The 225,780-nt window shown below is 57.0% G+C and carries 213 protein-coding genes, 2 tRNA genes, 1 other RNA gene and 8 pseudogenes (2 of these 224 running past the window's edge); 108 read left to right on the top strand and 116 right to left on the bottom strand.

Annotated features, from left to right (window positions below; translation table 11 throughout):
• Both scpA and AC1DFB_RS02910 read right to left on the bottom strand, forming a co-directional pair.
• Positions 1 to 1,504 carry the 5' portion of a methylmalonyl-CoA mutase gene (scpA, locus tag AC1DFB_RS02915; protein ID WP_170401522.1) on the bottom strand. Its footprint begins 623 nt before the window's first position, so only the first 1,504 of its 2,127 coding nucleotides appear in the window; it begins with the start codon at positions 1,502 to 1,504; the stop codon falls past the left edge of the window.
• Positions 1,501 to 2,316, bottom strand: coding sequence for a hypothetical protein (locus AC1DFB_RS02910; RefSeq protein WP_480922094.1), 816 nt, complete (start codon positions 2,314 to 2,316; stop codon positions 1,501 to 1,503). The genes scpA and AC1DFB_RS02910 overlap by 4 nt, the downstream gene beginning before the upstream one ends.
• Positions 2,317 to 2,486: 170 nt before the next feature.
• On the opposite strand from AC1DFB_RS02910, the gene AC1DFB_RS02905 reads away from it, so the two are divergent.
• Entirely contained in the window at positions 2,487 to 2,933 is a 447-nt protein-coding gene (locus tag AC1DFB_RS02905; RefSeq protein ID WP_170512329.1) for a DUF4174 domain-containing protein, read from the top strand.
• A 76-nt stretch (positions 2,934 to 3,009) separates the two neighbouring features.
• Here AC1DFB_RS02905 and AC1DFB_RS02900 read toward each other — a convergent pair whose 3' ends face one another.
• Positions 3,010 to 5,055, bottom strand: coding sequence for an ATP-binding protein (locus tag AC1DFB_RS02900; RefSeq protein WP_480922093.1), 2,046 nt, complete (start codon positions 5,053 to 5,055; stop codon positions 3,010 to 3,012).
• A 117-nt stretch (positions 5,056 to 5,172) separates the two neighbouring features.
• Positions 5,173 to 5,376, bottom strand: coding sequence for a hypothetical protein (locus AC1DFB_RS02895; protein WP_170392147.1), 204 nt, complete (start codon positions 5,374 to 5,376; stop codon positions 5,173 to 5,175).
• 650 nt (positions 5,377 to 6,026) lie between these two features.
• On the opposite strand from AC1DFB_RS02895, the gene AC1DFB_RS02890 reads away from it, so the two are divergent.
• Positions 6,027 to 7,178 carry a DcaP family trimeric outer membrane transporter gene (locus AC1DFB_RS02890; RefSeq protein ID WP_480922092.1) on the top strand — a complete coding sequence of 384 codons (1,152 nt, stop codon included), beginning with the start codon at positions 6,027 to 6,029 and terminating at the stop codon, positions 7,176 to 7,178.
• Positions 7,179 to 7,264: 86 nt separating this feature from the next.
• Here AC1DFB_RS02890 and AC1DFB_RS02885 read toward each other — a convergent pair whose 3' ends face one another.
• The 3 genes from AC1DFB_RS02885 to AC1DFB_RS02875 all read right to left on the bottom strand — a co-directional run bounded on the left by AC1DFB_RS02885 (position 7,265) and on the right by AC1DFB_RS02875 (position 9,795).
• The gene (locus AC1DFB_RS02885; RefSeq protein WP_170392151.1) at positions 7,265 to 7,618 is read right to left on the bottom strand and encodes a hypothetical protein; all 354 of its coding nucleotides are present in this window, start codon (positions 7,616 to 7,618) and stop codon (positions 7,265 to 7,267) included.
• 136 nt (positions 7,619 to 7,754) lie between these two features.
• Positions 7,755 to 8,234 carry a DUF6497 family protein gene (locus AC1DFB_RS02880; RefSeq protein WP_480562390.1) on the bottom strand — a complete coding sequence of 160 codons (480 nt, stop codon included), beginning with the start codon at positions 8,232 to 8,234 and terminating at the stop codon, positions 7,755 to 7,757.
• A 28-nt stretch (positions 8,235 to 8,262) separates the two neighbouring features.
• Complete coding sequence (locus tag AC1DFB_RS02875) at positions 8,263 to 9,795, bottom strand: acyl-CoA carboxylase subunit beta (protein ID WP_170563888.1); 1,533 nt, start codon at positions 9,793 to 9,795, stop codon at positions 8,263 to 8,265.
• 181 nt (positions 9,796 to 9,976) lie between these two features.
• On the opposite strand from AC1DFB_RS02875, the gene AC1DFB_RS02870 reads away from it, so the two are divergent.
• The 4 genes and pseudogenes from AC1DFB_RS02870 to AC1DFB_RS02855 all read left to right on the top strand — a co-directional run bounded on the left by AC1DFB_RS02870 (position 9,977) and on the right by AC1DFB_RS02855 (position 14,321).
• Positions 9,977 to 11,182 (top strand): multidrug effflux MFS transporter, encoded by a 1,206-nt coding sequence (locus tag AC1DFB_RS02870; RefSeq protein WP_170420747.1) that lies wholly within the window; start codon positions 9,977 to 9,979, stop codon positions 11,180 to 11,182.
• 64 nt (positions 11,183 to 11,246) lie between these two features.
• A pseudogene (locus AC1DFB_RS02865) lies at positions 11,247 to 11,378 on the top strand (helix-turn-helix domain-containing protein); the annotation flags it as partial.
• 567 nt (positions 11,379 to 11,945) lie between these two features.
• Complete coding sequence (locus AC1DFB_RS02860; RefSeq protein ID WP_480922091.1) at positions 11,946 to 12,719, top strand: Hint domain-containing protein; 774 nt, start codon at positions 11,946 to 11,948, stop codon at positions 12,717 to 12,719.
• A 201-nt stretch (positions 12,720 to 12,920) separates the two neighbouring features.
• Complete coding sequence (locus tag AC1DFB_RS02855; protein WP_480922090.1) at positions 12,921 to 14,321, top strand: helix-turn-helix domain-containing protein; 1,401 nt, start codon at positions 12,921 to 12,923, stop codon at positions 14,319 to 14,321.
• 56 nt (positions 14,322 to 14,377) lie between these two features.
• On the opposite strand, the gene AC1DFB_RS02850 is transcribed toward AC1DFB_RS02855, so the two are convergent.
• The 6 genes from AC1DFB_RS02850 to AC1DFB_RS02825 form a co-directional block, all read right to left on the bottom strand.
• Positions 14,378 to 14,617, bottom strand: a complete 240-nt coding sequence (locus AC1DFB_RS02850) for an HP1242/YdcH family protein (RefSeq protein WP_480922089.1) — start codon at positions 14,615 to 14,617, stop codon at positions 14,378 to 14,380.
• A 133-nt stretch (positions 14,618 to 14,750) separates the two neighbouring features.
• Complete coding sequence (betA, locus tag AC1DFB_RS02845; RefSeq protein WP_170563896.1) at positions 14,751 to 16,409, bottom strand: choline dehydrogenase; 1,659 nt, start codon at positions 16,407 to 16,409, stop codon at positions 14,751 to 14,753.
• 88 nt (positions 16,410 to 16,497) lie between these two features.
• Entirely contained in the window at positions 16,498 to 18,006 is a 1,509-nt protein-coding gene (betC, locus tag AC1DFB_RS02840; protein ID WP_170594688.1) for a choline-sulfatase, read from the bottom strand.
• Positions 18,003 to 18,575: a choline-binding transcriptional repressor BetI gene (gene betI, locus AC1DFB_RS02835; RefSeq protein ID WP_170392164.1), complete on the bottom strand. Its 573-nt coding sequence runs from the start codon at positions 18,573 to 18,575 to the stop codon at positions 18,003 to 18,005. The genes betC and betI overlap by 4 nt, the downstream gene beginning before the upstream one ends.
• A 57-nt stretch (positions 18,576 to 18,632) precedes the next feature.
• Positions 18,633 to 19,565 (bottom strand): DMT family transporter, encoded by a 933-nt coding sequence (locus AC1DFB_RS02830; protein WP_170392166.1) that lies wholly within the window; start codon positions 19,563 to 19,565, stop codon positions 18,633 to 18,635.
• A gap of 40 nt (positions 19,566 to 19,605) precedes the next feature.
• Positions 19,606 to 20,205, bottom strand: coding sequence for a LysE/ArgO family amino acid transporter (locus tag AC1DFB_RS02825; protein WP_480922088.1), 600 nt, complete (start codon positions 20,203 to 20,205; stop codon positions 19,606 to 19,608).
• An 84-nt stretch (positions 20,206 to 20,289) separates the two neighbouring features.
• Between AC1DFB_RS02825 and AC1DFB_RS02820 the strand changes: the two genes are divergently transcribed.
• The gene (locus AC1DFB_RS02820; RefSeq protein ID WP_170392170.1) at positions 20,290 to 21,183 is read left to right on the top strand and encodes a LysR family transcriptional regulator ArgP; all 894 of its coding nucleotides are present in this window, start codon (positions 20,290 to 20,292) and stop codon (positions 21,181 to 21,183) included.
• On the opposite strand, the gene AC1DFB_RS02815 is transcribed toward AC1DFB_RS02820, so the two are convergent.
• Together AC1DFB_RS02815 and AC1DFB_RS02810 are read right to left on the bottom strand one after the other, a co-directional pair.
• Entirely contained in the window at positions 21,180 to 22,454 is a 1,275-nt protein-coding gene (locus AC1DFB_RS02815) for an MFS transporter (RefSeq protein ID WP_480922087.1), read from the bottom strand. The two genes, AC1DFB_RS02820 and AC1DFB_RS02815, sit on opposite strands and share 4 nt — an antisense overlap.
• A gap of 172 nt (positions 22,455 to 22,626) precedes the next feature.
• Entirely contained in the window at positions 22,627 to 23,367 is a 741-nt protein-coding gene (locus AC1DFB_RS02810; protein ID WP_170352472.1) for a YebC/PmpR family DNA-binding transcriptional regulator, read from the bottom strand.
• A 110-nt stretch (positions 23,368 to 23,477) separates the two neighbouring features.
• Here AC1DFB_RS02810 and AC1DFB_RS02805 point away from each other — a divergent pair.
• The 4 genes and pseudogenes from AC1DFB_RS02805 to AC1DFB_RS02790 all read left to right on the top strand — a co-directional run bounded on the left by AC1DFB_RS02805 (position 23,478) and on the right by AC1DFB_RS02790 (position 28,605).
• Positions 23,478 to 25,251, top strand: a pseudogene (locus AC1DFB_RS02805) (SLC13 family permease).
• 16 nt (positions 25,252 to 25,267) lie between these two features.
• Positions 25,268 to 26,002, top strand: coding sequence for a glutamine amidotransferase (locus AC1DFB_RS02800; protein ID WP_170801923.1), 735 nt, complete (start codon positions 25,268 to 25,270; stop codon positions 26,000 to 26,002).
• A 72-nt stretch (positions 26,003 to 26,074) separates the two neighbouring features.
• Positions 26,075 to 26,932 carry a bile acid:sodium symporter family protein gene (locus AC1DFB_RS02795; RefSeq protein WP_170801924.1) on the top strand — a complete coding sequence of 286 codons (858 nt, stop codon included), beginning with the start codon at positions 26,075 to 26,077 and terminating at the stop codon, positions 26,930 to 26,932.
• Between the two features lie 11 nt (positions 26,933 to 26,943).
• Positions 26,944 to 28,605, top strand: a complete 1,662-nt coding sequence (locus AC1DFB_RS02790) for an FAD-binding dehydrogenase (protein WP_480922086.1) — start codon at positions 26,944 to 26,946, stop codon at positions 28,603 to 28,605.
• Here the strand turns inward: AC1DFB_RS02790 and AC1DFB_RS02785 are convergent, their stop codons facing one another.
• From AC1DFB_RS02785 to mgtE, 5 genes are all read right to left on the bottom strand, one after another.
• Positions 28,606 to 29,352: a YbaY family lipoprotein gene (locus tag AC1DFB_RS02785; RefSeq protein ID WP_170401560.1), complete on the bottom strand. Its 747-nt coding sequence runs from the start codon at positions 29,350 to 29,352 to the stop codon at positions 28,606 to 28,608.
• A 96-nt stretch (positions 29,353 to 29,448) separates the two neighbouring features.
• Positions 29,449 to 31,227: an SLC13 family permease gene (locus AC1DFB_RS02780; protein WP_480922085.1), complete on the bottom strand. Its 1,779-nt coding sequence runs from the start codon at positions 31,225 to 31,227 to the stop codon at positions 29,449 to 29,451.
• Positions 31,228 to 31,318: 91 nt separating this feature from the next.
• Entirely contained in the window at positions 31,319 to 32,131 is an 813-nt protein-coding gene (locus AC1DFB_RS02775; protein ID WP_480761209.1) for a TIGR00282 family metallophosphoesterase, read from the bottom strand.
• 112 nt (positions 32,132 to 32,243) lie between these two features.
• Complete coding sequence (locus AC1DFB_RS02770) at positions 32,244 to 32,810, bottom strand: 5-formyltetrahydrofolate cyclo-ligase (protein WP_480922084.1); 567 nt, start codon at positions 32,808 to 32,810, stop codon at positions 32,244 to 32,246.
• Positions 32,807 to 34,201, bottom strand: a complete 1,395-nt coding sequence (gene mgtE, locus AC1DFB_RS02765) for a magnesium transporter (RefSeq protein ID WP_480922083.1) — start codon at positions 34,199 to 34,201, stop codon at positions 32,807 to 32,809. The genes AC1DFB_RS02770 and mgtE overlap by 4 nt, the downstream gene beginning before the upstream one ends.
• Positions 34,202 to 34,339: 138 nt before the next feature.
• On the opposite strand from mgtE, the gene guaD reads away from it, so the two are divergent.
• The gene (gene guaD / locus AC1DFB_RS02760) at positions 34,340 to 35,632 is read left to right on the top strand and encodes a guanine deaminase (RefSeq protein WP_480922082.1); all 1,293 of its coding nucleotides are present in this window, start codon (positions 34,340 to 34,342) and stop codon (positions 35,630 to 35,632) included.
• Positions 35,633 to 35,694: 62 nt separating this feature from the next.
• On the opposite strand, the gene AC1DFB_RS02755 is transcribed toward guaD, so the two are convergent.
• The 3 genes from AC1DFB_RS02755 to AC1DFB_RS02745 all read right to left on the bottom strand — a co-directional run bounded on the left by AC1DFB_RS02755 (position 35,695) and on the right by AC1DFB_RS02745 (position 38,351).
• Entirely contained in the window at positions 35,695 to 37,029 is a 1,335-nt protein-coding gene (locus AC1DFB_RS02755) for an 8-oxoguanine deaminase (RefSeq protein WP_480922081.1), read from the bottom strand.
• 114 nt (positions 37,030 to 37,143) lie between these two features.
• Positions 37,144 to 37,935, bottom strand: a complete 792-nt coding sequence (hisN, locus tag AC1DFB_RS02750) for a histidinol-phosphatase (protein WP_170401576.1) — start codon at positions 37,933 to 37,935, stop codon at positions 37,144 to 37,146.
• A gap of 44 nt (positions 37,936 to 37,979) precedes the next feature.
• Complete coding sequence (locus AC1DFB_RS02745; RefSeq protein ID WP_170343628.1) at positions 37,980 to 38,351, bottom strand: helix-turn-helix domain-containing protein; 372 nt, start codon at positions 38,349 to 38,351, stop codon at positions 37,980 to 37,982.
• 337 nt (positions 38,352 to 38,688) lie between these two features.
• Here AC1DFB_RS02745 and AC1DFB_RS02740 point away from each other — a divergent pair, with 337 nt between their 5' ends.
• Positions 38,689 to 39,657, top strand: a complete 969-nt coding sequence (locus AC1DFB_RS02740) for an NADPH:quinone oxidoreductase family protein (protein WP_480922080.1) — start codon at positions 38,689 to 38,691, stop codon at positions 39,655 to 39,657.
• Here the strand turns inward: AC1DFB_RS02740 and AC1DFB_RS02735 are convergent.
• Positions 39,641 to 40,519: a LysR family transcriptional regulator gene (locus AC1DFB_RS02735; protein ID WP_170401582.1), complete on the bottom strand. Its 879-nt coding sequence runs from the start codon at positions 40,517 to 40,519 to the stop codon at positions 39,641 to 39,643. The genes AC1DFB_RS02740 and AC1DFB_RS02735 overlap by 17 nt on opposite strands.
• Before the next feature lie 127 nt (positions 40,520 to 40,646).
• Here AC1DFB_RS02735 and AC1DFB_RS02730 point away from each other — a divergent pair, with 127 nt between their 5' ends.
• The 8 genes from AC1DFB_RS02730 (at position 40,647) to AC1DFB_RS02695 (ending at position 49,556) form a co-directional block, all read left to right on the top strand.
• Entirely contained in the window at positions 40,647 to 40,865 is a 219-nt protein-coding gene (locus AC1DFB_RS02730; RefSeq protein ID WP_170401585.1) for a YjiS-like domain-containing protein, read from the top strand.
• A 195-nt stretch (positions 40,866 to 41,060) separates the two neighbouring features.
• A complete protein-coding gene (locus tag AC1DFB_RS02725; RefSeq protein WP_480922079.1) occupies positions 41,061 to 41,798 on the top strand; it encodes a Bax inhibitor-1/YccA family protein in 738 nt (245 codons plus the stop codon).
• 553 nt (positions 41,799 to 42,351) lie between these two features.
• Complete coding sequence (locus AC1DFB_RS02720) at positions 42,352 to 43,398, top strand: substrate-binding domain-containing protein (protein WP_480922078.1); 1,047 nt, start codon at positions 42,352 to 42,354, stop codon at positions 43,396 to 43,398.
• Entirely contained in the window at positions 43,395 to 44,750 is a 1,356-nt protein-coding gene (locus AC1DFB_RS02715; protein ID WP_170392204.1) for an extracellular solute-binding protein, read from the top strand. The genes AC1DFB_RS02720 and AC1DFB_RS02715 overlap by 4 nt, the downstream gene beginning before the upstream one ends.
• Before the next feature lie 57 nt (positions 44,751 to 44,807).
• On the top strand, positions 44,808 to 46,040 hold the full coding sequence (locus tag AC1DFB_RS02710; protein WP_480562398.1) for a carbohydrate ABC transporter permease: 1,233 nt from the start codon (positions 44,808 to 44,810) through the stop codon (positions 46,038 to 46,040).
• The gene (locus AC1DFB_RS02705) at positions 46,040 to 47,248 is read left to right on the top strand and encodes a carbohydrate ABC transporter permease (protein ID WP_480922077.1); all 1,209 of its coding nucleotides are present in this window, start codon (positions 46,040 to 46,042) and stop codon (positions 47,246 to 47,248) included. The genes AC1DFB_RS02710 and AC1DFB_RS02705 overlap by 1 nt, the downstream gene beginning before the upstream one ends.
• A gap of 5 nt (positions 47,249 to 47,253) precedes the next feature.
• Positions 47,254 to 48,501 carry an MGH1-like glycoside hydrolase domain-containing protein gene (locus AC1DFB_RS02700; protein ID WP_480503505.1) on the top strand — a complete coding sequence of 416 codons (1,248 nt, stop codon included), beginning with the start codon at positions 47,254 to 47,256 and terminating at the stop codon, positions 48,499 to 48,501.
• Positions 48,501 to 49,556 (top strand): sn-glycerol-3-phosphate ABC transporter ATP-binding protein UgpC, encoded by a 1,056-nt coding sequence (locus AC1DFB_RS02695; RefSeq protein ID WP_170401600.1) that lies wholly within the window; start codon positions 48,501 to 48,503, stop codon positions 49,554 to 49,556. The genes AC1DFB_RS02700 and AC1DFB_RS02695 overlap by 1 nt, the downstream gene beginning before the upstream one ends.
• Before the next feature lie 294 nt (positions 49,557 to 49,850).
• On the opposite strand, the gene AC1DFB_RS02690 is transcribed toward AC1DFB_RS02695, so the two are convergent.
• Together AC1DFB_RS02690 and rpmG are read right to left on the bottom strand one after the other, a co-directional pair.
• On the bottom strand, positions 49,851 to 50,357 hold the full coding sequence (locus tag AC1DFB_RS02690; protein ID WP_170392214.1) for a membrane lipoprotein lipid attachment site-containing protein: 507 nt from the start codon (positions 50,355 to 50,357) through the stop codon (positions 49,851 to 49,853).
• Between the two features lie 207 nt (positions 50,358 to 50,564).
• Complete coding sequence (gene rpmG / locus AC1DFB_RS02685; protein ID WP_010441901.1) at positions 50,565 to 50,732, bottom strand: 50S ribosomal protein L33; 168 nt, start codon at positions 50,730 to 50,732, stop codon at positions 50,565 to 50,567.
• A gap of 380 nt (positions 50,733 to 51,112) precedes the next feature.
• On the opposite strand from rpmG, the gene AC1DFB_RS02680 reads away from it, so the two are divergent.
• Positions 51,113 to 51,445, top strand: coding sequence for a GYD domain-containing protein (locus tag AC1DFB_RS02680; protein ID WP_480922076.1), 333 nt, complete (start codon positions 51,113 to 51,115; stop codon positions 51,443 to 51,445).
• Positions 51,446 to 51,451: 6 nt separating this feature from the next.
• Here the strand turns inward: AC1DFB_RS02680 and rnpB are convergent.
• From rnpB to gatC, 5 genes are all read right to left on the bottom strand, one after another.
• Positions 51,452 to 51,845: RNase P RNA component class A (rnpB, locus tag AC1DFB_RS02675), an RNA gene on the bottom strand.
• A gap of 124 nt (positions 51,846 to 51,969) precedes the next feature.
• Complete coding sequence (locus AC1DFB_RS02670) at positions 51,970 to 52,686, bottom strand: N-acetylmuramoyl-L-alanine amidase (protein ID WP_480922640.1); 717 nt, start codon at positions 52,684 to 52,686, stop codon at positions 51,970 to 51,972.
• Positions 52,625 to 53,329, bottom strand: a complete 705-nt coding sequence (locus AC1DFB_RS02665; RefSeq protein ID WP_480922075.1) for a hypothetical protein — start codon at positions 53,327 to 53,329, stop codon at positions 52,625 to 52,627. The genes AC1DFB_RS02670 and AC1DFB_RS02665 overlap by 62 nt, the downstream gene beginning before the upstream one ends.
• A 41-nt stretch (positions 53,330 to 53,370) precedes the next feature.
• Positions 53,371 to 54,858, bottom strand: coding sequence for an Asp-tRNA(Asn)/Glu-tRNA(Gln) amidotransferase subunit GatA (gene gatA / locus AC1DFB_RS02660; RefSeq protein ID WP_480752401.1), 1,488 nt, complete (start codon positions 54,856 to 54,858; stop codon positions 53,371 to 53,373).
• 3 nt (positions 54,859 to 54,861) lie between these two features.
• Positions 54,862 to 55,149, bottom strand: coding sequence for an Asp-tRNA(Asn)/Glu-tRNA(Gln) amidotransferase subunit GatC (gene gatC / locus AC1DFB_RS02655; RefSeq protein ID WP_170392224.1), 288 nt, complete (start codon positions 55,147 to 55,149; stop codon positions 54,862 to 54,864).
• A gap of 224 nt (positions 55,150 to 55,373) precedes the next feature.
• Between gatC and AC1DFB_RS02650 the strand changes: the two genes are divergently transcribed.
• Positions 55,374 to 55,532: a hypothetical protein gene (locus AC1DFB_RS02650; RefSeq protein ID WP_170401611.1), complete on the top strand. Its 159-nt coding sequence runs from the start codon at positions 55,374 to 55,376 to the stop codon at positions 55,530 to 55,532.
• A 154-nt stretch (positions 55,533 to 55,686) separates the two neighbouring features.
• Positions 55,687 to 56,250, top strand: a complete 564-nt coding sequence (locus AC1DFB_RS02645; protein ID WP_480922074.1) for a DUF4202 domain-containing protein — start codon at positions 55,687 to 55,689, stop codon at positions 56,248 to 56,250.
• Between the two features lie 30 nt (positions 56,251 to 56,280).
• Here AC1DFB_RS02645 and AC1DFB_RS02640 read toward each other — a convergent pair whose 3' ends face one another.
• Positions 56,281 to 56,964, bottom strand: a complete 684-nt coding sequence (locus AC1DFB_RS02640; protein WP_170512393.1) for a ceramidase domain-containing protein — start codon at positions 56,962 to 56,964, stop codon at positions 56,281 to 56,283.
• A 57-nt stretch (positions 56,965 to 57,021) separates the two neighbouring features.
• Here AC1DFB_RS02640 and AC1DFB_RS02635 point away from each other — a divergent pair, with 57 nt between their 5' ends.
• Positions 57,022 to 57,714, top strand: coding sequence for a metal-dependent hydrolase (locus AC1DFB_RS02635; RefSeq protein ID WP_170392232.1), 693 nt, complete (start codon positions 57,022 to 57,024; stop codon positions 57,712 to 57,714).
• Entirely contained in the window at positions 57,714 to 58,880 is a 1,167-nt protein-coding gene (locus AC1DFB_RS02630; protein ID WP_480922073.1) for a M24 family metallopeptidase, read from the top strand. Before AC1DFB_RS02635 ends, AC1DFB_RS02630 begins: the two co-directional genes overlap by 1 nt.
• Here AC1DFB_RS02630 and AC1DFB_RS02625 read toward each other — a convergent pair.
• Entirely contained in the window at positions 58,877 to 59,329 is a 453-nt protein-coding gene (locus AC1DFB_RS02625; protein WP_170420696.1) for a nucleoside deaminase, read from the bottom strand. The genes AC1DFB_RS02630 and AC1DFB_RS02625 overlap by 4 nt on opposite strands.
• On the opposite strand from AC1DFB_RS02625, the gene AC1DFB_RS02620 reads away from it, so the two are divergent.
• The 14 genes and pseudogenes from AC1DFB_RS02620 (at position 59,328) to AC1DFB_RS02555 (ending at position 74,420) form a co-directional block, all read left to right on the top strand.
• Positions 59,328 to 60,206, top strand: a complete 879-nt coding sequence (locus AC1DFB_RS02620; protein WP_480922072.1) for a pseudouridine synthase — start codon at positions 59,328 to 59,330, stop codon at positions 60,204 to 60,206. The genes AC1DFB_RS02625 and AC1DFB_RS02620 overlap by 2 nt on opposite strands.
• Positions 60,207 to 60,381: 175 nt before the next feature.
• On the top strand, positions 60,382 to 61,296 hold the full coding sequence (locus AC1DFB_RS02615) for a 5-bromo-4-chloroindolyl phosphate hydrolysis family protein (protein WP_170661886.1): 915 nt from the start codon (positions 60,382 to 60,384) through the stop codon (positions 61,294 to 61,296).
• Positions 61,297 to 61,325: 29 nt separating this feature from the next.
• Positions 61,326 to 62,516, top strand: a complete 1,191-nt coding sequence (locus AC1DFB_RS02610; protein WP_170392243.1) for a toxic anion resistance protein — start codon at positions 61,326 to 61,328, stop codon at positions 62,514 to 62,516.
• Positions 62,516 to 63,487, top strand: coding sequence for a DUF2927 domain-containing protein (locus AC1DFB_RS02605; RefSeq protein ID WP_480922071.1), 972 nt, complete (start codon positions 62,516 to 62,518; stop codon positions 63,485 to 63,487). Before AC1DFB_RS02610 ends, AC1DFB_RS02605 begins: the two co-directional genes overlap by 1 nt.
• A 22-nt stretch (positions 63,488 to 63,509) precedes the next feature.
• The gene (locus AC1DFB_RS02600) at positions 63,510 to 64,658 is read left to right on the top strand and encodes an SPFH domain-containing protein (protein WP_170401638.1); all 1,149 of its coding nucleotides are present in this window, start codon (positions 63,510 to 63,512) and stop codon (positions 64,656 to 64,658) included.
• A gap of 35 nt (positions 64,659 to 64,693) precedes the next feature.
• Entirely contained in the window at positions 64,694 to 65,785 is a 1,092-nt protein-coding gene (locus tag AC1DFB_RS02595) for a TFIIB-type zinc finger domain-containing protein (protein WP_170392249.1), read from the top strand.
• 63 nt (positions 65,786 to 65,848) lie between these two features.
• Complete coding sequence (locus AC1DFB_RS02590) at positions 65,849 to 66,517, top strand: nitroreductase (RefSeq protein WP_170512405.1); 669 nt, start codon at positions 65,849 to 65,851, stop codon at positions 66,515 to 66,517.
• Positions 66,518 to 66,539: 22 nt separating this feature from the next.
• Complete coding sequence (gene dtd, locus AC1DFB_RS02585; RefSeq protein ID WP_170512407.1) at positions 66,540 to 66,977, top strand: D-aminoacyl-tRNA deacylase; 438 nt, start codon at positions 66,540 to 66,542, stop codon at positions 66,975 to 66,977.
• Positions 66,977 to 68,080 (top strand): glycerate kinase type-2 family protein, encoded by a 1,104-nt coding sequence (locus AC1DFB_RS02580; RefSeq protein WP_480591943.1) that lies wholly within the window; start codon positions 66,977 to 66,979, stop codon positions 68,078 to 68,080. Before dtd ends, AC1DFB_RS02580 begins: the two co-directional genes overlap by 1 nt.
• 334 nt (positions 68,081 to 68,414) lie before the next feature.
• On the top strand, positions 68,415 to 70,001 hold the full coding sequence (locus AC1DFB_RS02575) for an ABC transporter substrate-binding protein (protein ID WP_170401652.1): 1,587 nt from the start codon (positions 68,415 to 68,417) through the stop codon (positions 69,999 to 70,001).
• Positions 70,002 to 70,016: 15 nt separating this feature from the next.
• Positions 70,017 to 70,972 (top strand): annotated as a pseudogene (locus tag AC1DFB_RS02570) (ABC transporter permease).
• Positions 70,972 to 71,787, top strand: a complete 816-nt coding sequence (locus AC1DFB_RS02565) for an ABC transporter permease (RefSeq protein ID WP_170402849.1) — start codon at positions 70,972 to 70,974, stop codon at positions 71,785 to 71,787. The pseudogene AC1DFB_RS02570 and the gene AC1DFB_RS02565 overlap by 1 nt, the downstream one beginning before the upstream one ends.
• Positions 71,784 to 73,421, top strand: coding sequence for an ABC transporter ATP-binding protein (locus AC1DFB_RS02560; protein ID WP_170392262.1), 1,638 nt, complete (start codon positions 71,784 to 71,786; stop codon positions 73,419 to 73,421). The genes AC1DFB_RS02565 and AC1DFB_RS02560 overlap by 4 nt, the downstream gene beginning before the upstream one ends.
• Positions 73,422 to 73,583: 162 nt before the next feature.
• Positions 73,584 to 74,420 carry an alkaline phosphatase family protein gene (locus AC1DFB_RS02555; protein ID WP_170401655.1) on the top strand — a complete coding sequence of 279 codons (837 nt, stop codon included), beginning with the start codon at positions 73,584 to 73,586 and terminating at the stop codon, positions 74,418 to 74,420.
• Positions 74,421 to 74,426: 6 nt separating this feature from the next.
• Here the strand turns inward: AC1DFB_RS02555 and AC1DFB_RS02550 are convergent, their stop codons facing one another.
• The 4 genes from AC1DFB_RS02550 to AC1DFB_RS02535 all read right to left on the bottom strand — a co-directional run bounded on the left by AC1DFB_RS02550 (position 74,427) and on the right by AC1DFB_RS02535 (position 79,450).
• Positions 74,427 to 75,350: an alpha/beta hydrolase gene (locus tag AC1DFB_RS02550; protein WP_170420683.1), complete on the bottom strand. Its 924-nt coding sequence runs from the start codon at positions 75,348 to 75,350 to the stop codon at positions 74,427 to 74,429.
• Between the two features lie 12 nt (positions 75,351 to 75,362).
• Complete coding sequence (locus tag AC1DFB_RS02545) at positions 75,363 to 77,252, bottom strand: acyl-CoA synthetase (protein WP_480922070.1); 1,890 nt, start codon at positions 77,250 to 77,252, stop codon at positions 75,363 to 75,365.
• 160 nt (positions 77,253 to 77,412) lie between these two features.
• Positions 77,413 to 79,233, bottom strand: a complete 1,821-nt coding sequence (locus AC1DFB_RS02540; protein WP_480922069.1) for an ABC transporter transmembrane domain-containing protein — start codon at positions 79,231 to 79,233, stop codon at positions 77,413 to 77,415.
• Between the two features lie 143 nt (positions 79,234 to 79,376).
• Positions 79,377 to 79,450, bottom strand: a tRNA-Gly gene (locus AC1DFB_RS02535).
• 292 nt (positions 79,451 to 79,742) lie between these two features.
• On the opposite strand from AC1DFB_RS02535, the gene AC1DFB_RS02530 reads away from it, so the two are divergent.
• The 3 genes from AC1DFB_RS02530 to AC1DFB_RS02520 all read left to right on the top strand — a co-directional run bounded on the left by AC1DFB_RS02530 (position 79,743) and on the right by AC1DFB_RS02520 (position 83,457).
• Positions 79,743 to 80,318, top strand: a complete 576-nt coding sequence (locus AC1DFB_RS02530) for a hypothetical protein (protein ID WP_480922068.1) — start codon at positions 79,743 to 79,745, stop codon at positions 80,316 to 80,318.
• On the top strand, positions 80,218 to 81,390 hold the full coding sequence (locus AC1DFB_RS02525) for a hypothetical protein (protein WP_480922067.1): 1,173 nt from the start codon (positions 80,218 to 80,220) through the stop codon (positions 81,388 to 81,390). The genes AC1DFB_RS02530 and AC1DFB_RS02525 overlap by 101 nt, the downstream gene beginning before the upstream one ends.
• 177 nt (positions 81,391 to 81,567) lie before the next feature.
• Positions 81,568 to 83,457, top strand: a complete 1,890-nt coding sequence (locus tag AC1DFB_RS02520) for a PhoX family protein (protein ID WP_480922066.1) — start codon at positions 81,568 to 81,570, stop codon at positions 83,455 to 83,457.
• 61 nt (positions 83,458 to 83,518) lie between these two features.
• Here the strand turns inward: AC1DFB_RS02520 and AC1DFB_RS02515 are convergent, their stop codons facing one another.
• Positions 83,519 to 84,079 carry a tetratricopeptide repeat protein gene (locus tag AC1DFB_RS02515; protein ID WP_480922065.1) on the bottom strand — a complete coding sequence of 187 codons (561 nt, stop codon included), beginning with the start codon at positions 84,077 to 84,079 and terminating at the stop codon, positions 83,519 to 83,521.
• Between the two features lie 40 nt (positions 84,080 to 84,119).
• On the bottom strand, positions 84,120 to 84,596 hold the full coding sequence (locus AC1DFB_RS02510) for a winged helix-turn-helix transcriptional regulator (RefSeq protein ID WP_170401672.1): 477 nt from the start codon (positions 84,594 to 84,596) through the stop codon (positions 84,120 to 84,122).
• Between the two features lie 103 nt (positions 84,597 to 84,699).
• Between AC1DFB_RS02510 and putA the strand changes: the two genes are divergently transcribed.
• Positions 84,700 to 88,098 (top strand): bifunctional proline dehydrogenase/L-glutamate gamma-semialdehyde dehydrogenase PutA, encoded by a 3,399-nt coding sequence (putA, locus tag AC1DFB_RS02505; protein ID WP_480922064.1) that lies wholly within the window; start codon positions 84,700 to 84,702, stop codon positions 88,096 to 88,098.
• A gap of 42 nt (positions 88,099 to 88,140) precedes the next feature.
• Positions 88,141 to 88,884, top strand: a complete 744-nt coding sequence (locus tag AC1DFB_RS02500) for a rhomboid family intramembrane serine protease (protein ID WP_170512427.1) — start codon at positions 88,141 to 88,143, stop codon at positions 88,882 to 88,884.
• A gap of 7 nt (positions 88,885 to 88,891) precedes the next feature.
• Here AC1DFB_RS02500 and AC1DFB_RS02495 read toward each other — a convergent pair whose 3' ends face one another.
• A complete protein-coding gene (locus AC1DFB_RS02495) occupies positions 88,892 to 89,713 on the bottom strand; it encodes an IclR family transcriptional regulator (protein WP_480922063.1) in 822 nt (273 codons plus the stop codon).
• A gap of 203 nt (positions 89,714 to 89,916) precedes the next feature.
• Here AC1DFB_RS02495 and bhcA point away from each other — a divergent pair, with 203 nt between their 5' ends.
• The 4 genes from bhcA to bhcD all read left to right on the top strand — a co-directional run bounded on the left by bhcA (position 89,917) and on the right by bhcD (position 94,303).
• A complete protein-coding gene (gene bhcA / locus AC1DFB_RS02490) occupies positions 89,917 to 91,107 on the top strand; it encodes an L-aspartate--glyoxylate aminotransferase BhcA (RefSeq protein WP_480922062.1) in 1,191 nt (396 codons plus the stop codon).
• A gap of 11 nt (positions 91,108 to 91,118) precedes the next feature.
• Positions 91,119 to 92,090, top strand: a complete 972-nt coding sequence (gene bhcB, locus AC1DFB_RS02485) for a beta-hydroxyaspartate dehydratase BhcB (protein ID WP_170512431.1) — start codon at positions 91,119 to 91,121, stop codon at positions 92,088 to 92,090.
• Between the two features lie 11 nt (positions 92,091 to 92,101).
• Positions 92,102 to 93,265: a 3-hydroxy-D-aspartate aldolase BhcC gene (gene bhcC, locus AC1DFB_RS02480; RefSeq protein WP_170735554.1), complete on the top strand. Its 1,164-nt coding sequence runs from the start codon at positions 92,102 to 92,104 to the stop codon at positions 93,263 to 93,265.
• A 72-nt stretch (positions 93,266 to 93,337) separates the two neighbouring features.
• Positions 93,338 to 94,303 carry an iminosuccinate reductase BhcD gene (gene bhcD / locus AC1DFB_RS02475; protein ID WP_170401691.1) on the top strand — a complete coding sequence of 322 codons (966 nt, stop codon included), beginning with the start codon at positions 93,338 to 93,340 and terminating at the stop codon, positions 94,301 to 94,303.
• Between the two features lie 59 nt (positions 94,304 to 94,362).
• Here bhcD and AC1DFB_RS02470 read toward each other — a convergent pair whose 3' ends face one another.
• Together AC1DFB_RS02470 and AC1DFB_RS02465 are read right to left on the bottom strand one after the other, a co-directional pair.
• Positions 94,363 to 95,148, bottom strand: a complete 786-nt coding sequence (locus tag AC1DFB_RS02470; protein ID WP_170401694.1) for an inositol monophosphatase family protein — start codon at positions 95,146 to 95,148, stop codon at positions 94,363 to 94,365.
• A gap of 95 nt (positions 95,149 to 95,243) precedes the next feature.
• Positions 95,244 to 96,149 (bottom strand): LysR family transcriptional regulator, encoded by a 906-nt coding sequence (locus AC1DFB_RS02465; RefSeq protein WP_480922061.1) that lies wholly within the window; start codon positions 96,147 to 96,149, stop codon positions 95,244 to 95,246.
• Positions 96,150 to 96,243: 94 nt separating this feature from the next.
• On the opposite strand from AC1DFB_RS02465, the gene metF reads away from it, so the two are divergent.
• Together metF and AC1DFB_RS02455 are read left to right on the top strand one after the other, a co-directional pair.
• A complete protein-coding gene (gene metF / locus AC1DFB_RS02460) occupies positions 96,244 to 97,110 on the top strand; it encodes a methylenetetrahydrofolate reductase [NAD(P)H] (RefSeq protein WP_480922060.1) in 867 nt (288 codons plus the stop codon).
• Positions 97,111 to 97,313: 203 nt separating this feature from the next.
• Entirely contained in the window at positions 97,314 to 97,976 is a 663-nt protein-coding gene (locus AC1DFB_RS02455) for a J domain-containing protein (protein WP_170401705.1), read from the top strand.
• Between the two features lie 61 nt (positions 97,977 to 98,037).
• Here AC1DFB_RS02455 and AC1DFB_RS02450 read toward each other — a convergent pair whose 3' ends face one another.
• Positions 98,038 to 98,556 carry a YHS domain-containing (seleno)protein gene (locus tag AC1DFB_RS02450; protein WP_170401708.1) on the bottom strand — a complete coding sequence of 173 codons (519 nt, stop codon included), beginning with the start codon at positions 98,554 to 98,556 and terminating at the stop codon, positions 98,038 to 98,040.
• Between the two features lie 242 nt (positions 98,557 to 98,798).
• On the opposite strand from AC1DFB_RS02450, the gene yghU reads away from it, so the two are divergent.
• Entirely contained in the window at positions 98,799 to 99,674 is an 876-nt protein-coding gene (yghU, locus tag AC1DFB_RS02445; RefSeq protein WP_480922059.1) for a glutathione-dependent disulfide-bond oxidoreductase, read from the top strand.
• 9 nt (positions 99,675 to 99,683) lie between these two features.
• On the opposite strand, the gene AC1DFB_RS02440 is transcribed toward yghU, so the two are convergent.
• Positions 99,684 to 100,472, bottom strand: coding sequence for an SseB family protein (locus AC1DFB_RS02440; RefSeq protein WP_170392307.1), 789 nt, complete (start codon positions 100,470 to 100,472; stop codon positions 99,684 to 99,686).
• Positions 100,465 to 101,052: a uracil-DNA glycosylase family protein gene (locus tag AC1DFB_RS02435; protein ID WP_480922058.1), complete on the bottom strand. Its 588-nt coding sequence runs from the start codon at positions 101,050 to 101,052 to the stop codon at positions 100,465 to 100,467. The genes AC1DFB_RS02440 and AC1DFB_RS02435 overlap by 8 nt, the downstream gene beginning before the upstream one ends.
• A 208-nt stretch (positions 101,053 to 101,260) precedes the next feature.
• Here AC1DFB_RS02435 and AC1DFB_RS02430 point away from each other — a divergent pair, with 208 nt between their 5' ends.
• The 4 genes from AC1DFB_RS02430 to AC1DFB_RS02415 are packed head-to-tail and all read left to right on the top strand — an operon-like array spanning position 101,261 to position 105,835.
• Positions 101,261 to 101,920: an ABC transporter ATP-binding protein gene (locus AC1DFB_RS02430; RefSeq protein ID WP_170392311.1), complete on the top strand. Its 660-nt coding sequence runs from the start codon at positions 101,261 to 101,263 to the stop codon at positions 101,918 to 101,920.
• Positions 101,898 to 103,484 carry a capsule biosynthesis protein gene (locus tag AC1DFB_RS02425; protein WP_170392313.1) on the top strand — a complete coding sequence of 529 codons (1,587 nt, stop codon included), beginning with the start codon at positions 101,898 to 101,900 and terminating at the stop codon, positions 103,482 to 103,484. Before AC1DFB_RS02430 ends, AC1DFB_RS02425 begins: the two co-directional genes overlap by 23 nt.
• A gap of 5 nt (positions 103,485 to 103,489) precedes the next feature.
• The gene (kdsA, locus tag AC1DFB_RS02420; protein ID WP_480922057.1) at positions 103,490 to 104,323 is read left to right on the top strand and encodes a 3-deoxy-8-phosphooctulonate synthase; all 834 of its coding nucleotides are present in this window, start codon (positions 103,490 to 103,492) and stop codon (positions 104,321 to 104,323) included.
• Between the two features lie 15 nt (positions 104,324 to 104,338).
• Complete coding sequence (locus AC1DFB_RS02415) at positions 104,339 to 105,835, top strand: phosphomannomutase/phosphoglucomutase (protein WP_480761243.1); 1,497 nt, start codon at positions 104,339 to 104,341, stop codon at positions 105,833 to 105,835.
• A 51-nt stretch (positions 105,836 to 105,886) separates the two neighbouring features.
• Here AC1DFB_RS02415 and AC1DFB_RS02410 read toward each other — a convergent pair whose 3' ends face one another.
• Entirely contained in the window at positions 105,887 to 107,815 is a 1,929-nt protein-coding gene (locus AC1DFB_RS02410; RefSeq protein ID WP_480922056.1) for an AsmA family protein, read from the bottom strand.
• Positions 107,816 to 107,908: 93 nt separating this feature from the next.
• Here AC1DFB_RS02410 and rimO point away from each other — a divergent pair, with 93 nt between their 5' ends.
• Positions 107,909 to 109,306 carry a 30S ribosomal protein S12 methylthiotransferase RimO gene (rimO, locus tag AC1DFB_RS02405; RefSeq protein ID WP_480922055.1) on the top strand — a complete coding sequence of 466 codons (1,398 nt, stop codon included), beginning with the start codon at positions 107,909 to 107,911 and terminating at the stop codon, positions 109,304 to 109,306.
• 16 nt (positions 109,307 to 109,322) lie between these two features.
• Here the strand turns inward: rimO and AC1DFB_RS02400 are convergent, their stop codons facing one another.
• Positions 109,323 to 109,679, bottom strand: coding sequence for a diacylglycerol kinase (locus AC1DFB_RS02400; RefSeq protein ID WP_170392323.1), 357 nt, complete (start codon positions 109,677 to 109,679; stop codon positions 109,323 to 109,325).
• Positions 109,680 to 109,814: 135 nt separating this feature from the next.
• Positions 109,815 to 110,003, bottom strand: coding sequence for a hypothetical protein (locus AC1DFB_RS02395; RefSeq protein WP_255611743.1), 189 nt, complete (start codon positions 110,001 to 110,003; stop codon positions 109,815 to 109,817).
• 215 nt (positions 110,004 to 110,218) lie between these two features.
• Here AC1DFB_RS02395 and AC1DFB_RS02390 point away from each other — a divergent pair, with 215 nt between their 5' ends.
• Complete coding sequence (locus tag AC1DFB_RS02390; protein WP_480922054.1) at positions 110,219 to 110,461, top strand: CDGSH iron-sulfur domain-containing protein; 243 nt, start codon at positions 110,219 to 110,221, stop codon at positions 110,459 to 110,461.
• A 3-nt stretch (positions 110,462 to 110,464) separates the two neighbouring features.
• Here AC1DFB_RS02390 and AC1DFB_RS02385 read toward each other — a convergent pair whose 3' ends face one another.
• The 5 genes from AC1DFB_RS02385 to AC1DFB_RS02365 form a co-directional block, all read right to left on the bottom strand.
• Complete coding sequence (locus AC1DFB_RS02385; RefSeq protein WP_480922053.1) at positions 110,465 to 110,722, bottom strand: DUF6455 family protein; 258 nt, start codon at positions 110,720 to 110,722, stop codon at positions 110,465 to 110,467.
• Between the two features lie 4 nt (positions 110,723 to 110,726).
• The gene (locus tag AC1DFB_RS02380) at positions 110,727 to 110,969 is read right to left on the bottom strand and encodes a DUF6455 family protein (RefSeq protein WP_170465101.1); all 243 of its coding nucleotides are present in this window, start codon (positions 110,967 to 110,969) and stop codon (positions 110,727 to 110,729) included.
• Positions 110,970 to 111,006: 37 nt separating this feature from the next.
• On the bottom strand, positions 111,007 to 111,258 hold the full coding sequence (locus AC1DFB_RS02375; RefSeq protein ID WP_170420623.1) for a DUF6455 family protein: 252 nt from the start codon (positions 111,256 to 111,258) through the stop codon (positions 111,007 to 111,009).
• Between the two features lie 68 nt (positions 111,259 to 111,326).
• Complete coding sequence (locus AC1DFB_RS02370) at positions 111,327 to 111,695, bottom strand: YigZ family protein (protein ID WP_170392333.1); 369 nt, start codon at positions 111,693 to 111,695, stop codon at positions 111,327 to 111,329.
• The gene (locus AC1DFB_RS02365; protein ID WP_170420619.1) at positions 111,695 to 112,396 is read right to left on the bottom strand and encodes a M48 family metallopeptidase; all 702 of its coding nucleotides are present in this window, start codon (positions 112,394 to 112,396) and stop codon (positions 111,695 to 111,697) included. The genes AC1DFB_RS02370 and AC1DFB_RS02365 overlap by 1 nt, the downstream gene beginning before the upstream one ends.
• Before the next feature lie 121 nt (positions 112,397 to 112,517).
• Here AC1DFB_RS02365 and AC1DFB_RS02360 point away from each other — a divergent pair, with 121 nt between their 5' ends.
• The 3 genes from AC1DFB_RS02360 to AC1DFB_RS02350 all read left to right on the top strand — a co-directional run bounded on the left by AC1DFB_RS02360 (position 112,518) and on the right by AC1DFB_RS02350 (position 114,176).
• Positions 112,518 to 112,766: a hypothetical protein gene (locus AC1DFB_RS02360; RefSeq protein WP_170392337.1), complete on the top strand. Its 249-nt coding sequence runs from the start codon at positions 112,518 to 112,520 to the stop codon at positions 112,764 to 112,766.
• A gap of 136 nt (positions 112,767 to 112,902) precedes the next feature.
• Complete coding sequence (locus tag AC1DFB_RS02355; protein ID WP_480922052.1) at positions 112,903 to 113,481, top strand: nitroreductase family protein; 579 nt, start codon at positions 112,903 to 112,905, stop codon at positions 113,479 to 113,481.
• The gene (locus AC1DFB_RS02350) at positions 113,478 to 114,176 is read left to right on the top strand and encodes an EI24 domain-containing protein (protein WP_170401754.1); all 699 of its coding nucleotides are present in this window, start codon (positions 113,478 to 113,480) and stop codon (positions 114,174 to 114,176) included. Before AC1DFB_RS02355 ends, AC1DFB_RS02350 begins: the two co-directional genes overlap by 4 nt.
• Position 114,177: 1 nt before the next feature.
• On the opposite strand, the gene AC1DFB_RS02345 is transcribed toward AC1DFB_RS02350, so the two are convergent.
• Together AC1DFB_RS02345 and mce are read right to left on the bottom strand one after the other, a co-directional pair.
• Complete coding sequence (locus AC1DFB_RS02345) at positions 114,178 to 114,453, bottom strand: DUF1467 family protein (RefSeq protein WP_170392343.1); 276 nt, start codon at positions 114,451 to 114,453, stop codon at positions 114,178 to 114,180.
• 5 nt (positions 114,454 to 114,458) lie between these two features.
• A complete protein-coding gene (mce, locus tag AC1DFB_RS02340) occupies positions 114,459 to 114,863 on the bottom strand; it encodes a methylmalonyl-CoA epimerase (protein WP_010441821.1) in 405 nt (134 codons plus the stop codon).
• A gap of 134 nt (positions 114,864 to 114,997) precedes the next feature.
• Between mce and AC1DFB_RS02335 the strand changes: the two genes are divergently transcribed.
• A complete protein-coding gene (locus AC1DFB_RS02335; RefSeq protein ID WP_480922051.1) occupies positions 114,998 to 115,723 on the top strand; it encodes a response regulator in 726 nt (241 codons plus the stop codon).
• Positions 115,724 to 115,955: 232 nt separating this feature from the next.
• On the opposite strand, the gene aspS is transcribed toward AC1DFB_RS02335, so the two are convergent.
• The 4 genes and pseudogenes from aspS to AC1DFB_RS02315 all read right to left on the bottom strand — a co-directional run bounded on the left by aspS (position 115,956) and on the right by AC1DFB_RS02315 (position 120,207).
• Entirely contained in the window at positions 115,956 to 117,731 is a 1,776-nt protein-coding gene (aspS, locus tag AC1DFB_RS02330) for an aspartate--tRNA ligase (RefSeq protein WP_480454147.1), read from the bottom strand.
• 79 nt (positions 117,732 to 117,810) lie between these two features.
• On the bottom strand, positions 117,811 to 118,482 hold the full coding sequence (locus tag AC1DFB_RS02325; protein ID WP_480752377.1) for a CPBP family intramembrane glutamic endopeptidase: 672 nt from the start codon (positions 118,480 to 118,482) through the stop codon (positions 117,811 to 117,813).
• A complete protein-coding gene (locus tag AC1DFB_RS02320; protein ID WP_480922050.1) occupies positions 118,479 to 119,126 on the bottom strand; it encodes an aminotransferase class IV family protein in 648 nt (215 codons plus the stop codon). The genes AC1DFB_RS02325 and AC1DFB_RS02320 overlap by 4 nt, the downstream gene beginning before the upstream one ends.
• Positions 119,081 to 120,207: pseudogene (locus AC1DFB_RS02315) on the bottom strand (aminodeoxychorismate synthase component I). Before AC1DFB_RS02315 ends, AC1DFB_RS02320 begins: the two are co-directional and overlap by 46 nt.
• A gap of 177 nt (positions 120,208 to 120,384) precedes the next feature.
• On the opposite strand from AC1DFB_RS02315, the gene carB reads away from it, so the two are divergent.
• Together carB and AC1DFB_RS02305 are read left to right on the top strand one after the other, a co-directional pair.
• Positions 120,385 to 123,729: a carbamoyl-phosphate synthase large subunit gene (gene carB / locus AC1DFB_RS02310; protein ID WP_480922049.1), complete on the top strand. Its 3,345-nt coding sequence runs from the start codon at positions 120,385 to 120,387 to the stop codon at positions 123,727 to 123,729.
• A gap of 101 nt (positions 123,730 to 123,830) precedes the next feature.
• Positions 123,831 to 124,241, top strand: coding sequence for a VOC family protein (locus AC1DFB_RS02305; protein WP_480922048.1), 411 nt, complete (start codon positions 123,831 to 123,833; stop codon positions 124,239 to 124,241).
• Here the strand turns inward: AC1DFB_RS02305 and AC1DFB_RS02300 are convergent, their stop codons facing one another.
• Genes AC1DFB_RS02300 through AC1DFB_RS02290 form a run of 3 tightly spaced genes read right to left on the bottom strand, consistent with a single transcriptional unit; the run spans position 124,242 to position 128,795 of the window.
• The gene (locus AC1DFB_RS02300) at positions 124,242 to 127,283 is read right to left on the bottom strand and encodes an efflux RND transporter permease subunit (protein ID WP_170625207.1); all 3,042 of its coding nucleotides are present in this window, start codon (positions 127,281 to 127,283) and stop codon (positions 124,242 to 124,244) included.
• 10 nt (positions 127,284 to 127,293) lie between these two features.
• On the bottom strand, positions 127,294 to 128,331 hold the full coding sequence (locus tag AC1DFB_RS02295) for an efflux RND transporter periplasmic adaptor subunit (protein WP_170392359.1): 1,038 nt from the start codon (positions 128,329 to 128,331) through the stop codon (positions 127,294 to 127,296).
• Entirely contained in the window at positions 128,328 to 128,795 is a 468-nt protein-coding gene (locus AC1DFB_RS02290) for a MarR family winged helix-turn-helix transcriptional regulator (RefSeq protein WP_170420601.1), read from the bottom strand. Before AC1DFB_RS02290 ends, AC1DFB_RS02295 begins: the two co-directional genes overlap by 4 nt.
• Positions 128,796 to 128,949: 154 nt before the next feature.
• Between AC1DFB_RS02290 and AC1DFB_RS02285 the strand changes: the two genes are divergently transcribed.
• On the top strand, positions 128,950 to 130,074 hold the full coding sequence (locus AC1DFB_RS02285; protein WP_480922047.1) for a beta-ketoacyl-ACP synthase III: 1,125 nt from the start codon (positions 128,950 to 128,952) through the stop codon (positions 130,072 to 130,074).
• A 157-nt stretch (positions 130,075 to 130,231) separates the two neighbouring features.
• Positions 130,232 to 131,011 carry a hypothetical protein gene (locus tag AC1DFB_RS02280; protein ID WP_480761260.1) on the top strand — a complete coding sequence of 260 codons (780 nt, stop codon included), beginning with the start codon at positions 130,232 to 130,234 and terminating at the stop codon, positions 131,009 to 131,011.
• Between the two features lie 93 nt (positions 131,012 to 131,104).
• On the opposite strand, the gene AC1DFB_RS02275 is transcribed toward AC1DFB_RS02280, so the two are convergent.
• Entirely contained in the window at positions 131,105 to 131,566 is a 462-nt protein-coding gene (locus AC1DFB_RS02275) for a hypothetical protein (protein WP_170392365.1), read from the bottom strand.
• A 355-nt stretch (positions 131,567 to 131,921) separates the two neighbouring features.
• Between AC1DFB_RS02275 and AC1DFB_RS02270 the strand changes: the two genes are divergently transcribed.
• Entirely contained in the window at positions 131,922 to 132,500 is a 579-nt protein-coding gene (locus tag AC1DFB_RS02270; protein WP_170401790.1) for a thymidine kinase, read from the top strand.
• Here the strand turns inward: AC1DFB_RS02270 and AC1DFB_RS02265 are convergent.
• The 5 genes and pseudogenes from AC1DFB_RS02265 to AC1DFB_RS02245 form a co-directional block, all read right to left on the bottom strand.
• Positions 132,497 to 133,448 (bottom strand): annotated as a pseudogene (locus tag AC1DFB_RS02265) (2-hydroxyacid dehydrogenase). The gene AC1DFB_RS02270 and the pseudogene AC1DFB_RS02265 overlap by 4 nt on opposite strands.
• Positions 133,448 to 133,786 carry a tRNA-binding protein gene (locus AC1DFB_RS02260; protein WP_480922046.1) on the bottom strand — a complete coding sequence of 113 codons (339 nt, stop codon included), beginning with the start codon at positions 133,784 to 133,786 and terminating at the stop codon, positions 133,448 to 133,450. The pseudogene AC1DFB_RS02265 and the gene AC1DFB_RS02260 overlap by 1 nt, the downstream one beginning before the upstream one ends.
• Entirely contained in the window at positions 133,779 to 134,594 is an 816-nt protein-coding gene (proC, locus tag AC1DFB_RS02255; RefSeq protein WP_480922045.1) for a pyrroline-5-carboxylate reductase, read from the bottom strand. Before proC ends, AC1DFB_RS02260 begins: the two co-directional genes overlap by 8 nt.
• A 33-nt stretch (positions 134,595 to 134,627) precedes the next feature.
• A complete protein-coding gene (locus AC1DFB_RS02250) occupies positions 134,628 to 135,128 on the bottom strand; it encodes a type III secretion system chaperone family protein (RefSeq protein WP_010441802.1) in 501 nt (166 codons plus the stop codon).
• 314 nt (positions 135,129 to 135,442) lie between these two features.
• Entirely contained in the window at positions 135,443 to 135,691 is a 249-nt protein-coding gene (locus AC1DFB_RS02245; RefSeq protein WP_170512483.1) for an accessory factor UbiK family protein, read from the bottom strand.
• A gap of 97 nt (positions 135,692 to 135,788) precedes the next feature.
• Here AC1DFB_RS02245 and lgt point away from each other — a divergent pair, with 97 nt between their 5' ends.
• From lgt to AC1DFB_RS02225, 4 genes are all read left to right on the top strand, one after another.
• Positions 135,789 to 136,676 carry a prolipoprotein diacylglyceryl transferase gene (lgt, locus tag AC1DFB_RS02240; protein WP_480922044.1) on the top strand — a complete coding sequence of 296 codons (888 nt, stop codon included), beginning with the start codon at positions 135,789 to 135,791 and terminating at the stop codon, positions 136,674 to 136,676.
• Entirely contained in the window at positions 136,673 to 137,740 is a 1,068-nt protein-coding gene (locus AC1DFB_RS02235; protein ID WP_170732998.1) for an SAM-dependent methyltransferase, read from the top strand. The genes lgt and AC1DFB_RS02235 overlap by 4 nt, the downstream gene beginning before the upstream one ends.
• Positions 137,737 to 138,495 (top strand): peptidoglycan editing factor PgeF, encoded by a 759-nt coding sequence (gene pgeF / locus AC1DFB_RS02230; protein WP_480562431.1) that lies wholly within the window; start codon positions 137,737 to 137,739, stop codon positions 138,493 to 138,495. Before AC1DFB_RS02235 ends, pgeF begins: the two co-directional genes overlap by 4 nt.
• Positions 138,496 to 139,218: 723 nt before the next feature.
• Positions 139,219 to 140,001, top strand: coding sequence for a Hint domain-containing protein (locus tag AC1DFB_RS02225; protein ID WP_170392383.1), 783 nt, complete (start codon positions 139,219 to 139,221; stop codon positions 139,999 to 140,001).
• A gap of 118 nt (positions 140,002 to 140,119) precedes the next feature.
• Here AC1DFB_RS02225 and AC1DFB_RS02220 read toward each other — a convergent pair whose 3' ends face one another.
• Complete coding sequence (locus tag AC1DFB_RS02220) at positions 140,120 to 140,620, bottom strand: Lrp/AsnC family transcriptional regulator (RefSeq protein WP_170392385.1); 501 nt, start codon at positions 140,618 to 140,620, stop codon at positions 140,120 to 140,122.
• Positions 140,621 to 140,847: 227 nt separating this feature from the next.
• Between AC1DFB_RS02220 and trxB the strand changes: the two genes are divergently transcribed.
• The 4 genes from trxB to AC1DFB_RS02200 all read left to right on the top strand — a co-directional run bounded on the left by trxB (position 140,848) and on the right by AC1DFB_RS02200 (position 145,915).
• Positions 140,848 to 141,789 carry a thioredoxin-disulfide reductase gene (gene trxB / locus AC1DFB_RS02215; protein ID WP_480922043.1) on the top strand — a complete coding sequence of 314 codons (942 nt, stop codon included), beginning with the start codon at positions 140,848 to 140,850 and terminating at the stop codon, positions 141,787 to 141,789.
• 1 nt (position 141,790) lies between these two features.
• Positions 141,791 to 142,249, top strand: a complete 459-nt coding sequence (locus tag AC1DFB_RS02210; RefSeq protein ID WP_480922042.1) for an RES family NAD+ phosphorylase — start codon at positions 141,791 to 141,793, stop codon at positions 142,247 to 142,249.
• Positions 142,250 to 142,351: 102 nt separating this feature from the next.
• The gene (locus tag AC1DFB_RS02205; protein ID WP_480922041.1) at positions 142,352 to 144,007 is read left to right on the top strand and encodes an adenylate/guanylate cyclase domain-containing protein; all 1,656 of its coding nucleotides are present in this window, start codon (positions 142,352 to 142,354) and stop codon (positions 144,005 to 144,007) included.
• A gap of 189 nt (positions 144,008 to 144,196) precedes the next feature.
• A complete protein-coding gene (locus tag AC1DFB_RS02200; RefSeq protein WP_480922040.1) occupies positions 144,197 to 145,915 on the top strand; it encodes a bifunctional sulfate adenylyltransferase/adenylylsulfate kinase in 1,719 nt (572 codons plus the stop codon).
• Between the two features lie 72 nt (positions 145,916 to 145,987).
• On the opposite strand, the gene AC1DFB_RS02195 is transcribed toward AC1DFB_RS02200, so the two are convergent.
• The 3 genes from AC1DFB_RS02195 to AC1DFB_RS02185 form a co-directional block, all read right to left on the bottom strand.
• Positions 145,988 to 146,866 (bottom strand): PhzF family phenazine biosynthesis protein, encoded by an 879-nt coding sequence (locus AC1DFB_RS02195; RefSeq protein WP_480922039.1) that lies wholly within the window; start codon positions 146,864 to 146,866, stop codon positions 145,988 to 145,990.
• 84 nt (positions 146,867 to 146,950) lie between these two features.
• Positions 146,951 to 147,175 carry a DUF1150 family protein gene (locus AC1DFB_RS02190; RefSeq protein ID WP_170392397.1) on the bottom strand — a complete coding sequence of 75 codons (225 nt, stop codon included), beginning with the start codon at positions 147,173 to 147,175 and terminating at the stop codon, positions 146,951 to 146,953.
• Positions 147,176 to 147,180: 5 nt separating this feature from the next.
• Entirely contained in the window at positions 147,181 to 147,594 is a 414-nt protein-coding gene (locus tag AC1DFB_RS02185) for an Hsp20 family protein (protein ID WP_010441788.1), read from the bottom strand.
• A 165-nt stretch (positions 147,595 to 147,759) separates the two neighbouring features.
• On the opposite strand from AC1DFB_RS02185, the gene AC1DFB_RS02180 reads away from it, so the two are divergent.
• The 4 genes and pseudogenes from AC1DFB_RS02180 (at position 147,760) to AC1DFB_RS02165 (ending at position 150,369) form a co-directional block, all read left to right on the top strand.
• Complete coding sequence (locus AC1DFB_RS02180) at positions 147,760 to 147,984, top strand: YdcH family protein (protein ID WP_010441787.1); 225 nt, start codon at positions 147,760 to 147,762, stop codon at positions 147,982 to 147,984.
• Between the two features lie 76 nt (positions 147,985 to 148,060).
• A complete protein-coding gene (purE, locus tag AC1DFB_RS02175; protein WP_170392399.1) occupies positions 148,061 to 148,546 on the top strand; it encodes a 5-(carboxyamino)imidazole ribonucleotide mutase in 486 nt (161 codons plus the stop codon).
• Positions 148,543 to 149,298: an NAD(P)-binding domain-containing protein gene (locus AC1DFB_RS02170; RefSeq protein WP_480922038.1), complete on the top strand. Its 756-nt coding sequence runs from the start codon at positions 148,543 to 148,545 to the stop codon at positions 149,296 to 149,298. The genes purE and AC1DFB_RS02170 overlap by 4 nt, the downstream gene beginning before the upstream one ends.
• A gap of 2 nt (positions 149,299 to 149,300) precedes the next feature.
• Positions 149,301 to 150,369: pseudogene (locus AC1DFB_RS02165) on the top strand (5-(carboxyamino)imidazole ribonucleotide synthase).
• Between the two features lie 61 nt (positions 150,370 to 150,430).
• Here AC1DFB_RS02165 and AC1DFB_RS02160 read toward each other — a convergent pair.
• The 6 genes from AC1DFB_RS02160 to AC1DFB_RS02135 form a co-directional block, all read right to left on the bottom strand.
• Positions 150,431 to 151,582 carry an alpha-D-ribose 1-methylphosphonate 5-triphosphate diphosphatase gene (locus AC1DFB_RS02160; RefSeq protein ID WP_480922037.1) on the bottom strand — a complete coding sequence of 384 codons (1,152 nt, stop codon included), beginning with the start codon at positions 151,580 to 151,582 and terminating at the stop codon, positions 150,431 to 150,433.
• Positions 151,579 to 152,352, bottom strand: coding sequence for an alpha/beta fold hydrolase (locus AC1DFB_RS02155; RefSeq protein WP_480922036.1), 774 nt, complete (start codon positions 152,350 to 152,352; stop codon positions 151,579 to 151,581). The genes AC1DFB_RS02160 and AC1DFB_RS02155 overlap by 4 nt, the downstream gene beginning before the upstream one ends.
• 38 nt (positions 152,353 to 152,390) lie before the next feature.
• Positions 152,391 to 153,233, bottom strand: a complete 843-nt coding sequence (locus AC1DFB_RS02150; RefSeq protein ID WP_480922035.1) for a DMT family transporter — start codon at positions 153,231 to 153,233, stop codon at positions 152,391 to 152,393.
• A 182-nt stretch (positions 153,234 to 153,415) separates the two neighbouring features.
• A complete protein-coding gene (groL, locus tag AC1DFB_RS02145; RefSeq protein ID WP_480922034.1) occupies positions 153,416 to 155,059 on the bottom strand; it encodes a chaperonin GroEL in 1,644 nt (547 codons plus the stop codon).
• 55 nt (positions 155,060 to 155,114) lie between these two features.
• Positions 155,115 to 155,402, bottom strand: coding sequence for a co-chaperone GroES (gene groES / locus AC1DFB_RS02140; protein WP_010441779.1), 288 nt, complete (start codon positions 155,400 to 155,402; stop codon positions 155,115 to 155,117).
• Between the two features lie 174 nt (positions 155,403 to 155,576).
• Entirely contained in the window at positions 155,577 to 156,251 is a 675-nt protein-coding gene (locus AC1DFB_RS02135; protein WP_170647805.1) for a DUF2161 family putative PD-(D/E)XK-type phosphodiesterase, read from the bottom strand.
• Positions 156,252 to 156,372: 121 nt separating this feature from the next.
• Between AC1DFB_RS02135 and AC1DFB_RS02130 the strand changes: the two genes are divergently transcribed.
• The 7 genes from AC1DFB_RS02130 (at position 156,373) to AC1DFB_RS02100 (ending at position 162,484) form a co-directional block, all read left to right on the top strand.
• Entirely contained in the window at positions 156,373 to 157,353 is a 981-nt protein-coding gene (locus AC1DFB_RS02130) for a TraB/GumN family protein (protein WP_480922033.1), read from the top strand.
• A 99-nt stretch (positions 157,354 to 157,452) separates the two neighbouring features.
• On the top strand, positions 157,453 to 158,373 hold the full coding sequence (locus tag AC1DFB_RS02125) for a manganese-dependent inorganic pyrophosphatase (protein WP_480922032.1): 921 nt from the start codon (positions 157,453 to 157,455) through the stop codon (positions 158,371 to 158,373).
• 194 nt (positions 158,374 to 158,567) lie between these two features.
• Positions 158,568 to 159,443 (top strand): TIGR01459 family HAD-type hydrolase, encoded by an 876-nt coding sequence (locus AC1DFB_RS02120; RefSeq protein WP_170392423.1) that lies wholly within the window; start codon positions 158,568 to 158,570, stop codon positions 159,441 to 159,443.
• A gap of 100 nt (positions 159,444 to 159,543) precedes the next feature.
• On the top strand, positions 159,544 to 159,987 hold the full coding sequence (locus AC1DFB_RS02115; protein ID WP_074736482.1) for a MaoC family dehydratase: 444 nt from the start codon (positions 159,544 to 159,546) through the stop codon (positions 159,985 to 159,987).
• A 60-nt stretch (positions 159,988 to 160,047) separates the two neighbouring features.
• On the top strand, positions 160,048 to 160,980 hold the full coding sequence (locus tag AC1DFB_RS02110; RefSeq protein WP_170392424.1) for a bifunctional riboflavin kinase/FAD synthetase: 933 nt from the start codon (positions 160,048 to 160,050) through the stop codon (positions 160,978 to 160,980).
• The gene (locus tag AC1DFB_RS02105) at positions 160,977 to 161,450 is read left to right on the top strand and encodes a YcgN family cysteine cluster protein (RefSeq protein ID WP_170512517.1); all 474 of its coding nucleotides are present in this window, start codon (positions 160,977 to 160,979) and stop codon (positions 161,448 to 161,450) included. The genes AC1DFB_RS02110 and AC1DFB_RS02105 overlap by 4 nt, the downstream gene beginning before the upstream one ends.
• A complete protein-coding gene (locus tag AC1DFB_RS02100; RefSeq protein WP_480922031.1) occupies positions 161,450 to 162,484 on the top strand; it encodes a threonine aldolase family protein in 1,035 nt (344 codons plus the stop codon). Before AC1DFB_RS02105 ends, AC1DFB_RS02100 begins: the two co-directional genes overlap by 1 nt.
• A gap of 19 nt (positions 162,485 to 162,503) precedes the next feature.
• Here AC1DFB_RS02100 and AC1DFB_RS02095 read toward each other — a convergent pair whose 3' ends face one another.
• Positions 162,504 to 163,103 carry a 2-hydroxychromene-2-carboxylate isomerase gene (locus AC1DFB_RS02095; RefSeq protein ID WP_170512521.1) on the bottom strand — a complete coding sequence of 200 codons (600 nt, stop codon included), beginning with the start codon at positions 163,101 to 163,103 and terminating at the stop codon, positions 162,504 to 162,506.
• Between the two features lie 108 nt (positions 163,104 to 163,211).
• Here AC1DFB_RS02095 and AC1DFB_RS02090 point away from each other — a divergent pair, with 108 nt between their 5' ends.
• Positions 163,212 to 164,231 carry a ribose-phosphate pyrophosphokinase gene (locus tag AC1DFB_RS02090; protein ID WP_170392433.1) on the top strand — a complete coding sequence of 340 codons (1,020 nt, stop codon included), beginning with the start codon at positions 163,212 to 163,214 and terminating at the stop codon, positions 164,229 to 164,231.
• A 51-nt stretch (positions 164,232 to 164,282) separates the two neighbouring features.
• On the opposite strand, the gene AC1DFB_RS02085 is transcribed toward AC1DFB_RS02090, so the two are convergent.
• The 8 genes from AC1DFB_RS02085 to AC1DFB_RS02050 all read right to left on the bottom strand — a co-directional run bounded on the left by AC1DFB_RS02085 (position 164,283) and on the right by AC1DFB_RS02050 (position 171,445).
• Positions 164,283 to 164,975: a nitroreductase family protein gene (locus AC1DFB_RS02085; protein ID WP_170401865.1), complete on the bottom strand. Its 693-nt coding sequence runs from the start codon at positions 164,973 to 164,975 to the stop codon at positions 164,283 to 164,285.
• 103 nt (positions 164,976 to 165,078) lie between these two features.
• Positions 165,079 to 165,429 (bottom strand): H-type lectin domain-containing protein, encoded by a 351-nt coding sequence (locus AC1DFB_RS02080; RefSeq protein WP_170420549.1) that lies wholly within the window; start codon positions 165,427 to 165,429, stop codon positions 165,079 to 165,081.
• A 117-nt stretch (positions 165,430 to 165,546) separates the two neighbouring features.
• Positions 165,547 to 165,957: a F0F1 ATP synthase subunit epsilon gene (locus tag AC1DFB_RS02075; RefSeq protein WP_170392439.1), complete on the bottom strand. Its 411-nt coding sequence runs from the start codon at positions 165,955 to 165,957 to the stop codon at positions 165,547 to 165,549.
• A gap of 12 nt (positions 165,958 to 165,969) precedes the next feature.
• Positions 165,970 to 167,394, bottom strand: coding sequence for a F0F1 ATP synthase subunit beta (gene atpD / locus AC1DFB_RS02070; RefSeq protein WP_039537698.1), 1,425 nt, complete (start codon positions 167,392 to 167,394; stop codon positions 165,970 to 165,972).
• A gap of 20 nt (positions 167,395 to 167,414) precedes the next feature.
• Positions 167,415 to 168,293 (bottom strand): F0F1 ATP synthase subunit gamma, encoded by an 879-nt coding sequence (locus AC1DFB_RS02065; RefSeq protein ID WP_170401874.1) that lies wholly within the window; start codon positions 168,291 to 168,293, stop codon positions 167,415 to 167,417.
• Positions 168,294 to 168,308: 15 nt separating this feature from the next.
• The gene (gene atpA, locus AC1DFB_RS02060) at positions 168,309 to 169,847 is read right to left on the bottom strand and encodes a F0F1 ATP synthase subunit alpha (RefSeq protein ID WP_170392443.1); all 1,539 of its coding nucleotides are present in this window, start codon (positions 169,845 to 169,847) and stop codon (positions 168,309 to 168,311) included.
• Positions 169,848 to 170,408: a F0F1 ATP synthase subunit delta gene (locus AC1DFB_RS02055; protein ID WP_170392445.1), complete on the bottom strand. Its 561-nt coding sequence runs from the start codon at positions 170,406 to 170,408 to the stop codon at positions 169,848 to 169,850.
• A gap of 302 nt (positions 170,409 to 170,710) precedes the next feature.
• A complete protein-coding gene (locus tag AC1DFB_RS02050; RefSeq protein WP_170401881.1) occupies positions 170,711 to 171,445 on the bottom strand; it encodes a methyltransferase domain-containing protein in 735 nt (244 codons plus the stop codon).
• A gap of 61 nt (positions 171,446 to 171,506) precedes the next feature.
• Here AC1DFB_RS02050 and gloB point away from each other — a divergent pair.
• Both gloB and clpA read left to right on the top strand, forming a co-directional pair.
• Positions 171,507 to 172,275: pseudogene (gloB, locus tag AC1DFB_RS02045) on the top strand (hydroxyacylglutathione hydrolase).
• Positions 172,276 to 172,449: 174 nt separating this feature from the next.
• The gene (clpA, locus tag AC1DFB_RS02040) at positions 172,450 to 174,774 is read left to right on the top strand and encodes an ATP-dependent Clp protease ATP-binding subunit ClpA (RefSeq protein WP_170588742.1); all 2,325 of its coding nucleotides are present in this window, start codon (positions 172,450 to 172,452) and stop codon (positions 174,772 to 174,774) included.
• 87 nt (positions 174,775 to 174,861) lie between these two features.
• Here clpA and AC1DFB_RS02035 read toward each other — a convergent pair whose 3' ends face one another.
• The 3 genes from AC1DFB_RS02035 to AC1DFB_RS02025 all read right to left on the bottom strand — a co-directional run bounded on the left by AC1DFB_RS02035 (position 174,862) and on the right by AC1DFB_RS02025 (position 178,322).
• On the bottom strand, positions 174,862 to 176,541 hold the full coding sequence (locus AC1DFB_RS02035; RefSeq protein WP_170636080.1) for a peptidoglycan -binding protein: 1,680 nt from the start codon (positions 176,539 to 176,541) through the stop codon (positions 174,862 to 174,864).
• Positions 176,542 to 176,544: 3 nt separating this feature from the next.
• Positions 176,545 to 177,723, bottom strand: coding sequence for a biopolymer transporter ExbB (locus AC1DFB_RS02030; protein ID WP_480922030.1), 1,179 nt, complete (start codon positions 177,721 to 177,723; stop codon positions 176,545 to 176,547).
• A 68-nt stretch (positions 177,724 to 177,791) separates the two neighbouring features.
• Positions 177,792 to 178,322, bottom strand: coding sequence for a gamma-glutamylcyclotransferase (locus AC1DFB_RS02025; protein WP_170392457.1), 531 nt, complete (start codon positions 178,320 to 178,322; stop codon positions 177,792 to 177,794).
• 67 nt (positions 178,323 to 178,389) lie between these two features.
• On the opposite strand from AC1DFB_RS02025, the gene AC1DFB_RS02020 reads away from it, so the two are divergent.
• Positions 178,390 to 179,391, top strand: a complete 1,002-nt coding sequence (locus AC1DFB_RS02020) for a DUF2125 domain-containing protein (protein ID WP_170401896.1) — start codon at positions 178,390 to 178,392, stop codon at positions 179,389 to 179,391.
• Here the strand turns inward: AC1DFB_RS02020 and AC1DFB_RS02015 are convergent.
• The 4 genes from AC1DFB_RS02015 to AC1DFB_RS02000 all read right to left on the bottom strand — a co-directional run bounded on the left by AC1DFB_RS02015 (position 179,388) and on the right by AC1DFB_RS02000 (position 183,688).
• Positions 179,388 to 180,209, bottom strand: coding sequence for an extensin-like domain-containing protein (locus AC1DFB_RS02015; RefSeq protein WP_480922029.1), 822 nt, complete (start codon positions 180,207 to 180,209; stop codon positions 179,388 to 179,390). The two genes, AC1DFB_RS02020 and AC1DFB_RS02015, sit on opposite strands and share 4 nt — an antisense overlap.
• Positions 180,206 to 181,126 carry a prephenate/arogenate dehydrogenase family protein gene (locus tag AC1DFB_RS02010; protein WP_170636084.1) on the bottom strand — a complete coding sequence of 307 codons (921 nt, stop codon included), beginning with the start codon at positions 181,124 to 181,126 and terminating at the stop codon, positions 180,206 to 180,208. Before AC1DFB_RS02010 ends, AC1DFB_RS02015 begins: the two co-directional genes overlap by 4 nt.
• Positions 181,123 to 182,208, bottom strand: coding sequence for a histidinol-phosphate transaminase (hisC, locus tag AC1DFB_RS02005; protein WP_480922028.1), 1,086 nt, complete (start codon positions 182,206 to 182,208; stop codon positions 181,123 to 181,125). The genes AC1DFB_RS02010 and hisC overlap by 4 nt, the downstream gene beginning before the upstream one ends.
• A 64-nt stretch (positions 182,209 to 182,272) precedes the next feature.
• Entirely contained in the window at positions 182,273 to 183,688 is a 1,416-nt protein-coding gene (locus tag AC1DFB_RS02000; RefSeq protein ID WP_480922027.1) for an aminotransferase class V-fold PLP-dependent enzyme, read from the bottom strand.
• 103 nt (positions 183,689 to 183,791) lie between these two features.
• Here AC1DFB_RS02000 and AC1DFB_RS01995 point away from each other — a divergent pair, with 103 nt between their 5' ends.
• Complete coding sequence (locus AC1DFB_RS01995) at positions 183,792 to 184,253, top strand: Lrp/AsnC family transcriptional regulator (protein ID WP_170401903.1); 462 nt, start codon at positions 183,792 to 183,794, stop codon at positions 184,251 to 184,253.
• A 122-nt stretch (positions 184,254 to 184,375) separates the two neighbouring features.
• Here the strand turns inward: AC1DFB_RS01995 and rpsD are convergent, their stop codons facing one another.
• From rpsD to AC1DFB_RS01980, 3 genes and pseudogenes are all read right to left on the bottom strand, one after another.
• A complete protein-coding gene (gene rpsD, locus AC1DFB_RS01990; protein WP_170392466.1) occupies positions 184,376 to 184,996 on the bottom strand; it encodes a 30S ribosomal protein S4 in 621 nt (206 codons plus the stop codon).
• 212 nt (positions 184,997 to 185,208) lie between these two features.
• Positions 185,209 to 185,523: a hypothetical protein gene (locus AC1DFB_RS01985; protein ID WP_480454129.1), complete on the bottom strand. Its 315-nt coding sequence runs from the start codon at positions 185,521 to 185,523 to the stop codon at positions 185,209 to 185,211.
• Between the two features lie 426 nt (positions 185,524 to 185,949).
• A pseudogene (locus tag AC1DFB_RS01980) lies at positions 185,950 to 188,231 on the bottom strand (adenosylcobalamin-dependent ribonucleoside-diphosphate reductase).
• Between the two features lie 129 nt (positions 188,232 to 188,360).
• On the opposite strand from AC1DFB_RS01980, the gene AC1DFB_RS01975 reads away from it, so the two are divergent.
• Entirely contained in the window at positions 188,361 to 188,792 is a 432-nt protein-coding gene (locus tag AC1DFB_RS01975) for a DUF1489 family protein (protein WP_170392480.1), read from the top strand.
• On the opposite strand, the gene hisG is transcribed toward AC1DFB_RS01975, so the two are convergent.
• Genes hisG through hisS form a run of 3 tightly spaced genes read right to left on the bottom strand, consistent with a single transcriptional unit; the run spans position 188,789 to position 192,066 of the window.
• Positions 188,789 to 189,478, bottom strand: a complete 690-nt coding sequence (hisG, locus tag AC1DFB_RS01970; RefSeq protein ID WP_170401909.1) for an ATP phosphoribosyltransferase — start codon at positions 189,476 to 189,478, stop codon at positions 188,789 to 188,791. The genes AC1DFB_RS01975 and hisG overlap by 4 nt on opposite strands.
• Positions 189,475 to 190,563, bottom strand: a complete 1,089-nt coding sequence (locus tag AC1DFB_RS01965; protein WP_170392482.1) for an ATP phosphoribosyltransferase regulatory subunit — start codon at positions 190,561 to 190,563, stop codon at positions 189,475 to 189,477. Before AC1DFB_RS01965 ends, hisG begins: the two co-directional genes overlap by 4 nt.
• Positions 190,564 to 190,566: 3 nt before the next feature.
• Complete coding sequence (gene hisS, locus AC1DFB_RS01960; protein ID WP_480922026.1) at positions 190,567 to 192,066, bottom strand: histidine--tRNA ligase; 1,500 nt, start codon at positions 192,064 to 192,066, stop codon at positions 190,567 to 190,569.
• A gap of 125 nt (positions 192,067 to 192,191) precedes the next feature.
• On the opposite strand from hisS, the gene AC1DFB_RS01955 reads away from it, so the two are divergent.
• Positions 192,192 to 192,386, top strand: a complete 195-nt coding sequence (locus AC1DFB_RS01955; RefSeq protein WP_170392484.1) for a SlyX family protein — start codon at positions 192,192 to 192,194, stop codon at positions 192,384 to 192,386.
• A gap of 4 nt (positions 192,387 to 192,390) precedes the next feature.
• Here the strand turns inward: AC1DFB_RS01955 and AC1DFB_RS01950 are convergent, their stop codons facing one another.
• The 3 genes from AC1DFB_RS01950 to dnaE all read right to left on the bottom strand — a co-directional run bounded on the left by AC1DFB_RS01950 (position 192,391) and on the right by dnaE (position 196,564).
• A complete protein-coding gene (locus AC1DFB_RS01950) occupies positions 192,391 to 192,762 on the bottom strand; it encodes a hypothetical protein (protein WP_480922025.1) in 372 nt (123 codons plus the stop codon).
• A 2-nt stretch (positions 192,763 to 192,764) separates the two neighbouring features.
• Positions 192,765 to 192,977 carry a YMGG-like glycine zipper-containing protein gene (locus AC1DFB_RS01945; RefSeq protein ID WP_170392486.1) on the bottom strand — a complete coding sequence of 71 codons (213 nt, stop codon included), beginning with the start codon at positions 192,975 to 192,977 and terminating at the stop codon, positions 192,765 to 192,767.
• An 86-nt stretch (positions 192,978 to 193,063) separates the two neighbouring features.
• Positions 193,064 to 196,564, bottom strand: coding sequence for a DNA polymerase III subunit alpha (gene dnaE / locus AC1DFB_RS01940; protein ID WP_480922024.1), 3,501 nt, complete (start codon positions 196,562 to 196,564; stop codon positions 193,064 to 193,066).
• A gap of 342 nt (positions 196,565 to 196,906) precedes the next feature.
• On the opposite strand from dnaE, the gene xdhA reads away from it, so the two are divergent.
• The 8 genes from xdhA (at position 196,907) to AC1DFB_RS01900 (ending at position 207,564) form a co-directional block, all read left to right on the top strand.
• The gene (xdhA, locus tag AC1DFB_RS01935) at positions 196,907 to 198,268 is read left to right on the top strand and encodes a xanthine dehydrogenase small subunit (protein WP_170401925.1); all 1,362 of its coding nucleotides are present in this window, start codon (positions 196,907 to 196,909) and stop codon (positions 198,266 to 198,268) included.
• Positions 198,265 to 200,667, top strand: coding sequence for a xanthine dehydrogenase molybdopterin binding subunit (xdhB, locus tag AC1DFB_RS01930; protein WP_480922023.1), 2,403 nt, complete (start codon positions 198,265 to 198,267; stop codon positions 200,665 to 200,667). The genes xdhA and xdhB overlap by 4 nt, the downstream gene beginning before the upstream one ends.
• Positions 200,667 to 201,602, top strand: a complete 936-nt coding sequence (gene xdhC, locus AC1DFB_RS01925) for a xanthine dehydrogenase accessory protein XdhC (protein WP_480922022.1) — start codon at positions 200,667 to 200,669, stop codon at positions 201,600 to 201,602. Before xdhB ends, xdhC begins: the two co-directional genes overlap by 1 nt.
• Entirely contained in the window at positions 201,599 to 203,116 is a 1,518-nt protein-coding gene (locus AC1DFB_RS01920; protein ID WP_170420509.1) for an ABC transporter ATP-binding protein, read from the top strand. The genes xdhC and AC1DFB_RS01920 overlap by 4 nt, the downstream gene beginning before the upstream one ends.
• Before the next feature lie 38 nt (positions 203,117 to 203,154).
• Positions 203,155 to 204,237, top strand: coding sequence for an ABC transporter permease (locus AC1DFB_RS01915; protein WP_480922021.1), 1,083 nt, complete (start codon positions 203,155 to 203,157; stop codon positions 204,235 to 204,237).
• A 1-nt stretch (position 204,238) separates the two neighbouring features.
• The gene (locus AC1DFB_RS01910; RefSeq protein WP_170392493.1) at positions 204,239 to 205,159 is read left to right on the top strand and encodes an ABC transporter permease; all 921 of its coding nucleotides are present in this window, start codon (positions 204,239 to 204,241) and stop codon (positions 205,157 to 205,159) included.
• A 34-nt stretch (positions 205,160 to 205,193) separates the two neighbouring features.
• On the top strand, positions 205,194 to 206,267 hold the full coding sequence (locus tag AC1DFB_RS01905; RefSeq protein ID WP_480922020.1) for a BMP family ABC transporter substrate-binding protein: 1,074 nt from the start codon (positions 205,194 to 205,196) through the stop codon (positions 206,265 to 206,267).
• Positions 206,268 to 206,700: 433 nt separating this feature from the next.
• Complete coding sequence (locus tag AC1DFB_RS01900) at positions 206,701 to 207,564, top strand: S41 family peptidase (RefSeq protein WP_480922019.1); 864 nt, start codon at positions 206,701 to 206,703, stop codon at positions 207,562 to 207,564.
• A gap of 195 nt (positions 207,565 to 207,759) precedes the next feature.
• On the opposite strand, the gene AC1DFB_RS01895 is transcribed toward AC1DFB_RS01900, so the two are convergent.
• Together AC1DFB_RS01895 and AC1DFB_RS01890 are read right to left on the bottom strand one after the other, a co-directional pair.
• The gene (locus AC1DFB_RS01895) at positions 207,760 to 208,992 is read right to left on the bottom strand and encodes an HlyD family secretion protein (protein WP_170392496.1); all 1,233 of its coding nucleotides are present in this window, start codon (positions 208,990 to 208,992) and stop codon (positions 207,760 to 207,762) included.
• Positions 208,993 to 208,995: 3 nt separating this feature from the next.
• Positions 208,996 to 209,406, bottom strand: coding sequence for a hypothetical protein (locus tag AC1DFB_RS01890; RefSeq protein ID WP_480922639.1), 411 nt, complete (start codon positions 209,404 to 209,406; stop codon positions 208,996 to 208,998).
• A 203-nt stretch (positions 209,407 to 209,609) separates the two neighbouring features.
• Between AC1DFB_RS01890 and AC1DFB_RS01885 the strand changes: the two genes are divergently transcribed.
• The 3 genes from AC1DFB_RS01885 to AC1DFB_RS01875 all read left to right on the top strand — a co-directional run bounded on the left by AC1DFB_RS01885 (position 209,610) and on the right by AC1DFB_RS01875 (position 211,735).
• Positions 209,610 to 210,671: an NAD(P)/FAD-dependent oxidoreductase gene (locus tag AC1DFB_RS01885; RefSeq protein WP_480867245.1), complete on the top strand. Its 1,062-nt coding sequence runs from the start codon at positions 209,610 to 209,612 to the stop codon at positions 210,669 to 210,671.
• Between the two features lie 2 nt (positions 210,672 to 210,673).
• Positions 210,674 to 211,327 carry a DUF938 domain-containing protein gene (locus tag AC1DFB_RS01880; RefSeq protein ID WP_480922018.1) on the top strand — a complete coding sequence of 218 codons (654 nt, stop codon included), beginning with the start codon at positions 210,674 to 210,676 and terminating at the stop codon, positions 211,325 to 211,327.
• A 72-nt stretch (positions 211,328 to 211,399) separates the two neighbouring features.
• A complete protein-coding gene (locus AC1DFB_RS01875; protein ID WP_170401940.1) occupies positions 211,400 to 211,735 on the top strand; it encodes a carboxymuconolactone decarboxylase family protein in 336 nt (111 codons plus the stop codon).
• Positions 211,736 to 211,804: 69 nt separating this feature from the next.
• On the opposite strand, the gene AC1DFB_RS01870 is transcribed toward AC1DFB_RS01875, so the two are convergent.
• From AC1DFB_RS01870 to AC1DFB_RS01855, 4 genes are all read right to left on the bottom strand, one after another.
• Positions 211,805 to 214,312 carry a GcvT family protein gene (locus tag AC1DFB_RS01870; RefSeq protein ID WP_480922017.1) on the bottom strand — a complete coding sequence of 836 codons (2,508 nt, stop codon included), beginning with the start codon at positions 214,310 to 214,312 and terminating at the stop codon, positions 211,805 to 211,807.
• Between the two features lie 137 nt (positions 214,313 to 214,449).
• Positions 214,450 to 215,697, bottom strand: coding sequence for a hypothetical protein (locus AC1DFB_RS01865; RefSeq protein ID WP_480761316.1), 1,248 nt, complete (start codon positions 215,695 to 215,697; stop codon positions 214,450 to 214,452).
• 110 nt (positions 215,698 to 215,807) lie between these two features.
• Positions 215,808 to 217,205, bottom strand: coding sequence for an FAD-binding oxidoreductase (locus AC1DFB_RS01860; RefSeq protein ID WP_480922016.1), 1,398 nt, complete (start codon positions 217,203 to 217,205; stop codon positions 215,808 to 215,810).
• 27 nt (positions 217,206 to 217,232) lie between these two features.
• Positions 217,233 to 218,219, bottom strand: a complete 987-nt coding sequence (locus tag AC1DFB_RS01855; protein WP_170392503.1) for a 2-hydroxyacid dehydrogenase — start codon at positions 218,217 to 218,219, stop codon at positions 217,233 to 217,235.
• A 168-nt stretch (positions 218,220 to 218,387) separates the two neighbouring features.
• Here AC1DFB_RS01855 and AC1DFB_RS01850 point away from each other — a divergent pair, with 168 nt between their 5' ends.
• Positions 218,388 to 218,876, top strand: a complete 489-nt coding sequence (locus AC1DFB_RS01850; RefSeq protein ID WP_480887196.1) for an SH3 domain-containing protein — start codon at positions 218,388 to 218,390, stop codon at positions 218,874 to 218,876.
• A gap of 27 nt (positions 218,877 to 218,903) precedes the next feature.
• On the opposite strand, the gene AC1DFB_RS01845 is transcribed toward AC1DFB_RS01850, so the two are convergent.
• Positions 218,904 to 219,413 (bottom strand): ferritin, encoded by a 510-nt coding sequence (locus AC1DFB_RS01845; protein WP_170401952.1) that lies wholly within the window; start codon positions 219,411 to 219,413, stop codon positions 218,904 to 218,906.
• A gap of 370 nt (positions 219,414 to 219,783) precedes the next feature.
• On the opposite strand from AC1DFB_RS01845, the gene AC1DFB_RS01840 reads away from it, so the two are divergent.
• A tRNA-Gln gene (locus AC1DFB_RS01840) sits at positions 219,784 to 219,858 on the top strand.
• 210 nt (positions 219,859 to 220,068) lie between these two features.
• On the opposite strand, the gene AC1DFB_RS01835 is transcribed toward AC1DFB_RS01840, so the two are convergent.
• Together AC1DFB_RS01835 and AC1DFB_RS01830 are read right to left on the bottom strand one after the other, a co-directional pair.
• A complete protein-coding gene (locus tag AC1DFB_RS01835; RefSeq protein WP_480922015.1) occupies positions 220,069 to 220,896 on the bottom strand; it encodes a DUF1194 domain-containing protein in 828 nt (275 codons plus the stop codon).
• A 223-nt stretch (positions 220,897 to 221,119) separates the two neighbouring features.
• A complete protein-coding gene (locus tag AC1DFB_RS01830) occupies positions 221,120 to 221,614 on the bottom strand; it encodes a DUF2938 family protein (RefSeq protein WP_480922014.1) in 495 nt (164 codons plus the stop codon).
• Positions 221,615 to 221,678: 64 nt separating this feature from the next.
• On the opposite strand from AC1DFB_RS01830, the gene AC1DFB_RS01825 reads away from it, so the two are divergent.
• Positions 221,679 to 222,083 carry a helix-turn-helix domain-containing protein gene (locus AC1DFB_RS01825; protein WP_480922013.1) on the top strand — a complete coding sequence of 135 codons (405 nt, stop codon included), beginning with the start codon at positions 221,679 to 221,681 and terminating at the stop codon, positions 222,081 to 222,083.
• Here AC1DFB_RS01825 and AC1DFB_RS01820 read toward each other — a convergent pair.
• The 3 genes from AC1DFB_RS01820 to AC1DFB_RS01810 form a co-directional block, all read right to left on the bottom strand.
• Positions 222,069 to 222,947: an ergot alkaloid biosynthesis protein gene (locus tag AC1DFB_RS01820; protein ID WP_480922638.1), complete on the bottom strand. Its 879-nt coding sequence runs from the start codon at positions 222,945 to 222,947 to the stop codon at positions 222,069 to 222,071. The two genes, AC1DFB_RS01825 and AC1DFB_RS01820, sit on opposite strands and share 15 nt — an antisense overlap.
• Complete coding sequence (locus AC1DFB_RS01815) at positions 222,940 to 223,395, bottom strand: nuclear transport factor 2 family protein (RefSeq protein WP_480922012.1); 456 nt, start codon at positions 223,393 to 223,395, stop codon at positions 222,940 to 222,942. The genes AC1DFB_RS01820 and AC1DFB_RS01815 overlap by 8 nt, the downstream gene beginning before the upstream one ends.
• A 61-nt stretch (positions 223,396 to 223,456) precedes the next feature.
• A complete protein-coding gene (locus tag AC1DFB_RS01810; protein ID WP_480922011.1) occupies positions 223,457 to 223,918 on the bottom strand; it encodes a DMT family transporter in 462 nt (153 codons plus the stop codon).
• A gap of 106 nt (positions 223,919 to 224,024) precedes the next feature.
• Here AC1DFB_RS01810 and AC1DFB_RS01805 point away from each other — a divergent pair, with 106 nt between their 5' ends.
• A complete protein-coding gene (locus tag AC1DFB_RS01805; protein ID WP_480922010.1) occupies positions 224,025 to 224,636 on the top strand; it encodes a TetR/AcrR family transcriptional regulator in 612 nt (203 codons plus the stop codon).
• Between the two features lie 75 nt (positions 224,637 to 224,711).
• On the opposite strand, the gene AC1DFB_RS01800 is transcribed toward AC1DFB_RS01805, so the two are convergent.
• Positions 224,712 to 225,780: the 3' portion of an aminotransferase-like domain-containing protein gene (locus AC1DFB_RS01800; RefSeq protein WP_480922009.1), read on the bottom strand. It continues 302 nt past the right edge of the window; the window shows 1,069 of its 1,371 coding nt (coding positions 303-1,371); its start codon lies off the right edge, out of view — the gene reads right to left on this strand; it ends in the stop codon at positions 224,712 to 224,714.

The raw sequence follows: 225,780 nt of genomic DNA, 5'->3' as shown, positions 1-225,780 counted from the left end.
GGGCGTCCAGTGTCTGTTGGCAAGCCGCCTCGTCGCGCGTTGCACGGATACGCTCCAGCCGCGCGACCTGAGCTTCGCGCACGGCCACGTTATCGACGTCCAGAATATCGATCGGGTCTTCTTGCTCTTTGCGATACTTGTTGACACCAACGATGACCTCTTCGCCCCGGTCGATCATAGCCTGACGGCGCGCAGCGCTTTCCTCGATCCGCAGCTTGGGCATGCCACTGGCAACGGCCTTGGTCATACCGCCCATTTCCTCGACCTCTTCCATAAGAGCCCAGGCTTTTTCGACCAACTCGTTGGTCAGGCTTTCGACGTAGTAAGAGCCCGCCAGCGGATCGACCACATCGGTCACGCCGGTTTCCTCTTGCAACACCAGCTGCGTGTTTCGCGCGATACGTGCTGAGAAATCGGTTGGCAGCGCGATCGCCTCGTCCAGTGCGTTGGTATGCAGTGACTGTGTGCCGCCCAGAACCGCGCTCATGGCCTCATAGGCAGTGCGGACCACGTTGTTATAGGGGTCCTGTTCCTGCAGCGACACGCCCGAGGTCTGGCAATGAGTTCGCAGCATTTTCGACCGTTCGGATTTCGCCCCGAACTCGGTCATTACCCGATGCCAAAGGGTGCGCGCAGCGCGTAGTTTGGCGATCTCCATGAAGAAATTCATGCCGATGGCAAAGAAGAACGACAGACGACCCGCGAACTTGTCCACGTCCATGCCTGATTCCGTCGCTGCGCGCACATATTCGCGCCCGTCGGCCAGCGTATAAGCCAGTTCCTGCACCAGGTTCGCCCCGGCCTCTTGCATGTGATAGCCCGAGATCGAGATCGAGTTGAACTTGGGCATCTCATTCGAAGTGTAATCGATGATGTCCGAGATGATCTTCATCGAAGGCTCGGGCGGGTAGATATAGGTGTTACGCACCATAAACTCTTTCAGAATGTCGTTCTGAATGGTGCCCGAGAGCACGGCCTTGTCATGCCCCTGCTCTTCACCTGCAACGATGAAGCTGGCCAGAACCGGGATCACCGCCCCGTTCATCGTCATTGAGACCGAAACCTTGTCCAGCGGGATACCGTCGAACAGGATTTTCATATCCTCAACGCTGTCGATGGCCACACCGGCTTTGCCGACATCGCCCACCACGCGGGGATGGTCACTGTCATAACCCCGGTGAGTCGCCAGATCGAAGGCGACCGAGACACCTTGCTGGCCGGCCGCCAGATTGCGGCGGTAAAATGCATTCGATTCTTCAGCCGTCGAGAAGCCTGCATATTGACGGATCGTCCAAGGACGCCCTGCATACATCGTCGCTTTAACGCCGCGCGTAAACGGCCCGAAGCCCGGAAGCGAGCCCATATGCGGCAGATCAGCCGTGTCTTCCTGAGTATAAAGCGGTTTGACGTCGATGCCTTCCAGCGTCTCTTTGGTCAGATCGCCCAAAGGTCGGCCGCGCAGCTCTTTTTCAGCCAGCACCTGCCAGTCGTTGGTGTCGGTCATGTCGATTTCCTCTGTTCAATTCTGGTTTCGGCGGGGGCGACCCCGCGTGCATTGCTATCTGTCCGGCAGATCAGTTCAGCCCTCCCATCGGCGCCCGAGGCAAGCCATTCCAGATCATCGGCATAATCAGCCCAAAGCTGCATCGCCTGTTCAGCGGTCAGACCATGGGGCGTGGCTTTGGGCGCAGCATTCAACGCAAGGCCATCGCTGAATTCGGGCGCGGTGCGACCCGTCAGCGCCTGAAGCTGCGCCTGTTGATGACCCGCAAATTCCTCAAACGGCAAAACGAGCAATGGGACGCCCGGGAAGGCGAGGCTAATGTCAGTGATGACGTCGCGCCAGCTCCGCTTGCTTTGCGCGATGCGGGTCCACTTTGTGGGCTCGATTGGGGCGCTGCCACGTTTGAACTTATAGGCGGCCACGGAAGACCAATACATATCCAACGCGCGGATATTCAAAGCAATTTTAGTGACTCTTCCATCAAATGCCCTTGCCAAAAGCTGCCCACGTTCCTGCATACCTGGATAGAGCGAGGCAAAGGCAATATTGCGCTCCATTGAGCCCACGAAATTCTCTTGGCTGACCAATAGCTGCGTCGCGCCGTCTTTCTGACATACGTCCAACTCGCGGCGTAATCCATCACAGACCTCAGGCGTCAATTTGTTCAAGCTGTTGAGGCCATTGGAGCGTGTTCGCTCCGGCCCCCAATACGCCAAACCTTGATCTGCAAGGACCTGCACGTTCCGGCTCAGATAGTTCTGGAAACTGGTGCTTGCACATCGATGTGCGCCGCAATGCAGGATCACTTCCATCGGCCTACTCTCCCAACGCGAGGGCCGCGGGAACGGCGCGTTTTGTAGGCAAACTGACAAATACGCATGGGTGGGTGCGGCGTCCACGAAGAAAATTTTTGGTGATCACACGCATTTCGTCAGTCGCATTCGCCCCAGCAGAGGCTATATTCATCACAACAGGAGGCCTCATGACACGCACGCTTGCCTTTGTTTTCTCGGCACTATTCCCGTTGGCCGCCTTGGCCGCCGACGCGACTGCCCCTGCGAATGACAGCTTTGTTCGTCCAGTAGCTGACAGCGATCTAAGCGATTTTCTCTGGACGCATCGCCCGATCGTCGTTTTTGCCGATACCCCGGCAGACCCAAGATTCCAGCAACAGATTGACATGTTACTCGAAGGCGAGGACGCAATGCGGGATCGCGACGTGATTGTCTTGACCGATACTGATCCGGCGGCGCGATCATCGATCCGATCAAAACTGCGACCACGTGGATTCCAGATGGTGTTTGTCGACAAGGATGGTGTCGTCAAACTGCGCAAACCCAGCCCATGGAGCGTGCGTGAGATTGGCCGATCCATTGACAAGACGCCTTTGCGCGAACGCGAAATCCGCGAACGACGTGAGGGCGGCTGAGCACCTGCGACATGCTTCAAGATCCCGGCGGAAGCCGCTGGGAACCTTGAAAGATATGTCGCAGGTGCGCGCATCATCACTCGAACTCGATGATCACATCGTCAACGGCCAGACTGTCGCCGGGGCCCGCGTTGATCTTGGAGACAACGCCCTTTTTCTCGGCGCGCAGGATGTTCTCCATCTTCATCGCCTCAACGGTACAAAGTGCCTGACCTTCCTGCACCTCCTGACCTACTTCCACATCAATCTTCACGATCAAGCCCGGCATTGGGCAGAGCAGCATTTTCGATGTATCAGGCGGCAGCTTCTCGGGCATCAGGCGGGCCAGTTCGGCCTGACGCGGGGTGCGCACATGTACCTTGAGGTCAGCCCCTCGGTTTCGGATACGGAACCCGCCCGAAATCTTTCCAACCTTCAAGACCAACGGGCTGCCATCCACGTCCAACACCGCAAGTTGGTCACCCGGCGTCCAGTCAGAGGACACACGCAGAGCTGACCCGTCTTTGAATTTGACAGTCGCGCCCTGTTTGTCAGCCTTAACCTTGACGCTGAAATCCTGCCCTTGCAGAGCGACATTCCAACGTTTGCCGACTTTCCGTTCATGGTTGTCCATCCGGCCCGATACGCGGGTGCGACGGATTTCGGCAACCCGGTGCATGGCAGCGCACGAGGCTGCGATGCGACGCAGATCTTCTTCGGGAAGGTCGACGCCTTCGAACCCGTCCGGATACTCCTCGGCGATGAAAGCGGTCGTCATGTCACCACTTACAAATTTCGGGTGATCCATGACCGCTGACAGGAATGGCAAGTTGTGACCGATGCCTTCGACTTCGAAACTGTCCAGCGCCGCGCGCATCGCCTCAATCGCCTGTTCGCGGGTTGGTGCCCAGGTACACAGCTTGGCGATCATCGGGTCGTAATACATGCTGATCTCGCCGCCCTCATAGACGCCGGTATCGTTACGCACAGCGCTACCCCCTTTAGGCGCATCACCTTGCCATTTGTCATTCACAAGCAGCGGGCCTGCTGCGACCTCCTGCGGCGGGCGATAACGGGTAAGGCGGCCAATCGAGGGCAAGAAGCCACGATACGGGTCCTCTGCATAAAGACGGTTTTCAATCGCCCAGCCTGTCAGGGTGACGTCATCCTGCGTGATCGACAGTTTTTCACCAGCCGCCACACGGATCATCTGCTCCACCAGATCAACACCGGTGATCAGTTCGGTCACCGGGTGTTCCACTTGCAGGCGCGTGTTCATTTCGAGGAAATAAAAGTTCTTTTCCCCATCCACGATGAATTCCACCGTACCGGCACTGGCATAGTCTACCGCTTTGGCAAGCGCGACCGCCTGTTCGCCCATCGCCTTGCGGGTTTCAGGGTCAAGGAACGGCGATGGCGCCTCTTCCACAACCTTCTGGTTCCGGCGCTGGATCGAGCATTCGCGTTCCCCGAGATAGATGCCATTGCCGTGACTGTCACAGAGCACCTGAATCTCGATGTGGCGCGGCTGAGTCACAAATTTCTCGATGAAAATCCGGTCGTCGCCGAAGGAGTTCGCGGCCTCGTTCTTGGATGACTGGAAACCTTCCCGCGCCTCTTCGTCATTCCACGCAATCCGCATGCCCTTGCCACCGCCGCCAGCGCTGGCCTTGATCATCACCGGATAGCCAATGTCGTTCGAAATCTTCACTGCCTCATCGGCGTCTTCAATCAGGCCCATGTAACCGGGCACCGTCGAAACCCCGGCCTCCTGCGCGATCTTCTTCGAGGTGATCTTGTCCCCCATGCTTTCGATCGCACCGACCGGGGGGCCGACAAAGGCGACGCCTTCGGCATCCAGCGCCTCGGCGAATTTGGAGTTCTCGGACAGAAAGCCATAACCGGGATGGACCGCCTGCGCGCCGCTTTTACGGATGGCATCCATCACCTTGTCGATGACGATGTATGACTGGTTGGCGGGCGGTGGGCCGATATGCACGGCCTCATCCGCCATTGAAACATGCAGGGCGTTCTTGTCAGCATCTGAATAGATGGCAACCGTGCCAATGCCCATCTTGCGGGCGGTCTTGATGACCCGGCAGGCAATCTCGCCCCGGTTTGCGATCAGGATCTTGTTGAACATGGAACGTCCTTTGGCTTGATGTTCTGGAAACGCAAAACGCCGCCGCGGGGCGTTGACCCCACGACGGCGTGATGCGCAATGACGGACGGGACTTTTCCAGCCCCGTTAAATTCAGCTTTAGTTACAGTTGTTCTGGGTCTTGCAGTAAAGCACGTTGCCCGCAGCCCCAACTGCCGCCCCAAGCAGCGGATCTGCACTGAGGACCGCCGCCCCCAGAGCCCCCGCACCGCCGCCAAGGATCGCCTGTTCGCCGGTCGAGCCACCGCAGGCCGCCAAACCCGCGCAGGTTGCCAACGCAAGGGAAATTCGTTTGATTCGCATGGTTTCTGCCCTTCTAGATTTTTTGCAGTCTTTGAGAGCAGATGCCGATTTCGCGCCTTGTTATGCAATAACACGGACCACAAACTTGCGAATTGCGCAGGTTTTTGCCGCTTTTTGTCCAAACCTGACAAAAAGAAAACCGCGGACAGAACTCTGTGGGGAACACAAGCCTGCCCGCGGAAGGAAGGGGTACGGAATAGTAGGTGCTTGTGCGACGCAGGCAAAGTAGAGCCGCACGGCCCATTCACTGTGCACAGCACAATTCTGGCCGCCAACCAGTTATTGTTTCCATCTGAGATTCCGGCTGAAACCTGCCCATCCAGCGCGGCACCACGCAGATTTGCGCCGACGTCGTGATCGCCCGGACAGCGACGACTACGTCTGAAATCCGTCACGTTCCAGTTACAATTCGAAGACTTGTAGGGAGGCAGTGCGCGAGGCACCTCACGCAACATCACTACAAACTCACGCAAAAATCCTTCCGGTGACAGTAACTTAGATTCCGGTTTCACCGCAGCGTGAAACGTCACATGTCTACCGACACTTTTGCTTGAAAAATTGAGAGCATCTTCTCTCAACTTGGTGATTTCCCAAGAATTCAGTTGCGTGGAACGGTGCCCCTGCACACTCGCACACAAGGAATTATCCATATGATAAAAAAGGGTAAAACTGCTAGCCTGCTTGCTGCCAGCGCGCTTTCCGTGACCGGTATGCAAGCCTTGGCGCAAGATGCACAAACTCAGGCTGAATTGGCTGCACTGCGCGCCCGGGTCGAAGCGCTGGAATCCTCCAATCCCGGGTCTGGCACTGGGGATCTGCAGATCGGCAACACCACTCTGGACGTCTACGGTTATGTCAAAGCCGACTTCTTCTATGATTTCGAATACGATCAGGGCGACACCGCATTCGTAAACGTGATAGGTGAACCCTCGGCTGAAACGGATGGCACGTTTGGCGCCACAGTCCGTCAGTCTCGTATCGGCCTGCGCACCAGCACTCCTTCGGGAATCGGTGACATTCAGGGCCAGATCGAAGTCGATGCCTTCGGCTCGGACGGAACCGCCGAATTCCGAATTCGTCATGCCAATATCCGAATTGGGGAACAATGGCTGATCGGACAATACTGGACCAATTTCCAACCTCTGGACACCTACCCGACCTCGGTGGAATTTAACGGGCCGGTCGGGATCGCTTTCGCGCGCGTACCGCAGGTGCGCTACACCAACAATATCGGATCGAATAGCACCTTCGCCGTTTCCGTTGAAGAAAACGTCGGCGGCTCGGATTCGGATGATCCCGTGCTGACTGGTTCGGTCGAATACAACGATGGCAAATACATCGCTCGTGCCTCGGCGCTCTACGGCAAGGCGCAATCCGGCGACGTCGAGGTCGATCAGACCGGTTTCTCTTTGTCGGGCTCGATCCGACCGTGGGAAGGTGGGTTGTTCCAGGTCAACTATGTCAACGGCGAGGCACTTGGCCCCTACCTGATCGGCTTGGGCGACGCAGTCGTCGGGGGTCAGGCCAACGATGTTGATGGCTACACCATCGAATTCCGTCAGGACCTGAGTTCCAAATGGAACGTCGGCATCGCCTATGGCAAGGAAGACTACGACCTGCCTACATCGACCGGTACTTTGTCGTTCACCGAGCTTGAGACGATCCACGTCAATGCCTTTTACAAGGCGACAGACAACCTGACGCTCAGCGCCGAATACATCTATGGAGAGCGGAACGACACAATTTCCGGCGACACATTCGACGGCAATCGTGTCCAGTTGGCCGCGCAACTCAACTTCTGATGAAAACAGCCTACCCTGCCCATTAGCGGGCAGGGTTCCAGTGTCACTGATCATCTGAGTGTTATGTGCGGCAGCCCCGGTCACAATCAGCGCACTCCGTCGAACACGTCAGGGAAAGATTGGCGCGCGGCGTCCAGATTGATCACCAGCAGAGCATCATAGCTTGCAGGATCAAACGGGTCTTCGGCGGCGACAACCTCGCGCCCGAACAGCCAACTTAGACGGCCCGCGTCCAGATTGCCCCGCTCAAAGGGCTGATCACCAAAGTGCGCCCATAACGCCTCGATAAACGCGACATCTGCGCGCTTGTCGGCGGGTTTGCGATCGCGAAAGCGTTCTCGCTGGGTCAGCGGCGTAACGCCCTTGGGATTGGCCCGCCGAATGGTGAACTGGAAGTCTGTTCCGGGCAAACGTCCGGGGAAACCGCGATGTTTCAGCATTGCGAAACCTCAACGGAGAAGTTCCAGATATGGCAGGCCATCGGACATGCCTGCGGGATTGAAGTGATCATGCGAACCTCCAGAGCTGCATCACTGTATCGGGACACTCTGAGACCGTGACATTGTTGGTTCATGGTCAGAGCCCCTCCCAGATACACCGGGATTGATCCAGCCGGTAGGCTTCGAAGAACTGCGTTGCGTCAGGTTCGGAGGTGCCGAACGCCACCGGTCTGTCCGAAAACGAAATCACGATCCGGGCAGGCTGCAATTCGTGCTGGGCCACGTAAGGCACCGCCAGTGTTTCACACAAATGCTCCATGTCGACTACGGCGACATCATATGTGATACGACCTGCAGTCGATCCGATCTTGGGTGCAATGAACCGAAACCGCACCCAAAGCTCACCCGGATTGGTGTCCAGAAGCACATCGCTAAGCTCGACCGGTTGACCCGATGGCACGGGCAGCAGGTTTGAGGCCAGCGCCGAACCTACTCCGACCAGCAACGTAATAACCCCGGCGCATCCCCGGATCCGCCAGCGGCGGCCTCCTTCCTCCGGGGGAGCGTGCAGAGTGGTTGCAACCTGCACGGTCTTATGTCCGGTCAATCGGGGCATTTACGGCTCGGGCCTCCTCGGCGGGCATTTACAGCGGGATATTGTCGTGCTTTTTCCAAGGGTTCTTCAGTTGCTTGCCGCGCAGGCTCGCAAATGCACGTGATACACGGCGGCGGGTCGATTGTGGCATGATCACCTCGTCGATAAAGCCGCGCTCGGCCGCGACGAAGGGATTTGCGAACCGGTCCTCGTAGTCCTGAGTGTGTTTCGCAATCTTGTCGGCGTCGCCCAGATCGGCGCGGTGGATGATTTCGGTCGCGCCCTTTGCGCCCATCACCGCGATCTCAGCCGTGGGCCACGCATAGTTGAAGTCGCCGCGCAGGTGTTTGGAGGCCATAACATCATACGCGCCACCGTAGGCCTTACGCGTGATTACGGTGACCTTTGGCACGGTCGCTTCGCCATAAGCAAATAGCAGTTTCGCGCCGTGCTTGATCACGCCGCCATACTCCTGCGAAGTGCCCGGCAGAAAGCCCGGAACATCAACAAGCGTCAGGATCGGGATTTCAAAGCAATCACAGAACCGCACGAACCGGGCCGCTTTTCGGGAACTATCGATGTCCAAACATCCTGCCAATACCATGGGTTGGTTGGCCACGACGCCCACGGTCTGCCCTTCAAGCCGGATAAAACCGGTGATGATGTTCTTAGCGTAGTCTTCCTGAATCTCGTAAAAATCACCCTCATCCGCCACTTTGGTGATCAGTTCCTTCATGTCGTACGGCGTGTTCGGATTGTCCGGGATCAGCGTATCCAGCGATGTCTCGACCCGGTCAGGGCTGTCAAAAAACGGACGAACTGGCGGTTTCTCGCGATTGTTGAGCGGAAGGAAGTCGACAAGACGGCGCACCTCGGCCAGCGCTTCCACATCGTTTTCAAACGCGCCATCAGCGACCGACGACTTTTTGGTGTGGGTTGAAGCCCCGCCCAATTCCTCTGCCGTCACGACCTCATTGGTCACGGTCTTCACAACGTCTGGGCCGGTTACGAACATGTACGAGGTGTCTTTGACCATGAATATGAAGTCGGTCATCGCAGGACTGTAAACCGCACCACCTGCACACGGCCCCATAATCACGCTGATCTGCGGAACGACGCCCGAGGCCATGATATTACGCTGGAACACCTCAGCATATCCGGCCAATGAAGCGACGCCCTCCTGAATCCGCGCCCCGCCCGAGTCGTTGATCCCGATCACCGGCGCTCCGTTTTGAACTGCCATGTCCATGATCTTGCAAATCTTCTGCGCATGGGTTTCTGACAGCGAGCCGCCGAATACGGTGAAGTCCTGGCTGAAGACGTAGACCATTCGACCATTGATCGTACCCCAGCCTGTGACCACCCCATCACCAGCAGGCTTTTGTTTCTCCATTCCGAAATCAGTGCAGCGATGGCTGACAAACATGTCAAACTCTTCAAAGCTGCCTTCGTCTACCAGCAACTCGATCCGTTCGCGTGCCGTCAGCTTTCCGCGGGCGTGTTGCGAGTCGATGCGTTTTTGCCCACCACCCAATCGCGCGTTGTTGCGACGGCCTTCGAGCTCGGAAAGGATGTCTTTCATGTCGGTAGTCTCCCAAGAGAATTTGCGCGACCATAACGAGTTGGGATCGGCGGCCAAAGAAGTTTTCGGCAAATTTGCAAATATTTGGCAACACTATTTGAGATAACTGCAAATTTGTTAATTAACACAACAAGCCAAACTGCCGATGGCATTTCGCGCGATCAGGGTCTAAAGGTAAACCATGCAGTTCAGTTCACCCTCTGTCAGCCGCACGCCCCCCACGCTTGCAACACTCGTTTTGTTGTCAGGATTGTCGGCGCTGAGCATGAATCTGTATCTGCCCAGCCTTCCCTTTATGGCGACGTATTTTCAGACTGATTACAAGGTGATGCAGCTTTCGATCGCGCTTTATCTTCTGGTCAACGCGGCACTGCAAATCTTAATAGGACCCATCGCCGATAAGGCCGGACGTCGGCCTGTACTGCTGTGGGGACTCGCCCTTTTTTTGCTGGCAACGCTGGGGTGTATATACGCCCCAAATGTCGAGACCTTTCTGGCCTTCAGAATGTTTCAGGCCGTCATTGTCGTTGGTATTGTCTTAAGTCGTGCGGCTGTGCGGGACATGTACGAACAGGACCAGGCTGCTTCGATGCTCGGATATGTCACCATGGGGATGGCAGTCGTTCCGATGATCGGCCCTGCTGTCGGCGGGCTTCTCGAAGAAACTTTTGGCTGGAAAGCCAATTTCTGGCTGCCTTTCGCTCTTGCGGCGCTGGCGCTGGTGCTGACCTACCAAGACTTTGGCGAAACCGCCGCCGCAAGCGGCAAAACACTGATGCAGCAATTTCGCGAATACCCTGAACTGCTGAAATCGCCCCGCTTCTGGGGCTACTCCCTGTCCTCGGCGTTCTCTTCAGGTGCGTTCTTTGCCTATCTCGGGGGCGCACCCTTTATCGGGACCGAAGTGTTCGGCATGACAGCCGCCGAGGTCGGCATCTACTTTGGCGCGCCTGCGATTGGCTATTTCTTCGGCAACTTCATCAGCGGTCGATTCTCGGTTCGCTTCGGCGTCAACCGCATGGTGCGCTGGGGATGCTGGCTGAATGCAATTGGCGTGGCCCTATCAGCTTTGTTGTTCCTAGTGGATTTGGGAACGGCGCTCAGCTTCTTCGGCCTGATGACCTTCGTCGGGTTGGGCAACGGCATGGCGATCCCAAATGCAACCGCCGGATCGCTTTCGGTCCGCCCGCATCTTGCGGCTACTGCCTCTGGTTTGAGCGGTGCGATCATGTTGGGCGGCGGCGCGGCACTCAGCGCATTGGCAGGCGCATTGCTGACGCATGAGACGGGCGCGATGCCTCTGCTTTGGCTGATGCTGGCAACCGCCGCACTGGCAATCTGCGCGATCAGCGTTGTTATCTGGCGCGAACGGCAATTGGGTCTGTAGACGGCTTGCGCGACAGGGTTTGCAAAGTTAGCCTGCAGATTCAGTAAAGCTGCAAAGAACCGCCATGGCCACTCAGAAACTATACGCTGGCGCCAAGCTGCGCGAAATGCGCACACGCCTGACCCTCACGCAGAAGGACTTCGCCGCAAAACTGGGCGTTTCACTGCCCTATTTGAACCAGATGGAGAACAAAAACATCCTTCTAATCCACTTACCTTAAAGAGTTACGATATCGATAGTATTAGTGGGCATCAAAGCGTCACCCATGGAAGTAAAACCATAGAAACTTGCTACCCTCTGAATCGCAAGGATTTCAAATAGATGTGTCACACCGATATTGCAATTCTTGCAGGATTGGGGGCCATTACACGTAGCCTCAATAGGAACGCACTCAAAAGAGGGCGGTATGCCAGAACATTCACATAACAATATATCAAAAACCTTGATGTCACTGCAAAACTAACTAAAGTTTTGCCAATATGGCAGAGATTTACTCCGTAAACACCAATACTGGTGAGGTCTTCATCCGCGCGCTCCCAGCAGAAGACGTAAGTGGCTTTTTTATTGGAGAGTACCAACAGTCTGGCAACGGCTCTGGCCTCGTCGGGTTAGAACCAGTTGCGACGGATATGCCCTATGTTGCCCAACCTGACGACGGCTTTATTTATTATAGGCAAGTTCTCGGACCTTTGAATTCGCCTTCCGGCCAAAGGGACGCGATTGTGCTCGCTGACAGCAGCGGAAACCCCGTCGACGCAGTGGGATGGGGAAAAGACAGCGACTTCGATCTAATCGGTGGCCCCGGGGATGGGATACCTATCAACCCGGGCGATGGAACTTATGCCCCGGGAGATGGTCCGACGTACGTCGACGGTCCGCCTTGGAACACCGGTCCGGATCCCACAGATCCTCCAAACGGTTTAGTGCCTTTGCCCCCCCATGCTTTGGAAAAGGAACGTTGATAGAAACAATTGACGGTCCAATACCAGTTGAAGATCTAAAGCCCGGACAGATGATATGCACAAACGATGGCACAAAACCCGTCCTTTGGGTTGGTCACGCAAAAGTTGTTTTTGGGAGACCAGAACTAGATCACCTCAGACCCATAATTTTCTCACCAAGCAGCCTTGGACGAAACACACCTCTCCGCAGCTTGAAGTTGTCACCTCAACATAGAATTTGCCTTCAGAAACCAGAATACGAGTTACTTTTTGGAACTAATAGTGTGCTGCTGCCAGCAAAATTCCTCGTTGGACGACAAGGTGTAACAGTTGACCGAGAAATAGATAGTGTCGACTACTATCATATCTTGTTGGATGGGCATTTCATTCTCTATTCAAACGGCTTGATGGCCGAAAGTTTACTGTTGTCTGAATGGGTATACTCAGAATCCTCGGCCGCAGCACTTTTAGAGTTCCGAGAAATTTTTAAGGAAAATGCAGGCGGCAAGCAAAACGTGACCTCGCGAACTTGCTACCCTGTCCTAAGAAAAAGTGAGATCCCACTCCTGAGTATTGACGTTAGACGTCTGCATTGAGCTTGCGGGAAAAACTAGATTACGAAACTGCTGTAAGCACTTGGGGTGGAAGTATCCGCATAAACTGTATCAGATTTCTGATGCACAAAGCTTCTCTTGGCTATTTTTTGATTGACCGAGAAATACACTCAGATCGCAGGAGTGACACAATGTGTCCCGATGTGACATATGTGACCCCGAAGTGTCCCGAGGAGAGACGATATGACGATGAAAAGACTATACGCCGGGGCGAAACTTCGTGAGATAAGACAACGACTTAACCTCACCCAGAAGGAGTTTGCGAACAAGCTCGGCGTGTCCCTCCCGTACGCCAATCAAATGGAGAATAACAACCGGCCGATCTCGACGACCGTTGTTCTGGCACTGGCGCAAGAGTTTGGTATGGATGTGACCGAACTCAGCACAGGGGATAGCGAACGATTGGTTTCGGACATGCGCGAAGCACTGGCCGATCCGGTGTTTGCCGAAACAGTACCCCCTCTGGCTGATCTCAGGCTCACCGCTTCAAATGCGCCCGCGCTTGCACGCGCGTTCATCGAGTTACACCGCGCCTATCGCCAGACCCATGAACGCCTCGCCTCGCTCGACGAGGCATTGGGCCGCGAGGATGCCCGTATTCAGGCCAGCCCATGGGAAGAGGTGCGCGATTTCTTTCACTACTGCGACAATTATATTGACGCCGTTGACCGCGCCGCCGAACGCTTCGCCAGCCGTGCCGATGAAACCAGCGATATTCGGCAAGTCGCCCTGAACAGCCTGACAGAACGCGGCATTCACGTCACTTTCGCCGACACAGAAACCTTACGCAGCTACAATGCTGGTGACAAAACCCTGCGCCTTTCCTCGCGCGCCGCACCACAAACGCAGGTCTTCCAACTGCTGCTGCAGGTGGCGTTGATCAGTCAGGATAAGCTGCTTGAAGCAACGCTAGATTTCGCCCGTTTCCAAAGCGATGAGGCCCGCGCCATCGCCAAGATTGGCCTCGCCAACTATTTTGCCGGGGCTTCGCTGATGCCTTACGGCGCTTTCCTATCCGCAGCGCAGGACTATCGGCACGATTTGGAGCTGCTCAGCAACCGGTTCGGGGCGTCGATTGAACAGGTGGCGCACCGCCTGTCCACGCTACAGCGCCCCGGTGCAAAAGGAATTCCCTTCTTCTTCGTCCGCGTGGATCAGGCGGGCACAATCACTAAACGACATTCAGCTACGCGCTTGCAATTTGCCCGTTTCGGCGGTGCCTGCCCACTCTGGAATGTCCACCGGGCATTCGAGACCCCGGGTCATTTCCTGCAACAGCTAGCCGAGACACCGGATGGCGTCCGCTATATCTCATTGGCTCGTGATGTTTCAAAATCCGGAGGCTCGTTCGGTGCTCCTGTCCGCCGCTACGCCATCGCCTTGGGATGTGAGGTTCGTCATGCCGAAGCATTGGTCTACGCCGATAATCTCGACATAAACAACGCGAGCGCTTACGAGCCCATCGGCATATCCTGTCGCATATGCGAGCGCCAAACCTGCCACCAAAGATCAGTCCCACCGTTAGAGCGCCGCCTGACCATCGACGCCGATAGCCGCGGCACCCTGCCTTATGAGGTCACCTGATCTTCGCCTGGCCATATATATCCTGCGAGTCCGGGGGCAGAGCCCCCGCCTAATACTCAGTTTTTTGACAAGATCGCCCAGATCTCGTCCTTGAGCGCCGCGCGTTTCTTGCGCAAATCAACCTCGGCCAATTCCTCCATCGGTTCGACGTTGGTTTCAGCCCGATGCACGGTGCGGTTGATCTCATGATACTCATCCGCAAGTCGGGCAAAATGCGCATCCGTTTGCTTGAGCTGGCTCATCACTTCGAGCTTGTCGGGGAACTCTTCAGCCAGTTCATGCGGGGTATGAGACATCCAGTTGGCTCCTTGTTTCAGCGTTACAACCCAAGGCTAAACATGACTGTCGCACTCCGCTTTGACGCCGATCAAATTCCGAGCGCAATCAACCAGCTTTCAGGATAAATGCACGCGGTAGGTTTTGGATGTGTCAGCGCTGTGCCGTTGCCCATCTCGGACTTATCCAGGGTTGGTCGTTCGCTTTGGGCAGAGGGTCTTTCTGCAGCAAATGGTCCGACATCTTTTCACCCACCATGATCGACGGCGCGTTCAGATTGCCATTGGTGATTTGCGGGAAAATCGAGCTATCGGCGACGCGCAATCCATCCACCCCAATCACACGCCCCTGCGGGTCGACAACGGCATCCTTGTCATCCGCACGGCCCATGCGGCAAGTCCCGCAAGGGTGATAGGCGCTTTCGGCATGCTCGGCGATAAAGGCATCTAGCTCATCGTCCGACTGAACCTCCGCCCCCGGTTGGATCTCTTTACCGGCAAAGGGTTTGAACGCCTGCTGTCCAAAGATCTCTCGGGTCAAGCGAATGCAGGTTCTGAAGTCTTCCCAATCCGCGTCATGGCTCATGTAGTTGAACCGGATCACCGGCGCGTCTTCGGCTTTGGCAGATCGCAGAGTCACAGCGCCGCGCGAGGGCGACCGCATTGGCCCCACATGCGCCTGAAATCCGTGCCCTTCGGCTGCCGCCTGCCCGTCATAGCGAACCGCCATCGGCAGAAAATGATATTGTATGTCAGGATATTCCACACCCGGTTTCGAACGCACAAAGGCGGCGCTTTCAAACTGGTTCGATGCGCCAAGGCCTGTTTTGGTAAACAGCCATTGCGCTCCGATCATTCCTTTGCTGATCAGGTTCCAATGCTTGTAAAGCGTGATCGGCTGGATCGAGGCCTGCTGAATATAAAGCTCTAGGTGATCCTGCAGATTGGCGCCGACGCCAGGGCGGTCGGCGACCACTTTGATACCGTGCTCAGCCAGGTGTGCTGCAGGCCCAACCCCTGAAAGCATCAGCAGTTTAGGCGAATTGATCGACGAAGCTGCCAACACAACCTCACGCCGTGCCGTGATCACTTCCCGTTTGCCACCCCGGATCAATTCGACCCCGGATGCGCGCCCGGATTCAATAATCACGCGCGCCGCAAGACCCCGGATGATTTCGCAGTTTTGCCGCTTGAGCGCTGGCCTAAGGTACGCATTCGCCGCCGACCAGCGCCGTCCTTTCCAGACGGTCTGCTCCATCGGCCCAAAACCTTCTTGTTTCTCACCGTTATAGTCGCCAGTGACCTCATATCCAGCCTGCTGACCTGCATCGACGAACGCCTTAAACAGCGGGTTTTCACGAGGCCCTCGCGACACGTGCAGAGGTCCATCCGTGCCTCTCCAGGTGTGATCACCGCCATGACCACCATCATGCCAGGTTTCCATGCGTTTGTAGTACGGCAGCACATCTGCGTAAGACCATCCATCTGCGCCCATCTCGGCCCAGGTGTCAAAATCTCGCGCGTGACCGCGCACATAGACCATGCCATTGATCGAAGAAGACCCTCCGATCACCTTGCCCCGAGGGCAAGCAAGTTGACGATTGTTCAGATGTGGTTCGGGTTCGGATTTGTAGCCCCAGTCATATCGCGACATATTCATCGGATAGCTTAGGGCGGCAGGCATCTGGATGAAGGGTCCGGCGTCAGTGCCGCCATGCTCGATCACCAAAACCGAAGCTCCGGCCTCACTCAGACGGTAAGCCATCGCGCAACCAGCAGAACCGGCGCCAACAATGACAAAATCTGCTTCCATATTCGTGTCTCCGTTCACCTTCGGGGCAAGATTTTTCGACGAAAAATCTCCGCACTTCCGACGGGTGCAATTTCAAAAATGTAAAGGATTACTCGCCACGCGGATAACGCTGGCTATCCTCGACATCGTTCAGGTCCATATGATTGCGCATGTACCGTTCAGACGCTTTCTGAAGAGGCTGGTAATCCCAAGGATAATAGCCACCCTGCCGTAATGCCTCGTAAACCACCCAGCGCCGGGCTTGGCTGGCCCTCACATCGGCATCAAAGCGATCCAAATCCCATCGCGCCTCGGATTTAGCACGCAGTGTTTGCAAGGTGCCTGCATGTTCGGGCAGGCCAGCGAGATTTTCCATCTCATGCGGATCAGCCTCGAGATCGAACAGTTGATCGGGGTCCAATGTACAGCGATTGTATTTCCACTTGCCATAGCGCAGAGAGACTAAAGGAGCGTATGAGGCCTCGGCGGCATATTCCATTGCAACCGGCGCGGTTCGGTCTGTGCCCTTTGCCAAAGGCACAAGATCCTCACCATCCGTCCAAGGTGAGATTTCAGCCATATCGACGCCCGCCAACGTACCAAGCGTCGGTGTCACGTCGATCGTCGAAACTGGTGTATCGATGCGACCAACTGGAAGATCGGGGGCCGAAATCATGAGCGGCACGCGGGAAGAGCCTTCGAAGAAAGTCATCTTGAACCACAACCCGCGCTCACCCAGCATGTCGCCGTGGTCGGACACGAACAGTATGATCGCCTCTTGCCGCGTCGTTTCCAGAACCTCCAGTATCTCACCGATCTTGTCATCCAGATATGAGATATTGGCGAAATAGGCGCGACGGGATTTGCGAATATCCTCGGTCGTTATGTCGAAGCTGCGCCAGTCATTGGCATCGAAAATACGTTTGGAATGCGGGTCCTGATTGTCATATCCCAGATCCGCGATCTGTGGCTCAAGATGCTCACAGTCTTCATACAGATCCCAGTACTTGCGTCGCGCCACGTAAGGATCGTGTGGGTGCGTGAAGCTGACGGTCACACACCAGGGGCGATCATCCTTGCCGCGTGCAAGGTCATATAGCTTGGCCTTGGCGTTATAAGCGACCTCGTCATCATATTCCATCTGGTTGGAAATCTCGGCAATGCCTGCCCCAGTGACCGAGCCCATATTGTGATACCACCAGTCGATGCGCTCACCGGGTTTACGATAATCCGGCGTCCAACCGAAATCTGCCGGGTAGATATCAGTAGTCAGACGATCTTCGAACCCGTGCAACTGGTCTGGGCCAACAAAGTGCATCTTGCCGGATAAGCAGGTGTAATATCCTGCACGACGAAGGTGGTGGGCATAGGTCGGGATATCGCTGCTGAACTCGGCGGCGTTGTCATAGACGCCAGTGCGCGATGGCAGTTGACCCGACATAAAGCTCGCACGTCCTGGAGCACAGAGCGGCGAAGCAGTGTATGCATTTGCGAAACGCGTTGATCTTGCCGCCAGCTTCTTCAGGTTCGGCGCATGCAACCATTCTGCAGGACCGTCGGGGAAGAGGGTCCCGTTGAGCTGATCCACCATCAGGATCAGAATATTCGGCTTTGTCATTTTTCGGCCTCTAGGAAAACTCTCAGTACCCGCAGCGCATGGGTGACTGCCCGCTGCGGCTCTTGTGGGGAATTCAGTGCAGAGTGGATGTACAACCCATCGATCAGCGCGATCATACCTTCGGCAGCCTCGCTCGGGTCACTCATATGTGGACGTAACGCATGGATCAGGTTCGAGCGGATGCGCGCCTGATAGATTTGCCAGAGCCTCAGCGCATCATCGTTGGTTTGCGCCAAAACATAAAAAGTCATCCAAGCTGCGATAACATCCGGTGTGAAACATGATGGCGCGAAACAGGCACGAATGATGGCCTGTGCGCGCTCTTCCGGATCTGCCGTGCTGAGTTGTGCACGCGCTTCAGATCCAAAATCCGTCAGGATACGCCGCATCGCGGCTAGGAATATCTGTTCTTTGCCCCCAAAGTAATGATGCGCCAATGCACTGGACATACCTGCGCGTTTGGCGATCTGGCTAACGGTGACATCAAGGGATTTTTGCGCGCCAAGCTCGGCGATCGTCGCCTTGACGATCGCGTCTCGCCGGATCGGCTCCATTCCGAGTTTTGGCATCTTCGCCTCTTCGCCATACCTGAGTGCAAGGAAGGCTAAGCGGTTTTTATTGACTCGTCAATCAATAACGGTTCTTGGTTTCGCCGGTGGGGTCTCAGAACCTTGCGGCGGTGTGCCGCCACGGCTCAGCACGGCTTCACGCCAGGTGATGAAGCTGACGGCAGCCAGGATCAGAGTGCCTCCTGCAATTACCCAAATGTCGATGCGTTCATGGAAGGCCAAAGCGCCGAGCAAAGTGGCCCAGATCAGCTGCAGGAACGTCACTGGCTGGGTCACGGCCACCGGGGCAGCCTGCAATGCAAGCGTCATGAAATAGTGCCCCGCAGTCGCAAAGCTGGCGACGATGAAAAGTATACCAAGATCGCGCAGGCTGGGCGGCTCCCAAACCGCGACGGCGAAAGGGATAAGCGCGATTGTGACCCATATCGAAAGATGGGCAACAACGGCTGAGGGACGGATATCACGGACCATGACTTTGGCCAGCAGATAGGAACCACCAAGCGCTAGTGCAGCCCCTAGCATCGCTATGTGGCCGGGCAAAATTTCGCGAAAGCCCGGGCGCAGGATGATCACTACTCCAATCACAGCAACACCAATCGCGGCGATACGACGAAAAGCTAGCTTTTCACCCAAGAACAGTGCCGCACCCACCGTGACGTAGATAGGTGTCATGTAATTCATCGCGGTCACCTCGGCGAGGGGGATGCGCGTCATCGCAAAAAACCAAAGCATGACGGCGATGGCGTGGACCATTCCGCGTAGTCCAAACAGCGTTAGATTGCGCGGGGTCAATGGAGTTCCGAGGATCGCCCGGATTGCGGGCAAAAGAAACACCAGACCCAGGACATAGCGCAAGAATGCCGCTTGAATGGGGTTCATGCTGGTTCCCAGCACCTTCACCAGCGCATTCATGCCCACAAAGGACAGCCCGGCCGCAAGCATCCAAAACATGCCAACAAGCGGGCGGTGCTGATCATTAGGTGAGGTCATACAAACGGTTGAACACCGAATTCTGATCCGGGACAACCCTTCACATGATAACAAGTTTCAACGCGATCATAAGCATCACGATTCCGATGATAAAATCAAGAATCTGCCATGCGCGCGGGCGTGCAAAAATCGGTGAAAGCACTCTGGCACCGTAGCCGAGCGAAAAGAAGAAAACGAAACTCGAAGTCATCGCCCCTATCGCAAACCCCATGCGATCTGAATATTGGGCCGATATCGACCCGATCAATACGACCGTATCCAGATATACATGGGGGTTGAGCCAAGTGAAGGCCAGCACGGTCAGCATGGCCGCACGCAGGCTGGTGCGCTGCCCTGTTGCGGTATCCATCACCGCCCCACCTTGCCAGGCAGACCAAAAACTTCGTAGGGCGTACCAAATCAGAAACACTGCCCCACCATAGCGCATCACCGCTTCAAACCACGGCGCGGCCTGAGCCAGGGTGCCGAACCCTGCAACACCCGCCCCGATCAGTATCGCGTCAGACACTGCGCAGGTCAGGCACAGTGCAAAGACGTGCTCGCGCCGCAGGCCTTGGCGCAGAACAAAGGCGTTCTGAGCGCCTATCGCCAATATAAGGCTAAAACTCAGGGCAAACCCGGCAATCATTGATGGGAACATGCAGCCTCCTGTCGATGCTCGTTGACTACATGGCCGGTGTGAATCTATCAAATTAATGATGATTACCCAGATTAAGTAACTCTAATGCTCCTCGATCCTCATCAGCTATCAGCATTGGCGGCGATTTTGCGACACGGCAGCTTTGAGGCCGCAGCCGCAGAGCTATCCGTCACCCCGTCGGCTATTTCGCAGAGGATCAAGGCGTTGGAGGATCGTGTTGGTGCGGCCCTCATTCATCGCGGCACCCCATGCATCGGCACTCCGGCGGGTCTGCGGATCGCCCGTCATGCCGAAGATATCGGCCTGTTGGAGGCAAAGCTGGCGCGAGAGCTGACTTTGGATCAGCGTGAAGGTCCGGTGCGGGTTCGCGTCGCGCTACCGGCTGACAGTCTGGCCACATGGTTTATCGACGCGATGGCGCGCGCCGAAGACATACTGTTCGACCTTGTAATTGACGATCAGGACCATTCGGCTGACTGGCTGCGGCGTGGCGACGTAAGTGCGGCGATAACGGTGGGTGGTCAAAACATTACCGGATGCGATGCCATTGCGTTGGGCACTTTGCGCTATTTGCCGACCGCGAGCCCCGGCTTCATGCAACGGTGGTTTTCTGATGGGGTTTCCGCCAAATCCCTGGCACAGGCCCCCTGCTTGACCTTTAACCGCAAGGATAATCTGCAGAAATCCTGGATATATGCCCAGACAGGCAGCCGTCTTTCGCCACCGTCACACTTTCTGCCGTCCACAAATGCCTTTGTTGACGCGGCAATCGCCGGATTAGGATGGGGTATGAACCCCGAAAGCCTTGTAAGAAGAGCGATCGCAAATGGGCAGATCTGCGAAGTAATCCCCGATGCGCCGCTCGATATCGAACTGACCTGGCAGATCGGGCGCGTCCTTGCCCCTGCCCTTGCACCCTTGACCCAAGCGGTACGCCGCGCGGCAACGCAGCAACTGATCGCGCCGGCGGCACATTAGGCCTGCGACTCTGCAGCCTTTTGCGGTTTTGCGATGCGGTAACAGCTAAAAGCCGCCCAGATGCTGGCCAGCACGATAAACACGATGGCAGCGGCAACCTCGTGCATATGTGCAACCGCAGCCAAAATTGCAGACAGTGCAACGGCAGCGAGTCTGCAGATGGATTTGATGGCTGCTGCGCCCTGAATACGTTGTTCCTTGGGCGCAACATCTAAAAAATACAGCTGGCGCGCACTGGAAATTCCAGTTGTCGCCACCGAGACGACAAACAGGGCAATGGCGTGCAAGTGAACTTCGTGATCGATACCGGCATAGTGGAACGCCAACAAAACGATCCCTGTCACTGCGACCAACAAGTTGCCCGCGACCATCACGGTACGGTGTGATTTCATGTTCACCAGTTGCCACAAGGGCGCCGAGACCAGATAGCCGGACGCGGATGAGATGATCATGGCTGTCAAACCCTTGGCCGAGTTGTGATGTGCCTCGGCAGCGATGAGCGCAAAAAACGGAACCGACAGCGACACGACAACCAAAGGAAGCCGCAGAGCCATATAGCGCCGGAACCATGGCTGTTCGAACATACTTACGATGCCGGCGATGATGTTCTGCAGCGATTGACGCCCTGCACCTTTGGGTTTTCCATTACCGGACTCATCGGGGGCGATCTCGGCCATGCCGAGAATGCATAATGCTGAAAACAAGAAAAACACGACCGAGGCCGCAATCACCGCGGAATGCCGCGAGAATGGCGGGTACTCTTTCGTGATCTCGTGTATCAGCAACACCAAGCCGATGGCACAAAGACCTCCCGCGCCCAATTGGAGATAACGGATAACCATCCGGGATTTCGATTTCAGATGATCGCCCAACAAGTCAGACAGCATCAGGGATTGGCTTTCTTCAATAAGCCCAATCATGAAAAAGGCGATCACAAAGGCAATGGCCGTCAATGAGACACTGCCGGTGGCCGCGATCAAAAGGGCCATCAGAAGGCAACCACCAATTCCGATCTCGGTCAGGGCAATCCCGCGTTTCTTCCGCGCCTGCGCAGCAATGGAGCGGGCGAAAAACACGTCCGAGATCATGCTGCCAACCATGCGGATCGACACCAATGCACCGGCAAGGAACATCGGTAACTCCAGCGAGACCGCAAGGAATGGCAATACAATAGACGGGCTGCCCAAAGTCCACGCCACCTGGGAAAGGATACTTTGGCTAGCCAGAACCGGGACATTTCGTCGGGCCGGATCAGTCGATTTACTCGCCATTTGCGATGCTCTGCATGATGTGCCTACGGTTGCCTTTCAGGTCCTTCAGCCTCAATGATCCGAGTTTAATCGCAAGAGGCTTCAGGACCAAGGCTTGTGTAAGACGCGCAACTGCAACAGAAAAACCCGGCCGCTAGGCCGGGTTTGGTTCATCTGGCGTTTGTCCGATACATCAGAGCTGCGCCATAACCTCGTCGGTCGCTTCGAAGTTCGTGGTCACGCGCTGAACGTCGTCGTCGTCTTCCAATGCATCTACCAACTTCATCAGCTTTTGCATGTCTTCCAGACCCAACTCGGTCGTCGTTGTCGGCTTCCAGACCAGCTTGGTGGATTCGGATTCGCCTAGCGCCTCTTCCAGCGCGTTCGACACATCGTTCAGATCCGTATCTGCGCACCAGATGATGTGACCGTCTTCCGAGCTTTCGACATCCTCGGCTCCGGCCTCGATCGCGGCTTCGAAAATTGTATCCGCATCGCCCGCGTCCGCCTGATATACAACCTCGCCCTTGCGGTCGAACATGAACCCGACCGAGCCGGTTTCGCCCAAGTTTCCACCATTCTTAGAAAAGGTCGAACGCACGGTCGAGGCCGTCCGGTTGCGGTTGTCGGTCATCGTTTCAACAATCACGGCCACACCGTTGGGACCATAGCCCTCATACCGGATTTCTTCGTATTCATCGCCCTCGCCTGCTACGGACTTCTTGATCGCACGGTCGATCACGTCCTTGGGCACCGAATTCGACTTGGCCTCTTTCACCGCCAGACGCAGGCGCGGGTTCTTGTCGGGATCGGGGTCGCCCATCTTGGCGGCGACCGTGATCTCTTTCGACAGCTTGGAAAACAGTTTGGACCGCGCGGCGTCCTGACGTCCCTTGCGGTGTTGGATATTGGCCCATTTGGAGTGGCCTGCCATGGTGCGTCCTCGTCATCGTGATTGCGTGTTTGGCGCTCATATAGACGTTTGCGGGGCAAAGGATCAAGAGAGCGGCTTGCCCTGTCTTCGCCCGTGACTATGGTGGCGGTATGACGACAGATCAGATCATTCTTTTTTCCCTTTTCATCGCCGTTTTCGGAATGCTGCTCTGGGGGCGGTTCCGCTATGACCTTGTAGCATTCACCGCCTTGATGATCGCGGTCACGCTGGGTGTGGTGCCCGTTGACAATGCCTTTGCCGGGTTCGGGCACCCGGCCACGATCATCGTGGCGTTGGTGCTGGTGGTTTCTGCCGGTCTGGTGCGCTCGGGTGCAGTGTTCATGATCACGCGCACGCTGGTCGACGCATCGCGCGGATTGGGCGCGCATATCGCGCTAATGGGCGGCATCGGGGCGATCCTGTCGGCCTTCATGAATAACGTCGCGGCGCTGGCGCTACTGATGCCAGTCGATATCCAGACCGCGCGCAAAGCGGGGCGCCCGGTCGGCCTTAGCCTGATGCCGCTCAGCTTTGCGACGATCCTGGGAGGGATGGCCACGCTGATCGGTACGCCACCAAATATCATCATCGCTCTCGATCCGGGCCGAAACGCTGGGCGAACCGTTTCATATGTTCGATTTCGCACCAGTGGGCGGGTTGGCTGCAATTGCGGGGCTGGCGTTCGTCGCGCTGATCGGCTGGCGCCTCATCCCCAATCGCGGCGCGCAGGAAGAAACCTCGGAAGTTTTGGCCGAATACATCGCCGAACTGACGATCCCGCCTGAATCGCCCCATATCGGGAAACGGGTCAGTGAGCTCTATGAGGCCGCCGAGAAATCTGACGTCGCTATCATCGGCCTGATCCGGGACGGAAAGCGACGCTATGGTCGATCAACCCACGCAACCCTGCATGAAGGCGATGCGCTTGTTCTGGAAGCACGCCCCGAAGCGCTGGATGAGTTCCGCGCCGCGCTCAATCTGGATTTCTCGGACGCCCGTCGGCAGGAGGTTTTGACTGCCGAAGGCGAAGGGCTGGAAGTGGTTGAAGTCGTTGTCCCCGAAAGCGCGCGCATCACTGGGCGAACTGCGCAGGCGTTAGGACTGGCCTGGCGACAGAGTACAGTCCTGATGGGCATTTCACGCCAAGGGCGCCGGATCACCAGTCAGGTTCGCAAAACCGAGGTCGAGCCCGGCGACATCTTATTGCTGCTGTGCCCGCGCGACCGAGCACCCGATGTCACCGAGTGGCTCGGCTGCCTGCCCTTGGCCGAGCGCGGCTTGAATGTAACCGCGAATGAGAAAGCCTGGCTTGCCATCGGCCTGTTTGCGGCAGCCGTGTTGGCGGCCAGTATCGGGCTGATCTATCTGCCGATCGCATTGGGGTTCGTGGTCGTAGCCTATGTGCTGACTAAGATCATGCCGATTGCGGATATCTACAACCACATCGAATGGCCAGTGGTTGTATTGCTGGGGTCAATGATCCCATTGGGCAGCGCGCTTGAAACCTCGGGCGGAACCGAGTTGATCGCCAACGCCTTGATTCAGCTGACCAACGGCCTGCCCGCCTGGGCAATCCTGACCGTACTGATGGTCGTGACGATGACCCTGTCCGATGTGTTGAACAACACAGCCACCGCCATTGTCGCGGCCCCTGTTGGCATTCAGATGGCGCGCACGCTTGAGGTGTCGCCAGATCCGTTTCTGATGACGGTGGCCGTTGCGGCGTCTGCCGCGTTTCTGACGCCCATTGGGCACAAGAACAATACGCTGGTGCTTGGTCCCGGAGGATACCGTTTTGGTGATTACTGGCGCATGGGGCTGCCGCTGGAAATCCTGATCATCGCGGTCTCGATCCCCGCGATCCTTGTGTTCTGGCCGCTTTGATGGCTAAAGGCTGCCTATGAAACGCTTTCTGATCCTGCAACTGCGCCCGGAAACCGATGCATCGGATGCCGAATATGCCTCGATACTGGACAAAACCGGGCTGAGCCCTGCGCAAACTCATCGCATCCGGCTGGATTGCGAAGACCTGCCCGAAGGGTTGGATGTCGTCGATTACGCTGGTGTCATCGTGGGTGGGGGTCCCGGCTGCGTCAGCGACGATCCGACCACCAAATCCGCGCTGGATGCAAAGATCGAAGGCGCAATCATGGGACTGATGCCCCAGATCACTGCGAAAGATCACCCGTTCATGGGCTGCTGCTATGGCTTGGGTATTCTCGCCGTACATTTGGGCGGAGATGTCAGCAAACGGCAATTTGGCGAACCGGTCGGACCGTCCGACTGCCGTCTGACAGAGGATGGCGCCCAAGACGCCTTGACCGCAGGCCTAAAGCCGAAATTCGAAGCGTTTGTGGGACATAAGGAAGCCGTGCAGTTACTGCCGGATGGCTGCGTTCATCTGGTAGCGTCTGACCCCTGCCCGTTTCAGATGATCCGCTGGGGGCAGAATGTCTATGCCACCCAATTCCACCCCGAAGCGGACGCCAAAGATTTTGAACAGCGGATCAACATCTACAAGGACCACGGCTATTTTCCGCCAGAGGATGCGCAAAGCTTGATCGATATGTGCCATGCCGCAGACGTTACGGAGCCGGGTGAAATCCTGCGCCGGTTTGCTCTACGCTACGGGTGACCCAACGGCGTTGTTGCCTGATCTACGACCCCTCGCATAGGCTGGCCCGAATGACTTTGGGAGGAGTTGTTCTTGGACCTGCTTATCAACGTTGGCCTGCCCATTTCGCTGGCCATTATCATGTTGTCACTGGGGATCGGGCTAGAAGCCGCCGATTTCCGCCGGGTTTTGGCGCGGGGGCACCCCTTCGCCATCGGCGCCATCAGTCAAGTTGTGCTGATACCAATGGCTGCCTTCGCGACGGTCACTCTGTTCGGACTGCCCGCTGAAATCGCCGTGGGTGTCATGCTTTTAAGCTTTTGCCCCGGTGGGGTCACCAGCAACATCCTCGCAAAATTTGCCAAAGGTGATGTGGCGCTGTCGGTCAGCCTGACAGCGGTGATCAGCCTGCTGTCCATCGTGACCGTCCCCATTCTGGCCGCATGGTCCATAGATCATTTCATGGGCGAGGCCGCACCCAAAGTTTCGATCAGCGCATTAGCCACCGCGCTGTTCCTGATCACGACCCTACCAGTCGCCATTGGTGTCGCCATACGTCACTTTGCAAGGGGGTTCGCCATTCGGGTCGACGGCCCGCTTTCGACGCTCGCATCGATACTGTTCGTGCTGATCGTCGCGGCGGCACTGGCCGGAAACTGGCAGTTCTTCATCCAAAACCTCAGCTCGATTGGGGCAGCTCTGATCGCGTTGAACGTTGCGCTGTTGCTGATCGGTCTGGGGCTGGCGCGCATCGCCAATCTGACATGGAGTGAGGCGAAAACGATCTCGGTCGAGACTGGCATTCAGAATTCGGCGATGGGAATTACGCTGGCAGCTTTGATCACCGGCACCACGTCCGGCTTCAGCCCACTTGCCGTTCCCGCCGCCGTTTATGGTATCACGATGTATGTGGTCGTAACCCCCTTCATCCTTTGGTTCCGCAGCCGCTGAAAGGACATCCGATGACCAATAACACCGCAGATGCGATCGTGATCGGAGGCGGCCTTGCGGGCCTCTCGGCGGCGGCCGAATTGGGCGACCGGGGCAAGCGGGTGATCGTGCTGGATCAGGAGCCCGAGCATTTTCTGGGTGGACAGGCGTTTTGGAGCCTCGGCGGCCTGTTCATGGTCGACACCCCCGAGCAACGTCGCATGGGCATCCGCGACAGCCACGATCTGGCGCTGCGCGACTGGATGGGCAGCGCGCAGTTTGACCGCGATGAAGACAACTGGCCCCGCAAATGGGCTGAAGCCTATGTCGAGTTCGCCGCAGGTGAAATGCGTCCGTGGCTGCATGAAATGGGGCTGCGCTGGTTTCCCGTCGTGGGCTGGGCCGAACGCGGCGGTTCTTATGCGGACGGACATGGCAACTCGGTCCCGCGCTTTCACATCACTTGGGGAACCGGCCCAGGTGTACTTGAGCATTTTATCCGCCGCGTCCTCGCGCATGTCGACGCCGGCTTGATCCAACTGAAGTTCCGTCACCAAGTCAGCCACATCATTATGCAAAATGGTTCTGCCAAAGGCGTGTCAGGGGAAGTCCTGGCCGATGACGGCATTCAAAGAGGTGGCAAGACCAACCGGGACGAAGTAGGCGAATTCGAAGTCTATGCCCCTTCGGTTATTGTCACCTCTGGTGGGATCGGTGGGAATTTTGAAATGGTGAGACAGAACTGGCCCCGCGACCGGCTGGGTGAACCGCCCAAAGATATGGTGGCAGGCGTTCCGTTTCATGTCGATGGCCGCATGATCCCGATCAGCGAGAAAGCTGGCGGACATGTTATCAACGGCGACAGAATGTGGCATTACACCGAAGGGGTGCGCAATTGGGATCCGATCTGGCCCGCGCACGGTATACGTATTCTACCCGGCCCAAGTTCGATGTGGTTCGATGCGCGCGGCAATCGCCTGCAACCCCCTTGCCTGCCGGGGTTCGATACGCTGGGAACGCTGAAAGAGATCCTGAAAACCGGATATGAATACAGCTGGTTCGTTCTGACCCAGAAGATCATCAAAAAGGAATTTGCACTATCGGGGTCCGAGCAGAACCCGGATTTCACTTCGGGCAGCTGGAAAGAGGTGATCCGTCAGCGCATCCTGTCTGGCACCAAGGCGACCGGCCCGGTCGAGGCGTTCAAGGAAAAGGGCGAGGATTTCGTCGTCGCCAACACGCTGACTGAATTGGTCAGCGGCATGAACCAATTAGGCGGAGGTCTGATAGACGAGACGCATTTGCGCACCCAGATCGAGGCACGGGATTCTCAGGTCGACAATCCGTTTTCCAAAGACGCCCAGATGATGGCCATCCTTGCGGCACGCAATTATCGGGGCGACAAGCTGATCCGGACGGCCAAACCGCACAAGTTCCTCGATCCATCAAACGGCCCGCTAATCGCGGTCAAGCTGCACGTACTGACCCGCAAGACACTGGGCGGGCTGCAGACCAATCTGGACAGTCAGATGATCGGCGCCAATGGACAAATCGTCCCCGGCTTGTTTGCAGCCGGAGAGGTCGCGGGCTTTGGCGGCGGCGGCTATCACGGGTACAACGCGCTAGAGGGCACGTTTCTGGGCGGTTGCATCTTCTCGGGTCGCAACGCAGGAAGGTCCCGCGCAGTGGCCTGATTACTGGGTGCGCACGAATTTCAGTATCGGCTCACCTGCAGCATCGAGCAAAACCATGCTGTCGCCGGCAACGGCATAGTTCGTCACGTTTTGCAGGGCAGCAAAGAACTGATCCTCGACCTCGTCCAGTTCTGGCGGGCACGCCATCAAAGTCGCGGCCATATTGTCTGGAAACTCAAGGCTGTTGCCGGTGATCTCAGCTTGCCCGGAAAACCGGTTGCAACCGCCCGTGCCACCGAACGCACCACCTTGGGCGAAGGAAAGCTGGGGCGGCCGTTTTGTATCGAGCACGGTTCCACCGATACCGATGGCTGTCCACTCAGTCCCTTCCAGGGTCGCGGGGCTCTGAGCACCGGCCTGCACCAGCACAAGATCTGCCGAATTGCCTTCGCCGTTGGTCAGCACGGGATGGACCGTATCCGTCGTAAACAACAGCTCACCCCCGCGATAGATCGATCCGCGTACTGCATAGGTCATACCCTCGCGGATCAGCGCGTCATCAAAAGTCAGCTCAAATTCCGAGGGCACTCCGTTCAACGCATAGCGTTGCGCCGCCAGCGTGACCGCTGCCGCATCGGCCCGAGAGATATCCTGCAATTCGACAAATAGCGTCGCATCCGGTGGCAGGGCGATCCGTTCACGGTAGGTTGCCGTGCCAGTGACTGTTCCTGCCGAGCTTTGGCTGCCCAGCAAGGCCAATACGATTGCTCCGGCCACAATGGCCTGCCCGAGTTTTGGAAAAGGCATGATCCCATCCTTTCACATTCATCTTAGGCAAAAAGATTGTGACGATATCGACATTTACAAGGCCCGAAACACCAGGTCGGCGAATCCGTGCCAGTGTCAGAGCGGCCAGATGAACGGAATAAAAAGTGACGCCAGCAGACCCACAGTCAGGTTCAGCGGCACACCAACTTTCAGAAAATCGGTGAATCTGTACCCACCCGGGCCATACACCATCATGTTGGTCTGATAGCCTATGGGCGTCGCGAAGGATGCCGATGCCGCCACCATCACCGCGACCACCAGCGGGCGCGGATCAATTCCTACAGCCTGAGCCAGAGAGATCGCAATCGGTGTGACCACCACTGCCACGGCGTTGTTCGAAACCAATTCAGTTAGCACCGAGGTCAACAGATATACGGCCCATATGATCAAGAAAGGCGGCAGCATGCCCAGTGCCGGTGCGACCGCTTCGACAATCAGTGTAACCGCGCCCGATTTATCGAGCGCAGCCCCAATTGCGAGCATGGAGAAGATCAGGGCCAGCAATCGGCCTTCGACAAATGAGAACGCCTCATCCGCGTCGATACATCGGGTCAGCAAAACCACAGCAACGGCGATGATCGACAACAGCAAAATCGGTGCCACGCCCAACCCCGCCAGGGCGACGATCCCGACCAGCGCACCGATGGCTATGGGCGCATGGCTGCGGCGAAACGCTCGTGCCGAAGGTTGCGTAACATCGACCATATCCATATCGGCGGCCAGCTTCTGGATATCCGCAGGCGAGCCCTCTAACAGCAGCGTATCCCCGACACGCACGGTCAAAGCATCCAACTGACGCCCGATATTCTGGTTCCTGCGATGAACCGCCAGGACGTAGACACCATATCGGCGACGTAACCGCATCGCACCAAGCGTTCGACCGACCATACGGCAGCCCGGCGTGATCAGAACCTCAACTGTCTTGGTCTCAACGGCTGAGACCTGATCCACGCGCTTGAGTTCCTTGTTGCTTTGAAGACTCAGCAATTCGGTCATCTCGGTGCGCAAAACTACCCTGTCGCCCACTTTCAGCGTCACCCCCTTGAGGTTCCGCCGCAGCGAGTCATCGCCTCGGATGACGTCGATCAGGCGCACACCGGGGCGCTTGAACAGCTGAACGCCGGTCACTTCGCGGTCGATCAGATTGCTGTCGGGTGGGATAACCGCCTCAGTAAAGAACTTCATCTTGGACCGGTCGCTGAGCATCTCGGCCATGCTGTCACGCTCGGGTAGCAGTCGTGGCGCAATGAAGCGCAGGTACACCATACCGTAGATCACCAGCGCTATGCCCAGCGGGGTAACCTCGAAGATTGAAAACGCCGTCATACCCTGTGCGCGGGCCACACCATCGACCAACAGGTTAGTCGAGGTGCCAATCAGCGTCAGCGTACCCCCAAGGATCGCCGCATAGCTGAGCGGGATCAACAATTTGGACGCCGAAACGTTCAGCGTGCGGGCGATCTGGATAAAGACCGGGATCATTACAACGACAACCGGTGTGTTCGACACCACCGCCGAAGCGACGACGACAAACGCCATCAATAACCCGATGGCAAACCGAGGGTTCACCTGCGCCTGCTTCTGCGCGAGCGAGGTGAAGGCATCAAGCGCTCCGGTGCGCACCAAGGCACCCATGATGATGAACATCGCGCCGATGGTCCACGGCGCGGGATTCGAAAGGACTGCAAGCGCACTTTGATAGGGCAGGATACCGGTTGCCAGCATCAGGGCCGCCCCGCCGATGGCGACAACTTCGGTCGGATAGACCTCGCGCAGAAACATGATGAACATGCCCGCTACGATCATCAGCGCCAGAATTGCGCTGCCCATCTCTGTCAGTTGAAGGAATTGCATTCTTGGTATTCTGTCCGAACCCTGATCTGGCACACGCGCCTAATAGGTAGTTTCACGTATTGCGTGCGGCGGGGCAAGTCTGACGTGCTTTTCAGGGTCTAGACTGCTGCAACCGCCCGCCAACACGAATCATCTGCACGGATTTTGCGCTTCCATCGCGGTCATCGGTTTCGACAAAAACTCCGCTCAAGGTCGCCTCACCGGTCGCAGGCGTAAACCGCGCCTTGGGCATCCCGGTTATGAACCGGCGCATCGGTTCCTGCTTGTCCATTCCGATGACCGAGTCATAGTCGCCGCACATCCCGGCATCGGTCAGATATCCTGTACCGCCCGGCAATACCTGCGCATCTGCCGTTGGAACGTGCGTATGCGTCCCAACCACAAGACTCGCGCGTTTGTCGCAATAATGGCCCATCGCCATCTTCTCGGACGTTGCCTCGCAATGCATGTCGACGATGATCGCCTGCGCCTGGCCGCCGCGTGGGTGCGATTTCAGGATCGGTTCAATGGCCGAAAAGGGATCGTCAAAGGGGCGTTTCATGAAGACCTGCCCTAACACCTGCACCACCAGAACCTTGCGACCGCCCGGCGCGGTGAACAGTCGATGCCCCCGCCCCGGTGCCCCTTTGGCATAATTCAACGGACGCACGATGCGAGGTTCTTTCTCAATAAACTGCAGCATGTCTTTCTGGTCGAAAGCATGATCGCCCAAGGTGATACAATCGGCCCCCGCGTCCAAAAGCAGCTTGGCGTGGTCCCCGCTCAGCCCCATTCCGTTCGAGGCGTTCTCGCCGTTGACAACGACAAAATCCAGCCGCCATTCGTCACGCAGGCGTGGCAGATGCTGCTGGATGGCGGCGCGACCCGAGCGCCCCATGACGTCACCAAGAAACAAAATCCTCATGATTGCGGTCCTAGGGGCTGGAAGTGGCAATAACAAGGCAGAAGCAAACAATCACTCAGCCTGAAGCCTGCCAATGTAAAGGAAATCGCGATCGCGCATAGCGAGGGATAACTTAGAAAGTTAGCACCCGGCTTTCAGTAATCACCATATCGAGTGGTTGATCGGTCGGCTCCAGCGGCAGATGTTCGGCTTCCTGCGCATCAAAGGCAAATCCTATGGCAAGCGTCGGGCGCTTGGCGCGCAACACTTCAAGCGTGCGATCATAGAAGCCGCCGCCATAGCCCAAGCGGCCACCCTTCGCATCAAACGCAACCAGTGGCACGATCAGGATTTCCGGGTCGAAATAGTCATCGATCTCGGGCACTTTCGCGCCGAAGGGTCCATCTTTCAGTATGCCCTCAGGCGTCCATCGAGAGAAGCGCAACGCCTGCCCTGCGGCCTGAATGACAGGCACGCCCACTGGACCATATGCAGAAGCCTCGGCCATTGCAGGCAGCGGGTCGATTTCGGTGCGGATCGGCATGTAGCCAGACATGGGAACACCGCGATGACCCGCCAGAACCTCGGACAAGCGCCCGGCCGCGCCCGGGATGCGCATATCAAACGCTACCTTGCGTCGCGCGAATGCCGCCTTGCGCGCTGCGGCCTTGATTTCGGTCAGATCGGTTGTCTCGTTCACAATAGCACCACGCTGGCAAGCCCCAGAAAGATGAAGAACCCCATGACATCCGTTGTCGTGGTCACAAAGGTTCCTGACGCCAGCGCCGGGTCAACACCCAGACGGTCCAGCACGACCGGTACTACCGTACCAGCAAAGCCCGCGATGATCATGTTCACGACCAGCGCAGATCCGATCACGACACCCAGCAGCGGGGAGTCGAACCACATCATCCCGACGGTTCCCAACACGATAGCGAAACACAGCCCGTTGAGCATTCCCACCAGCAGTTCTCGCCGGATCACGCGCCCTACGTTCGAGCCGGTCAGGTCGCGTGTTGCCAACGCCCGCACTGCAACGGTAAGTGATTGGGTCCCGGCATTGCCCCCCATCGAGGCGACGATCGGCATCAGGATCGCGAGCGCCACCAGTTGATCAATCGCGGCCTCAAACTGAGAAATCACCAGCGATCCGCAAATCGCCGTAACGAGATTGACACCAAGCCAAGGCAAGCGGCGCCTACTGGTTGCCGCTACACTATCGGACAGAGAGCTTTCGTCCGAGACGCCCGCAAGACGCAGCATATCCTCTTCGTATTCTTCGTCCAGGACCACCATCGCATCGTCGATGGTGATGACACCGACCAAACGACCGTCGCCATCCACGACGGGAGCCGAAATCAGGTGATACTGATTGAACGCATAGGCCACGTCCTCTTCATCCTGTTCGACGGGGATGGTGTAGAATTCATCTTCGGCAATGTCCTGCAGCGGCACCTCGCGCCGGGTTGCCATCAACTTGCCCAGCGTGACCTGAGCAACCGGTTTCAATCGCGGGTCAACAAGTATGACGTGATAAAACTGTTCCGGCAAATCGTCGTTGGCACGCATGAAATCGATGGCCTGCCCCACGGTCCAGTGATCGGGCGCCATGACCACCTCGCGCTGCATAAGGCGGCCAGCAGAGCTTTCTGGATAAGATAGGGCTTGCTCTGCCGCGACGCGTTCGGAGTCTTCAAGCGCGCCCAGGATGGTTTCTTGCTGCGGCTCTTCAAGGTCTTCCAGAAGGTCAACAACGTCATCACTTTCCATATCCCGAACGGCTTCGGCCAGAACGTCCGGTTTCAGGACATTGATCACTTCTTCCCGAACTGACTCGTCGAGCTCCGACAGGATATCGCCGTCGAACTCTTTGTCATACAGCCGGATCAGGCGCGCACGGTCGTAAGGATTGATCTGTTCCAGAAGGTCAGCGATATCGGCCGCGTGTAGCGGCTCCATCAGCTCAATCAGCTTGGCACGTTCTTCGACATCAACCGCATAAAGGATGGCCGCAACGGTTCGCGGGTCCAGCGCATAGGCGTCCTCATCGCGGGGCTGATCGGGTCTGGCTTCGTCGTTGCCTGTCGTCATGCGCTGCCCCTCTTTCTTGTCGATTGCCCCTAGATAGAAGAAGCAGCTACCGGAAAACAATGACAATGGTCCAATTTACCCGCATCTTTCGCGCCCCTATGCTGGTTGGCGGTCCAAAACAGGCGGAGAACAGAACAAATGGCGCAAAAGACGCTTCTGAAGGGACGTGTGCTTAGCTTCAACGGATCACCGTTCGAAGGTGAGCCCACCGATGCGACCAAAATTCACCACGCCGTCCTGATCGAAGATGGCCGCATCGCGGCACTGGGCCAGGCGTCCGACCTGTCTGACGCGCATCCCGAAGCCAACATTAAGGATTATGGCGATCACCTGATCATGGCGGGATTTGTGGATTCTCATGTCCACTATCCGCAGACGGCGATGATCGCGAGCTGGGGAAAGCGGCTGATCGATTGGCTGAACAGCTACACGTTCCCTGAAGAGATGGAGTTTGACGACCCCGCCTATGCCGCTGAAATTGCAAACAGATATCTAGACCTAACCGCAGCCCATGGCACCACAACCATGTGCAGCTTTTGCACCATTCATCCAGAGAGTGTTGATGCCTTCTTTACCGCCGCGCAGGCGCGTGGGCAGCGGGTTGTCGCGGGTAAAACCTGCATGGATCGCAATGCGCCTGAGGGGCTGCGAGATACTGCACAAACCGGATACGACCAGTCCAAAGCTCTGCTTGAAAAGTGGCATGGGGTTGATCGCATATCTTACGCCATCACTCCACGATTTTCGCCGACATCGACGCCAGAACAGCTGGAGGCGATGGGCGCGCTTTGGGCCGAGCATCCCGACTGCCTGATGCAAACCCATCTGAGCGAACAGACCGATGAGATCGAATGGGTCCGATCCCTGTTCCCCGACACGCGCGACTATCTGGATACGTACGAGCAGTTCGGATTGCTGGGCGGAAATGGCCTTTATGGGCACGCGATCCATCTGGAAGACCGAGAGCGGGATCGTCTGCGCGAGGTAGATGCAGCTCTGATCCACTGCCCCACATCAAACACGTTTATCGGCTCTGGCCTGTTTGACATGAATGGTCTGATTCACTCAGGGCACCGCGTGGGCTTGGCCACCGACACCGGAGGCGGCTCAAGTTTTTCAATGCTGCGCACAATGGCTGCGGCCTATGAGATTGGTCAATTGCGAGGCCATCCCTTGCACCCCTCGCAATTGCTTTGGCTTGGAACGGTGGGATCGGCTCGTACCCTGCGGATGGATGACCGTATTGGCAACATCGCCGTGGGCATGGAGGCCGATCTGGCGGTGCTGAACCTCGCATCGACTCCTGCTATCGCCCAGCGCGAAGCTCATGCTGATGATCTTTGGGAAGCGGTGTTCCCGACCATTATGATGGGTGATGACCGTGCCGTAACCGATACCTGGATCGCCGGACGAGCTGTTTCTGGTCGATAGGAATGGGCCTATGGCCCATGCTTCCGGCGGAGGTATTTTTAGCCAGATGAAGAGCGGATCCGCTATTCTGCCAGCGCGCGTGCCAGAAGATTCTGGGTTTCTATGACCCTTGGCAGGTCGATCGTGGCGATCTGACTGTTACGAACAATCTGGCGTCCCTCGACAAAGAGGTGTTTGACACGCGTCGGTCCGGCCAGAAGGAGCGCAGCGGGGTCCCAACTGCCTGCACTTTCAATTCCTTGCACGTCCCAAATGGCAATATCAGCTCGTTTACCGGGTATAAGCCGGCCGCAATCGGGCCGATTCAACACATCCGCCCCGCCTCGGGTGGCGATCTCAAGCGCCTCACGGGCCGACATGGCGTCAGCGCCGTTTGCGACTCGTTGCAGCAGCATAGACTGGCGCGCCTCGGCCATCAGATTGCCGCTGTCGTTGCTGGCTGATCCATCCACACCCAACCCGACTGGCACGCCTTGATCACGCATTTTTCGGACTGGCGCGATACCTGAACCAAGACGACAATTGGAACATGGACAGTGCGCAACGCCGGTTCGGCTACGTGCAAACAGGTCAATCTCGGCGCCATCCAGCTTGACACAATGAGCGTGCCAGACATCCGAACCGGTCCAGCCCAATTCTTCGGCGTATTGGCCGGGTCTACAGCCGAACTGATCTTGAGAATAGGCTATATCCTCATCGTTCTCCGCCAGATGGGTGTGCAGCATCACACCTTTGTCGCGCGCTAACAGCGCGGCATCGCGCATCAGGTCCCGACTAACCGAGAACGGCGAACATGGCGCCAAACCAACGCGACACATCGAACCCTCAGATGGGTCGTGATAGGCATCTACTACGCGGATCATATCCTCCAGAATAGCCTGCTCGGATTCGACCAAAGCATCAGGAGGCAGTCCACCATCACTTTCGCCAATGCTCATAGCCCCACGCGTGGGATGAAAACGCAGCCCCAGCTCTGACGCTGCATGGATCGTGTGTTCAAGCCGCGCGCCATTGGGATATAGGTAAAGGTGGTCAGAGCTAAGCGAGCAGCCGGACAGTGCCATCTCGGCCAATCCGATCTGGGCAGATATAAACATCTCGTCAGGACCAAAGCGGGACCAGATGGGATAGAGCGTTCGCAACCAACCAAACAGCAAAGCGTCCTGCCCGCCGGGAACTGCGCGGGTGAGCGTTTGGTAGAGATGGTGATGGGTGTTCACCAGACCGGGGGTCACAACACACCCAGTGGCATCATGTATTTCGCCATCGCTCGTAAGGCGCTGGCCAATCTGGGCAATCTTACCATCCCGAACCAGCAGATCAGCGCCTGCAAGCTCTTGCCGATCATCATCCATCGTCAGGATCATATCGGCGTTACGGATCAGAAATTCTGTCATTTTCGCACTCCCGCATACTGCCCGTCTCATGCATGGAGTGATGGGCTGGTGGAAAACGGGCGTAAGAACCAGCCGTGATCAGTTTAAAGTCGCAAAGAAGGGTCGGCAACCCGTTTAGTATTGCTTCAGAATTTCTAGCGCTGCCGCATGAATCTCAGTATTGGCTGCAGCGAGCGCACGCCCACCATTATGAGCCGGATTGCCCTGCCAATCCGTCACAATACCACCCGCGGCCTCGATCACCGCGATTGGGGCCTGGATATCGTAGGAATTCAATCCGGCCTCGACCACTAGATCGGTTTGACCTGCAGCGAGCAACGCGTAGGCATAACAATCCATCCCATAGCGTGTCAGCTTCGTTTTCTGAGAAACCGCCTTGAAGGCGGCGGCCTCGACCGCGCTGCCAACCTCCGGGAAGGTGGTGAAGATGATCGCCTGGTCCAGAGATCGAGTGTCACGCGTCCCAAGTTCGGTGCGTCCCAAAGGGCCTTTGACAAAGGCGTGCTCTTTATCTCCGATAAAACGTTCGCCGATATAGGGCTGATCGATCACACCAAGCTTCGGTCCAGTCTCATCGCTCAGGGCGATTAAGACACCCCATGTGGGCGTACCACTTATGAAACCGCGCGTGCCATCAATTGGGTCCAGCACCCAAACTCGTCCGCTTGTTCCCTCGGAATGACCGAACTCTTCCCCCAGGATACCGTCCTCAGGCCGGTGATCAGCCAGCACCCTACGCATTGCTTTTTCTGCTTCGCGATCAGCGGCTGTCACCGGATCAAAACCGGCATCGAGTTTGTTGTCTGTCTTCAGGTTAGATTGGCGGAAAAACGGAAGAATGGCCGCCCGCGCAGCGTCGGCCATTTCTTCGGCAATCTCTAGATCGCTTCGTAGGGTGTTTTGCATTGCTTACCCGTGCGCCCCACACCCCGCGAAGTCAAGCGCTTGTATCAGGCGACGTCGCTCAGCACGCGTGCCAGTTCAAACAGGCGGCGACGCTGGTTTTCCGGGATCGCATAATACGAGCGAACAAGATCAAGCGCTTCTTTATCACCCATCAAATCCGCAGGAACCGATTTCTTGTCTGCATCCGACTTCTGAGCCTCTTCAAGACCCTCGAAGAAAAAGCTGACTGGAACATCCAAAGCTTCGGCAATGTCCCACAAACGCGATGCGCTTATCCGGTTGGCCCCTGTTTCGTATTTTTGGATTTGTTGAAACTTGATACCAACTTGCTGCGCCAACTGCTGCTGAGTCATGCCAATCAGCCAGCGGCGATGCCGGACGCGTTTGCCCACATGGACATCGACGTGATGGGTCATTGGTAGTCTCCTTTACACAAACACCTGTCCGGGAAACCGCGACAGCAGCCATCGCCGCTTAGTTAGCGGGTCGCTGCTTAAGAACTCCCTAATTCGGATCGTGCCCCCCGAACAGCACCATAGTACAATATTGCCGCAATCCGCTATTTTTTCAAGCTGGTTGAATCAGAGAATTCGAACAGTGGTTTGTGGTTGTACGGCCAACATAGAGATTGATAGTTTCTAAATGGGAAACAGTTGATCCACCCTATTCAGTTTAACGCTGTGAAGATTGCGAATGGAATTGACAAACGGTCAAGCCAAACGGCCTATGGCGACAAAAGAGCGGAGACCAATGATGCAGGCATTTCGTATCGAGACCAAAGGGGCACCCGCTCAGCTATGCGAAACACGCGAAGCACCGCTGCAAGAGAACCAAGTTCGTATCGCAATCCGCGCCTGCGGCCTGAACTTTGCAGACCTTCTGATGCAGAAAGGAACGTATCAAGACACCCCCGAAGCACCGTTTACGCTGGGCATGGAGATTGCAGGGATTGTCACCGAAATTGGAAACAATGCTACGCATTTGAAGTTGGGCGATCGTGTTGCAGTCTATTCAGGTCAAGGCGGCCTGGCCGAATCAGGCGTTTTTGATGCGGACCGGGCAATTCCCCTTCCAGATTCCATGAGTTTCGAAGACGCGGCCGCAATCCAAATTGCCTATGGCACCAGCCATATTGCTCTTGCGCACCGGGCGAGACTGCAACCGGGCGAGACCCTACTGGTCACCGGTGCTGCCGGTGGCGTGGGATTGACCGCAGTTGAAATCGGAAAACTGATGGGTGCGACAGTCATCGCCCAAGCCCGCGGGCAGGACAAATTGGCCGTGGCACAAAAAGCTGGTGCAGACCATTTGCTTGACGCAAGCGAAGACCTGCGCGACCGCGTTCTCGCTCTGGGTGGTGCTGACGTGGTCTACGATGCGATTGGTGGAGATGTCTTCAAGGCCGCCTTCCGCGCGACCAACCCGGAAGGCCGCTTGTTACCGATCGGATTTGCGGCAGGTGAGGTGCCCCAGATCCCGGCCAACCATCTATTGGTCAAGAACCTGACCGTGATCGGCGTATATATCGGCGGCTATCTGAATTTCAGACCCGAGATCGTGCGCGACAGCTTCAGCACCTTGTTCCGCTGGCATTCTGAGGGCCGGATAAAGCCTCATATCAGCCACGTCCTGCCCTTGCAGGATACAGCAAAAGGTTTGGAACTGCTGCGCGATCGCAAATCCACTGGCAAGGTGGTGATCCGCATCAACTCGCCACTTTAAGCGGCTGCGCCGTTGGATGATTGAAATTTTGGCGCAGTAGGTTCGCAAGCTCTGATACGTATTCCTCACGTACCCGCTCGGCACCATAGAGGTTGATGAACTGCACAGGCAGATCCGGCAGAACCCCGGCATGGTCAATCAGTTCCTGATGGCTGGGCTGGGTGCCTTCCAGCAAAACTCCCACAGCCAGATCAGCGCTGACGGTGGCTTCAACGGTGCGGTCGGAATCGCTGTCGATGCTCATATCCCATTCGATTCCCGCATCATCCAGCGCCGCTGTCGCGACTGGGCGAAAAATGCAATTCCGGCAAAACCCCAGCCGCAAAGGCTTTTGGCGCCAGGCAGATCCGTTCAGCGCGCCAACCCAACGCAAAGGCATATGGTGCAGGGTTTCGGCACCTTCGCCCGCACCCGATTCCGTAGTCACAATCAGATCGAAGCTTCCGCGTGCGAACTCTTCTTTCAAGTGCCGCGTGTTGGAAGTGACCAAGTTTACGCTGACCCGAGGAAAGCTGGCATTGAAACGCTTCAACACGCGCGGGATGAACGGATGAACGACGTCATGCGGTACGCCTAGCACGACCTCGCCCTCAAACGCCTGATCCGTCAGCCGCCCGATTACCTCATCATTCAACGCAATTATCCGCCGCGCATAAGCCAGCAACTGCTCTCCGGACGCCGTTAGCGCGATGGTTCGACCGGATCGATCCAGTAATTCCAGGCCCAAAAGCTCTTCCAGCCGTTTTAGCTGCATAGAGACCGCAGATTGCGTGAGGTGAAGAAATCCAGCGGCACGCGTCACGCCACCATGATCAGCAACAGCTACGAAAGACCGCAATGTAGTGATGTCCAGATTTCGCATGTTCAAGATTCCTTATGAGACTCGTCATAAACATTCATTTCCAAAATATGTCAGACTGCTCCATATAGATCAAGGAAATTGATTGAAACGCCACGTTTCATCAGACAATCAGGAAAGGGCAATACTCATGACCCATATAGCCATCTCAACCCCTCGTCGCATCAAGCGTAAGGCAATTGGCGACCGGATACTTGACCTGCTTAGCCTCGCTCGTCAGCGTCGCGAACTCGCCCAGCTTGATGATGATGCACTGAATGACATCGGCGTTTCACGCAAAGACGCGCGTAACGAAGCAGAGCGCCCGTTCTGGGACGCGCCCGACAGCTGGCACAAACATCTGTATTAATTCGAAAATACCGGCGGCTTGAGGGATTTGGCGACCAAGCCGCCGGTTTTTTGGCGACAGTTGCAAAAATTGCCGACAGTTTTGCTGAGTTTCAGGCTTAAAACCCTTGAAACGAGGGCCACACTCTCCGATATTTACCGGGAAACCGGCTCGCATCCGTGGGCTGCGAACAGAATATTGAAGGGAGACCCCTATATGGCACAATTCGACACGATCCGGACGGCGTCCGGCGCGCGCGCTGCCGAGATAGACGAGGGCCTGCGCGCCCATATGAACAAAGTATACGGCACGATGTCCGTAGGCATGCTGATCACATTTGCCGTGGCATGGGCCGTGGGCTCGAGCCCGCAACTGCTGTCGATCTTCCGTGATCCGGTCACGCTGAGCCCCAATATCCTGGGCTGGATCGTGATGTTTGCACCTTTGGCGATGGTGTTTGGCTTTGGCGCCGCCATCAACCGCCTCTCGGCGTCCGGCGCACAGCTGCTCTTTTATGCATTTGCAGCCGTGATGGGCCTGTCGCTGAGCTGGATTTTCGTAGCATTCACCGGCATCTCGATCGCGCAGGTATTCCTGGTGACTTCGATCGCGTTTGCAGGTCTTTCGCTGTACGGTTATGTGACCAAGAAAGACCTGTCCGGCATGGGCACCTTCCTGATGATGGGTGTGATTGGCCTGATCGTCGCGATGGTTATCAACATCTTCCTGCAGTCGCCTGCGATCATGTTCGCAGTGTCGATCCTGGGTGTGCTGATCTTTGCCGGCCTGACCGCCTATGACACGCAGAAGATCAAAACCACCTATCTGCAGATGGCTCATGCTGGCGATCAGGAATGGCTTGGCAAAGCGGCGATCATGGGTGCATTGAACCTGTATCTGGACTTCATCAACATGTTCATGTTCCTGCTGCAACTACTGGGTAACAGAGAATAAAACTGCTTCCAACAGAATACAGAAAGCCCCGCTTGGCACTCCGCTAAGCGGGGCTTTTTTTATGTTGCTCTTCAAAAGCCCATACCAAGCCTTGGTGAAATCGCATGATGTTCCGACCAGTTTATTTTGCCTCCACAAATTTTACACGCCCTCATAGCCGGATAGTCGCCCGTATTTACGCATAGTCCTCATGCTCAATTCACCGATTCCCATCAAAGCTCCGCGAACAATGATCAGCCTGCAGTTACTGTAGCAGTCGGCAGTCAACCATGTTGGCGCAACCCTAATTTTGCACCACTCTGAAAGCCGCGTTTGCAAGTTTGCATATGCGTTCATCAGCGCCTTTCGCCATTGGAACGTTCGTGTACTTGGTCGATCCAATCAAAGAATTTCATAATTTTGATTGCCGAAACCGGTTTCGGAGAAAACAAATAGAAGAATGATGACGAATCCAAGTCTCCAGCAACCGCAGTCTCGCCCCCGGAGTCATTCTGGCCCCGGCAGGGTAAAACTGGATCAATTGGCCGATCATCTTGGGCTTTCTAAGAGCACGGTGTCCCGCGCCCTGAATGGATATACCGACATCTCGGAATCCACGAGAAAGCGCGTTGAAACCACGGCGCGAAAGATGGGCTATCGCCCACTCAGCCATGCGCAGGCGATACGAACCGGGCGGGTGCGCGCCATCGCCATGGTCATCAACAGCGAAGAACCAGACCGGCATAATCCATTTCTTCAGGATTTTCTGGCCGGAGCATGCGAAGCGGCGAGCGCATCCGACTGGACGATGACGATTTCTACGGCGAAGTCCGAAAGAGATATGCTTGATGTATTGGGGCGGCTTGTCGAAGAGCGCAAAGCCGATGGATTCATTCTGCCCCGGACCGAGGTCGACGATGCGAGGGTGAAATACCTGCAAGAGTTGAAGGTTCCCTTCATCATGTATGGCCGCACGGGGTATGGGCAGGCGGACTGGCAGGATGAGACATCCTGGTTCGACATTTCGGGTGAATCTGCAACCCGTGATGCGGTCGGTCGGCTCGTCGATTTTGGCCATACGCGTATCGGCTATGTCGGTAGCGATCCGAAATTCAACTACAGCCATCTGCGCCGTGACGGATATCTCGAAGGTCTCAAGATCGCGGGCTTGCCTGCCGATCCTGAGTTGATCCGGGAAGGTGCTCGTACGCGCGACGAGGGCGCGGTTGAGGCACGCGCGCTTTTGACGCTGAATCACCCACCTACTGCAATAGTGTTTGCAACAGATCTTGCTGCGCTGGGGTGTTACTCGGTCTGTGCAGAACTGGGCCTCGAGGTCGGGCACGATGTATCGATTTTGGGATATGACGGCATCCCTGAATGCCAATATGTCAGCCCTGGTCTTACCACGTTCAGCGTCGATTCTAAGCGGGCAGGAGAACGCCTTGCGACGATGCTGATCAGTCAGACTCGCGGTGAAGCGCCCGCAGATCTGCGTGAGATTGGTGAGGCCGTTCTGATCGAACGCAGTTCCGACGGGCCACCAAGCGTTACAGCCGAGGAACTGGCCCGAAAAATTCAACTTTCAAAAGATCATAACCGGGGAGGAAACCGACTATGAAACTTGCACCTTTAGCATCGCGAATGATGCTTGGAACATCGCTTGCGCTAGTATTGGCGGCGACGTCAGCTCAGGCGGATACGATCCGCTTCTGGACCACCGAAGAACAGCCCGAGCGGCTGGCCAAGCAACAGGAAATGGCTGACCAGTTCAAGGCTGAAACCGGCACCACGGTCGAGGTTATCCCGGTCACCGAAAGTGATCTGGGTACACGCGCCACAGCAGCATTTGCCGCCGGTGACCTGCCAGATGTGGTCTATCATCCGCTGCAATATGCCCTGCCATGGGCTGAAGCGGGCATTCTGGACACCGAAGCCGCCACCGAAGTGATCGAAGAACTGGGCGCCGACACCTTCGCCCCCGGCGCGCTTGGTATGGCGGCGTTCAATGACGAAACCGCATCGGTGCCGGTCGATGGATGGACCCAAATGGTTGTCTACCGCAAAGACCTGTTTGATGAAGCGGGCCTTGAGGCCCCGAACTCATTCGCCAACGTCGTCGCTGCGCTGGAGCAGTTGCACAACCCGCCCGAGATGTACGGTTTCGTTGCTGCAACCAAAGTTGATGAAAACTTCATGAGTCAGGTTTTGGAGCATGTGTTCCTCGCCAATGGCGTGACCCCTGTTGGCGCGGACGGCTTCCAACCGCTGGATGAAGCCAAGACCATTGAGGTATTGGATTTCTACAAGGCGATCTCGAAAGCCTCGCCCCCGGGTGAGCTATTCTGGAAACAATCGCGCGAGCTGTATTTTGATGGCAAAGCAGCGATGATCATCTGGTCGCCCTTCATCCTTGACGAACTGGCCGGTCTGCGCGACAGCGCCCCGCCGACGATCAACGATGATCCGACCTCGCGCGATCTGGCCTCGAAGACCGGTATCGTCACTAACTTCTCGGGCCCATCGAACCCGGATGGCGCGGCTTGGGGTGACGTTCGTTACTTTGGCATCACCAACGACGCTGACACCGACGCGGCAATGGAGTTCGTGAAATTCGCCATGGACGACGGCTATACTCAAACACTGGCCATCGCACCCGAGGGCAAGTTCCCGGTCCGTCGCGGTAATGCTGACAACCCGACCGCGTTCTCGGAAGCATGGGCAGAGCTGCCTGTTGGCGTGGACCGCAAAGCCCCGTTGGGCGAGCTGTATGATCAGGCGATGATCGATGAGATCGTCGGCGGTCTGGACGTGGCGCAGCGCTGGGGCGTTGCTGAAGGCCAGCTGGCTTTGGCGTCCAAAATGATCAACAGCCAGGCAATTAACCGGGTCGTGCGCCAATATATCGACGATGAAATCGATGCCGCCGCTGCAGTGGCCGCAATGAACGACGAGCTCGCGAAGGTTCAGTAACCTTGTGACACATGCAGCGGCGATTGCGCCGCTGCACCCAACCCTTCGAGGTATCCCATGTCTTCGGCCACCCCACCGACCGGAACCGGGGCGCTAGCCAAACGCGAGGCGCGTCTGGCCTGGACGCTGCTGGCTCCGACAGTGATCAGTGTATCGCTTGTGGTGATCCTGCCCTTGCTGGCGATCTTTTGGATCAGCTTCAAGCCCTTCACCCTGTCTGACCTTCGTCCGCCTGCACCTGTGGTGCGTGAAAGCTTGCGCGGATCTGGCGAGGATCTGCGGATTGAATACCGCGTCCGCAACTCAAGTCAGGACATCGCCGTTGTCGGCGTCACCCTGACAGATGTTCTACCGGACGGCGTGACGGCGCGCGAAGTTGCAAGTCCCTGTGTTCTGGACGGGCAAGACCTGTTCTGCGATTTCGGCACACTGGAAGGCGGTCAACGCGAACGCATCCGTATTCCGGTCACCTTGGACGGAGATCCGGACGCTTTCGAAGAGCTGCTCGAAGGATCAGAGCCCGGCGTGACCGGGAGCGGACCCAGCGTCCTGACCAACCTTGAATTCAGTCTGGAAAACTACGCCCGTGTCTTTGATGGAGACGAGTTCTGGGGCGTGCTGTGGGTTACGTTGTTCTACACCGTGGTCGGCACCATTGGAGCTTTGGTGATGGGCCTGTTTGCAGCCTTGTTGCTGAACAAAAGCTTCAAAGGACAAGGATTCATACGCGGCCTCTATCTGTTCCCCTATGTGGCGCCGGTCATCGCTGTGGCCTTCACATGGGTCACCTTGTTCGACCCGTTCTCGGGTTCTGCCAACGCATTGTTGGTGCAGATGGGACTAAGCAGTGAACCGATCAACTTCTTCGGGGAACGCCCTTTGGCGCTTATCATGGTGACAGTGTTCGAGATCTGGCGCTATTTCCCGCTGTCGTTCCTGTTCATTCTGGCGCGGATGCAATCAATCGACTCCAGCATGTATGAAGCAGCAGATATGGATGGAGCCTCACCATTCCAGAAATTCTGGCTACTGAGCATCCCGCAACTGCTGGGCATCCTGTCGGTACTGTTCCTGCTGCGTTTCATTTGGACGTTCAACAAGTTCGACGACATCTTCCTGCTGACCGGCGGCAATGCCGGCACCCGTACTCTGACCGTAAATGTCTATGAACAGGCCTTTGCGGTTTCGAACATCGGCGCTGGCGCAGCGGTGGCCGTTGTGATCCTGATGTGCCTGATCGCCTTCAGCTTCGTCTTCTTCCGCTTCATCAGTCGTGAGGAGGGTTTGTGATGCGCAAAGGGTATATAACCGCCCCGATTCTAGGCGCGCTCTGGCTGGTGGTGATCGCCACTACTGTCGCCATCACCATGTCATTCTCGACCGGGGCTGCGTTCCGGCCACAGGTCTTGCTCTGCTTGATGTGGGGGGCTGTTGCCGGTCTGGTGTATGTCCGCTTCCCGGCGCAACGCGCACCGGCCCGACTGGGTGTTTCCGCCTTGTTAGGCCTGTCTTGCCTGACCGGAGTCGGGCCTGTCCTGATCGGCTCTGACACATCCATGCAGGCAATACTGGTCACCGTGGTAGCGATGGCAGTCGTGATGCACCTATCCGTTGCTGCAATCCTGAAAGAGACACCGTTCGGCGAGCTCACCAGACACGAGTACGAAGAGGCCGTGATCCGGTTCTGCACGGGCTTTGGCTATATCTTCTTCACGGCGATCGTGATCATTCCGTTCTATGTGATGGTGATGACCAGCCTGAAGTCGCAACAGGCCCTGTTGCAGAACCCGCTGGATTTCTCGGTAGATCTGTCACAAGGCACCGCGCTGTTTCGCAGCTATACCGAGCTGTTTCGCGATTTCAACTTCGGCACCTATCTTTGGACCTCGCTCTACGTCTCGGTCCTGACGGTCTTTATCACCCTGCTGTTCAGCGTTCCCGGAGCCTATGCGGTGGCGCGGTTCCGTTTCTCAGGGCAAAAGGCATTCTCGCGCTCGATTCTGCTGATCTACATGGTGCCGATGATCGTTCTGGCGCTGCCGATCTATATCGCGTTCTCGCTGACTGGCTTGCGCAACTCGATACTTGGCATCGTGATGATCTACCCGGTCACGACGATCCCTGTCGCGCTGTACATGCTGCAAGGTTATTTCCGTGGTTTGCCGACTGAAGTGGAAGAAGCCGGTCTCATGGATGGGCTGTCGCGGCTGGCAGTGATTTGGAAGATTACGCTGCCGCTTAGCCTGCCTGCGCTGGCGTCGGTCTCGCTCTACGTCTTCATGATCGCTTGGAACGAGTTCCTGCTGGCCTTCATGCTGCTGGACGACCCTTCGAAATTTACCCTGACCCGAGGCGTCACGATGCTGAACTCCTCGGAAATTCCCCGACAACACCTGATGGCGGGTGCGGTGATCGCCACTGTTCCGATTATGGCGCTGTTTTTGGGACTTGAACGTTTCATGACCAAAGGCCTGACAGCCGGGTCTGTCAAAGGATGACTGAGATGAACCAACATACCAACCCTGATCGCGAGGCGCGCAACATCCTGGTTGCCAATGATCGCGGCGGCTACACCATCCCGACCGAAGGCCTTTACCCCTATCAATGGAATTGGGACAGCGCGATTGCGGCGCTTGGTTTTGCCGAGTTCGACATTGATCGAGCCTGGGTGGAACTAGAAACACTGTTCTCGGGCCAATGGGATGATGGAATGGTGCCGCATATCCTTTTTCACAAACAGGATGACGGATATTACCCCGGCCCGGATGTCTGGGGTGGCCACGGGCCGATCCCGTCCTCTGGCATCATTCAGCCCCCGGTGGCTGCAACTGTGGCGCGGAAGATCTGGGAAAAAGATGGCGATGCAGGCGCGGACCGCGTTCGCGCGCTCTTCCCATCTCTGCTGGCGTGGCATCGCTGGATCATGAGATGGCGACTCGACGAACACGGCGCGGTCTGCACCACGCATCCGTGGGAAGCTGGTCGCGACAATGCACCGGACTGGGACAAGGCAATGGAGGGCGTAGATCCCACAGGTGTCGGAGACTACCAGCGCCGTGACACAAGCCACGTCAACAGTGCAGACCGACCGACCAAATACGACTATGACCGCTATATCAAATTGGTTCAGATCGGCTGTCAGGCCGACTGGGATCAACAGAAGTTGCTGAGCCTGAATCCCTTCCGAGTCGCAGATCCGACGATGACATTTATCACTCTGCGCGCCGCACGCGATCTGCAGGAGATCAGCGAAAGGCTTGGAATTGCTGCGGATGGACTAAGTAGCGACATTCAAAGGCTCGAAGCGGGCGCGCGATCTTTGTGGAACGAAACGCTGAGCTCGTTCGACTCGCGTGATGCGCTGACTGGTGATTGGGCCGGAAGCATCTCTAACGCGTCGTATCTTTGCTGGTTTGGGGGACTTGATTCACAGCACATGCTGGAGCGCCTGCAGGCGACGCTTGCAAAAGTACCCTTTCCAGTTCCCAGCTATGATCCCGCGATGCCCAACTTCGACCAACGCAGGTACTGGAGGGGTCCCACTTGGGGGTTCATGAATATGCTGATCGGGTTTGGATTGGCGGATATGGGGCACCTCGAAGAAGCCGAGGCACTGCGCCAGAAAACGTCGCAGCTGATCGCAACAAACGGCTTCGCTGAATACTACGATCCTCTGACCGGCAGCCCTGCCGGAGGGAATTCATTCACCTGGACAGCCGCGGTTTGGCTGCATTGGGCAGGGAGGAACTAATGGGCAGCATCGAACTAAAATCCGTCGAAAAGTGGTTTGGCTCGGCCCAGGTCATCAAAGGCGTTGACCTAATGATTGATGAAGGTGAATTCATCGTCTTCGTCGGTCCATCGGGCTGTGGAAAATCCACCCTGCTTCGCATGATCGGTGGGCTTGAAGATATCTCGCGCGGATCGCTACTAATCAACGGCAATGATGTCACGGATCACCCACCCTCCAAGCGGGGTCTGACGATGGTGTTCCAGTCCTATGCGCTTTATCCCCACCTGACGGTCGCCGAAAATATGGGGTTCTCACTTAAGGTCGCGGGTGTTCCGAAGGCCGAGATAGCAGAGCAGGTCAATAAAGCCGCCGAGGTTCTCAAGCTGGGACCTTTTCTGGAACGTCGCCCCAAGGACCTGTCCGGTGGACAGCGGCAGCGCGTTGCAATTGGTCGTTCTATCGTGCGCGACCCGACGGCGTTTCTGTTCGATGAACCGCTCTCGAATCTTGATGCAGCGCTTCGTGTCGAAATGCGTTACGAAATCGCGAAACTTCATCAGAACCTGAAGCGCACAATGATCTACGTGACGCACGATCAGGTTGAAGCGATGACATTGGCCGACCGCATCGTCGTGCTTGAGTACGGCAAGATCGCGCAAGTCGGCACACCCCGCGAACTTTACGAACGCCCTGCCAACCTGTTTGTCGCACAGTTCATTGGCAGCCCCAAAATGAACATATTGCCGTGCACGACTCAGAATGATGGCTACACTCTGGAACATGGCAGAGGCGGCGGCTTTGCACGCTCGGGTGTAGCAAGCAAACTCGGCATTCGCCCCGAACACATCGATGTTGTATCATCGGGCGATGGGCAATGTGATGGCATCATCGAGGTGATTGAGTATCTGGGGGCAGATACCTTTCTGATTGTGGATTGCGGCGCCGAAGAGAAGGTTACCGTGCGCCTGAATGGGGACACCGCTCTAAAGCCTGGGGCAAAGATCGGCCTGCATTTCCCCACCGACAAACTTCATTTCTTTGACGAGAATGGGCAGGCATTGGTAGAGCAATGAACGTGGCTTCCTATCAGTTGCGGTTAAACAGTTCTGCTGATCGGGGCTGAGTTTCACCACTGATTATTCTTTGGCGGTGAGGCGAAATAGAGAACACGCATAGCGCTTGCTTGGATGCCTACGGATGGCGGGGGCCTCTGAACTCGCGTGATCATCGTCCGGTGTGTCATATGGATTGAATGACCGCTGCTGGGTTTGGGCCCTTGTTCAGCGCCTCGTAAGACTTGCAGAAACTCTGAAACTAGAAAGCCCCCGCCAATGGCGGGGGCTTTTACTTAGATTGTGTAAGCTAAATTAACGGCAGTTCAGTGGCACTGCAAAACCCGAACTGCGCTCAGACGAACCCTTGCGGTATACATCACCTGCGGGCAAGCATCCGGTAAAGCGTTCCGTTTGAGCGCCAAAGGCCGAGCCCACCGATGTATCAACTTTGGTGGAGTTGTTTTCCGTACGCAGGACGCCGAACAACTGACCGTTTACACTGACATTGCTCAGGTACAGATTGGTATCACTGCCAGTGAGTTGAACTGAATTCGCATCTGAGCGACCGCCATTATCGATAGCGACACCCGCGATCTTTTCAAGCTCGGCTTTGTCCGATGTAACCTGGACCGTTGGTAGCTTGGCCAGTTCCGCCGGGATGTTGGTTTCTGGCGGCAAAAAGGCTACGGCGCCTTTTACATCCGACACTGTGCGCGGTTCACCATCAATCCCGGTGAAACCAACACCTTCGCGGTTAAAGGGGTCTTCGCAGGCTGACAATGTCAGAACAGCAAGAGCGGGCAACAAGATTTTTTTCATGGCGGTCAACATTTTGGAAAGGGTTGCTGAAGCGTAGCGGCAGGGGATTAGAAAAAGCAAGCCGCTGAGATTCAGAACACCCAAACCTCTGATGCGCCCCTGCAACGCCCCCGCTTGGTTTAGGCCGACCAAGAGATACCCCAAAACAATACAAAAAAGGACCCTGCATGGCAGAGTCCTTCTTCAAAAAGTATGTCAGAGGGCAGATTACTTGATCTTGCCTTCTTTGTACTCGACATGCTTCCGAGCGACCGGATCGTATTTACGAATGGTCATTTTCTCGGTCATGGTGCGCGCGTTCTTCTTGGTCACGTAGAAGTGGCCCGTGCCCGCGGTCGAGTTCAGACGGATCTTGATTGTCGTCGGCTTCGCCATGGTTATCTCCTGCGTCCGAAAAGGCAGGGGCCTTTCGGTTGAATCCTTATGAGCGTGCGCTTTTAACCGCTCATGCGCCCAAGTCAACCGGATTCGCCGCACTGGGGGAACAATTCCTGACACGGCTTCAAGAGCAGCCGATTTGGAACGCTCACGATTCTGTGATAGTGTCGCCGGAACCTTCGAAGCCCGTTTTGCGGACTTAGGTAATACCGGGCTGGATGTAAATTCCGGCAGACAACACCGCTCACAACTATAGCAACGCCCGGCTGTCTATTTGGCCGGGTCATTTCCGGTTTGCGCGCAATCCTGCACGCGACACGGCCAAGGAGTCGGCCGCTATTAGCGCTCCGAATAAACTGCAACCAAGGGAGAGAAATATGCCAGTTTTCATTACCTATGCGTCTTATTCGCAAGATGGGGTCAAAGGAATGTTGGCAAAACCGGAAGATCGCACCGGTCCCGTCAAGGCCTTGCTTGAGAAAGCAGGCGGCAGACTGATCTCATTTTATATAACCACTGGAGGCAATGATGTCGTCGTTATCAGCGAACTGCCTGAAGGCAGAGATGCTGTGGCAATTGGCATGGCCGTCGCGGGCACGGGTGCGGTTTCGAGGATCGAGACCGTTCGCGCATGGTCGGCGCAGGAATTTGTTGCCGTCGCCGAAAAAGCTGCAGCACTTGGCGGCACCTACACACCTCCGGGCGGCTAACAGGATATGCGCGGAGGGCCTGTAAGCCGGATCCTGTTCCAGGGTTGCCCCCTTCGATGACCATTCCTCTAGGCCGTGCATCGCTGCGCGGCTCGAGCTGCCAACCCGGTCCCTCTCGGCCAAGGCATGCCTAGCGGCGGTATCGGTTTGCACCGACCGGCCCGCGCGGGGACCCTATTCGGCATTGCTCCCGGTGGGGCTTGCCGTGCCGCCACTGTTGCCAGCGGCGCGGTGGGCTCTTACCCCACCGTTTCACCCTTGCCACACATGTGTGGCGGTTTGATTTCTGTGGCGCTTTCCGTCGGGTTTCCCCGCCCGGGCGTTACCCGGCACCGTTGCCTTGTGGAGTCCGGACTTTCCTCTCGGGCCTTACGACCCCAGCGGCCATCCGGCCCTCCGCGCGTGGGTTGGGTAGGCTCTGTGCGTGATGGCGTCAAGAGGGGTTGGGGTGGTGAAGGGGCCAGCCCCTTCTTGGCCTACGGCCAATTCATCCCCGAGATATTTTTGGCCAGATGAAGGGCGGATCAGGTCGATTTTGGGAGCGGACAGAGCGCTTTGAGATCATCGGGGTGCAAGGGGCCTGAGGCCCACGGGCGATAGCGCAGGCGTGTGGAATTTAGGAGCGTCTTCTCGTCGCTTGTCGCTGTGTAGCCCCTGTTCTGCGCCAGCTCGCGGAAGTTGACGTTCGGTTCGAGGGCAGTACCACGCCGAGCGGCAAGGCGCTGGTGTTCCAGCCTTTGCCAGTCGAACCGGGGGCCGGGGTCGGACTTGCGGCCCGGTGCCATGTCGGAATGCCCGATCACACCCTCTGGCGCGATGGTCCAACGCTGCATAAGTTCGGGCAAAAGCTGTTCCAATACACGCATTTGGGGTTCGGCAAACGGGTGATCTCCGCCATTGTCCAGCTCGATCCCGATCGAGCGGGAGTTTATGTCGGCTTGCCCTTGCCACTCCCCTGCCCCGGCGTGCCATGCGCGATCTTCCTCTCGGACAAGCTGCCAGAGCGCACCGTCGCGACCGATCAGGTAGTGGGCGGAAACCTCGGGACCCGGATCGCAAAGACGTTCAAGCGCGGCAGCAGCGCTCCCCATTGCAGTGTAGTGCAGCACGATCAGCTTGGGTGACAGCCCATTCCGGCGGGGGCCGAAATTGGGCGATGGGTGCCAGATGGGGGAGAGCTTAGTTGTCGACGGCACTGCGGAACGGGCTGGGGTCCCAGCCGCAGGCGTAACCGTCGCCATCCGGATCCAGCCCTTTGCGGTCACGCTGGGGGCCTCCATTCGACAGAAACTCAATCTGCGCCTGATCAGGAGATGCGAACTGAGCGCAGTTGCGCTGTGCCTTGGCCTGCAGGTTAAATCCGGCTCGGCTGTACAACTGGGTACCGATGGGGTTCGAAGTGCTCAGGGCGTATTGCACGATATTGGGTTGCCCGTCAGAGCCGCGCTCGGGCACGGCAGTAGGGGCGACGACCTCGTAAGACTGCCGATTCTGTTCGATACGAGCGGCGTCGGCATCGATACTGCGACGGTTTGAGACAGCCTTAAAATCCTGCTCATCAGAGATACTTGGGTTGTTTGTTGCAGTCAGAGGCGCGACGCGCGTCTCTTGACCCGACGTATTCGCCAAGGCAATGGCCGTCTGGTTGGCGATGTCAGAGGCGTCGCCTGTTGGTGCGGCACCAACAGCCCCCTGCGCCGAGAGCGGCTGTTCGGAAACCGCCTCGGGTGGTGCAAGCGGATTACCGGCAAGACCCTGCCCGGCCAGTTCGGCCTCGCGCTGCGCCTGATATTCCGGCGTATTGAAACCGGTACCCGAAACAGGGGTAACGGTATCACATGCCGCGATCAGCCCAAGGGCCGGGATCAGAAGCAATTTGCGCATTTGGCTGCTCCGGTTCTTTATTGCCGTGTCAGGATTGAGGATTACCACCATTTTCCGGGCTTGGCCACAAACCCAGCCGCGCTCTCTAGCGCGTAGGCGGTGTTGAGCAGATCGCCTTCCTCCCACGGACGGCCGATCAGCTGCAGACCCAACGGAAGGCCCTGTTTGTCCAGACCAGCAGGAACCGAAATACCGGGCAGGCCAGCGAGGTTCACTGTCACGGTGAACACATCGTTCAGGTACATCTGAACAGGATCAGCCTCGGTCATCTCGCCCAGACCGAACGAGGCCGACGGCGTTGCCGGGGTCAGGATCGCATCAACGCCTGCGGCAAAGACATCTTCGAAGTCCTTCTTGATCAGGGTACGGACCTTGCGGGCGCGGTTGTAGTAGGCGTCATAGAAGCCTGCAGACAGCACGTAGGTGCCGATCATCACCCGGCGCTGGACCTCATGGCCGAAGCCTTCGGCGCGGGTCTTTTCGTACATCTCGGTGATGCCATCGCCCTGAGCCAGCTGTGCTCGGCGGCCATACCGGACACCGTCATAGCGGGCGAGGTTCGACGACGCCTCGGCAGGAGCAATCACGTAATAGGCAGGCAGCGCGTATTTAGTATGCGGCAGCGAGATATCGACGATTTCGGCGCCTGCGTCTTTCAGCATAGCGGTGCCATCGGCCCAAAGCTTTTCAATCTCGGCAGGCATGCCGTCCATGCGGTATTCCTTGGGGATACCGATTTTCTTGCCTTTGATATCGCCGGTCAGCATCGCCTCGAAATTTGGCACGGCCAGCTCGGCGCTGGTGGAATCCTTGGGGTCATGACCGCACATGGTTTCCAGCATGATCGCTGCGTCACGGACGTTCTTGGTCATCGGACCGGCCTGATCCAGAGAAGAGGCGAAGGCCACAATGCCCCAGCGCGAGCAACGACCATAGGTTGGCTTGATGCCGGTGATACCGACAAAAGCAGCAGGCTGGCGGATCGAACCGCCGGTATCGGTACCGGTCGCGGCCAGACACAGGTCAGCCGAGACAGCCGAGGCTGAGCCACCGGACGAGCCGCCGGGTGTCAGCTGTGCATCGTCATTGCCGCGCCGCCACGGGCTGACCGCATTGCCGTAAACGGATGTTTCATTAGACGAACCCATCGCGAACTCGTCCATGTTCAGCTTGCCCAGCATCACAGCACCAGCATCCGCCAATTGTTGCGACACGGTGGATTCGTATTCGGGCTTGAACCCCTCGAGAATTTTCGAGGCCGCTTGCGAGGGCACGCCCTTAGTGCAAAACAGGTCCTTGATACCGATCGGCAGGCCGCACATCGAAGGCGCGTCGCCGCCTTTGATCCGCTCATCCGCCGCCTTGGCGCGCTCCAACGCGATCTCGGGCGTCTTGTGGACAAACGCGTTCAGCGCGTCGGCTTCGTCAATGGCCTTGAGGCAGGCCTCGGTCAGTTCGACCGAGGTCACTTCTTTGGCACGCAGCGCGTCGCGGGCCTCGGCCAGGCCCAGTTTGTTCAGTTCGCTCATGACTTACTCCACAACTTTTGGAACAGCGAAAAACCCTTCGCGCGCATCGGGGGCGTTGGATAGGACCTTGTCCTGCTGGTTTCCATCGGTGACCACGTCCTGACGACGCTTCAGTCGCATCGGCTCAACCGAGACCATCGGCTCGACGCCTTCGACATCCACTTCGTTCAGTTGCTCGATAAACCCGAGGATATTGTTGAACTCGGACGCCAGCGCAGGCAGCGCATCATCCTCGACCTTGATCCGGGCCAGTTTGGCCACCTTGGCGGCGGTGCTTTGGTCAATCGACATCGGAAACCCTCATCTACGTTAGGGGGCGTTTACCTGCCTGCCGCAACACTCGCAAGAGCGACAGGCGGCAGACGCGGATTCAAACCCAATATCGCCAGCTGCCATGCATATTTGAATGGCTGATATGCAAATAAGTAAACCGATTAGTTCAGTTTTGCCATTGAAAAAATGAACCGAACAGTTCACCTCAATATCGTGACGCAACGAGAAATCGGAGACACCTCATGAAAACCCTTCTTCCCGCCTTCATATTGTCCGCTCTGGTTCTGACCTCGCCCGCCCTGGCTTTGGGTATCGATATGAACAATCTGACCCGAAACCTTAGCTTCCCCGCGCCTGTTTCGGAGCCCGTGACGAGGGACCACACCCAGGCAGGCAAATAACCCTGACCTGCGCGCCGGATCGGTACGCCCCCTCCCGATCCGGCGCTTTTTACAATTGACTGCTGCACCCATTCCAACAACTCGTTAGCATGGTCTTGGATCAAACGCCGAACCACCCGTCAGGTGCAGTTCAGGCGAGCTAACGGAGCAGAGAATGAGCACACGCAAGCAAACCGTTCTGGACGCAATTGACGCAGCAAATGCGCAAGACCCTAATATAGAGGACGGCCAGCCGGTCGAACTGCTTTATGGCCAACGCATGAGCGCAGAGCTGGATCGGCTATTTCCCGATGCGTCGGATGCTTTACAGATCGCCGCACGTGGTCAGCATGTCGAACGCTGGAAGCTAAAGCGCACTGAATACCCCGAAGGACGTGCAGGGTATCTGGCCTGGAGGAAGGCGCAAGGCGTATATCACGCTGACGTTGTGCAAGGATTCATGGAACAGGCTGAATATGGTGCGGACGATATAGAAGCCGTCGGGCAAATGCTGCGCAAACAGGGGATCAAGCGCAATGCCGAGGTACAGGCGCTTGAGGACGTGATCTGTTTCGTTTTTCTGAAATGGTACTTTGAACCTTTTGCCGCCAAGCACTCCGCCGAAAAAATCCAGCGCATTGTTGAAAAAACGGCTTTCAAGATGTCAGCCGAAGGCCGCGCGCGCGTATTGGCTGAAATTGATCTGCCCGAGGCTTTGGCTGCTGCGTTCAGGGACTAACCAATCAGGAAGATGCTTAGGTGGTTCTGATCAATGCCCTGATCCTGCAGCCACCGCAGCTCCGGCAGGTGGATTTCGGATCGCCCGCAGATAAACCTCAATCATCCAGCCCAGCATAACTGCATTCAGAATGTGCCACATAAAATGCGTCCCCGTTGGCAGATACCCGCAAATTGGAGTGTCCAGGGATCGAAAGGTGATCGAGGTGATCAGGACAGTTGCTCCTATTGTCAGCCCACGCGCAGTGTCCGGGGCTTTCCGGCGCAACAGGACCGCATAAATCAGAATCAATAGAGGGACTGGGGCGTATGCCGCCGAGCCACCAAGCCTAGGCACCAACTGGAATAGCGGGATCGTCAGCGCCACGTATGGAAAGAACAGCGCGGTCAAACCCAGCGCGTATCTGTTGCTCAGCCGCCAGACATCGCGATTCACTGCGTAGATGTAAACGAGGATGTACAGCAGAATTGGCGTCACATCCAAGATCGCCGCCCAAACCTGCGCATGGGTATGGAACAGATAGCTGCCAATTCCGATCATCGCCAATATGACAACCAAAGCCATCGCCAACGGTGCGCCCTGCCCGCGCGCCCTTTGCCACATCACAAATGCAGCAATAAGAAAGGCCGCATTGGTAATCGCGTTTATTGGCTCGGCCCAATACGCGGGCGAGAGCCGCTCACAATATCCATCAACATACTGCGTCCAATCCATAGATTTTTACATAGCCGATGCTAGGCTGACTCCAAGCGGAAAATGGGAGGATTCTCTATGGATATCATTTGGCTGGGACATGGCAGCTTTCGCATCGAAACAGCAGGACAAGTTCTATTGATCGATCCCTGGCTGACGGGCAACCCGTCTTTGCCCGAAGATCAGCATGACGCAGCCGTTGCGGGCGCGACGCATATCCTGCTGACTCATACTCATTTCGATCATGTCGTCGATGTGCTGCCGCTGGCCAAACATCTAAACGTGCCCGTGGTCGGGCAATACGACCTGATGGGCTACTGGGCCGAGGCTGAAGGTATTGAAACGGTCGGATTCAACAAAGGTGGCACTGTTGACCTAAACGGTGTCAAATTAACGATGGTGCCTGCCTCGCACAGCTCGACCTTCTCGACGCCTGATGGTCTGCGTACGGGTGGAACCGAGGTCGGCTATATGATCGCGTCCGAGGACCGTATGCTCTATTTCTCTGGCGACACCGACATTATGGCCGACATGGAGTGGATGGGTGATTATTACAAACCCGATATCGGCATCCTTTCGGCAGGCGGCCACTTTACCATGGACATGAAGGGCACTGCCTATGCTGCCAAGCGGTATTTCAATTTCAAGACAGTGATCCCGTGCCATTACAAGACCTTTCCGATTCTCGCGCAATCGGCTCAGGAATTGGCTGACGGGTTACCCGGTGTCGATGTAATCGAGCCCGAGGTCATGCAGGCGATTTCTCTCTGATGCCCGCGTCGGATTTCAGCGCGCAGGAATACGCTGACCGCATTCACAAGACCCGTTCTGCGATGGATCAACAGGGTATCGAGACCTTGTTGATCACGGACCCATCGAACATGGCGTGGCTCACCGGTTATGACGGTTGGAGCTTTTACGTACCGCAGATGGTCATCCTGCCCGCCAGCGGATCGCCCCTTTGGTGGGGCAGAACGCAGGACAAGGCGGGGGCTGCGCAGACCACCTGGCTGGACCCCGAGGACCTGCTGGACTGGCCCGAAGAGCATGTTCAACACCCGGAGCACCACCCGGTCGACGCCCTTGTCCTTGCGTTGCGGAATCGCGGCTGGACCGCTGGTATCGGCGTAGAGATGGATAACTATTACTACTCAGCCGCCAGCCACCGTATCCTCGAACATGCCTTCGGCACATTGATTGACGCCACAGGGCTTGTGAATTGGAAGCGCGCCGTAAAAAGCGATGCCGAGATCGCAATGATGCGCAAGGCGGGTCAGCTGACCGCACATATGCACGGTGTTCTGCGTGACGCATATCGCGAAGGATTGCCCAAAAACCAACTTGTCGCCGAAGTGCAGGCGGCAGGCATCGCCGGACTGCCCGGCCTATCCGGAGATTACCCTGCTATCGTGCCGATTGCACCCTCCGGTCGTGAGGCTTCTGCCTCGCACATTACTTGGAACGACCGACCTCTGGCGCGGGATGAGGCGACCTATTTCGAAGTCTCCGGCTGCTATCGACGCTATCACTGCCCCGCCAGTCGCAGCCTGTTTCTGGGTGATCCCCCGGATGATATCCGCCGGGCCGAAGCCGCCGTTCTAACCGCTATCGACGACACAATGACCGCCGCACGCCCTGGCATCACCTGCGAAGAGGTCGCGGCTTGTGTCTATGACAGTTTCGCCCGCGCGGGGTATGTCAAAGCCAACCGCACCGGCTATCCCATCGGGCTCAGCTATCCGCCCGACTGGGGCGAGCGCACCATGAGCCTGCGACCCGGAGACACGACGGAATTGCAAGAGAATATGACCTTTCACCTAATGCCCGGCCTCTGGACTCCAGACTGGGGACTGGCGATTACCGAAAGCTTTGTGGTGACGTCAGATGGGGGCAAGCCCCTGGCTGATATCCCACGTGAAATGGTCGTAAAAACTTAACCGCGCTGCGCCGCGAAGAAGCGTTTCAGCAGCGCGGCAGCCTCTTCGGCGGCAATGCCGTCATAGACCTCGGGTCGATGGTGGGCCTGTGGGTGAGAAAACACGCGCGCGCCATGCGCGACACCGCCAGATTTCGGATCGGAAGCGCCGTAGTAGATGCGCCGGATGCGGGCTGCGGCCAGCGCTGCGGCGCACATGGCACAAGGCTCAAGGGTTACGTAAAGGTCATGATCGGGTAAACGCTCGGACCCGGCCGCGGCACATGCGGCGCGCAGAGCCAGAATCTCAGCATGGGCAGTGGGGTCATTCAACTCGCGGGTGCGGTTCCCATCTGCGGCCACCACCTGCCCGTCGGGCGCGACGATCACCGCGCCGACCGGCACTTCACCTCGGTCTGCTGCCGCCTGTGCCTGTTCCAGCGCCTGTTTCATGTGGGATCTGAACTTCATGCCTCTGACTGCCTCAGAAACCCGTCTTTCGCAAGCCGCCGGGATGGGTTATGGCCGGAGGATGACCAATACCCCTCCTCCCGGCGACCGGATCGCCAAAGTGCTGGCCCGCGCCGGTGTCGCCTCGCGCCGCGAAGCTGAACGCATGATCGAAGCAGGCCGTGTGACCGTTAATGGCAATGCGATCAGCAGCCCTGCGTTGAACGTAACCGCCAAGGACAGGATCACCGTCGATGGCAAACCGGTGTCCGAGCCCGAACCCTCGCGGCTTTGGCTCTATCACAAACCACCCGGCCTAGTGACAACAGCGCGCGACGAAAAGGGGCGCAAGACGATTTTTGACGACCTGCCTGAGGAGATGCCGAGGGTCATGAGCGTCGGGCGGCTCGATCTGAACTCGGAAGGCTTGCTGCTGTTGACCAATGATGGCGGGATCAAGCGCAAGCTGGAGCTCCCCTCGACCGGATGGCTGCGTAAATACCGGGTGCGGGTAAATGGGCGCCCCAAGGACGAGGATTTCGCGCCTCTCCGCAAAGGGTTGGTGATTGAAGGCGAGCGGTTCCAACCTATGACGGTGACGCTGGATCGCCAACAGGGCGCAAACGCCTGGCTAACAATCGGTATACGAGAAGGCAAGAACCGGGAAATCCGTCGCGCCATCGAGGATATCGGTTACGTGGTAAACCGCCTTTTGCGGGTTTCTTACGGCCCATTCCAACTGGGCAACCTGAAACCCGGCGAGGTTGAAGAAATCCGCCGCCGTGTCATGCGCGACCAACTGGGGCTGGATGCTGAGGATAGCGGAATACCCCCGGCCAAACGCCCTGCTCGACCGCAGCGCAAAAGACCAGCAATCGGCAAGAAACCTCGCAAGTGACGCGGGTTATTCAACCTTCCCCCTAGCGCCAAGCCCTCGTATCGCCTAAATTTTCCCTGATGGTCACAGTTGGGGGGCGCCATGTCCGGGACCGGAGTACAAAAATTGGCCTATGCGGCCCTGTTGGTGCTGTTGTTCGGCGTCTGCACCGGTCTGTTGGGGGGCCTGTAGCGAAATGGCCAAACGGTACGGCGGCAAATTCAGCCCAGAAGGCGATGTTTCCTCGCAGGATCAGCCATCGCGTGGCCAATTCGATGGTGCCCGTGTCGAACCGGCAGGTGCACGCGCGAACATCCTGTTTGTCCCGGCGATACCACTGGTGTTTCTGTCTCTGAACGATGGCGCGATCGGAATGACCATAGGCCTGGTTGCGGCAGGGCTACTGACCGCTGCCGCGTTTCTGCTGCGCGAAGGTTTAAGGGCCGAATCCGCTTACAACGCCCGCCGCACCGCACGCAGACCTGCGTTTCCCCGCAAGATATTTTCCAGCGTTCTGACCGGTTTGGGGGCGGCGCTAGCCTCTTACCGGACCGAATTTCTGGACGCCGAAACAGCATCACAGGTAAGCCTGCTAGCCCCCATCCTGTTTGGCGCCGCTGCAACGGTTCTACATTCGGTTTCCTTCGGCCTCGACCCAATGAAGGACAAAGGAATGGAGGGTGTCGACACCTTCCAGCAGGACCGTGTCGCACGCGTGGTCGAGGACGCCGAAACCAATCTGACCCAAATGACAGATGCAATAAAACGCGCAGGTGACCGCCGGATCGAAGCGCGGGTCGAACGCTTTCAGGATACAGCCCGCGATCTGTTTCGCACGGTCGAGGAAGACCCGCGCGATCTGGCTGGTGCCCGGAAATATCTAACTGTTTATTTGCAGGGCGCGCGCGATGCGACGGTGAAGTTTTCGGACGTTTATGCCCGTACCCGCGATGCGCAGGCGCTGGCGGATTACTCGGCCCTGCTGGACGATCTTGAACAGAATTTCGCGGCGCGGACGCGAAAGATGCTATTGGATGACCGCAGTGATCTGACGGTTGAAATTGATGTGCTGCGCGACCGGCTGCAGCGCGAAGGCGTCCGGTTGGACTGACCGGCTTTTATGTAAGCGAGGATTACCCCATGTCCGATGAGATCAAGAACAAGGCAGTCGAGGCTGAAACGCTGGTGCAGGAAGTCACCGCCGTCGCTCTCCCCGAGCCGCAGGCCGAGATTGTCCCGTTGGAAGAGGCCGACGAACCGGTTGGTGCCGAGATCCGCAAGCGGATGGGTGAGATCGACATGGGCGACACAAACTCGATCGTGTCCTTTGGGTCTTCAGCACAGGCAGAACTGCAAGAGATCAGTCAGGCCATGCTGGCCGACGTGCGCAACAAGGATGTGGGCCCGGCGGGTGACAGCCTTCGCAATATCGTAACAACGATCCGCGGATTTTCAGTCAGCGAACTCGATGTACGTCGCGAGCGTAGCTGGTGGGAAAAACTACTGGGCCGCGCCGCGCCCTTTGCCAAGTTCACAGCGCAGTATGAAGACGTTCAAAGCCAGATCGACCGGATCACTGATGATCTTCTGGGGCATGAGCATACACTGCTGAAAGATATCAAGTCTTTGGATCTGCTGTACGAAAAAACGCTGGAGTTCTACGACGAACTTGCACTGTACATCGCAGCGGGAGAGGAGAAGCTGACCGAGCTGGACAGCCACGACATTCCTGAAAAAGAGGCCGAGGTTCAGGCCGCGCCCGAAGACCAACAGGTGATGAAAGCGCAGGAATTGCGCGACTTGCGTGCCGCGCGCGATGATCTGGAACGCCGGGTCCACGACCTGAAGCTTACCCGTCAGGTGACGATGCAATCGCTGCCCTCCATCCGTCTGGTGCAGGAAAATGACAAGTCGCTGGTGACCAAGATCAACTCGACCCTCGTCAACACAGTACCGCTCTGGGAAACCCAGCTGGCACAAGCTGTCACCATACAGCGCAGTGCCGAGGCCGCCGCTGCCGTACGTGATGCCAATGATCTGACCAATGAATTGCTGACTTCGAACGCCGCCAACTTGCGCGAATCCAACAAAATGATCCGCGAAGAGATGGAGCGTGGCGTCTTCGATATCGAAGCCGTCAAACAAGCCAATGCAGACCTGATCGGCACCATCAACGAAAGCCTCGCCATTGCAGACGAAGGCAAGGCCAAACGCGCCGCAGCCGAGGAAGAACTGAAGAAGATGGAGGCCGAATTGCGCGACACGCTCGCCTCGGCCAAGGCGCGACAGGACGGGATCGGCGACAATGCCGGAACGGCTGTTCCCGGATAATGGAAACAGCGGGCGTGCGGCCATTTCATCGCGCTAAGATTGCAGTATTGGGCTTGTCGCTGCTGGCATTTGCTGGCTGCGATGAGGCATTGACGACGACGATCGCTCCTGAACCTCAACCTGCCCAGCCGCAAGGCCTGAGCAATGCATATCAAGCGCCCTCACCAGCGAGCCTTGATCTCGCGCGATACTATGAAAGCGTACAAAACAACTTGCTGACGCGCGGGTTGCTGAGAACCGATGGCGGTGGCCCTGATACGCCCTATGATGCCGATGATCTGGCCCGGAACTTTGAGACCATAGCGTTTTATAATGAATATCCGGGGCAAGGCGTTGCCAGCGGCAGCAGCCGCACCAGCCGACAGCTTAGTCGCTGGTCGTCGCCGGTTCGCATAAAGCCCGAGTTTGGTCCATCGGTTGCACCTGAAGTCCGCCAGCAAGAGACCGCCCGAATTGACGCCTACGCCAACCGCTTGTCGCGGCTCACTGGACACCCGGTCTCAACCACCACCCGGAATGCAAATTTCCACGTCTTCGTGGCGGGTGAAGATGATACCGCTTATGTGCAAGCCCGGCTGCGACAACTGATCCCGGGCATAGGGCAGGCACAACTTGACCTCTTCGACAAACTGCCGCGCTCTTTCTATTGCTTTGTATTCGCTTCGGCGTCGAACAGCGCGCCACAGACATATACCCGGGCTGTTGCCCTGATCCGGGCGGAACATCCCGATCTGGTGCGCCTGAGTTGCGTCCACGAAGAGATCGCTCAGGGATTGGGGCTGCCGAATGACAGCCCGTCTGCCCGGCCATCAATCTTCAACGATGACGACGAGTTCGCCCTGCTGACAAGTCATGACGAAAAGCTGCTGACCATCCTTTATGACCCGCGCCTTAAGGCTGGCATGACCGCTGAAGAAGCGCGCCCGGTGGTCCGTATCATTGCACGCGAATTGATGGGGCAGTCGCTCTGACCCCGAAGACAGGAGAAATCCAATGGGAATTTTTGATTTTCTGACCGGCGAATTTATCGACGTCATCCACTGGGTCGACGATACGCGCGACACGATGGTCTGGCGGTTCGAGCGTGAAGGACACGAGATCAAATACGGCGCCAAGCTGACCGTGCGCGAAGGTCAAGCGGCGGTCTTTGTGCATGAAGGGCAGTTGGCGGATGTCTTCACCCCAGGTCTCTACATGCTTGAGACAAACAACATGCCGATCATGACGACGCTGCAGCATTGGGATCACGGCTTTCAGTCTCCGTTCAAGTCTGAAATTTACTTCGTTAACACGACCCGGTTCAATGACCTGAAATGGGGCACCAAGAACCCGATCATGCTGCGCGATCCCGAGTTTGGGCCAACACGCATCCGGGCCTTCGGCACCTATACAGTGCGGGTCAAGGACCCGGCGAAATTCCTAGTAGAGATCGTAGGCACCGATGGTGAATTCACCATGGACGAGATCAGCTTTCAGATCAGAAACATCATCGTGCAGGAATTCAGCCGCGTCATCGCAGGCTCGGGCATTCCAGTTCTCGATATGGCGGCGAACACCGCCGATCTGGGCAAGTTGATCGCGGCTGAGGTGTCCCCGGTGTTGGACGGGTATGGCTTGAGCATGCCCGAATTCTATATCGAAAACATCTCACTGCCGCCTGCGGTCGAAGCTGCGCTGGACAAACGCACGTCCATGGGCTTGGCGGGCGATCTGGGTAAATTCACGCAGTATTCCGCAGCCGAAGCGATGACTGCGGCAGCCAACAACCCTGGCCAGGGTGGCGGCATGGGCGCGGGTCTTGGCATGGGAATGGGCATGGCGATGGCGCAGCAGATGTCGAACATGGCAGCGGGTCAGCCGAGCGGCCCTTGGGGCGGTTCCGCCCCCGCTGCCCCGCAAGCCGCAGCGCCTGCGGCACCGCCACCCCCGCCACCCGTCGAGCACGTGTGGCATATCGCGGTGGATGGCCAGACCAGCGGGCCGTTCTCCAAGGCCAAGATGGGTCGTATGGCAACCGATGGTGAAATCACGCGTGATACCCACGTTTGGACCGCCGGACAGGACGGCTGGAAGAAGGCAGGCGACGTGCAGGAGTTGGCGCAGCTGTTCACGATTTTACCGCCGCCGCCTCCGGGCGCGTGATCTGACATTTGGTAACCTGATTTCGAGGTTCTGTCATGGCGAAAGACGAACACCGTTTCCCCTGCGACCAATGCGGGGCGGATTATCGGTTCAATCCCGGTGACGGAACGCTGACTTGCGATCATTGTGGCAACACCAGAACGATCGGTGCTGGCCCATGGGGTGGTGCAAGTCTGCGAGAGCTGGATTTCGACGCCGCCATCGCGGATCGCTTGCCTGACAGCGAGATTGAAGAAACCCGTGTTCTGACCTGTCCGAACTGCGCGGCTCAGGTTGAGTTTGATCCGAACACCCATGCTGCGGAGTGCCCGTTCTGTGCCACTCCGGTTGTGACCGATACAGGCGTTAGCCGCCATATCAAACCTCGAGGAGTGTTGCCCTTTGCACTGGATGAACGCTCGGCCCACAAGGCAATGGGGGATTGGCTGGGCCGACTGTGGTTTGCACCCAACGGGTTGAAGGAATACGCCCGAAAGGGACGCAAGATGCAGGGCATTTATGTCCCGTATTGGACCTTCGACGCTGATACCAAGTCGAGCTATCGTGGGGAACGCGGTGTGGTGTATTACGAAACCCGAACCGTCATGCGCGATGGAAAGCGCGTGCAGCAACAGGTCCCCAAAGTACGCTGGACTCCAAAATCCGGACGGGTCGCACGGTTCTTTGACGATGTTCTGGTGTTGGCGTCTCAATCGCTGCCCAAATCCTATACCGATGCGCTGGAGCCATGGGACCTGCCTGCGCTTGAGCCATACCAGCCAGAATATCTGGCCGGTTTCCGCGCCGAGGCTTACACGGTCGAACTGCGAGAAGGTTATCAAGAGGCCCGCGCACATATGGCACGGGTGATCGAGCGTGACGTGCGGTTCGATATCGGAGGTGATCGTCAGCGCATTCACGCTGTCGACACCGAAGTGCGAGATGTCACATTCAAACACATCCTTTTGCCGGTTTGGATGGCGGCCTACAAATACCGCGGCCAGACCTATCGTTTTGTGGTCAATGGCCGGACCGGCCGCGTTCAGGGTGAGCGTCCCTGGTCCGCAATCAAGATTACGATCGCCGTGGTTCTGGGCCTTCTCGTTGCGGCCGGCGTCGGGTATCTGGTGGCAACTGGACAGCAATAAAGCTGATAAGCAGAGCACGCTCATGGAACCTACTCCTCGGCATGCCTGAAAGGAGATGTTGAATTGCACCTTGACGCTCTGAACGCGCTCTTGGCCGATCGTTTTTCTTGCCGTGCCTTTCGCACGGACCTGGTGCCGCGCGAACAGATTGAACAGATCGTCGCCAGTGCTGCGCGTGTTCCAAGCTGGTGCAACGCGCAACCCTGGCAGGTCGTCATCACCAGCGGGGCCGAGACAGACCATTTTCGGGACGCGTTGCAACACGAAGCCTCGCACGTTGCGCCTGCTCCGGACCTACCCTTTCCAACCGGCTATTCCGGTGTTTATCAAGAGCGCCGTCGCGCCTGTGGCTGGGCCCTCTATAAAGCGGTTGGTATCGAAAAAGGTGATCGCAGGGCCTCGGCGCAACAGATGATGGAAAACTATGCTCTGTTCGGCGCCCCACATTGCGCCATACTGTCCAGCCCTGCTGAACTGGGCCCTTACGGCGCGATGGATTGTGGTGGCTTCGTGACCGCATTTTCACTGGCGGCGCAGGCCCTGGGTGTGGCTTGTATCCCGCAGGCAGCGGTAGCGGCCCATGGCACATTTCTTCACCGTTATTTCGGGATATCAGAAGATCGCTTGATTCTGTGCGCGATTTCGTTCGGATATGCGGATATGGATCACCCGGCGAACGCGTTCAGAACGGAACGTGCCGCGCTGGATGAAGTGATCGATTGGCACGAATAGCAATAAAATACAGGACCTGCAGATGCGCGCCTTACTTCAAAGAATTTCCAGTGCCTCGGTCAAAGTCGATGGAACAGTCATCGGGCGATCGGGCCCCGGATTGATGATTCTGGTTTGTGCGATGCAGGGGGATGGAGAGACACAAGCTGATCAATTGGCTGAAAAGATCGCAAAGCTCCGTATCTTCAAGGACGACGCGGGAAAGATGAACCGGTCGATATTGGACATTGAGGGCTCGGCCCTGGTGGTCAGCCAGTTCACCTTGGCAGCTGACACATCGCGTGGAAACAGGCCTGGGTTTTCCGGGGCCGCCCCGGCGGCTGAGGGCGAACACCTCTACGAGGCGTTTGTACACAACCTTTCATCGCGGGGCATTCCGGTTGAGACAGGTGCGTTCGGAGCTGACATGGCGGTAGAGTTGGTCAATGACGGACCAGTCACAATTTGGATGGAAAGCTGATGCAGAGTTCGCAAAAGGCACAGGACATTTGGCGCGCAGGTGTGGCGGCGGTTGATGGATATCGCGCAACGCTGGAGGCCACTCAGGCGATCGAAGCCCCAGATCAGATATTGGCCGTTGGAAAAGCCGCAGGGGCCATGGCCCGTGCCGCCGTCGAACGGTTTGGCCCAGTGCCCACTCTGGTGGTTACCAAGGATGGCCATGGCCACGACCTGCCTAAGCATATTGTGGTGATTGAAGCTGCACACCCGGTTCCTGATGCCCGCAGTCTGAAGGGTGGGCAGGCTTTGCGCGAAACGGTTGAGGCGATGAAACCCAACAGCAAGCTGCTTCTGCTAGTTTCGGGAGGGGCTTCTTCGCTTGCCGAGGACCTCGTGGCCGGTACGACATTGGATGATCTTGAGGCCCTCAACCAAAGACTGCTGAGTGAAGGTCTCGACATCGGTGCAATGAACACGGAACGGCGCAAGCTGTCCCGGATCAAGGGTGGCGGTTTGTTGTCGGCATTCTCGGGGAAAAGTGTGACCGTTCTGGCGATCTCGGACGTCCCGGGTGATGATCTGGGCGTTATTGGCTCCGGTATCGGGTCATTGCCCGAAGAACCGGAGTTTTCTGCCCACACCGCGATAATCGCATCAAACGCACACGCGCGCGACGCCGCAGCATTTGCGGCCGAGAACTCAGGCATCAAGGTCCTCGGCAACGAAGAAGCGATGCACGATGACTATCTCTCGGTTGCAGCTAAATTAGGAGATCGGCTGCGGAATATGCCCAAGGGCGCCATGGTATTTGGCGGCGAACCAACCGTGGTCCTACCTGATGCGCCAGGGCGCGGTGGGCGCAATCAGGCCCTTGCTCTAGCACTCGCGCGCGAAATCGCAGGGCAATCTGATTTGACCGTCATCGTCGGAGGAACAGATGGCACCGACGGGCCAACAGATGCAGCAGGCGCCATCGTTACCGGCGACACTTGGTCTGATAAGGCGCAAGCGTATCTGGACAATGCAGATAGCGGCAGTTTCCTCGACAAGGCGGGGGCGCTGTTGGTCACGGGACCCACAGGCACAAACGTAATGGATCTGATTGTTGCAATAAAAAACTGATCCGGGACCCTGACTCCGCCCATCCGAAAAAACCACCAGATAGAATCACTTAAAGGCCGGAATGGCGTTTGATCTGTGGAACGAAAGTTCATGCTAAACTGACCAGGCAACTATCGGATAATTTGTTCAGGTCAGAGTAAGTAGTTAGTAATAAGGGGTTTTGGATTTCCAAAGGCTCATAACAAGATCATCTGGCGCGATCAAAGGCGGAACCTCCCCATTATTTCAAGAGATTTGCACTTGCCCGCTGCCCTGAATTGCACCTAAGTTGACTCATGCGTCAATAAAAAGCCCGCCAACGGGCTGAACATCCTATCAACTGGGAGAAATCTGGATGAACGAACAACTCACTCACATGTCAAAGCAGGTCACAGCTGGAAAGCTGACCCGCCGTGAATTCATGGGCAAAGCAGCGGCACTGGGTGTCTCGGCCGCAATGGCAAGCACTATGTTTGCCGATGCGGCACGTGCCGCTGGTCCGAAAAAGGGCGGCGATCTGAAATTCGGTTTGCAGGGTGGTGAATCAACCAACTCACTTGATCCGGCAACCTACGCAAGCTCAGTCCCGTTCCAGAACGGCAAGCAGTTCGGAGACCAACTGGTCGAAGTGGCGCCCGACGGAACCATCGAACCGCGCCTGGCTGAAAGCGTCGAAGGAAGTGCAGACGCGAAAGTATGGACGTTCAAGCTGCGTCAAGGGGTCGAGTTCCACAACGGCAAGACCATGACCAGCGAAGACGTGCTGAAAACTATGCAGCGCCACTCGAACGAAGATTCCAAATCAGGTGCCTTGGGCATCATGAAAGGCATCGAGTCGATGAAGGCCGATGGAGATAATTTCCAGGTCACACTGACCGAGCCGAACGCCGACCTGCCGTATCTGATGGCCGACTATCACCTCATCATTCAGCCCGATGGCGGCATGGATAATCCGGCGGCAGGTATCGGCACCGGCCCGTACAAACTAGAAGTGGACGAACCCGGCGTCCGCCACTTGTTCACCAAGAACGAAAACCACTGGAACAGCGATTTCGGCAATTTTGACAGCGTAGAAGTTGTTGTGATCAACGATGCGACGGCACGGACCGCTGCACTGCAGTCCGGACAGGTCCACGCCGTCAACCGCGTTGAACCCAAAGTTGCCGACCTGTTGGGCCGTGCGCCTAACCTGACGGTGCATTCAACCGCTGGTCGCGGTCACTATGTCTTCATCATGCATTGCGACACGGCTCCGTTTGATAACAATGAACTGCGCACCGCACTGAAGTACGCCATCAACCGCGCGGAATTGGTTGACAAAGTTCTGCGCGGCTATGGCTCGATCGGGAATGATATGCCGATCAATTCAGCCTATCCATTGTTTGATGAAACCATCGAACAGCGCGAGTTCAGCGTTGAAAAGGCTGCAGAGCACTATAAGAAATCTGGACATGATGGCTCTCCGATTATTTTGCGCGTTGCCGATGGTGCGTTCCCAGGTGCTGTAGATGCTGCTGCTCTGTTCCAGCAGACTGCAGCACAGGCTGGAATTCCGCTTGAAATCAAGCGTGAGCCCAATGATGGCTACTGGTCCGAGGTTTGGAACGTTCAACCCTTCTGTGCGTCTTATTGGGGCGGCCGCCCGGTTCAGGACCAGATGTACTCGACTGCATATCTGTCGACCGCAGACTGGAATGACACGAGGTTTAAGGTTCAGGCGTTTGACGACTTATTGTTCGCGGCAAAGGCGGAACTCGACCCTGAGAAACGCAAAGCCATCTACAGCCAGATGGGTCAAATGGTCCGCAACGAAGGCGGCCTGATCTGTCCGATGTTCAACGACTTTGTCGAGGGCATCAGCAACCAACTGGACGGATGGGAATCTGACCCGACGCAAGAGATGATGAACGGCAACATATCCCGCAAAATGTGGTTCGTCTAAAACGGGCTACGGATAATGCATCCCATCATCAAATTGGTTTCCCAGCGCCTGGCGCTGGGACTCCTTTGCTGCTCGGCGCTTCGGCCCTGATTTTCGGCCTAACCGAAGCCCTACCCGGAGACGCCGCGCAAGCCGTCCTGGGGCAGTCCGCAACTCCAGAGGCCTTGGCAAACCTACGCGAAGAAATGGGCCTGAACCGCCCTGCCCTTACACGCTATTTCGAGTGGTTGGGCGGCATACTTCAGGGTGACCTGGGTCAATCCCTGACCAACAAACTTGATATCTCCGAGAGTATTGGAAAACGCCTTGGGAACACTCTGTTCCTGGCTTGCGTGGCAGCAATAGTTTCCGTACCGCTTGCAATCTTTCTGGGGCTGCTTGCCGTGCGGTTCCGCAATCGCTGGCCCGACAAACTGATTTCAGCCATCACCCTGACGACGGTTTCGATCCCCGAATTTCTGATCGGTTATGTGGTGATCTACTATATCTCAGTGAAATTGGGATGGTTCTCGTCGCTTGCGATGATCAATGATTCTATGTCGTTTGGACAAAAGTTGAATGCAATCGCGCTACCTGCCTTTGTTCTGACGCTGGTCGTGCTGGCACAGATGATGCGCATGACGCGCGCGGCCATTCTGAACCTCATGCAATCGGCCTATATCGAAACCGCTGAATTGAAAGGCCTCAGCACATTTCAGGTTATTGCCCGCCATGCCTTTCCCAACGCGATTTCACCGATCGTGAACGTCGTCATGCTGAACCTGGCCTATCTGGTCGTGGGTGTTGTCGTGGTCGAGGTTGTGTTCGTCTATCCAGGTATGGGGCAATACCTTGTGGATGCCGTGACCAAACGTGATGTGCCGGTTGTTCTGGCCTGCGGCGTGGTGTTTGCGGCCGTTTATATCGGTCTGAACATGGTTGCAGATATCGTGTCGATCCTTGCCAACCCAAGACTGAGGCATCCGAAATGATAAAGAACATTCCTCTTTCGGCTCTGATTGGCCTTATCTTCACCTTCGCCTATTTCTTTGTGGCGATCGCCGCCCCGTTGATTGCACCCTATGGAATGGCAGAAGTCGTCGGCGACGTCTGGGAGCCGAGCAGCCCCGAACATCTGCTAGGCACTGACAATATCGGTCGCGATCTGCTGACCCGCATGATCTATGGCGGGCGCACGACAATCTTCATCGCGGCAGCGGCGACGCTGCTCAGCTTTCTGACCGGTACGTCGCTGGGCTTGCTGGCTGCTGTACTGGGCGGATGGGCTGATCAGGCGCTCAGCCGTACGGTGGATCTGATCATGTCAATCCCGACTCTGATCCTGGCACTGGTCATTCTGGCCATCGTTCCGGTGACCGTCCCGATCCTGATCCTTGTTATGGGCTTACTGGATGCCACTCGCCCGTATCGTCTATCGCGATCCGTAGCGGTGGACATCAACGTGATGGACTATGTTGAAGCCGCCAAGCTGCGCGGCGAAGGGCGCGCCTGGATCATCTTCCGGGAAATCCTGCCCAATGCGCTGTCGCCACTTGTGGCCGAATTCGGGCTACGGTTCATCTTCATGGTTCTGTTCATCTCGACCCTGTCGTTCCTGGGACTGGGCGTCCAGCCACCGCTGGCTGACTGGGGCGGTATCGTGAAAGAAAACAAGGATGGCATCGTCTATGGCATCGGCGCAGCGCTTTATCCCGCTGTGGCCATTGCGACGCTGGCAATCTCGGTCAACCTGGTGGCTGACTGGGTCCTGAATCGTACCACATCGCTGAAAGGAGGCCGGGGATGAGTGATGTCCTTCTCAAGGTCCGCGACCTCAAAATCGGCGCGACCGTCTATCCGCCGGGTGAAAAGCCCCATGACATCGAGATCGTGCACGGGGTCAGCTTTGACCTCGCGCCAGGCAAGGTGCTGGGTCTGATCGGCGAATCCGGGGCTGGCAAATCTACCATCGGTCTGGCCTCAATGGCCTATGGCCGTGGCGGTGTGAAAATCACCGGGGGCGAGGTTTGGGTAAACGGGCGTGATATCCTCAAGACATCTCATGGGGATATCCGCAAACTGCGCGGTGGTGAGGTAACATATGTTTCCCAATCCGCCGCCGCATCGTTCAACCCCGCAAAGAAGATCATGGATCAAGTGGTCGAGGCCGCAGTTGAGCAGAAGAAGTTTTCGCGCAAAGAGGCTGAAGCCCGCGCGCGTGAGCTTTTTGCCAAGCTGGGTCTGCCCGACCCTGACAATATCGGTGATCGTTACCCGCACCAGGTTTCGGGCGGACAGCTGCAGCGCTGCATGACGGCGCTGGCGCTTTGCCCTGAGCCTGATCTGGTGGTTTTTGACGAACCTACCACGGCACTGGACGTGACTACCCAAATCGATGTGCTGATGGCCATCAAAGACGCCATTCGCGACTCGGGCGTTGCCGCCTTGTATATCACCCATGATCTGGCAGTTGTGGCCCAGGTCAGTGATGACATCATGGTGCTGCGGATGGGCGATACGGTCGAATACGGAAATACCGATCAGATCATCAACCGCCCGCAAGAAGAGTACACACAGGCGCTGGTTTCGGTCCGCTCAATCGAGCACGAAGAGAAAAAACCAACTCCTGAACCCGTGCTGAGCGTCGATGGTATCACCGCGCGCTACAAAGGCTTGAACTTCGACGTGCTGCATAATGTCAACGTCGAGCTTCATCCGGGGCAGACACTGGCGGTTGTGGGTGAATCCGGGTCGGGCAAGTCTACGCTGGCACGGGTCATCACCGGGCTTCTTCCGCCCCGCGATGGTGAGATTACCTTTGCGGGCCGCAAGCTCAGCTCTGATCTGAAAGGCCGCACGCGTGAAGACCTGCGTGAGCTGCAAATGATCTACCAGATGGCCGACGTGGCAATGAACCCGCGTCAGACCGTCGGTACGATTATCGGCCGCCCACTCGAGTTCTACTTCAACATGCGCGGCGCCGAGAAACGCAAGCGGATCGTTGAGCTGCTGGATGAGATCGAACTGGGCGAGAAGTTCATCGATCGTTATCCGGCGGAACTGTCAGGTGGTCAAAAACAGCGTGTCTGTATCGCGCGATCGCTGGCAGCCAAGCCAAAGATGATCATCTGTGATGAGGTCACCTCGGCGCTCGACCCGTTGGTCGCGGACGGTATCCTCAAGCTGCTGCTGGATCTGCAAAAGATCGAGGATGTGGCATACCTGTTCATCACCCACGATCTGGCGACAGTCCGTGCGATCAGCGATAGTATCGCGGTGATGTACCAGGGTCGGGTGGTTCGCTACGGTCCCAAGAGTCAGGTGCTAAGCCCTCCGTTCGACGACTATACAGACTTGCTGCTTAGCTCGGTGCCTGAGATGCATCTTGGCTGGCTGGAAGAGGTTGTCGCCCACCGCAAAATGGAGAGCGCGGGGAACTGATCCGCGCCCTTCTCATAGAAACACCGAAGACCATTCAAATTCCCGGCGCTGTGAACACAAGCAGACGTCGGGATTTTGCTATTTGGGGCGCAAATGCGCAGCCATAGCCGGACGAATCTCATAGGTTCGCCGGAACGAATACTCAGAAACAAGGGCCGGAACATGGACCGCAAACTGCTTTTGATCATCCTCGACGGCGTCCCCTGGCGCAACTTTCGTCGACTGTTTGGCAATCTTGAAGGGTGGGTCGACAGCGGTGCTGCCCGGGTTTGGAAACTCCGCTCTGTGCTGCCCTCGACCTCTGCCAGCTGCTACGCCTCCATCCACACCGGGGTCACACCGCAAGAGCATGGCTGTACAGGCAACGGCAACGTCTTCCGACTAAGCCACAAGGACGTGTTCAGTCAGGTGCGTGAGGCAGGCGGTGTAACCGGCGCGGTCACCCACAGCTATTGGTCTCAATTCTTCAATCGCCACCCGTTCGACTACGTCCGCGATGTTGAATATGACGAGCCCGACAACCTGACAATCAACCATGGTCGCTTTCATTCAATGACGGGATATGGCAACGCCAACCAGATGACGCCAAGCGATGTCGATCTGTTTGCCTCGCTCACCAACCTGTGTCTGCGCTTCGGACTGGATTATGGCATCCTGCACACTTGCACACTGGACAGCATGGGGCATCGTTTCTTCCACGATTGCGCCGAGATGGACCATGCCTGTTTCGTCATGGACGAAATGCTGGCCCCATTCATTCCGCGTTGGCAGCAGTTGGGTTATGACGTCATCGTGACGGCTGATCATGGTCAGGACGAACGCGGCCATCACGGTGGTCGCAGCCCGTTGCAGCAGGAAACGGCGCTTTACTATTTTGGTGAGGCCAAAGGCCCTGAACCGGATACCGTGATCGACCAGCTTCAGCTAGCCCCAACCATACTTAAGCGTATGGGTGCGCCGGTGGCGGACACGATGAAAGCCAAGCCGTTCCTGACCTGACGCGGTTCAGTCGTAGGACCAAATCCCCTGCCCCAATGCCTCAATGGCCACGGAAATGCGTTCAAAGCTGTCCGCTGCGCGCCCGACAGATGTTCTGGCGCGTAGGTACCCATGGACCAAACCTGCCTCGTTGATGCATTGGGCTTGCCCACCTGCGGCTGTGATCCGGTCGCAATAAGCTTTCCCGTCATCGCGCAGCGGATCGCAATCGGCGGTCACCACCACCGTCGGCGGTAGCCCCGAGAAATCGACGTCATGCAACGGTGCAAAGGTAGGATCGTTCTGGGGCGTGGTCCCTTGATACCGAACAGTCTCATAAAACCGGATATCGTCCAATGTCAGCAGCGGGGCATTGGCATGTTCGATATACGACCCCTGCGACATATCTCCGCCTAAGCCGGGATATATGAGGACCTGCCCCAGCACATTTTCCAACCGCCCCCGACCATGGTGCGAAACGGCTGCTGCCAGATTGCCACCCGCGCTGTCACCGGCCAGCACGATCGGTTCGCCGTATTCCTGAACCACCCAGTTCGTGGCGGTCCAGCTATCCTGAAACTGCGCCGGGTGCACATGCTCAGGGCACAACCGATAGTCGACCGAAACGATCCGATAGCCCGTCTGGGCGCAGAGTTCAGCACAAACATCATCGTGGCTATCCAAGCCCCCGACGACGAACCCACCACCATGTATGTAGACGACAGTCCGGGTGGGGTCACCGGCACTATAGATGCGAACAGGTACGCCATCGGCGGACCTGTCGCGCACCTCGATGCCAGGTGGGCGCGGCTGGCGGAAGTCCTGACACATCGCGTCATAGACCCGGCGTTGGTCAGCAATGGACATCTCTACTGTATCATCCGGATAGCTCTCGGCTGTACGCCGGATGAAACCCCAGGTCTCCTCGTCGATCAGACGTTCATAGTCCATTGTTCCTCCGAATTATTCAGACCACTCCCATGGCCGAGTAAACGAACCCAGCACTTTTGAGACATCGTCTTCGGAAGACCCATTCGCGTCAAGCTGCGCGATAAGACCTCGCTTCTTGTCATCGATTACCGAAACAACCCGCGCTTCAATGCCTGCGGCGTCCAAAGCACCGTTGTAGATGCGAGTGATGGCCTGCTTGCGCAGTTCGGGTTTGAAAACCTTGCCAACGGCGGTTTTCGGCAATTCATCCAGAATGGTCATATGCTTGGGCTGTGCCGCGCGTTCGTGGACGTGGACCTTGCAATAGTCCATCAGCTCCTGTTCAGTGACCGAGGCCCCCTCGACCAGTTCAACAAAGGCGCAAGGCACCTCACCCGAATGCGCATCGGGCTGACCGATGGCCCCTGCAAAGGCGACGGCATCATGGCCCAGCAAGGCCTCTTCGATTTCTGCGGGATCGATATTGTGTCCGCCGCGAATGATCAGGTCCTTCGCGCGACCGGTGATCCACAGATAGCCGTCCTCATCAAACCGTCCCAGATCGCCCGTGCGCAGGTATTTATCGAAATGATAGAGGTTCGTATTCTTGTCGGTCTCGGTATAAGTATTTCCCGCGTATACGCCGGGGTTCGAGATGCAAATTTCACCGATCTGATCTACGCCGCACTCGGTTGGTCCATCCGGCCCGTCCTGCAGGATTTTGACATCCGTATAAGGGAACGGGATACCGATCGAGCCGATCTTCTTTTCCCCATCCACTGGGTTGCATGACACCAGACAAGTGGCCTCGGTCAGGCCGTAGCCCTCGACGATAGTAACGCCGGTCGCTTCTTCAAACCGACGGAACAGTTCGACCGGCAACGGAGCTGATCCCGAAAATGCTGTTTTAACGCTGGATATATCCGCATCCACAGGTCGCTGCATTTTGGCTGAAATCGCTGTCGGCACTGTGATGATGAACGAAACCTTCCAGCGTTCGATCAGTTTCCAGAAATTGTCGAATACACCATCACCGCGATACCCTGCAGGCGTCGGGAATACCACATGTGCACCAGACGACACCGCCGCCATCACGATGACATGCACCGCAAAGACATGGAACATCGGCAGAGGGCACATGATGACGTCGTTTTCGTCAAAGAGCAGCGTGTTGCCCAACCAGCCATTGTAGATAAGGCCCGAGTATTTGTGCTGCGCTACTTTCGGCATGCCCGTAGTGCCGCCCGTGTGGAAGTAGCACGCCACCCGATCTTCCTGGCTATCCTCAAAGTTCAGCGTTTTAGGCTGCTTGTTCAGCTCATCAAGGAAGTTCTTGTAATCCGCATGGGCCAGCTTTTCTTTATCACCCATCTTTGGGCGCAAGAACGGTACAAGCCAGGATTTGGGCGGCGTCAGATAGCGATTCAGGTCGATCTCAAGGATCGTGTTGACGCCCGGAGCGTGGCGTACTGCCTCTTCAACCTTTTGGGCTACATCGGTTTTGGGGAAGGATTTCAGCGTGACCACGACCTTGGCCTTGGTCTCACGCAGGATCGCCGCGATCTGCTCCGGCTCCAGCAATGGGTTGATCGGGTTCACGATCCCAGCTACCGCACCGCCCATCATGGTGACCAGCGTCTCGTTACAGTTGGGCAGCACATAAGCCACCACATCGTTTTCTCCGATGCCAAGGGAACGGAACAGATTGGCCGCTTGGTTGACTTTTCCCAGCAGTTCGGACCATGTCAGCGTCTCAGCCTTGTCACTCGGTCCAGACAACAACTGAAAGCTGATCGCTTTGTGGTTCGGGAACTTGCCCGCCGTCCGCGACAACAGCTGGTGGAAAGTGACGGGTACGTCCCGGTCCTCCCACGTCATCTCCTGCTCGATGCGCGCCTTGTCTTCCAATCCCACAAAGGCCATGTGGCTCCTCCCCTGATCTGTCTCCCGTGTCGCGCACAGGCTTGTTTGTCACCTCCAAGATGGAAGCAAAACACACCATGCGCAAGCAAGGGCTTAGCGATCAGGTCCGGGAATATGTAGAATGACGCTACGGCGAAACGAGATGTGCCGGAGCGTCACTTTATTCTGCAGCCACCCCGTCGGTGAACTGCAAGCGTGCGAGGCGGGCATACAAACCGTCCTGCGCCACCAGATCGTTATGGGTACCCTGCGCCACAATGCGCCCGGCTTCCAGCACGACAATCCGGTCTGCCTTCTTAACGGTCGCCAGACGGTGCGCCACGATCAGAGTGGTGCGCCCTGCCCTCATGTTATCGACCGCACCCTGCACCGCACGTTCGCTTTCTGCGTCCAAAGCCGAGGTCGCCTCGTCCAGCAGCAGCACCGGTGCGTCGCGCAGGATGGCACGTGCGATGGCGATACGTTGCTTCTGACCACCCGACAGCATTACGCCCCGTTCGCCTACAAAGCTGTTATACCCTTCGGGCAAAGCCGAGATGAACTCATGCGCGGCAGCGGCTCGGGCGGCGGACTCGACTTCGGCATCCGAGGCGTCCAGACGGCCAAAGCGGATATTCTCGCGCGCCGAAGCGGCAAAGATCACGGGGTCTTGCGGGACCAGCGCGATGTGCTGGCGGAAGTCGTCACGGTTCAACTCGCGCAGGTCGAGCCCATCAAGGCTGACCTGTCCCGCATCGGGATCATAGAACCGCTGAATCATCTGGATGACTGTTGTCTTGCCCGCACCAGACGGGCCAACAAAGGCCACTGTCTCCCCAGGTTTAATCTGCAGTGACAAATGATCCAGCGCGACAACGTCCGGGCGCGCGGGATAGTGGAATGTCACATCGTCGAAACGTATCTCTCCGCGTACGGGCACAGGCAATGCCTTGGCCTGCGACGGATCGTTGACTGTATCTTCAGCGTTCAGAAGCTCGACCAAACGCTCGGTCGCACCTGCAGCGCGCTGCAACTCGCTCCAGATTTCGGACAACGCCGCGACTGAACCCGCCATGATGATCGAATAGATCACAAACTGGATCAGCACGCCCTCGGTCATGATCCCGTTACGCACATCATTCGCACCCATCCACAGCACGCCAACGATGCCCGAGAAGACGAGAAAGATCACAATGACGGTCAGAATCGCACGGGTCTGGATCCGACGCAGAGAAACTTCGTACGAAGTTTCTGTCATCTCTCCAAACTGCGTCTTGCTGGCGTCCTCATGAGTAAAAGCCTGCACGGTTTGCACCGCACCCAACGCCTCGCCGGCATTTCCAGAGGACGCCGCAATCCAGTCCTGATTTTCCCGGCTGATCACCCGTAACCTGCGGCCCAGTACCAATATTGGCACAACCACCAGCGGAATCAGCAGCAACACCATCCCAGTCAGCTTGGCAGACGTCAGCAGCATCAGCACCAGTCCGCCGACGAACATCAAAAGATTGCGGAGCGCGATGGACACAGACGACCCCAGCACCGATTGGATCAGCGTTGTGTCGGTGGTGATACGGCTCAGAACTTCGCCGGTCATGATGCGCTCGTAAAACTCGGGGCTCATCCCGATCACGCGGTCAAAAACCGCCTTTCGGATATCGGCCACCACACGTTCACCCAACCGGGTCACCAAAGCATAGCGAATACCCGTACCCACGGCGAGAATCCCGGCTATACCGAGGGCGGCCAGAAAGTACCATTCAAGCAAATCACCATCTTCGATGCGGAAATTGTCGACCACACGCCGCACAGCCAAGGGCAATGTCAGCGTCATGCTGGCCGTCAGGATCAACGCCAGTGTCGCGCCGATCATCAGCAGTCGATAGGGCTTCATAAACGGCCACAATGACCGCAGCACGCCTATTTTCTTTGACCGCGCACGCTCTTCCTGTGCACGCGGAGCCGAATTGTTCGCTGGACTGGCGGCGCTGGTTCTTGCCATGTCTGGCCCTTGTATTTTGGTCGATCGCCCTGATCAGGCATCATTCCCAGCTTCTTGGCGTCAGAGGCGTTTGGGGTCAAGCTGAAGACAAAGTTTTGCAACCCGATAAGGGCTAAATGACGCAACTTGTGTGAGGGATCAACTGGAGCGGGCGGCGGGAATCGAACCCGCGTCATTAGCTTGGAAGGCTAAGGTCTTACCACTACACAACGCCCGCTCAGCGAGCCCACCACCTATTTCATACGAAATTTGACGTCAAGAGGATGTTTCAATCAAATGCGCCTCGCACTGTGATTTGAAAGGTCCATTTTGCCAGGATCGACACGTGCGAACAGCCGGGTGCTTTTCGGCGAGTGTTCTTAACTGATCAGGCGGGCTGGATCATTGCAAACGCTCAAAAGAGCATTTTCCGCGCTCCGCGACGCCATTCACGAAAATGTGCTATAGTTCGAAAATCCGTCGTCCGGCGCTGTTTGCCCGTCCTCGGCGGAATTTTAGCGGGGGATTGAATGATGACCGAATTTGACCTCGGCACGTATCGCCGTGCTGTTACCACTTCATCAAGCGAAGCTCAGAAACTGTTCGATCAGGGGCTCATCTGGTTGTTCGGGTATAACCACGAGGCCGCTGCCGCCTGTTTCGAACAGGCCATTACTCATGACCCGAAATGCGGTATGGCCCATTGGGGCATCGCCTATGCGATTGGTCCAAATTACAACAAACCATGGGAGTTCTTCGAGCCCGATGAAAAAGTTGCAACCCTTGATCGGTCGCGTCAGGCAATCGAAGCGGCGATGGCATTGCGCGCATCCTCTACCCCGGTCGAGGCGGCGCTGATCGAAGCGATCTCACAACATATCCCGTCGGACCCCGAGATCGAAGATTACGCCCCGTGGAACGACGCGTTCGCCGATCTCGATGCGCGCGGTTTATTCCGATCATCCGGACGACCTGGATGTCTCATCTGTGTTTGCCGAATCCTTGATGAACCGAACGCCCTGGCAGCTATGGGATCTCAAGAAGGGCGTGCCCGCCGAAGGGGCATCCACCACCGAGGCACAAGCCGTTCTGGAAAGGGCCTTTGAAACGCTTCCCGGTGCCTGGGATCATCCCGGCCTGCTGCATATGTATATCCACTTGATGGAGATGTCGCCCACTCCGGAAAAGGCGCTGCGACACGGGGATCGGCTGGTCGATCTGGTGCCCGACAGCGGGCATCTAGTTCACATGGCGACGCATATCGACGTGTTGTGCGGCGACTATCAGAATGTGGTCTGGCGCAATCACCGAGCCGCAGCGGTCGACAAGAAATATGAAGCCATGGCCGGGGGTGAGAACTTCTATACCGTCTATCGCGTCCACAACGTACATTTTGAAGCCTATGGGGCCATGTTCCTTGGGCAACCCGAATTGGCCCTGGCTGCGTCCGAGGAATTGATGCGATTATTGCCGGACAATGTGATCCGTTACTTCCCGGATTTGTTCGAATCCTTCTATGGCAAGAAGGTCCATGTCATGGTTCGCTTCGGCATGTGGCAGGAAATTCTGGATGAACCCATGCCCGGCGACGCGGAGTTATACAGCTATACCACCGCCGCAATTCATCAGGCGCGCTCTGTGGCTCTGGCCAATTTGGGTCGTATGGACGATGCAGCGCATGCACGCAAAGTGGCCGTTCAGGCCAGAAAAGCCGTCCCGGAAAGTCGACTGGTATTCAACAACACCGCCGAGGATGTTTTGATGATCGGCGAGGCGATGATGGATGGAGAGATCGCGTTCAAATCCGGTGACCGTGAAGGCGGACTTGATCATCTGCGCCGCTCGGTCGAGTTGGATGACAATCTGGTTTATGACGAGCCGTGGGGATGGATGCAGCCAACAAGGCACGCTCTGGGTGCCTTGTTGATGGAAGACGGTCAATTCGATGAGGCCGAGGCCGTCTATCGGGCCGATCTGGGTCTGGACGACACGCTCGCCCGTGCCTGCCAGCATCCCGGCAATATCTGGAGCCTTCACGGCCTGCATGAATGCCTGATTCGTCGCGGTGAAACGACGGAGGCCCGTCATATCAAGCTGCAACTGGACAAAGCTGCTGCACGGGCCACGGTGCCTATCCATGCCTCATGTTATTGCCGCAGCAAGGCAAAGGCGGCTTAGGCTTCTGGTCGTTTGGCGATAGATTCGCCTAAACATTGATCAGCGCCGCAGGTAGATCGGCGTCAATCTGTACGCGGCGCAGATCAAAAGAAGCTTTGCTCAGACTGTCAATTTCCTGTCATGTGATCGCTCTAAACCCACGGGGCGATTCTTAGTTCAGACAGCCAGGAGCTATCCATGACAGACGTCGATCTCACCACCCTTTCCGCCGACGATTGGGATGAGTTGCACTTCCCCCGCCCGGATGAACACGACTTCGATCGCGTGGTTGAAAGCGCTATCTCGCGGCGGGGTTTCCTGTCAGGAGTTGTGGCATTTGGGTCGGGCGCTGCGGCGATGGGCGCTGGTTTGTTGGGCTCAACTTCAGCACAGGCGGTCGATGCACAACGCTTTGCCTTCACGCCGATTCCTGCCCAGACTGATGGGACAGTCCACGTGCCGGAAGGTTATGAGTGGAACATGCTAATGCGCTGGGGCGATCCGCTGTTTTCCGAGGCCGATGGATACGATTTGACCGATGGCGGTAAGGTTGAAAACTCGGACAAGGTTTTTGGCGAGAATACGGATGGGATGGAGACATTCTCGTTCCGGGGTCACGAGCTGATTGCGATCAACCACGAGTACCCGAACCGCAAGATCAACCTGCCTGCCGCGCAGGAAGGTGTTCCAACCCGTGCCGATGACGTTCTGAAGTTGCAGAACATCCAGGGCGTGACCGTAATGGAGATCAAGGAAGGCCCTGCGGGCTGGGCGGTCGATAAGGACAGCCCCTTCAACCGCCGGATCCACCACAACACTCCAATGAAGATCGTCGGCCCCGCCGCTGGTCATGACCTACTGAAGACCGAGGCCGATCCGACAGGAACCGCGTCGCTGGGCACCATGAACAACTGTGGTTCCGGCAAGACACCGTGGGGCACCTACCTGACCTGCGAAGAAAATTTCAACGGCTACTTTGGTTCCTCTGACGAGAATGCCAGCTACGATCAGAAGGTCGCGGACGGCATGAAACGCTATGGCATCAAAGCCGAAAGCTGGAATGGCTACGAACTGTTTGACCCCCGCTTCGACACCTCGAAAAACCCCAATGAGCCGCACCGCGCAGGCTGGATCGTTGAAATCGACCCGACCAAACCCGACAGCACTCCGGTCAAGCACACCGGCCTTGGTCGCTTCAAGCATGAAAATGCTGAGGTCGCGCTGGCTGCGGACGGTCGTGTCGTGGTCTATATGGGCGACGATGAACGTGGCGAGTATCTTTACAGGTTCGTCTCGAACGCGGCCTATGCGCCCGGTGTCGACACTCAGGGCTTGTTGAATGACGGCACGCTATATGTCGCCAAGTTCAATGACGACATGAGCGGCGAATGGCTGCCGCTGACGCCGGAAACAACCGGCATGGACGCGGCCGAAATTCTGATCTTTACCCGTATGGCCGCATCGGCTGCGGGCGGCACCACAATGGACCGCCCGGAATGGGTGGCCTCAAGCCCTGTTGCGGTCGAGGCATATTGCTGCCTGACCAACAACAAGAACCGTGGAGTTAAGCCAAATGCTGGGGGCGATGACACTGCAGTCAACGGCCCTAACCCGCGCGAGGCCAACAAATACGGCCAGATCGTGCGCTGGCGTCCAGCGGATGAAGATCACGCGGCCACTGGCTTTGATTGGGATCTCTATGTCATGGCCGGAAACCCAACTGTTCATTCGGATAACCGTGGCGGATCGGCAAATGTGAACGAAGGCAACCTGTTCAACTCACCCGACGGCATGGCCATCGATTCGACCGGTCTGGTCTGGATTCAGACAGACGGGAATGATGACAACGAGGAAGAATTCGCAGGAAACGGCAATAACCAGATGCTGGTTGGCGATCCCGTGACCGGGGAGATTGTGCGCTTCATGACCGGCCCGAATGGCTGTGAAGTCACCGGTCTGGCCTGGTCGACCGACCTGCGCACCATGTTTGTTGGCATCCAGCATCCGGGCAGCAATTGGCCCGATGGCGGTACGCCGCGTTCGTCGGTGATTGCGATCAAACGCACCGACAACGGGCTGGTCGGCTAATCAAGCCCTTGCATCAAAAACGCCCCTGAACTTCGGTTCCGGGGCGCTTTTTCGTCTCAATTCAAATATCATCACCCGGTGGATCAAGCAGCCCGCCCGGCGCAAGCAAGGCACGTTCTGAAAGCCACGGGTTCAGTTCGAGTGCATGGTTCAGCGCCGTTCGCGCTTCGTCCAGCCGCTTGAGACCCAACAGCGATAATGCACGCCCGCTAAGCGCCGCTACATGGTTCGGGGACAGCTCAATGGCCCGATCCAGATCGATCAGGGCCGCACCGTAATCCTGCTGCAAATAGTTGACGAATGCCCGCTGATTGTACCCCTCGGCATAATCCGGGCAATAAGCGACCAGAGCGTCAAACTCGGCCAGCGCACCGGTCAAATCCCAAGACTCGCGCAGAAACATCCCGCGATCCAACAGGGTTTGAGATCGGGCGTCCGGCGCATCGGTCCAGAGTTGCCACATCCGTCCCGAAATGCCCCGCGCCTCGCGCTCAGACGACGCGGTTTGGGCTTGCGCAATCAGGGCGTCGACGCCAGAAATATGATCCGGCGCAACCGGGCAATCTGCAGAAGCCTGAGCGGCAGAACCAGCGAGTATGGCAACGATAAGTACGTTTTTCATCCTCTCTAACCTGATCCATCAGGCGTTTAGGTCAACTGCTTTATAGCGGAGCCAGCAACCCGGTTTCTTTCACCGCCTCCATCGCAACGAAGGTGGAGGTGTTGGCAACATGCGGCAGGGATGAGATTTTCTCGGCTAGCACCGTGCGGTATTCTGTCATCGATCGGGTCCGGATTTTAAGCAGATAGTCAAAGTTGGACGCGATCATATGAGCCTGTTCAATCTCAGCAACTCTGCGCACCGCTGCATTGAACTCGGCCAGTGCTTTTTCACGAGTATCTGTGAGACGCACCTCGACAAAGGCCACATGGTCAAGGCCCAGACGGATCGGGTCCAACATGGCGCGATAGCCTGTGATGATCCCGTCAGCCTCAAGCCGCTTGAGCCGCGCCTGTGTCGGCGATTTTGACAAGCCGATCCTGCGCGCAAGGTCCGTCACTGAGATGCGGCCATCTTCAGCTAATGCCGTAAGGATCGCACGGTCAAAGCGATCAAGGCTGGACAAGTCGTTTTGCATGATCAGGCTCCTATATTTCAGTCAATTCGACCAGAATTCGAGAAAATTCGGTCCTTTCTCCTGACTGTAGGCGGTTATATTAGGCAAAAGCCCCGGAGTACACATGTCACACAGCCTACGCACCAAAATCGACACCCAAACTTATGCCGACCAGTCCACTGTACTGGACACGCTGATCTCTCAGGCCAAGCTGTCAGAGGCCGACCGAACGGCCATTTGCGAGGCTGCAGCCCAGCTGGTGCGCGACATCCGCTCAAGCACGTCGCCTGGCATGATGGAAGTGTTTCTGGCTGAATACGGCCTGTCCACAGATGAAGGCGTTGCACTTATGTGTTTGGCCGAGGCGCTGTTGCGTGTGCCAGATGCGGATACCATTGACGCGCTGATCGAAGACAAGATCGCTCCGTCAGACTGGGGAAAGCATCTGGGACAATCATCCTCGTCACTGGTGAACGCGTCGACATGGGCGTTGATGCTGACAGGCCGGGTCCTCGACGAAGACAAATCCTCGCCCGTCGGCGCGCTGCGCGGGGCCATCAAGCGGCTGGGTGAACCGGTGATCCGCACCGCCGTTGGTCGTGCAATGAAAGAAATGGGACGTCAGTTCGTTTTAGGCGAAACCATTCAATCCGCCATGAAGCGCGCCAAAGGTATGGAAGACAAGGGCTATACCTACTCGTACGACATGCTGGGCGAGGCGGCACGGACAGAGGCCGATGCTGCCCGCTATCACCTGTCTTACTCGCGCGCGATCGCCGCTATTGCCGAGGCTTGCACCCATAAGGACATTCGCGAAAATCCGGGCATCTCGGTCAAGCTGTCGGCCCTGCACCCCCGTTATGAGCTGGCGCAGGAACAACGGGTGATGGACGAACTGGTGCCCCGGCTGCGCGCGCTGGCTTTGCTGGCCAAGGCGGCGGGCATGGGACTGAACGTTGACGCCGAAGAGGCAGATCGCCTGTCGCTCTCGCTGCAGGTGATCGAAGAAGTTATGGCAGAGCCTGCACTGGCCGGTTGGGACGGGTTCGGCATCGTCGTGCAAGCCTACGGCCCACGCGCCGGGTTGGTGCTGGATACGCTCTACGAGATGGCCCAGCGGCACGACCGCAAGCTGATGGTGCGGCTGGTAAAGGGCGCTTATTGGGATACCGAGATCAAGCGCGCGCAAGTCGAGGGCGTCGATGGTTTTCCGGTCTTCACCGATAAGGCGGCGACGGATGTGTCCTATATCGCCAACGCCCGCAAGCTGCTGGGAATGACCGACCGTATCTATCCGCAATTTGCCACGCATAACGCCCATACCGTCAGCGCCATCCTACATATGGCGGACGGCCAGCCATTCGAATTCCAGCGCCTGCACGGGATGGGTGAGACCCTGCATCAGATTGTGCGCGACAAGCGGACCTCGCGCTGCCGTATCTATGCTCCAGTCGGCGCGCATCGGGATCTGTTGGCCTATCTGGTGCGTCGCCTTCTGGAAAACGGGGCAAATTCCTCGTTCGTCAATCAGATCGTTGATGAGGAAGTCGCCCCAGAAACCGTTGCCGCAGATCCGTTCGTGGCCGTTCAAACGCCTGGCAAACCGCTGCCAACCGGGCCTGAGTTGTTCGCACCGGAACGCCCAAACTCGAAAGGCTTTGATCTGCGCCATACGCCGACGCTGGACAAGATTGACATCGCACGCGACGCCTTCCGCGCCCATCATTGGTACGCCCGACCTTTGCTGTCGGATGATGCACTGCCTTTGGCAGACACTCCCGTGATCAATCCCGCGCAACCATCGGATCGTCCCGGTTCGGTTGCTGCGGCCAGCCCCGAAGACGTGGAACTGGCTTTGGCCAGCGCTTGCCCATGGCAGGCCTCAGCAGAGAAGCGCGCTGAAATTCTAGATAAAGCAGCCGATCTCTACGAAGCGCATTTTGGAGAGCTGTTTGCCCTGCTCGCCCGCGAAGCCGGAAAATCCGTGCCCGATGCGGTAGCCGAGCTGCGCGAAGCAGTTGATTTCCTGCGCTACTACGCCGCCAATATTCCTGCCGCCAAACCCGCCGGAATATTCACCTGCATCAGCCCGTGGAACTTCCCTCTGGCGATCTTCACCGGGCAGATATCGGCTGCGTTGGCCACCGGCAACGCTGTGCTGGCAGCCCCTGCCCCGCAAACGCCATTGATCGCCCATCGTGCCATTCAACTGATGCATGAAGCAGGCGTTCCACGCGATGCGCTGCAACTTCTTCCGGGCGGGCCGAAAGTGGGTGCGGCGCTAACGTCGGACGAACGCGTCTCTGGTGTGGCCTTTACCGGTTCCACCGCGACCGCGCTGAAAATCCGATCAGCAATGGCGCAGCACATGCGGCCAGGTACGTCATTGATCGCCGAGACCGGCGGTCTGAACGCCATGATCGTAGACAGCACCGCGTTGCCGGAACAAGCGATCCAATCGATTATCGAAAGCGCGTTCCAATCGGCAGGCCAGCGGTGCTCGGCCCTGCGTTGTCTTTATCTGCAAGAGGACATTGCCGAGGACGTTCTGACCATGTTGCAAGGGGCGATGGACGCTTTGCATGTGGGCGATCCTTGGCTGATTTCAACTGATTGCGGCCCGGTCATTGACGCGCAAGCCCGGCAAATCATCGCGGACCACGTGGCCCAGGCCCGCTCAGAAGGACGGGTACTGAAGGAGATGACAACGCCTCCTGAGGGTACATTTATCGCACCGACCCTGATCGAGATACCTGGCATCTCGGCGCTGGAGCGCGAGGTGTTCGGTCCGGTTCTGCACGTCGTCCGGTTCAAGGCGCAAGATATCGACAAGGTCATTGCGGATATCAATGCCACGGGGTACGGCCTGACTTTCGGCCTGCACACGCGGATCGACGACCGGGTGCAGCATGTGACCGAGGCGATCCATGCCGGTAATATCTACGTCAACCGCAACCAGATCGGCGCAATCGTCGGCTCGCAACCCTTCGGTGGCGAAGGTCTGTCCGGCACCGGCCCCAAGGCGGGCGGTCCGAACTATATGGCACGGTTCTGCGCGCCTGATCGGCAGAATGCTTCGCGACGCTGGGACAGTTCGGCTGAACCAGGTGCGCCCGAAGGGCAACCTGCAACGCCCAGCACCCAATCGCTGCCTGGCCCCACCGGTGAATCGAACCGCCTGACCGAATATTCCCGCTCTCCGCTTTTGTGCATGGGTCCGGGGGACGAGGCCGCCAAGGCTCAGGCGGATGCGGTCAAAGCGTTGGGCGGCACAGCGATCCGTATGACGGGCATGCTGGATCTGCACCGGCTTGAAAACCTGACCGGTTTCTCGGGTGTTCTGTGGTGGGGCGACGACGACACTGCCCGCCAGATCGAGCAGCATTTGGCCCGGCGCGATGGCCCGATCATCCCGCTGATCCCCGGGCAGCCCGACCGTGCTCGGGTGCTGGGGGAACGCCATGTCTGTGTCGACACCACCGCCGCCGGAGGCAACGCCGCCCTTCTGGGAGGTGCGGCATAACCGGACCTTGACGCTGGGCGGCGAAAAGCCCAGCGTCGCGCCATGTTTCCGATCCGAGACCATAACCCTTCGGGGCGTACTCCGTTTGTTGTTTATGCCCTTATGGCTGCGAACATCCTGATCTTCCTCAGCTATGTGGGTGTCATGGAGGATGCGCGGCTGATCAATCAGCTTTATATTGACTACGCGGTCATTCCTGCTCGGATAACTGACGGCTATGGATTCGAGACACTCGTGACGTCAATGTTCCTGCATGGGGGCTGGATGCATCTGGCGGGAAACATGCTGTTCCTGTGGATATTCGGCGACAACCTCGAAGACGAAATGGGGCATGTGCTGTTTCTCGTGTTCTATCTGCTGGCAGGAATCGGAGCAGGGTTGATTCACGTCTTTTCGGCACCGGATTCGGTGGTGCCAACAATTGGCGCGTCCGGAGCGATAGCCGGTGTCATGGGCGGCTATCTTCTGCTTTTCCCAAAAGCGCGCGTAGATATCCTGTTGATTCTGATCGTCTATATCCGGATCTTCACTATCCCGGCCTTTATCATGCTGGGTGTCTGGCTGGGCCTGCAATTCCTTGGCAGCCTCTCCAGCAATCCCGATGAAGGAGGCGTTGCCTACTGGGCGCATACCGGAGGGTTCTTTGTTGGCCTGATCCTGTGCATCCCCCTGTGGCTCAGGCGCGGAGGGACTGGGTTCTGGAACCGCACCCACGGCCATCCACCGCATCCGGAACACAAGTACAAACTCTCGCAATCGCGCATCCCCAGAGTGCCGCGCAAATAATCAAGCGTCAGCTCTTGGGTAGCCTGCCGCCGCTCAGGTGGGTGATCTCTTGCGCCGCGCGCATGACCAGATCGCCCAACTCGGGCGCGCGTTCGCGGCTGAACCTTACGGTCGGTCCGGATACCGAGATACCGGCGCAAGGCTCAGCCCTGTCATTGAAGATAGCCGCACCAATGCAAGACATACCTTCATACCGTTCTTCGTGATCGTAAGACCAACCTCGGATACGAGTTTCAGCCAGATCTGCATACAGTCCCGCAGCGGGCAACTGCGTATTTTCAGTGAAAGCAACCGGATCAATCCGGCCCAGAACTTTGCCTAAACTCTCTTCGCTCAACGCAGCGAGAATAGCCTTTCCTGTACCAGACGCATACATGGGCGTCCGCGCACCGGGTGGAAAGAAGGCCCGGATGGGGTTCTGAGTTTCGACCTGCCCGACAAAGACCACCTCTGCACCATCGGGTACGGCGAGATTTGCGGTCTCACCACTGTCTTGCATCAGACGCCGCAGGATCGGCCTGCCGATTTCCAGAACGCTGTTGCGCCGCAGGAAAGACGCACCGGTCCGATATGCTTCGATCCCGACCAGCCATTCCTGCCGTTCCTCATCAAAGGATACGAATCCGTGTTTTTGCAGTGTCACAAGAATGCGATGCGTGGTGGCCGTCGGTACATCGACCTCGCGGGCAAGATCGCTTAGCGCGACGCGCTCTAGCCGGGCAACGGTGGTCAGTACGCCCAGCGCCCGATCCAATGATTGCATGGTCCCGGCCGAACTTTCTTTAAACAGCGATTTGGGTCTGCCGCGCGGTCGCTTTTGCGTTTCCATTTCTCACCTGGCTTTCGGACTTTCCCCCGAAAACCCGCACCAATTTTTCTGGTCCGGAATTCTCCGAGATCATTTTGATAAACTGAATTCCTATCCGTTTCAGCACCTTATCAATTTAACGGATAAAATGAAAATATTTTTCAAGAAAATTGCAACACACAACCGTTCAAGCGACACTTGGGTCCAAAGCAGAGGATTGAGTTATGTCGCATCAAAACCCGGTCTTTATCCCAGGCCCAACCAATATTCCTGATCGTTTGCGCCTTGCCATGCAGGTTCAGACGCAAGACCACCGCGCCCCGGACTTCGTTGAAACCTTCGCCCCGGTACTGGAGGATACAAAACAGGTCTTTGGAACCACCGAAGGCCAGATCGTCACTTTTCCAGCCAGCGGAACGGGCGGTTGGGAGGCAGCTATTACAAATACGCTCAGCCCCGGTGACAAGGTTCTTGTCGCCCGCTACGGCGTCTTCAGCCATCGCTGGATCGATCTGTGCGAAAGACACGGGTTGGACGTTCAGATTGTTGAATGCCCATGGGGAGCAGGCGCGCCAGCCGACAGGTTCGAGGCCATCCTGTCCGCGGATAAAACGCATGAAATCAAGGCCGTATTGGTGACGCATAACGAAACCGCGACAGGTGTGCGTTCCGATATCAGCGCTGTGCGCAATGCGATGGATGCGGCACATCACCCGGCCATGATGTTTGTGGATTGCGTGAGCTCTCTGGCCTCAATGCCGTTCGAGTTTGACCGGTGGGGCGTGGATATTGCGGTCTCGGGGTCGCAAAAGGGGCTCATGCTGGCCACCGGCATGGCAATCCTATGCGTTAGCCCCAAGGCACTGGCGTCGATAGAGACCGCGCAACTGCCACGCACCTTCTTTGATTTCCGTGATATGATGTCGGCAAATGCGTCTGGCGGCTTTCCCTATACTCCGCCGCTGCAGCTGATCTACGGCATGCGCGAAAGCCTTAAGATGTTGTTCGAGGAAGGGTTGGACAATGTGTATGCCCGCCACACTCGCCTTGCCGAAGGTGTGCGCCACGCGACTGCGGCCTGGGGCCTGAAGTTGGTCGCACAATCTCCTGACCTCTACTCGGATACCGTCAGCGCCATTTTTGTGCCCGAAGGTTTCGACAGCAACGAACTGACTGACCATGCCTTCAACACCTATGGGGTATCCTTCGGCATTGGTCTGGGTGAGTTGAATGGCAAAGCGTTCCGTATTGGCCACTTGGGCAGCCTGACCGATGTTATGGTCCTGTCGGGGCTGGCCACGGTCGAGATGGCCATGGCCGATCTGAACTACCCGGTGAAGCTTGGCAGCGGGGTCGCTGCGGCGCAGGAATTCTATCGCGCCAGCTCAACCAGCCACGCAAAAGCGGCAGCTTAGGGAGGGCAGTCATGTTGGATCAAATCCCCGTCGCCGAACTGACCTATGCTGACGTGCAGGCTGCGCACGAAAGGATCAGGCCGCACATCCGGCGCACACCGGTAATGACCTCGGACTATCTGAATGAATTGACCGGCGCACAGCTGTTCTTCAAATGCGAGAACTTTCAGGAAGCAGGTGCATTCAAAGTGCGCGGTGCCAGTAATGCGGTCTTCGGCCTAAGCGATGAAATGGCGACCAAGGGTGTTTGCACCCACTCAAGCGGGAACCACGCCCTGTCGCTGTCATATGCGGCTGGTCGCCGGGGCATTCCATGCAATGTGGTGATGCCGCGAACCGCGCCGCAGGCCAAGAAAGACGCGGTACGACGCTTTGGTGGTACGATCACTGAATGTGAGCCATCCACCTCTTCCCGCGAGGCAACGTTTGCCGAGGTGCAGGCCCGAACAGGCGGAGAGTTCGTGCACCCGTACAACGACCCTCGTGTTATCACTGGTCAGGCCACATGTTCGGCTGAATTGCTTGAGCAGACCGATGGCCTGGATGCAGTTATCGCGCCAATCGGTGGCGGCGGCATGGTATCAGGCACCTGTCTGACGGTCTCGAACCTGGCACCAGGAACCGCGATCTATGCGGCTGAGCCTGAGCAGGCGGACGATGCGTACCGTTCCTTCAAAGCGGGTCATATCATTGCGGACGATGCCCCCAAAACGGTGGCGGACGGGCTGTTGGTCCCGCTCAAGGAAAACACATGGCACTTTGTGTCGAACAATGTGACCGACATCTTCACCGCGTCCGAGCAAGAGATCATCGACGCAATGAAACTCACCTGGAAATACTTGCGCGTGGTGATGGAGCCGTCTTCGGCCGTTCCTCTGGCCACCATTCTTAAGAACCCCGACACCTTCCGGGGCAAGCGCGTCGGCGTCATCATCACCGGCGGCAACGTGGATCTGGACAAGCTGCCCTGGCTGAAAGGGTAAGGAGAAACAGGATGAACAAACCGATGAACAGTGATCAATTCGAAGTTGGCTATGACATCCCTGCCGCGATTGGCATGGATGAATCCGAAATCCAGACGCCTTGCCTGATCCTTGATCTGGACGCGCTGGAGCGCAACATCAAGAAGATGGGCGACTATGCCAAGGCGCATGGGATGCGGCACCGGGTGCATGGCAAGATGCACAAATCCGTGGACGTCGCGAAATTGCAAGAACAACTGGGCGGCGCGGTCGGCGTCTGCTGCCAAAAAGTGTCCGAGGCCGAGGTTTTTGCGCGCGGCGGCATCAAAGACATTCTGGTCTCGAACCAGGTGCGGGACCCGGCCAAGATCGACCGACTGGCGCGCCTGCCTAAGCTTGGTGCACGCACAATCGTTTGCGTCGACGATGTGGACAACGTCGCTGACCTGTCTGCTGCTGCCGCTAAGCATGGCACTGAATTGGAGGTTTTTGTCGAGATCGACTGCGGCGCGGGCCGCTGTGGTGTCACCACGACCCCCGCCGTGATCGAAATCGCCAAGGCGGTTGAGGCCGCCCCTAACCTAAAATTTACCGGCATTCAGGCCTATCAAGGCGCGATGCAGCATCTGGATACGTATGAGGCACGCAAAGAAAAACTGGATACCGCAATCGCCATGGTCAAGGATGCCGTCGACGGATTGAAGGCTGAAGGGATCGACTGCGAGCTGGTTTCGGGAGGCGGTACGGGGTCTTATTACTTCGAAAGCAACTCGGGCGTTTATAACGAGCTGCAGTGCGGCTCTTATGCCTTCATGGATGCTGATTACGGTCGAATTCTGGACAAGGACGGTCAACGGATCGATCAGTGTGAATGGGAAAACGCCTTGTTCATTCTGACCAGCGTGATGAGCCACGCCAAAGCGGACAAGGCAATCTGCGATGCGGGCCTGAAGGCGCAATCCGTCGATAGCGGCCTGCCCTTCATCTTTGGGCGGGACGATGTGGAATACCTGAAGTGCTCGGACGAACACGGGGTGATTGGCGATCCGGATGGGGTGCTGAAGGTCAACGACAAGCTGCGGCTGGTGCCCGGCCACTGTGACCCGACCTGCAACGTTCATGACTGGTACGTCGGTGTGCGCGGCGGCAAGGTTGAAGCCCTTTGGCCGGTCTCTGCCCGTGGCAAGGCCTATTGAATTACAGATGAATGCAGGGGCGGACGTTTAGCACCGCCCTTTCTAATGCCATCAAAAAGAAAGACAAACGCGATGATCATCGTTCCTGAAAAGGAAATCGGCGCTCTGTTAGGCCGACAGGAAAGCTATACTGCGGTTGAGCAGGTGTTTGCCGCGATGGCGGCTGGGGATGCCTACAACTTCCCGGTCGTGCGCGAGGCCATAGGTCATGCGGATGCGCTCTATGGGTTCAAGGGCGGGTTTGATCGCGCGGGCATGAACCTTGGCCTGAAAGCAGGCGGGTATTGGCCAAACAATCTGCAAACGCACGGGCTGATCAATCACCAATCCACCGTGTTTTTGTTTGATCCAGATACGGGTCGCGTTCGGGCCATCGTTGGGGGCAACCTGCTGACCGCGCTGCGCACGGCTGCAGCCTCTTCGGTTTCGATCAACCATTTGGCACGCAAAGATGCCAAGGTGATCGGAATGGTTGGCGCCGGGCATCAGGCGACATTCCAATTGCGCGCGGCATTGGAACAGCGAAACTTTGAGAAAGTCATAGGCTGGAACTTGCATCCAGAAATGCTGCCAAATCTCGAAAAGGTCGCGGCTGAAGCGGGGCTGCCTTTTGAGGCTGTGGATCTGCCCGTCATGGTGCAGGCGGATGTGATTATCACCATCACCTCCTCCTTCGCGCCAACACTGATGTCCGAGCACGTCTCCGACGGCACACACATCGCATGTATGGGCACCGATACCGTCGGTAAGCAAGAGGTCGCCACAGACCTGATCGCGCGCGCAAGCGTCTTTACCGACGAAGTCGCGCAGGCCGTGACCTTGGGTGAAAGCCAGCATGCCGTGGCTGCCGAAATGAAAGCCGAAGGCGATATCCGGCAGATCGGAGAGGTCATTAACGGGACCCATCCCGGGCGTGTGTCCGAGGCTGAGGTGACCGTGTTCGACGGTACTGGCGTGGGGCTGCAAGATCTTGCGGTTGCCAGCGCGGCAGTTGATCTGGCGGTCCAGCAAGGGATCGCGATCGAGGTCGACTTCTAAACCAAAACGCGCGCCCGGACCGGACGCGCGTACCATGATCAAAAGACCGGGGTTGAGTATCAGCCCCGAATTACCTTTGCGAAATTGTCAAAGATCGGTTCATTGGCGCAGATCACTTCGCCATCCTCAAGCACGCTGCCTTCGGGGTTCAGCGCCTGAACAAAGCCGCCCGCCTCTTTCACGATGATGATGCCTGCGGCCAGATCCCAGGCGTTTAGGCGACGCTCCCAAAAGCCTTCGTAACGACCGGCGGCCACATAGGCCATGTCCAGCGCGGCAGCACCCCAGCGACGAACACCTGCACAGGTAGGCATCAGACGGGCGAGGTCCTGCAAGGTCGCAGGCAGGTCCGAACGGCCACCGAATGGCAGACCTGTCGCGAAGATCGACTCGATCATGCGATGGCGGCCCGACACACGGATGCGCATGTCGTTCATCCACGCACCTTCGCCTTTTTCGGCAAAGAACATCTCATCCTTGGCAGGGTCATAGATCACACCCGAAACGATCTTGCCCTTATGTTCCAACGCGATTGAAACGGCCCAGTGCGGCAGCCCGTGCAGGAAGTTGGTGGTCCCATCCAGTGGGTCGACGATCCAGCGACGAGTCGGGTCTTCACCGCCAATCGCGCCGCCCTCTTCGGCCAGCCAACCATAGGTCGGACGGGCACCCAGCAATTCCTCTTTCAGGATGGCTTCGGCCGCGATATCGGCCTTCGACACAAAGTCGCCCGCACCTTTCATCGACACCTGCAGGTTCTCGACTTCACGAAAATCCTTGACCAGAGAACGCCCCGCCTTGCGCGCGGCCTTGATCATGATGTTGAGATTTGCACTGCCAACCATTTTCCATAGGCTCCTGTCCGGTCAAGCCGCGCGTATACTGGGGCAACGCGCCCTTGCCAAGAGGAATGATGCGCATGGCTGATCTGCGTCCGGTGTTATTGAGTCTGAAGCTTACGCGCCTCGGTCCGCGCCAGTTTCACCAACTCTTGCACAAAGGGTTTTTCAAGGTCTTCGCTGCGGACCGCAGCATATAACCTGCGGGTAATCCCATCTTTGGTAAGCGGGCGCGTGACGTAGTCCGAGCTATACTTTACCTCGCGCACCACCCAGTCCGGAAGAACGGATATGCCCCTATTCGAAGCCACCAACAACAAGATCACAGCGGTCAGTTCAACCTGTCGGATGGTGGCAGGCTCGACCCGGGCCGGGATCAGCAACTGACTGAAAACATCTAAACGGGTTCGTTCGACCGGGTAGGTAATCAGTGTCTGACCTCGGAAATCTTCAGCTTCGATATAGAGCTTTTCAGCCAATGGATGCGAAGACGCCGCGACAAATACGGCCTGGTAGTCAAAGAGTTCGACAAATTCGACACCCGGCAGATCTTCGGGGTCAGAGGACACCACCAGATCAACCTCTTCCTTCTGCAAGGCGGGCAACGCGTCGAATGCAAGGCCCGGGCGGATATCCACATCAACGTCTGACCAGGATTTACGGAAAGCTTCAAGCACCGGAAACAGCCACTCGAAACAAGCGTGACATTCGATCGCAATGTGCATCCGACCGGTGCGACCGTCGCGCAGCGATGAAAACTCATCCTGCATCGCCTCGACCTGAGGCAGAATTTGTTCAGCGAGACGCAGCAGCCGCAAACCAGCTGCCGACAACTTCATCGGCTTGGATCGACGTAAAAACAGCTCGACCCCGGCCTGATCTTCCAACCCCTTGATCTGGTGACTTAGTGCGGATTGCGTGATGTTTAGCTGATCAGCTGCACGCGCAAGCCCACCGCATTCGTGGATGGCTTTGATCGTCCGTAAGTGGCGAAATTCGATATGCATTACTCACGCAACTCATGTTGTTGTTGAACAATATGAGTTTGTCTCACAATGCATCTGATGGCACAAGGGCATAAATGACAGCTACGAGGCCACCATGACCAAGCCTGAGATTTCATTCGAGTTCTTCCCGCCGCAGACTCTGGAGGCCTCGTTTCGCCTTTGGGATACGGTTCAGACCTTGGCGCCGCTGAACCCACGGTTTGTATCGGTGACCTATGGTGCTGGTGGTACAACACGTGAGTTGACGCGTGATGCAGTTGCAACCTTGCACAAATCCTCGGGGCTGCCTGTTGCTGCGCATCTGACCTGTGTCGATGCCTCGCGTCGGGAGACGCTTGAGATCGCAGACACATTCGCGCGCGCAGGCGTTCAGGATATCGTTGCCCTGCGTGGCGACCCCCCTAAAGGTCAAGACCGGTTCGCCCCCCACCCTGATGGTTTCACCAACTCGGTAGAACTGATTTCTGCACTGGCCGAGACCGAGATGTTCAGCATCCGTGTCGGCGCCTATCCGGACAAACATCCAGAAGCACGCAATGCCCGCGCTGATGTGGATTGGTTAAAGGCCAAGCTGGATGCGGGCGCGGACGAGGCGTTGACCCAATTCTTCTTCGAGGCTGAAACCTTCTTCCGGTTTCGCGATGCCTGCGAAAAAGCGGGGATCGACAAGCCTATCGTACCGGGCATTCTTCCCATCGAGAACTGGAAGGGTGCGCGTAACTTTGCAAAACGCTGTGGCGCCCACATTCCCGACTGGATCGAGAACGCATTTGACAAAGCAATCCGGGACGATCGCGAAGATCTTCTGGCGACGGCGTTATGCACCGAACTCTGCTCGGACCTGATAGAAGGCGGCGTGGACAAACTGCATTTCTATACGCTCAACCGACCTGAGCTTACTCGGGATGTCTGCTTTGCCCTGGGCATTACACCCCAGACCGAATTGCAGAACGTCGCCTGATCCCACAGTTTTTGCGTTTGCCCTGTATCGCCGGGCATGGCAGTCGTCTGCCATGCTCATTTGCGACAACCGCTGCGCAGGCGACAATCTCGATATGCACCCGTCAACTGTTGCCCTACCTCAGTCTAATTCCTGAAAAAATTTGACAAAAATGTGATCAATGGCAATCTGACCCAGTTGTAGTTTTTATGAGTGTTTTGAGTATGAAGCCAGTGAGCAAGGTACAGGCTCGGGCCGAAGCGTTGCAGGTTCTTGGTCTGCCCCCAAATGCAAACGCAAACGAGATTCGTGAAGCCTGGCGCAAAATCGCGTTCCACGATCATCCTGATCATACCGACGGTGATTATTCCGGTTTTTCGGATGCTAAATCAGCCTATGACTTTTTGCGTAAAGAAGGGATGACACGCAAAAACGGTTTAGATTCTTCTACACCGCGTCGTCCTCGTTTGAAGAAACGCGTAATCGAACTGGCCGCAGATGAAATCAAAGCTTGTCACGATCTGTTAAAACCTGAACGCGCGCTGAAGGATTTATCGGAACTGGGTGAACCGGACGCCGCCAAAAGCGCCCGCGAATCTTCGGACCATGTTCCTGATGCAATCGGATGCTTCGGGCGCGATCTTACCTACTTCGTCGCATCGTCAGTCTGCGAAGGGTCTAACCGCGTTGCATTGCCAACCTCGGTCCTTTCCGGCTACCGCAAGTCAGAAACAGAGATTCTGACCTTTCGGTCCAAAGGCTCGGGCTCCGGTGAGATTGTCATTCCTGACCCGATACGCGAGAGAAAATTTCCCGGTGCCAAGAGTGTAACAATACGGTTCGAAGCGGATCAACACATGCGGGATATGTTCGAGTTGGCGGGGTGAGAGAACCCGCCAACGAAAAAAGCCCGGCCTTAGTGGCCGGGCTTTCTTTCATTAATCGGAATCAGTTGGAAATTGGGCCTTCTGATGTGAATTTTGGGATCACGCTGGTCGAAGCGGCATCCCCTTCGATTCCGGGCCAGTTGCCTTCCGCCAGGTCGATGTTGGCCGGAACATCCTCTTCCCAGAAACCAACAACAACATCAGTGATGTTCAGATAGAGCTTGTCATCGACAATACGCCACAGATTTGGGTTGCCCGGAACCTTGCCGCCTTTCGACACGCCGTATGCACAATGGCCATCATATTGCGGTGCGTAAAAGGCCGGGTTTTCCAGAAACTTGTCACGGTTCTCTTCGGTCGCAAACGCCCAGGTAACACCATTATAGTCTGCGGTGATGTCGGCCCGACCGCGAACGGCCTCGGGTTGCGACTGGCCTACAGGAACCTGATCCAGGCTGCGGTAAGCAACAACGTCGTATCCCGATACGGCAAATCCGGTGCCATCAACATATTGTTCTCCGGCGAACGCGGGCACGGCAAAAGCCAGCGTCGCGGCAAGGGTCAGCGCAAAGCGTTTCATGTGATTGGTCCTCATGTCCTTACGGTTTCTGGTCACCCGAACTGCGGGTCTGGTCAAACAATAGGTAATTTTGGCCCGGCGCGAAGACCCCCTCGCGCCGCTGTGAAAACCAGAGGGGTTTTGTGAGGTGAACGAGGCGCAATGTTACAAATATCTCGCCACATCCGGGGTTGGACTTTGAGTTTTGCAATATTAGCTGTGAAGGCGGCGCGTTTTGGCCAAATGATGCAGAAAGGCAAAAGATGAGCGAACAATCCACTTACACACCCCCAAAGGTCTGGACTTGGGACAGCGAAAGCGGAGGACGCTTTGCCAATATAAACCGGCCCATAGCTGGTGCGACCCACGAAAAGTATCTCCCGGTCGGGAAGCACCCGCTTCAACTGTATTCGCTCGCCACCCCGAACGGCGTCAAGGTTACGGTCATGCTGGAGGAGCTTTTGGCATTGGGCCATTCCGGGGCCGAATACAATGCGTGGCTGATCAACATCGGTGAAGGTGATCAGTTCAGCTCGGGCTTTGTCGGGGCCAATCCTAACTCGAAGATACCGGCGCTGTGGGATCATTCAGGTGAAACACCTGTGCGCGTTTTCGAGAGCGCCTCCATCTTGCTGCATCTCGCTGAGAAATTCGGTGAGTTTCTGCCCGCCAGCGGTGCCGAGCGGACCGAAGTGATGAACTGGTTGTTCTGGCAGATGGGCAGCGCGCCTTATCTGGGCGGTGGCTTTGGCCACTTCTACGCTTATGCGCCTGAGAAATGGCAATATCCGATCGACCGTTTCGCGATGGAGGCCAAACGCCAGTTGCATGTGCTGGAACTGGAACTTGCCGATAAGCCTTATATCGCAGGTCAGGACTATACGATCGCCGACATGGCGATCTGGCCGTGGTACGGGCAGCTTGTTCTGGGCCGTCTATACGATGCGGCAGAATTCCTGGATGTCGAAAGCTATGAAAACGTGATGCGGTGGGCCAATGCCATCGATGCTCGCCCCGCCGTTCAGCGCGGCCGGATGGTCAATCGTGCGTTTGGAGAGCCGCATACGCAGTTGCACGAACGTCATGACGCCAGCGATTTTGAGACCCGCACGCAGGATAAACTGGAAGCGGCGGATTAACGTCCTGCGCTACTTCAATATTGGGGGCCGCTCGGGATCACTGCCCGGCGCGGCCCTTTCCATTTGGGGCGCTTGAGGCTGGGGCAAATCGAACCGCAGCCCAACCTTTGCCAGGGCAGAAGTAGCCGGATCCTGCACTTCAAAAAAGCCAACATCCAGCGCTCCGGCCTCGATCCCCGAAAAGGTCAATGCCTCGGATACGGCGCGTGCAAGCGCTGGCTGCGCGCCTTCGACCGCCGAAACAAAACCCAACAAATGACCCTGCCCCCCATCCTCGGTCCTTGTTCCAACCAGAAACGCCGCCGCAGCCAGACCTGCAGCCGTCGCCAGCTTTGCATCAAGCGCGGTTAACAGAACATCAGGCAAACCGGAGGGCGGATGGAATTCGGCAAGTCGCTGCTGCACCTCCTTAGGACCATGCTGCAGCGTGTCAGACAACCAACCGAGCGCTTCAGCGGGGATCAACATCGACGACGGTGCAACATCAAGGTTCAGACCCAGCCCGACCCCCTGCCCCGACAACATCCCTGAAAGAACACGACCCGACAGAGCGACATAGGGGACCGGTCGACCCGCAAATGCAGCCAGTCGTTCCTCAAGATCAAACACCAGAACAAAACGACCATCCGCCACATCGAACAGCTCGGGCGAAATGCTTTCATCCTTCGCTTCTTCGGTGAGCATCAGAAAGAGCTCGCTATCGGCCAGTCTTTCAAAAAAGCGTAGTCGAGCGTTGTCGTCTTCCGGGGCCGCCTGCATGGCGGCATGTGCAGCATCCAAAGCTGTGGCTTCAGTCATTCAGAACCTCGTGCACCCGTTTCTGTAGCACCGGCAACAGCTCGGCCTCGAACCAGGGGTTTTTCTTCAGCCAAGCCGTATTGCGCCAGGACGGGTGAGGCAAGGCAAAGACGCGCGGCGCATGGTCTCGCCAAAGACTAACAGTCTCGGTGACCGGTGTGTTCACGCCAAGATGATATTTATGGGCATGACCCCCGACGAGGATCGTCAACGGTACTTCTCCCAACGCAGCCATCACCTTGTCATGCCAGGTGCGCCCGCATATCGGCGGCGGAGGCAGGTCGGCCTTGCGCTCATTGTATCCGGGGAAGCAAAACGCCATCGGCACGATGGATACGCGCGAACGGTCATAAAATGCGTTCTCATCCAGTCCCAGCCAATCCCGCAGCCGATCACCCGAAGGGTCGGTGAAAGGCTTCCCTGAAGCATGGACGCGCGCGCCCGGTGCCTGACCTGCGATCAAAATGCGCGCACCGGGGCGAAACCAAACCACCGGGCGCGGCTGGTGCGCAGTCGCGGTCTGCGCGAACCTGTCCGCACACAAACAGCAGGCTTGGATGTCCTCAATCAGCGAATTCATCGGATCAACAGGCTTTTGCAATGTTCATCGATGAAGATAGGCATCATCTATCCACGAGCCAATGAAACCGTCCTTGCAACACATCAATGTCATGAACGCGGATGCGCATTGATCATTTGTTTCATATTTCGACATAATGTGGCCAACATGGATCGGTAGCACACCGATCCTCAAACCGTCAAAACCCCGAGCGATCTGCAGGCCGCACATGCTGGAATTCGAAAATGTCAGCAAGTCTTTCTGGACCGGAACCCGCCGCAAGGTGATTCTGGATCGGGTCTCGTTCCGGGTCGAGCTTGGAACATCTCTTGGCGTGCTGGCCCCGAACGGAACCGGCAAGACCACGTTGATCAACATGATGGCAGGGCTGGAAAAGCCCGACGAAGGCGTGATTCGGCGCGACTGCCGCGTATCCTTCCCCATGGGCTTTGCAGGTGGTGTGGCCAAGCGCCTGTCCGCGCTGGAGAACGCACGCTATATCGCGAAGATCTACGGCATGGATCCCGACTATGTCGAAGCCTACTGCAAATGGCTGTGCAACTTGGGTGAGTATTTCGACCAGCCGCTCGGAACCTATTCGTCCGGAATGCGGGCCCGGTTTACATTTGCACTGATGCTGGCCCTGGATTTCGATATGTATCTGATCGATGAGGGGATGCCCTCGACAACCGATGTCGAGTTCAACAAGAAGGCGGGCGACATTCTGAAAGAGAAGCTGCGGACAACGACTTTGGTGATCGTATCGCACAACCCTTCGCTTCTTGAAAAATTCGCGCGGCAGGCTGCGGTTTTGGTAGACGGCCAGCTTTACATGTTTGAAACCTTGGAAGAGGCAAAGCAGCTCTATGACTACCAAACCCAAGGCTAGGAAATACAATCCCGACCGCACGGCACGCGGTTCTGGCACTGCTGAGGCACGCTCGGACGCCATTTCGCGCATCCGAAAGGCGACCCAAGGCACAGACTCGGCTGACGACACTCAGCAACCGGGCAACGAGTTGGATGCGATCAAACGCGAAGGTCTGACAGGGCGTCAATTGCGCGTCGCGCGGCGTTTGGCGCACAAGAACGGGCTGGCGGCGACGTCTGACTACGATGCGGTCCGGCTGTTACGAAAGAAAGGAATTGATCCGTTTCAGCGCACAAACCTGCTTGATCTGGCAGCTCCTGACCAAGGTAAGCCAACTGGTGATGACGCCGCGCAAGACAATATAAAGATTCACCTGCCGCAAACGACCAGGGACTCGCAGAAGAACCTGCCAGGACCCGAACTCAGCCCGGCCGAACGTCGTGAATATGAAATCGGGCAGATCCAGAAAGACATCGCCCGCCGCCGCCGCCGCAAGCTTGCCGGGCTATTCGCACGATTGACGGTGTTCGTATTCATTCCAACGTTTATCGTGGGCTACTATTTCTATCGCGTGGCGACGCCGATGTATGCCAGCGACTCGGTGTTTTCGATCTTGCAAGCGGATGGCGGCGGTGCCTCGTTCGGTGGATTTCTGGCGGGCACGCAGTTTGCGACGGCGCAGGATTCCGTGTCCACTCAGGAATTTCTGGAATCCAAGGATGCATTGGAACGGCTTGAGCGTGATGTCGGATTTACTGAGTTTTTTCGGCAGGATTGGATAGACCCGATCCAACGATTGCCGGCTGATGCGACGCTTGAAGAAACCTACAAGCTTTATAAGCGTATGATCACAATCGGATATGATCCTAGTGACGGCGTCATCCGAATGGAGGTCGCAGCGCCGAGCCCCGAGATAGCGGTCGATTTGTCCAGGCGGCTTATCTCTTACGCGGAAGAGACCATCAATGGTCTGACTGAATTGAAACGCGAAGACCAGATGCGCGATGCCTTGGCGAGTTTTGAGGCTGCGCAAGAGGCACGCAGACAGGCTCAGGAAGACCTGATCGAACTGCAGCTACAAGGTGCGATACTGGACCCGCAAAGTGTGATCGCCAGCCTGCGAGGAAGGATCGATCAGTTCGAATTCGAGCTGCAGGACAAAGAACTACAATTGGCCGCGCTTCTCGATAATACGCGCCCCAACCAGGCCAAGGTGGATGGTACACGGGCGGATATCGCGCGGCTGCAAGCGGTCCTTGATGAGTTGAATGCTGAGATGCTGGATGTGTCGGCGGGCGAAAATTCGCTGGCGCGTTTGAGCGTGCGAATCCAGATGGCTCAGGCCGATCTGGCGGCGCGTGACATGATGCTGCAAACGGCAATGCAGCAAATGGAAGCTACGCGGACCGAGGCCAATCGAAAAGTGCGGTATCTGACCGTCTCGGTGAACCCGGTCGCCAGCCAGGAGCCTAGCTATCCGCGCAAGTTCGAAAATACGATTTTGGCATTCCTGTTATTTGCTGGTATCTACCTGATGATCTCGCTTACCGCGTCGGTCCTTCGTGAACAGGTATCCTCGTAAGACTCATGAAACATGTAAAAATAGCCGACCTGACGGTTGGCAACGACCTTCCGCTGACCATCATTGCCGGCCCTTGCCAGCTTGAAACCGCCGATCACGCCCAGATGATCGCAGGCACTATGAAAGAAGCATGTGACGCCGCCGGGGCGCGGTATGTATTCAAGGCTTCGTATGACAAAGCCAACCGGACCTCGCTGTCCGGCAAGCGCGGCATGGGCATTGATTCCGGGCTGCAGGTGCTGGAAGATATCCGCAAGACCATGGGCATACCGGTACTGACCGATGTCCATACCGAAGCGCAATGCGCGATTGCGGCTGAGGCCGTCGATATTCTGCAAATCCCTGCGTTTCTGTGTCGTCAGACGGACATGCTGCTGGCGGCGGGCAATACCGGAAAAGCGGTCAACGTGAAGAAGGGACAGTTTCTCGCCCCGTGGGAAATGCCGAATATCGTCACTAAGATCGAAAGCACAGGCAATCAGAACATCCTGCTGACCGAGCGTGGAACTTCGTTTGGCTACAATACGCTGGTCGCGGACATGCGATCGCTGCCGCAGATGGCGCAAACCGGATACCCGGTCGTCATGGACGCGACCCACTCGGTGCAACAGCCCGGCGGCCAAGGTGGTTCCTCGGGTGGACAGCGTGAGTTTGCGCCGGTGATGGCGCGCGCCGCTGTATCTCTGGGCGTCGGAGCCGTTTTCATAGAAACCCATCAGGATCCCGACACCGCCCCCTCAGATGGGCCGAACATGATCCCTCTGGATCAAATGGGCCATCTGGTTGACACATTGATGCGATTTGATGCGCTGGCCAAAGAAAACCCAATTCAGATTTAACGATTGAGATTTGTGATGACCAAGCCTTTGCCTGAGGTGACCCCAAACACCTGGAGCTTTCTGCGCGATCCGATGATCAAGCCCACGGGCTTTCGCGAATATGACGCGCGTTGGAAATACCCCGATGAGATCAATCTGCCAGGCATGACGGCCCTGGGTTTGGGTCTGGGCACACAGATGCTCAAACGCGGGATCGAACCCGTGATTGCAGTGGGAAATGACTATCGTGATTATTCCCTGTCGATCAAAAACGCTCTGATCGTTGGACTTATGCAGGCGGGTATTCAGGTGAAAGATATCGGCCCAGCGCTCAGCCCGATGGCGTATTTCGCGCAATTCCATCTGGACGTACCGGCGGTTGCGATGGTCACGGCAAGCCATAACCCGAACGGTTGGACCGGCGTCAAAATGGGCTTTGACCGCCCACTGACCCACGGCCCTGACGAAATGTCGGAACTGCGCGACATCGTCTTGAATGGGGAAGGCGTCGCGCGCCCGGGCGGGTCATATGAATTCGTCGACGGTGTGAAAGAAGCCTATATCTACGATCTGGTCGGTGACTTCAGAATGTCACGTCCGCTGAAAGTGGTCTGCGCCACCGGAAACGGCACCGCCGCCGCCTTCGCGCCCGAGATTTTCGAAAGGATCGGGGTTGAGGTTGTGCCCAGCCACACACGGCTGGATTACACATTCCCCAATTACAACCCGAACCCGGAAGCCATGGAAATGCTGCATGACATGGCCGACACAGTCAAATCCACCGGCGCGGACCTGGCGCTAGGGTTTGATGGGGATGGCGATCGTTGCGGTGTTGTGGATGACGAAGGCGAAGAGATATTTGCCGATAAGGTCGGCATCATCATGGCCCGTGATCTGGCCAAGCTGCATCCAGGTTCGACCTTTGTAGCCGATGTGAAATCCACTGGGCTGTTCGCCAGCGATCCCGAGTTGCAAGCGCTTGGGGTCAAAGCCGACTACTGGAAAACCGGCCATAGCCATATGAAGCGCCGGGTCAAGGAAATCGGTGCGCTGGCTGGGTTTGAGAAATCGGGACACTATTTCTTGGCGGAACCGGTCGGGCGCGGATACGACTGCGGAATGCGCGTGGCGGTGGAAATCTGCAAACTGATGGACCGCAACCCGGACAAAAGCATGTCAGACCTTCGGAAAGCACTGCCAAGGACATGGTCGACGCCCACCATGTCTCCGTACGCAGCGGATACGGAGAAATACGATATCCTGCAGCGCCTGGTCGGCAAATTGGTTGCCAAAGCCGACGCCGGCGAACACTTCGCAGGGCGGGCTATCAAAGAGGTCGTGACCGTCAATGGAGCCCGGGTCATTCTGGACAATGGCAGTTGGGGCCTCGTTCGCGCGTCATCCAATACACCCAATCTGGTCGTCGTCTGCGAAAGCAGCGAAAGCGAGGATGAAATGCGCGCGATCTTCGCAGATATCGACGCCGTCATTCGAACTGAACCCGGCGTGGGCGAATACGATCAGACAATCTAAATGACACTATGAAGGGCGCCCATTTCGGCGCCCTTTGTTATCGCGTTTAGATCAATCCCCGCCAAACAGCTTGAGCAGGCCTTTCTTGGCCTCATCCTCTAGCTTGTTCTTCAGCGCGTCTTCGATGTGACCGGAATCCGTCACCGTGGTATCCAGTTCTTTACCAACCTTTTCCAAAACCTTCTTCTTTGCGTCGTCTTCCAGTTCTTTAACTTTGCCTTCGGCTGCCGCCTCAATGACTTTGGTAAGGTCCGGCTTGATCGACGGGTCGCTCCACGGACCTTTAATTCGGACGGGTACCGATATCCCCTGCCCTGAGTTGGCGCGCAGGGCGACTGGTGTAAACAGATAATCGATATCGCGAGCTCCTAAGCCAATGCGGCCCGTACCGTCCGCCCGGAAATTATCCAGCTGCATCAACAGGTCCTTGTTGGTCAAGTCGCCATTCTTCATCGTAAAGCTGGCCGTAAGGCTGTTGAATACGGTCGTACCACCCGATCCCTTTCCCCGCCCCATAAGGCGGTCAAGATCCAGCCCCGAGATAACGCCCCGCCCGACCTCGATATCTCCTTTGCCGCTGAGCGATCGCATGATCTGATCTTCGCTCTGTCCGACGCCCAGAAATTCAAGATTGCCTGAACCGGTGCCCGAAAGCCGTTTGATATCCCCAAGCGTTTCGAGCGCTTCGTTGATATCGATATTGGCAGCTTTCAGATTTCCACCAACCGACAGACCGTTGCGATTATTGGCGACCACCTGGCCGTTCAATTGCCCCGAGAACAGCGAGGCCGGGTGCATCTGCAATACAGCCCGCGACCGATCAAGGCTGAGTGTCAGATCACTTTTCCCAAAGGTCATACCCGGAACCGCAATCGAGGTGGCTTGCAAGCGGATCTTGCCATTTGCCAGCGCCAGAAACGACGCATCAATTGGGGCTTTTGACCACCCTTCCGTATCTGAGGCGCCGTCATAAGCGTTGCCTCCGCTTACTTTCGATAAGTCGAGATCACCTGCGTTCAGACGCGCAGTCATCCGGGGCGGATTTGAAATCTGGATGTCAGCTTCGCCCTCGAGCCGGTTTTGATCCAGAACCGCGATCATGTTGCGCAATGAAATCCGCCCGTCCCGGGTATAGGTCATCTGCCCGGATACGCTCGCGACCTGTCCTAGTCCCTCGGGCACGGTGACTCCTCCCTGACCAAACGCGGCCAGCATCCTTTGGGTGTCCTTGGCCGTGACCGTCGTCTTGCCATCCATTTCGCCGGCCAGATTCACCCGGCCCGAGAACTGAATATCTCCGCCAGGCGCGGTTAGGCTCAGCTGCAACGGCGTGACAGCGCCGCTGGAAAATGCGGGCAAGTCGGGGATGGTAAGGTCCACTGCGACGCTGCCTCCGGGGACGGACATACTGGCTTGCATTTCCATTGGGGCCGTTACGTCAGGCCAGCGGGCCGAAAGATCGACATCGGCAAAATCCATACTAACCGCGCCATTCTCAAGATAGATTAGGCGCGCATTGGTCAGTTCCAACCGCTCGAGCGTGATGGGTCGGCTTTCAACGGCTTGCGCCGTAGCGCCCGTTTGCGAGGAGTTACCTGGCTGATGCAGCTCCCAGTTGCCGCGCCCATCGGCGCGTTCAAGGCGTAGAACCGGGCTATCGGCCAACACCCGTTTGATCCGGATATTCCCAGACAACAACGCCGAGGCATCGACCCCAACCGCGAGGCTTTGGGCGCTAAGCATCGGTTCCGGCCCGGCCCAAGGCGCATTGCCAAATGTCACAGGGCCGGTTTCCATCCCCAATACCGGCCAAAATGACAGTTTGACGTCACCGGTCAACGCGAGATCGCGGCCTGTTTGCGCCTTGACTTGTTCAGCAAGTATTGTCGCCAGTTTTTCGCCTGGCATCAGCAGCAAGGCACCAATGACTAGCCCGAAGGCTGCAACTATGAGAAATAGAAAACGAATGAGCCACTTCATGGGTCTGCCTTTCCGGCCTTTCTGCTCTGTTTCAAGTCAGCCCCGAGCGGGCGGGATTTGCAAGGGGAAGCTTTCCCCTCTATATGCCCGGCCATGAGCACGAACCCACCGAACCTTCGCCCTGATCTGGCCCCAGAGGCCCGGATCGCCGAGACGCCCCGCCGTGGCCAACCGACCCTTGGAATGGTGTCGCTGGGTTGTCCTAAAGCGCTGGTTGACAGCGAACGCATCCTGACCCGGTTGCGGGCCGAGGGGTACGGTATTTCGCCGGACTACACGGGTGCTGATGCCGTTATTGTGAATACCTGCGGGTTTCTGGACAGCGCCAAGGCCGAGTCGCTGGACGCAATTGGCGAGGCATTGGTTGAAAACGGCAAGGTCATTGTGACCGGCTGTTTGGGGGCTGAGCCTGACTATATCCGGGAACACCATCCGCGCATTCTGGCGGTTACAGGACCGCATCAGTACGAACAGGTGCTGGACGCAGTACATGCAGCCGTACCACCCGACCCAAACCCTTATGTCGATCTGCTGCCCGCTTCGGGCGTCAAACTTACCCCGCGCCACTATAGCTATCTCAAGATTTCCGAGGGCTGTAATCATAAGTGCAAGTTTTGCATCATCCCCGACATGCGCGGTAAACTCGCAAGCCGCCCGGCCCATGCAGTGCTGCGCGAGGCTGAGAAACTTGTCGACAGCGGTGTGCGCGAACTGCTTGTGATCTCACAGGATACCTCGGCCTATGGGCTGGATCGTAAGTATGACGTGAACCCATGGAAAGATCGGGAGGTGCGCAGCCATATCACCGATCTGGCACGGGAACTCGGCCAATTCGATGCGTGGGTCAGGCTTCACTACGTCTATCCCTACCCCCATGTGCGCGATTTGATCCCGCTGATGGCAGATGCGGGTAGCAATGTGCTGCCGTATCTCGACATTCCATTCCAACATGCGCATCCCGATGTTCTGAAACGTATGGCCCGCCCTGCCGCCGGGGCAAAAACTCTGGACGAGATTGCCAACTGGCGCGCTATTTGTCCGGATATCACTTTGCGGTCCACGTTCATCGTCGGCTACCCCGGCGAAACCGAGGCAGAGTTCCAGACGCTCCTGGACTGGATGGACGAAGCGCAGTTGGATCGTGTCGGCTGTTTCCAGTACGAAAATGTCGATGGCGCCCGCTCGAACGACCTGCCGGATCACGTCCCGGCCGAGGTCAAGCAAGAGCGATGGGAGCGTTTCATGGAGAAAGCTCAGGCCATTTCTGAGGCCAAGCTGGCAGCAAAGGTTGGCCAAAAACTCGATGTCATCGTAGACGAGGTGGATGAAGAGGCCGCGACCTGCCGCACTAAGGCCGATGCTCCAGAAATCGATGGCAACTTGTTTATCGACGAAGGCTTCGAAGGCCTGAAACCCGGGGATATCGTCACGGTCGAGGTGGATGAGGCCGGAGAATACGACTTGTGGGGGCGTTTGCACCCCTTGGCGTGACAAAAGGCGTCTGTCCCTAGAGCAGGCCGATCAAAATCACGATCCACGCCACTCCGGCAGCGATTGCAGACAACGCCACCGCTGCACTTGCTGCATCCTTGGCTTGCCCCGCCAACGCGTGGTGCTCGGTCGAGGTGTGATCGACGGCACGCTCGATGGCCGTATTAAATAGCTCGGCCACCAAGACCAGAATGCCCAAAGCAAGGATCAGCGCCCGTTCTGCCGTACCTAGGGGGAGTGCAAGCGCCAATAAAGCAGAAATCAGGTTGGCCCAAACCCACCCACGAAACGAATACTCTTGCCGCCAGGTTGCAGCCAGGCCCTGCCAGCTCCAGCGGGTACGATCCTTTAGGTGGTCAAAGAATTTGCGCATGGGGATTCCGATCAGTCGTCCTGCAAGGAGACGTCCGCGACCCACAGCAGAAAGGCAAGAAAAAACCGCCTCGAAGGCGGTGTTCTTTTTAGAGGTGCGCAGGCGGCCCTGCGATCAGAACCGCCTGCTTAATACTTATTGGGTGACCGGGTTACATACGGTCTGGCCTGCTTCGGTTGTGGCCAGTTCATAGCCTGCCGAGCAACTGGGTGTACCAAACTTGTCATAGTCGGGCTGGATGTAAACCGGGGTCGGTTCCTCTTGCTGCGAGCACGCAGTCAATACAACGGCCGTGGCGCAGATAGCAGCAAATTTCAGTTTCATGTCCATCAATCCTCTATTACTTTTCTGATATTGCCCAGTTTTTCGGGGCCGGTATCAGAATAGGACCAAGAATTTCATATGGCAACCGAATCGATAACGCATTCGTGAATAAAGGCGAAACCACGCTGGAAGGCGGGTTTACATTCGCAGTCTACCTTTTTTGACAAAGAGCCCTAAACTTTGACTTCGACATCAGCCAAAGACGGAGTAGCCACATGTCAGACGTCCCGAGCATCGCCCAGAAATCACCCTATCCGGTCGAAGTGACCGAAGGAAAAACCTATTTCTGGTGCGCCTGTGGCAAATCCAAGCGGCAACCGTTTTGCGATGGTTCGCACAAAGATACGTCGTTTGAACCCGTAAAATATACTGCTGAGGCCAGCAAAAAGGTGTTTTTTTGTGGCTGTAAGCACTGCGCCAACCCGCCGTTATGCGACGGAACGCACAATAAGCTCTGAAGGTCAGGTCAAGTCGTTCAAAACCTCAGCATTGGCACAAAAATCAGGCGCTTTCTCAGCCAGTCCTTGTTGTGCAGCAAGCCATATCTGACAACGTTCGTCGCATATTGCGCCCCGGCATCGGGTCACCATCTGAGCGTAGTCGGCAGGTGTCAGTTTCCCTTCGGCCATTGCTTCGGTCAGAGAAATCCCTAAGGATCGCGCGACCGAGCGTGTCAGCCAAAAGTGTTTTTCGATCTCGCCCAGTGATGTTCGATCCATTTGATCACCTTTGCTTGCTGACCCTCAAGGTGGCGAACCTGTGTCGGTTTGGGCAGGTGCAGGGCGCGCTTTCCGCCGTTTCGTTCTCGTTCAACCAGTCTGGGCATGCCCGCGCCCATTCGCACCCGCGGCAGAGCTGAACCATATCTGCCCATTCCTGTTGGCTCAGGTGCCCGTCGCGATGTGCGGTGGCAAGGTCGGCTCCCGTCGCCTGTGCCATTCGCAATACAAGGCGAAGATGGGTCATGATCCGTCCAAGTCGTGGCACGGTACCCCCTTTGGCGTTACGGCTTGAGCCTGTTCAGCAGCTCGTGATTGCGGCAGTATTCAGGTGTGTCGGGCGCTGTCAGGTTCTTGGCCAGAAAGGCCTTGCAATGGCCCGGATTCGGGCATTCCGTACACCGCAATACCGCGTCCGAGATTTCGTCGAACTGTAAGGCCCCTTCGATGGCAACTTCTTGCAAATCTACGCCCAGCGTCGTGGCCATCCGATCTACAAGGTCGGCGTGACGTCGCAGCGTTTCACGATCAGACATGCGGTTTCCTTTTCCATTCACTCTATGGAAAGAGTAACGCATGCCCCGCACAGTGCCCTTGACTCAGGTCAATGCCCGGTTGCCAGCTGGTCCAGATAGGCCCGCGTGGCGTCCTGCACGCGGCGAAAGCGGTCCCCGCCCAGCTTCTTGCCACCGTACCAGCGTGTCACGATGATTACGTGATCCGTCAGCTCAGCCCGCTCCATCATCCGCAAAATGACCATTGCCGCGCCAGACTCTCCGTCATCAGCCTTGAGCGCACCGTTTGGCAAGATGGCCGCCCACGTGTTGTGAGTTGCCTTCGCATATGCCTTGTCGGATTTCAGTTCCGCCAGCACCGCATCGACATCAGCACGACTGGTGACCCCCGCGCCGGTCACAGCATATTTCGACCCGCGATCACTGAGAACGACACCCAATCGGGTTAAGTTGACCATTACCGTAATCCCAGTTCCCGCGCCGTTTGCAACACAACTTCGACCCGCTGGGCATTGGGAGGGTGCGTGGCAAGGAAACGATCACCCGGATCAGGAATGCGTTGGAAGAAAGCCATCCCGGCCAGCGGGTTATACCCCGCCGCGTAAGTGATCTGTGTCCCCAGACGATCCGCTTCCAATTCGAACTCACGCGTGTAGTTCTGCACCCCGACCTCAGCGCCCAGCGCCTGTGCGCGCTCAATACCTGCATCGTCCGCGCCCTGATTGCGCGCGAGTTCACCGAATATCCGCGCGCTCTCTTTGGCGTTCTGCGCCTGCCGGGCGATGTGACCCAAAATATGGTGGGCGGCCTCATGGCTCATGACAAAGGCCATCTCGTCCGCGTTCTGCGTTGCATCGATCATCGGCTGTGTAAAAACGACTAGCGGCCGCCCATCCTTGTCCAAGGTCTGAAACGCATTCGCTGGGGCCTTTGACGAGAGATCAACCAAAATCACAAAATCACAATTGGCAGTCCTCGATTGGCGGCGGCATTCCCGGCTTGCGGTCGTTCCGACAGCCCGGCTGACCTGCTCGAATACGCGCGCCCTGTCCTTTTGTTCTGATGACGATGGCTGCCATTGATCGGCCGGGATCGCGATAACAGGCGACATATCGCAAGCCGCCAACAGCATCACCAGCAACAGGGCAAGACGGCGCATTCACATTCCTTTCGGTCACTCTGTCGGCAGACAAGCATAGCGCGGCATTTAAGGCCGGGCCACAGCCGATTACAGCTTGCAACGGGTTGCATTGCGATCTTATGCCCTGCACTCTGCACATATGTTTTCAATTGAACACGAATTCGACTCGACGGTGATTACGCTGGTGGACGAAGGCGCAAAGCCTTTGCAAGAGGATGTCGTCATCAACAACTTCGCTGAATGCGTCACACTTGAGCAGTTGGACCCGCGGACCGATCAGATCCAGAAGATTACCCTGTCACCAGAGCAGGTACGCGATCTGGCCGCTGCGCTGGATTTGCCCGAGGGCGTTTATCAGATACGTGAGTCCGAGAGCACCAAAGACTAATGGTTCCTTTTGGATCTTGCGTCTGATCACAAGCAGCAATTCAGATTGAATTTGTCGCCTTTTGATGAGCGGTTTGCCCTTGAAAGAGAACGGCATGCCTCCGACATACAGACTGCCATGTGAAGGAAGTTAACATATGACCCTGAAGAACCAAGCTGCGCTGGATTTTCTGCACGCGCGCCGGTCTCGTCCGGCCAAAACGCTGGTAGCCCCGGCCCCAACCCGGGAAGAGCTGAGGCCGCTGCTGACTGCTGCAGCGCGCAGCCCGGACCATGGAAAGCTGGAACCCTGGCGTTTTGTTGTTGTCGAGCATGGGGCCATGCAACGCCTTGCAGATCTTACAGAAACTTGTGGTCTCACCTTGGGAAAATCGCCCGAAGATATCGCCAAGGCGCGCAGCCAATTCGAAATGGGCCATTTGGCGGTTGCTGTTATTGAGGTGCAGAAACCTTCTGACAAGATACCGGCAATTGAACAGACCTATTCAGCGGGTGCGGTATGTCTGGCTCTGCTGAACGCAGCGCTGGCCGCAGGTTGGGGGGCCAATTGGTTGTCCGGCTGGCAATCTCATGATCGCGAGTTTTGCGAACAGGGGCTCGGCTTGGCCGAAAACGAGAAGATTGCAGGCTTTATCCATATCGCAACCGAAGGTACGACCCCTCCCGAACGACCGCGCCCCAATGTGGCGGCACTAACCCAATGGGTATCCGAATGATCATCATCCAGTCGTTTCTACAGGCGCTGGGACAGATCGGCGACCCAAGATTCCGCAAGGTACTTCTGTTGGGTGTTGGCCTGACATTCGCGTTGTTGGTGGCTGCCTATGCCGGATTTTTGTGGCTGATCAACGCGCTGGTCGGCGATCAGGCCACCTTGCCAATACTGGGTGAGGTGACATGGCTGAACGACCTGCTCAGCGTGTCATCATTCCTGCTGATGATGGTGCTGTCGGTGTTTCTGATGGTCCCCGTTGCGTCAGCCATCACCTCGATGTTTCTGGATGAGGTCGCACAGGCGGTTGAGGATAAGCATTACCCCGGTTTGCCGCCGGCTCAGCGCATCCCCTTTGGCGATGCGCTACGGGATACGCTCAGTTTTCTGGGAGTACTGATCGTTGCCAACCTGTTGGCATTGATCCTCTATGCACTCTTCACGCCATTCGCGTTGTTTATCTTTTGGGGTATGAACGGGTTTCTTTTGGGGAGAGAATATTTCACCCTGGCTGCGATGCGCCGACTGGGGCGCGAGGGGGCGCGAAAGCTGCGCGCGAAGCACGCGACAACCATTTGGGTCGCCGGTATTCTTATGGCGGTCCCGCTCTCTGTTCCATTGGTCAACCTGTTGATCCCGATCCTAGGAGCGGCGACCTTCACGCATATTTATCACGGTCTGTCGGGTAGCCGAACCTGAGCTACTCGCGCGGTTCCAGTTGGTTCAGCCAATCGAAATCGCGCACGCTGATTACGCCGGAGATAATGATGCCTGCAATGATCGCCCACAGCACCACCGATATCCCGGTGGTAATCCACAGCTTCTTCTTCATGTGATGGACTTCCGGCGCACCCGCATGAGTACCCGGAACAATATCCCCCAGATCCCCCTGCGTTTTGATGCGCACAGGCAGAACAATCAGCAAGGTCAGAAACCAAATTACAGCGAAAAGAACCAAGGCGGCGGTAATGGTCATCGACTTCAGACCTGCTCCAGCTCAACGAGGCATCCGTTGAAATCCTTCGGGTGCAGGAACAACACCGGTTTGCCATGCGCTCCGATCTTGGGTTCACCCGATCCCAGAACGCGCGCACCGGTCTCTTTCAGATGATCGCGGGCCGCGATGATATCCTCGACCTCATAGCAGACATGGTGGATGCCGCCTGATGGGTTCTTTTCCAGAAACCCGTTGATCGGGCTGTTCTCACCCAGCGGATATAGCAATTCGATCTTGGTGTTGGGTAGTTCAATAAAGACCACGGTGACCCCATGATCCGGCTCATCCTGTGGAGCGCCGACTTTGGCGCCAAGCGCATTGCGATACTGGGCCGATGCGGCCTCCAGGTCGGGAACAGCAATGGCTACGTGGTTCAGGCGACCAATCATGGGACTCTCCTTCCTTCTGCGTTGCAGCGGTTATGGGGGCAGTATACCCAAAGGACAAGTGCGCCAAATCGTCGTTAACCCTGTATTAGCCAGAAGTTCCTAGCGTGAGGCATCTGCTAAACAGGAGTTCTGCCATGGACGATTCGGGACCTTTCGCCTCTCCAGCGCTGGCCACCAAGATGCGACCGCTGCTGGGCCAAACAATCCTTGTGGTCGAAGACAGCCGCTATGCATGCGATGCAATACGATTGATGTGCTTGCATAGCGGTGCGCGTATCCGTCGTGCGGATTGTCTGAAATCAGCGCGGCGCCATCTGCAAATCTATCGTCCCTCGGTCCTGATCGTCGATATGGGTCTTCCAGACGGGTCCGGCGCTGACCTGATAGCCGAAATGACTCACGCTGTACCCCGCATCGGTGTCATTCTCGGGCTGTCTGGCGATGACAGCATGCAGGTTATCGCCAGACGCGCAGGTGCAGATGGGTTTCTGGCCAAACCCCTGACCTCGGTCGCTTATTTCCAGACCTCGATACTTGAACTTCTGCCCGAAGATCGCCGCCCAGGAGGTCTGGATTCCGTCAGGGATAACATCGTTCAGCCCGATCCGCTGGCCTATCGGGACGACATGGCCCATATCGCCGACGTGCTTACCGGCCCCACTGATCAGCGCACATTGGATTATGCGGTACAATTCCTGCAAAGCGTTGCGCGAGACGCCGAAGATGCCGAAGATACTGTGCTTGCCGAAGCAGCCCGGGACCTTGCCCAATCTCGTGCGCGGGGGACACCGGTCATCGCCCAGGCCGCACGGATTGCGGGTCTGGTTCAGGATCGGCTCGAACGGCAAGAGGCGATCTGAGATGCTGACCGCTTACTTTATTACCGCATCGATCCTTTGCATCTGGGTCTACCGCCTGACACGACAGACGGCCAAGAGCATCCGCAATCGTCGGGATGCCGCAAATCCACTGGATTGAGCTGAGCTTGTTTTAAGCCCACCACGCAACTCAGATTTGCGTGGCGCGGAGAATACAACGAAAGTATTGCACTGCCCCAAACGTAAACCGCCCGCTCAGGGCGGGCGGCTAGATTTAGTCTTGCGGGATGATCCTTAGACCCAGTTCCATCAACTGATCCGAGGTCGGATCGGATGGCGCGTCCATCATCAGGTCTTCAGCGCGCTGGTTCATCGGGAACATCATGACTTCGCGGATATTAGCCTCATCCGCCAATAGCATCACGATCCGGTCGATACCTGCGGCACAGCCCCCGTGCGGCGGCGCGCCGTAATGGAAGGCATTGAACAGTGCGCCAAAGCGGGATTTCACTTCGTCCTCACCATAGCCCGCCAATTCAAAGGCTTTCAGCATGATCTCGGGTTTGTGGTTCCGGATGGCACCCGAAACCAATTCGTAGCCGTTACAGGCCAGATCATATTGGTACCCGCGTACGTCCAGAGGGTTGCCCTGCAAAGCTTCCATCCCGCCCTGCGGCATCGAGAAGGGGTTGTGTTCGAAATCAATCGCACCGGTTTCTTCGTCCTGCTCGTAGATCGGGAAATCGACGATCCAGGCAAAGGCAAAGCGGTCTTTCTCGGTGAGATTCAGTTCATCTCCGATCACGTCACGGGCCTTACCGGCCACCTTCTCAAAGGCTTTTGGCTTACCACCCAGGAAGAACGCGGCATCACCGACGCCCAGACCCAATTGCTGACGGATCGCCTCGGTGCGTTCGGGGCCGATGTTCTTGGCCAGTGGACCTGCGGCCTCCATACCCTCGCCCTGATCACGCCAGAAAATGTAACCCATACCGGGCAGACCTTCTTTCTGGGCAAAGGCGTTCATGCGGTCACAGAATTTGCGGCTACCGCCGGTCGGTGCTGGGATGGCGCGGATTTCGGTGCCTTCCTGCTCCAACAGCTTCGCGAAAATCGCGAAGCCAGAACCGCGGAAGTGGTCAGAGACCACTTGCATCTTAATGGGGTTCCGCAGGTCAGGCTTGTCGGTGCCGTACCACAGGGCTGAGTCCTTGTAGGAAATCTGCGGCCACTCCTGATCGACCTTGCGCCCGCCCCCGAACTCTTCAAACACACCGGTCAGCACGGGCTGGATGGTGTCGAACACATCCTGCTGCTCGACAAACGACATCTCTAGATCGAGTTGATAGAAATCGGTGGGCGATCGGTCTGCACGCGGGTCTTCATCGCGGAAGCAGGGTGCAATCTGGAAATACTTGTCGAAGCCCGACACCATGATCAGCTGTTTGAATTGTTGCGGGGCCTGCGGTAGGGCGTAGAACTTGCCCGGATGTAGTCGCGAGGGGACCAGAAAGTCGCGTGCGCCTTCGGGCGACGATGCGGTAATGATCGGTGTCTGATATTCACGGAATCCCTGATCCCACATCCGGCGGCGCATGGATGCGACAACGTCCGAGCGAAGGGTCATGTTTTGCTGCATCGCCTCGCGTCTTAGGTCGAGGTAGCGATAGCGCAGACGTGTTTCCTCGGGGTATTCCTGATCGCCGAACACCATCAACGGCAATTCGTCGGCAGCACCAAGAACCTCCAGCTCACGCACATAAACCTCGATCTCGCCTGTCGGCAGTTTCGGGTTAATGAGATCAGCGTCGCGGGCCTTGACAGTGCCGTCGATGCGGATGCACCACTCGGACCGTACCTTTTCCAGTTCAGCAAATGCCGCACTATCGCCGTCGCACAAAACCTGGGTAACACCGAAATGGTCGCGCAGGTCGATGAACAGCACGCCGCCGTGATCTCGGACACGATGCACCCAACCGGACAGGCGGACGGTTTCACCGACATTGGCGGCGGTCAGAGCGGCGCAGGTGTGGCTGCGATAGGCGTGCATGGATCATATCCCTTCGGGCGCAGAATTCGTCGCGCCGATACACCCCGTCAGGCTTGGAAAGTCAAGGCGGGTCGCGCCGTCAAAACGGCCTTTGCACGTTGCCCGAGTAGAAATAGACGCCCAGCCCTGCCGCAAAGATAATATTACCGGCAATTGCATGCAGAAGAACTGCGTAAAAGAATGATCCGCGCTTGCGGTAGGCCCAGGTGAACAGGAGGCCTCCGACGAAAGTCATGATGGCAACGACCCAGCTCCAGTACATGAGGTGCGCAAGCGAAAACAGGCCAGCGTTCAAAAGGTATGCGGCCCGCCCTTCAGGTAGGATCGCGTGATAGCGTCGGAAAAAGAGAGAGCGGAAAAGCAGCTCTTGTGGCAGAGCGGATAACAACGGGTAGCCGATACAGATGAATATCAACATCTCTGGCCGATGCAGCAGCAAAACAAAGGCTGCATCCGGTCGCGCCCACAGCACCAGGGCGGAACAGAAGGCAGCCATGAACAGGGTAAATACAAAGACTTCGGTCCACGACCAGTTTCGCCAGCCATACCGAAGCTCCGCCCAGGAAAAACCGGGCGTATCTTGCAGCAGCAGTATGCCCAGTCCGGTAAACGCAAAAAGCGAGGGGAACATCCAGTTTGGCGGGAACATTGTCGCGATGGCTATGGGAACCGCCACAAAGAAGAGCACAAACTCAATCCTGAGGCGTGAGTTGGTAACAGGGGTCTCCACCCATTCGGTATTTTTGCTCAAGGTGCCACAAGCTCCGCACGGATCAGCCCCCGAAGGGAATTTCCACAGTGGATAGATTGCGCGTTTTTTAGATCGGTCAAGGTCAGAACGGATTCGGTAACTTCTTTATTATCCAACAATTCCTCGCGCAAAACCCCGGGAAGCAATCCGCATTGCAGTGAGGGCGTCAGTCGTCTGCCGTCGGGCATGGTCAGGAACAGGTTCGTGATAGTTCCCTCGCAAAGCTCATCCCGTTCGTTCAAAAACAAAAGCTCATCAACACTTAGCGGCAAGCCCGCCCGCGCCATGTCATAGACGGCCCGTCGGGTCGTTTTGTAACCCAGCCAGATATCCGATGATGATAGTCTCTGTTTGGCCAAATCCACACGCCAGACGGACGGATTGGCAGCCAATTCTCCGGACGTCAGTTCAAATTTGCCATCCGCGTCCAAGGTCAAACGGCAGCGCAATGCAATCTCACCCAAACTCGCATCCAAAATCGTCCAAGCGGCGGTTCGGTCAAAATCAATGCCGAACTTCTGTGCTGTGCGCGCCATGCGGGCCAAATGACGATCAAGCCTGACGAACCCCTGCCCCGGCCTGTAGGCCAAAGTTTCGATCAGACGGAAATCAGGCTCAGTTGGTTGGCGAAGCGGGCTTTCCATAGCGCCTCCTCATATTCCGATGGCGCGGTGCTGTCCCAGACCAGCCCGCCGCCTACGTTAAGGGTCGCCTTGCCACCTTCAACCATGAGGGTCCGGATGGCCACGTTGAATTCCGACCGACCGTCCGGGGCCGCCCAACCGATGGTTCCGCAATAAACTTCGCGAGGCCAAGGTTCCAGTTCGGACAGGATCTCCATCGCGCGAATCTTTGGCGCTCCGGTGATTGATCCGCACGGGAACAGGGCGGTCAGAATATCAGAAAGGCCTACGCCAAGGTGTAACTGCGCCTGCACAAGCGAGACCATCTGATGGACAGTCGCATAGGTCTCAACCTTGAACAGCTCGGGTACTTTCACCGATCCGGCCAGCGCGACCCGGCTAATATCGTTGCGCAGCAGATCGACGATCATCAGATTTTCGGCCCGGTTCTTTTCATCCGAAGACAGAAAAGCGCGTCGACGCTCGTCTTCGACCGGGTCCTCACTGCGCGGTTGAGTTCCCTTCATCGGGCGCGTTTCGATCCGGCCCTCGGCGTCGGTTCGGAAAAAAGTTCCGGCGAACGGCTCAGCAGATCAGGCAGCCCCTCCTGCTCAACCAAGGCGCCGTGGCCGACGGGTTGACCAGCCGCAAGCGCCGCATAAAGCGCGACGCTGTCTCCGGTTACATCGAGATCAATTGGGAAGGTCAGATTTGCCTGATAAATGTCACCCGCACCAATCGCCTCATGCACTGTACGAAAGGCCTGCGTATATCGCGCCTCGTCCCAGCGGGGCTGAAACGCAGTGACACTGCCCGACGCCTTTGGCAGTCCAACGCGATCCGGTGCGTCAAACACACCGAAACACAGTAGTGGCAGGCGTCGTCCTTCTGGCAGCCGGTCTGCCAGACAGGGTTCCAGCACGTAGCCCAGTTCATAACTTGCGTATCCTGCCAGCCAGGCCCCATCCGCGCGCGCCTGATCCAGCGCCGCCAGAGCCTGGGGCACCTCCGCCGCGTTATCCGCGCGGATAATCCGGGACGGACGCTCAAACCGGGTTCCGCGCCCAGCTGGTCCTTGATCGAAACGAATACGCAATTGCATCCTCATTTGCCGTGCTGCGCGGTATAGAGAATAGCGCGCCAAGGGAAAGAGGGGAAAGCGGCAATTTCAAACCCGTTTCCGATACCTCTTGCACCTTTTCGCGCGGTCCCTATAACGCAGGACAATTTGGGCGCTGGGGCGGTGCCCTGACTCGCGGACAATTGAAGGGGCCAAGCCATGCCGAGAAGAACCGACATCCAGTCGATCATGATCATCGGGGCAGGCCCCATTGTTATCGGTCAGGCCTGCGAGTTCGACTATTCCGGCGCTCAGGCGTGTAAGGCGCTGCGCGAGGAAGGCTATCGGGTCATTCTGGTGAACTCGAACCCTGCAACGATCATGACCGACCCGGGACTAGCCGATGCGACCTATATCGAGCCGATCACGCCCGAGGTTGTCGCCAAGATCATCGAAAAAGAACGCCCCGATGCCCTACTGCCCACTATGGGCGGACAGACCGGCCTGAACACCTCGCTGGCGCTGGAAGAGATGGGCGTGCTGGATAAGTTCAACGTCGAGATGATCGGCGCCAAGCGAGACGCGATCGAAATGGCCGAAGACCGCGCCCTGTTCCGCGAGGCGATGGATAGGTTGGGCATCGAAAACCCCAAGGCCGAGATCGTGACGGCCCCCAAGGATGAGAACGGCAAGAAAGATCTCGACGCCGGTGTGGCACTGGCGCTTGAAACCCTCGAAACAGTTGGTTTGCCCGCCATCATCCGCCCCGCCTTTACGCTGGGCGGCACCGGCGGCGGTGTCGCATATAACCGCGAGGATTATATCCATATTTGCCGCTCGGGTATGGATGCGTCCCCCGTCGGTCAGATCCTGATCGATGAAAGTCTTCTGGGGTGGAAAGAATACGAGATGGAGGTGGTGCGCGACACCGCTGACAACGCCATCATCGTGTGTTCCATCGAAAACGTCGACCCGATGGGCGTGCATACCGGTGACTCGATCACCGTGGCCCCTGCCCTGACGCTGACCGACAAAGAATACCAGATCATGCGCAATCACTCGATTGCCGTGTTGCGCGAAATCGGCGTCGAAACCGGCGGCTCGAACGTGCAATGGGCGATCAACCCGGTAGATGGCCGCATGGTAGTGATCGAGATGAATCCGCGTGTATCGCGCTCTTCTGCGCTGGCCTCGAAGGCGACCGGTTTCCCGATTGCCAAGATCGCCGCAAAACTGGCCGTTGGGTACACGCTGGACGAGCTGGACAATGACATCACCAAGGTCACCCCGGCCTCGTTCGAGCCGACCATCGACTATGTTGTCACCAAAATCCCGAAATTTGCCTTTGAGAAATTCCCCGGTTCGGAACCCTATCTGACCACCGCCATGAAGTCGGTGGGTGAGGCCATGTCCATCGGCCGCACCATTCACGAATCGATGCAAAAGGCTCTGGCCTCGATGGAGTCGGGTCTGACAGGCTTTGATGAGATCGAAATCCCCGGTCTGAACGTCGGAGTATGGGAAGAAGCCGACGACAAGGCCGCCGTGATCAAAGCAATCAGCCAGCAGACCCCCGATCGTCTGCGCACAATCGCGCAGTCTATGCGTCACGGTCTGACCGACGATGAGATTTTCGGTGTCACCAAGTTCGACCCATGGTTCCTGGCTCGCATTCGCGAGATCATCGAGGCCGAGCGCACCGTGCGTAAAGACGGCTTGCCGGTAACCGAAGACGGTATCCGCAGGCTGAAAATGCTGGGCTTCACCGACGCGCGTCTGGGCAACCTGACCGGCCGCGACGAAGACAATGTTCGCCGCGCCCGCCGCAATCTGGGTGTGAACGCCGTCTTCAAACGCATCGACACCTGTGCGGCTGAGTTCGAGGCGCAGACCCCCTATATGTACTCGACCTACGAAGCCCCGATGATGGGTGAGGTCGAATGCGAGGCACGTCCAAGCGACCGCAAAAAGGTCGTCATCCTTGGTGGTGGTCCGAACCGGATCGGCCAGGGCATCGAGTTCGATTACTGCTGCTGCCACGCCTGTTTCGCGCTGACCGAAGCCGGATATGAGACCATCATGGTCAACTGCAACCCCGAGACGGTCTCAACGGACTATGACACCTCGGACCGTTTGTATTTCGAGCCGCTGACCTTCGAACACGTCATGGAAATCCTTACGAAGGAACAGGAAGCCGGCACGCTGCATGGAGTGATCGTTCAGTTTGGCGGGCAGACCCCGCTGAAACTGGCCAATGCGTTGGAGGCTGAAGGTATCCCGATCCTCGGTACCACGCCCGACGCGATCGACCTCGCCGAAGATCGTGAGCGTTTCCAGGCGCTGGTCAATGAACTGGGCCTGAAGCAGCCCAAGAACGGCATCGCCTCGACCGACGAAAAGGCGCTGGAGATTGCCGAAGATATCGGCTTCCCGCTGGTCATCCGCCCCTCCTATGTTCTGGGCGGCCGCGCGATGGAAATCGTGCGCGATATGGATCAGCTACGCCGCTACATCAATGAGGCCGTAGTGGTATCCGGCGACAGCCCGGTTCTTCTGGACAGCTATCTGGCCGGTGCGGTCGAACTGGACGTGGACGCGCTGTGCGACGGTAACGACGTGCATGTTGCAGGCATCATGCAGCACATCGAAGAGGCCGGCGTGCACTCGGGCGACTCGGCCTGTTCGCTGCCGCCTTATTCGCTGTCGAAAGAGATCATCGAACAGATTAAGGATCAGGCGTTCAAGCTGGCCAAGGCGCTGAATGTCGTCGGCCTGATGAACGTGCAGTTCGCCATCAAGGATGACGAGATTTACCTGATTGAGGTCAACCCTCGTGCCAGCCGCACCGTGCCTTTTGTGGCCAAAGCCACTGACAGCGCGATTGCCTCTATCGCTGCGCGTGTGATGGCCGGTGAGAAACTGGCGAATTTCCCGAAACGCCCCCCTTACAAAACTGTCGATGACACCAAAATCGCTGACCAGATGACGCTGGCCGACCCCGACATGCCATGGTTCTCGGTAAAAGAAGCCGTTTTGCCTTTCGCCCGCTTCCCCGGCGTTGACACCATCCTGGGCCCTGAAATGCGTTCGACCGGAGAGGTCATGGGCTGGGATCGCGACTTCCCGCGCGCTTTCCTTAAAGCACAAATGGGGGCCGGTATGGTGCTGCCCAGCGCAGGTCGTGCGTTTATCTCGATCAAGGATGCTGACAAAGGGCCGGATATGCTCGAAGCAGCGCGTGTTCTGGTTGAGCAAGGCTTTGAGCTTGTTGCGACCCGCGGCACACAAGCCTGGCTGACTGAAGAAAGTGTGCCGTGCGGCGTGGTCAACAAAGTGTACGAAGGCCGCCCGGATGTGACCGACCTGATGAAGGACGGCGGCGTGCAGCTGGTCATGAACTCGACCGAAGGCGCACAGGCGGTGGAAGACAGCCGATCAATCCGGTCGATCGCGCTGTATGACAAGATCCCCTATTACACCACAGCCGCAGCAAGCTATGCCGCCGCGCTGGCGATCAAGGCGCAGGCCGAAGGCGATGTTGAGGTGAAATCGCTGCAGGGCTAAGCCCGGCAACGGTATGAATGAATGGACCCCGGTCTCGGCCGGGGTCTTTTTTCTTCCCCTCCTTGCCCATCGCCCACATGATGGGCGGGGAAGGAGTGCTCATGGACCTCTACACCACATACGGAAGCAACGACCTGCCGCGGGCTATCCGCTTTTATGATGCGATCTTCGCAGTTCTTGGTCAGCCACGCCTGCCCGGATGGATCGACGGATGGGCTGGATGGGGAACCGACCCCGACAGCGGCACCGGGTTTTGGATCTGCAGACCTTTTGACGGAGCCCCCGCCAGTACCGGCAATGGCACGATGATCGCCTTTCCCGCTCAGAGTGCCGTTCAGGTTCGGCATTTCCATGCCACGGGTCTGGAAAACGGCGGCACGGATGAAGGCAAACCGGGCGTCCGACCTCATTACGAGCCCGGATTCTATGTGGCCTATCTGCGCGACCCCGATGGCAACAAGCTATCCTGTTTTTATTGCCATTATGATCCAAAGGAGGATTCGGGCGGATGATCAACCAGCAGCCAGACGTCGCTTTTCTTCACGGTTGAAAAACAACATGTAGAAGACAGGTGCGGCAACCATGGTCAGGATCGTGGCAAAGGCCAGACCGCCCATGATCGTGACTGCCATGGACACAAAGAACGCATCCGTCAGAAGCGGTGCCATCCCCAGAATCGTCGTGATCGCCGCCAACATTACCGGGCGCAGACGCGAGACAGAGGCTTCAACAATCGCAGGACGCAGGGCTTTACCAGTAGCGCGGACCAGATCGATTTCTTCGACCAGTACGATGCCGTTCTTGATCAGCATCCCTGACAGACTTAACAGCCCCAATAGCGCTGTGAAGGTGAAGGGCAGGCCTGTTCCAAGCAGACCGATAACTACGCCATTTACGGACATCGGGACCAGTAGCCAGATAATGACCGGTTGCCGGATTGCATTGAACAGCAATACAGAAATCAACACCATAATCAGCAAGCTCAGCGGCAACTGCCGCCCAAGGCTGGCCTGCGCGTCGCCTGAATCCTCGAACTCGCCCCCCCATTCCATACGATAGCCGATCGGCAGTTCCATCGCTTCAATGGCACTGCGTACTTCGGAGTGGACCTGCGCGGCGGTCATGTCAGGGGGGATGTCTGCTCCAACAGTGATGGTCAACACCCGGTCACGGCGATGAACCAGCGTATTGAGCGCCTTGTAGTCGAAGCCGTCCACCATCTGCTCGATTGGAACGAAACGTTCCGACTGATCGGAGTAAACCACCTGATCGACGATCGAATAGTCCCCATCCGCCGGACGGCGCAGGATGATCGGGATCTGGCGGTCTCGCTCGCGCAAAACGCCGCCCGTGATGCCATCGGTCGAAAATTGCAACGTAGCCGCAATGTCTTCGCGCGATACGCCTGCTGTTTGGGCGCGCTCCGTGGCATAGATCGGCTGCACGGCCAATTCCTGCTCACGCCAGTCGTGATGCACATGTAGCGCATTCGGAGATGCGGCTGACATGCGCTGTACCGCTTCTTCGGCCAGTTGACGCAGAACAACCGGATCACTACCCGAGAACCGAGCCTGGATTGGATCGCCGCCACCGGGACCAAAAATCAGGCGTTTGGTTCGGAACTCGCCTTCGGGGAACTGGGCTGAACCGAACTCCTCAAGATCGGCTTGCAAGGCAGGAATGTCGTCCAAAGCCTCGGTGCGGATGATCATATGTCCATAGCTTGGGTTTGGCTTCTCGGCAGCGTAGGTCAACATGAACCGCGTGGCACCCTGCCCGACGAATGTGGCAACCGAGACGACGTCATCACGTTCGGCCAGCCAGTCCTCGAATACGGCCATATCTTCCGCCGTGCGGGCGATCGGCGTGCCTTGTGGCAGCTTGTAGTGCACGAAGAACAACGGCGTGTTCGAGTTTGGGAAGAATTGCTGTTTCATCAGTCCAAAGCCCGCAAAACAGACGACTGTGACCCCGATCAACCCGGCCACTACCAGCCATCGGAACCGAAGCGCCCAGTTCAGGATTGCACCGTAGACGCGGAACAGGGTGCCGCCATAGGCATCCACCTCACCCTCTTTGCCCTGCTTGAAGAAATAGTGCCCAAGCAAAGGTGTCACCGTGATGGCCAGAACCCAGCTCAGCAGTAGTGAAATGCCGATCACGGCAAATAACGAGAACAGGAATTCCCCGGTCGCGTCAGGACTGAGCCCGATCCCGGCGAAAGCCATGATCCCGATCACCGTCGCGCCCAGAAGTGGGATCTGCGTTTTTGACGCAACCTCTTCCGCAGCATCGCGCGAGGATTTTCCCCGCAACATCGAAATCTGCATTCCTTCGGCCACCACGATGGCGTTGTCGACCAGCATCCCCATGGCGATGATCAGAGCGCCCAGCGAGATCCGTTCCATCTCGATCGAGAACATCGACATGAAGAGCAAAGTACCCACAACGGTCAGCAACAAGGTGGACCCAACGACAATTGCGGCACGCCAGCCCATGAAAATGCCCAGAACCGCAACAACGATGCTGACTGACATGGCGAGGTTCAGCAGGAAGGCGTTCGAGGCCTCATCGACAACAACATGCTGCTGATAGATGGGCAGGATTTCGACACCAAAGGGGATTTCGGAATCCAGTTCGGCCAGTTTGGCATCTGCACGCTGCCCGACTTCGACGATGTTTTCAGTGGCCAGCCCAGCGATACCCAGCGTGAAAGCTTCAGCGCCGTTGAATCGGATCATGATATCGGGATCATTCTGCCGCCCGCGATAGACATCTGACATATCAAACAGATTGATCACCTGCCCCTGCGATCCAACCGACAGGCCGGCGATCGCCGACACGCTGTCCGAGCCCTCGGCCGTCAAGATCGTGGTGCGGTCACTATTGGATCTCAGCGAACCCGAAGCGTTGACCGAGTCTGCGTTTGCGATAGCTTCGTTGATCGCCTGCAGCGGAACGTTCTGATTGACCGAGATCGACAGGTCCGGCTCAATAAAGATCGCCTCATCCGGCAAGCCCTGAACCTCGACATCTGCAACACCGCTTACCGTCAGCAATTCGCGGCGAAGGAAGGTCGCCAGTTCGTGCTTCTCGGCGTCAGAAAACCCTTCTGCCGTAACGGCATAGAACAGGCCGAACACATCCCCGAACCCGTCATTCACATAAGGCGCACCCACGCCCGAAGGCAGACCGCGTGCTGCATCGCGCACCTTGGCGCGCAGACGGGTCCAGATGTCGGGCAACTCACTGCCGTCATAGGTGGATTTAATCTCAACCTCGATCAGCGACTGTCCCGGCTGGTTGACCGAGGTGATGACATCCACCTCGCCCATCTGCTGAATGGCAGATTCCAACGGTTCTGACACCTCCAGCGCCACCTGTTCGGCAGTCGCACCGGGATATTGCGTGGCGATCACCGCCTGTTTGATGGTGAAGGCCGGGTCTTCAAGGCGACCTAGCGACGTGAAACCCCAAATGCCGCCGAACAGGGCAATCAGGATGAACAGCCACGTATAGAGAGGCCGGTCGATCGAAGCGCGTGCGATGCTCATGAAACCGCCCTCAGTTCGAGAAGCCGACAAAGCGGCGGACAGTTTGACCATCGGACAATGCACCCCCACCGGCGACGACGATTTCGTCTCCATCCATCAGGCCGGTGAGCACGCGGACATCGCCGCTCTGCGTAGGTTCAACAGTCACGGGAACCCGGCGGACGGTGCCTTCGTCGGCGCCAGCAGGCGAGAAGACCAGAACGCCCAGCGCGCCGCTGGCATCAGCAACTACAGCCGTTGGCGGGATGATGATACCGGTGCGTTCATCCTGCACCTGCACCGTGACGGTCACGGAGGAACCGGGAAGAATCTGCAATCCCTCGGGCGGTGTCAAACCGAACTGGATGCGAAAGGTCTGGCCCACGCTTGAGGATTCAGCATCGAATTCCCTTATTTCCAGCGGAAAGATCTCATCGCTGACAGGGAACTTGGCAGTAATCGTGATGTCGTCCTGCTGTCCGGACCGCTGAAATAGGATTTCGGGCACATCCACCTCAATACGCAGTTCAGACATATCGTGAATCCGCACGATCGGAGTACCCGCAGAAACAGTTGTAAACGCCTCAACTGCACGGCTTGAAACCAGCGCGTCGAACGGAGCGGTCAGCGTCGCATGTTCCAACTCATATTCTGCATCTCGAACCGCAATCGCAGCCAGTTGCGCAGCTGTTTCGGCATCATCGACGGCAACCTGGCTGGCTGCGGTTCCACGCAGACGCGACAGGCGGGCGAGTGTTCGATCCGCCTGATCTTTTTGCAAGCGCGTCCGGTCGCGCTGCAGTTCGAACGGTTCCTGATCGAGGCGGGCAATCAACTCACCCTTTGGGATTACAAAGCCTTCGGTCACAGGCATCTCAACGATCTGCCCTGCGACCTGAAACGCCAGATCAACGGTCTGACGAGCGGCGATCCGACCAAAGAATTGGCGCGAAAAGCCGGGAGAGGTTTCGCTTACCTGCATCAGTTTCACAGGCTTGGCAGGCTCTTGCGCCATGGCAGGCGCAGTCAACAAGGACAGTGCGAGGCAAACAGAGGTCAGGAGTTTCATTTCGTCAATCCCTCGGGAATTCCGGTTTTCAGAATGTTGTCACGGATTTTGTGAGCCAGCCGTGCGAACTCGGCGGTTTCTTCGGTGTTCAGACCCGATGCGCTGTGGAAAAGCTCACCCGCCACGGCCACCAGCATATTGCGGGCCTCTTCGCCCTGTTCGGTCAGCACCAAAAGCCAGGCGCGACGGTCTTCGGGATCACGCTGTCGGGTCAGGTGCCCCGCCAGTTCAAGTGCATCGGCGGTCGCCGTAATCGTTGACGGCACTGTCAACATATCTGCGGCCAGCACTCCCATACGTTTGGGCACATCGAGCTTGATTAGCATGTGGCATTCCTGATGGCTCAGGTCTGTTTCGATGCTGTCAAAGCTCTCTTCCAGTTTCCAATAAAGCGCGTAGACCCCCATCATCGCCTGAATCTCAGGGCTGAGGCGTCCTAACCGCATGCTGATATCGTCTGACATGAATCTTTTCCGTGCGAGTCGCGGCGAAATATACTTCGAATTTTGAACTATTCAAGTTATGAAGCGAGAGGCGGTGCATTCCCTTAGGTCAACACGTCTTGATCAATACGAATAGGGACTGCATTTTGTGCAGATCATGAACTCAGGGCCAGCCATGTACACTCCTGCCATCACCGGGACCGGTGTCTTTACACCAGAAAACATAATCACCAACGCTGAACTGGTGGAAGCGTTCAATGCCTATGCCGACCGGATGAACGTCGAAAACGCGGATGCGATTGCAGCGGGCGACATGGAACCGATGCAGCATTCCTCGGAAGAGTTCATCCTGAAGGCCTCAGGGATCGAGAACCGGTATGTGATGGACAAGACCGGTGTTTTGAACCCCGAGATCATGCATCCCGCGCTGCGCCAGCGTAGCGACGACGAGCCTGGGATCATGACCGAGATGGCGGTGGATGCGTGCCTTAAGGCGCTAGCACAAGCGGGGCGCAGCGCCGAGGATGTCGATTTGGTGATCTGCGCCGCTTCGAACCATGAACGTGCCTATCCTGCAATTGCCATCGAGATTCAGCAGGCATTGGGGATCAGCGGATTCGGGTTTGACATGAACGTGGCCTGTTCCTCGGCCACATTCGGCATTCAGGCGGCGGCGGATATGGTGCGCTCGGGCTCGGTCCGGGCGGCGCTGGTCGTCAACCCCGAGATCTGCTCGGGTCATCTCGAGTGGCGCGACCGGGATTGCCATTTCATATTTGGCGATGTCGCGACCGCGACGCTGATCGAGCGGATCGAAGACGCCCAAGGCCCACATTTCGAGATTGTCTCGACCCGGTGCGCAACTGCGTTTTCCAACAATATCCGCAACAATAACGGCTTCCTCCGCCGATCGCGCCCCGATGGTCTGGTGGATCGCCGCGACATGCAGTTCATGCAGAATGGTCGCAAGGTGTTCAAAGAGGTCCTGCCCATGGTCAGTAAACATATCAGTGACCATATGGAGGCAGAGGGCATCAGTAGTGATGATCTAAAACGCCTCTGGCTGCATCAGGCCAACAAGACGATGAACGACTTCATCGGTAAGAAGGTTCTGGGGCGTGAGCCAGAACCGGGTGAGCAACCCAACATTCTGCAAGACTACGCCAATACCTCATCCGCCGGGTCGATTATCGCCTTCTCAAAGCATTCCGATGATCTGGATGCGGGCGATGTGGGCCTGATTTGCTCGTTCGGAGCCGGGTATTCGGTGGGTTCTGTGATCGTCAAACGGCATCAATAAGCGCGCGCCTTAACTGCGCTGCTGGAATCGCTGCAAGACCAAACCGCTTTCTCAAGAATTATTCAGACGGGCTCAACCGCTCCTTCATCTCTGACCGACACATCAAGATCCGGATGCCCTGTGCATCCGAGTGATGTAGTTATGGGAGCCCGCTGTTATGGGAAATAATACTCGCGTTGGACTGGCCGCCTTGGTCGCCGCACCTTTCATTGGGGTCATGGCGACCGGCGCGGCAATCGCAGAACCGCAAACCTGCACGGTCAACACCGCGCGTGTTGCCGCCAATGAAGGCGATTTTGACACGCTCTGCGGCTGTTCGCAGGTCACGCGAGGGTTTGTATCACATCTGCAAAAACGATCTGATTTTGCTTCGATCCTGCAGAACACTTCGGCGCAATGCCCCGGTCTGACTCAGTTGTTGAGCGATCTGCCCACTGCGTCGATTTCCAACACCAATGCCGGTGAAGAGCGCAGCAGAGATCCATCCTCCAATTCCGTTGGCTCGAGTGAAAACGGAAGCTCGGGCAACGGCGGCGGTAGCTCAGGCAACAGCGACGGGAGTTCCGGCGGCAACGGTGATCCGGGTGATGGTGGAAGCAGTCCTGGCGATGGCGGCGGTAAGGGCGGTGGCAAAGGTGGCCACGGCGGAGGTGACAAACCCGGCAAAGGCGGCGGCAAAGGCGGTCACGGCGGTGGTGACAAACCCGGCAAAGGCGGCGGCAAAGGCGGTCACGGCGGTGGTGACAAGCCCGGCAAAGGCGGTGGTAAAGGCGGTCACGGCGGTGGTGATAAGCCCGGCAAAGGCGGTGGTAAAGGTGGCCACGACGGTGGTGACAAGCCAGGCAAAGGCGGTGCCAAAGGCAATAACGGTGGCGGCAACGGACCAGAGGGGGCAAGCCCCGGGCGCGGCAAGAACGCCAACAATGATGAACGCTGAATATTAATCTGCCCAGCAGACAAACAAAAAGGCGGCACATGGGCCGCCTTTATTTTGCGCATTCACAACAATTCAGTACAGGGACATGACACCTTAACTGACGCTTTCCTCTTCCAGATGCAGCTTCATTTCGATCAGAACCTGTTGCAGCATACTGGTTTCTTTCAGCAGTCGCTTCGCCTCGTTCACCGTGATGATGCCATCTTCTATCGCCGACTGGTATTCCGTCATCAGCATGGCAAAACGTTGGCTCAGCGCAATGACATCGGAATTTACCCCGCCCGTACGTGGGCTGTCCGAGTTTCGTCCATCGTAAGAAAGCGTGATATTCTTCAAATCCGCCAATGCCGCAGTCACGTGTGGATAGGCAGCCGCGTTTTCCAACCGGGCAACAGCATCCACCGGCATGAACCGGTCAGAATGTTCTGCGTTGTCTGAATAGTACCTGCCAAGCGTGGCTTTGGATTTCCCGGTGATCTCGCACGCTGCTTCGATTCCGACATCCTTAACCAATGCTTCGGTATGCTTTTTCAGATAGGCCCCGATATCTGCCATTTTGCTACCCTTGTTACCTGCGCCCTGCCCCCTCTGCCTGTCCATGCTGGGGGAAAGGGTAGGGAAATTTCCCATATTCGATTCATAATTGAAATGGCAATAATTGACTATCCCTCAGATATGCAGGGATTTTGTGAGTGAGTGGCGGCTGTTCGAGCCGGTAAAGAGTGTATGCGGGGCAGGATTTTAGCCTTGCATTGTATAGGCCACTTGTAGGCCGACGACGCCACTGTCGCGAAGGCGAGGTAATCCATCCCCAAGAGCATTTGCTCAACCTCAGCTGTAGCGATGGTGGCGTCGATTTACCCCCATGAGACGGCTTGCCCAGGCAGCACATGCGAATTAGACCCACGGCATGGCAAAGCTCTATTTCAACTATTCGACTATGAACGCTGGCAAATCGACCGTGTTGCTGCAGGCCTCGCATAACTATCGCGAACGCGGCATGGATACCTACCTGATGACAGCCGCCATTGACGGACGCGCCGGTGAGGGGCGGATCGCATCAAGAATCGGAATCTCGGAACGAGCGGACATGTTTCGTCCCGACGACAATGTGTTTGCCATGATCGAAAACCGCCTGACACAAGGGGGCATCGCCTGCGTATTCATTGATGAAGCCCAGTTTCTTTCGGAAGAGCAGGTCTGGCAACTTGCGCGCGCCGTAGATGATCTGAAGGTCCCAGTGTTGACCTACGGGTTGCGGGTGGATTTTCAGGGTAAACTGTTCCCCGGGTCGGCAGCATTGTTGGCTCTGGCCGATGAGATGCGCGAAGTACGCACCATCTGCGAATGCGGGCGAAAGGCGACGATGGTGATTCGTCAGGATGAAAACGGAAACGCCATCACTGAAGGGGCGCAGGTACAGATTGGAGGGAACGAGACTTATGTCTCGCTCTGCCGCAAACACTGGCGCGAGGCGGTGGGTTCCTAAACCGGGTTGGGTAACGTTCGCCCGGCCACGAACGCCGCGACATTGTCCAACGCCATGTGACCCATATCGGTGCGCACCTCTTCGGTCGCGGTGCCGAGGTGGGGCAGCAGAGTCACATTTCCCATGTCACACAAGGCCTGCGGCACCTTGGGCTCGAACTCGTAGACATCCAGCCCAGCGCCAGCAATCCGACCCGCATGAAGCGCTTGGATTAAGGCGGCTTCGTCCACAACTTCACCGCGCGCAATGTTTATCACAATGCCCGAGGGCTTCATCGAAGCCAAAATCTGTGCGTTGACCAAGTGTCGTGTTTCAGCTCCTCCGGGGACGGCTATGACAAGAAAATCCACTGCCGCAGCTAATGCATTGAGTTCAGGGATGTACTCTGCTTGGAAGTCCAGCTGTTTTGGACTGCGTGATTGATAGGCAACGGTCATGTCGAGATCCGAAATGACACCTCCGGGCAATGGCCTGACCTATGCGGCCCATTCCGATGATGCCCACCTTTTTGCCGGTCACATGTTGGCCCAGCATCTGTGTAGGATGCCACCCCTGCCACTGGCCTGACCTGACCAACCTTTCCCCCTCACCTGAACGGCGGGCCGTCGTGAGCAAAAGTGTCATGGCAACATCGGCGGTGGCATCGGTGACGGCACCCGGCGTGTTGGTAACCGCGACTCCGGCAGCATGTGCGGCGTCCACGTCGATATGATTGTAACCAACTCCGAAATTTGCCAGCAGTTTACAGCGAGGCTCTAGCACCTGAGCAAAGATCTCTGCCACGAACTGATCGCCCAACGTCGGGACCACGACGTCAAATTCAGTCAGCGCCCGCAACATTTCTTCATGCGTCAGAGGCGTGGTTTCACTGCGGATTTCCACATCGAATTCGGCACGGGCGCGCACTTGGACAGCCGATGTCATCGGTCGGGCAATCAGCAGTTTCATCAATGCATCCTTCCACCGATGGGCACAGCGCGATCGGGGCCTATCAACACGATCTCACCGTTTTCGTCGGGAAGACCCAACACCAAAACCTCGGACATGAATTTACCGATTTGGCGCGGGGGAAAGTTGACCACGGCCATCACCTGCTTGCCCACCAGCGTCGCCGGATCGTAGTGCGCGGTGATCTGGGCTGAAGTTTTGCGCTCACCGATCTCATCGCCAAAATCGACCCACAGCTTGATCGCGGGCTTGCGGGCCTCCGGGTACGACTCGGCGCGTATCACCTCACCTACACGAATGTCGACTTTGAGAAATTCGTCGAATGAAATCTCACTCACGAGACAACTCCTTAGATCGGTCGGTTGCAGCTTTGACGGCACGATGTAGCAGGTCTGGGAAACCCTCTTCTTCATGCATCAACACCTCCAGTGCGGCCTGAGTGGTGCCGTTGGGAGAGGTGACGTTAACTCGCAATTGCGACGGATGCTCGTCAGCGGCCATCGCCAACGCCCCTGCCCCGGCGACGGTTGATTTGGCCAACTTCATTGCCAGTTCCGGTGGCAGACCATGCGCTTCGCCAGCTTGCGCCAGTGTTTCGATCAGGTGGAATACATAGGCCGGGCCCGAACCGCTGACCCCGGTGACGGCATCCATCTGCGTCTCATCACCCAATCGAACCGTCTCACCAATGGCCGAAAGCAGGTCTTCAGCCAGTAGGACATCCGCGTCCGAGGTGTTGGCATTCCCAATCAGCGCCGTGATCCCCTGCCGAACCGCCGCAGGCGTATTTGGCATCGCACGGATGATCGGTGTATTCGCGCCGAGGACGTTTTCGAAGGTGGCCAGTGAGGTACCTGCCGCGACCGATATGAAAAGACTGTCACCATCGCCCAGCGCTTGAATGGCTGGCAGGGCTTCGCCCATCATCTGTGGTTTGACCGCTACGAGTACAACTGCGGGTGCCTCGGGGAGAGGAGTGTTGATGTTGACGCCCTGCGCCTTCAGCCAATCCGAGGGGTAAGGATCAATCACCCAAACAGATGCTGCGGGCAGGCCATGTTCCAACCAACCCGCAAGCATTGCTGAACCCATCTTGCCGCATCCCAGAAGCACCAACCCCTGTTCGGCGACGCGCGAGATATCCATGATTGCCCCTCCCCTATGGTTCGGGGCAAAGCTTTACGCGCGGCCGTAGGCCTCTGCAATGGCGACTTGCATCGCCTCTTCGGGGTCTCGGTTTCCCCAGGTCACCAGTTGGATCGCGGGGTAGTAGCGCTCAGCGCTCAGTACCGCTGCGGTGATCATGGTATCGATCTGTTCCGGGCTGGCCGTCTGACCACCGGCCAGCACCAAGCCATAGCGATAGACCATCAATTTCTGGTTGGCCCAGTAGGTAAACGCCCCGGCCCAACACTGATCATTCATCTTGTTCAGTAGCTCATAAAGCTCGGTTTCGCGCTCGGCCGGAGGCTCCATCTCAAAGGAACACACCATGCGGAGCGTTTCATCGTAATTCGACCAGGCCAAAGTTATCGAATATGTGCGCCACTGTCCTTCGACAGCCATGGCAATCTGATCATCCCCGATCCGGTCAAAATCCCAGTCGTGATGTTCTGCAAGATGTTCAACAATGTCGATCGGATGAAGGTCTTCTTCGAGATACTGCTCGGAAAGGGCCATAATGCCACCTCACTAATCTCTAGCATTTTGGGGCTGGCAGCGCCCCAGCGCTAGTTGCCTGCTCTACAAGCCGGGCTTCCCCAGTCTGCCTGTACTAAATATGGTGCGATGTGAGCACAGCTCTGGCAACCCTATTTATTGGGGATAACAGCAATAAGTTGTGGACAGTTGGCAACGCCGATCAAAATATTGGCGTTGGATGCAGCTTTGTCTTGATAAATTTCTGCAGAGCGGCAAAATGCACAACACCGCACAATCCAAGTTCGGATTGCGCGGCGGATGCTTTTACCCAAAATCTTAAATTCCTGCGGACGTTACTTGTCCAGCTTCGCCTCGAGCGCGGCAATTCGCTGTTCAAGTGCACCGTTCTCTTCGCGCGCTTTCTGCGCCATGGCACGCACGGCATCGAATTCTTCACGGGTCACGAAATCCCGGTCGGCCAGCCAGCGGTCCATCATGGATTTCATCGCATTCTCGGCCTCTTCCCGTGCCCCCTGCGCCACACCCATGGCGTTGGTCATCAGTTGAGACATATCGTCCAGAATCTTGTTACGGGTTTGCATGGGCTTTCTCCGATTTCGCGATTGCTCTCTATATGGGTAAAGATTGGCCCGGGCTCAAGGTTGACTTGCCACGCAAACCCCGGGCAATGAGACGCACATGCAGGCTGTTTTGAATTTCCCCGATCTGTCACCCGAAATTTTCTCGATCTCTCTGTTCGGGATGGAGTTTGCGCTCAGGTGGTATGCGCTGGCCTATATCGTTGGCATCCTGATTGCTTGGCGCATGGCGCTGATGGCGCTTAGGCGGCCTGTGCTTTGGGCTGATGACACACCACCGATGCAACCCGATCAGCTTGAGGATTTGGTCACCTGGATCATACTGGGTGTAATTCTCGGTGGTCGATTGGGGTTCGTCCTTTTCTATCAACCCGCATATTATTTTGCTTATCCACTGGAAATTCTGATGGTTTGGCAGGGTGGCATGGCATTCCATGGCGGCCTGTTGGGCGTGGTGATCGCCACGTATCTGTTCGGCAGGCGCCACGCTATTCCGATTCTTTCGCTGGGTGATCTGGTTGCCTACACAGTGCCGCCCGGGTTGTTGCTGGGACGATTGGCGAATTTCACCAATGCCGAGCTTTGGGGTCGACCCAGCGAATTGCCATGGGCGGTGATCTTTCCCGGAACTGCGGCCCAGGATTGCCCCGGCGTTGTTGCGGGGATGTGCGCCCGCCACCCTTCGCAACTGTATGAGGCAGCACTTGAGGGTCTGATCCTCGGGGCGATTCTGATATGGCTGGCCTACCGACGCGGCGCGTTTCAAAAACCAGGTCTGGTTATGGGCGTATTTCTGGCTGGCTACGGCGCATCGCGGTTTTTTGTCGAATTCTTCCGTCAACCCGATGCGCAATTTGTATCGCCCGGGAATCCGCTAGGGCTGGCGTGGCATGTTGGCGGATATGGATTGACGATGGGGCAAGTCTTGTCGCTACCAATGATTGCACTTGGCCTTTGGTTCGCAATTCGGGCACAACGCAGATCATGAACCTGAAGGATCGTCTGCTCCTGCGCATCCAGAATGATGGCCCTATGACCATCGCTGACTACATGACCGAGTGTCTGATGCATCCGGAACATGGATACTACACAACCCGCGATCCGCTGGGCGCTCAGGGCGATTTCATTACAGCGCCTGAAATCAGTCAGATGTTCGGAGAGCTAATAGGACTGTGTCTGGCGCAATGCTGGCTGGTACAAGGCAAACCCGAAAAGTTTGTTCTGGCCGAGCTTGGCCCTGGTCGTGGCACCCTGATGGCAGACATCCTGCGCGCCACTCAGAGTGTGCCTGGCTTTCACAAAGCGGCCGAGATCGCGTTGCTCGAAGCTTCACCTGTTTTGCGCGACGTACAAGCCAAGGCACTGCAAGGGTATGAACCTCAGTGGATCGAGGCAATTTCTGATTTTGAAGATCTTCCTCTGTTTCTGGTGGCAAACGAGTTCTTTGACGCCCTGCCCATCCGCCAGTTCCTGCGCGAAGGCGAAGGTTGGCGCGAGAGGTTAGTTGGCAAAAATGGTGCATCGCTTGCGTTCGGTCTTGGTGCGCAATCGGCACAAGCTGCGCTCAGCGAACGTGTCGAGGATACGCAGGACGGAGATCTGGTAGAACTGTGCGCTGCTGCCAGTTCCATTATGTACTCTGTTGCCGGGCAGATCGCTCGCAACGGCGGAGCCGCGCTGATCATCGATTATGGTGACTGGCGCTCGCTTGGCGACACATTGCAGGCGTTGCAAGCGCATGAACGTGTCGATCCCCTGGATCAGCCCGGTCAGGCGGATCTGACCACACATGTCGACTTTGAGGTCTTGGCGAAGGCGTCTCATGCTTCGGGCTGCGCATATACCAAACTGACCCCGCAGGGTGTGTTTCTTGAGCGGCTCGGGATCACCGCGCGCGCGCAATCGCTTGCCGCCCCTCTCAGCGGGTCACAGCTTGAGACGCTGGTCACTGCACATCGACGGTTGACGCACCCCGACGAAATGGGAAACCTGTTCAAAGTACTGGGCCTTTATCCGCCAAACGCCACGCCGCCACCGGGACTGGAACCATGACACTGGAAATCATTACCTCAGACATGCTGTCCCCCGTACGACACGGGTTCTTCAGCCGCCGCGGTGGCGCATCTTCTGGTATCTTCGAAGGACTCAACTGCGGAACCGGGTCGACAGATTTGACTGAGGCCGTAGCTTTGAACCGTCGGCGCGTCGCCGACGCGATGGAAGTGGCACCTGAGGCGATGATCGGTGTGCATCAAGTGCATTCGCCGACCGTGATTGCAGTCGATGGTCCGATGACGGGTGACAAACCCAAAGCTGACGCGGTTGTCACATCAACGCCGGGTTTGGCGCTTACAATCTTAACCGCTGATTGTCAGCCAGTGCTGTTCGCCGATCCTGGCGCAAATGTGATCGGGGCCGCACATGCCGGTTGGCGCGGCGCGTTGGACGGTGTGCTGGAATCAACACTCGACGCGATGGAAGCGCTGGGAGCCAGCCGGGATAACACAGTTGCCGTAATCGGCCCCACGATTTCACAACGCGCTTACGAGGTCGGCTCAGAATTTCTGGACGACTTCCTTGCTGACACGCCAGAGAACGCGCGTTTTTTTGCAAATGGCAAAGGTGACCGGATGCATTTCGACCTGCCCGCCTTTGGCCTGCATCGTCTGCGCGAAGCTGGTATCGGCCAGGCCGAGTGGGTCCGTCACTGCACCTATTCCGACCCCGACAGGTTTTATTCCTACCGGCGCTCGACCCATGCCAAAGAGGCCGACTACGGCAGATTGATTTCCGCTATCAGGTTGTAAATCTGGCCCAGATTAAGGCAGCTTTGCCCAGCTTCTGCCACATTTCTTGTGTTTATCAGAGTCAGAATCGTCTCAAATTTTCGCCAATGCACAGACGGTTACCCCAAGTGGGGTCGTCATGGCATGGGCGGAAGCAACTAAGAGGTACCTGAAACCTTCAATTTGTCCTCAATTCAACCCGGATCAGCCTTATACGCGCCGCAAATCAGCGTCACATTGGCTTCATAAACGGGAACAGGGCGACCGCCCTATCGAAGCAGGACAATGGATATGAAATCGAAATCACGCTTTCTCAGCGCCGTTTTTGCGGCTGTCAGGGATCAAGAACCAGAAATGCCCTGGAAGCGGGTTTCAAGTCACTCAGTCAGAGTTGCACGCCGTCTGGCGGCGCGACGCTGACACAGCAACCCCAAGAGACCAGCTGCCGGTCTCGGAGGGCAAACGCATACCGGATGAAGCTCCGGTTCGGTGTGTGGGGTCGCAGTCAGGACTGCGACCAGGGTTCGGAGCGTGTGTGTGCAGGCAATTGCAGCCTGCGGTTTACGAGTTTGTCTGGGGGGTCAAGAACTTGACCAAAACACTGGTGTTTTCTGATGCGGCGCTGTGCATTCGCGGCGACCGGCCTGTGTTTACCCATCTGATTACAGACAAAGAACAAGGTCGTCCGGCGATATTGCACGGGGGTTCAAGCCGTCGGACGGAATTTAGAGGGGACGGAATACCATGACTATTCCAAATTCTCTGGCCCGCGCTGCCAGAAACGCGGTCGAGACGTCAGCGCTATTGCGCGATGCGCCTCGTCCCGCGACAAAACAAAAAGCACAGCTTCGACGTTATGAAGTGTGCAGTCTGTTGAAAAACGGGGATATTTCACAGACGCGCCATATCGCGCCAGCTTTGCCGATGTTTGAAGATGCATTTTGTGCGTTCACGCGCGGATCGTTGGTCGAGACGCCGCAAGGCCAGATGGCGATCGAAGATCTGCTGCCGGGTGATGATGTCCTCACTCAAGACGGATCATCGGAAACCGTGCTTTGGAAAGGGTCTGTCACGCTGATACCCGGACGCGAGGATACGCGCGGGCGAACCCGGCCGCTGACACGGATCATGGCCGACACGTTCGGGATGCAAAAACCGATGTCGGGCGTCATCACGGGCCCCGCCGCACGTCTGCTGGGTACGCCCACGCATATGCGTCATTTGAACGGCGGGCAGCCCATGCTGACACCCGTCAGTGAGTTTCAGGATGGAATGGGTATCATTGAAACGCTGCCGCCGACACCGGTCGAGCTGTTTCATATCTGTGTCGCCCGACATTCCGTGATTCGAGTCGATGGCCTGCAATTCGAGACCTATCATCCGGGCATCAACGCAGTCCGAATGATCAGTCACTCTTTGCGTTCGATCTATTTGAATCTATTCTCACATATCGAATCGTTGAATGATTTTGGGCCGTTGCTCTTGCCAAGAGCCGGAGATGGTGAAATTGACGCTATGACAGCGTGAACTGGTTAACTATTACTGCAAGCGTGGGGCATTATGCAGATTTTACTGAGTTGGGTTTTAACCCTTGCACTGGCAGCGATGCTGCCACCCTGTCCTGTGGATCAAACAAGAGGTAGGTTCAGGCCGTCCGGTTCATCCGGTCTTCCAGTACGTCAAATGGTACGCCTGGCTCGTCTTTTGCGCCTCGGATAACAAGCGAAGTCTTGACGCTGGCCACGTTTGGCGTGGTCAGCAACTCGCCTGTCAGAAATTGCTGAAAACTGCTGAGATCCGGTGCGACGCATTTCAGGATGAAATCAACCTCGCCATTCAGCATGTGGCATTCGCGAACCAATGGCCATTCCCGACACCGGTCTTCAAAAGCGCTGAGTTCGGATTCAGCCTGACTTTCAAGTCCGACCATGGCAAAGACCTGCACTTCGAACCCAAGCTCGCGGGCGTTCACCTCGGCATGATAGCCGCGAATGTACCCCGAATCTTCCAGCGTCCGCACCCGTCGCAGGCAAGGAGGAGCGGATATTCCTACGCGCTTGGCAAGCTCAACATTGGTCATACGGCCATCGGCCTGCAGTTCCGCAAGAATTTTGCGGTCGATTTCATCCAACCGGGTCGTGACCATCGAATGCTCCTGAGTTTTTCAGTTGTTATATCAGCAGCCCCGGGAGGCGCAATAATATTTCACAGCCACGCAATTTTCGTTATTTCAGATACATAATTGGCCGCAAAGCCAATCAATAGGCACATCACGGACCTGCAATATGAAGGGGCTTTAAGCCCTGCCCTGCGGTCGCTATATCGATCCGCACCGGACAACACGTCCGCCGAGGCAGTTTGAGTGAGGATACCATGGCCGAAACACGACACACCAAGGTTCTGATCATCGGGTCGGGACCTGCAGGATACACCGCGGGCGTTTATGCAAGCCGGGCCATGTTGGAACCGATCCTGGTGCAGGGTATCGAACCCGGTGGGCAGTTGACCACCACAACCGAGGTAGAAAACTGGCCGGGTGACACCGAGGTTCAAGGTCCAGACCTGATGGTTCGGATGCAGGACCACGCCAAGGCAATGGGATGCGAAGTGATCGGCGATATCATCAGCGATCTCGATCTAAGCGAGCGTCCCTTCACAGCCAAAGGCGACAGTGGCACCGTCTACACCGCTGACGCGGTGATTCTGGCAACGGGCGCACGAGCCAAGTGGTTAGGCATTCCCTCGGAAGAGAAATTTAAAGGGTTTGGCGTATCAGCCTGTGCCACCTGTGACGGCTTCTTCTATCGCGGTCAGGAAATCGTTGTGATCGGCGGCGGAAATACTGCCGTAGAAGAAGCGCTGTTCCTGACCAACTTCGCAAGCAAAGTCACTCTGATCCACCGCCGCGATGAGTTGCGAGCTGAAAAGATCCTTCAGGATCGGCTGTTCAAGAACGAAAAGATCGAGCCGCTTTGGTTTCACGAACTGGATGAGGTGATCGGAACCGATGCCCCACTGGGTGTGGAAGGCGTCAAGGTCAAGAATGTAAAGACCGACGAAATCACGGAGATTCCGTGCAAAGGCGTATTTGTCGCTATCGGCCACGCCCCGGCAAATGAGCTGGTCAAAGATACGCTGGAAACCCACATGGGTGGCTACGTTGTGACCAAGCCGGGCACGACGCAAACTTCGGTTCCGGGAGTTTTTGCTGCCGGAGACCTGACCGACCACGTATACCGTCAGGCTGTGACAAGCGCCGGTATGGGCTGCATGGCCGCGCTGGATGCAGAACGATTCTTGGCGGAGAACGACTAAGATGATCACAGAATTCTCCGGCCTCGTCTGGAGAATTCTGTTTCGCACCCAATCGGGTGACCCGCTCTCATCGGCCCGTGCCCCCGAAGGACGGTTTCATCATTCTGGCCAATTCGCGCTTTATGCGTCGCTAAGCGCTGAAGGGGCCGCGATCGCCATTCGGCGCTATGTCTCGCAGTGCGACCCTCCACGGGCGATCCATCGCTTGAAGATATCCAAGGCGCAAGTATTGGATTTGCGAGGGCAACCTTCTGCCTCGATCGTCTGGCAAGACATGCGGGCAACCGGCATACCCTCTCCAACATGGCGATTTTCGGACAAGGCCCGCACATACGGCGCGGATGGGCTGCTATATAGTTCGCGCTCGCGCCCTGAACTGAGCCATCTGGTATTGTTCAACGCAGAACACCAGATGATACAAACCGCAGGCGCCCCCTGCGACTGGTTCCCCGAAAGGTGACCGCGCCTATCTTGACCGGCACCCGGCACCGTATCAGGATCAACCGCAGTAACGCGAAGAACAGGTGAGCTTTTGGAAAACGTTCTTTGGCGCGGCGGATGGATGAGCCGGCTCAGAATCGCAAGCGGCCTCGTGCTGTTTGTCTTTGCGTTCTTTCATTTCATCAATATCGGCCTTGGCTTGTTTCACACTGATCTGCTGCACGGGATGCAGGGCGGACGCAAAGCTGTCAGCCGTAATGAGATCGGCAGCGTCGTGATATATGGCGCATTGCTGCTGCACATGGGACTGGCGCTTGTCTCACTCGCGCAGCGCCGCACGCTCAGAATGCCTTTCAGCGTCGCGCTTCAGGTTATTCTTGGACTGTTGATCCCGCTGCAGCTTATCTCACATCTGGTTCAGACCCGATACGCGCATGAGATTTTCGGGGTGAATGATGAAATGGGTTACATCATCATTCTGATGTGGCCCAGCACCGCGATCTGGTTTCAAAGCCTATTACTTCTGCTGGTGTGGGTCCACGGATGTATTGGGCTACACATGTGGTTACGGTTGACCACATGGTGGCGCGCGATGGTTCCATATCTGATCGGTCTCGCCGTCTTTGTACCGGGCTTCGCCTTCGCAGGCCTTCTGACCGAGGGGCGGCGTATCTGGGCCGATTTTGCCGACCCCGATCTACGAGAACAGTATATCGAATACTATAACTGGCCTTCGCAAGAAGAGTTTCAGTCTTTGTTTTCCGTCGCAGACTATACGCAGTGGGTATTCTGGGCCGCGCTTGCACTAACAGGCTTGGTCTATCTCGGGCGCAAGCTTTGGCGGCGGCGGCATTCGGTGCGGGTGCGCTATGTCAACGGTCCAGAAGTTGTTTCGGAGAAAGGCATGACCCTTTTGGAGATGTCGCGCGCAAACGGCATCCCACATACCGCGCTGTGTGGCGGCAAGGGGCGCTGCACGACCTGTCGCGTTGTGGTTGAAGATGGCGCCGATCAGTTGCACCCACCAACCGAAGTTGAAGCCCGCAGCCTGAAAGCGATCAGCGCGCCAGAGGGGACCCGCCTGGCCTGCCAGATGCGGCCGTCCGACCCGCTCACTGTATTTCGTGTTTTCCGCCCCGACGGCGCGCGTGATCGTGCGCATGCGAGCCAGGGGCAAGAACGGCAGCTGGCGGTTCTGTTTCTGGACATGCGCGGGTTCACCGCCCGCACAACGGGGCAATTGCCGTATGATATCGTTTTTCTGTTGAATCGTTTCTTTGACGCAATTGTCCCAGCAATCACGGCACAAGGCGGGGTTGTCGACAAATACATGGGCGATGGGTTGCTGGCGATGTTCGAAACAGCCAACGCCGCAAGTTCGGCAAGTGCCGGTCTGAGGGCGGCGGCTGGGATCGGACACGCATTGGAGCGTTTCAACCAGCAGCTCCAAGCAGAAGGCAGCCAACCTGTGCGCATTGGTATGGGTCTACATCTTGGTGATCTTGTGCTGGGCGAAATCGGATCAGCTAAACACGCGCCACGCACCATCATTGGAGACGCTGTAAACGTTGCCAGCCGTTTGGAGGCTGAAACCAAAGCGTTGGGGGTCGAACTCCTTGTGTCGGACAAGGTTTTGGACGCGGCTGGGTTACAATGTGATCCCCGCGATCTACGGGAATTCAGCCTGCGCGGTGTCTCTGAACCTGTCCCCGCCCTGCCCGTCAGGCACGCAGCCGACCTTAAGTCGCAGACTTCGCCTTTGGAACAGATTGCCTGAGAATGTGCCTAATGAGCTTGAGCGGCGGGATTTTTTCAATAACCTGAAACAAAAAACAGAAAACCGTTCCATTTCGTGAAAAAACCACACATTTCATCCTTAGTTTTTGCGAGTCTATGGACTTCACCCTCAGGCCGAGGCACACGCCCTTGAAACAAATGCCAACAGTAACGCAATAAGAGTTTTCCGATGACGATGTTAAGCAATCTGGCCCCAATCCCTGAATTGTATGTTTCCTATGAATCTGCACAAAAACTGAAGATCGAAGCATCTGATCTGACCAGCTGGGATCTTAAGCCCCGGCAGATTTGCGATTTGGAACTGCTTATGAACGGTGGGTTCAACCCGCTCAAAGGTTTCCTGAGCGAGGCAGACTATGACAACGTGGTCGAAAACATGCGCCTCGCCGACGGGACGCTGTGGCCAATGCCGATCACCCTGGATGTTGACGAAGATTTTGCCGCATCGATCGAGCTGGGCCAGGATATTGCCCTGCGCGATCAGGAAGGCGTGATCCTCGGCACCATGACCGTGACCGACCGCTGGACACCAGACAAGGCGCGTGAGGCGGAAAAGGTCTTTGGCGCTGATGATGATGCGCACCCGGCTGTGAATTACCTGCACAATGTAGCGGGCAAAGTTTATCTGGGCGGCCCGGTCACTGGCATCCAGCAGCCCGTGCATTACGATTTCAAAGCCCGCCGCGACACGCCGAACGAGCTGCGCGCCTATTTCCGCAAAGTGGGCTGGCGCCGGATCGTTGCGTTCCAGACCCGTAACCCTTTGCACCGTGCGCATCAGGAATTGACCTTCCGTGCCGCAAAAGAAGCACAGGCCAACTTGCTGATCCATCCCGTGGTTGGCATGACCAAACCGGGCGATGTGGATCATTTCACCCGCGTGCGTTGCTACGAAGCCGTGTTGGATAAATATCCGGCCTCGACTACGTCGATGTCGCTGCTGAACCTTGCGATGCGCATGGCTGGCCCGCGCGAGGCAGTCTGGCACGGGTTGATCCGCGCAAACCACGGCTGCACCCATTTCATCGTCGGTCGTGACCACGCAGGTCCGGGCAAAAACTCTGCCGGCGAGGATTTCTACGGCCCCTATGATGCGCAAGACTTGTTCCGAAAATATCAGGACGAGATCGGCGTCAAGATGGTCGATTTCAAACATATGGTCTACGTGCAGGAACGCGCGCAATACGAGCCGAATGACGAGATTCTGGACAAGGACAACGTCACGATCCTCAACATCTCGGGCACTGAACTGCGCCGCCGTCTGCGCGAAGGGCTGGAGATTCCGGAATGGTTTTCGTTCCCCGAAGTTGTTCAGGAACTGCGCAACCGCTTCCCGCCGCGCTCGCAACAGGGATTCACCGTGTTTTTCACCGGTTTTTCAGGCTCGGGCAAATCCACCATTGCCAACGCCTTGATGGTCAAGCTGATGGAGACCGGGGATCGTCCGGTTACCCTGCTGGACGGGGATATCGTGCGTAAGAACCTGTCTTCGGAACTGGGCTTTTCGAAGGAACATCGCGATCTGAACATCCGCCGCATCGGTTATGTCGCGTCTGAGATAACCAAGAACGGCGGTATTGCCATTTGTGCTCCTATCGCGCCTTACGCAACTACCCGTCGTGCTGTGCGTGAAGAGATCGAACAATTCGGTGCATTTTGCGAGGTGCATGTCGCGACCAGCATTGAAGAATGCGAGCGCCGAGACCGCAAGGGTCTGTACAAACTGGCACGTGAGGGCAAGATCAAAGAGTTCACGGGGATTTCCGACCCTTACGACGCCCCTGAAGACCCAGAGCTGCGCGTCGAGACCGAGAATGTCGAGGTTGACAACTGCGCACATCAGGTTCTGCTTAAGCTGGAAAGCATGGGGCTGATTGCAGCATCCTGATCACTTAAGACGAAAAAATACATCAAAGGCCCTCAGATTTCTGAGGGCCTTTTTCGCAGGTGCGGGTCTGGTTCAGTCGGGCAAATTCACCTGCCCGCGCATCAGGACATGGCCGCGCCCGGCAACTTTGATCCCCGTCATCGCATCCGAAGGTCCAACGCGTGTCACGGTCGCCTGACCGGGGCGGCCCATGTCATGGCCCTGTTCGGCGATGAATGTCTCTTTGTCCATCAGTCCGTGTTTCCAGAGATAGGCCGCCATCGCACCGGTGGCCGATCCGGTGAACGGGTCCTCGGGCGGGCTGGGGGGCGCCATCATCAGGCGCGAGAATGTGTCGCCCGTAGTCGTTGCGCCTTTCAGTGTTACAAGAAACGGTTCAGCCATGTCCGACCCCGAGAAACCGGCCTTTTCGGTAATATGACTGAGCAAAGCAACATCCAGCTTGGCAGCGCGCAGCGCCTCGTGATCGCGCAGGACCGTAATGCAAAAGGGCAGACCGGTTGAAACGAACTGCGGTGGAGAAATTACCAACTCTTCCGGCAGGCTGATGGCGGTGGCAACCAGATCTGCGGGCACATGATCGCCGAATCGCGGGGCGACCTGCGTCATTTCGATGTCATCACCATTTAGTTTGATCGATACAATCCCTGCTCCGGTCTCAAGCGTCAGAGCATCACCCTGAAACAACCCCCGTGATCGCATCGCCGCAACGGTTGCGATGGTCGGGTGCCCGGCGAAAGGGATTTCCCGGCTGGCCAGGAAGTACCGGACCCGGGTATCGGCCACATCGGATGGCCCGGTAAATGTGCATTCAACCAGAGACGTTTCGCGCACATATGCCATGCAAACCGCTTCCGACAGCCCTGCGCCCCTATGCACAACTGCGCAGCCGTTGCCACCAAAGGCCTGATCGCTGAACGCATCCACCCAATCGAAATCATACCAGCTCATCGCGCACTCCTGCGTTTCGATCAGCGGCACGATCACCGCTGAGGCAGAAAAATGTCACGTCAATTCGGCGGAATGTTCGGTGGCCTAGTGAACGGCCACCGGGGACAGGTCATGTTCGCGTGCCAGTACAAAGGCCAGCTTGCGGTCGGCAACCAGTGCCAATTGCTGCCCATCGGAATCGTGGACAGCATACAGCTGATCCAGATCGCCTGCCTGCTCTCGCAGATCCTGCGGAAGGTCTGCCACATCAACGGCCTTTACATAGACAATCCGATTGCCTTCGGCGTTGATCTCAATCGGTGTATTCATTGCTCTTACCCCTTCTTGATGTTGATTGTCTGAACCACGGTTTCAGGCACGGCGCGGGTCAGGTCCACATGCAGCAGACCGTTTTCCATGATCGCCTCGCCCACCTCGACCCCGTCAGCCAGCACAAACATGCGCTGGAATTGACGCGCCGCGATGCCACGGTGCAGGAATATGCGCCCCTCGCTGTCGTCGCGCTGACGGCCCCGGATCACCAACTGGCGATCCTCGATGGTAATCGACAGGTCCTCTTCCGCGAACCCGGCCACCGCCAAGGTGATGCGATAGGAAAAATCCGAGGTCTGCTCGATATTATAAGGCGGGTATCCTTCATTTCCGGCCTTTGCAGACCGTTCCAAAAGGCGTTCCAACTGCTCGAACCCCAAAAGATGCGGGTATGAGCCTAAGGTAAGTTTCGACACGTATTTTCGTCCTTCATTGTCAAAGCGACGTATTCTGCGGTCCCGATGTCGGCAACCGCGTGATATAGAATATGGGAAGATACAGGGATGTCCACAAGGTCTGGCCGGATAAACCCTGACACACTATCTTGTGTTAGAAGCACCACTTGAAACACTGAGTCGTCCATGAACGCACCCACCGATCTTTCGATGAAAACCGATGAAGTCCTGCGGGTGGAATTAGAGGTCTTTCGACGCCAGCACCGTGATTTGGACGAAGCGATCGAGGCCTTGCAGGCCAAGGGGACCTCGGACCAATTGACGATCAAGCGGCTAAAAAAGCAGAAACTGCGCCTGAAAGACATCATCCGTCTGATCGAAGACAGATTGACCCCCGATATCATCGCCTGAGACGCGCGTACCGCATTGCCACATATGCGGATTTGGCTATAGTGCGCGCTCTTTCCGATGGCAGGGGCGTAAGCGGATGAGCGATGTGAAAGTAGGGATCATCATGGGCAGCCAGTCGGACTGGCCTACGATGAAAGAGGCCGCCGATATTCTGGATGAGCTGGGCATCGCTTATGAGGCGCGGATCGTCTCGGCCCACCGCACGCCGGATCGCCTCTGGGATTATGGTAAAACCGCCGTGTCGCGCGGCTTGCAGGTCATTATCGCGGGCGCGGGTGGCGCGGCGCATTTGCCCGGCATGATGGCGTCGAAAACACGTGTGCCCGTGATTGGCGTTCCGGTGCAAACCCGCGCGTTGTCGGGCGTAGATTCGCTCTATTCCATTGTGCAGATGCCCAAAGGTTTTCCGGTTGCGACCATGGCTATCGGTTCGGCCGGCGGGGCCAATGCGGGCCTGATGGCCGCAGGCATTCTGGCGCTGCAGGATGCCGCGCTTGCGGAACGGCTGGACGCCTGGCGCGAGGCCCTCTCTGCTTCGATCCCGGAAGAACCTCAGCAATGAGCCGTATCGGTTTCATCGGCACAGGCCACATCGCTGCGCCAATCGCGCGGCTGATGGCTTCAAAAGGTCATGATCTTTACGTCACCGAGCGCAATGCCCAGGTATCCTCGGCCCTGCAGGCCGAGCTTGGGGTCCAAATTGGCACTCCGCAAGACGTGATTGATGCGTCCGAGATCGTGTTTCTCTGCCTGCGCCCCCATATCGCCGAGGACGTTCTGGCCCCGCTAAGCTTTCGCGCAGATCAGAAAGTTGTTTCGGTGATGGCCGCCGTTTCTGAGCTGCAGCTTACCAACCTGTGCGCACCAGCAACAGATTTTGTGCAAACCATCCCGCTGGGGTTCCTTCAGACAGGGGGTTGCCCGCTGGCCGCTTACGGCAACGATCGCCTCTTGGCTGATTTGTTTGAGCCTGAAAACCCTGTGGTGAAGGTTGCCAATGAGGCCGCGTTGAACGCCCACTTCGCCATCTGCGCCATGGTGCCAGGTATCCTGGATCTTATGGCAACAGGCACCGACTGGTTGGCTGATCAGACCGGCGACAAAGACCGGGCCGAATTCTACACCACGCAGCTTGTGTCAGGGTTTCTGACATCAATGCACAAAGAGCATGCGGGCCAACTGGCAGCCGAGCGTGACGCGCTTGCGACCGAGGGCACACTGAGCCTTCAGATGACGGATATTTTGCAATCCGAGGGCGCGCATGATGCCTTGCGTGCTGCACTGAGTGCGATTGGCAAGAGATTGGAGACATGACGATGTCAGATATGCTTACGCCCGGTGCGACAATCGGGATATTGGGGGGCGGTCAGCTGGGCAGGATGCTCTCGATCGCGGCTGCACGGTTGGGGTTCAAGTCCCACATATTCGAGCCGGGCGCAAATCCTCCGGCCGGTCAAGTTGCAAATCAGGTCACGACCGCCGCCTATGATGACGCCGACGCATTGAAGGCCTTTGCGGAGTCGGTGGACGTGATCACCTACGAGTTTGAAAACATCCCCACCCAGGCGCTGGATCTGCTTGAGGCACACCGCCCCATTCACCCGGGTCGAGAGGCGTTGCGGGTCAGTCAGGACCGCTTGACCGAAAAGACATTTCTACAAAGCTTAGGCCTGCAAACCGCGCCCTTTGCAGACATCTCCGATTTGGACAGCTTGCGCGCAGCAATTGATGACATTGGCACCCCCGCCATCCTGAAAACCCGCCGATTCGGCTATGACGGCAAAGGTCAGACCTCGGCTGCGCGCACCCGAAGATGCCGGGGCGGCACTGGCCGATATGGCGGGCGCGCCGTCCATACTGGAAGGGTTTGTGGACTTCAGCCACGAGGTTTCGGTCATCGCAGCACGCGGTCTGGACGGGCAAGTTGCCTGTTTCGATCCGGGCGAGAATGTCCATCGCGATGGCATCCTGCACACGACCACAATACCGGCACGCCTGTCTCCGGCGCAGCGGACAGATGCGGTATTGCTGGCCGCCAACATTCTCAACGCGCTGGATTATGTCGGCGTCATGGGTGTCGAATTGTTTGTGACGCCACAAGGATTAATCGTGAATGAAATCGCGCCGCGCGTTCATAACTCGGGTCACTGGACCCAGAACGGCTGCGCCGTGGATCAGTTTGAACAACATATTCGCGCCGTCGCCAGTTGGCCTTTGGGCGACGGTCAGCGCCATTCGGACGTCGTGATGGAGAATTTGATCGGGCATGACATGGACCGCGTACCCGAGCTTTCACGCGAACGGGACCTAGCACTGCATCTCTATGGCAAGGCCGAGGTCAAGGCCGGCCGCAAGATGGGGCATTTCAATCGGATTTCGCGATGAGGTAATCGCGCTTACGCGCGATGCCTCCGGCGGAGGTATTTTTAGCCAGATAAAGCCGGGATCAGCTCAAGAAACGTGTTGCGATACTACCGGACATATAGCTGACACACCCGCCTGACAGTGTGGCAGCGACTTGGTGGGTTACCGCATCCAGTATCACCAGATCAGCACGATTTCCGAGCTGTAGCGTTCCGCGATCCTTCAGGCCTAAAACCCGCGCGGGACCGGACGAGACAAGCGCCCAGGCGCCCGCAATATCCAGCAGGCCAGATTTTACCAACATCAGCGCAGCGCGGCGCGGGCTGGGGTAGTGGTAATCCGATGCCAATGCATCACACAAACCCATCGAGATCAGATCCACCGCGCTGGCATTTCCCTTATGTGAGCCGCCCCGCACAACATTGGGTGAGCCGAGGATGATGTGATCTCCGCCCGCCCGGGCACATTCGGCGGCTTCCAGCGTTTCCGGAAATTCCGAGATCATCACCCCGCGCTCGCGCCACTCAGCACGATCCTGCGGCGTTGTATCATCATGGCTGCCGAGCCGAATTCCTCGGTTCGCAAGGACAGTGCAAAGGCTGTCCAGTGCTGCTGGCACCTCGGCGCTGCGGTTGTGCATTGCCTTCAGCATCTCAAAATGCACTTCGGGATTCCGTCCCGCCTTCAGTGCCTGCCCTGTCAAGCGGGGTGGTTTTCGCCCCTCAGCCAGCCGGTCATGAGGTAGATGATCATTCAGAACCACATAAGGCACCTGCCAATCCGCGATACGTTCGGGCAGCCCGTCATAGTCGTCCAGCATATGGGTTTCGAAGCGCAGTTGAGGGATCAGTTGGGTTACAACATCATCCCGAACCGCAGCGATGGCGTCAAAAACCTGACCAGCAAACTCGGGCCCGCGCACGCCGCCTTCCCAACTGTGGAACTGCGCCAGAACAGCTGTGGTTATTCCATTCGCGGCCAGTTCCGCCTCGACCGATAAAATGCCCTCTGCCATCTGCTTCATGGCACCGCGCCGGGGCGCGATGTGACGTTCAAAACCGTCGCCATGCAAATCAATGATGCCAGGCAGGATGAGGTATCCTGACAAATCAATCTGCCGCCCTGCCCTATCGGATTGAACGGTACCTTCGGCGATCGTCAGTTCAGCACGCGACACCCCTTCGCCGCGCAACAGAACATTCGCGCCGGTCAATGTCAGTTCCAACGAGTTCATTGAGTGGGCTCCGAGTCAGGTTCCGAACAGTCTTCCCCAAGGCAGATCTGGTCGATGATATCCATCACCCCATCCATCCAGGTGATCTGGGGATCGAACTGTCCGAATTCGATGAAATGCAGGGTCTGCGCCATGACCCGCGGGTTGTTCATCATGAACGTATGCGTCACCGGCAAGACGATGTGGTCAGCCATGCCCTCAACCTTTGTGGTCTCTATCGATACCTTGCCATCATCTGGACCATCGATCAGAGACGAGAACAATGGGTTCAATGAGTTCTCGCCTGCAATCACCCCCAAATCGAAGTCCACGGGCGGCAGGCGGCGTGGAATACCCTCGGGTCCGGTTCCCAATGCCAGCCCGGCAGGGCCGTTCAGAAAGCCGAAAACCTCCCAAGCACCAAGCTCGTCCACCAGTTGGCTGCCCTGATTAGGAGGCCCGAGCATGACAACGCGCCCCAGATTCTCGGGATCGTTATCCTGCAGCCAGTAGCGCAGCAGAATGCCCCCCATCGAATGGGCTACCACATTCACCGTATCCTCCCCGCAGGAGGCGAACGCAGCGGGTAAGGTCTGGTTGGCGAGGTCTGGTATTGGTAGGTCGGTCGAAGGGTAACCGGGACGAACCACAGTGTAACCATGCGCATGAAAAAGCTGCTCCATGACGGTAAACGAGGCCTCAGTGCGCGCGAGACCGTGCAGTAGGACCACGCATTTCGCATTGGCCACCGCAGGCATAAGGCACAAGAGGAGAGCAGCAAGAAATTTCATACACGCCAGATAAGGCCTAACCCGGGCCGAGGGAACCCCTAGCCCCGGTTCCGGCGCAGCACCGCCAGTGCGATACCGCCGAGTACAAATCCGGCGCCGAGCAGAAGCCTTGGACTTGCAATCTCAGCTAACAGGATGACCCCGGCAACAATTGCGATGACCGGAACGCTGAGTTGCACGATCGCGGCCACCGCCGGTGAAAGCTGTGGCACGACACGATACCATAGCGCATAGCCGAGACCGGACGTGACGCCTCCGGAAAGCGCAGCCAGCCCATAGCCAAGCGGAGACATTTGCCAATTGCTTCCCAGCAGGAACAGGGCAAATCCCGTGAAGGGCAACGCCATGATGAAATTTGCTGCAGTTCCCGACAATGCATCTGGTTCGGACCGGCCCGCGATGGAATATATGGCCCACCCGACCCCGGCAGCCGTCATTAAGCCGGCCCCTGTCGGGTCGACCTGAACCGTCCCAGCAGGCCAAAGAACAAACGCCAGTCCACCAAGCGCAATACCGGCACCCAATATCTGTCTCAACGTGGGTGCAGAACCGGTCATAGCACCAATCGCAAACATGGTAATTTGCACAACCCCGAACAGGATCAGCGCACCAAGCCCGGCATCAAGCGTCAGATAAGCTACTGAAAACCCGATCATATAAAGCGACAGTGACCCGGCCCCAACAATACGTCGACGATTAAAAACAGGGATCGAGCTGCCCCGAAGCGCCACCAATACCGTTAAAACCAAGGCACCAGCCAAAACCCGGATGATGGCAAATCCCGCCGGATCACTTGCGCCAATGTCGATAGCAAGGCGGTTCAGGATCGAATTCGCAGCGAACGCGCACATGGTTAAAGCGGTCAGAAGAAATAGTCGCATATCAACCGCATAGCCGTTTCAAAGGGATTTGCACACTCACATTCCCGATTGCCGAGTCGATCCCGACCCTCCTCGGACCAGAGCCTACCAGCGCCAATGATACGAATGCACAACAGACATTCCAAACAAAAACGGGGCCGCCCAAAGGCGACCCCGCTATTAAGCACAAAGGCTTAAGCAGCTTACATCATGCCGCCCATGCCGCCCATGTCAGGCATGCCGCCGGCAGGTGCCGCGCCTTCTTTGGCGGGCTTGTCGGCAACCATTGCTTCGGTGGTGACCAGCAGGCCTGCAACCGATGCCGCATCTTCCAGAGCGGTACGGACAACTTTGGCCGGGTCGATCACACCGAACGAGAACATGTCGCCATATTCTTCGGTCTGAGCGTTGAAGCCGAATGCTGCGTCGTCGCTTTCGCGAACTTTGCCAGCAACGACCGCACCGTCGACGCCCGCGTTTTCAGCGATCTGGCGCAGAGGCGCTTCGATTGCCTTGCGAACGATGTTGATGCCTGCGTCTTGATCGGCGTTTGCACCTTCCAGAGTTTCCAGCACCTTGCCCGCCTGAACCAGCGATACACCACCGCCAACAACAACGCCTTCCTGAACGGCTGCGCGTGTTGCGTTCAGAGCATCGTCCACACGGTCCTTACGCTCTTTCACTTCAACTTCGGTCATACCGCCGACGCGGATAACGGCAACACCGCCTGCCAGTTTGGCAACGCGCTCTTGCAGCTTCTCACGGTCGTAGTCCGACGAGGTTTCTTCGATCTGAGTGCGGATCTGAGCAACACGTGCTTCGATCTCGGCTTTCTCGCCCGCACCGTCGACGATGGTGGTTTCGTCTTTGGTGATTTCGATCTTCTTGGCTGTGCCCAGCATGTCCATGGTAACGGACTCGAGCTTCATGCCCAGATCTTCGCTGATGACCTGACCGCCGGTCAGGATTGCGATGTCCTGCAGCATGGCTTTGCGGCGATCGCCGAAGCCCGGTGCTTTGACAGCAGCAATTTTCAGGCCGCCGCGCAGTTTGTTGACAACCAGAGTTGCCAGCGCTTCGCCTTCAACGTCTTCTGCGATGATCAGCAGAGGCTTCTGCGACTGGATCACCTGCTCGAGCAGCGGAACCATCGGCTGCAGCGAGGACAGTTTCTTTTCGTGCAGCAGGATCATGCAGTCATCCAGATCTGCAATCATCTTGTCCGCGTTGGTGACGAAGTAAGGCGACAGGTAGCCACGGTCGAACTGCATACCTTCGACAACATCGGTCTCGGTTTCCAGACCTTTGTTTTCTTCGACGGTGATAACGCCTTCGTTGCCAACTTTCTGCATCGCGTCTGCGATCTGCTGGCCGATTTCGGCTTCGCCGTTGGCCGAGATGGTGCCAACCTGAGCAACTTCTGCCGAGTCTTTAACTTCACGCGAAGCCGACTTGATGCCTTCGACAACCTTGGCAGTTGCCAGGTCGATGCCGCGCTTCAGGTCCATCGGGTTCAGGCCCGCTGCAACCTGCTTCAAACCTTCGCGAACGATGGCTTGGGCTAGAACGGTTGCAGTGGTGGTGCCGTCGCCGGCTTCGTCATTGGTGCGGCTGGCGACTTCTTTCACCATCTGCGCGCCCATGTTTTCGAACTTGTCTTCCAGTTCGATTTCCTTGGCAACCGAAACACCGTCTTTGGTGATGCGCGGCGCGCCAAAGGATTTGTCCAGAACCACGTTGCGGCCTTTCGGGCCCAGGGTCACTTTAACAGCATCGGCCAGAACATTTACACCGGCCAGCATGCGGTTACGGGCATCAGTGTCAAACTTGACGTCCTTTGCAGACATGTTGTCTCTCCTTGAGAATATCTGTTGAAATGAAGATCAGAGAAAGCGGGTGCGCTTACTCGATGATCCCCATGATGTCGCTTTCTTTCATCATCAGCAGCTCTTCGCCGTTGACCTGAACCTCGGTGCCCGACCATTTGCCGAACAGGATCTTGTCGCCAGCTTTTACAGCCATTGCGATCAGTTCGCCGCTGTCCTTGCGCGCGCCTTCGCCGGTTGCAACGACTTCGCCTTCGCTGGGCTTTTCTTTTGCGCTGTCGGGAATGATCAGTCCGCCTGCGGTTTTCTCTTCGCTTTCTACGCGACGAACCAGCACACGGTCATGAAGCGGTTTCAATGCCATCTTTGCAGCTCCTTGGGCTCAAAGTTTGTTTTCCTCCCCTCGCCGACTGACGAGGCGTTAGCACTCGGGTCTCATGAGTGATAACGACGCATAGCTAGGGAGTTGCAGGAAGCGAGTCAACAATATGTGAAAGATTTTTTTGCCTGGCGCGATAAGCAGGCAAGAACAAGGCACCTAGTCTGGCTGATCCCAGCTGTACGCCCAGTGTTTCAGACCTTCTTGCCCTGCCTCAGACAGCGCGTAGACGCCCTTTTCCACTTTTTCGAACCAGCCGTAATGATTGTCGTACATCAAACGTGTCGCCGCACTTACGCCAGTGGCCTTTGCGACATCGGCCCCCTTGCCCGCTCCGTTCTCTGCCAGATGGGCCGCGCATTTTAGCGCATCTTGCCGATAGGCCGTTACGATCCCATGACGCGTGGCACCGCCCGCATTGGGATCGCCCTGCAACCTTTCAAACTCGCGCAGCAACCGCTTGGCCCTGACCTTATCCTTGCGCGGCGCATATGGGCCGGGATCGCATTGAACCTCGACCGCTCCATCAAAGCGCACGGTGATCAGACCCAACCCCAGGCGACGGCACAACGCCAGATTATCCTTCAACGCCCGTCGCGCTGCCCGGCCTTTTGGTTTACAGACCCCAATGTAGACCTGATCGGTTATTTTCAGACGAGTGATAGCTTGGTGAAACAGCGCGAGGCTGAAGCGCAGCTTGAGTTCAACGATCACCGGCTCCTGCCCGTCTCGCAGAGCAACAATGTCGGCGGCGCCAACTTCACCTTTCACGGTATATCCCTGACGTTCCAACAAGGCTTTGATGGGTGGGTAAAGGTCCTGCTCGAGCTTCATAACGCTATGCTATGTAGTTTCGCGCGGATTGCCAGCCACGGTTTGAAGACAAACTACATTGCAACTTACAAGAAGGCAGGAGTACGTCTTGGTCATATTCGCCATTTCCGGAAGGTTTCTTATGCGCTTGCTCAGCTTTTGTCTCGGCCTTTTGCTTCCGATTACCGCCCATGCGGCCTGCGAAGGGAGAGATCTTAGGCTTGACCTGTCGGCCGAAAGTCAAGCTGATCTCGAGAAGACAATCAGTGACATTCCGTTTCCGGAGGGCAACCACTGGATCGCGACAAAAGACGGGACTGTCTTGCACCTGATCGGCACCCTCCACACCAGCGACCCCCGCATGGCACCCGTGGTCGAGCGCTTGGAGCCAGTTCTGAGTCAGGCCGACGCGTTTTTCTTCGAGGTCACACAGGACGAAATGGACGCATTCGAAAAAGATCTGGCCGATGATTTCAGCCCGGTCCTGATTACGTCCGGTCCCACTTTGATTGACCTGATGTCGGAAGAAGATTGGACAGCGCTGTCCGCGACTCTGGCCGAGCGTGGCATTCCCGCCTGGATGGCCGCCAAGATGCGCCCCTGGTTTCTAAGCATGATGTTGGGCATTCCGCCTTGCCTGATGAATACCCCAGACTTTGATCGCGGCATGGACACGCGCCTGACGGAACTGGCCGAACAACACGGGATACCCCAGTATTCGCTAGAGCGGATCGAGGATCTGATCGCCATGTTCGACAGCCATCCTCTGGAGGAACAAGTGGCGTCACTGACCAGGCTGGCCGGGGCGCTGCAGGCCGGGGACGACCAAATGATCACCATGGCGAACGCCTATATCGAAGAGCAGCACGCCGCGATCATTGAGCTTGCGAAAATTCAGGGACTTGAAGCTTCAGGGATGACACCAGAAGAGTTTAACGCCGAATGGAAAGGGTTCGAGGATCAGCTTCTGGTGCAACGCAACGCCAACTGGATGGAAAAGATTCTGGACCTGAAGGATCAGACCGCGGTGATCGCTGTCGGGGCCGGACATCTGAGCAACGACTACGGCTTACTGAACCAGCTACAGCAAGCCGGATATACACTGGAACGCGCTGAATTCTAGGTTTTCAGACCAAGGGTCGCAGCAAGTTTGCTTCCGGGTGACAACCGTGTTTGACCACCCTATAAGGCGCGCAAATCCATATTCTTCAGGACACGAGACATGACAACGCTAGTTTTTGGCCACAAATCTCCCGACACCGATTCCACCGGCTCTCCAATCCTGTGGTCGTGGTATCTGAACGAAGTGAAAGGTGAACAGGCACAGCCCGTTTTGCTAGGCGAACCCAACACCGAAGCCGCCTTTATGCTTGAGCGTTGGGACCTGCCCAAGCCGCAAATCATCGAGGACGTGGCCGAGGATGCACCGGTTGTCATCGTCGACACCAACAATCCGGCCGAGCTGCCCGCCAGCATCAACAGCGCCGATATCCGCGCCATAATCGACCACCACAAACTGGTTGGCGGGCTTGAAACCAAAGGCCCCATCGACATCACTGTGCGCGCGCTGGCCTGCACGGCAACCATCATGGTCGACCTGATGGGTGACGACGCCGCCAAGATGCCCGACGCGATCAAAGGTGCCGCGCTGACCTGCATCCTGTCGGACACACTGGAATTCCGCTCACCCACAACCACCGCGCACGACCGCGCCGTGGCTGAGAAACTGGCGGCTGAACTTGGTCTGGATGTCTCGGCCTACGCCGCCGACATGTTTGCAGCAAAATCGGATGTATCGTCATTCTCGGACGCCGAACTGATCCGCATGGACAGCAAAGAATACGAAGTCGACGGCACCAAGTTCCGGGTCTCGGTTCTGGAAACCACTGCCCCCGGTGTCGTGCTGGATCGCAAGGACAGCATCGTAAGCTCGATGGCTGATGTGGCCAAGGAAGACGGCGTTGATCAGGTGTTGCTGTTCGTGGTCGATATTTTGAACGAAGAAGCGACGCTATTGGTTCCAAATGATCTGGTGAAAAGCGTCGCTGAGAAGAGCTTTGGCGCAACCGTGGACGGTGACGCGGTTGTGTTGCCCGGCGTGATGAGCCGGAAAAAGCAGATCATTCCGAACCTCAAGGTTTGAATTTAGATCATCAAAGGCGCCCGAAACCGGGCGCTTTTTTTGCGAGGCTCTGCCTCGTGCTCCGAGATATTTTTGGCCAGATGAACAAGGGGGTTGATTTCGGCCGCTCCGCCTTGGGCTGCACCTCTGGCCAATTGCGCCACGCTCTGCCATAGGCTTTGACATCTCGCATTCCCTGCTGCACGAGGCGCGCCATGACCCAGATCGTTTCTTCACTCGCTGAAATCTCTGACCGCTACAAAGCGCTGTTTGTTGATTTGTGGGGTTGCGTTCATAATGGGATAACTGCCTACCCAGAGGCCGTCGCGGCACTGCAAGCTTATCGTCAACGTGGTGGCACGGTGGTTCTTGTAACCAATTCCCCCAAGCCTCGGGCCGGGGTTGCCGAGCAGCTTTTACATTTCAATGTGCCGGCAGATTCCTATGACACGATTGCAACCAGCGGTGATTCGGCGCGTTCAGCGATGTTTCGCGGGGCGATTGGCGAAAAAGTCTACTTCATGGGGGAATGGCAGCGGGATGCCGGTTTTTTTGAACCCCTGAAACTGCTGGATCATCCGATCCACATTGAACGCGTTCCGCTGGACGCGGCCGAAGGCATCGTGTGTTGCGGCCCGTTCGACCCGATGGCGGACCCAGATGTGAACCGGCCCGACTTTCTTTATGCCAAGCAGAAAGGGATGAAACTGCTCTGCGCAAATCCGGACATCGTGGTGGACCGAGGCGAAACGCGCGAATGGTGCGCAGGTGCTTTGGCCCGACTTTATACCGAGATGGGTGGTGAAAGCCTATATTTCGGTAAGCCACACCCGCCGATCTACGATCTGGCCCGGCGCAGGTTGCAGGCGATTGGGGTTGATGTGTCGGATTCTGAAATACTTGCCATAGGGGACGGGCCGCAAACAGATATCGCTGGAGGCATGGGGGAAGGCATTGATACCCTCTTCATCACCGGCGGTTTGGCAGCCGCAGAAACCAAAACATCACATCATCCAGACGAAGACGCGTTGAAAGCTCATAACGAGAAGGAACAGATCAATCCAACCTATTCGATTGGTCGCCTGAGATAGCAAAAAAGACTTGATTTTCTGCAACTGCGAAGTAATAAAGTTGCCGACGAGCGGCAGATGATGGTCTTTTGTTGCTCTTTCGATCTCGAATGAGGGCAGCATGTTGGACAACCTTCCGCGCGGAACGATTTGCATCGAAGACATCGAAATGGGCATGTCACGGCACTTGCGCAAAGTCGTGACCGATGAAGATATCGAGATGTTCGCTCAAGTATCGACCGACCGGAATCCGGTTCATCTGGATGATGACTATGCCCGCGATACGATTTTCGAAGGGCGCATTGCGCATGGCATGCTGACCGCCGGCCTGATCTCTGCCGTGATCGGAGAGCAACTGCCCGGACATGGAACCGTGTACATGGGACAATCGCTTAAATTTCTGGCGCCGGTGCGTCCGGGCGACATGGTTTATGCCGAGGTCAAGGTGATCGATATCGATTTTGCCAAACGTCGGGTGAAACTGGATTGCCACTGCGCAGTTGACGGAAAGAAAGTGTTGGTGGGTGAGGCCATGGTGCTGGCTCCGAGCCGCAAGTTCGACTGATAATCCACCTTAACCGAACTGCGGCTTGAACCTGACGGGCAGTCCCGCTAGGCAAGCCGCATGCATATCATCCGGGACTTCCAGTTTGTTGAACCAGAAGACCGAGGCGCAAGTGTCGCCATCGGGAACTTTGACGGTGTTCATCTTGGCCATCAATCCGTCATCGAGTTGGCGCGCAATGCTGAATTGAACGCGCCGCTGGGGGTCATGACATTTGAGCCGCATCCACGAGAGTATTTTTCCCCAGAGGCACCGCCCTTTCGTCTGATGCGCGGCAATGCACGCGCGCACCGGCTGGAAAAACTCGGCGTGCAGAAGCTTTATGAACTGCCTTTTAATTCAACGCTCGCGGGTATGACGCCCGAAGCTTTTGCGAGAAATGTCATATGCGATGGTCTGGGGCTTTCTCATGTTGTCGTGGGTGCCGATTTTTGTTTTGGCAAAGGGCGCAGCGGTAACCCTCAGGACCTGGTTCGCTTTGGCGAAGAGATGGGGTTCGGTGTGACAATCGCGCCCCTGTTGGAGCGCACCGAGAATGTGGTTTCGTCGACTGCGATCCGGACAGCTCTGTCAGAGGGGCGCCCGCGCGATGCGGCAACAATGCTGGGGCACTGGCACCGGATCGAGGGTGAGGTCGTCGGAGGCGAGCAACGCGGACGAGAGTTGGGGTACCCGACAGCCAATATGTCGATCGAAGGACTACACCCTCCGAGATTCGGCGTTTATGCTGTTTTGGTCGACGTCCTGGATGGCCCGCATCAGGGCAGCTATCACGGGGCGGCATCGGTCGGGACCCGGCCCATGTTCCAAGGCGAGGTTCCTAACATCGAGACATTTCTGTTCAATTTCTCAGGTGATCTTTACGGTGCCACGCTGTCCGTTGGTCTGGTCGACTATCTGCGGCCCGAAATGACATTCGACGGCCTTGACGGGTTGATCTCGCAGATGGATGCCGATTGCGCGCGCGCGAGAGAGATACTGGCCAGTACATGACTACGGATCCAATCGATCGAGCTGGCCTCGCGCCCCGATTCTGGGAACGCAAGCCGCTGCGCAAGATGAACCAGCGTGAGTGGGAGGCCCTGTGTGATGGTTGCGGCAAATGCTGTCTTAACAAGCTGGAAGACGAAGATACGGGCGAGGTCGCATTGACCTGTGTTGCCTGTCGCCTGCTGGATGACGAAACTTGCCGGTGCACCCAATATGATATCCGCCACCAATTCGTGCCCGAATGCATCGTCATGACACCCGATAACATCGACAACCATGCCTATTGGCTGCCCCAGACTTGCGCCTATCGACTGCTCTGGGAAGGCAAACCGCTTTACGACTGGCACCCTTTGCTATCAGGTACGCCTGAAAGCGTTCACACCGCCGGAGTCTCCGTGCAGCGGCGAACCGTATCTGAATTCGAAACGCCCATGGAAGAGTGGGAAGACTACATCATCGAGGAGCCGAATTAATGCATTTTGCCTCTGATAATTCCGGGCCTGTTCATCCCGAAGTTCTGGCCGCATTGGCCGAAGCCAATCAGGGCTATCAGATGGCTTATGGCGCCGACACCTTGATGAACGAAGTGCGCGACCAAATCCGCGGCATTTTCGAAGCACCGGGTGCGGCAGTTTATCTGGTCGCTACGGGAACGGCAGCGAATTCACTGGCGTTGGCAACGCTGAGCAAGCCGTGGGAAACCGTGTTCTGTTCACCCGTTGCTCATATCCATGAGGATGAGTGCAATGCCCCCGAATTCTACACCGGCGCGAAACTGACTCTGGTGCCGGGTGGCGACAAGATGACCCCCGAAGCATTGACCAAGTCCATTGAGGGGGAAGAAACCCGCGGCGTGCATGGTCCGCAGCGCGGGCCTGTCTCGATCACTCAGGTGACCGAGCGTGGCTCGGTTTACTCGCTTGCCGAACTTCAAGCCTTGTGTGGCGTTGCCAAGAAGTATGGGTTGCCGGTGCATATGGATGGTGCACGCTTCACTAACGCTCTGGTCGCTTTGAATTGCTCACCGGCAGAGATGACGTGGAAATCTGGTGTTGACGCAGTCAGCTTTGGCGGCACCAAAAACGGGCTGATGGGTGTCGAGGCCGTAATCTTCTTCGACGAAAGCAAAGCTTGGGAGTTCGAGCTGCGGCGCAAGCGCGGGGCGCACCTGTTTTCCAAGCACCGTTACCTGTCTGCCCAGATGGCTGCTTATCTGCAGGATGACCTGTGGCTGAAATCAGCTCGCAAAGCGAATGCCAATTGCGCGCGATTGGCGGATGGTCTGCGGGCAGTCGGGGCAGAATTCCTGCATGAACCCCAGGCAAACATGATTTTCGCAAGCTTTCCCCGCAGCCAACACAAGCGCCTGCACGAGGCCGGTGCCGTCTATCACCTGTGGGGTGGCACGTTGGACGGTGAGGACGAAGACGAGATGCTGGCCTGCCGCCTTGTCTGTGACTGGTCCATCGGAACCGAGCAGATCGATCGGTTTCTGAACCTCTTGTAGCCGTGCCTCCCTGCCCCGGCTATTTCATCTCAGCCAGATGCTTGTCCAGATCATCAAGACGGTCCTGTCCCCAGAACCTCTGATCGTCCGGTGTGATGTAAAATGGTGCCCCGAAAACACCCCGGTCCACGGCTTCTTCCAGATTTGCGGCGTAGGTTTCCGCACCTACCAACAGGCCACTATCAGCTAGATTTGGATTAAATCCTGCCTGTTCCAAGCAATCCCGGATCACGCCATCATCAGAGATGTCCTTTTCTTCTGCCCAGCAGGCACGCAAGAAGGAATGGCAAAGTTTACCCACATCACCTGATCCATCCTGTACTGCTGCGATCACAGCGTAAGAGGACGGTGCCATGTTCGTCGGCCAGTGCGCAGGCTGCAGGTTCAACGGCATATCCAGATTGCGCGCTTGGCGCACCAGTTCCTGCGCGCGGTATTCGATGCGAGAGATATGACGATCTTTTGGTGGCGTTCCACCTGTCCGGCCGAACAGGGCAACAATATCCAATGGTTTATAGTTGATCGTCGCACCGTGTTTTTCCGCGATCTCTTCAAGGCGCATTCCCGCCAGATAGGAATAGGGCGAGAGTGTCGCAAAAAAGTAGTCAATCTGGGCCATGTTCACTTTCTCCGCTGCGTTATCTTTGCGGGACGGTAGACCCATGCTAAGCGGTGTCAACATCACGAATCTGTCACATTGCCACTGCTGCCCGGGGAAAATCAGCCGATGCCGACACTTCACGAACCCAAGCTTATCGCTGGGAACGCCAATCTTCCGCTTGCCGAAACCATTGCACGTCGCATGAGCCTGCATCGCGGCGTTGACCAGGGGCTGGTCGATGCAAGGGTCGAACGGTTCAACGACGGAGAGATTTTCGTCGAGGTTTTCGAGAATGTGCGCGGTGAAGATATGTTTATCGTTCAACCAACCTCGAACCCCGCCAATGACAATCTGATGGAGCTGCTGATCATCGCAGATGCCCTGCGCCGTTCATCCGCAGCCCGGATCACCGCTGTCATTCCGTATTTCGGGTACGCCCGTCAGGACCGCCGCACCAAAGCGCGCACGCCAATCAGCGCCAAGCTGGTGGCAAACATGCTGACTGGTGCGGGTATCGAACGGATTCTAACCATGGATCTGCACGCAGCCCAGATTCAGGGCTTTTTCGACATGCCGGTGGACAACCTTTATGCCTCTCCGATCTTTGCCCTGGATGTGAAGAAACAATTCAAGGATCAGATGGACGACCTGATGGTGGTCTCGCCGGATGTCGGCGGTGTTGCACGTGCCCGTGAATTGGCCAAACGCATCAATGCGCCCCTTTCGATCGTTGACAAACGCCGCGAAAAGGCAGGCGAAGTGGCCGAGATGACGGTCATTGGTGACGTGAAAGACAAAATCTGCCTGATCGTCGATGACATTTGCGATACCGCTGGCACTTTGTGCAAAGCTGCTCAGGTGCTGATGGATAACGGTGCCAAGGAAGTACACTCTTACATCACCCACGGTGTCATGAGTGGACCGGCGGTTGAACGTGTGACCAATTCGGTGATGAAATCTCTGGTCCTATCGGACACGATCCAGCCTACGGCTGAGATCAACAAGGCCGCCAATATCCGCATCGTGCCCACCGCGCCGATCTTTACGCAGGCGATCCTGAACATTTGGAATGGCACAAGCGTATCATCGCTGTTCGAAGACAAGACACTGACGCCGATCTACGAGTCACTTTATCATATGGATTGATCGAAAAACTGCTGACTACCATAGATAATGTCTGAATTCATGACGGCCTGCCTATTCGGCGACCGTCATGATTTCTTCCAACGGTTTTTTCATCTTTGCAACTTTTGGCACCTTCGCGTCGTCTTGCGGGTGGCCTACAGCTACGATCATAATAGGCTTTTCATGATCAGGGCGGTTTAGCAGTTTATTCAGGAATTTCATCGGGTTGGGTGTGTGGGTCAGTGAAACCAGCCCTGCATGGTGCAGCGCAGTCAACAAAAAGCCCGTGGCAATGCCCGTGCTTTCAGGCACGTAGTAGTTTTTGAACCGATCTCCATCATCGAAATGACCCCAACGTTGGGCGAAAATCACTATCAGCCACGGTGCGTCTTCCAGATGCGGCTTCTGATCGTTAGTCCCGATTGGTTCAAGCGCCTTCAGCCATTCATCTCCGGCACCGCCTTCATAAAACCTGCGCTCCTCAGCTTCTGCCTCTTCCCGAATACGGCGTTTCATCTCAGGGTTCGAGATGGCCACAAAGTGCCAGGGCTGATGATTGGCCCCTGAGGGCGCTGTTCCGGCTGCGCGAATGCACTCTTCGATGACCGTGCGCTCGACGGGCCGGTCCGAATAGTCACGCACGGTATGGCGGCGTTTCATCTTGTCGTAGAACGCTCGCGCTTCGGCCAGCATTTCTTCATCAGACAAGTCCATACGATCCGGAAGGTCCAAGGCTTCGTATTCGATATGATCTCGTGCAAACACCTGTAAGATCCTCCGGTTGCGCTAGCCGCTATTTGGGGTGGCCAGTCTTCTTTATGGGACGACGCGCGAAGGTGCGCAATCTTATGTCACGAACAGGCCTGCTTCACGAGATGTCCCAATCGTCTTCATGCGAAACATCTCCAATTGCGGTCCAATTCACCCGAATTCTGGCGATACGCGTATCGGACCAGGTGCGAAACACCGCATTGAATCCTTCCAGCGTTATATCTTCGGCCTGAACTTCAGCCCGTAAAGCGGAAGACGTATCCACATCCCAAAGCACCACGCCTATCTGGACGATTGGCACAGAGCGGAACACTTCTGAAAAACGGACGCTTACGCGACGCTCACGCGGGCCCTCACCAGTCCACATCACGCCACCATCGGCGAAATCGGAAAACAAGACCTCCTCGCCCTGATCAATGCCGATGGGATGGGTTTGAAACTTTTTCATCTATCGTCTTTTATTGTTCAATTCCTGCAGCTTAACTTCAGCGAATGGCAAAATCACGACAAAAAAACGGCCCCGCGTATACGGGGCCGTTCCAAGTGATCAGAATGTCATGAACCCTTACAGGCTCATATGCGTTCCTAGAGCTTCCATGTCAGCCAGCAACTTTGCAGCATCGTCGACGATGGTCTGATCGTCACCGGCCTTGGCTGCCTCGTGCGAGGCGCGGGCGTCAGCGATCAGATCGTCCAGATGCGAACGTGTTACTTCGGCAACTGGGATGGCTTTTTCGGCCAGAACCGACAGGCCATCACCATTGATCTGAGCAAACCCACCGGTGACCAGGTATTCGCTGGAGCCTTCGGGTGCTTCGACCTTCAGGATGCCCGGGCGCAGAGTTGTAATTGTGGGGGCATGATCGGGCATTGCCGTCATGTCCCCGTCCGCGCCGGGAATCTGGACCGCCGTCGCGCTAAGCGAAGCAAGGCTCCGCTCAGGGCTGACGAGGTCGAATTGCATCGTGTTTGCCATCAGAGATACTCCTTAGGCGGCTTCTGCGGCCATCTTCTCCGCTTTGGCGATCACTTCTTCGATGCCGCCAACCATCAGGAAGGCCGCTTCGGGCAGGTGATCGTATTCGCCAGCGACAACCGCTTTGAACGACGCGATGGTCACATCCAGAGGAACCTGAACGCCCGGCGAACCGGTGAAGACTTCGGCCACGTCGAACGGCTGCGACAGGAAGCGTTCGATCTTACGGGCACGGGCCACGGTCAGTTTGTCCTCTTCCGACAGTTCGTCCATCCCGAGGATGGCGATGATGTCCTGCAGCGACTTGTAGCGCTGGAGGATCTGCTGAACGTCGGTTGCAACCTTGTAGTGCTCTTCACCAACGATGGCCGGGTCGAGCAGACGCGAGGTCGAGTCGAGCGGGTCAACCGCCGGGTAGATACCCTTTTCCGAGATCGCACGGTTAAGAACGGTGGTCGCGTCCAAGTGAGCAAACGAGGTTGCTGGCGCCGGGTCGGTTAGGTCGTCCGCAGGCACGTAGATCGCCTGCACGGACGTGATCGAGCCCGACTTGGTCGAGGTGATGCGTTCCTGCAGGGCACCCATGTCGGTGGCCAGGGTCGGCTGGTAGCCCACCGCCGAAGGAATACGACCCAGCAGAGCCGAAACCTCGGAACCCGCCTGCGTGAAGCGGAAGATGTTGTCGACGAAGAACAGAACGTCAGTACCGGACTGGTCGCGGAACTGCTCGGCCAGGGTCAGACCGGTCAGAGCAACACGCGCACGCGCACCCGGAGGTTCGTTCATCTGACCGTAAACCAGGGCCACCTGCGATTCCGACAGGTTGTCCGGTTTAATAACGTTCGATTCGATCATCTCGTGGTACAGGTCGTTGCCTTCACGGGTCCGTTCACCAACACCCGCGAACACCGAGAAGCCCGAGTGCACTTTTGCGATGTTGTTGATCAGTTCCATGATCAGAACGGTTTTACCAACGCCGGCGCCGCCGAACAGGCCGATCTTACCGCCTTTGGCGTATGGGGCCAGCAGGTCAACAACCTTGATGCCGGTTACCAGAACTTCCGACTCGGTCGATTGTTCGTCAAAAGTCGGTGCGGGCTGGTGGATCGCACGGGCTTCGGTTGCTTCAACCGGGCCTTTTTCGTCGATCGGCTCGCCAACCACGTTCAGGATGCGGCCCAGAGTGGCGTTACCAACCGGAACCGAGATCGGTGCACCAGTGTCGGTCACGGCTTCGCCGCGGACCAGACCCTCGGTCGCGTCCATCGCGATGGTACGGACGGTGTTTTCACCCAGGTGCTGAGCAACTTCCAACACCAGGCGCTTGCCGTTGTTGGTGGTTTCCAGCGCGTTCAGAATTTCAGGCAGCTGATCTTCGAAGTGCACGTCGACGACGGCCCCGATGATCTGTGTGACTTTGCCTTTTGCATTCGCCATGTTTCGTCTCCGGTATGTCTCTACAGCGCTTCGGCGCCGGAAATAATTTCAATCAGCTCGTTGGTGATCACGGCCTGACGCGAGCGGTTGAACTGGATCGTCAGCTTGTCGATCATCTCACCCGCGTTGCGTGTCGCGTTGTCCATTGCGGACATCCGTGCACCCTGTTCAGACGCTCCGTTTTCGAGCAGAGCCGAGAAGATCGCGGTGGCAACCCCCTTGGGCAGCAGGTCGGCCAGGATGGCCTCTTCGCTGGGCTCGTAGTCGAATACCGCACCGCTGTCGTCACCCGTCGCTTCGTCTTCGAACGAGGCGGGGATGACCTGCTGTGCCGTCGGGATCTGGGTCACAACGTTGACGAACTTCGAGTAGAAGATCGTGGCAACGTCGAACTCACTCCCGTCAAAGCGGGACAGGACGTCCTTGGCGATGTCTTGCGCGTTGGAATACCCCAGACGCTTGACCTCGCTCAGGTCGATATGTCCAACGAACAGATCGCTAAAATCACGCTTGAGCGCGTCGCGACCTTTTTTGCCGACGGTCAAAACCTTGACCGTCTTGCCTTTGGCGCGCAACTCGTCCGCCTTTTGGCGAGCGAGCTTGGCGATGTTCGAGTTGAAGCCGCCACACAGGCCGCGTTCAGCTGTCATGACAACCAGCAGATGGACATCATCACTGCCCGTGCCACGGAGCAGCTTGGGGGCGCTGTCGCTGCCCCCGACCGAAGCCGCCAGCCCCGCCATCACGGCATTGAACCGCTCGGCATAGGGACGCGAGGCTTCGGCAGATTCCTGGGCGCGACGCAGTTTTGCAGCCGCGACCATCTGCATGGCCTTGGTGATCTTGCGGGTCGATTTGACCGACTCGATCCTGTTTTTAAGGTCCTTAAGATTTGGCATATGCCCGCCTCTCCCTTAAGCGAAGGTTGCGGCGTATTCGTCCAGCGCAGCCTTGATCTTGTCGGAAGCGTCACCCTTGATCTTGGGATCTTCGTCCGTGATCCACTGAAGCAGATCCGCGTGCTTGCCACGCAGATGCGCCAGCAGGCCAGCTTCGTAACGACCAACATCGGACACGTCGATCTTATCGAGGTAACCATTGGTACCGGCGAAAATTACGCAGACGATTTCAGCGTTGGTCAGCGGCGAGTACTGCGGCTGTTTCATCAGCTCGGTCAGACGCGCACCACGGTTCAGCAGCTGCTGGGTCGCGGCGTCGAGGTCAGAACCAAACTGCGCAAAGGCAGCCATTTCGCGGTACTGAGCCAGTTCCAACTTAACTGGACCGGCAACCGACTTCATCGAGTTGGTCTGAGCCGAGGAGCCCACACGCGAAACCGACAGACCGGTGTTCACGGCGGGGCGGATACCCTGATAGAACAGTTCGGTTTCCAGGAAGATCTGGCCGTCGGTGATCGAGATCACGTTGGTCGGAATAAACGCCGAAACGTCACCACCTTGAGTTTCGATAACCGGCAGAGCGGTCAGCGAGCCCGCACCGAAGTCTTCGTTCAGCTTTGCCGAACGTTCCAACAGACGCGAGTGGAGGTAGAAAACGTCGCCAGGATAGGCTTCACGTCCGGGCGGACGGCGCAGCAGCAGCGACATCTGACGATAGGACACAGCCTGCTTCGACAGGTCATCATAGATGATCAGCGCATGGCGGCCGTTGTCGCGGAAGTATTCGGCCATCGCGGTTGCGGCGTAAGGTGCAAGGAACTGCATCGGTGCCGGGTCGGACGCGGTTGCCGCCACAACGATCGAGTAGTCGATCGCGCCGGACTCTTCCAGTTTCTTCACCAGCTGAGCAACGGTCGAACGCTTCTGACCGATCGCAACGTACACGCAGTACAGCTTCTTCGACTCGTCGTCGCCTGCTGCGTCGTTGTAAACTTTCTGGTTCAGGATCGCGTCCAGAGCAACGGCGGTTTTACCGGTCTGACGGTCACCAATGATCAGCTCACGCTGGCCACGGCCGATTGGGATCATTGCGTCAACCGATTTCAGGCCCGTTGCCATCGGCTCGTGAACCGATTTACGCGGAATGATGCCCGGCGCTTTAACGTCTGCAACGCCACGCTTGGTCGCGTTGATCGGGCCTTTGCCGTCCAGCGGGTTGCCCAGACCGTCAACAACGCGGCCCAGCAACTCGTCACCGATCGGAACGTCCACGATCGAGTTGGTGCGCTTAACAGTGTCACCTTCTTTGATGTCACGGTCAGAACCGAAGATAACGACACCAACGTTGTCGCTTTCCAGGTTCAGGGCCATGCCCATGATGCCACCGGGGAATTCGACCATTTCGCCCGCTTGCACGTTGTCCAGGCCGTATACACGGGCAATCCCGTCACCGACGCTCAGCACGCGGCCGATCTCGGCCACTTCGGCTTCCTGACCAAAATTCTTGATCTGGTCCTTCAGGATTGCAGAAATCTCTGCAGCTTGGATTCCCATTTATCCGACCTCTTTCATTGCATTCTGTAGGGAGTTCAGCTTCGAACGGATCGAGCTATCGATCATTTTCGAGCCCACTTTAACGACAAGACCGCCGATGAGGCTTTCATCAACGGTCGCATTGATTGTCACGGTCTTGCCCACACGCTCGGACAGCGTCTTGGACAGTTTATCCATTTGGGTCTTGGTGAGCGCCTTGGCCGAGGCGACATCGGCGGTCACCTCGCCACGCTCGTCAGCCAGCATGTCGCGCAAAACCTGCACCAGTTGCGGTACAACGAACAGACGACGTTTCTGCGCCATCAGACCCAACGTATTGCGCAGGATGGCATGTAGGCCCATCTTGTCAGCAACAGCAGTGATTGCGCTTTCCTGTTCGGCGCGCGAAACCAAAGGCGATGCGATCAGGTCGCGCAATTCAGCGCTGTCACCCAATGCTGCTGCCAGATCGTTGATTCCGGTTTCCAGACCTGCAAGGTCATTATTCTCTTTAGCGATCTCGAAGATCGCGGTGGCATAGCGCTCGGCGATGCCAGTGGAAATCGAAGCTGGTTCGGACACGTCCACCCTTCCGATATTTGAGGCCCCGATTTTGAGTAGCGGCCGCTACCTTGGGGCGTGAGGAAACCCCGTCCATTTAGGGCGGGGATCAAAATCACCGGGGATGTAGCAGAGGTGTTCCAACCAAGCAATACGCTATAGCGGTAACAGTTTTATCCACAAATTATTATTTTTCATACACTTAACCCAACTGCGACCCTTTGGACCGATTGGGGCAGTTGAAAAATGTTACGAATATGCAGGTTTTTGCGATTCCTGTGACCTTTTTCCCGCATTTTTTCCGTTCAAAATGCGCCGGACTGTCACGCAGGCTTCAACAAACCATCCAACGCTTTGATCGGGCGCTTCGCTGTGTCTTTAGTAACGCTTCCGCTAGGCGGGCGAATGAGTTTACTGGCCTCAACCATAAGCACGCCTCCGGCCATGACGGTTGGGATGCGTTGTCCAGTCTTCTCGATCAGGCTACCTGATTTTAGCCAGAACCGACGGAACGAAGGCGGCAGGTAAAGCGCCGAGCAATGGTTTTCGGGGACGAAGTGGTGCGCTCGCAATTGGTTTTCCAATTGGGTCGTTGAATAGGGCTGCCCAAAGCCAAACGGCGTCCGGTCTGAGCGCGACCAAAGCCCGGCCCGGTTCGGTACGACAAATAGCACACGCCCTCCGGGCCCCAGAACGCGCCAGCATTCTTCCAGCAATTGGCTGGGTCGGTTTGAAGTTTCCAAACCATGCATCACCACGAGTTTATCCACATGGCCAGTTTCGATTGGCCACATCGTCTCTTCGGTCAGAACGGAAACATTGGGCATCCCCGCAGGCCATGGCATTACACCCTGCGGACCAGGCATAAGACCAATCACACGACGCGCATCTTTGAGGTAAGGCCGCAATAAAGGTACGGCAAAACCAAATCCGACCACAGTTTGCCCTTTGGCTTCGGGCCAAAGATCCACCAACCGACCACGGATCGCTGCCTGGGCCGCGCGACCCAGAGTGCTGCGATAGTAGAAATTCCTCAGATCCTGCACATCAAGATGCATTGCGGACACCCGGTCAATCGGCTTAGCTGGGCGCAGTCTAGCAATGAAAGGGCAAAAGGCCATGCCTCTTGAGATCGTTACCATTCCTTGCCTCAGCGATAATTACGCCTTTCTAGCCCATGATCCGGCCAGCGGTGAGACTGCCTTGATCGATGCGCCAGAGGCAGCTCCGATTCTGGCCGAACTGGATTCTGCGCGGCTGGCAGCTAAGCCATGTGTTGCTGACCCATCATCATTGGGATCATGTGGACGGGCTGGGCGACATTCTGGCGAAACAGCCCGCGCGTGTGATCGGCGCAAAAGCAGATGAGCATCGGTTGCCAAAACTCGATCAGGCGGTGGTTGAAGGTGACACTTTTTATATCGGCGGTGAGCCGGTCGAGGTTCTTGATGTGTCCGGGCACACAATTGGGCACATTGCATTCTACATGCGCCAAACTGGCGTTGTATTCACCGCTGACAGCCTGATGGCGCTGGGATGTGGGCGATTGTTCGAGGGCACGCCTGCGCAAATGTGGGCCTCTCTCAGCAAGTTGGCGGCCCTGCCCGATGAAACAATCGTGTGCTCAGGCCACGAATACACACAGGCAAACGCCAAGTTCGCCCTGACCATCGATCCCGACAACCCAGCCTTGCTTGACCGCGTGGCCGATATTAATCGCGCCCGCGCTGCCGGAGAACCCACTGTGCCTTCGCTTTTAGGCCTGGAAAAGGCGACAAATCCGTTTCTAAGGGCCACTGATCCGGCGATTCAGGCCCATCTGGGCATGGAAAACTCTGATCCCGTGTCCGTATTCGCCGAAATTCGAGCCCAAAAAGACAGCTTTTAACCCGTTTCAAGCCCCAATCACGGCCACGGTCACAACAAATGTGACTGTCAAGTGAAAGAAAACCCTTGAAGCCGGGGCGGGATCAACCAAACTCTAATAGTATGAGGACATGGTTGGGATGGGGATCCGGCCTGCAGCCCGCCCCCTTCCGGCCCAATACAGAGGAGCACCCGCGTGCCTTCATTCTCGAGCACACTTGAACAAGCCATCCACGCGGCCCTTGCGGCGGCGAATGAACGGCGACATGAATTCGCAACGCTAGAGCATCTGCTGCTGGCGCTGTTGGAAGAACCCGATGCGGTACGCGTCATGAAAGCGTGCAGTGTTGATCTTGATGAGTTGCGCAGCACACTTGTCGAATTCATCGACGAAGATCTGTCGAACCTGGTCACAGATATCGACGGGTCCGAAGCCGTACCAACGGCGGCATTCCAGCGCGTCATTCAGCGTGCCGCAATCCACGTTCAAAGCTCTGGCCGCACCGAGGTGACTGGGGCCAATGTTCTTGTCGCGATCTTTGCCGAGCGTGAAAGCAACGCGGCCTATTTCCTGCAGGAACAGGACATGACCCGCTATGACGCGGTGAACTTCATCGCGCATGGCGTGGCCAAAGATCCCGCCTACGGTGAAAACCGCCCGGTAACCGGAGCCGATGAAGCTGAAGAAGAAGCGCAAACAGCCAGCAGCGATGCCGATCAAAAGGAAAGCGCGCTTGGCAAGTATTGCGTTGATCTGAACGCCAAATCGCGCGCCGGTGATGTCGATCCGCTGATCGGACGCTCGGACGAGGTTGAACGCTGCATTCAGGTGCTGTGCCGTCGTCGCAAGAACAACCCGCTGCTGGTGGGTGATCCCGGTGTCGGCAAGACCGCCATCGCCGAAGGTCTTGCGCATAAGATCGTGGCTGGTGAGGCACCGGACGTTCTGTCGGAAACCACAATCTATTCGCTGGATATGGGTGCCCTGCTCGCCGGAACCCGCTATCGCGGTGATTTCGAGGAGCGGCTGAAAGCTGTTGTGACTGAGTTGGAAGAGCACCCCGACGCGGTTCTCTTCATCGACGAAATTCATACGGTAATCGGCGCGGGTGCGACCTCGGGCGGTGCGATGGATGCATCGAACCTGCTGAAGCCAGCGCTTCAGGGTGGCAAACTGCGCACCATGGGCTCGACCACGTATAAAGAGTTCCGTCAGCATTTCGAAAAAGACCGCGCGCTGAGCCGCCGATTCCAGAAAATCGACGTGAACGAACCGTCGGTCGAGGACAGTGTAAAAATTCTGCGTGGCTTGAAACCCTATTTCGAAGAGCATCACTCGATCAAATATACTGCCGACGCGATCAAGACGGCTGTCGAACTGTCGGCGCGCTACATCAATGACCGCAAACTGCCCGACAAGGCCATCGATGTGATCGATGAGGCCGGGGCGGCACAGCACCTGCTGGCCGAAAGCAAGCGTCGCAAGACCATCGGCGTCAAAGAGATTGAGGCGGTGGTTGCCAAGATCGCGCGTATTCCGCCCAAGAACGTCACCAAAGACGATGCCGAAGTTCTGAAAGATCTCGAAACCTCGCTGAAACGCGTGGTGTTCGGTCAGGATGAAGCCATCGAAGCGCTGTCCAGCGCCATCAAACTGGCCCGTGCCGGTTTGAGGGAGCCTGAAAAACCCATTGGCAACTACTTGTTTGCCGGTCCGACCGGTGTGGGTAAAACCGAGGTGGCGAAACAGTTGGCAGATACGCTGGGTGTGGAACTGCTGCGCTTCGACATGTCGGAATACATGGAGAAGCACGCCGTCAGCCGCCTGATTGGTGCACCTCCGGGCTATGTCGGGTTTGATCAGGGCGGTCTGCTGACCGATGGCGTTGACCAGCATCCGCATTGCGTATTGCTGTTGGATGAGATTGAAAAAGCGCATCCGGACGTGTTCAACATCCTGTTGCAGGTGATGGATCACGGCGAACTGACCGACCACAATGGCCGGACGGTGAACTTCCGCAATGTAGTGCTGATCATGACCTCCAACGCGGGTGCTCAGGAACAGGCTAAGGCAGCCATCGGCTTTGCCCGTGATCGCCGCGAGGGTGAGGACACCGCCGCCATCGAACGCATGTTCACGCCGGAATTCCGCAACCGTCTGGACGCCGTGATCTCATTCGCGCCGCTGCCGAAAGAGGTCATCCTGCAGGTCGTCGAGAAATTCGTCCTGCAACTTGAAGCGCAGTTGCTGGATCGTGGCGTGACCATCGATCTGACACCCCGCGCCGCCGAATGGCTGGCCGACAAAGGCTATGATGACAAGATGGGTGCGCGTCCTCTGGGTCGTGTCATTCAGGAGCACATCAAGAAACCTCTGGCCGAGGAACTGCTATTCGGCAAACTGGCCAAAGGCGGCGTGGTCCGCGTCTCGATGAAGAAGGGCGAGCTGAACCTGGAAATCCTGGGTCCCGATCAGCCCCGCATTCCGGGCGACAAGCCCCCGCTTTTGACAGCGGACTAACCCACGGCTTCTATAACGAAAAACGCCCGCCCTCTCGGTGGGCGTTTTTCATGTTTGTCAGGTAATCAAAGGTGGTTCGTACCAGCCTTATCGCTCTGTCAGCTTCAACTCGATCCGACGATTCTGGGCGCGCGCTTCGGGTGTGTCGGCGGGATTAACAGGCTGGAATTCTCCGAACCCGTTTGCCGCCAAACGATCAGGTGGAATGCCCAGCGCATCAACCATGTAGCGCACCACAGAAAGGGCACGGCCCTGGCTGAGCTCCCAGTTGTCGCGATATCGTCCGCTTCCTGCAAGTGGCACATTGTCGGTGTGACCATCGACACGGATGACCCAGTTCAACCCTTCGGGTATTTCGGCGGCAACGCTTCGCAGGATATTGGCAACTTTGGCAACCTCCTGACGGCCTTCCGCGGACAGGTTTGCGGACCCGGTGGCAAACAGCACTTCCGACGAGAACACGAAGCGGTCACCTTCGATGCGCACACCATCCTGATCACCCAGCACATCGCGCAACCGTCCGAAGAATTCCGAGCGATAGCGCTGCAAATCCTCAGCCTGCGCCGCAAGTTCCTGATTTTGGCCCGCCAATTTCTCGGCCTCGGCCTCCAGCCGGATGCGTTCAGCTTCTTCCAGCAGTCGGCGACGACGCTCTTCTGAGGCCGCACGCGCCAGAGCGGCGTTCAGATCCTGGCCCAGCGTCTGTATCTGGATCTCAGCGGCGGTATTACGTTCTTCGTAATCGTCTAACAAAGCCTGCAGCGATCCCAACTGGCTGCGCAGGGCTGCCATCTGCTGATTAAGCAGCGCGGTCTGACGTTGCGCTTCGGTCGAGATTTCCTGTTCCGATGCAAGCGCCTCTCGGGCGAGCGCCAGCAGCGCCGCGCGCTCCTCGGCCAGCGACCTTTGTTCAGCTTCATTTGCTTGTGCTTGGGTTTGGGCATCCAGCGCCGCCTGCAGTTGTTCCCTCAGTTCTTCGGCATTGATCTCACCGAACTGACGCTCAAGCTCTGCCTTGGCAGCCTGTGCCGCAGCTAGCAAAGTCAGGGTATCCTCTGCTTCCTTTCGCTGCGCTTCCAGCGCCAAGGTCATCGCTGTCAGTTCGGCATCTGCATTCTGCAATCGATCACGCAACGCCTCAGCAGCGGCGGCTTCGGCCAGACGCGCGGCTTCTTCCTCGGTCAGTTGCTGTTCTAGCTCGGATATCTGAGCTGCCTGTGCATCTTCGCTGGTTTCAAGTTCGGCGACGAGAGCTTCAAGTGCTTCGCGTCGAGCCGCGGCAAGGCGGGCGGCTTCAGCCTGTGCGTCGATTTCTTGTCTGCTTTGAGCAAGTGCCAAATTCAAGGCATCTTGTTCATTTAGCAACTCATCGCGTTGCGTTTCTAGCGCGGCGATATCCCCCTGCGCACGCGCCTGATCAGCCAGCAAAGCCGCGACCTGTGCTTCAAAGTCGGTTATGCGGGTTTGTGCCTGCGCCAGATCATCTTCGACCTGATTAAGCGTTGCATTCAAGTTCCCAAGACGCGCTTGAAGACGGCTGTTTTCCCGCTCTTCCAGCCCCAGCGCCCCGGCCAGCGCGGCGATTTCGTCGGACAGCGCAGTCAGTTCATCCTCTTGACCTGAAATGGTTTCGCGCAGCACAAATTGCACGACCATGAAGATGGTCAGCACAAAGGTCAGCACCATCAACAATCCCGTCATCGCATCCACGAAGCCGGGCCAGACCGAGCCCGAAAACCGTTGACCTGTGCGGCGGGACAGCGCCATGAGTTACTCTCCTTCTGGCGGCGTACGTACGGCGCCCCGTGGCAAGGTCAATGCTTTGACCAGTAGCTCAAAATCCTTGCGCAGCTCGTTCATGCTGTCCTGGCGACCGGCGGAAATCTCTTCGAGGATACGCAGCAACTGCACATCCATTGACCGCAGGCGCATGCGGCTTTCCGCATCGATCCCCTCGCCCGCGCCATGTTCGCGCATGTGATCAAGCAACGCGTCCTGCCCCAGCGCCACACGCTCAAGCGCAGCCGTAACACCTTCGGTCTTGGCCTGACGCTGGTTCATTTCCCCGATGACATCGACCAATTGCCCCAGCTTGGCTGATACGTCCGTCCGATCAGCTTCTTGCGCCGAGAACATATCCTGCAGCGCATCCATCTGCTCGGACATGGCGTCCAGTACTGGGGTCAGCACGGCCAGTTCCGCGCCGCCCTCATCGCCCGCAGCAAAGCCAACGCGGGTGATTGAGGACAACCATTCTTCCAATTCGCGATAGAACCGGTTCTGGCCATGGCCCGCGAATAGTTCCAGCAAACCGACGATCAAGGATCCGGCCAGACCCAGCAATGACGACCCAAAAGCAACGCCCATGCCCTGCAGCTGCGCTTCCAATCCTGTCATCAGACGGTTGAAGACGGCCAGACCTTCTTCACCTTCCTGCGGGTTCAGGCTGCGGATCGTATCAACGATGGCGGGGACAGTGGTGGCCAAACCAAAAAATGTCCCCAGTAGGCCAAGGTAGATCAGCACGTTGGTGATGTAGCGGGTGATCTCGCGCTCTTCTTCGACCCGTTCGGCGACGGAATCGAGGATCGATCGGGTAGAGCTAGAGCTGATCTGAGACCGCGCCCCGCGTTCCCTCAACAACGACGCCAGTGGGGTAAGCAGTTGCGGCGGGCGCACATCGTCACGTTCGACCCCTCCGGCAAAGGCTTCGATCCAACGAACCGATCCGATCAGCTGTGTGACCTGCAGAAAACAGGCAGCGACACCGATGACAAAGACCAGCAAAATGAACCCGTTAAGATACAGATTGGCCTGAACAACCGGCAGTACATATGGCAACGCCATGAACACGCCAAGTCCTGACAGCCCTATTGCGATCAGCATCATCAAAATCTGACGGATCGGTTGTGAGAAATGTGGTCTCACGCCCTGTTGTGCCTGCGCCATGCGCGTGGCTCCTGGTATTGTCTGCTCTGGGCTGAACCTATCGAAGTTCGCCCCGTGACGCCAAGAGTTTATGCGCTGATTGTCCGCACCCGTTGCGACAACCACTCAAGATCAGGGTCGTGCAGTCCGATCTCGGTCAAGTGCGAGGCAGTATTGTAGAGATATTCGGTATTTGGCCCACGTCCGCCAACCGCGTGGGCGATGATCTGAGCCTGCTCTTCCAATGGAAGACCGCCGCAATACTGAACGTGGTGAGCATCGATGACGTAAGTCACTGCATTTACGATCTGCCCGCAGTCCAGATGCACGTCCAGCATCCGCTCCAGATAGGCTGACGAGATCAGCTCACGCTCACGCAATTCAGCCAAAGTCCGCTCTTCGTGACCTGCCTCGACAGCAAGCGCCAATCCAGTGCAATGCGCGTCTGGCTGTTCGTCCAGCGCCAATACCAAACCGGGGTCTTCTTCCGTGCCGCGATGGTGGATAGAGCGCATGCAAAACGACCGCGCATATCCGTGCAATTTAGCGCGTTCGCTGCGTGCCACCGGAAAGCCCGGGTTCCACAGCAGCGATCCATATCCGAATACCCACATCGTCATTGCACTGGTCCTTGCCCGTTTGGCCCTATAAACATCAAATCCGAGGCAGGAAAAAGGGCCATTCATCATGCGCCGTCTGGTACGCGTTTTCGTATTTATCGCCCTCGCGTGGAGCGCCTACTGGTTTGTCGCCGGTTATGGTCTGCGAAACGCCCTGACCGGTTGGTTTGACCGACAGCAAGAACTGGGCTGGCAGGCCGAATTCTCGGACGTGTCGACGGCCGGATATCCGTTTCAGCACATCACACGCCTGAATAATCCCGCTTTGGCCGATCCGGTCAACGGAACGGCGTGGAGTGCGGACTGGGTCGAGTTCCAAAGCCCAGCAATCTGGCCCGGCCGCCAGATGCTGCGCTTTGCCAGTACGCCGCAGCGCCTTTCCTATTTCGACCAGACCACGACCGTTCAGGCCGAAGCGCTACAAGCCGAATTGCAGCTCCAACCCGGTGTCGCGCTGGTGCTCGAGAAAATGGCGCTGACCTCAAAGCGCTGGCTGCTGACAACCGAAGGTGATCCGCAAGCCGGAGGCCAGTCGCTGAGCCTTGTGATGGAGCAATCTGGAGCGCCCGAAAGCTATGGGATTACTGCGAAGATCGACGGATTTACCCCCGGCGATGATCTGAGACGCCTGATGCGTTCAGCATCGACCCTGCCGCAATCGTTCGAAACGCTGGAAATGGATATGTTTGTCACTTTCGACAAACCCTGGGACCGCACCGCACTTGAGCAGCGTCGCCCCCAACCCGTTGCGATTGATCTGCGTTTGGCAGAAATGAAATGGGGTGAGCTGCGTCTGTTCGCCACCGGCGAACTGGAAGTTGACGAACAGGGCATTCCAACGGGTGAAATCGCGATGAAGGCCGAGAATTGGCGCGACATGATTGCGATGGCAAACGCCGCAGGTGCGCTGCCCGATCAGGCGGTTGATCCGGTAACCCGCGCATTGGGGTTCATGGCCGGATTGGGCGGCAATCCAAATGCGCTGGATTTACAGCTGAATTTCCGAGATGGGTTCGTCGCCTTAGGTCCGTTGCCCCTTGGTCCTGCCCCGAGACTGGTGCTGCGTTAACGGCAATAGGTGCCGCTGCGGTAGCGCGCGGTGTCTAGGTGGAAATGATCCCGATGGAAGCGATCAGAGTTTGGTCCGAGAACCGTGCCAAATGGCCCACACGCGCCGCGCCAAACCTTGGTCAGTTGCTTCTTGGACGGATTTTTGCGCCAGCCATTTAGAACCGTCACCACCTCACCATCGGCCATCTTGAAGCCCGAAATGTCGATGGCGCGCCCTTTACCATGCTCAGAGATCCGCGCCCCTTTACGGTTGTTACGTGTTCTACAGGCGTAATGCGCGGCGACCTGTAGCTCGACCACCGGACCTCGGCGTTTGAACGTGGGCTTTACAGTTTTGTCGACCCAATTATTCAGCGCCTGTGCAGTGCCGCAATCCATCGTCGCTGGGCGGCTCAGCCCGACCCCCGATACTGAGGTGATTTGCACTGCATCCTTAATCCCGCAGGCTTTGATCTTGCCCTTCACACGTCCAACCGGCTTACCCTGAATATCGATATCGCCACAGACTGAACCCTTACGCAGCTTGCGTTTCTTAAGAAAGACGCGTTGTTCCAATTCTTCTGGGCGCACAAACGGGCGGATCGAATACTCGGGCCCGAGCAATGGTAATTCAGCGGGACGGGCTGCAGCGGCCGTTACCTGCGGCGAAGCGGGCCGTAGCACCGGCCGGATGTTGGGGGTGACGATTGCCACCATCGCTTGGGTGGTTTCCGGGCGCGTCAACGGCACAATAGAAGTTTCAGGCGCCGCCGCATTTGCAGTCGTTGCCGCCAAAGCAACGCAGAAAATCAAATGGCTGCAACCGATCTTTCTCATGTCGATGTTTTTCCCCGCCCGAAATCTGGCGCATCCGTATCCTGGCCCGCATCAATGATGCCGCGGCGGATCGCCCGTGTGCGCGTAAAGTAGTCGAACAATTGCTCTCCGTCACCTGTTCGGATGGCCCGCTGTAGCGCAAAGAGCTCTTCCGTGAACCGGCCCAGAATCTCCAGCGTTGCGTCTTTGTTGGTCAGAAACACATCACGCCACATCGTCGGGTCCGAAGCCGCGATGCGGGTGAAATCGCGGAAACCAGCTGCCGAATACTTGATGACTTCGGTGTCTGTAACCCGCCGGAGATCATCCGCAACACCCACCATCGTATAGGCAATCAGGTGAGGTGCGTGCGAGGTGACCGCCAGCACCAAATCATGATGCGCGGCGTCCATTTCATCAACATTCGATCCCAGACCCTCCCACAAAGCCCGCAGGCGAGCGATCGCATCCGGATCGGAATCTTCGACCGGCACCAACAGGCACCAACGGTTGTCGAACAGTTCGGCGAAACCCGATTCAGGCCCGGAATGCTCGGTCCCAGCCAGTGGGTGCGCCGGAATGAAATGAACGCCATCAGGTATGTGTGGTGAGACGGCGTCAATCACGTGACGCTTTACCGACCCCACGTCTGAAACGGTGGCACCGGGTTTTAGAACCGGCGCAATCTGCTGCGCTACCGGTCCCATTGCGCCAACCGGAACACACAGAACCACCAGATCAGCACCCTCGACCGCCTCTTGCGCGGTCTCGCAAACCCGGTCACAAAGGCCGATCTGGCGCGCCGTCTCGCGGGTTGCCTCGGATCGCGCATAGCCCGTCACTTCGCCCGCAAGCCCAGCCCGTTTGATTGCCCAAAACATGGACGAGGCGATCAGGCCCAACCCGATCAGCGCAACACGGTCGTAAATCTGGCTCATACAGCGCCCCCTTTGAACGCAGTAATCGCTGCAACCACGCGACCGCAGGCGATTTCGTCGCCTACGGTGATCCGCAGCGCGTTTGGCAGGTTGTAGCCCGCGACCCGCCGCACGATCAAACCCTGCGTTTTCAAATAATCATCGCAGGCTTCCGCCTCGGCCCTGTCAGCAAAGCGGGCGAGGATGAAATTCGTGCATGACACATCGGATGCGACGCCAACCTTCGCCAGTTCATCAGACAACCAAATCCGGAGGCGTGCATTTTCAGATAGGCAGAACCGCAGATATTCATCATCCCGCACGGCGGCCTCGGCCGCCGCAAGAGCCGTCAGCGACAGGTTGAAAGGCTGACGAACGCGGTTCAGCACATCAATAATCTCTTTCGCCGCATAGCCCCAGCCAACGCGCATCCCACCTAGACCGTACACTTTCGAAAACGTCCGGGTCATGATGACATTGCTAAACCGGTCCACCAGCCCTGCGCCTCCATCGAAACCATCGACAAATTCGGCATACGCACCATCCAGCACCATCAGGCAATCGGCTGGCAATGCATCCGCCAACCTCTGCAATTCGGCGTCAGAGATCATGGTTGAAGTAGGATTTCCCGGATTGGTCACAAAGACAATCCGTGTCTGCCCAGTGACCGCAGCAAGGATGCTATCTACGTCTACACGGCGATCTCTCTCGGGCACCATGACCGGGGTCGCGCCAGCCATTCGCGCGATGATCGGATACATGGAGAATCCATGCTCGGTATATATCACCTCATCACCCGGACCAGCATAGGCCTGCGCTACGAACTGCAACACTTCATCACTGCCGACACCGCAGATGACCCGATTGGCATCCAGTCCGTGCCGTTCAGAAATTGCGGCGCGCAGGCTGGAATGATCGGTGCTGGGATAACGATGCAGCGAAACGGCACTTTCGCGCACCGCTTCGATCGCCTTGGGACTTGGCCCAAATGGGTTTTCGTTGGAACTCAGCTTGATGACATCCGCAACACCGTCAACATGCGACTGTCCGCCCTGATACAGCGCGATGTCCATTATGCCGGGTTGAGGTGTGATCTGGTTCATGAGGGGCTCCACTAGCTTGGCCCCTCTTACCTTTCTCAACGGGTTGAGAAAAGCGGCAATTATCTTACGCCGCTTTGAAGCGCGCCGTCGCCGGATCGGCATTGTAGAATGGGACGAACTCCTCGGTCCGGCGCGACAGCTCGTTAACGCTGTCGATAATGAACTGAACGGTCTCTTCGCTCATGAGGTAAGAGAAATTCAACCGCACCCAACCCGGTTTCTTCATTTCCTCACCCTCCGACAGGGCCGCATGCAATTCTTCCGATGTTGCCCGATCAATGCCCAGCAGACGATGCGCATAGGGTCCGGCACAGGCACAGCCGCCACGTGCCTGGATGCCGTAGATATCGCTGAGCATCCGGGTAAACAGCTGCTGATGCACCGGCTGCCCATTCCGATCGCACACGAGGAACGAGAATATCGGCAGGCGGTGTGCATTCTCGGCACCTAGCAATGTCAGATGTGGGTTGTCGGACCACCCATCCAACGCCATGCGGTTACACTGCGCCTCACGCTGCGCGATCTCATCCGTTCCGACCTCATCCTTGACGATGAAGACCAGGGCCGCACGAATGTCTCCGATCACATTTGGTGTACCCGCCTCTTCTCGTGTCGCGAGATCGGCGCTGTAGTCGTGTCGCCAAGGCGAGACAAAGCTGACAGTCCCACCGCCGGGCCAACTCGGACACGTCCGCTTCACAGCGCATTGGTTAACGACCAGAACACCCGACGCCCCCGGCCCACCCGGAAACTTATGCGGAGAGACAACGATCGCGTCCTTCCGCGCATCTTCCGGCCCCATGTCCATTGGCAAATAAGGTCCACCACCCGCATAGTCCCATACCGCAAGCGCACCATGCTCTTTCAGCATCCGCGTCACTGGATCAGGGTCGGTGATGATGCCGGTGACGTTTGACGCCGCTGAGAATGACCCAATCACAAGATCGGAATCTGCGTGCTCTACCAGTGCCGCCTTTAGCGCCTGCATATCGGGACCGCCGTCAACGGCTTCTGGAATCTCGATCACCCGCGCCTTGCTTTCACGCCACGGCAGAATGTTCGAATGATGCTCATACGGACCAATCAAAACGACCGGCTGATTAGCCTCTTGCACTCCCAGCAGACTAACCAGCCGGTTAAGACCCGCTGTAGCGCCAGACCCGGTAAAGATCACCGCGTCCTCTTCCTTGGCGCCAACTATGCAGGCGATCTCGGCCCGCGCCTCGCGGCGCAAACGGGTTATATAGGAACCGCAATAGGAGGCTTCGGTGTGGCTGTTGGCATAGAACGGCAACACATGCTCAGCCACGAAATTTTCGACCTGTCGCAACGCGCGACCCGAGGCAACGTAGTCCGCATACACAAGCGGCACGTCCCCATGCAGACCCGGGATGAGTACCCCCTCACCGATCAGCCCATCACGCAGAGTATTTCCGTGAGCAGCAGATTGAATTTCTGCGCGAAAGTTGGACAAGGTCATAACACAGGCTCCATATTGCTAACTCCAATATGATTGATCCATCCTGTGGAAACCTCACAATTTTATGCTTTATATGTCCGAGATTTGTGTCATATGAGTTTGTATGGAGAAAAAATTAGATCAAATTGACACGCGTCTTCTGAAGGAACTGCAAAAAGACGCAACACTTTCCCAGCGAGAATTGGCAGATAGGGTCGGCCTGTCCCAAAATGCCTGCTGGCGAAGAATAAAGGCCTTGAACGACACAGGTGTCCTGCAAGGTTCTACGGCGCGCATCGCGCGCGAAAAGCTTGGGCTGAATCTGGTGGTTTTCGTCATGCTACGCACGCGCCACCACTCTGCCCAATGGTTGCAGGCCTTTCGCAGTCATGTCCTGACCATTCCTGAAGTGGTCGATTTCCATCGCATTGGCGGCGACTATGACTATCAACTCAAGGTCGTTACAGAAGATATGGCCTCTTACGACAAAGTCTATCAACGCCTCATCGATAAGATCGAACTGGACAGCGTCACCTCCTATTTCGCAATGGAGGCCATTGCCGAAAGTCGCCCGCTTCCTATCTGATCCGCCTCTTCATCTGGCCAAATATATCTCGGGGAGTCGCGCAGCGACTGGGGCAGAGCCCCATCAAAACAAAAAAGACCGCGCTGAAAGCGCGGCCCTTAAACTCAACAGGTCGGCGAAGATTAGTTCTTCGCGTAGAATTCGACGACCAGGTTCGGTTCCATCATAACCGGGTAAGGCACATCGCTCAGGCCCGGTGCACGCACGAAAGTCGCGGTCATTTTCGAGTGGTCGGCGTCGATGTAGTCAGGCACATCACGCTCGGCCAAGCCGACAGCTTCCAGGACAACGGCCAATTGCTTGGACTTGTCACGCACTTCGATAACGTCGCCTTCTTTGACGCGGTAGGACGGGATGTTGACCCGCTTGCCGTTCACTTTAACGTGGCCGTGGTTCACGAACTGACGTGCGGCGAACACGGTCGGAACAAACTTGGCGCGGTAAACAACGGCGTCCAGACGGCGCTCCAGCAGACCGATCAGGTTTTCACCGGTGTCACCTTTGACACGTTCGGCTTCTGCATAGATGCGGCGGAACTGCTTCTCGGTCAAGTCGCCGTAGTAGCCTTTCAGCTTCTGCTTGGCACGCAGCTGCAGACCGAAGTCAGACAGTTTGCCCTTGCGGCGCTGGCCGTGCTGGCCGGGGCCGTATTCACGACGGTTAACCGGGGATTTCGGACGACCCCAGATGTTTTCGCCCATCCGGCGGTCGATTTTGTACTTGGCAGACGTGCGTTTGGTCACGGCTGATCTCCTTCTTTAGATCGAGGCCCCGATGGGCCACTATGAAGGGCGTTGTCCTCTTGAGGTTTCCCCCATGACAGGCATCCCCTCGCGGGGGCCACCAACACCAATGAAGCCGCGCTTATATCCCTGCTTCGGCCAGAGTCAACACGCCAGAGCAAGCAAAGGGTAGGATTTCTGCTTAGAGTTGGAATCTTTCTGAGAAGTATCCGTTATTCAGCGGCCCAACCGGCAGTATTTGATAGACTTACCGGCACTGAACTTGCATTTGCACGAGCCGCCGGGAACACGACAACCTTGTCGTCATAACCGCTGTCAATCTCAACAGGTTCAATATGCGAAGCTGCCGAACTGACCCAGAAGTCTTGATCAGGCTCAGGGTATCCATCCTCAAACACAAGCACCAGTGACGCTTCGTTCACCTCACGCACCAGCTCGGCAACAAAAGTCTGAGCCCCGTTTGACAACTCGATCTTGGCACATTCGTTGATCTCGCCGGGGTTGGTGAAACTGGCTCTGGCCGCCAAAATAGATCCCAGACCGGTGGAGCCTGCGTGCAGCGCAACTTGGTCAGCACTTGCGGCGAGTTGGACCCCTCGCCCCCTCCAGGACCAAGAACTGCCAACGCACAAGTGGGCCAAAGGCGCCGCCTCAAGCCCGTCAACTTCCGTCTGTGTCCAAAATATTGCTATTCGACCGTTATAACCGGTTCTCATCTGTCCGCCCGCACTTTTACTCATCCCACAAGTAACTGTGCTTATGTATCAACGAAAAAATGGGCGGAAAAGAGACCGAAATGCAGCAATCACGAAAATGTTGCTAAAGAACAGCCTCATATTGATACTTTTCGTCGAATGTTTGTGAACGTCTGGCGCACTGCGCTAAGTTCGCTTCGATCCGAAGCCCGCGAAAATAGCCGACTTTGATTGATTGCAGATAACTTTTACGCCAAATCAGCCACACTTAGAATGACCGCAGCTGCGGCAAGTCATGCAGCCTTCGATCATCACCATGTCGAACTGACCACAGGATGGGCAAGCCTTGCCACGCGGGGCGTCCATGTTGACCACCTGCGCCTGAGGGTCGGACTTCAGGCCCATGCCTTCGCCCTCAAGGAAGCCGATATTGACCATGTGTTGCTCGATCACGCCGCCAATCGCGGCCAGAATGGACGGAATGTATTTGCCCTTGACCCAGGCCCCGCCGCGCGGGTCGAACACAGCTTTCAGTTCCTCGACCACAAAGGACACATCGCCACCGCGTCGGAACACGGCCGATATCATCCGGGTCAAAGCCAGCGTCCAAGCATAATGCTCCATATTCTTCGAGTTAATGAACACCTCGAAGGGGCGACGGCGTCCGCCAATGACGATATCGTTGATTGTCAGATAAATTGCGTGCTCGCTGTCCGGCCATTTCAGCTTGTAAGTCGACCCTTCAAGCGATTGTGGGCGATCAAGCGGTTCGGACATATAAACGACCTCGCCCCCGTCAACCTCATGCGGGGCATCCGCGCTTTCACCTGGCGCTTTGTCGTCGCTTTCCGATACGCTCAGAACCGAGCCGGTCACATCGTTTGGCCTATAGGTCGTGCAGCCTTTGCACCCCTGATCCCAGGCCTGCATATAGACGTCTTTGAAGGCGTCAAAGCTGATATCTTCGGGACAGTTGATCGTCTTCGATATCGAACTATCGATCCACTTTTGAGCCGCCGCCTGCATTTTTACGTGATGGGACGGGCTTAGTGTTTGCGCATTCACGAAATACTCGGGCAATTCGGCGTCGCCAAACTTGTCGCGCCACATCTGCACCGCATAGTCCACAACCTCTTCTTCGGTGCGCGAACCGTCCTTTTGCAGCACCTTGCGCGTGTAGGCATAGGCAAAAACCGGCTCGATCCCCGAAGATACGTTGCCCGCATACAGCGAAATCGTACCCGTCGGCGCGATCGAGGTCAGTAGCGCGTTGCGGATGCCGTGTTCGCGGATTGCGTCGCGCACATCGTCATCCATCTGTTGCATGGTGCCGCTGGCCAGATATTTCTCGGCGTCAAACAGTGGGAAAGCGCCCTTTTCCCTCGCCAAATCGACCGACGCCAGATACGCGGCGCGCGCGATTGCGTGCAACCAGCGCTCGGTCTGACGCGCCGCCTCGTCCGAGCCGTAGCGCAGACCCAACATCAACAGCGCATCGGCCAGACCAGTCACGCCCAGCCCGATACGGCGCTTGTCCTGCGCCTCGGCTTCTTGTTCGGCCAGCGGGAATTTCGACGCGTCCACCACGTTGTCCATCATGCGAACGGCGGTGGCCACCAGCTCTTGCAAGGCCTCCTCGTCCAGATGCGCGGCATCCTCGAACGGCTCGGCAACCAACCGTGCCAGATTGATCGAACCCAGCAGACAGGCACCATAAGGCGGTAGAGGTTGTTCTCCGCACGGGTTGGTTGCCGAGATCGTCTCGACGTAATTCAGGTTGTTCGCCTGGTTGATCCGGTCGATAAAGATCACGCCCGGCTCGGCATAATCATAGGTGGCCTGCATGATCTTGTTCCAAAGATCCCGCGCCTGAACGGTGTGATAGACCTTTCCGTCAAATACCAGATCCCACGGTCCATCGGCCTTGACGGCCTCCATGAATGGATCGGTGACCAGAACCGACATGTTGAACATGCGCAAACGCGCCGGGTCGGATTTCGCGGTGATGAATTGTTCGATATCGGGGTGGTCGCAGCGTATGGTCGCCATCATCGCCCCTCGGCGCGAGCCCGCAGACATGATCGTGCGGCACATGGCGTCCCAGACATCCATGAACGACAGCGGCCCCGAGGCATCCGCCGCGACCCCTTTTACATCCGCGCCGCGCGGGCGGATGGTCGAGAAATCATAGCCGATCCCGCCCCCTTGCTGCATGGTCAGCGCGGCCTCTTTCAGCATGTCGAAGATACCGCCCATGCTGTCGGGGATCGTCCCCATCACAAAGCAGTTGAACAGGGTTACCTGTCGCGCGGTGCCCGCCCCGGCGGTGATGCGGCCAGCAGGAAGGTATTTGAAATCCTCTAGCGCCTCATAGAATTTTTTTCCCAATGCGCCGGGTCTTCTTCCACACGCGCCAGATCACGAGCTATGCGCCGCCAGCTGTCCTCGACTGTCTGATCGATGGGCGTACCATCCGCCTGTTTGAAGCGGTATTTCATATCCCAGATCTGCTCGGCGATGGGGGCGGCAAAGCGGCTCATTGGTGATTCCCTGTGCTGAAAGAGGCATTCAGATTAGCCCAGATCACATCTAAACCACAACACCTTGATGACAAGCGCATGAGGGCTACAATATAGGGATCACCCTTGGGACGACTCTGTGGGAAAGCTGTGGATAAGTACGTAAACCTCATCAAACTTTCGGTTGGGTCAGAAAGCGTCGACACGTTGATGGCATGGCAAGACAGCCGCAAACCACTCTATGAGGACGGATACCCGCGCCACGTCACCCGCATGTGGCCCAAGCGCGACGCTGAAATTCTGAATGGCGGGTCGATCTATTGGGTGATCAAAGGTGTGGTCCAGTGCCGCCAGCGCATCCTGCGGCTGGATGAAGTCCGTGGTGAGGATGGCATCCGCCGCTGCGCCATCGTCCTGGACCCCGAGGTACACAGAACGCAGAACGCTCTGAAGCGTCCATTCCAGGGCTGGCGGTATCTCAAGCCTGAGGACACCCCTGCCGACTTGCCTAAAAATCGCGAGCAGGACGATGCCCTGCCCGACGATCTGAACCGCGCATTAGCGGAAATTGGGGTGCTTTAGGCCAACCTGTCCAGCAGCTCATTCAAAGCCGTCTTTTCAGCCGCATCGTATTTGGCCACGCGGCTGCGCCACAGCGTGGCCTGCGATTGCAGGATCAGCCCATCCGACAGGATTTTCAGGTGGTTCGCCCGCAGTGTTTCCCCGGTCGAGGTGATATCGGCAATCGCCTCGGCTGTCTCATTCACCACCGTCCCCTCGGTTGCGCCCTGGCTGTCGACCAGCGTGTAATCGGCCACCCCCGCTTCGGTCAGGAATTCGCGGACCAGACGGTGGTACTTGGTAGCGATCCGCAGCCGATGGCCATGCGCCCTGCGAAAACCTGCCGCCGCTGCATCCAAATCATCCAGAGTGTCCACGTCGACCCAGCAGGCTGGGGTTGCGATGATAAGGTCCGCCTTGCCGAACCCCAAAGGTGCAACCTCTTCCACCTGCTGTTCCCAGCGCGGCAGCTTTTCATGCACAAGATCGATGCCGGTCACGCCCAAATGAATGCGTCCCGCCGCCAGCTCGCGCGGAATCTCTCCTGCAGACAATAGGATCAGCGAGACGCCACCAATCCCATCAACCTTGCCCGCGTATTCCCGGTCTGATCCGCTGCGCGACAGTGTAATGCCGCGCTTTTCAAACCATGCGAAGGTCTTGTCCATCAACCGGCCCTTCGAAGGCACACCGAGTTTCAGGCTCATTGCGCAGCCTCCTCGATTTCGAGCATCAGGTCCGGGCGGATCACGCCGCCAATTGCCGGAATCTCGGCCCCACCACCCAATTGCCTGGTCAGCGCATCATAGCGCCCACCGGTTGCAACCGGTGGCAGATCAGGGCGGCCTTCGGCATAAAAGCCGAATACAAACCCGTCGTAGTACTCCATCGAGGTCCTGCCATAAGACGCCTCAAAATCCAGTGTATCCACATCTACGCCCCGCGCTTGCAGGGCTGCGATACGAGCCTCCAAACGATCCAAAGCAGATGTGATCTGTGGCAGATCAACCGCAATGTCACGCAGTTGTTCCAGCGCGAAAGGCATGGTTTCTCGCACATTAAGTAGCGTCTCCAAACCGGCCAGTTCATTGTCCGAGATCGGCGGCGCAGCGCGGTCTTCGCGCAGGGCATCAATCCGTTCGAGAATTTCGGGCGTGCGGCGCTTGCCTATCATGGGCACGTCAATCGCCAATGGGTCGACCGCGTCAAGCAGAGCATCGCGCCCCTCGAGACTAGCTTTGCGTCCGGCATATCGGTCCAGCAAAACGCGGAACCGGCGAGGCCGCCAGAGATGCCGCATCAGTGCAGCCTTACGACGACTAGTGGTCTTGAGACCCCCGACCGCGGCGATCAGAATACCGATATCACCCGTCGCTGCCCGCAAAGGCAGCCCGCGCAATTGCAGGGCAAATAACGAAAACACCTCGGCATCGGCTCCGGCGGGGTCTTCGCGATCAAATACTTCGTAGCCGACTTGGATATACTCATTAGCACGATCCGGATCGTGTTCCTGACGGCGGAACACTTCGCCGGAATAGGTGTATCTTGCTGGTTCAGCCCCGTCGGACATGTGCATCTGCACCACCGGCAGGGTGAAATCCGGGCGCAGCATCTGCTCACCCCGCAGCGCGTCCGAGGTTACGTAAGCACGGGCGCGGATATCTTCTCCATAGAGGTCCAACAGCGTCCCGGCTGGCTGCAGCAGAGGCGTATCAACCACCTGCGCGCCCGCCGCCTCGAACCGGACACGCATCATGGCGGCGCGGGCCTGTATTTGGGAACGGTTCGGCATGGGTCAGTCCTGATTGTCCAGAATCTCGCGCACCTTAGCAACCAGATCTCCGCGGGGCACTTCGAACTGGCTGGGCCGTTCTTTCCATTCCTCAAGCGTGGCGCTTTCGGCAATCTTGGCGCCAAGGATCAGGTCCTTGATCTGCACGATCCCATTTGCCTTTTCGTCACCGCCTTCGATCACCGCAATCGGAGAGTTCCGCTTGTCCGCATATTTCAGCTGATTTCCAAAGTTCTTAGGGTTGCCCAAGTAGACCTCGGCCCGGACTCCTGCATTCCTCAGTTCAGTGACCATCGTCTGGTAATCCGCCATGCGGTCGCGATCCATGACTGTCACAACCACCGGGCCAGTCGCTTGCGCCGCGATCCGCCCCTTTTCACGCAAAGCGGCCAGCAATCGGTCAACACCGATGGAGATGCCGGTCGCGGGTACTTCCTGTCCGGTAAACCGCTTGACCAGATCGTCATAACGACCACCACCCGAGACCGACCCGAATTGCCGCTTGCGGCCCTTCTCGTCGTATATTTCGAAGGTCAGTTCGGCCTCATAGACCGGCCCGGTGTAATAGCCGAGGCCACGCACGACCGAAGGATCAATCTCGATCCGGTCCGAACCATACCCGCCTGCATCCAGCAGCGCACCAATCTGCTCCAACTCAGCGATCCCGTCCGCACCGATCTTGCTGTCACCCACAGCGGCGCGCAGGTTGGCCAGCGTTCCGGCGATATCTGCAGCTTTAGAAGTCAGGAAGGCAATCACCGGCTCGGCCTGATCACCGCTAAGACCAACACCATCGATAAAAGCGCCAGAGGCATCCAATCGGCCTTTGGTTAAAAGCTCACGCACACCAGCCTCGCCCACCTTGTCGAACTTGTCGATCGTGCGCAGAACGTTATCTCGGGCGGCGGCGTCTTCACCCAAACCCATCGCTTCGAGCACTCCATTCAGAACCTTGCGGTTGTTGACCCGCACCAGATAGTCACCGCGCGGGATTCCAACGGTTTCCAGCGTGTCCGACAGCATAGCGCAAATCTCGGCATCCGCAGCCATTGAGGCCGTGCCCACCGTATCCGCATCGCACTGATAAAACTGACGATACCGTCCCGGCCCCGGCTTCTCGTTCCGCCAGACCGGACCCATCGCATAGCGGCGATAAGGCGTCGGCAGGTCGTTGCGGTGCTGCGCATAGACGCGGGCCAGAGGCGCAGTTAGGTCATAGCGCAGGGCCATCCAGCCGCCCCCGGAACCTTTTGAGCCGCCTTCGTCAAACTCCTGCCATGCGAACACGCCCTCGTTCGGGCGGTCCACGTCGGGCAGGAACTTGCCCAACGCCTCAACCGTTTCAACCGCGCTGCTTTCCAAGGCATCGAACCCGTAACGATGATAGACACCCGCAATCGTCCGCAGCATCTCGGTGCGCTGCGTGACTTCCTCGCCGAAATAGTCACGGAACCCTTTCGGCGTTACGGCCTTGGGGCGGGGCTGTTTCTTGGGCTTGGCCATGTGGGGCGTCCTTGGGATTTAGTGTTCCGCGCGCGGTCTATCCCATGGCCCGCATCGGAGCAAGGCGGGGTTTCTCTGGTCAGGGCGTCACAGGGTCGCTATGAGACGCCTATAAGGAGAGCCCCATGCAGCATCTGGAAGAGCAGATCGCCCATCTGACCCGCACGGTCGAAGAGCTGAACTCGGTCGTCACAAACCAACAGAACGAGATCGACCGCCTGACCCGCCGCGTCGAGATGCTGTTGCAACGCGAGGCGGAACGCGCGCAGGAAGGCTCAGGCGGCGTTGTGTTCGGCGACGAACGCCCGCCGCATTACTGAGGGGTTACAACCCCAGCGTCGACTTCACCGCGTTATCGACCACACCGCCCAGAAGGGCATTCTTGTCGGCGGCACAGCCCTCGGACAGAGCGGCGATGAAGGCTTCGCGCAGTTGGGCCTTTTCCTCGTCAGTGGCCGCGTGATCTTCGATATTGATCTGCCGATTATAGAGTGACAAGGCCGTCATCTTTCCTACGACTTCGACAACAAAGGCTTCGTCCCCGTCGGCCGCTTCGGCGATCGAGGCGCATGTATAGTGCATCATTGGCAGGACGTCTTGCACCATCTGCTCAGCAGCCTCATCCGCGAAAGCAAACGTCGGAATAACAAACAGCGTGGCGCAGAAGGAAGATTTGATGGGATTTTTCAACATCATGATCACTTCCAGTTATGTCCGATTATCGCACCGGCCACCCCACCGACCGCAGCCCCTTTACCATCGCCTACCAGCGCGCCAACGCCCGCGCCGACCAAGGCCCCGGTAAGAGTGTTCTTCTTCTTTTTGTCGTCTGCATGTACCGCAGTGGCCAATGCCAGTGAACATGCTGCGGCGAGTGTAAATATCCTGAAAACATTGCCTGAACTTGCCATTTCGGAACCCTCCTGTGAAATGACCTTTGAGGATGTTCACCCAGCCTAGCGGGGTCCATCGCGTGTGGCAACATTACGGTTCGGGATCAGATTTCTTCGATCTCCGATATCCCCTCGAGCGACTTCAGCGCGCCTTTGATTTCTGGGTTGATCGGAAATTCCCGGCCCAGATCCATCTCGACCTCGCCTGGCAGTCCGGGATCGAACAGACAAACATAAACAGGTCCCTTGGCCACCCTTTTAGCTGAAGCCTCTGCGCCTTCCAGTACCGTGGCCATGTTCGGCAAAACCTTCGAATCCTCGACAAACACACGCAAACCCGTTGCACCCGCATCGGCCACAACTGTATCAACCGGACCAACGGAACGGCCCAGCAGTTTCAGCTGATCGGCCTCCATGGTCGCTTCGGCCGTCAGTACCACCTGTGCGCCGGTTTCCAGAAACTCTCGGGATTTCTCCAGTGTTTCCGAGAATAACGTGACCTCGAATGCTCCGGTGGGGTCAGAGAGTTGGGCAAAAGCGAACCGATTGCCGCGCGCTGATTTCCTTTCTTGCCGTCCGGCAACGACACCTGCCATCTTGGCAATAAATGGGCCAGAGCGCGCCTTTTCAGTCACCTGATCCAGTGTCAGTACCTGTTTGCGCTTCAGGGCCGGCATATAGTCATCCAGCGGATGGCCGGACAGGTAGAATCCGATGGCCTTGAATTCCTCGCTTAGGCGTTCGGCAGGTAGCCAATCAGGCGAAGGGGACAGACGCGGTTCGGGCAGGTCATCGCCTGCCTCGCCAAACAGGGAAACTTGGTTGGAATTCTTCTGCTCGTGAATCGCCGCCGAATACTGAACCAACGGATCAAGGCTTTCAAACACACGGCGACGATTTTTATCGAGCTCGTCAAAGGCACCGGCGCGAGCCAGCATCTCAAGCGGGCGTTTGCCGACCTTCTTCAGGTCAACACGGCGGGCGAAGTCGAACAGGTTTACGAAAGGCTTTTCGCCACGCCCCTCAACCACAAGATTCATTGCCTCGACGCCTACGTTCTTGAGCGCGCCCAGCGCATAGACCAAATGCCCATCGGCCACATCAAAGGTCGCTTGGGATCGATTCACGCACGGCGGAACATAGGGCAACTGCAGCCCCTTGCGGACTTCCTCAAAATAGATCGCGAGCTTGTCGGTCAGATGGATATCGCAGTTCATGACACCTGCCATGAACTCGACCGGGTGGTTCGCCTTTAGCCAGCCGGTTTGATAGCTGACCACCGCATAGGCGGCGGCGTGGGATTTGTTGAAGCCATAGTTGGCGAACTTGTCCAGCAGGTTCCAGACTTCGGTCGCCTTGGCCTCATCCACATTGTTTTCGGCAGCACCTTTGAGGAACTTGGGCCGCTCTGCATCCATCGCCTCCTGAATTTTCTTACCCATCGCGCGGCGCAGCAAGTCCGCGCCCCCAAGGCTGTAACCCGCCATTTCCTGCGCGATCTGCATCACCTGTTCCTGATAGACGATGATGCCCTGCGTCTCATCCAAGATATGGTCGATGGACGGGTGCAGCGTGTCGCGCTCGCTAAGCTTGTTCTTGACCTCGCAGAACTTGGGGATGTTCTCCATCGGGCCGGGTCGATAAAGCGCGACGAGGGCGATGATATCCTCGATACAATCCGGCTTCATCCGCTTGAGCGCATCCATCATGCCCGAGGATTCCACCTGGAACACCGCCACCGTCTTGGCCGCCGAATAGAGTTTGTACGTCGCCTCGTCATCCAGCGGGATGGCGTTGATCTGATTTATTGCCCCTTCGGCGGGTTCATAGAGTTCCGTGCCATCGGGAGCTATGTGAAGGTCACGCTCTGACTTAAAGATCAAATCCATCGCGTTCTGGATCACGGTCAGTGTTTTCAGACCCAGAAAATCGAACTTTACAAGCCCGGCCTGTTCTACCCATTTCATATTGAATTGGGTCGCAGGCATGTCCGAACGCGGGTCCTGGTATATTGGAACCAGTGCATCCAGCGGCCGATCTCCGATCACCACGCCAGCAGCGTGTGTCGAGGCGTTGCGCAGCAGCCCCTCGACTTGCTGGCCATATGTGAGCAGACGGTCCACGACCTCTTCATTGCGTGCCTCTTCCCGCAGGCGCGGCTCATCCTTCAGCGCCTTTTTGATGGAAACGGGTTTGACGCCTTCGACCGGGATCATCTTGGACAGGCGATCAACCTGTCCGTATGGCATCTGCAATACACGCCCAATATCGCGCACAGCCGCCTTCGACAGCAAGGCACCGAAGGTGATGATCTGCCCCACTTTGTCGCGCCCGTATTTCTGCTGCACATAGCGGATAACCTCTTCGCGGCGATCCATGCAGAAGTCGATATCGAAGTCGGGCATAGAAACCCGCTCGGGGTTCAGAAACCGTTCAAACAGGAGCGAATACCGCAGCGGATCAAGGTCGGTAATTGTCAGCGCATAAGCCACCAGTGATCCCGCACCCGAGCCTCGCCCCGGACCCACCGGAATGTCATGATCCTTGGCCCATTGGATAAAGTCGGCAACGATCAGGAAATAGCCGGGGAAGCCCATCCCTTCGATGATGCCAAGTTCGAAATCCAGCCGTTCCTGATATTCTTCAGGTGTCACGGCGTGCGGGATCACGGCCAGACGTTTTTGCAGACCCTCGTTGGCGATGCGACGCAGTTCGGCAACCTCATCATCTGCAAACTTCGGCAGGATCGGGTCGCGGCGATAAGCCATGAAGGCGCAACGTTGCGCGATTTCAACCGTATTCTCGACGGCTTCGGGCAGATCGGCGAACAGCGTCACCATCTCCTGCTGCGACTTGAAATAGTGCTGCGCGGTCAGACGTCGGCGTCCGTCCTGCTGGTCGACATAAGCCCCCTCGGCGATACAGATCAGCGCGTCGTGGGCCTCGTACATGTCCGAAGTCGGAAAATAGACGTCATTGGTGGCCACCAGCGGCAGGTTCTTGTCATACGCCATCTCGACATGACCGCGCTCGGTCAAGCGCTCGGCCTCAGGTTGGCCTCCTTCGCCTGGGTGACGCTGCAACTCAACATAAAGGCGATCCGGGAAAATCGCGGACAAACGATCCACCAAAGCCTCGGCAGCAGGGCGCTGACCTTGCTGTAACAGCAACCCTACGGGCCCGTCTGGACCGCCGGTTAAGCAGATCAAATCATCTGCTCGTTCCGCCAATTCGTCCAAAGTGACCTGCGGCAACTGCCCGCTTTTGTCTACATACAGGCAGGAACTGAGCTTCATCAGATTCTCATATCCCACCTCGGATTGTGCCAGCAGCACCAGCGGCGCGGGTGCTTTGGGCTTTTCTCCCGGCTGCGCCTGAACGTAACTGAGATCGACCTGACAGCCCATGATCGGTTGCACACCTGCCCCGCTGGCGGTGACCGAAAACTCTAAGGCCGAGAACATTGAATTGGTATCCGTCACCGCGACGGCGGGCATCTCCATCTTCTGGCACAGGTCCGGCAGCTTCTTCAGCCGCACGGCGCCTTCCAGCAACGAATATTCAGTGTGAACGCGGAGGTGAATGAATCGGGGGGAACTGCTCATACAGGCTAAGCTATCTCAGCCAGCGACGTTGCAAAAGCGGGAACCGGCACCATCGAATGCCGAAAAAATCATCGGTGATTATTCGGCTTTTTCAGAAGGTGCTTCGGGCGCAGGAACGCACACCTTCCCAAAAAGTGTTTATTTTCAATTTATTAAGTTTCACACATACACTACAATCATGGGCCGCTCGGGTGCAATGGTGTATCATATAGGCAGTTTTTCTTGCCAGATAAGGTGCGCTGTTTCTAACATCTGACGGCAAGCTACCGCCCGCCACTCTTTCTACGTCGCATCGAAGGAGGGCCGAACGGGCGCAACCGGGTAACGCGACGGGTTTCTCGAATGAACATCACGTTTCTTCTGAACGGAGAGACAGTGGAGCTGCCGGATGTCGATCCGACGGCCACCCTACTGGACTGGCTGCGTGAAGATCGCGGTCTGACAGGCACCAAAGAAGGCTGCAACGAAGGCGATTGCGGCGCGTGCACGGTCATGGTGACGGACGAAGACGGCGCAAAAGCTCTGAACTCCTGCATCCTGTTCTTGCCCCAGCTGCATGGCAAAGCGGTTCGTACAGTCGAAGGGGCAAGCGGCCCGGATGGCGAAGCACATCCCGTTCAACAGGCAATGGTTGACCTGCACGGCTCGCAATGCGGTTTTTGCACTCCGGGTTTTGTCATGTCGATGGTCGCCAGTCATGCGACGGGCGCCACGGATCATGACACCCAGCTTGCCGGAAACCTGTGCCGCTGCACTGGCTATGCACCGATTATTCGCGCTGCGAAAGCGGTCGAGGACCGTCCCGTGCCAGTCTGGGTCAAAGACAAGCCACTCGCATCTTCTGCTGCGTCGCGCATGCTGCCTGAATCTTCCGATGAACTGGCAGCTGTTTATGCTGAAAACCCAGATGCCACGCTGGTTGCCGGAGCAACAGATGTCGGCCTGTGGGTGACAAAGCAACTGCGCGACCTGGATCCAGTAATCTTCCTCAACCGTTGCGATGATCTCAAACAAATCACCATCACCGACGATGAAATTCGCTTTGGCGCAATGGTCGACATGAATCGGATGGGTGAGGCTCTGGCCGATCTTCACCCCTCTTACGCCGAAATGATCCGCCGCTACGCCAGTGTACAGGTGCGCCATGCTGCAACGGTGGGCGGCAACATAGCCAATGGCTCGCCCATTGGGGACAACCCGCCTGCGCTGATTGCTCTGGACGCAACCCTTCATCTGCGCAAAGGCGACACCCGCCGGTCCGTTCCGCTGGAAGAGTTCTTTATCGACTATGGCAAACAGGACCGCGTTCCCGGTGAATTCGTCGAAGCTGTCGGCTTCCCCCGTCAGCTGGATCGCCTGAAGGCCTATAAACTCAGCAAGCGGTTCGATCAGGACATCTCGGCCGTCTGCGGGTGTTTCAACATCACCGTCTCGGGCGGCATCGTCACGCAGGCGCGCATCGCGTTCGGCGGCATGGCCGGCATCCCGAAACGGGCAACCCATGTCGAGGCCGCATTGGTCGGTAAACCTTGGGCGCGCGAGACGATTGACGCCGCGCTGCCTGCCTTTGCTGACGATTATTCACCACTCACGGACATGCGCGCCTCGGCCACCTATCGACTGGAAACCGCCAAAGCGATGCTCGAAAGATACTTCCTGGAAGATCAGGGCGAAGTGACCAATGTGCTGGAGGTATCGGCATGAGCGTGACCAAACCCCTCCCCCACGACGCAGCACCGCTGCACGTTTCAGGAACCGCGCGGTATGTGGACGATATCCCAACACCCAGGGACAGTTTGCATCTGGCTTTTGGCCTCAGCCCGATTGCCAAAGGCAAGATCACCGCAATGGACTTATCTGCGGTGAAGGCTGCCGAGGGCGTCGTGATGGTTATGGCTGCGGATGATCTGCCCTTCGCCAACGACGTATCGCCTTCGATCCATGATGAACCGCTACTGTCGGACGGCACGGTTCACTATATCGGCCAGCCTGTGTTTCTGGTCATCGCCAGCAGCCATCTGGCCGCCCGCAAGGCGGCCCGTTTGGGCAAGATCGACTACGCCGAGGAAACGCCGATCCTAACCGTCGAAGAGGCTCTGGCCGCCGACAGTCGGTTCGAAGACGGCCCGCGCATCTATGCCAAAGGCAATGCTGATGCGGCTATTGCAGGATCCGCCCATGTGATCGAAGGGTCATTCGAGCTTGGCGGGCAGGAGCATTTCTATCTGGAAGGTCAGGCCGCTTTAGCCGTGCCGAATGAAAGCGCGGATATGCTGGTTCACAGCTCGACCCAGCACCCGACTGAGATCCAACACAAGGTGGCCGATGCGTTGGGCGTTCCGATGCACGCCGTCAGGGTCGAGACGCGCCGTATGGGCGGCGGTTTTGGCGGCAAGGAAAGCCAGGGCAATGCGCTGGCCGTTGCTTGCGCGGTCGCCGCTCGCGCAACTGGCAAGGCGTGCAAGATGCGCTATGACCGCGACGATGATATGACAATCACCGGCAAACGCCACGCGTTCCGCATCGCCTATAAGGCCGGATTTGACGAGAACGGCCATATTCAGGGCGTCTCGTTCCACCACTACGCCATCTGCGGCTGGGCGCAGGACTTGTCCCTGCCCGTCGCCGACCGCGCGATGCTGCATTCGGACAATGCCTATCTGTTGCCAAATGCACGGATCGAAAGCCACCGGCTGAAGACCAACACCCAATCCGCCACCGCTTATCGCGGCTTCGGCGGCCCGCAGGGCATGGTTGGCATCGAACGCGTGATGGACCACGCCGCGTATGAGCTGGGTCTGGACCCGGTGGAACTGCGCCGCCGAAACTATTACGAACCGGCCCATGCGATTGCCGAGATCACGCCGTCCGAGAAGCCTTTGGGTCATCCCGACCCGCATGAGGACCTAACAAGCCGCGGCGCGGTCGAAACCGGGGACGCCGCCGTGCGCCCTCTGCCCGCTGGTGGCAATACCACACCCTACGGAATGGAGGTCAGCGATTTCGAATTGCACGGGATGACTCAGGCCCTACTGAAATCCAGCGATTACGAAACGCGCAAGGCCGCCATTGCGAAATGGAACGCCGAGAACAGCGTGATCAAGAAGGGCATCGCCTTCTCTCCAGTTAAGTTCGGGATTTCCTTCACGCTGACCCACCTGAATCAGGCAGGCGCTTTGGTGCATGTGTATCAGGATGGCTCGGTCCATCTGAACCACGGCGGCACCGAGATGGGTCAAGGCCTGTTCCAGAAGGTCGCGCAGGTGGCGGCTTCGCGCTTTGGCATCCCGCTGGAGATGGTCAAAATTACCGCCACAGACACGGCCAAGGTGCCGAACACTTCAGCCACGGCAGCATCCTCGGGCAGTGACCTGAATGGCATGGCAGTGAAGGCGGCCTGCGATACGATCCGCGATCGAATGGCGGACTATCTGGCCGAGCGGCATCAGGCCGATCCGTCGACTGTCACCTTCTCTGATGGCCATGTTTCGGTTGGCGCCGAACGCTACACCTTCGCTGAAGCTGCGGCGCTGGTCTATCAGGGTCGGATCAGCCTGTCGGCGACCGGTTTCTACAAGACACCCAAGATCGAATGGGACCGGATCGCCGGACGAGGCCGTCCGTTCTTCTACTTCGCCTACGGAGCGTCGGTCACCGAAGTGGCCGTCGACACTCTGACTGGTGAGAACCGCATTCTGCGCACCGATATCCTGCATGATGCCGGTGCTTCGTTGAACCCGGCGTTGGATATCGGGCAGGTTGAAGGAGGTTATGTGCAAGGCGCGGGCTGGCTAACGACCGAGGAACTGGTCTGGGACGGCACGGGCAACCTGCGCACACACGCACCCTCGACCTACAAGATTCCCGCCTGCTCAGATCGACCCGACGTATTCAACGTCGCACTCTGGGATGCCGAAAACCGTGAGGACACGATCTATCGTTCGAAAGCGGTGGGCGAACCTCCGTTCATGCTGGGTATTTCAGCATGGCTGGCCTTGTCGAATGCGGTCGCGGCCTGTGGAGAGGTCTACCCCGCTCTTGATGCACCAGCCACGGCTGAAGAAGTTTGGCGCGGCGTCCAAAAGATGAAGGGAGGCATCTGATGGGATTTGACTTGGAGGCTTTGAGGGAGGCGGTCAAAACCCACGGAACAGTGGTCCGGGTGGTCATCGCCGGCATCAAAGGGTCGTCTCCACGTGAAGTGGGGGCCGCGATGCTAGTCTGGAAGGACGGGCAAAGTGGCACCATCGGTGGAGGCACGTTGGAGTATCAGGCAGCCGAAGCTGCGCGATCCCAAACCACCGCCACCCGACTAACGCATCACGCTCTTGGCCCCGACATGGGGCAATGCTGCGGTGGTGCAGTTTCATTGCTGAGTGAAGTATTTGATCATGAAACGCTGAATGCACTGGACGATACCGTCATCGCGCGTTCGGCCTCGGGCGGAGAGATGCCGCTATCGGTCAAACGTCTGCTGGCGGCAGCGCGAGGACAGGGTGTCGCACCCAAGCCCCAACTGATCGAAGGTTGGATGGTCGAACCCGTTCACAAACCGACGCGTATTCTGTGGATCTGGGGCGCAGGCCATGTAGGCCGGGCGCTGGTGGACGTTTTGTCCCCCTTACCCGATCTAGCAATCACCTGGGTCGATACCGGACCCGAGCGGTTTCCCGATGTGGTTCCAACCGGTGTAACCCCGGTTCCGACCGCAAAACCCGCCGAGCTGGTTCGCCACGCGCCAACCGACGCCGAGCATCTGGTGCTGACCTATTCGCACAATCTGGATCTGGAACTGTGCAACCGGCTGCTTTCGCACAATTTCCTCTTTGCGGGGCTTATCGGCTCGGCTACGAAATGGGCGCGATTCCGGTCGCGGCTTGCGGCCCTTGGACATCCGCCCGAGCGGATCAGCCGGATCACCTGTCCGATCGGCGATCCGGGCTTGGGCAAACACCCGCAGATGATCGCCGTTGGGGTGGCAGCGCAACTGTTACGCCCCGCCCGACAGAACGAATTGAAGAAGGACCTGAGCGCGTGACCACTCCACTTCTGAGCTTGCAAGGGCTGACCAAAGCCTATCCCGGCGTCGTGGCCAATGATCAGGTGTCCTTTGACATCGGTGAAGGCGAAGTTCACGCGCTGCTGGGCGAGAACGGCGCGGGCAAATCCACGCTTGTCAAAATGATCTACGGGCTGGTGAAGCCCGACAGCGGCACGATGCTGCTGCGAGGGCAGCCCTATGCACCGCCTGAACCGCGCGCCGCCCGTGCGGACGGGATCGCGATGGTGTTCCAGCATTTTTCGCTGTTCGATGCGTTGAACGTCGCCGAGAATATCGCTCTGGGGATGGAGAACCCACCCCCGATGGGAGATCTGGCGTCGCGTATTCGCGAAGTATCCGAAACCTACGGCTTGCCCTTGGATCCTTTCCGTACGGTGGGTGATCTGTCTGCGGGTGAGCGTCAGCGGGTCGAAATCATCCGCTGCTTACTGCAGGACCCAAAGTTGCTGATCATGGACGAGCCGACCTCGGTTCTGACGCCGCAAGAGGTTGAAATCCTTTTCGAAACGCTGAACAAATTGCGCTCGGAAGGGACATCGATCCTGTATATCTCGCACAAGCTGGAAGAGATTCGAACGCTATGCGACCACGCCACGATTCTGCGGCTGGGTAAGAATGTGGGCGAATGTGTACCAGCCGAAACCTCAGCGCGCGATATGGCTGAGATGATGGTGGGGTCAACCCTGCAGACACCTGAACGTTCCGGCCGGGAATTCGGTGACGTTGCGCTGGATGTCAGCGGATTGTCAGTGCCGTCGCCGTCGGAATTCGGAACCGCGCTTCGCAACGTCCACATGACCGTCCGCAAGGGCGAGGTTCTGGGGATCGGGGGTGTCGCGGGGAACGGTCAGGATGAATTGCTGGGTGTGCTTTCTGGCGAAATTCCGACCACCGCAGATGCGATCAAATTCAACGGTCAGCCCATCGGCAAACTCGGTCCGACCGCGCGGCGTAAGCTGGGCGTGTTGACCGCGCCCGAAGAACGGCTGGGCCACGCGGCTGCCCCTGATATGAGCCTCACTGAAAACGCTCTGCTGACTGGGTCGGTCCGCGAGGGGCTGGAGAACAACGGCTTTCTGAAGTGGTCCGAGACCAAGAGCTTTGCCGAAAAGATCATCAGCGCCTTTGACGTGCGTACGCCGGGTCCTGAGAATGCCGCCCGGTCGCTGTCGGGCGGGAACCTGCAGAAGTTCGTGATTGGTCGCGAAGTGCTGCAAAATCCGGATGTTCTGGTCGTGAACCAGCCGACTTGGGGCGTGGATGCAGCGGCGGCGGCCTCGATCCGGCAGGCCATTCTGGATCTGGCGGCCAAGGGAACTGCGGTCATCTGTATCTCGCAAGATCTCGATGAACTGATGGAAATCTCAGACAGCTTTGCCGCCTTGAACGAAGGGCGACTAAGCGCCCCGCGTGAAACCACGGGTCTGACGGTCGATGAGATCGGCCTGATGATGGGCGGCGCGCATGGCATGGAGGTGGCCCATGTCTAAACATTTAAAAGAAAAGAGAAACGCGGGGGTATGAGCAAATGATTGTGTTGGAGAAACGGCCTCAGCCGTCCAAGGCGTGGTCTTATGCCACCCCTCTGGCCGCAGTCCTGGCGACGATGGTTTTTGGTGGCATCCTGTTCGCCATTCTGGGCAAAAACCCGGTCGAGGCTATTGGAACCATTTTCTGGGAACCCCTGTTTGGCGAGTTCGCCTTCTATTATCGGCCGCAATTGCTGGTTAAGGGCGCGCCCCTGGTTTTGATCGCCATCGGCCTGTCTTTAGGCTTCCGCGCCGGTATCTGGAATATCGGGGCCGAAGGTCAGTACATTATGGGGGCCATTTTCGGTGCGGGCGCTGGTCTGGCATTCTATCCGCTGGATGCATTCTACATCTTTCCGATCATGGTGATTGCAGGCGCGTTTGGCGGCTGGTTATGGGCAATGATCCCAGCCTTCCTGAAAGTGCGCTTCGGTACCAATGAAATCCTTGTGTCGCTGATGTTGGTCTATGTGGCCGAACAGATGCTGGCCTCGGTCTCGCTAGGCCTGCTGAAGAATCCCGAAGGCTTCGGCTTTCCCGGTTCGCGCAATCTGCAATCCTACGACAGCGCGTATAATGCCGAGCTAATAGCAGGTTCAGGCATGCACTGGGGCGTAGTCACTGCCCTGATCGCTGTTATCTTTGCATATGTCTTGCTGAACCGGCACATGCTGGGCTTCCACATCCGCCTGACAGGTGAGGCCCCGCGTGCGGCGAAGTTCGCTGGTGTAAACCCTGCCCGCCTGATCTTGTTCTGTCTGGGTCTGGCCGGCGCGCTGGCCGGTCTTGCGGGGATGTTCGAAGTCTCGGGCCCTGCTGGCGTGGTCAGCATCGATTTCAACGTCGGTTACGGCTTTACCGCGATCATCGTGGCTTTCCTTGGCCGTTTGCATCCGGTGGGCATCCTGCTGGCCGGAGGTCTGATGGCGTTGACTTATATTGGTGGTGAAATCGCCCAATCTCAGCTGGGTCTGCCCGCCGCAGCCATTCAGGTATTCCAGGGGATGCTTCTGTTCTTCCTGCTGGCATTCGATCTTCTGACAAACTACCGCATCCGTGCGGCCCGTAGCGAGGTAGCGTGATATGGACCTTGGTGAAATTAACCCCGTCCTTCTGGTCGCCTCGCTAATGGTGGCCGCAACCCCACTTTTGTTGGCCGCAATCGGAGAATTGGTGGTCGAAAAAGCAGGCGTCCTGAACCTCGGTGTCGAGGGCATGATGATCGTGGGCGCAATCAGCGGCTTCGCAATCTCAGTCGAGACCGGTTCGCCCTGGCTGGGCTTTATTGCGGCAGCAATCGGTGGCGCGGTGCTATCGCTGTTGTTTGTGCTGCTGACGCAGGTGGCGCTGGCCAATCAAGTTGCCAGCGGCCTGGCCCTAACACTGTTCGGCCTCGGGTTCAGCGCGCTGATGGGGCAGAGCTACGTAGGAATCAAGCCGCCCAGCATGGGTGAAATCCATATCCCTGTGATCAGCGATATCCCTGTTATTGGACCAATCCTGTTTCAGCACGACCCGATCCTCTACGTCGGAATTGCCCTGACGGCCGCCGTCTGGGCCACGCTGAAATACACACGCATCGGCCTGATATTGCGCGCCGTTGGCGAAAACCACGATGCGGCGCATGCGCTGGGCTACAAGGTCATCAAGATTCGCATCATGGCGATCCTGTTTGGTGGTGCTTGCGCTGGCTTGGGCGGCGCCTACATCAGCCTGATCCGCGTGCCGCAGTGGACCGAGGGCATGACTGCCGGTGTCGGCTGGATTGCCTTGGCGCTGGTGGTTTTTGCCAGCTGGAAACCATGGCGTGTCTTGCTGGGCGCCTATTTGTTCGGCGGCATCACTGTGTTGCAGCTTAATTTGCAGGCAGCGGGCGTTGCCATTCCTGTCGAGTATCTGGCAATGTCGCCCTACATCATCACGATCCTTGTGCTTGTGATCCTTTCGGCCGACAAGAGCAGCGCACCTGCCGCATTGGGCCGGACCTTCCATGCCTCGCACTAAGCGAGGCCAACTGAACCAACTTGGGGAGTAACACATGAAATTCACTACACTTTTGGCAAGCGCCGCAATGGCGCTGGGTCTGGCCTCGGGGGCCATGGCCCAAGACAAGACCAAAGTCGGCTTCGTCTATGTCGGCCCAGTGGGCGACGGCGGCTGGACCTATGAGCACAACAAGGGCCGTCTGGCCGTGGAAGAGCACTTTGGCGACAAGGTTGAAACCGTGTTCGTCGAGTCGGTGCCTGAGGGCCCAGATGCAGAACGCGTGATGACCCAGATGGCACTGGAAGGCGCGGACCTGATCTTCACCACCTCGTTCGGCTACATGGATCCGACCATCAACGTCGCGAAGAAATTCCCGGATGTGAAATTCGAGCACGCAACCGGCTACAAGACCGCCGACAACGTCTCGGTCTACTCGGCCCGTTTTTATGAAGGTCGTGCAGTCCAAGGCCACATCGCCGGTAAAATGACGGAATCGAATATCATCGGCTACATCGGGTCCTACCCGATCCCTGAAGTGATCCGTGGTATCAACTCAGCCTATATCCACGCCAAGAAGGTGAATCCGGATGTCGAGTTCAAGATCGTCTGGGCCTACACTTGGTTCGATCCTGCGAAAGAAGCTGACGCCGCCACAGTTCTGATCGAACAGGGCGCGGACGTGATCCTGCAGCACACTGACTCGACTGCACCGCAGGCAGCCGCGCAAGAGGCAGGAAACGTTGTCACCTTTGGCCAGGCCTCCGACATGAGCGAATACGCACCCTTCCCGCGTGTGTCTTCAATCATCGACGATTGGGCTCCCTACTACATCGCGCGGACCCAGGCCGTGATGGACGGAACATGGGAAAGTGCCAACACATGGGATGGCATCCGGGAAGGCATGGTAGCAATTGGTGAGATTTCGGACGCCGTTCCCGCCGACGTTAAAGAAGAAGCACTGGCGCTGAAAGCCGCGATGGCAGCCGGCGAATACCACCCCTTCACTGGCCCGCTGAAAAAGCAGGACGGCAGTGACTGGCTGGCCGAAGGCGAGAGCGCCGATGACGGTACGCTGGCGGGCATGAATTTCTACGTTGAGGGGCTGGAAGGCGAAATTCCGCAGTAGAATCTGATCCGGAAACTAACAACAAGGCCCGCATGTTTTTGCGGGCCTTTTTAGTCGCCCTGAGCCCAATCTGGACATTGACGAGTGGCTATGCGCATCGTGAAACATGTCGCTCACGGAAGACCTGAACCAAATTTTAGAAACTGCCCTGCCGACCGATCCCAGTTTTCGACAGATCGAAAAGGCCGTGATTGACGACTGTATTGGTGAAACCCGGCAATATGCTTCAGAGGGCTCTGTCGAAGCCTTCCTGTTGTCAGCGATGCGTTTATTTGCACTTCCCGGCAATGGGCACACACGGCTGATCCCGAATGATGCGATCTCGGTGCTACCGCTGAGATTCGTGAGCGTTGGACGTTCCGTTCAATTCATCGACGCGGCGCCAGAGATAGCCGCACCGCGAGGAGAGTTGATAGCGGTCAACGGCTCAGCTTTGAGCCAGATTGAAGCCACTGCAGAGAAATTTCTGGCGGGAACGTGCCAAAGGAAACGGGTCATCGGCCCGATTCTACTGGCTTGGCCGTACGCTTTGGCACGTTTGGGTTTTTCGTCAAACGGCGGCATGACCGAGTACCGTGTGCAGGACGAAAGTGGGCGGATAGCCAATCTGAAAGTGGCCAATGAACATACAGTTCCTGGATCGATGCTCTACCCGAGAAACGAGCACGGCAAGGCTGATCCAGCCTGGGAACCCGAGATATTTGTAGAGATAAAGGACTGGCAAGAGCTAGGGCTATCAATAGCGTTACCAAGCTTCTTTGATCCGAGGGAAAGTGCGCTGCCTAAAGCCATCTCAGCCGCGGTGGAATGTGTGCGCGCATCCTCGAACAAAACACTACTAATTGATGTTCGCGGAAACACTGGTGGCGACTTTCTTCTAACGATGCCCTTGATCGACGCGATCTCAGAAAGTGCAAACAAGCAGGTTGTTATGCTTGTCGATAAATTCACGTTTTCCGCTGCGATAGTGTTTGTAGCCATCCTCAAACATCGATTGGGAAACAGGCTCAAACTTATTGGTGAGGAAATGGGAGATAGGCTGACGTTCTTTGCCGAGGGCGGATTGCTCGAATTGTCGACCAGCGGAGCGGTCGTTCGATACTCATCAGCCTTTCACGACTGGAAGAATGGAACGACTGACGATACCACGCCGCCCGAAATCGCAAGAAAAATCGTACCTGCGGGATCACTGAACTTGGATTTGGAATGGGTCGAAAGACCTGCAGTTGAGGATGCACCAACCGAGCTCCATCAACGGGTTCTCAAAAGCATGAGCAAATCGCTAAACAGCCGCTAAGTCCGCATAGCTGCATTCAAAGAAAGCAAATGCTGCACGCACGGCGAAGGTCTACTTGGTGGCCAGTCTTATTGGCGACCCAACACCATCGGACCGTGGGCAATATTAGCCACGAGCGTTTTGATACCCAGCTGTCGTCGGGTCAGGACTTCAAGCGATTGAATCGCCGCAATGGTTAGGTTCTAGGGCGTGAAATTAGTGTCCGCCCAGCACCAGAGTGTTCACTGGCATCAGGATCAGTCGCAGGCGCAGGCCTGCCGCATGAACGACGCCAATCGTGTCTACCACATGCAGGAACGATTTTTCCCAGAAGCCGAGGCTCTCATCCTCCAGCTTTGCATGATTATCCGTATAGATATTCGCCAGACAGTTGCTGCCTGGAGGCACATCATCGGCCATGCTTTTGTAGAGCGGTTCAAGGTAGACAAGGATCGAACCCGGATTGGTGTTGCTCTGCACGTCCCGCAACTCATCAGATGGCCTGATCTGCCCTGATGGGATCACATCCTGCACCTCGACGACAACCACCGGGATAACGGTAAAGGGCTTGGTCATGCAGCCCAATTCGCCAATCATACCCGGTTTGACCACCTGGGCCGAAAGCTGACTGAACGCCGCCTGGAATCGGTCATGTCCGGAGGAGGATGGCACCAGAATACCCGCCGGGCGCAGCAAAGGGCTGACATAGTCGCCGACCTGAAGCCCGAATTGTTCAACCCTGCCCGTCACTCCAGCATTGACCACAGTCTTGTCCAACTCGGTCAATGCCGCATCCAGCTGCGCATTGGCACTGGCAAGTTGGGCCGGGATCAGCTCTTCGATCTGTTGTACAACCGCTGCGCGTTTTGAGACGGCTGCTTTCACCTGCGCTTCACGCTCGGCAACCAGATTTTCCAACCGATCAATCTCGGCCAAGCGCACCGCACTGGATCCCTCGTCACGTAAGGTGGTATTGCGTTCCAGATCCTCGAGCGACTGATCCAGAGCTGCGCGCGCGCCTGCAATCCCGGCCTCAGCCTCGGCCAGATCGGTTTCCGCCACCTTCAACGAGGCTTGAACCTGAGCAATCTGGGCATGCGCCGCTTCGACCTGCGCGGTTTGCGTGAAGTCTTCGATCCGGAAAATCGGCTGTCCAGCTGTCACCTGCTCATTGTTGCGCACGTAGACTTCGGAAACGCGCCCCCCTAGCTGCGGAAGGATCGTTACCGTCCGGAAGTAGGAAGCCGCTGTTTTGCTGGACGGGTGAAAATAGAACAGCGTTGTGATAACGGTTAGCGCCAAAATAGCGCAAGTCGTCAGCCCCCAGCGCAACTCGTACCACATGGTGAACAGCGTGATCTCGTGTCCGATCCGTTTGCCCTGCACAAAGCGGCGAAACAGATAGTCAGGAAGCACGGTAATCAGGGCGCACAGCATCGTCTCGATCATTGTTCAGTGCCCCTGTGCTGCCGGTTCGGAGGGTTTGGATTGTTCGGGCTCAGTTTCCGGCTCAGGAGGGGGTGAAGCGTGTTCTTTGTCCTGCCTAGGCGCCAAAGATCGGATGGCATCGGCAATCGAGCGCAGCGGTGCCGCGAAATCAGGGAACTGGAACCCAGCCACAAGGATGGCGGCAACCCAGAAAAGGCCGTTATGCGTAAACAAAGCCAAAAGCGCCAGAATCCCAACCAATTGAAATTGCGGGTGATTGGTTTCATGCGCCATTTTTTCCGGGATCGAATGCAACGTGAAGTAGGCAACCCCGATCAGCACGACCATCCCGACGGTAAAACACAACATGAAAGTGAAGAGGAAGTCGCTACCATCTGCCTGTGTCACATATGACGGAATGTGCCCCGTTGCCATCGGGTGAATATCTGCCGCGTTCACGTCCGCCTCCGAATCTTATGTTGTTTGCACTAAAAGCAGGCTGGCCGCCTACGATCAAGTTTCCATTGCGGTGGGCTTGTGTCTTTTCGTTTGGCAGTACGCGTGCCATGGTCCGCCAATGTCGCCAGTCAACCTACCACCGGCTCGATCACTTGGCGGCCGGAAACGGAACAAAACGCATGATTGATTTTCTCATAATCGGTGGCGGTGTCGCCGGGCTAAGCGCAGGTGCGCGCCTGTCAGAGCACGGCACAGTTACGGTGTTAGAGGCCGAGGACGGATTGGGATATCATACTTCGGGTCGTTCAGCCGCCCTGTTCGAAAAGGGTTACGGTCCAAACTCGGTCAAGGCATTGAACGAGGCAAGTGCTGCGTTTTTTGAAACAAATGCGTACCTAACACCACGCGGCCTGATGCTGATTGGCGGAAGGGATCAACAGGCGCTGTTTCAAAAAGACGCCCAAGATCTTGGTGTGCAAGAGATTTCGCCGGATGATGCCATCGGACACATTCCTGTCCTGAATGCTGAAACTGTCGGTTATGCAGCCATAAGTAATAGCGCATATGATATCGATACAGATCGCGTCCTGCAGGACTTTGCGCGAACCGTCCGCAAGAATGGCGGTTCAGTCCTGACCCGTCAGAGGGTCAGCAGCATCCGCAAATCGGTTCATTGGACCGTCGAAACCTCAGAATCCTTTGAGGCACGCAATCTGGTAAATGCCGCCGGAGCCTGGGTCGATGAGGTGGCGCAGATGGCAGGAATCTCCCCCATCGGGATCACACCTTACCGTCGATCGATTGCGCGCATCCCCGCACCGGGCGGACATGACCTGCGAAACTGGCCAATGATGCTGGGCGCAGGCGAGAGCTGGTACGCCAAACCTGATGCGGGCAAGCTACTGGTCTCGCCTTGCGAGGCGGACCCAACCACACCCCATGACGCTTACGCCGATGACATGGTTCTCGCAGAAGGACTGGCACGATACGAAGCGATGGTTACTGAAACTGTAACTCGGGTAGAAACCAATTGGGCGGGGTTACGTAGTTTTGTTGCCGATGGCACGCTGGTGCTCGGACCTGATCCAACCGATCCATCGTTTATCTGGTCGGCAGCACAGGGAGGGTATGGGTTTCAGACCGCTCCTGCAGCCTCGCAACTTGTGGCGGATCTTGTGACTGGCGCGTCGCCGCGCCTTGATGCGGCGATTGTGAAAGCGCTGACACCCGGTAGGCTGTAACGATGACAAAACGCAAACTGCCCCCGAATGCCAGCGTCGCCACCGAGGGCGACGGCAGCAAACTCGTCGCCCCAGCCGCCAGCCGAAACACGGCTGTGCTGTGCGATCTTCTGGCACGGGTCGCCCCGTCATCAGGACAGGCCCTGGAACTGGCCAGTGGAACCGGACAACACATTTCGGCCTTTGCCCAGCGGATGCCCGGGTTGCATTGGCAACCCAGCGAAGTCACCTCTGAACGGCGCGCCAGCATCGATGCGTACACCAAGGGTTTACCAAACACCGCCGCAGCCGTTCATCTGGATGCAACTGCGGAGGGTTGGCACAAAACAATGGCGCAGCAAGATTTGGTTTTACTGGTCAATCTCTTGCACCTGATCAGTTTACCCGAGGCTGAAACCCTCGTTGCCGAAGCAGCGTGCGCTCTGAAAACGGATGGGCGTTTGGTGCTTTATGGCCCTTTCAAACGTGACGGACACCTGACAAGCGATGGCGACCAGCGATTTCACGACGCACTGGTCCAACAAGACCCTGAGATCGGGTACAAAGACGACACACATATATTTTCTATGTTAAAGGACAACGCCCTCGAACTGGTCGAAATCGTAAAGATGCCTGCGAACAACTTGGCATTTGTCGCCCAAAAAACTGGAATCTGATCAGGATCAAAGTCTGCTTTGCTCTTCATCATTCATATGCAGATTATCATATGTATCAAGAAGGACGTGATAATGAGCTGGCAGGATTCACTGAACGAAACGCGCAAAAGCTTGCGTAACCTTAACGGAGCCATTCCTGATACGGCGCGCGCCTTCGGGGCGCTGGGAAAATCTGTCAAGGAAGGCGGGACGCTGGACTACAAAACCAAAGAGTTCATCGCGTTAGGCATGTCAATCGCAGTACGGTGTGAGCCTTGCATTACCCTGCATTCCGAGGCGTTGGCCAAGGCGGGAGCCACCCGCGATGAGGTTTCGGACGTTCTGGCAATGGCCATCCAGATGGGCGGTGGACCGTCCATGATGTACGCCGCCAAGGCACTAGACTGCTTTGATGAATTGAGCGCATGAAAAAAGCCCACCGAGAGCGGGCTTTTGGTAGGCGGTGCTACGTGAGTACCGCCTTATTTCTTGGAAGCGTCAGCCGTCTTTGCGGATTGTTTCGTTCTTCGGATCGTAGGGGCTGTCACAAGTGACGACCGCATCCCACAGCTTGTCCTGCATTTTGACCTGCAGCTTGGTGCCTTCGACCGCCAGCTCAGGCTTCACATACCCCATGCCGATGGATTTCTCGAACGCCACCGAGTACCCGCCCGAGGTCAAACGACCCACGCGCTCACCTTCCGGCGTGTACAGCGCCTCGCGGCCCCAGGGGTCGGCATCGTCCGGTCCGTCGATCAGCAGAGTGCAGCACTTCACGCGCACGCCGGTCTCTTCCAGCTTGGCTTTGCCATAAAAGTCTTTCGACAGATCAACAAAGCGCGGCAGGTCAGCTTCCAGCGGGGTCGCGTCGCGGCCCAGTTCGGTGCCGAAGGCGCGATAGGATTTCTCCTGGCGCAGCCAGTTTTGGGCGCGGGCACCAACCAGTTTCATGCCGTGCTTTTCACCGGCCTTCTCCAGCAGGTCGAACAGATAGTTCTGCATCTCGATCGGGTGGTGCAGTTCCCAGCCCAGCTCACCCGTATAGGCCACGCGGATCGCGTTGACCGGGCACATGCCCAGTTCGATCTGACGGGCCGACAACCAAGGGAAGCGCTTGTTGGACAGCGCGGTTTCCGGATCGGCGTCCTTGATGACCTCTTTCAGAACGTCACGCGACTTGGGTCCGGCGATCGCGAAGACGCCCCACTGGGTGGTCACGTCCTGGATTTCGATGTAGCCGAACTCCTCCATCTTGTCCTCGGCCGCCTTGCGAAGGTAGTCGGCGTCGTACTCGGTCCAGGCACCGGCAGAGACGATGTAGTAATTGTTCTCGCCATTGCGGACGATGGTGTATTCGGTGCGGGTGGTGCCGTGCGCGGTCAGCGCGTAGGTCAGGTTGATGCGACCGACCTTGGGCAGCTTGTTGCAGGTGAACCAATTCAGGAACTGGGTCGCACCGGGGCCTTTGACGACATGCTTGGTGAAGGCCGACGCATCGATCAGGCCAACGCCTTCTCGGATCGCTTTGGCTTCTTCGACGGCATACTGCCACCAACCACCGCGGCGGAAGCTGCGGCTTTCTTTGTCGAAGTTATCAGGCGCATCCAGCGGGCCGAAATAGTTCGGACGCTCCCAGCCGTTGACCCAGCCAAACTGTGCGCCACGCGCTTTCTGACGGTCGTAGGCCGGAACGGTGCGCAGCGGACGGCAGGCTTCGCGCTCTTCGTCAGGGTGGTGCAGGATGTAGACGTGCTCATAGCACTCTTCGTTCTTGCGCGCCGCGAACTCGGTGGTCATCCAGTTCGACGAATACCGCTTGGGGTCCAGCGAAGCCATGTCGATCTCGGCTTCGCCATCGACCATCATCTGAGCCAGATAATAACCGGTGCCGCCCGCAGCGGTGATGCCAAAACTGAAGCCTTCAGCAAGCCACATGTTGCGCAGCCCCGGAGCGGGACCGACCAGCGGGTTGCCATCAGGTGTGTAGCAGATCGGGCCGTTGAAATCGTCTTTCAGACCGGACTCAGCACAGGACGGCACGCGTTCGGCCATCGCCATGTACTGATCGGCGATCCGATCCAGATCCAGCGGGAATAGGTCAGCGCGGAAGCTGTCCGGCACGCCGTGTTCGAACTGCGCAGGAGCGCCATGTTCGTAGATACCCAGAATCCAGCCGCCACGTTCTTCGCGCGCATACGACTCGTTGTCGGCATCACGCACAACTGGATGCTCGGGGTTGCCCGCTTCACGCCATTTGACCAGCTCGGGGTCTTTGTCCATGACGATGAAGGTATGCTCGACCGGGATCGCGGGCATCTTGATACCCAGCATTTTCGCGGACCGCTGTGCGTGGTTGCCTGACGCGGTCACAACATGTTCGGCGGTGATCACAACCTGCTCATCTGACGGAATGAGGTTGCCGCCCTTTTCGACCATCTTAGTGCAGGTGACTTCCCAGTGAGTACCGTTCCAGCGGAACGCATCGGCCTGCATCTTGCGAACGATGTCGACACCGCGCTGACGCGCACCTTTGGCCATCGCCTGGGTCACGTCCGCAGGGTTAATGTAGCCGTCTTCAGTGTGATAGATCGCGCCTTTCAAGTCGGAAGTTTCGATCAGAGGCCAACGTTCCTTGATTTGCTCGGGCGTCAGCCACTCATATGCAACATCACAAGTTTCCGCTGTGGATGCATAGAGCATGTATTCATCCATACGCTCTTGTGTCTGTGCCATACGCAGGTTTCCGACTACGGCGAAGCCTGCATTCAAGCCGGTTTCTTCCTCTAGTGTCTTGTAGAAATCGACTGAGTACTTGTGGATGTGGGTCGTGGCATACGACATGTTAAACAACGGCAACAAGCCCGCTGCGTGCCAGGTGGAACCGGATGTCAATTCGTCCCGCTCGATCAGCATCACATCATCCCAGCCCGCTTTGGCCAGATGATAGGCAATCGAGGTCCCGACGGCGCCGCCGCCAACGACCAGTGCTTTGACTTGGGTTTTCATAGCCGGGTGTCTCCCCTTGAATTCAGTTGACACCATATGGCGCATTTGAGGGGCTCGACGCGACATTCATCCGACCAGTGATAATAGAAAAACGACCCGCTAATGCCGCGAGTCGTCGTTTGCAACAATTTGGCAGATCAGTTCTTACCGAACGAACAACGCTTGGTATTCCCGCTCATCGCGCAAGAGGAACCTTCGTTACCTTTTCGCACACGGACTTCGGATGGCATTGATTTGGTTGCCGCAGCAACTTCACTACCTCCGCTCAATGCTCCGAGTCCGGGAAGCTTTTGAATTAGACCCTTGAGGAAACCACCACCAGATTTCGCCGGACCAGAATCGACGTGACGCTGATCCGAGAGCAAAATCATCTCAAGCGCCTTTCCATATGCCATCTGCAGATTGTCCTGATTCTCAAAAACCTTGCCGCCTGTGATGTCCGCCAATCCTTCGGCATTGAACTCTGTCGCCGTCAACGTGTTCAGCATCATCGCACCCATATCCATGTTTTCGATTTTCTGCTGCGTTACCTTGTCTTGCATGACCAGCATCTTGTCATAGAGATGCAACATTTTATCCGCCTTCTCGGGCTGCTCTTCGACCGGTATGACTATGCCCTCCCCCGTCGCGACCGAGGGGAATTCCAGCAGATCGTTCAGACTGGCCAGATCAACCGTTTCCAGAAACTGAATAATCGTCGCGTCATTAGTATTGGAGTGCAACCGCAGGACAATTTCTTCATCAAATCCGATGCGACCTTTGATCTTGCGGATATCGCTTTCTTCGTTCCTGCCAGAGATATCACCGGTCACCTCTGCAAAGGCCACGCCATCAATAACCGCGAACCCGCTGGACTGCTCCATCGCGTTCATGAAATCGGCCTGTCGTCCCAGCGCCAACCCAATAAGCGTGTTGCGCGCTTTCTTGGGCTTCAAAGTGATATCGAACCAGACAATGTCGCCATCTTTTTCATACACATAACCTGACTGAGCCAGTTTGCGTATCAAACTGTCCCGCCCTTCATTCGTTAGACGCTGCAATTCCACCTGGCTGGAAATCGAGCTGACCAAGGGCGAAAGCTCGAACCAGGACAACACCGTCTGAACAGCTTTGCTCTCGCTATCCGCCAGATCAAACCGGGCCCAACCCTCTGGCGGCGATGGCAGATAGGGCTTTGCACCCGCATCCCATCGCTTCTTACGGTCACGCTCGGCCTGCTTGGCAACCTGTTCTGCCTTAAACACACCGAAACGGTCATTGATCGTCTCAAGATATCCACTGAACGATAGTGATCCATCGTGCTTTTTGTCTTGCTGGTAATAATCGAGACCCGCGATAAAAATCGCCGCAATCAGCAAAAAACCAATGAAACGCAGCGCGCCCATAAAAAACCTCAGAATCAGATACTCTTCTGTGAAGAATCTGTCCCACAACATTGAGGCGCAGGTGTGTCTGATGCTTGGAAAATTCCGTCATTTGGCAATCGATCTGATGGCTACAGAATCTTGCCCGGATTCATGATGTTATCGGGATCCAGCGCTGCTTTGATCGCCGCCATATAATTTGTCGCCGCACCAAGTTCTTTCACCAGATAGGGACGTTTACCCTGCCCGATTCCGTGTTCTCCGGTACAGGTGCCCTCCATCGCAATTGCAAGATCATTTAGCCAACCGACGAATTCCTCTGCACTTGCGACCTCTTTTGCGTCATCCATGTCGATTAACAGCAGTGTATGGAAGTTACCGTCACCAACATGACCCACGATTGGGGCCAGCAAACCCAATTCAGCGGCCTTATCCTGTGCGGCGGTCACACATTCGGCCAAACGCGAGATCGGAACACATACATCCGTAGAAATGCCCCGCGCGCCTGGGCGCAGTTGTAGGCTGGCCCAATACATATCGTGCCGGGCCTGCCACAGCTTGTTGCGCTCTTCGGTTGTCGTAGTGGTGGTGATATCGCTGCCACCAAATTCTTCCGCGATTTGGCCAAAGGTCCCTGCCTGTTCCGCTGCACCGCTGTCCGAACCGTGAAATTCCAGCAGCAGCAGTGGCGTTTCTGGCAAATCCAGTCCCGAATAAGCGTTTGCCGCTTTGACCGACATCTGATCCAGCAATTCGATCCGCGCAACCGGGATACCATACTGAATAGTCATCATCACAGCCTGACAGGCTGCATCCACCGATGGAAACGAACAGCGAGCTGAACTGATGGCCTCGGGGATACCCTGCAATCGCAATGTGATTTCGGTGATTATTCCCAGCGTGCCCTCGGCACCGATTAGCAAGCGGGTCAGATCAAAACCCGCCGAAGATTTGCGCGCACGATGCCCCGTGCGGATCACTTGCCCGTCCGGCATCACGGCCTCAAGACTAAGCACATTGTCTTTCATTGTCCCATAACGCACAGCATTGGTGCCAGACGCGCGTGTCGCGGCCATGCCACCTAGCGACGCATTCGCGCCCGGATCAATCGGGAAGAACAACCCCTGATCCCGCAGATGGGTGTTCAATTCAGCTCGGGTGACACCCGGTTGGACAACGCAATCTAGATCACCGACATTGACCGCCAATATCTTGTTCATCTGACTCAGATCGACGGATATGCCACCAGCAGGAGCGTTCACATGACCTTCGAGCGAGGTGCCTGTTCCGAATGGGATGACTGGCACCTTGTGCTCGGCACAGGTCCTGACGATATCGGCCACTTCTTCGGTTGAATGCGGGAAAACCACCGCATCCGGACTCTGGTTCTCAATCCACGTTGTCGTGTGCCCGTGCTGCTCGCAAATCGCAGCACCAGATTGCAGCCGGTCTGCGAACCTCTGCTTCAAAATTCCCAGCGCCGTGTCGATCCCGGCCTCGTTTCGCGGCAAAGCAGTTGCCTGCACCATTGCGTTCCCCTTTTCTCAGGCCACAGCCTAAAGCATTGCAGGCACAACCTGATCTGGCGGGCGATGACCGTCTTCGAAGGTCTTGATGTTGATAATGACCTTCTCACCCATCTCGATCCGACCCTCAAGCGTCGCCGAGCCCATATGGGGCAGCAGCACCACATTCGGCAATTGCCGGAGGCGTGGGTTCACATCTGTGCCCTGTTCATAAACATCCAGACCAGCGCCCGCGATCTCACCGGCGCGGATCATGCGTGTCAGGGCGTTCTCATCGACGACTTCACCGCGTGATGTATTCACGATCACGGCCGTGGGTTTCATCAATTTCAAACGCCGCGCATTCATCAAATGAAAGGTCGAAGGGGTCGACGGGCAGTTGATCGAGATGACGTCCATCCGCGCCACCATCTGGTCAAGACTATCCCAGTAGGTCGCCTCCAGTTCCTGTTCAATCTCGGGGCGCAACCGGCGGCGGTTGTGATAGTGAACCTGCATTCCAAACGCGCTGGCACGTCGCGCAACGGCCTGCCCTATCCGGCCCATCCCAAGAACACCCAAGCGGCGACCACCGACCCGGCCACCCAGCAAGGCCGTCGGGGCCCAACCGGCCCAATCGCCCTTTTGCATCACACCTAACCCCTCGGGGATACGTCGTGTAACCGCCAGGATCAGAGCCATAGTCATATCTGCAGTATCGTCAGTCAGTACTCCTGGTGTGTTCGAGACAAGGATCCCGCGCTGCCTCGCCGTCGCCACATCAATATTGTCGACACCGGCACCATAATTGGCGATCAGTCGCAATTTCTCACCAGCCTGCCCCAGGATACCGCCATCAATTGTATCGGTTATCGTCGGAACCAGCACATCTGCTGTGTTCACTGCCGCCACCAGCTCTTCGCGAGTCATGGGATCGTCGGTGTCACGCAGTTTTACATCGAAAAGCTCGCTTAGCCGTGTTTCCACCGCTTCGGGCAACCGTCGCGTAACGACAACACTCAGACGTTCTCTTGGCACCTTGACCCTCCTACCGCTTTGCAAACTGCCGCGCGCCATGGCATCGTGGCGCAGGATTACACGGGGCACAAGAACCCCTTGGGCATCGTCTCAACCTTTTTGCATACGATCCACAGGCATAAGAGCAGACAGGCAGTGAGTGCTAGTTTTTCAGTGAACCGCCATTTTGTGGTGTTGATATCGGTTTTCCTGCTCGTGCTCGGCGCAGTGGCCGTGTCCGCGCAGGAAAAACGCGGTCCAGTGACGAATCTACCGCTTCCACGATATGTCTCGATGAAAGCCGCCGAGGGTAATGTCCGTCGCGGCCCTTCGCTGACTCACCGAATCGATTGGGTGTTCAAACGCCGTGGCATGCCGCTGCAGATCACGGCCGAATATGGAAACTGGCGCAAGGTTCAGGATCGAGACGGTGCCGGGGGTTGGGTGCATTACGCGCTGCTTTCAGGTGTGCGGACAGTCCTTATCGAAGCCGACTTGCTGCCGGTTTACGCGATGCCTGATCCCAAATCGCAGGTGAACGCGCAACTTGAAGACGGCGTCGTCGCCCGGCTTGAAAAATGTTCACCCGATTGGTGCCGCATATCGGCAGGCGGCTATCGCGGCTGGACCCTAAAAAGCAATCTTTGGGGGGTCGACCCCACCGAGATTCGGGAATGACACGCGTGCGCGACAGCGCCGACTGAGCTACTCCGCGCCTGCAGCGCTGCCGCGTTTGGCCAGTTCCTGATCCAACAAAAGCAGGTTCCATCGGTCCCCGCTGGCCGCCTTGGCCTTATCCAGGATCGATGTGAACAGGTCTTCTTCCTCTATCTGTTCGGCCAGGAACCAGTTCAGCATATTCTGTGTGCTGTATTCTTTGACCTCATGCGCCAGCTCAAACAACGCGTTGATCTGGCCCGTCACGGTTTGCTCCTGCGCCAGCGCCTGCTCCAGTACATCAACGGGTGATTCATAGTCCGTTTGCGGTTTTGCGATGCCGTCAAGATTTACCCTCCCACCCCTCTTGGCGATAAAGTCGAATATACGCATTGCATGGGTTTCCTCTTCGGCAGAATGCCCCCGAAACCAACTGGCGAATCCTGGCAGATCCTGCGCCTCAAAATAAGCCGACATCGCCAAGTAGGTGTACGAAGCGTGGAGCTCATTGTTGATCTGCTTATTCAATGCTTCTGCAACTTGCGGGTTCAATTTCATTGCTCGCTCCTTTTTTGTGGTGGTTAGCGGACCTTATCTAGCTAGGTCCGAAGCCAAAGACATTCAACTGATAAAGGTAATTTTTATCGCTATTAATCAATAATTTAATCCAATTCTTGCGCTATTGAAACGCAGTCGCAGGAACGAGCGTTGTGGCGCATCGCGGATTGTATCTCGAGACCGCAGAACCAAGGATTGCCAGTTGGATTTTCGTTTTAGAGATCTAGCTTCGCCTCAAACAATCGCCTGACCCATATTCGACAATCCCGACGATCCAACCGCGATCAAACTAAATTGCATATCCACATCAAAATTGTCCAAAAAAGCCCTTGAACCCTGAAAGCAACAGTCGTAGATAGCCGCTCACCGTTGGGGTGTAGCCAAGTGGTAAGGCAGCGGTTTTTGGTACCGTGTATCGTAGGTTCGAATCCTACCACCCCAGCCATGATTTTCCCGGAATTGCAAATTACCCATAAGCGTGCAAATTTCACTCGGTTCGTGCAAATCGATGTCAATAAGTTTGTCTACTCACACCGTGTCGAAGATTTACCGCCATCTGTGCATTTCTATTGAAAGCGCAGAACACTCGTTTTCCTCAGAAAATTGCTGCTGACTTTTTGTATCGTGCCTCGGGTGACTGATACAAAGGCCGCATCTAGGGTTCGCTCCAGATTTGTTGGTTCCGTTCCCAGATCTTCTCGCCAATCAGGCAGTCATAGCCTGAGGGTGCGATGTATTGCGCCTTCATAACCTCTTCTATTGCTGGCGCTGACCCAATTTCTAGAACCAATTTTCGTCGTACGGCCTCCGCAAAGCCTTGCCAGTCAAGCACCGGGATTACGAATGAACCAGGTCCGCCCGTCACACAGTTCTGGTAGTAGACATCAAGATCGTCGAGGTGCCACTGACTCCCCATACCTTCACGGGTCATCAGCGGTAACCCATTTATGGTGATCGACTTCGACAATACTGCCTCACGGGCTTGCAAAACCGGGCGACCCTGATTGTTTGGCCCGTCGCCAGATACGTCGATAACTTTACGCAGACCTTCGAATTCGTTCCCTTCGATCATCCTTGCCCCGAAGATCAAGGCCTCAGAGATTGAAGTGCGGCGCAAGGCGGGATCGAAACGCGTGGTCAGAACACTCGCAAACTCATCCAGATCAGCGCGCGTTTCTAACAGCATCCAGTCAACAACAACGTCTTGTGTGCCCGCCCACTCGACGTATGTCAAAGCCACCCGTTGCAAAGGTCCCGACTCAATAGCGGCGAAAACTTCATCCGACATCAAGGCTGCGGCGTAACCCTGCCGCTGAATCTCAAGTTCTCGCTCAGTCATCGACCTTGAAACATCGACAAGAAGGGCCAGTTCCAGATCGACTTCAATTTTCTCAGACGCGACAGGAGTTGCCGAGAGAGAGTCAATTGCGACAATTGTCAGGAGCAAGTTACGTAGCATCAGTAAACGGATGGCGCGATCCACGGTTAAGTCAAGATAGGTGATAGATAAAGATTTGACGGACCCAAAACTCTACGACACGACGGCTTGGTTCAATCGTTGAGGACACGAACGTCACTCAAGACGAGTTACTGGTTTCAGCCCAAACCGGACATTCATCGGCGGGCTTTGCATACCCCGACATGCGCAACATCTTTAACAATGGCTCCTCACACGCGATGTTATAGCACGCTGCTTAGAAGCGACGTCAATCGGGCAGCATGCTCAACACCATGGCGCTCAGCCAAATCCCCAGTCCAAAAGTCAAGTGGGTAGTCAAGCCACGAAGGCGCATTCTCCATGGTTCCGGAGCTTTTGAAACGGCCACGCCCCAACCAAAGAGGGGTTGAAAAACAAACCATGGTACAAGAACTGTTACCAAGCCGAAGGTCAGACCTTGCCAGGCTTTCGGCTCGAGCAGTGCAGTTGACCCAAACAGAACGGCGAACGCTATCCCAAACAACAGGCCCAGAAGCAAATGCGCAGTCCAACCCAACGCCGCCTCTATTTTCAAACTTGGCGTGTTGCGAATGTCAGTGTGAGCTAATCCACCGCCTGCGATTGATCCAACCCACCGACCGACCAAGCAATAAAACTCGTTTGTCGCGGTCCATCCATGCCGGAGAATCCCCGCCATATCGGTGAAAACCGTCGCGCCCAGACCTATGGCCGCGCCCCACATCATCAATTCCGCGAAATTCATGTGCTTTCCTTTATCTGACGAATCCCGCAGTTTGTGTGCAACTTGAAGTGAGGTTTAAGTCAACATGTTTCTTTTGGATATTGCGGAAGTTGCGCGGCGCAGCGGCCACCCGCCCTCGACTCTGCGTTACTATGAAAAGCGAGGTCTTATCGCTTCGGATGGCAGGCAAGGATTGCGCCGGCAATATGATGATGGAGTACTAACCAGACTTGCCTTGATCGCACTGGGTCAGCGGGCTGGCTATTCCTTGGACGAAATCGCGGACTTGTTACGTCCTCAGGGCGGGAAGCTGGATCTCAGTCGTAACAAGTTGCGCTGTCAAGCGACAAATTTGCGTAAACAAGCGCAAGAGTTGGAGGCTACTGCCGAACTCCTCGATCACATCGCCGCTTGTACCGCACCTTCCCATCTGGAATGCCCCAGATTTCAATCGCTGCTTAAGGACACACGTATCTCACATGTCCGCTGACTCAGCCGCTCTCATCTTGAAATCTTTGCTCTGCTTCCAAGCTTCCAGATTTTGCTGAACGAATTGATCGATGGAAGTTGGCAACGAGCCGGTCAATTTGAGCACATTGGTAGTGACACGATCCTCAGATCCGCCAGCGATTGCGCCGTCCATAGCAGCCAAAGTCTTTGCATACTCTTCCGGCAACCCGAGGCTCTGATGACGCTCCTCCAGTTCTTCGACGGTTAGGCGATGATGGGTGATCTTCCGTCCCAATTGATTGCTCAGTGTTTCGGCAACGACATCATAAGAAATCGCTTCCGGGCCAGTGAGTAAATAGTCCGTGTTTTCGACTGACGGAGTGACCAGCAGCGTCGTTGCACAGGCTGCTATATCGCCAGCATCGATAAAGCCAACTCGGCCGTCATCTGTCGCTGTATAAATGGCGGACTCATCGCGAATGGGGTCTCGGTGATGAAGCTCTGAGAAGTTCTGCATGAACCAGGTTGGACGCAGCACGGCCCATTCTGGAGCGTTGGAGCGCAGCCAGGCGTGGACTGCGCCCATCATGAGTCCGCCTTCTTCCAAAGAAGAGGCACTGAGTAGCACGAAGCGTTGGACGCCCGCGGCAAGTGCCGCCTCAAGACCGGGCTGCATTGCTCCCAGTGAATCCACGGTGTCTGTGGGTGCTACGAGGTAAACAGCCCTGACGCCCTCGAAAGCATCCGTGAACGTAGGCGGATCGCTCCAGTCGAACCACACGTCGTTTTTGTTCTGAGGGCTGCGTGTTCCCACGCTGGGGGCCAGCTCTTTTGCACGCAGCTGTTTGACGACGCGGCTTCCCGTTTTTCCGGTGCCGCCAGTGACAAGAATGGAACTAGTCATCAATAAAGTCTCCCAGCTTGGACTTAAGAACTTCGACGCCGCCGACAGCGTTCAGCAGAACTAGAGGGTTCCAGTAGTCGCGATAGCGCGTGATGCGTCCGTTTCGGACCTCGATGACCGAGATGTAATTCTGGTCGTAGCGCCCGGCCTCGCCTTTACCTTTGCATGAGAATTCCAACACGAAGGTTTTACCGTCTTTGGCAACATGGGTGACTGCCGGGCTCATGGATTCAAAGCTGATGAGGCCCCCCGCTTTTGGCAGATAGGCGGCCATCGTGTCTCGGCCACGGAGTTCTCGCACTGAGCCTTCTGGAGAAAACGGGAACTCGAACGCGATGCTTTCGTCACACATGTCCAGGAAGTTCTCGCCTGCTTCTGCGATGATTGCATCTCCGAGTGCACCGCGCAGCATCGCGCCAAAGCTGGGTATGTTATTCGTGTCAGACATGATTTCTTTACCTCTTGTTGTTCCCTTAACGGGAGAGTTGTTCTGTGACTGGTGACTTGGTTTATGTCGCTTTTCCGAACTGCATGATAAGGACGCCGGAGATCGACAGCACAGCACCAGTGATGCGATAGAAGTCCGCTGGTCGAGCAGCGTTTCCAAGTAGCCCGTTCTGGTCCAGGATGAGTGCCATCGCCATTTGTCCGGCGACTACTGCGGCAATAAAAGCGGCGGCACCAAAGCGTGGGATCAGAACCATAGTCGCCATCACATAAATGACACCGATCACACCTCCTACCCATGCCCAAGGAGGAGCCGCATATAATGATGATAAGCTTGGCAATGTCGGTCGAAGCCATGCGATGCCAACCACCAGGCAAACGAATGAAATTCCAAACGACAACAGAGTTGCCCAGAGTGGGTGACCAGCCGCGCGGCTGAGCTCTGCGTTCATTCCGGCATGGATGGGTATCAAGGCTCCGCAAAGCAGAGGCGCAAACCACAGAAGTGCGATTTTCGGGTCCATCTTCGCGTCCTTTCCACAAGTGCCAAAATTGGGTTGCAGTATTTAAGGGTTTGCTCCAAACTACGTCGGAACGATACCGTTTCGTCCTATATAAGGGAGAATCACGATGGAACGCAAGAGTTCCGACGTAAAAAGTCTTTATCGGCCGCGTCGGAAGCCGGCCGGGGCTGCCGTTTTACGAGACACGGTGACGGAAGCAATCCAACGCGCCTTGTTTGAGGAATGGGCGGAAACGGGTTACTCGGCTCTACGAATGGAGCGCATTGCGGCTCGCGCAGGCGTCGGAAAGGCGGCGCTCTATCGACGGAGCAAATCCAAGTTTGAACTGGTGACCGAAGCGGTGAAATCAGCGACCACGAATATCACTCCAATTCCGGACACAGGATCCTTTGAGAAAGACGTTGCCAAGCTTATGCGTAGGATGGCTGCAACTCTGCGTCATCCGCTTGTGAGGCGGATTCTGCCGGATCTGCATGCTGAGCACGCTCGTTCTGATGAGTTGGCAGAATTGCTGGAGAGTGTGACGAGGGACCGCAGAGCCCAGGCAATGGTTATGCTGGACAGAGCTATTGAGCGCGGTGAACTGAAAAAAGACAAAGATCGGCAAATGATCCTGGATATGTTTATCGCACCGCTCTACTGGCACGTCATTGTTCAGCATCGACCTGTCAGACCAGCGGACATTCAACGATTTACCAATCTGGTACTAAGTGTATAGAAATAAACAGTAACCATAAAGAAAATTGAATAACTGAGACGAAGGTCGTTTCGGTTTTTGGCACAGCCTAACAACCTAGGGAACCCAATTCTGATGGGTAATCGCATAGTTTAACGCCTCGAGATCTTCAGTCAGCTGGCTGTATGAGATTGGCCCTCCCAGGCACACCCTGACCGCTTCGTCGGGTGCACCTGTTACGATAAAGGCATTGCTCGGCATAACTCCGACTTGACGATTGGCCATGTGGCTCATCACGTCAGCTCGGCTCGATCCTTCGGGCAGCTTGAGCCAGATATTGAACGCTTCGGTGCTGCCCACGAAGTCTTGGTCCTTCATGATCTTGGCCGCAAGATTCTGTCTGCGGTTCGCCTCTTTGCGGACGAACTTCTGCACCGCCGCGGCTGTTCCATCTTCAATCCATCGTGCCATCAGAGCTGTTGTGATCGGTGACGCCATGACATTCGACGCCTGCACGGCCCGCGTGAAGTGGGTTTTCGACAGCCCAGACGGAACCACCGTAAGCGCAAGCCTCAAACCAGCGCCCAGACATTTCGAAAAACCCGCGATGTACCACCCCAATTCGGGGATCTGCTGTGAGATAGGCGGTGGCGCATCCGACGACACAAAACGACAAGCGTCATCTTCAATCAAAGGCAAACCATACTTGTCCAAAACGGACGCGATCTGCTGACGTCTCTCCATCGGAATTGTAAGCGTCAGGGGATTTTGCAGCGTCGGGTTCAGATAAAGAGCAGAAGGCGCGTGCTCTTGGATAGCGGCATCCAGATCATTAGGAAGAATACCGCTGTCGTCTGATCTCACGCCAATTAGCCGAATACCGAGTTGGGCCGCGATGGCACGAATACCGGGATAGGTCACGCGCTCACAGATCACGGTGTCTCCGGGCTTGGTGAGCAATGTCAGGATCGACAGCAAACTGGCATGTGCGCCAGGCGTGATTGCCAATTGGTCTGCTGTAACGTCGATATCATTGATGTTCATCCAGCGCGCTGCGGTCTCCCGGTCTTGCCGGCTCCCGATAATGGATTGGTAGCGAAGCAGAGGAACTAAGTTTGCAGCAACATGTGTGAGGCCTTGTTCCATACGGGCCACCAGAGCCGGATCATCTGGCTCCGGGGGCATG

The organism is Ruegeria sp. S84, assembly GCF_056583445.1.
The sequence above is the reverse complement of the archived record's forward strand: the minus strand, read 5'-3'. Positions and strand labels throughout refer to the sequence as shown.

What these genes read in the sequence shown, in the direction of transcription:
- AC1DFB_RS02885 (WP_170392151.1), bottom strand. Translation starts at nt 7,618, where the DNA reads ATGCTGAAACATCGCGGTTTCCCCGGACGTTTGCCCGGAACAGACTTC.
- AC1DFB_RS02755 (WP_480922081.1), bottom strand. Translation starts at nt 37,029, where the DNA reads ATGACAGAATTTCTGATCCGTAACGCCGATATGATCCTGACGATGGAT.
- AC1DFB_RS02250 (WP_010441802.1), bottom strand. Translation starts at nt 135,128, where the DNA reads ATGGCCCTTTCCGAGCAGTATCTCGAAGAAGACCTTCATCCGATCGAC.
- putA (WP_480922064.1), top strand. Translation starts at nt 84,700, where the DNA reads ATGTCACACAGCCTACGCACCAAAATCGACACCCAAACTTATGCCGAC.
- AC1DFB_RS02095 (WP_170512521.1), bottom strand. Translation starts at nt 163,103, where the DNA reads ATGGCCCAGATTGACTACTTTTTTGCGACACTCTCGCCCTATTCCTAT.
- bhcB (WP_170512431.1), top strand. Translation starts at nt 91,119, where the DNA reads ATGTTGGATCAAATCCCCGTCGCCGAACTGACCTATGCTGACGTGCAG.
- AC1DFB_RS01905 (WP_480922020.1), top strand. Translation starts at nt 205,194, where the DNA reads ATGAAATTCACTACACTTTTGGCAAGCGCCGCAATGGCGCTGGGTCTG.
- AC1DFB_RS02605 (WP_480922071.1), top strand. Translation starts at nt 62,516, where the DNA reads ATGGAAACAGCGGGCGTGCGGCCATTTCATCGCGCTAAGATTGCAGTA.
- dnaE (WP_480922024.1), bottom strand. Translation starts at nt 196,564, where the DNA reads ATGAGCAGTTCCCCCCGATTCATTCACCTCCGCGTTCACACTGAATAT.
- AC1DFB_RS02900 (WP_480922093.1), bottom strand. Translation starts at nt 5,055, where the DNA reads ATGTTCAACAAGATCCTGATCGCAAACCGGGGCGAGATTGCCTGCCGG.
- AC1DFB_RS02610 (WP_170392243.1), top strand. Translation starts at nt 61,326, where the DNA reads ATGTCCGATGAGATCAAGAACAAGGCAGTCGAGGCTGAAACGCTGGTG.
- AC1DFB_RS02300 (WP_170625207.1), bottom strand. Translation starts at nt 127,283, where the DNA reads ATGAGCATCGCACGCGCTTCGATCGACCGGCCTCTCTATACGTGGCTG.
- AC1DFB_RS02650 (WP_170401611.1), top strand. Translation starts at nt 55,374, where the DNA reads ATGAAAACCCTTCTTCCCGCCTTCATATTGTCCGCTCTGGTTCTGACC.
- AC1DFB_RS01825 (WP_480922013.1), top strand. Translation starts at nt 221,679, where the DNA reads ATGTTTCTTTTGGATATTGCGGAAGTTGCGCGGCGCAGCGGCCACCCG.
- AC1DFB_RS02450 (WP_170401708.1), bottom strand. Translation starts at nt 98,556, where the DNA reads ATGAAACGCTTTGCGCTGACCCTTGCCGCGACGCTGGCTTTTGCCGTG.
- AC1DFB_RS01820 (WP_480922638.1), bottom strand. Translation starts at nt 222,947, where the DNA reads ATGACTAGTTCCATTCTTGTCACTGGCGGCACCGGAAAAACGGGAAGC.
- AC1DFB_RS01870 (WP_480922017.1), bottom strand. Translation starts at nt 214,312, where the DNA reads ATGAAAACCCAAGTCAAAGCACTGGTCGTTGGCGGCGGCGCCGTCGGG.
- AC1DFB_RS02075 (WP_170392439.1), bottom strand. Translation starts at nt 165,957, where the DNA reads ATGGCAAACACGATGCAATTCGACCTCGTCAGCCCTGAGCGGAGCCTT.
- AC1DFB_RS02820 (WP_170392170.1), top strand. Translation starts at nt 20,290, where the DNA reads ATGCTCCTCGATCCTCATCAGCTATCAGCATTGGCGGCGATTTTGCGA.
- AC1DFB_RS02800 (WP_170801923.1), top strand. Translation starts at nt 25,268, where the DNA reads ATGAAACGCTTTCTGATCCTGCAACTGCGCCCGGAAACCGATGCATCG.
- groL (WP_480922034.1), bottom strand. Translation starts at nt 155,059, where the DNA reads ATGTCTGCAAAGGACGTCAAGTTTGACACTGATGCCCGTAACCGCATG.
- AC1DFB_RS02515 (WP_480922065.1), bottom strand. Translation starts at nt 84,079, where the DNA reads ATGAAAAACGTACTTATCGTTGCCATACTCGCTGGTTCTGCCGCTCAG.
- AC1DFB_RS02305 (WP_480922048.1), top strand. Translation starts at nt 123,831, where the DNA reads ATGGACCTCTACACCACATACGGAAGCAACGACCTGCCGCGGGCTATC.
- AC1DFB_RS02635 (WP_170392232.1), top strand. Translation starts at nt 57,022, where the DNA reads ATGGATATCATTTGGCTGGGACATGGCAGCTTTCGCATCGAAACAGCA.
- AC1DFB_RS02625 (WP_170420696.1), bottom strand. Translation starts at nt 59,329, where the DNA reads ATGAAGTTCAGATCCCACATGAAACAGGCGCTGGAACAGGCACAGGCG.
- xdhC (WP_480922022.1), top strand. Translation starts at nt 200,667, where the DNA reads ATGGGATTTGACTTGGAGGCTTTGAGGGAGGCGGTCAAAACCCACGGA.
- AC1DFB_RS02190 (WP_170392397.1), bottom strand. Translation starts at nt 147,175, where the DNA reads ATGAATACACCGATTGAGATCAACGCCGAAGGCAATCGGATTGTCTAT.
- yghU (WP_480922059.1), top strand. Translation starts at nt 98,799, where the DNA reads ATGAGCGAACAATCCACTTACACACCCCCAAAGGTCTGGACTTGGGAC.
- xdhA (WP_170401925.1), top strand. Translation starts at nt 196,907, where the DNA reads ATGAACATCACGTTTCTTCTGAACGGAGAGACAGTGGAGCTGCCGGAT.
- AC1DFB_RS02810 (WP_170352472.1), bottom strand. Translation starts at nt 23,367, where the DNA reads ATGGCAGGCCACTCCAAATGGGCCAATATCCAACACCGCAAGGGACGT.
- AC1DFB_RS02025 (WP_170392457.1), bottom strand. Translation starts at nt 178,322, where the DNA reads ATGACGATGTGGGTATTCGGATATGGATCGCTGCTGTGGAACCCGGGC.
- AC1DFB_RS02285 (WP_480922047.1), top strand. Translation starts at nt 128,950, where the DNA reads ATGTACACTCCTGCCATCACCGGGACCGGTGTCTTTACACCAGAAAAC.
- AC1DFB_RS02690 (WP_170392214.1), bottom strand. Translation starts at nt 50,357, where the DNA reads ATGAAAAAAATCTTGTTGCCCGCTCTTGCTGTTCTGACATTGTCAGCC.
- AC1DFB_RS02410 (WP_480922056.1), bottom strand. Translation starts at nt 107,815, where the DNA reads ATGAAGTGGCTCATTCGTTTTCTATTTCTCATAGTTGCAGCCTTCGGG.
- AC1DFB_RS02670 (WP_480922640.1), bottom strand. Translation starts at nt 52,686, where the DNA reads ATGGCGACGGTTACGCCTGCGGCTGGGACCCCAGCCCGTTCCGCAGTG.
- AC1DFB_RS02710 (WP_480562398.1), top strand. Translation starts at nt 44,808, where the DNA reads ATGTCTTCGGCCACCCCACCGACCGGAACCGGGGCGCTAGCCAAACGC.
- AC1DFB_RS02180 (WP_010441787.1), top strand. Translation starts at nt 147,760, where the DNA reads ATGAACGCACCCACCGATCTTTCGATGAAAACCGATGAAGTCCTGCGG.
- AC1DFB_RS01995 (WP_170401903.1), top strand. Translation starts at nt 183,792, where the DNA reads ATGGAGAAAAAATTAGATCAAATTGACACGCGTCTTCTGAAGGAACTG.
- AC1DFB_RS02030 (WP_480922030.1), bottom strand. Translation starts at nt 177,723, where the DNA reads ATGGCGCAGGCACAACAGGGCGTGAGACCACATTTCTCACAACCGATC.
- AC1DFB_RS01880 (WP_480922018.1), top strand. Translation starts at nt 210,674, where the DNA reads ATGACAAAACGCAAACTGCCCCCGAATGCCAGCGTCGCCACCGAGGGC.
- AC1DFB_RS02225 (WP_170392383.1), top strand. Translation starts at nt 139,219, where the DNA reads ATGACTATTCCAAATTCTCTGGCCCGCGCTGCCAGAAACGCGGTCGAG.
- AC1DFB_RS01810 (WP_480922011.1), bottom strand. Translation starts at nt 223,918, where the DNA reads ATGGACCCGAAAATCGCACTTCTGTGGTTTGCGCCTCTGCTTTGCGGA.
- AC1DFB_RS02895 (WP_170392147.1), bottom strand. Translation starts at nt 5,376, where the DNA reads ATGCGAATCAAACGAATTTCCCTTGCGTTGGCAACCTGCGCGGGTTTG.
- metF (WP_480922060.1), top strand. Translation starts at nt 96,244, where the DNA reads ATGACCAAGCCTGAGATTTCATTCGAGTTCTTCCCGCCGCAGACTCTG.
- AC1DFB_RS01950 (WP_480922025.1), bottom strand. Translation starts at nt 192,762, where the DNA reads ATGATGTTGAAAAATCCCATCAAATCTTCCTTCTGCGCCACGCTGTTT.
- AC1DFB_RS01895 (WP_170392496.1), bottom strand. Translation starts at nt 208,992, where the DNA reads ATGATCGAGACGATGCTGTGCGCCCTGATTACCGTGCTTCCTGACTAT.
- AC1DFB_RS02090 (WP_170392433.1), top strand. Translation starts at nt 163,212, where the DNA reads ATGCCGACACTTCACGAACCCAAGCTTATCGCTGGGAACGCCAATCTT.
- AC1DFB_RS01845 (WP_170401952.1), bottom strand. Translation starts at nt 219,413, where the DNA reads ATGAAATTGAACCCGCAAGTTGCAGAAGCATTGAATAAGCAGATCAAC.
- AC1DFB_RS02455 (WP_170401705.1), top strand. Translation starts at nt 97,314, where the DNA reads ATGAAGCCAGTGAGCAAGGTACAGGCTCGGGCCGAAGCGTTGCAGGTT.
- atpD (WP_039537698.1), bottom strand. Translation starts at nt 167,394, where the DNA reads ATGGCGAATGCAAAAGGCAAAGTCACACAGATCATCGGGGCCGTCGTC.
- AC1DFB_RS02705 (WP_480922077.1), top strand. Translation starts at nt 46,040, where the DNA reads ATGCGCAAAGGGTATATAACCGCCCCGATTCTAGGCGCGCTCTGGCTG.
- trxB (WP_480922043.1), top strand. Translation starts at nt 140,848, where the DNA reads ATGGCCGAAACACGACACACCAAGGTTCTGATCATCGGGTCGGGACCT.
- hisC (WP_480922028.1), bottom strand. Translation starts at nt 182,208, where the DNA reads ATGAACCAGATCACACCTCAACCCGGCATAATGGACATCGCGCTGTAT.
- AC1DFB_RS02050 (WP_170401881.1), bottom strand. Translation starts at nt 171,445, where the DNA reads ATGCATCTTGATGTGCAGGATCTGAGGAATTTCTACTATCGCAGCACT.
- AC1DFB_RS02730 (WP_170401585.1), top strand. Translation starts at nt 40,647, where the DNA reads ATGACCCATATAGCCATCTCAACCCCTCGTCGCATCAAGCGTAAGGCA.
- AC1DFB_RS02110 (WP_170392424.1), top strand. Translation starts at nt 160,048, where the DNA reads ATGCATATCATCCGGGACTTCCAGTTTGTTGAACCAGAAGACCGAGGC.
- AC1DFB_RS02160 (WP_480922037.1), bottom strand. Translation starts at nt 151,582, where the DNA reads ATGAACTCGTTGGAACTGACATTGACCGGCGCGAATGTTCTGTTGCGC.
- AC1DFB_RS01915 (WP_480922021.1), top strand. Translation starts at nt 203,155, where the DNA reads ATGATTGTGTTGGAGAAACGGCCTCAGCCGTCCAAGGCGTGGTCTTAT.
- AC1DFB_RS02465 (WP_480922061.1), bottom strand. Translation starts at nt 96,149, where the DNA reads ATGCATATCGAATTTCGCCACTTACGGACGATCAAAGCCATCCACGAA.
- AC1DFB_RS02105 (WP_170512517.1), top strand. Translation starts at nt 160,977, where the DNA reads ATGACTACGGATCCAATCGATCGAGCTGGCCTCGCGCCCCGATTCTGG.
- AC1DFB_RS02620 (WP_480922072.1), top strand. Translation starts at nt 59,328, where the DNA reads ATGCCTCTGACTGCCTCAGAAACCCGTCTTTCGCAAGCCGCCGGGATG.
- AC1DFB_RS02080 (WP_170420549.1), bottom strand. Translation starts at nt 165,429, where the DNA reads ATGAAAAAGTTTCAAACCCATCCCATCGGCATTGATCAGGGCGAGGAG.
- hisN (WP_170401576.1), bottom strand. Translation starts at nt 37,935, where the DNA reads ATGCAAAACACCCTACGAAGCGATCTAGAGATTGCCGAAGAAATGGCC.
- AC1DFB_RS02740 (WP_480922080.1), top strand. Translation starts at nt 38,689, where the DNA reads ATGCAGGCATTTCGTATCGAGACCAAAGGGGCACCCGCTCAGCTATGC.
- proC (WP_480922045.1), bottom strand. Translation starts at nt 134,594, where the DNA reads ATGGATATCTCGCGCGTCGCCGAACAGGGGTTGGTGCTTCTGGGATGC.
- AC1DFB_RS02550 (WP_170420683.1), bottom strand. Translation starts at nt 75,350, where the DNA reads ATGGACTATGAACGTCTGATCGACGAGGAGACCTGGGGTTTCATCCGG.
- AC1DFB_RS02905 (WP_170512329.1), top strand. Translation starts at nt 2,487, where the DNA reads ATGACACGCACGCTTGCCTTTGTTTTCTCGGCACTATTCCCGTTGGCC.
- AC1DFB_RS02745 (WP_170343628.1), bottom strand. Translation starts at nt 38,351, where the DNA reads ATGACCCATCACGTCGATGTCCATGTGGGCAAACGCGTCCGGCATCGC.
- kdsA (WP_480922057.1), top strand. Translation starts at nt 103,490, where the DNA reads ATGAAACATGTAAAAATAGCCGACCTGACGGTTGGCAACGACCTTCCG.
- AC1DFB_RS01965 (WP_170392482.1), bottom strand. Translation starts at nt 190,563, where the DNA reads ATGCCGAACCGTTCCCAAATACAGGCCCGCGCCGCCATGATGCGTGTC.
- AC1DFB_RS02280 (WP_480761260.1), top strand. Translation starts at nt 130,232, where the DNA reads ATGGGAAATAATACTCGCGTTGGACTGGCCGCCTTGGTCGCCGCACCT.
- AC1DFB_RS02855 (WP_480922090.1), top strand. Translation starts at nt 12,921, where the DNA reads ATGACGATGAAAAGACTATACGCCGGGGCGAAACTTCGTGAGATAAGA.
- rimO (WP_480922055.1), top strand. Translation starts at nt 107,909, where the DNA reads ATGAGCACGAACCCACCGAACCTTCGCCCTGATCTGGCCCCAGAGGCC.
- AC1DFB_RS02695 (WP_170401600.1), top strand. Translation starts at nt 48,501, where the DNA reads ATGGGCAGCATCGAACTAAAATCCGTCGAAAAGTGGTTTGGCTCGGCC.
- AC1DFB_RS02020 (WP_170401896.1), top strand. Translation starts at nt 178,390, where the DNA reads ATGCGCCGTCTGGTACGCGTTTTCGTATTTATCGCCCTCGCGTGGAGC.
- AC1DFB_RS02700 (WP_480503505.1), top strand. Translation starts at nt 47,254, where the DNA reads ATGAACCAACATACCAACCCTGATCGCGAGGCGCGCAACATCCTGGTT.
- bhcA (WP_480922062.1), top strand. Translation starts at nt 89,917, where the DNA reads ATGTCGCATCAAAACCCGGTCTTTATCCCAGGCCCAACCAATATTCCT.
- AC1DFB_RS01830 (WP_480922014.1), bottom strand. Translation starts at nt 221,614, where the DNA reads ATGAATTTCGCGGAATTGATGATGTGGGGCGCGGCCATAGGTCTGGGC.
- AC1DFB_RS02355 (WP_480922052.1), top strand. Translation starts at nt 112,903, where the DNA reads ATGACCCTGAAGAACCAAGCTGCGCTGGATTTTCTGCACGCGCGCCGG.
- AC1DFB_RS02510 (WP_170401672.1), bottom strand. Translation starts at nt 84,596, where the DNA reads ATGCAAAACGACTTGTCCAGCCTTGATCGCTTTGACCGTGCGATCCTT.
- AC1DFB_RS02860 (WP_480922091.1), top strand. Translation starts at nt 11,946, where the DNA reads ATGGGGAAAAGACAGCGACTTCGATCTAATCGGTGGCCCCGGGGATGG.
- AC1DFB_RS02290 (WP_170420601.1), bottom strand. Translation starts at nt 128,795, where the DNA reads ATGTCAGACGATATCAGCATGCGGTTAGGACGCCTCAGCCCTGAGATT.
- AC1DFB_RS02850 (WP_480922089.1), bottom strand. Translation starts at nt 14,617, where the DNA reads ATGTCTCATACCCCGCATGAACTGGCTGAAGAGTTCCCCGACAAGCTC.
- AC1DFB_RS02130 (WP_480922033.1), top strand. Translation starts at nt 156,373, where the DNA reads ATGCGCTTGCTCAGCTTTTGTCTCGGCCTTTTGCTTCCGATTACCGCC.
- AC1DFB_RS02875 (WP_170563888.1), bottom strand. Translation starts at nt 9,795, where the DNA reads ATGAAAGACATCCTTTCCGAGCTCGAAGGCCGTCGCAACAACGCGCGA.
- AC1DFB_RS02870 (WP_170420747.1), top strand. Translation starts at nt 9,977, where the DNA reads ATGCAGTTCAGTTCACCCTCTGTCAGCCGCACGCCCCCCACGCTTGCA.
- AC1DFB_RS02525 (WP_480922067.1), top strand. Translation starts at nt 80,218, where the DNA reads ATGAACCGAACGCCCTGGCAGCTATGGGATCTCAAGAAGGGCGTGCCC.
- AC1DFB_RS02270 (WP_170401790.1), top strand. Translation starts at nt 131,922, where the DNA reads ATGGCAAAGCTCTATTTCAACTATTCGACTATGAACGCTGGCAAATCG.
- pgeF (WP_480562431.1), top strand. Translation starts at nt 137,737, where the DNA reads ATGACACTGGAAATCATTACCTCAGACATGCTGTCCCCCGTACGACAC.
- AC1DFB_RS02200 (WP_480922040.1), top strand. Translation starts at nt 144,197, where the DNA reads ATGACGATGTTAAGCAATCTGGCCCCAATCCCTGAATTGTATGTTTCC.
- AC1DFB_RS02345 (WP_170392343.1), bottom strand. Translation starts at nt 114,453, where the DNA reads ATGACCATTACCGCCGCCTTGGTTCTTTTCGCTGTAATTTGGTTTCTG.
- purE (WP_170392399.1), top strand. Translation starts at nt 148,061, where the DNA reads ATGAGCGATGTGAAAGTAGGGATCATCATGGGCAGCCAGTCGGACTGG.
- AC1DFB_RS02125 (WP_480922032.1), top strand. Translation starts at nt 157,453, where the DNA reads ATGACAACGCTAGTTTTTGGCCACAAATCTCCCGACACCGATTCCACC.
- AC1DFB_RS02015 (WP_480922029.1), bottom strand. Translation starts at nt 180,209, where the DNA reads ATGAGAAAGATCGGTTGCAGCCATTTGATTTTCTGCGTTGCTTTGGCG.
- AC1DFB_RS02000 (WP_480922027.1), bottom strand. Translation starts at nt 183,688, where the DNA reads ATGACCTTGTCCAACTTTCGCGCAGAAATTCAATCTGCTGCTCACGGA.
- aspS (WP_480454147.1), bottom strand. Translation starts at nt 117,731, where the DNA reads ATGCACGCCTATCGCAGCCACACCTGCGCCGCTCTGACCGCCGCCAAT.
- AC1DFB_RS02735 (WP_170401582.1), bottom strand. Translation starts at nt 40,519, where the DNA reads ATGCGAAATCTGGACATCACTACATTGCGGTCTTTCGTAGCTGTTGCT.
- dtd (WP_170512407.1), top strand. Translation starts at nt 66,540, where the DNA reads ATGCGCGCCTTACTTCAAAGAATTTCCAGTGCCTCGGTCAAAGTCGAT.
- AC1DFB_RS02440 (WP_170392307.1), bottom strand. Translation starts at nt 100,472, where the DNA reads ATGACTGAAGCCACAGCTTTGGATGCTGCACATGCCGCCATGCAGGCG.
- betI (WP_170392164.1), bottom strand. Translation starts at nt 18,575, where the DNA reads ATGCCAAAACTCGGAATGGAGCCGATCCGGCGAGACGCGATCGTCAAG.
- AC1DFB_RS02295 (WP_170392359.1), bottom strand. Translation starts at nt 128,331, where the DNA reads ATGAAACTCCTGACCTCTGTTTGCCTCGCACTGTCCTTGTTGACTGCG.
- AC1DFB_RS02470 (WP_170401694.1), bottom strand. Translation starts at nt 95,148, where the DNA reads ATGGTTGGCAGTGCAAATCTCAACATCATGATCAAGGCCGCGCGCAAG.
- AC1DFB_RS02135 (WP_170647805.1), bottom strand. Translation starts at nt 156,251, where the DNA reads ATGAAGCTCGAGCAGGACCTTTACCCACCCATCAAAGCCTTGTTGGAA.
- AC1DFB_RS02715 (WP_170392204.1), top strand. Translation starts at nt 43,395, where the DNA reads ATGAAACTTGCACCTTTAGCATCGCGAATGATGCTTGGAACATCGCTT.
- groES (WP_010441779.1), bottom strand. Translation starts at nt 155,402, where the DNA reads ATGGCATTGAAACCGCTTCATGACCGTGTGCTGGTTCGTCGCGTAGAA.
- AC1DFB_RS02645 (WP_480922074.1), top strand. Translation starts at nt 55,687, where the DNA reads ATGAGCACACGCAAGCAAACCGTTCTGGACGCAATTGACGCAGCAAAT.
- AC1DFB_RS01860 (WP_480922016.1), bottom strand. Translation starts at nt 217,205, where the DNA reads ATGGTGCAGGCAACTGCTTTGCCGCGAAACGAGGCCGGGATCGACACG.
- AC1DFB_RS02365 (WP_170420619.1), bottom strand. Translation starts at nt 112,396, where the DNA reads ATGCGCCGTCTTGCCCTGTTGCTGGTGATGCTGTTGGCGGCTTGCGAT.
- AC1DFB_RS02155 (WP_480922036.1), bottom strand. Translation starts at nt 152,352, where the DNA reads ATGAAATTTCTTGCTGCTCTCCTCTTGTGCCTTATGCCTGCGGTGGCC.
- AC1DFB_RS01815 (WP_480922012.1), bottom strand. Translation starts at nt 223,395, where the DNA reads ATGTCTGACACGAATAACATACCCAGCTTTGGCGCGATGCTGCGCGGT.
- AC1DFB_RS02115 (WP_074736482.1), top strand. Translation starts at nt 159,544, where the DNA reads ATGTTGGACAACCTTCCGCGCGGAACGATTTGCATCGAAGACATCGAA.
- AC1DFB_RS02555 (WP_170401655.1), top strand. Translation starts at nt 73,584, where the DNA reads ATGGACCGCAAACTGCTTTTGATCATCCTCGACGGCGTCCCCTGGCGC.
- AC1DFB_RS02890 (WP_480922092.1), top strand. Translation starts at nt 6,027, where the DNA reads ATGATAAAAAAGGGTAAAACTGCTAGCCTGCTTGCTGCCAGCGCGCTT.
- AC1DFB_RS02575 (WP_170401652.1), top strand. Translation starts at nt 68,415, where the DNA reads ATGAACGAACAACTCACTCACATGTCAAAGCAGGTCACAGCTGGAAAG.
- AC1DFB_RS02120 (WP_170392423.1), top strand. Translation starts at nt 158,568, where the DNA reads ATGACCCAGATCGTTTCTTCACTCGCTGAAATCTCTGACCGCTACAAA.
- AC1DFB_RS02245 (WP_170512483.1), bottom strand. Translation starts at nt 135,691, where the DNA reads ATGCAAACCCGTAACAAGATTCTGGACGATATGTCTCAACTGATGACC.
- carB (WP_480922049.1), top strand. Translation starts at nt 120,385, where the DNA reads ATGCCGAGAAGAACCGACATCCAGTCGATCATGATCATCGGGGCAGGC.
- rpmG (WP_010441901.1), bottom strand. Translation starts at nt 50,732, where the DNA reads ATGGCGAAGCCGACGACAATCAAGATCCGTCTGAACTCGACCGCGGGC.
- AC1DFB_RS02600 (WP_170401638.1), top strand. Translation starts at nt 63,510, where the DNA reads ATGGGAATTTTTGATTTTCTGACCGGCGAATTTATCGACGTCATCCAC.
- AC1DFB_RS01875 (WP_170401940.1), top strand. Translation starts at nt 211,400, where the DNA reads ATGAGCTGGCAGGATTCACTGAACGAAACGCGCAAAAGCTTGCGTAAC.
- AC1DFB_RS02395 (WP_255611743.1), bottom strand. Translation starts at nt 110,003, where the DNA reads ATGAAACTGAAATTTGCTGCTATCTGCGCCACGGCCGTTGTATTGACT.
- AC1DFB_RS02195 (WP_480922039.1), bottom strand. Translation starts at nt 146,866, where the DNA reads ATGAGCTGGTATGATTTCGATTGGGTGGATGCGTTCAGCGATCAGGCC.
- AC1DFB_RS01890 (WP_480922639.1), bottom strand. Translation starts at nt 209,406, where the DNA reads ATGGCAACGGGGCACATTCCGTCATATGTGACACAGGCAGATGGTAGC.
- AC1DFB_RS02545 (WP_480922070.1), bottom strand. Translation starts at nt 77,252, where the DNA reads ATGGCCTTTGTGGGATTGGAAGACAAGGCGCGCATCGAGCAGGAGATG.
- AC1DFB_RS02640 (WP_170512393.1), bottom strand. Translation starts at nt 56,964, where the DNA reads ATGGATTGGACGCAGTATGTTGATGGATATTGTGAGCGGCTCTCGCCC.
- AC1DFB_RS02790 (WP_480922086.1), top strand. Translation starts at nt 26,944, where the DNA reads ATGACCAATAACACCGCAGATGCGATCGTGATCGGAGGCGGCCTTGCG.
- AC1DFB_RS01910 (WP_170392493.1), top strand. Translation starts at nt 204,239, where the DNA reads ATGGACCTTGGTGAAATTAACCCCGTCCTTCTGGTCGCCTCGCTAATG.
- AC1DFB_RS02400 (WP_170392323.1), bottom strand. Translation starts at nt 109,679, where the DNA reads ATGCGCAAATTCTTTGACCACCTAAAGGATCGTACCCGCTGGAGCTGG.
- AC1DFB_RS02170 (WP_480922038.1), top strand. Translation starts at nt 148,543, where the DNA reads ATGAGCCGTATCGGTTTCATCGGCACAGGCCACATCGCTGCGCCAATC.
- AC1DFB_RS02725 (WP_480922079.1), top strand. Translation starts at nt 41,061, where the DNA reads ATGGCACAATTCGACACGATCCGGACGGCGTCCGGCGCGCGCGCTGCC.
- AC1DFB_RS02150 (WP_480922035.1), bottom strand. Translation starts at nt 153,233, where the DNA reads ATGCGACTATTTCTTCTGACCGCTTTAACCATGTGCGCGTTCGCTGCG.
- AC1DFB_RS02560 (WP_170392262.1), top strand. Translation starts at nt 71,784, where the DNA reads ATGAGTGATGTCCTTCTCAAGGTCCGCGACCTCAAAATCGGCGCGACC.
- AC1DFB_RS02335 (WP_480922051.1), top strand. Translation starts at nt 114,998, where the DNA reads ATGGACGATTCGGGACCTTTCGCCTCTCCAGCGCTGGCCACCAAGATG.
- AC1DFB_RS02880 (WP_480562390.1), bottom strand. Translation starts at nt 8,234, where the DNA reads ATGCCCCGATTGACCGGACATAAGACCGTGCAGGTTGCAACCACTCTG.
- AC1DFB_RS02540 (WP_480922069.1), bottom strand. Translation starts at nt 79,233, where the DNA reads ATGGCAAGAACCAGCGCCGCCAGTCCAGCGAACAATTCGGCTCCGCGT.
- guaD (WP_480922082.1), top strand. Translation starts at nt 34,340, where the DNA reads ATGGCGCAAAAGACGCTTCTGAAGGGACGTGTGCTTAGCTTCAACGGA.
- AC1DFB_RS02390 (WP_480922054.1), top strand. Translation starts at nt 110,219, where the DNA reads ATGTCAGACGTCCCGAGCATCGCCCAGAAATCACCCTATCCGGTCGAA.
- hisS (WP_480922026.1), bottom strand. Translation starts at nt 192,066, where the DNA reads ATGGCCAAGCCCAAGAAACAGCCCCGCCCCAAGGCCGTAACGCCGAAA.
- AC1DFB_RS02220 (WP_170392385.1), bottom strand. Translation starts at nt 140,620, where the DNA reads ATGGTCACGACCCGGTTGGATGAAATCGACCGCAAAATTCTTGCGGAA.
- AC1DFB_RS02385 (WP_480922053.1), bottom strand. Translation starts at nt 110,722, where the DNA reads ATGGATCGAACATCACTGGGCGAGATCGAAAAACACTTTTGGCTGACA.
- AC1DFB_RS01955 (WP_170392484.1), top strand. Translation starts at nt 192,192, where the DNA reads ATGCAGCATCTGGAAGAGCAGATCGCCCATCTGACCCGCACGGTCGAA.
- AC1DFB_RS02100 (WP_480922031.1), top strand. Translation starts at nt 161,450, where the DNA reads ATGCATTTTGCCTCTGATAATTCCGGGCCTGTTCATCCCGAAGTTCTG.
- AC1DFB_RS02065 (WP_170401874.1), bottom strand. Translation starts at nt 168,293, where the DNA reads ATGCCAAATCTTAAGGACCTTAAAAACAGGATCGAGTCGGTCAAATCG.
- AC1DFB_RS02520 (WP_480922066.1), top strand. Translation starts at nt 81,568, where the DNA reads ATGACAGACGTCGATCTCACCACCCTTTCCGCCGACGATTGGGATGAG.
- AC1DFB_RS02785 (WP_170401560.1), bottom strand. Translation starts at nt 29,352, where the DNA reads ATGCCTTTTCCAAAACTCGGGCAGGCCATTGTGGCCGGAGCAATCGTA.
- AC1DFB_RS02275 (WP_170392365.1), bottom strand. Translation starts at nt 131,566, where the DNA reads ATGGCAGATATCGGGGCCTATCTGAAAAAGCATACCGAAGCATTGGTT.
- AC1DFB_RS02415 (WP_480761243.1), top strand. Translation starts at nt 104,339, where the DNA reads ATGACCAAGCCTTTGCCTGAGGTGACCCCAAACACCTGGAGCTTTCTG.
- AC1DFB_RS02320 (WP_480922050.1), bottom strand. Translation starts at nt 119,126, where the DNA reads ATGGAAAGCCCGCTTCGCCAACCAACTGAGCCTGATTTCCGTCTGATC.
- betC (WP_170594688.1), bottom strand. Translation starts at nt 18,006, where the DNA reads ATGACAAAGCCGAATATTCTGATCCTGATGGTGGATCAGCTCAACGGG.
- AC1DFB_RS02360 (WP_170392337.1), top strand. Translation starts at nt 112,518, where the DNA reads ATGTTTTCAATTGAACACGAATTCGACTCGACGGTGATTACGCTGGTG.
- AC1DFB_RS02500 (WP_170512427.1), top strand. Translation starts at nt 88,141, where the DNA reads ATGTTTCCGATCCGAGACCATAACCCTTCGGGGCGTACTCCGTTTGTT.
- AC1DFB_RS01805 (WP_480922010.1), top strand. Translation starts at nt 224,025, where the DNA reads ATGGAACGCAAGAGTTCCGACGTAAAAAGTCTTTATCGGCCGCGTCGG.
- AC1DFB_RS02375 (WP_170420623.1), bottom strand. Translation starts at nt 111,258, where the DNA reads ATGTCTGATCGTGAAACGCTGCGACGTCACGCCGACCTTGTAGATCGG.
- hisG (WP_170401909.1), bottom strand. Translation starts at nt 189,478, where the DNA reads ATGAGCCTGAAACTCGGTGTGCCTTCGAAGGGCCGGTTGATGGACAAG.
- AC1DFB_RS02530 (WP_480922068.1), top strand. Translation starts at nt 79,743, where the DNA reads ATGATGACCGAATTTGACCTCGGCACGTATCGCCGTGCTGTTACCACT.
- atpA (WP_170392443.1), bottom strand. Translation starts at nt 169,847, where the DNA reads ATGGGAATCCAAGCTGCAGAGATTTCTGCAATCCTGAAGGACCAGATC.
- AC1DFB_RS02775 (WP_480761209.1), bottom strand. Translation starts at nt 32,131, where the DNA reads ATGAGGATTTTGTTTCTTGGTGACGTCATGGGGCGCTCGGGTCGCGCC.
- betA (WP_170563896.1), bottom strand. Translation starts at nt 16,409, where the DNA reads ATGGAAGCAGATTTTGTCATTGTTGGCGCCGGTTCTGCTGGTTGCGCG.
- gatA (WP_480752401.1), bottom strand. Translation starts at nt 54,858, where the DNA reads ATGAGCGAACTGAACAAACTGGGCCTGGCCGAGGCCCGCGACGCGCTG.
- AC1DFB_RS02665 (WP_480922075.1), bottom strand. Translation starts at nt 53,329, where the DNA reads ATGCGCAAATTGCTTCTGATCCCGGCCCTTGGGCTGATCGCGGCATGT.
- AC1DFB_RS02615 (WP_170661886.1), top strand. Translation starts at nt 60,382, where the DNA reads ATGGCCAAACGGTACGGCGGCAAATTCAGCCCAGAAGGCGATGTTTCC.
- bhcD (WP_170401691.1), top strand. Translation starts at nt 93,338, where the DNA reads ATGATCATCGTTCCTGAAAAGGAAATCGGCGCTCTGTTAGGCCGACAG.
- AC1DFB_RS02210 (WP_480922042.1), top strand. Translation starts at nt 141,791, where the DNA reads ATGATCACAGAATTCTCCGGCCTCGTCTGGAGAATTCTGTTTCGCACC.
- xdhB (WP_480922023.1), top strand. Translation starts at nt 198,265, where the DNA reads ATGAGCGTGACCAAACCCCTCCCCCACGACGCAGCACCGCTGCACGTT.
- AC1DFB_RS02430 (WP_170392311.1), top strand. Translation starts at nt 101,261, where the DNA reads ATGCTGGAATTCGAAAATGTCAGCAAGTCTTTCTGGACCGGAACCCGC.
- AC1DFB_RS02350 (WP_170401754.1), top strand. Translation starts at nt 113,478, where the DNA reads ATGATCATCATCCAGTCGTTTCTACAGGCGCTGGGACAGATCGGCGAC.
- bhcC (WP_170735554.1), top strand. Translation starts at nt 92,102, where the DNA reads ATGAACAAACCGATGAACAGTGATCAATTCGAAGTTGGCTATGACATC.
- mce (WP_010441821.1), bottom strand. Translation starts at nt 114,863, where the DNA reads ATGATTGGTCGCCTGAACCACGTAGCCATTGCTGTTCCCGACCTGGAG.
- AC1DFB_RS02910 (WP_480922094.1), bottom strand. Translation starts at nt 2,316, where the DNA reads ATGGAAGTGATCCTGCATTGCGGCGCACATCGATGTGCAAGCACCAGT.
- AC1DFB_RS02035 (WP_170636080.1), bottom strand. Translation starts at nt 176,541, where the DNA reads ATGGCGCTGTCCCGCCGCACAGGTCAACGGTTTTCGGGCTCGGTCTGG.
- AC1DFB_RS02825 (WP_480922088.1), bottom strand. Translation starts at nt 20,205, where the DNA reads ATGTTCCCATCAATGATTGCCGGGTTTGCCCTGAGTTTTAGCCTTATA.
- AC1DFB_RS01865 (WP_480761316.1), bottom strand. Translation starts at nt 215,697, where the DNA reads ATGGGCGCGCTGCGTTTCATTGGTTTTTTGCTGATTGCGGCGATTTTT.
- AC1DFB_RS02830 (WP_170392166.1), bottom strand. Translation starts at nt 19,565, where the DNA reads ATGACCTCACCTAATGATCAGCACCGCCCGCTTGTTGGCATGTTTTGG.
- mgtE (WP_480922083.1), bottom strand. Translation starts at nt 34,201, where the DNA reads ATGACGACAGGCAACGACGAAGCCAGACCCGATCAGCCCCGCGATGAG.
- AC1DFB_RS02495 (WP_480922063.1), bottom strand. Translation starts at nt 89,713, where the DNA reads ATGGAAACGCAAAAGCGACCGCGCGGCAGACCCAAATCGCTGTTTAAA.
- AC1DFB_RS02425 (WP_170392313.1), top strand. Translation starts at nt 101,898, where the DNA reads ATGACTACCAAACCCAAGGCTAGGAAATACAATCCCGACCGCACGGCA.
- AC1DFB_RS02580 (WP_480591943.1), top strand. Translation starts at nt 66,977, where the DNA reads ATGCAGAGTTCGCAAAAGGCACAGGACATTTGGCGCGCAGGTGTGGCG.
- AC1DFB_RS02010 (WP_170636084.1), bottom strand. Translation starts at nt 181,126, where the DNA reads ATGAGCCAGATTTACGACCGTGTTGCGCTGATCGGGTTGGGCCTGATC.
- AC1DFB_RS02815 (WP_480922087.1), bottom strand. Translation starts at nt 22,454, where the DNA reads ATGGCGAGTAAATCGACTGATCCGGCCCGACGAAATGTCCCGGTTCTG.
- gatC (WP_170392224.1), bottom strand. Translation starts at nt 55,149, where the DNA reads ATGTCGATTGACCAAAGCACCGCCGCCAAGGTGGCCAAACTGGCCCGG.
- AC1DFB_RS02370 (WP_170392333.1), bottom strand. Translation starts at nt 111,695, where the DNA reads ATGGTCAACTTAACCCGATTGGGTGTCGTTCTCAGTGATCGCGGGTCG.
- AC1DFB_RS02780 (WP_480922085.1), bottom strand. Translation starts at nt 31,227, where the DNA reads ATGCAATTCCTTCAACTGACAGAGATGGGCAGCGCAATTCTGGCGCTG.
- AC1DFB_RS01945 (WP_170392486.1), bottom strand. Translation starts at nt 192,977, where the DNA reads ATGGCAAGTTCAGGCAATGTTTTCAGGATATTTACACTCGCCGCAGCA.
- AC1DFB_RS02235 (WP_170732998.1), top strand. Translation starts at nt 136,673, where the DNA reads ATGAACCTGAAGGATCGTCTGCTCCTGCGCATCCAGAATGATGGCCCT.
- AC1DFB_RS02630 (WP_480922073.1), top strand. Translation starts at nt 57,714, where the DNA reads ATGCCCGCGTCGGATTTCAGCGCGCAGGAATACGCTGACCGCATTCAC.
- AC1DFB_RS02205 (WP_480922041.1), top strand. Translation starts at nt 142,352, where the DNA reads ATGAGCCGGCTCAGAATCGCAAGCGGCCTCGTGCTGTTTGTCTTTGCG.
- AC1DFB_RS02595 (WP_170392249.1), top strand. Translation starts at nt 64,694, where the DNA reads ATGGCGAAAGACGAACACCGTTTCCCCTGCGACCAATGCGGGGCGGAT.
- lgt (WP_480922044.1), top strand. Translation starts at nt 135,789, where the DNA reads ATGCAGGCTGTTTTGAATTTCCCCGATCTGTCACCCGAAATTTTCTCG.
- AC1DFB_RS02435 (WP_480922058.1), bottom strand. Translation starts at nt 101,052, where the DNA reads ATGAATTCGCTGATTGAGGACATCCAAGCCTGCTGTTTGTGTGCGGAC.
- AC1DFB_RS02680 (WP_480922076.1), top strand. Translation starts at nt 51,113, where the DNA reads ATGCCAGTTTTCATTACCTATGCGTCTTATTCGCAAGATGGGGTCAAA.
- AC1DFB_RS02380 (WP_170465101.1), bottom strand. Translation starts at nt 110,969, where the DNA reads ATGACCCATCTTCGCCTTGTATTGCGAATGGCACAGGCGACGGGAGCC.
- AC1DFB_RS01885 (WP_480867245.1), top strand. Translation starts at nt 209,610, where the DNA reads ATGATTGATTTTCTCATAATCGGTGGCGGTGTCGCCGGGCTAAGCGCA.